This is a genomic window from Agrobacterium sp. 719_389 (assembly GCF_900188475.1).
Lineage (GTDB): Bacteria > Pseudomonadota > Alphaproteobacteria > Rhizobiales > Rhizobiaceae > Agrobacterium > Agrobacterium radiobacter.
The window spans coordinates 1-230005 of sequence record NZ_FYEM01000001.1 but is presented as its reverse complement, the minus strand read 5'-3'; the positions used below and the strand labels follow the sequence as shown (position 1 = coordinate 230005).

Annotated in this window: 218 protein-coding genes, 5 tRNA genes and 2 pseudogenes; 82 read left to right on the top strand and 143 right to left on the bottom strand. The window is 59.0% G+C overall.

From position 1 onward, the window contains the following. Positions 1-90 precede the first annotated feature (90 nt). Positions 91-894, top strand: a complete 804-nt coding sequence (locus CFB10_RS01140) for an endonuclease/exonuclease/phosphatase family protein (RefSeq protein WP_020012476.1) — start codon at positions 91-93, stop codon at positions 892-894. A 44-nt stretch (positions 895-938) separates the two neighbouring features. Here the strand turns inward: CFB10_RS01140 and CFB10_RS01135 are convergent, their stop codons facing one another. Further along, complete coding sequence (locus CFB10_RS01135; RefSeq protein WP_020012475.1) at positions 939-1442, bottom strand: hypothetical protein; 504 nt, start codon at positions 1440-1442, stop codon at positions 939-941. 133 nt (positions 1443-1575) lie between these two features. Here CFB10_RS01135 and CFB10_RS01130 point away from each other — a divergent pair, with 133 nt between their 5' ends. Further along, positions 1576-2916, top strand: a complete 1341-nt coding sequence (locus CFB10_RS01130; protein ID WP_020012474.1) for an MFS transporter — start codon at positions 1576-1578, stop codon at positions 2914-2916. A gap of 69 nt (positions 2917-2985) precedes the next feature. Here CFB10_RS01130 and CFB10_RS01125 read toward each other — a convergent pair whose 3' ends face one another. The 5 genes from CFB10_RS01125 to cysG form a co-directional block, all read right to left on the bottom strand. Continuing rightward, positions 2986-3798, bottom strand: coding sequence for a ferredoxin--NADP reductase (locus CFB10_RS01125; protein ID WP_020012473.1), 813 nt, complete (start codon positions 3796-3798; stop codon positions 2986-2988). 144 nt (positions 3799-3942) lie between these two features. Next, a complete protein-coding gene (locus CFB10_RS01120) occupies positions 3943-4449 on the bottom strand; it encodes a DUF934 domain-containing protein (RefSeq protein ID WP_026364093.1) in 507 nt (168 codons plus the stop codon). 10 nt (positions 4450-4459) lie between these two features. After that, complete coding sequence (locus CFB10_RS01115) at positions 4460-6130, bottom strand: nitrite/sulfite reductase (protein ID WP_020012471.1); 1671 nt, start codon at positions 6128-6130, stop codon at positions 4460-4462. Positions 6131-6138: 8 nt separating this feature from the next. Continuing rightward, a complete protein-coding gene (locus tag CFB10_RS01110) occupies positions 6139-6453 on the bottom strand; it encodes a DUF2849 domain-containing protein (protein WP_020012470.1) in 315 nt (104 codons plus the stop codon). Continuing rightward, entirely contained in the window at positions 6446-7909 is a 1464-nt protein-coding gene (gene cysG / locus CFB10_RS01105; protein ID WP_020012469.1) for a siroheme synthase CysG, read from the bottom strand. Before cysG ends, CFB10_RS01110 begins: the two co-directional genes overlap by 8 nt. A gap of 218 nt (positions 7910-8127) precedes the next feature. On the opposite strand from cysG, the gene CFB10_RS01095 reads away from it, so the two are divergent. Further along, positions 8128-8760 carry a deaminase gene (locus CFB10_RS01095; protein WP_371258463.1) on the top strand — a complete coding sequence of 211 codons (633 nt, stop codon included), beginning with the start codon at positions 8128-8130 and terminating at the stop codon, positions 8758-8760. A gap of 62 nt (positions 8761-8822) precedes the next feature. Beyond that, complete coding sequence (mazG, locus tag CFB10_RS01090) at positions 8823-9668, top strand: nucleoside triphosphate pyrophosphohydrolase (protein ID WP_020012467.1); 846 nt, start codon at positions 8823-8825, stop codon at positions 9666-9668. A gap of 86 nt (positions 9669-9754) precedes the next feature. Here the strand turns inward: mazG and hflX are convergent, their stop codons facing one another. The 8 genes from hflX to dusB all read right to left on the bottom strand — a co-directional run bounded on the left by hflX (position 9755) and on the right by dusB (position 20511). Then, complete coding sequence (gene hflX, locus CFB10_RS01085) at positions 9755-11194, bottom strand: GTPase HflX (RefSeq protein ID WP_020012466.1); 1440 nt, start codon at positions 11192-11194, stop codon at positions 9755-9757. A gap of 91 nt (positions 11195-11285) precedes the next feature. Continuing rightward, positions 11286-11528 (bottom strand): RNA chaperone Hfq, encoded by a 243-nt coding sequence (gene hfq, locus CFB10_RS01080; protein WP_003496145.1) that lies wholly within the window; start codon positions 11526-11528, stop codon positions 11286-11288. A gap of 184 nt (positions 11529-11712) precedes the next feature. Continuing rightward, entirely contained in the window at positions 11713-13089 is a 1377-nt protein-coding gene (gene trkA, locus CFB10_RS01075) for a Trk system potassium transporter TrkA (protein ID WP_020012465.1), read from the bottom strand. 48 nt (positions 13090-13137) lie between these two features. Further along, on the bottom strand, positions 13138-14502 hold the full coding sequence (locus CFB10_RS01070; RefSeq protein ID WP_006315356.1) for a sigma-54 dependent transcriptional regulator: 1365 nt from the start codon (positions 14500-14502) through the stop codon (positions 13138-13140). After that, positions 14492-16753: a PAS domain-containing sensor histidine kinase gene (locus CFB10_RS01065; protein WP_020012464.1), complete on the bottom strand. Its 2262-nt coding sequence runs from the start codon at positions 16751-16753 to the stop codon at positions 14492-14494. The genes CFB10_RS01070 and CFB10_RS01065 overlap by 11 nt, the downstream gene beginning before the upstream one ends. Positions 16754-16901: 148 nt before the next feature. Then, entirely contained in the window at positions 16902-18353 is a 1452-nt protein-coding gene (ntrC, locus tag CFB10_RS01060; protein WP_020012463.1) for a nitrogen regulation protein NR(I), read from the bottom strand. Further along, a complete protein-coding gene (locus CFB10_RS01055) occupies positions 18350-19498 on the bottom strand; it encodes a nitrogen regulation protein NR(II) (RefSeq protein ID WP_020012462.1) in 1149 nt (382 codons plus the stop codon). Before CFB10_RS01055 ends, ntrC begins: the two co-directional genes overlap by 4 nt. Further along, positions 19495-20511: a tRNA dihydrouridine synthase DusB gene (dusB, locus tag CFB10_RS01050; protein ID WP_026364091.1), complete on the bottom strand. Its 1017-nt coding sequence runs from the start codon at positions 20509-20511 to the stop codon at positions 19495-19497. The genes CFB10_RS01055 and dusB overlap by 4 nt, the downstream gene beginning before the upstream one ends. A 275-nt stretch (positions 20512-20786) precedes the next feature. On the opposite strand from dusB, the gene CFB10_RS01045 reads away from it, so the two are divergent. After that, positions 20787-21974, top strand: a complete 1188-nt coding sequence (locus CFB10_RS01045; RefSeq protein ID WP_020012460.1) for a bifunctional 2-C-methyl-D-erythritol 4-phosphate cytidylyltransferase/2-C-methyl-D-erythritol 2,4-cyclodiphosphate synthase — start codon at positions 20787-20789, stop codon at positions 21972-21974. Then, a complete protein-coding gene (locus CFB10_RS01040; protein WP_020012459.1) occupies positions 21971-22480 on the top strand; it encodes a CinA family protein in 510 nt (169 codons plus the stop codon). The genes CFB10_RS01045 and CFB10_RS01040 overlap by 4 nt, the downstream gene beginning before the upstream one ends. On the opposite strand, the gene CFB10_RS01035 is transcribed toward CFB10_RS01040, so the two are convergent. Next, positions 22462-22917, bottom strand: coding sequence for a type II toxin-antitoxin system RatA family toxin (locus CFB10_RS01035; protein WP_020012458.1), 456 nt, complete (start codon positions 22915-22917; stop codon positions 22462-22464). The genes CFB10_RS01040 and CFB10_RS01035 overlap by 19 nt on opposite strands. Positions 22918-22926: 9 nt before the next feature. Then, the gene (locus tag CFB10_RS01030; protein ID WP_026364090.1) at positions 22927-23496 is read right to left on the bottom strand and encodes an ATPase AAA; all 570 of its coding nucleotides are present in this window, start codon (positions 23494-23496) and stop codon (positions 22927-22929) included. 249 nt (positions 23497-23745) lie between these two features. Here CFB10_RS01030 and CFB10_RS23925 point away from each other — a divergent pair, with 249 nt between their 5' ends. The 3 genes from CFB10_RS23925 to CFB10_RS01015 all read left to right on the top strand — a co-directional run bounded on the left by CFB10_RS23925 (position 23746) and on the right by CFB10_RS01015 (position 25808). Beyond that, positions 23746-23922 (top strand): hypothetical protein, encoded by a 177-nt coding sequence (locus tag CFB10_RS23925; RefSeq protein ID WP_003496171.1) that lies wholly within the window; start codon positions 23746-23748, stop codon positions 23920-23922. A gap of 128 nt (positions 23923-24050) precedes the next feature. Continuing rightward, a complete protein-coding gene (locus tag CFB10_RS01020) occupies positions 24051-24785 on the top strand; it encodes an AraC family transcriptional regulator (protein WP_020012456.1) in 735 nt (244 codons plus the stop codon). Between the two features lie 93 nt (positions 24786-24878). Further along, the gene (locus CFB10_RS01015) at positions 24879-25808 is read left to right on the top strand and encodes a DMT family transporter (RefSeq protein ID WP_020012455.1); all 930 of its coding nucleotides are present in this window, start codon (positions 24879-24881) and stop codon (positions 25806-25808) included. A gap of 199 nt (positions 25809-26007) precedes the next feature. On the opposite strand, the gene lipA is transcribed toward CFB10_RS01015, so the two are convergent. From lipA to CFB10_RS24160, 11 genes and pseudogenes are all read right to left on the bottom strand, one after another. After that, a complete protein-coding gene (gene lipA / locus CFB10_RS01010; RefSeq protein ID WP_020012454.1) occupies positions 26008-26979 on the bottom strand; it encodes a lipoyl synthase in 972 nt (323 codons plus the stop codon). Positions 26980-27083: 104 nt separating this feature from the next. Further along, a complete protein-coding gene (locus tag CFB10_RS01005; protein ID WP_020012453.1) occupies positions 27084-27332 on the bottom strand; it encodes a GlsB/YeaQ/YmgE family stress response membrane protein in 249 nt (82 codons plus the stop codon). A 97-nt stretch (positions 27333-27429) separates the two neighbouring features. Next, entirely contained in the window at positions 27430-28875 is a 1446-nt protein-coding gene (gene lpdA / locus CFB10_RS01000) for a dihydrolipoyl dehydrogenase (RefSeq protein ID WP_003502607.1), read from the bottom strand. A gap of 58 nt (positions 28876-28933) precedes the next feature. Next, the gene (locus CFB10_RS00995; protein WP_020012452.1) at positions 28934-29578 is read right to left on the bottom strand and encodes an SGNH/GDSL hydrolase family protein; all 645 of its coding nucleotides are present in this window, start codon (positions 29576-29578) and stop codon (positions 28934-28936) included. Positions 29579-29590: 12 nt separating this feature from the next. After that, complete coding sequence (locus CFB10_RS00990; protein WP_020012451.1) at positions 29591-30940, bottom strand: pyruvate dehydrogenase complex dihydrolipoamide acetyltransferase; 1350 nt, start codon at positions 30938-30940, stop codon at positions 29591-29593. A gap of 14 nt (positions 30941-30954) precedes the next feature. Further along, positions 30955-32376 carry a pyruvate dehydrogenase complex E1 component subunit beta gene (locus CFB10_RS00985; RefSeq protein WP_026364088.1) on the bottom strand — a complete coding sequence of 474 codons (1422 nt, stop codon included), beginning with the start codon at positions 32374-32376 and terminating at the stop codon, positions 30955-30957. Between the two features lie 17 nt (positions 32377-32393). Next, positions 32394-33437: a pyruvate dehydrogenase (acetyl-transferring) E1 component subunit alpha gene (gene pdhA, locus CFB10_RS00980; protein WP_020012450.1), complete on the bottom strand. Its 1044-nt coding sequence runs from the start codon at positions 33435-33437 to the stop codon at positions 32394-32396. A 153-nt stretch (positions 33438-33590) separates the two neighbouring features. Beyond that, complete coding sequence (locus CFB10_RS00975; protein ID WP_003502598.1) at positions 33591-33908, bottom strand: septum formation initiator family protein; 318 nt, start codon at positions 33906-33908, stop codon at positions 33591-33593. A 316-nt stretch (positions 33909-34224) separates the two neighbouring features. Next, entirely contained in the window at positions 34225-35499 is a 1275-nt protein-coding gene (eno, locus tag CFB10_RS00970; protein ID WP_020012448.1) for a phosphopyruvate hydratase, read from the bottom strand. Positions 35500-35646: 147 nt separating this feature from the next. After that, positions 35647-36492, bottom strand: a complete 846-nt coding sequence (kdsA, locus tag CFB10_RS00965; RefSeq protein ID WP_026364087.1) for a 3-deoxy-8-phosphooctulonate synthase — start codon at positions 36490-36492, stop codon at positions 35647-35649. Continuing rightward, positions 36492-36646, bottom strand: a pseudogene (locus tag CFB10_RS24160) (VOC family protein); the annotation flags it as partial. The pseudogene CFB10_RS24160 and the gene kdsA, both read right to left, overlap by 1 nt. 182 nt (positions 36647-36828) lie before the next feature. On the opposite strand from CFB10_RS24160, the gene CFB10_RS00955 reads away from it, so the two are divergent. The 5 genes from CFB10_RS00955 to gspG all read left to right on the top strand — a co-directional run bounded on the left by CFB10_RS00955 (position 36829) and on the right by gspG (position 45547). Next, on the top strand, positions 36829-41172 hold the full coding sequence (locus CFB10_RS00955) for an RHS repeat-associated core domain-containing protein (protein ID WP_081629714.1): 4344 nt from the start codon (positions 36829-36831) through the stop codon (positions 41170-41172). Positions 41173-41183: 11 nt separating this feature from the next. Next, the gene (locus CFB10_RS00950) at positions 41184-41576 is read left to right on the top strand and encodes a hypothetical protein (RefSeq protein WP_020012445.1); all 393 of its coding nucleotides are present in this window, start codon (positions 41184-41186) and stop codon (positions 41574-41576) included. Positions 41577-42727: 1151 nt separating this feature from the next. Further along, entirely contained in the window at positions 42728-44602 is a 1875-nt protein-coding gene (gene gspD, locus CFB10_RS00945; protein ID WP_020012444.1) for a type II secretion system secretin GspD, read from the top strand. Between the two features lie 35 nt (positions 44603-44637). Further along, a complete protein-coding gene (locus tag CFB10_RS00940; protein ID WP_170940885.1) occupies positions 44638-45090 on the top strand; it encodes an A24 family peptidase in 453 nt (150 codons plus the stop codon). Between the two features lie 7 nt (positions 45091-45097). After that, on the top strand, positions 45098-45547 hold the full coding sequence (gene gspG, locus CFB10_RS00935; protein WP_020012442.1) for a type II secretion system major pseudopilin GspG: 450 nt from the start codon (positions 45098-45100) through the stop codon (positions 45545-45547). Between the two features lie 35 nt (positions 45548-45582). Here the strand turns inward: gspG and CFB10_RS00930 are convergent, their stop codons facing one another. The 10 genes and pseudogenes from CFB10_RS00930 to CFB10_RS00885 all read right to left on the bottom strand — a co-directional run. Then, the gene (locus CFB10_RS00930; RefSeq protein WP_020012441.1) at positions 45583-46209 is read right to left on the bottom strand and encodes a prepilin-type N-terminal cleavage/methylation domain-containing protein; all 627 of its coding nucleotides are present in this window, start codon (positions 46207-46209) and stop codon (positions 45583-45585) included. A gap of 14 nt (positions 46210-46223) precedes the next feature. Beyond that, positions 46224-46592 (bottom strand): prepilin-type N-terminal cleavage/methylation domain-containing protein, encoded by a 369-nt coding sequence (locus CFB10_RS00925; protein WP_020012440.1) that lies wholly within the window; start codon positions 46590-46592, stop codon positions 46224-46226. After that, positions 46585-47070: a prepilin-type N-terminal cleavage/methylation domain-containing protein gene (locus tag CFB10_RS00920; RefSeq protein WP_081629712.1), complete on the bottom strand. Its 486-nt coding sequence runs from the start codon at positions 47068-47070 to the stop codon at positions 46585-46587. Before CFB10_RS00920 ends, CFB10_RS00925 begins: the two co-directional genes overlap by 8 nt. Then, entirely contained in the window at positions 47067-48278 is a 1212-nt protein-coding gene (locus tag CFB10_RS00915) for a type II secretion system F family protein (RefSeq protein ID WP_020012438.1), read from the bottom strand. Before CFB10_RS00915 ends, CFB10_RS00920 begins: the two co-directional genes overlap by 4 nt. Position 48279: 1 nt before the next feature. Further along, a complete protein-coding gene (locus CFB10_RS00910; RefSeq protein ID WP_020012437.1) occupies positions 48280-49896 on the bottom strand; it encodes a GspE/PulE family protein in 1617 nt (538 codons plus the stop codon). Continuing rightward, a complete protein-coding gene (locus CFB10_RS00905; RefSeq protein ID WP_051091654.1) occupies positions 49893-50789 on the bottom strand; it encodes a hypothetical protein in 897 nt (298 codons plus the stop codon). Before CFB10_RS00905 ends, CFB10_RS00910 begins: the two co-directional genes overlap by 4 nt. Beyond that, on the bottom strand, positions 50779-51348 hold the full coding sequence (locus CFB10_RS00900) for a hypothetical protein (RefSeq protein ID WP_020012435.1): 570 nt from the start codon (positions 51346-51348) through the stop codon (positions 50779-50781). Before CFB10_RS00900 ends, CFB10_RS00905 begins: the two co-directional genes overlap by 11 nt. Further along, positions 51345-51941, bottom strand: a complete 597-nt coding sequence (gspM, locus tag CFB10_RS00895; protein WP_020012434.1) for a type II secretion system protein GspM — start codon at positions 51939-51941, stop codon at positions 51345-51347. Before gspM ends, CFB10_RS00900 begins: the two co-directional genes overlap by 4 nt. After that, entirely contained in the window at positions 51938-52954 is a 1017-nt protein-coding gene (locus tag CFB10_RS00890; protein ID WP_141097692.1) for a PilN domain-containing protein, read from the bottom strand. Before CFB10_RS00890 ends, gspM begins: the two co-directional genes overlap by 4 nt. A gap of 301 nt (positions 52955-53255) precedes the next feature. Continuing rightward, positions 53256-53408, bottom strand: a pseudogene (locus CFB10_RS00885) (RpiB/LacA/LacB family sugar-phosphate isomerase); the annotation flags it as partial. Between the two features lie 348 nt (positions 53409-53756). Here CFB10_RS00885 and lexA point away from each other — a divergent pair. Further along, positions 53757-54479: a transcriptional repressor LexA gene (lexA, locus tag CFB10_RS00880; RefSeq protein ID WP_020012431.1), complete on the top strand. Its 723-nt coding sequence runs from the start codon at positions 53757-53759 to the stop codon at positions 54477-54479. Between the two features lie 401 nt (positions 54480-54880). Then, positions 54881-55558 carry a glutathione S-transferase family protein gene (locus CFB10_RS00875; RefSeq protein WP_020012430.1) on the top strand — a complete coding sequence of 226 codons (678 nt, stop codon included), beginning with the start codon at positions 54881-54883 and terminating at the stop codon, positions 55556-55558. Between the two features lie 19 nt (positions 55559-55577). On the opposite strand, the gene CFB10_RS00870 is transcribed toward CFB10_RS00875, so the two are convergent. After that, on the bottom strand, positions 55578-58010 hold the full coding sequence (locus tag CFB10_RS00870; protein WP_020012429.1) for a ComEC/Rec2 family competence protein: 2433 nt from the start codon (positions 58008-58010) through the stop codon (positions 55578-55580). 306 nt (positions 58011-58316) lie between these two features. On the opposite strand from CFB10_RS00870, the gene gltA reads away from it, so the two are divergent. Further along, positions 58317-59606 (top strand): citrate synthase, encoded by a 1290-nt coding sequence (gltA, locus tag CFB10_RS00865; RefSeq protein WP_003502585.1) that lies wholly within the window; start codon positions 58317-58319, stop codon positions 59604-59606. 76 nt (positions 59607-59682) lie between these two features. Here gltA and CFB10_RS00860 read toward each other — a convergent pair whose 3' ends face one another. From CFB10_RS00860 to CFB10_RS00770, 19 genes are all read right to left on the bottom strand, one after another. After that, on the bottom strand, positions 59683-60417 hold the full coding sequence (locus CFB10_RS00860) for an amino acid ABC transporter ATP-binding protein (RefSeq protein ID WP_003502584.1): 735 nt from the start codon (positions 60415-60417) through the stop codon (positions 59683-59685). Next, a complete protein-coding gene (locus tag CFB10_RS00855) occupies positions 60395-61054 on the bottom strand; it encodes an amino acid ABC transporter permease (RefSeq protein WP_020012428.1) in 660 nt (219 codons plus the stop codon). The genes CFB10_RS00860 and CFB10_RS00855 overlap by 23 nt, the downstream gene beginning before the upstream one ends. Further along, entirely contained in the window at positions 61051-61722 is a 672-nt protein-coding gene (locus CFB10_RS00850; RefSeq protein WP_020012427.1) for an amino acid ABC transporter permease, read from the bottom strand. The genes CFB10_RS00855 and CFB10_RS00850 overlap by 4 nt, the downstream gene beginning before the upstream one ends. Positions 61723-61802: 80 nt before the next feature. Continuing rightward, the gene (locus CFB10_RS00845) at positions 61803-62588 is read right to left on the bottom strand and encodes a transporter substrate-binding domain-containing protein (protein ID WP_020012426.1); all 786 of its coding nucleotides are present in this window, start codon (positions 62586-62588) and stop codon (positions 61803-61805) included. A 6-nt stretch (positions 62589-62594) separates the two neighbouring features. Then, entirely contained in the window at positions 62595-63305 is a 711-nt protein-coding gene (locus CFB10_RS00840; RefSeq protein WP_020012425.1) for a GntR family transcriptional regulator, read from the bottom strand. 197 nt (positions 63306-63502) lie between these two features. Continuing rightward, on the bottom strand, positions 63503-64687 hold the full coding sequence (lpxB, locus tag CFB10_RS00835; protein ID WP_020012424.1) for a lipid-A-disaccharide synthase: 1185 nt from the start codon (positions 64685-64687) through the stop codon (positions 63503-63505). A gap of 4 nt (positions 64688-64691) precedes the next feature. Then, a complete protein-coding gene (locus CFB10_RS00830) occupies positions 64692-65564 on the bottom strand; it encodes an LpxI family protein (RefSeq protein ID WP_020012423.1) in 873 nt (290 codons plus the stop codon). 3 nt (positions 65565-65567) lie between these two features. After that, complete coding sequence (gene lpxA / locus CFB10_RS00825) at positions 65568-66383, bottom strand: acyl-ACP--UDP-N-acetylglucosamine O-acyltransferase (RefSeq protein WP_020012422.1); 816 nt, start codon at positions 66381-66383, stop codon at positions 65568-65570. After that, the gene (gene fabZ, locus CFB10_RS00820) at positions 66380-66847 is read right to left on the bottom strand and encodes a 3-hydroxyacyl-ACP dehydratase FabZ (RefSeq protein WP_003502572.1); all 468 of its coding nucleotides are present in this window, start codon (positions 66845-66847) and stop codon (positions 66380-66382) included. The genes lpxA and fabZ overlap by 4 nt, the downstream gene beginning before the upstream one ends. Then, entirely contained in the window at positions 66840-67907 is a 1068-nt protein-coding gene (lpxD, locus tag CFB10_RS00815; RefSeq protein WP_020012421.1) for a UDP-3-O-(3-hydroxymyristoyl)glucosamine N-acyltransferase, read from the bottom strand. Before lpxD ends, fabZ begins: the two co-directional genes overlap by 8 nt. Before the next feature lie 49 nt (positions 67908-67956). Next, positions 67957-70281 (bottom strand): outer membrane protein assembly factor BamA, encoded by a 2325-nt coding sequence (gene bamA / locus CFB10_RS00810; RefSeq protein WP_020012420.1) that lies wholly within the window; start codon positions 70279-70281, stop codon positions 67957-67959. 199 nt (positions 70282-70480) lie between these two features. Beyond that, positions 70481-71602: an RIP metalloprotease RseP gene (gene rseP, locus CFB10_RS00805; RefSeq protein ID WP_020012419.1), complete on the bottom strand. Its 1122-nt coding sequence runs from the start codon at positions 71600-71602 to the stop codon at positions 70481-70483. A gap of 49 nt (positions 71603-71651) precedes the next feature. After that, positions 71652-72485: a phosphatidate cytidylyltransferase gene (locus CFB10_RS00800; protein ID WP_020012418.1), complete on the bottom strand. Its 834-nt coding sequence runs from the start codon at positions 72483-72485 to the stop codon at positions 71652-71654. Then, complete coding sequence (locus tag CFB10_RS00795) at positions 72485-73228, bottom strand: isoprenyl transferase (RefSeq protein WP_020012417.1); 744 nt, start codon at positions 73226-73228, stop codon at positions 72485-72487. The genes CFB10_RS00800 and CFB10_RS00795 overlap by 1 nt, the downstream gene beginning before the upstream one ends. 65 nt (positions 73229-73293) lie before the next feature. Further along, a complete protein-coding gene (gene frr / locus CFB10_RS00790; protein ID WP_003502562.1) occupies positions 73294-73851 on the bottom strand; it encodes a ribosome recycling factor in 558 nt (185 codons plus the stop codon). A gap of 62 nt (positions 73852-73913) precedes the next feature. Further along, positions 73914-74636: a UMP kinase gene (gene pyrH / locus CFB10_RS00785; protein WP_003502561.1), complete on the bottom strand. Its 723-nt coding sequence runs from the start codon at positions 74634-74636 to the stop codon at positions 73914-73916. 97 nt (positions 74637-74733) lie between these two features. Next, a complete protein-coding gene (gene tsf, locus CFB10_RS00780) occupies positions 74734-75660 on the bottom strand; it encodes a translation elongation factor Ts (RefSeq protein ID WP_020012416.1) in 927 nt (308 codons plus the stop codon). Between the two features lie 360 nt (positions 75661-76020). Continuing rightward, positions 76021-76788, bottom strand: coding sequence for a 30S ribosomal protein S2 (rpsB, locus tag CFB10_RS00775; RefSeq protein ID WP_003502558.1), 768 nt, complete (start codon positions 76786-76788; stop codon positions 76021-76023). 192 nt (positions 76789-76980) lie between these two features. Beyond that, positions 76981-77823, bottom strand: a complete 843-nt coding sequence (locus tag CFB10_RS00770) for a cell envelope integrity EipB family protein (protein WP_020012415.1) — start codon at positions 77821-77823, stop codon at positions 76981-76983. 116 nt (positions 77824-77939) lie between these two features. Here CFB10_RS00770 and CFB10_RS00765 point away from each other — a divergent pair, with 116 nt between their 5' ends. From CFB10_RS00765 to CFB10_RS00750, 4 genes are read left to right on the top strand one after another with little or no spacing between them, the layout of a single operon-like run. Continuing rightward, on the top strand, positions 77940-78410 hold the full coding sequence (locus CFB10_RS00765) for a RidA family protein (protein ID WP_020012414.1): 471 nt from the start codon (positions 77940-77942) through the stop codon (positions 78408-78410). Further along, entirely contained in the window at positions 78407-79147 is a 741-nt protein-coding gene (locus CFB10_RS00760; protein ID WP_020012413.1) for a glycerophosphodiester phosphodiesterase, read from the top strand. The genes CFB10_RS00765 and CFB10_RS00760 overlap by 4 nt, the downstream gene beginning before the upstream one ends. Then, on the top strand, positions 79144-80337 hold the full coding sequence (locus tag CFB10_RS00755; protein WP_020012412.1) for a GNAT family N-acetyltransferase: 1194 nt from the start codon (positions 79144-79146) through the stop codon (positions 80335-80337). Before CFB10_RS00760 ends, CFB10_RS00755 begins: the two co-directional genes overlap by 4 nt. Positions 80338-80359: 22 nt before the next feature. Further along, positions 80360-80791, top strand: a complete 432-nt coding sequence (locus tag CFB10_RS00750; protein ID WP_020012411.1) for an HIT family protein — start codon at positions 80360-80362, stop codon at positions 80789-80791. A 129-nt stretch (positions 80792-80920) separates the two neighbouring features. Here the strand turns inward: CFB10_RS00750 and CFB10_RS00745 are convergent, their stop codons facing one another. Then, positions 80921-81772 (bottom strand): DUF1989 domain-containing protein, encoded by an 852-nt coding sequence (locus CFB10_RS00745; protein ID WP_026364084.1) that lies wholly within the window; start codon positions 81770-81772, stop codon positions 80921-80923. A gap of 110 nt (positions 81773-81882) precedes the next feature. Between CFB10_RS00745 and CFB10_RS00740 the strand changes: the two genes are divergently transcribed. After that, positions 81883-82767 (top strand): LysR substrate-binding domain-containing protein, encoded by an 885-nt coding sequence (locus CFB10_RS00740; protein WP_020012409.1) that lies wholly within the window; start codon positions 81883-81885, stop codon positions 82765-82767. Here CFB10_RS00740 and CFB10_RS00735 read toward each other — a convergent pair. The 7 genes from CFB10_RS00735 to CFB10_RS00705 all read right to left on the bottom strand — a co-directional run bounded on the left by CFB10_RS00735 (position 82746) and on the right by CFB10_RS00705 (position 91221). Then, entirely contained in the window at positions 82746-83696 is a 951-nt protein-coding gene (locus tag CFB10_RS00735) for a phosphatase PAP2 family protein (protein WP_026364083.1), read from the bottom strand. The two genes, CFB10_RS00740 and CFB10_RS00735, sit on opposite strands and share 22 nt — an antisense overlap. Positions 83697-83765: 69 nt before the next feature. Continuing rightward, positions 83766-84110, bottom strand: a complete 345-nt coding sequence (locus tag CFB10_RS00730) for an AzlD domain-containing protein (RefSeq protein ID WP_026364082.1) — start codon at positions 84108-84110, stop codon at positions 83766-83768. Continuing rightward, complete coding sequence (locus CFB10_RS00725; protein WP_020012406.1) at positions 84107-84865, bottom strand: AzlC family ABC transporter permease; 759 nt, start codon at positions 84863-84865, stop codon at positions 84107-84109. The genes CFB10_RS00730 and CFB10_RS00725 overlap by 4 nt, the downstream gene beginning before the upstream one ends. A 167-nt stretch (positions 84866-85032) precedes the next feature. Continuing rightward, positions 85033-87540: an ATP-dependent Clp protease ATP-binding subunit ClpA gene (gene clpA / locus CFB10_RS00720; RefSeq protein WP_020012405.1), complete on the bottom strand. Its 2508-nt coding sequence runs from the start codon at positions 87538-87540 to the stop codon at positions 85033-85035. A 10-nt stretch (positions 87541-87550) separates the two neighbouring features. Beyond that, complete coding sequence (gene clpS, locus CFB10_RS00715; protein WP_003502541.1) at positions 87551-87907, bottom strand: ATP-dependent Clp protease adapter ClpS; 357 nt, start codon at positions 87905-87907, stop codon at positions 87551-87553. Positions 87908-88191: 284 nt separating this feature from the next. Further along, the gene (cckA, locus tag CFB10_RS00710) at positions 88192-90774 is read right to left on the bottom strand and encodes a cell cycle histidine kinase CckA (RefSeq protein ID WP_020012404.1); all 2583 of its coding nucleotides are present in this window, start codon (positions 90772-90774) and stop codon (positions 88192-88194) included. 174 nt (positions 90775-90948) lie between these two features. Continuing rightward, a complete protein-coding gene (locus CFB10_RS00705; protein ID WP_020012403.1) occupies positions 90949-91221 on the bottom strand; it encodes a hypothetical protein in 273 nt (90 codons plus the stop codon). Positions 91222-91456: 235 nt separating this feature from the next. Between CFB10_RS00705 and CFB10_RS00700 the strand changes: the two genes are divergently transcribed. After that, positions 91457-92698 (top strand): flagellar biosynthetic protein FliO, encoded by a 1242-nt coding sequence (locus tag CFB10_RS00700; RefSeq protein ID WP_020012402.1) that lies wholly within the window; start codon positions 91457-91459, stop codon positions 92696-92698. Positions 92699-92805: 107 nt separating this feature from the next. On the opposite strand, the gene dksA is transcribed toward CFB10_RS00700, so the two are convergent. Next, on the bottom strand, positions 92806-93225 hold the full coding sequence (gene dksA / locus CFB10_RS00695; RefSeq protein WP_003496274.1) for an RNA polymerase-binding protein DksA: 420 nt from the start codon (positions 93223-93225) through the stop codon (positions 92806-92808). A 302-nt stretch (positions 93226-93527) separates the two neighbouring features. On the opposite strand from dksA, the gene CFB10_RS00690 reads away from it, so the two are divergent. The 4 genes from CFB10_RS00690 (at position 93528) to CFB10_RS00675 (ending at position 97377) form a co-directional block, all read left to right on the top strand. Further along, positions 93528-94004, top strand: coding sequence for a histidine phosphatase family protein (locus CFB10_RS00690; protein WP_051091658.1), 477 nt, complete (start codon positions 93528-93530; stop codon positions 94002-94004). Positions 94005-94132: 128 nt separating this feature from the next. Beyond that, entirely contained in the window at positions 94133-95611 is a 1479-nt protein-coding gene (locus CFB10_RS00685; RefSeq protein WP_020012400.1) for a YcjX family protein, read from the top strand. Continuing rightward, on the top strand, positions 95608-96687 hold the full coding sequence (locus CFB10_RS00680) for a YcjF family protein (RefSeq protein ID WP_020012399.1): 1080 nt from the start codon (positions 95608-95610) through the stop codon (positions 96685-96687). Before CFB10_RS00685 ends, CFB10_RS00680 begins: the two co-directional genes overlap by 4 nt. A 129-nt stretch (positions 96688-96816) precedes the next feature. Continuing rightward, complete coding sequence (locus tag CFB10_RS00675) at positions 96817-97377, top strand: hypothetical protein (protein ID WP_020012398.1); 561 nt, start codon at positions 96817-96819, stop codon at positions 97375-97377. Between the two features lie 14 nt (positions 97378-97391). Here CFB10_RS00675 and folK read toward each other — a convergent pair whose 3' ends face one another. The 3 genes from folK to folP all read right to left on the bottom strand — a co-directional run bounded on the left by folK (position 97392) and on the right by folP (position 99141). Beyond that, a complete protein-coding gene (gene folK, locus CFB10_RS00670; RefSeq protein WP_020012397.1) occupies positions 97392-97928 on the bottom strand; it encodes a 2-amino-4-hydroxy-6-hydroxymethyldihydropteridine diphosphokinase in 537 nt (178 codons plus the stop codon). Then, entirely contained in the window at positions 97912-98277 is a 366-nt protein-coding gene (gene folB / locus CFB10_RS00665; RefSeq protein ID WP_003502532.1) for a dihydroneopterin aldolase, read from the bottom strand. Before folB ends, folK begins: the two co-directional genes overlap by 17 nt. A gap of 78 nt (positions 98278-98355) precedes the next feature. Beyond that, positions 98356-99141, bottom strand: coding sequence for a dihydropteroate synthase (gene folP / locus CFB10_RS00660; protein WP_020012396.1), 786 nt, complete (start codon positions 99139-99141; stop codon positions 98356-98358). Between the two features lie 179 nt (positions 99142-99320). On the opposite strand from folP, the gene CFB10_RS00655 reads away from it, so the two are divergent. Further along, positions 99321-99947: a DUF922 domain-containing Zn-dependent protease gene (locus tag CFB10_RS00655; RefSeq protein WP_026364080.1), complete on the top strand. Its 627-nt coding sequence runs from the start codon at positions 99321-99323 to the stop codon at positions 99945-99947. Positions 99948-100253: 306 nt separating this feature from the next. Here the strand turns inward: CFB10_RS00655 and CFB10_RS00650 are convergent, their stop codons facing one another. Both CFB10_RS00650 and CFB10_RS00645 read right to left on the bottom strand, forming a co-directional pair. Then, positions 100254-100574 carry a 2Fe-2S iron-sulfur cluster-binding protein gene (locus CFB10_RS00650; protein ID WP_020012394.1) on the bottom strand — a complete coding sequence of 107 codons (321 nt, stop codon included), beginning with the start codon at positions 100572-100574 and terminating at the stop codon, positions 100254-100256. Positions 100575-100704: 130 nt separating this feature from the next. Next, a complete protein-coding gene (locus tag CFB10_RS00645; RefSeq protein ID WP_020012393.1) occupies positions 100705-101073 on the bottom strand; it encodes an Hpt domain-containing protein in 369 nt (122 codons plus the stop codon). 478 nt (positions 101074-101551) lie between these two features. Here CFB10_RS00645 and CFB10_RS00640 point away from each other — a divergent pair, with 478 nt between their 5' ends. Beyond that, positions 101552-107908 (top strand): apolipoprotein A1/A4/E domain-containing protein, encoded by a 6357-nt coding sequence (locus CFB10_RS00640; protein WP_020012392.1) that lies wholly within the window; start codon positions 101552-101554, stop codon positions 107906-107908. Positions 107909-108022: 114 nt separating this feature from the next. Here the strand turns inward: CFB10_RS00640 and CFB10_RS00635 are convergent, their stop codons facing one another. After that, the gene (locus CFB10_RS00635) at positions 108023-108940 is read right to left on the bottom strand and encodes a PhzF family phenazine biosynthesis protein (protein ID WP_020012391.1); all 918 of its coding nucleotides are present in this window, start codon (positions 108938-108940) and stop codon (positions 108023-108025) included. A 303-nt stretch (positions 108941-109243) separates the two neighbouring features. Between CFB10_RS00635 and CFB10_RS00630 the strand changes: the two genes are divergently transcribed. Then, positions 109244-110017, top strand: a complete 774-nt coding sequence (locus CFB10_RS00630; RefSeq protein WP_003502514.1) for an NAD kinase — start codon at positions 109244-109246, stop codon at positions 110015-110017. A gap of 21 nt (positions 110018-110038) precedes the next feature. Then, the gene (locus CFB10_RS00625; RefSeq protein ID WP_026364079.1) at positions 110039-110539 is read left to right on the top strand and encodes a hypothetical protein; all 501 of its coding nucleotides are present in this window, start codon (positions 110039-110041) and stop codon (positions 110537-110539) included. Between the two features lie 26 nt (positions 110540-110565). On the opposite strand, the gene CFB10_RS00620 is transcribed toward CFB10_RS00625, so the two are convergent. The 4 genes from CFB10_RS00620 to CFB10_RS00605 form a co-directional block, all read right to left on the bottom strand. Next, positions 110566-111036, bottom strand: coding sequence for a cysteine hydrolase family protein (locus tag CFB10_RS00620; RefSeq protein WP_020012389.1), 471 nt, complete (start codon positions 111034-111036; stop codon positions 110566-110568). Positions 111037-111109: 73 nt separating this feature from the next. Continuing rightward, a protein-coding gene (gene prfB, locus CFB10_RS00615) for a peptide chain release factor 2 (RefSeq protein ID WP_099085460.1) occupies positions 111110-112241 on the bottom strand; the annotation gives its coding sequence in 2 pieces (ribosomal slippage) (positions 111110-112171 and positions 112173-112241; 1131 coding nt in all). A gap of 98 nt (positions 112242-112339) precedes the next feature. Then, positions 112340-114787 carry a penicillin-binding protein 1A gene (locus CFB10_RS00610; RefSeq protein WP_020012387.1) on the bottom strand — a complete coding sequence of 816 codons (2448 nt, stop codon included), beginning with the start codon at positions 114785-114787 and terminating at the stop codon, positions 112340-112342. 327 nt (positions 114788-115114) lie between these two features. Further along, positions 115115-116374: an N-acetylmuramoyl-L-alanine amidase gene (locus tag CFB10_RS00605; protein WP_020012386.1), complete on the bottom strand. Its 1260-nt coding sequence runs from the start codon at positions 116372-116374 to the stop codon at positions 115115-115117. Between the two features lie 645 nt (positions 116375-117019). Between CFB10_RS00605 and CFB10_RS00595 the strand changes: the two genes are divergently transcribed. Next, entirely contained in the window at positions 117020-119917 is a 2898-nt protein-coding gene (locus tag CFB10_RS00595) for a ribonuclease E/G (protein WP_020012385.1), read from the top strand. Between the two features lie 229 nt (positions 119918-120146). Here the strand turns inward: CFB10_RS00595 and CFB10_RS00590 are convergent, their stop codons facing one another. From CFB10_RS00590 to CFB10_RS00580, 3 genes are all read right to left on the bottom strand, one after another. Then, positions 120147-120851 carry an SDR family oxidoreductase gene (locus CFB10_RS00590; protein WP_003502501.1) on the bottom strand — a complete coding sequence of 235 codons (705 nt, stop codon included), beginning with the start codon at positions 120849-120851 and terminating at the stop codon, positions 120147-120149. Between the two features lie 117 nt (positions 120852-120968). Further along, a complete protein-coding gene (locus tag CFB10_RS00585) occupies positions 120969-121334 on the bottom strand; it encodes an antibiotic biosynthesis monooxygenase (RefSeq protein ID WP_020012383.1) in 366 nt (121 codons plus the stop codon). After that, on the bottom strand, positions 121331-121657 hold the full coding sequence (locus CFB10_RS00580; RefSeq protein WP_020012382.1) for an NIPSNAP family protein: 327 nt from the start codon (positions 121655-121657) through the stop codon (positions 121331-121333). The genes CFB10_RS00585 and CFB10_RS00580 overlap by 4 nt, the downstream gene beginning before the upstream one ends. A gap of 74 nt (positions 121658-121731) precedes the next feature. Between CFB10_RS00580 and CFB10_RS00575 the strand changes: the two genes are divergently transcribed. Beyond that, on the top strand, positions 121732-122415 hold the full coding sequence (locus CFB10_RS00575; RefSeq protein ID WP_020012381.1) for a helix-turn-helix transcriptional regulator: 684 nt from the start codon (positions 121732-121734) through the stop codon (positions 122413-122415). 24 nt (positions 122416-122439) lie between these two features. Here CFB10_RS00575 and CFB10_RS00570 read toward each other — a convergent pair whose 3' ends face one another. Next, the gene (locus CFB10_RS00570) at positions 122440-123597 is read right to left on the bottom strand and encodes a pyridoxal phosphate-dependent aminotransferase (RefSeq protein WP_026364078.1); all 1158 of its coding nucleotides are present in this window, start codon (positions 123595-123597) and stop codon (positions 122440-122442) included. Between the two features lie 174 nt (positions 123598-123771). Here CFB10_RS00570 and CFB10_RS00565 point away from each other — a divergent pair, with 174 nt between their 5' ends. The 6 genes from CFB10_RS00565 to CFB10_RS00540 all read left to right on the top strand — a co-directional run bounded on the left by CFB10_RS00565 (position 123772) and on the right by CFB10_RS00540 (position 128148). Further along, on the top strand, positions 123772-124539 hold the full coding sequence (locus CFB10_RS00565; RefSeq protein ID WP_026364077.1) for a DsbA family protein: 768 nt from the start codon (positions 123772-123774) through the stop codon (positions 124537-124539). Positions 124540-124664: 125 nt separating this feature from the next. Continuing rightward, positions 124665-125102, top strand: a complete 438-nt coding sequence (gene aroQ / locus CFB10_RS00560) for a type II 3-dehydroquinate dehydratase (RefSeq protein WP_020012378.1) — start codon at positions 124665-124667, stop codon at positions 125100-125102. A gap of 25 nt (positions 125103-125127) precedes the next feature. Beyond that, on the top strand, positions 125128-125616 hold the full coding sequence (gene accB, locus CFB10_RS00555; protein WP_020012377.1) for an acetyl-CoA carboxylase biotin carboxyl carrier protein: 489 nt from the start codon (positions 125128-125130) through the stop codon (positions 125614-125616). Positions 125617-125628: 12 nt separating this feature from the next. Then, positions 125629-126975 carry an acetyl-CoA carboxylase biotin carboxylase subunit gene (gene accC, locus CFB10_RS00550; RefSeq protein WP_003502491.1) on the top strand — a complete coding sequence of 449 codons (1347 nt, stop codon included), beginning with the start codon at positions 125629-125631 and terminating at the stop codon, positions 126973-126975. A 6-nt stretch (positions 126976-126981) separates the two neighbouring features. Further along, positions 126982-127626, top strand: a complete 645-nt coding sequence (gene aat, locus CFB10_RS00545; RefSeq protein ID WP_020012376.1) for a leucyl/phenylalanyl-tRNA--protein transferase — start codon at positions 126982-126984, stop codon at positions 127624-127626. Between the two features lie 78 nt (positions 127627-127704). Beyond that, positions 127705-128148, top strand: coding sequence for a hypothetical protein (locus CFB10_RS00540; protein ID WP_026364076.1), 444 nt, complete (start codon positions 127705-127707; stop codon positions 128146-128148). Positions 128149-128165: 17 nt separating this feature from the next. Here CFB10_RS00540 and CFB10_RS00535 read toward each other — a convergent pair whose 3' ends face one another. From CFB10_RS00535 to gatB, 5 genes are all read right to left on the bottom strand, one after another. Continuing rightward, on the bottom strand, positions 128166-128603 hold the full coding sequence (locus CFB10_RS00535; protein WP_026364075.1) for a DUF2155 domain-containing protein: 438 nt from the start codon (positions 128601-128603) through the stop codon (positions 128166-128168). Between the two features lie 129 nt (positions 128604-128732). Further along, positions 128733-129131, bottom strand: coding sequence for an NADH:ubiquinone oxidoreductase subunit NDUFA12 (locus tag CFB10_RS00530; RefSeq protein ID WP_020012374.1), 399 nt, complete (start codon positions 129129-129131; stop codon positions 128733-128735). A gap of 109 nt (positions 129132-129240) precedes the next feature. After that, entirely contained in the window at positions 129241-129714 is a 474-nt protein-coding gene (locus tag CFB10_RS00525) for a GNAT family N-acetyltransferase (RefSeq protein ID WP_020012373.1), read from the bottom strand. Further along, the gene (locus CFB10_RS00520; RefSeq protein WP_020012372.1) at positions 129711-130208 is read right to left on the bottom strand and encodes a GNAT family N-acetyltransferase; all 498 of its coding nucleotides are present in this window, start codon (positions 130206-130208) and stop codon (positions 129711-129713) included. Before CFB10_RS00520 ends, CFB10_RS00525 begins: the two co-directional genes overlap by 4 nt. Before the next feature lie 206 nt (positions 130209-130414). Next, positions 130415-131920: an Asp-tRNA(Asn)/Glu-tRNA(Gln) amidotransferase subunit GatB gene (gene gatB, locus CFB10_RS00515; RefSeq protein WP_020012371.1), complete on the bottom strand. Its 1506-nt coding sequence runs from the start codon at positions 131918-131920 to the stop codon at positions 130415-130417. Positions 131921-132071: 151 nt separating this feature from the next. Between gatB and CFB10_RS00510 the strand changes: the two genes are divergently transcribed. Beyond that, positions 132072-132404 (top strand): DUF1294 domain-containing protein, encoded by a 333-nt coding sequence (locus tag CFB10_RS00510; RefSeq protein WP_020012370.1) that lies wholly within the window; start codon positions 132072-132074, stop codon positions 132402-132404. Here the strand turns inward: CFB10_RS00510 and CFB10_RS00505 are convergent. After that, the gene (locus tag CFB10_RS00505) at positions 132386-132895 is read right to left on the bottom strand and encodes a GNAT family N-acetyltransferase (RefSeq protein ID WP_020012369.1); all 510 of its coding nucleotides are present in this window, start codon (positions 132893-132895) and stop codon (positions 132386-132388) included. The genes CFB10_RS00510 and CFB10_RS00505 overlap by 19 nt on opposite strands. Positions 132896-133169: 274 nt before the next feature. Here CFB10_RS00505 and CFB10_RS00500 point away from each other — a divergent pair, with 274 nt between their 5' ends. After that, positions 133170-133427, top strand: coding sequence for a YjhX family toxin (locus tag CFB10_RS00500; protein WP_026364074.1), 258 nt, complete (start codon positions 133170-133172; stop codon positions 133425-133427). 69 nt (positions 133428-133496) lie between these two features. On the opposite strand, the gene CFB10_RS00495 is transcribed toward CFB10_RS00500, so the two are convergent. The 4 genes from CFB10_RS00495 to CFB10_RS00480 all read right to left on the bottom strand — a co-directional run bounded on the left by CFB10_RS00495 (position 133497) and on the right by CFB10_RS00480 (position 136639). Beyond that, on the bottom strand, positions 133497-133964 hold the full coding sequence (locus CFB10_RS00495; protein ID WP_026364073.1) for an N-acetyltransferase: 468 nt from the start codon (positions 133962-133964) through the stop codon (positions 133497-133499). 20 nt (positions 133965-133984) lie between these two features. Next, the gene (gatA, locus tag CFB10_RS00490) at positions 133985-135466 is read right to left on the bottom strand and encodes an Asp-tRNA(Asn)/Glu-tRNA(Gln) amidotransferase subunit GatA (protein WP_020012366.1); all 1482 of its coding nucleotides are present in this window, start codon (positions 135464-135466) and stop codon (positions 133985-133987) included. Positions 135467-135521: 55 nt separating this feature from the next. Next, positions 135522-135809 carry an Asp-tRNA(Asn)/Glu-tRNA(Gln) amidotransferase subunit GatC gene (gene gatC, locus CFB10_RS00485; protein WP_003521472.1) on the bottom strand — a complete coding sequence of 96 codons (288 nt, stop codon included), beginning with the start codon at positions 135807-135809 and terminating at the stop codon, positions 135522-135524. Between the two features lie 125 nt (positions 135810-135934). Then, positions 135935-136639, bottom strand: a complete 705-nt coding sequence (locus tag CFB10_RS00480; protein WP_020012365.1) for a metal-dependent hydrolase — start codon at positions 136637-136639, stop codon at positions 135935-135937. A gap of 173 nt (positions 136640-136812) precedes the next feature. Here CFB10_RS00480 and CFB10_RS00475 point away from each other — a divergent pair, with 173 nt between their 5' ends. Continuing rightward, positions 136813-137115, top strand: a complete 303-nt coding sequence (locus CFB10_RS00475) for an alkylphosphonate utilization protein (RefSeq protein ID WP_020012364.1) — start codon at positions 136813-136815, stop codon at positions 137113-137115. 12 nt (positions 137116-137127) lie between these two features. Further along, complete coding sequence (ruvX, locus tag CFB10_RS00470) at positions 137128-137607, top strand: Holliday junction resolvase RuvX (RefSeq protein ID WP_020012363.1); 480 nt, start codon at positions 137128-137130, stop codon at positions 137605-137607. On the opposite strand, the gene CFB10_RS00465 is transcribed toward ruvX, so the two are convergent. The 7 genes from CFB10_RS00465 to CFB10_RS00440 all read right to left on the bottom strand — a co-directional run bounded on the left by CFB10_RS00465 (position 137559) and on the right by CFB10_RS00440 (position 142215). Further along, the gene (locus CFB10_RS00465; RefSeq protein ID WP_020012362.1) at positions 137559-137876 is read right to left on the bottom strand and encodes a DUF6105 family protein; all 318 of its coding nucleotides are present in this window, start codon (positions 137874-137876) and stop codon (positions 137559-137561) included. The genes ruvX and CFB10_RS00465 overlap by 49 nt on opposite strands. Then, the gene (locus CFB10_RS24255) at positions 137873-138007 is read right to left on the bottom strand and encodes a hypothetical protein (RefSeq protein ID WP_020012361.1); all 135 of its coding nucleotides are present in this window, start codon (positions 138005-138007) and stop codon (positions 137873-137875) included. Before CFB10_RS24255 ends, CFB10_RS00465 begins: the two co-directional genes overlap by 4 nt. Before the next feature lie 276 nt (positions 138008-138283). Continuing rightward, positions 138284-138928 carry a TetR/AcrR family transcriptional regulator gene (locus CFB10_RS00460; protein WP_020012359.1) on the bottom strand — a complete coding sequence of 215 codons (645 nt, stop codon included), beginning with the start codon at positions 138926-138928 and terminating at the stop codon, positions 138284-138286. 154 nt (positions 138929-139082) lie between these two features. Then, a complete protein-coding gene (locus CFB10_RS00455; protein WP_026364072.1) occupies positions 139083-139457 on the bottom strand; it encodes a type II toxin-antitoxin system RelE/ParE family toxin in 375 nt (124 codons plus the stop codon). After that, a complete protein-coding gene (locus CFB10_RS00450) occupies positions 139454-139750 on the bottom strand; it encodes a type II toxin-antitoxin system ParD family antitoxin (protein WP_020012357.1) in 297 nt (98 codons plus the stop codon). Before CFB10_RS00450 ends, CFB10_RS00455 begins: the two co-directional genes overlap by 4 nt. A 63-nt stretch (positions 139751-139813) precedes the next feature. Beyond that, on the bottom strand, positions 139814-140425 hold the full coding sequence (locus CFB10_RS00445) for a GNAT family N-acetyltransferase (RefSeq protein ID WP_003502450.1): 612 nt from the start codon (positions 140423-140425) through the stop codon (positions 139814-139816). Positions 140426-140562: 137 nt separating this feature from the next. Next, on the bottom strand, positions 140563-142215 hold the full coding sequence (locus tag CFB10_RS00440) for an acyl-CoA dehydrogenase family protein (protein ID WP_020012355.1): 1653 nt from the start codon (positions 142213-142215) through the stop codon (positions 140563-140565). A 449-nt stretch (positions 142216-142664) separates the two neighbouring features. Here CFB10_RS00440 and CFB10_RS00435 point away from each other — a divergent pair, with 449 nt between their 5' ends. The 5 genes from CFB10_RS00435 to dprA all read left to right on the top strand — a co-directional run bounded on the left by CFB10_RS00435 (position 142665) and on the right by dprA (position 147394). Then, positions 142665-143096 carry a hypothetical protein gene (locus tag CFB10_RS00435; protein WP_020012353.1) on the top strand — a complete coding sequence of 144 codons (432 nt, stop codon included), beginning with the start codon at positions 142665-142667 and terminating at the stop codon, positions 143094-143096. A gap of 238 nt (positions 143097-143334) precedes the next feature. After that, on the top strand, positions 143335-144276 hold the full coding sequence (locus CFB10_RS00430) for an aspartate carbamoyltransferase catalytic subunit (protein WP_003502441.1): 942 nt from the start codon (positions 143335-143337) through the stop codon (positions 144274-144276). Then, positions 144273-145565: a dihydroorotase gene (locus CFB10_RS00425; protein ID WP_020012352.1), complete on the top strand. Its 1293-nt coding sequence runs from the start codon at positions 144273-144275 to the stop codon at positions 145563-145565. Before CFB10_RS00430 ends, CFB10_RS00425 begins: the two co-directional genes overlap by 4 nt. 48 nt (positions 145566-145613) lie before the next feature. Beyond that, on the top strand, positions 145614-146231 hold the full coding sequence (gene plsY, locus CFB10_RS00420) for a glycerol-3-phosphate 1-O-acyltransferase PlsY (protein WP_020012351.1): 618 nt from the start codon (positions 145614-145616) through the stop codon (positions 146229-146231). A gap of 20 nt (positions 146232-146251) precedes the next feature. Further along, a complete protein-coding gene (gene dprA / locus CFB10_RS00415) occupies positions 146252-147394 on the top strand; it encodes a DNA-processing protein DprA (RefSeq protein ID WP_020012350.1) in 1143 nt (380 codons plus the stop codon). Here the strand turns inward: dprA and CFB10_RS00410 are convergent. Beyond that, entirely contained in the window at positions 147347-147580 is a 234-nt protein-coding gene (locus CFB10_RS00410; protein ID WP_020012349.1) for a hypothetical protein, read from the bottom strand. The two genes, dprA and CFB10_RS00410, sit on opposite strands and share 48 nt — an antisense overlap. A gap of 258 nt (positions 147581-147838) precedes the next feature. Here CFB10_RS00410 and topA point away from each other — a divergent pair, with 258 nt between their 5' ends. The 6 genes from topA (at position 147839) to rpmG (ending at position 155492) form a co-directional block, all read left to right on the top strand. Beyond that, positions 147839-150523, top strand: coding sequence for a type I DNA topoisomerase (gene topA, locus CFB10_RS00405; RefSeq protein WP_020012348.1), 2685 nt, complete (start codon positions 147839-147841; stop codon positions 150521-150523). Further along, on the top strand, positions 150520-152874 hold the full coding sequence (rnr, locus tag CFB10_RS00400) for a ribonuclease R (RefSeq protein ID WP_020012347.1): 2355 nt from the start codon (positions 150520-150522) through the stop codon (positions 152872-152874). The genes topA and rnr overlap by 4 nt, the downstream gene beginning before the upstream one ends. Positions 152875-152919: 45 nt before the next feature. Beyond that, a complete protein-coding gene (locus tag CFB10_RS00395; protein WP_020012346.1) occupies positions 152920-153363 on the top strand; it encodes a DUF983 domain-containing protein in 444 nt (147 codons plus the stop codon). Between the two features lie 61 nt (positions 153364-153424). Next, entirely contained in the window at positions 153425-154051 is a 627-nt protein-coding gene (locus CFB10_RS00390; protein ID WP_020012345.1) for an NUDIX hydrolase, read from the top strand. Between the two features lie 17 nt (positions 154052-154068). Beyond that, the gene (locus CFB10_RS00385) at positions 154069-155235 is read left to right on the top strand and encodes an MFS transporter (protein WP_020012344.1); all 1167 of its coding nucleotides are present in this window, start codon (positions 154069-154071) and stop codon (positions 155233-155235) included. 89 nt (positions 155236-155324) lie between these two features. After that, positions 155325-155492 carry a 50S ribosomal protein L33 gene (gene rpmG / locus CFB10_RS00380; RefSeq protein WP_003496403.1) on the top strand — a complete coding sequence of 56 codons (168 nt, stop codon included), beginning with the start codon at positions 155325-155327 and terminating at the stop codon, positions 155490-155492. 886 nt (positions 155493-156378) lie between these two features. Here the strand turns inward: rpmG and CFB10_RS00370 are convergent. Together CFB10_RS00370 and CFB10_RS00365 are read right to left on the bottom strand one after the other, a co-directional pair. Then, positions 156379-157749: a PleD family two-component system response regulator gene (locus CFB10_RS00370; protein ID WP_003502423.1), complete on the bottom strand. Its 1371-nt coding sequence runs from the start codon at positions 157747-157749 to the stop codon at positions 156379-156381. Positions 157750-157767: 18 nt separating this feature from the next. Then, a complete protein-coding gene (locus CFB10_RS00365; protein WP_003496409.1) occupies positions 157768-158139 on the bottom strand; it encodes a response regulator in 372 nt (123 codons plus the stop codon). A 131-nt stretch (positions 158140-158270) separates the two neighbouring features. Here CFB10_RS00365 and CFB10_RS00360 point away from each other — a divergent pair, with 131 nt between their 5' ends. The 3 genes from CFB10_RS00360 to CFB10_RS00350 all read left to right on the top strand — a co-directional run bounded on the left by CFB10_RS00360 (position 158271) and on the right by CFB10_RS00350 (position 161339). After that, a complete protein-coding gene (locus CFB10_RS00360) occupies positions 158271-158579 on the top strand; it encodes a DUF3572 domain-containing protein (protein WP_020012343.1) in 309 nt (102 codons plus the stop codon). Positions 158580-158649: 70 nt separating this feature from the next. After that, positions 158650-159933, top strand: coding sequence for a DNA polymerase IV (locus CFB10_RS00355; protein WP_026364069.1), 1284 nt, complete (start codon positions 158650-158652; stop codon positions 159931-159933). A 167-nt stretch (positions 159934-160100) separates the two neighbouring features. Continuing rightward, on the top strand, positions 160101-161339 hold the full coding sequence (locus CFB10_RS00350) for a L,D-transpeptidase family protein (protein ID WP_020012341.1): 1239 nt from the start codon (positions 160101-160103) through the stop codon (positions 161337-161339). A 21-nt stretch (positions 161340-161360) separates the two neighbouring features. On the opposite strand, the gene dnaE is transcribed toward CFB10_RS00350, so the two are convergent. From dnaE to CFB10_RS23915, 26 genes are all read right to left on the bottom strand, one after another. Next, positions 161361-164861 carry a DNA polymerase III subunit alpha gene (dnaE, locus tag CFB10_RS00345; RefSeq protein WP_020012340.1) on the bottom strand — a complete coding sequence of 1167 codons (3501 nt, stop codon included), beginning with the start codon at positions 164859-164861 and terminating at the stop codon, positions 161361-161363. A 538-nt stretch (positions 164862-165399) separates the two neighbouring features. Then, a complete protein-coding gene (locus tag CFB10_RS00340) occupies positions 165400-166083 on the bottom strand; it encodes an ABC transporter ATP-binding protein (RefSeq protein WP_020012339.1) in 684 nt (227 codons plus the stop codon). 15 nt (positions 166084-166098) lie between these two features. Continuing rightward, positions 166099-167406 carry a lipoprotein-releasing ABC transporter permease subunit gene (locus CFB10_RS00335; protein WP_003502407.1) on the bottom strand — a complete coding sequence of 436 codons (1308 nt, stop codon included), beginning with the start codon at positions 167404-167406 and terminating at the stop codon, positions 166099-166101. A 124-nt stretch (positions 167407-167530) separates the two neighbouring features. Then, positions 167531-168853 (bottom strand): proline--tRNA ligase, encoded by a 1323-nt coding sequence (gene proS, locus CFB10_RS00330; RefSeq protein WP_026364068.1) that lies wholly within the window; start codon positions 168851-168853, stop codon positions 167531-167533. 766 nt (positions 168854-169619) lie between these two features. After that, a complete protein-coding gene (locus CFB10_RS00320; RefSeq protein ID WP_020012337.1) occupies positions 169620-169925 on the bottom strand; it encodes a DUF1467 family protein in 306 nt (101 codons plus the stop codon). Positions 169926-170470: 545 nt separating this feature from the next. Further along, positions 170471-172138, bottom strand: a complete 1668-nt coding sequence (locus tag CFB10_RS00315; protein WP_020012336.1) for a ribonuclease J — start codon at positions 172136-172138, stop codon at positions 170471-170473. A gap of 200 nt (positions 172139-172338) precedes the next feature. Continuing rightward, the gene (locus CFB10_RS00310) at positions 172339-173079 is read right to left on the bottom strand and encodes a biotin--[acetyl-CoA-carboxylase] ligase (RefSeq protein ID WP_020012335.1); all 741 of its coding nucleotides are present in this window, start codon (positions 173077-173079) and stop codon (positions 172339-172341) included. A 26-nt stretch (positions 173080-173105) separates the two neighbouring features. Then, positions 173106-174548, bottom strand: coding sequence for an NADH-quinone oxidoreductase subunit NuoN (gene nuoN / locus CFB10_RS00305; RefSeq protein ID WP_020012334.1), 1443 nt, complete (start codon positions 174546-174548; stop codon positions 173106-173108). A gap of 18 nt (positions 174549-174566) precedes the next feature. After that, positions 174567-176078, bottom strand: coding sequence for an NADH-quinone oxidoreductase subunit M (locus CFB10_RS00300; protein WP_020012333.1), 1512 nt, complete (start codon positions 176076-176078; stop codon positions 174567-174569). Further along, positions 176078-178075, bottom strand: coding sequence for an NADH-quinone oxidoreductase subunit L (nuoL, locus tag CFB10_RS00295; protein ID WP_020012332.1), 1998 nt, complete (start codon positions 178073-178075; stop codon positions 176078-176080). The genes CFB10_RS00300 and nuoL overlap by 1 nt, the downstream gene beginning before the upstream one ends. 7 nt (positions 178076-178082) lie before the next feature. Continuing rightward, positions 178083-178391 carry an NADH-quinone oxidoreductase subunit NuoK gene (gene nuoK, locus CFB10_RS00290; protein ID WP_003502389.1) on the bottom strand — a complete coding sequence of 103 codons (309 nt, stop codon included), beginning with the start codon at positions 178389-178391 and terminating at the stop codon, positions 178083-178085. A gap of 29 nt (positions 178392-178420) precedes the next feature. Continuing rightward, a complete protein-coding gene (locus tag CFB10_RS00285; RefSeq protein ID WP_020012331.1) occupies positions 178421-179035 on the bottom strand; it encodes an NADH-quinone oxidoreductase subunit J in 615 nt (204 codons plus the stop codon). Positions 179036-179172: 137 nt separating this feature from the next. Beyond that, entirely contained in the window at positions 179173-179664 is a 492-nt protein-coding gene (gene nuoI / locus CFB10_RS00280) for an NADH-quinone oxidoreductase subunit NuoI (RefSeq protein WP_003502385.1), read from the bottom strand. A 36-nt stretch (positions 179665-179700) separates the two neighbouring features. Continuing rightward, the gene (gene nuoH / locus CFB10_RS00275) at positions 179701-180747 is read right to left on the bottom strand and encodes an NADH-quinone oxidoreductase subunit NuoH (protein ID WP_003496451.1); all 1047 of its coding nucleotides are present in this window, start codon (positions 180745-180747) and stop codon (positions 179701-179703) included. 13 nt (positions 180748-180760) lie between these two features. Then, positions 180761-182842 carry an NADH-quinone oxidoreductase subunit NuoG gene (nuoG, locus tag CFB10_RS00270; protein ID WP_020012330.1) on the bottom strand — a complete coding sequence of 694 codons (2082 nt, stop codon included), beginning with the start codon at positions 182840-182842 and terminating at the stop codon, positions 180761-180763. 150 nt (positions 182843-182992) lie between these two features. Beyond that, positions 182993-184297 carry an NADH-quinone oxidoreductase subunit NuoF gene (gene nuoF / locus CFB10_RS00265; protein WP_020012329.1) on the bottom strand — a complete coding sequence of 435 codons (1305 nt, stop codon included), beginning with the start codon at positions 184295-184297 and terminating at the stop codon, positions 182993-182995. A gap of 10 nt (positions 184298-184307) precedes the next feature. Next, entirely contained in the window at positions 184308-185414 is a 1107-nt protein-coding gene (locus tag CFB10_RS00260; RefSeq protein WP_026364065.1) for an NADH-quinone oxidoreductase subunit E, read from the bottom strand. 16 nt (positions 185415-185430) lie between these two features. After that, a complete protein-coding gene (locus CFB10_RS00255; protein WP_020012327.1) occupies positions 185431-185691 on the bottom strand; it encodes a hypothetical protein in 261 nt (86 codons plus the stop codon). Continuing rightward, positions 185691-186881, bottom strand: coding sequence for an NADH-quinone oxidoreductase subunit D (locus CFB10_RS00250; protein ID WP_020012326.1), 1191 nt, complete (start codon positions 186879-186881; stop codon positions 185691-185693). The genes CFB10_RS00255 and CFB10_RS00250 overlap by 1 nt, the downstream gene beginning before the upstream one ends. 1 nt (position 186882) lies before the next feature. After that, positions 186883-187311: a GFA family protein gene (locus CFB10_RS00245; protein ID WP_020012325.1), complete on the bottom strand. Its 429-nt coding sequence runs from the start codon at positions 187309-187311 to the stop codon at positions 186883-186885. Further along, positions 187308-187910, bottom strand: coding sequence for an NADH-quinone oxidoreductase subunit C (locus CFB10_RS00240; protein WP_020012324.1), 603 nt, complete (start codon positions 187908-187910; stop codon positions 187308-187310). The genes CFB10_RS00245 and CFB10_RS00240 overlap by 4 nt, the downstream gene beginning before the upstream one ends. A 21-nt stretch (positions 187911-187931) precedes the next feature. Next, a complete protein-coding gene (locus tag CFB10_RS00235; RefSeq protein ID WP_020012323.1) occupies positions 187932-188516 on the bottom strand; it encodes an NADH-quinone oxidoreductase subunit B family protein in 585 nt (194 codons plus the stop codon). Beyond that, positions 188507-188872, bottom strand: a complete 366-nt coding sequence (locus CFB10_RS00230) for an NADH-quinone oxidoreductase subunit A (protein WP_003496469.1) — start codon at positions 188870-188872, stop codon at positions 188507-188509. Before CFB10_RS00230 ends, CFB10_RS00235 begins: the two co-directional genes overlap by 10 nt. 437 nt (positions 188873-189309) lie before the next feature. Next, a tRNA-Asp gene (locus CFB10_RS00225) sits at positions 189310-189386 on the bottom strand. A gap of 41 nt (positions 189387-189427) precedes the next feature. Beyond that, a tRNA-Asp gene (locus CFB10_RS00220) sits at positions 189428-189504 on the bottom strand. A gap of 99 nt (positions 189505-189603) precedes the next feature. Next, positions 189604-189933 carry a hypothetical protein gene (locus tag CFB10_RS23915; protein WP_162690411.1) on the bottom strand — a complete coding sequence of 110 codons (330 nt, stop codon included), beginning with the start codon at positions 189931-189933 and terminating at the stop codon, positions 189604-189606. A 17-nt stretch (positions 189934-189950) separates the two neighbouring features. Between CFB10_RS23915 and CFB10_RS00215 the strand changes: the two genes are divergently transcribed. Next, positions 189951-190026: transfer RNA gene (locus CFB10_RS00215), tRNA-Val, on the top strand. Between the two features lie 333 nt (positions 190027-190359). Then, on the top strand, positions 190360-190485 hold the full coding sequence (locus CFB10_RS24250) for a hypothetical protein (protein ID WP_256378460.1): 126 nt from the start codon (positions 190360-190362) through the stop codon (positions 190483-190485). 196 nt (positions 190486-190681) lie between these two features. On the opposite strand, the gene CFB10_RS00210 is transcribed toward CFB10_RS24250, so the two are convergent. The 5 genes from CFB10_RS00210 to clpP all read right to left on the bottom strand — a co-directional run bounded on the left by CFB10_RS00210 (position 190682) and on the right by clpP (position 198832). Then, the gene (locus tag CFB10_RS00210; protein ID WP_026364064.1) at positions 190682-192880 is read right to left on the bottom strand and encodes an esterase-like activity of phytase family protein; all 2199 of its coding nucleotides are present in this window, start codon (positions 192878-192880) and stop codon (positions 190682-190684) included. A gap of 350 nt (positions 192881-193230) precedes the next feature. Continuing rightward, a complete protein-coding gene (gene hupB, locus CFB10_RS00205; protein WP_003502360.1) occupies positions 193231-193506 on the bottom strand; it encodes a DNA-binding protein HupB in 276 nt (91 codons plus the stop codon). Positions 193507-193796: 290 nt separating this feature from the next. Beyond that, on the bottom strand, positions 193797-196214 hold the full coding sequence (lon, locus tag CFB10_RS00200) for an endopeptidase La (RefSeq protein ID WP_020012319.1): 2418 nt from the start codon (positions 196212-196214) through the stop codon (positions 193797-193799). A gap of 414 nt (positions 196215-196628) precedes the next feature. Next, positions 196629-197906 carry an ATP-dependent Clp protease ATP-binding subunit ClpX gene (gene clpX / locus CFB10_RS00190; RefSeq protein WP_003496489.1) on the bottom strand — a complete coding sequence of 426 codons (1278 nt, stop codon included), beginning with the start codon at positions 197904-197906 and terminating at the stop codon, positions 196629-196631. Positions 197907-198199: 293 nt separating this feature from the next. Then, positions 198200-198832 carry an ATP-dependent Clp endopeptidase proteolytic subunit ClpP gene (gene clpP / locus CFB10_RS00185; RefSeq protein WP_003521529.1) on the bottom strand — a complete coding sequence of 211 codons (633 nt, stop codon included), beginning with the start codon at positions 198830-198832 and terminating at the stop codon, positions 198200-198202. Positions 198833-199284: 452 nt separating this feature from the next. Here clpP and CFB10_RS00180 point away from each other — a divergent pair, with 452 nt between their 5' ends. Next, positions 199285-200532, top strand: coding sequence for a diguanylate cyclase (locus CFB10_RS00180; protein ID WP_020012317.1), 1248 nt, complete (start codon positions 199285-199287; stop codon positions 200530-200532). A 72-nt stretch (positions 200533-200604) separates the two neighbouring features. Next, positions 200605-201858: a cytochrome P450 gene (locus tag CFB10_RS00175; RefSeq protein WP_020012316.1), complete on the top strand. Its 1254-nt coding sequence runs from the start codon at positions 200605-200607 to the stop codon at positions 201856-201858. A 20-nt stretch (positions 201859-201878) separates the two neighbouring features. Here CFB10_RS00175 and CFB10_RS00170 read toward each other — a convergent pair whose 3' ends face one another. Further along, positions 201879-202649 carry an SDR family oxidoreductase gene (locus CFB10_RS00170; protein WP_170940884.1) on the bottom strand — a complete coding sequence of 257 codons (771 nt, stop codon included), beginning with the start codon at positions 202647-202649 and terminating at the stop codon, positions 201879-201881. An 89-nt stretch (positions 202650-202738) separates the two neighbouring features. Here CFB10_RS00170 and CFB10_RS00165 point away from each other — a divergent pair, with 89 nt between their 5' ends. Then, entirely contained in the window at positions 202739-203053 is a 315-nt protein-coding gene (locus tag CFB10_RS00165) for a transcriptional regulator (RefSeq protein ID WP_020012314.1), read from the top strand. A gap of 20 nt (positions 203054-203073) precedes the next feature. Here CFB10_RS00165 and CFB10_RS00160 read toward each other — a convergent pair whose 3' ends face one another. The 4 genes from CFB10_RS00160 to CFB10_RS00145 all read right to left on the bottom strand — a co-directional run bounded on the left by CFB10_RS00160 (position 203074) and on the right by CFB10_RS00145 (position 206248). After that, positions 203074-203415: a cupin domain-containing protein gene (locus CFB10_RS00160; RefSeq protein WP_026364063.1), complete on the bottom strand. Its 342-nt coding sequence runs from the start codon at positions 203413-203415 to the stop codon at positions 203074-203076. A 168-nt stretch (positions 203416-203583) separates the two neighbouring features. Beyond that, positions 203584-204096, bottom strand: a complete 513-nt coding sequence (locus CFB10_RS00155; protein WP_026364062.1) for a hypothetical protein — start codon at positions 204094-204096, stop codon at positions 203584-203586. 360 nt (positions 204097-204456) lie between these two features. Then, positions 204457-205740, bottom strand: coding sequence for an O-acetylhomoserine aminocarboxypropyltransferase (locus CFB10_RS00150; protein ID WP_020012310.1), 1284 nt, complete (start codon positions 205738-205740; stop codon positions 204457-204459). A 73-nt stretch (positions 205741-205813) separates the two neighbouring features. After that, positions 205814-206248 (bottom strand): CoA-binding protein, encoded by a 435-nt coding sequence (locus tag CFB10_RS00145; RefSeq protein WP_020012309.1) that lies wholly within the window; start codon positions 206246-206248, stop codon positions 205814-205816. Positions 206249-207142: 894 nt separating this feature from the next. Between CFB10_RS00145 and CFB10_RS00135 the strand changes: the two genes are divergently transcribed. The 6 genes from CFB10_RS00135 to CFB10_RS00110 all read left to right on the top strand — a co-directional run bounded on the left by CFB10_RS00135 (position 207143) and on the right by CFB10_RS00110 (position 212105). Next, complete coding sequence (locus tag CFB10_RS00135) at positions 207143-207979, top strand: EamA family transporter (protein WP_020012308.1); 837 nt, start codon at positions 207143-207145, stop codon at positions 207977-207979. Positions 207980-208231: 252 nt separating this feature from the next. Next, positions 208232-208696: a 50S ribosomal protein L13 gene (gene rplM / locus CFB10_RS00130; RefSeq protein ID WP_003502335.1), complete on the top strand. Its 465-nt coding sequence runs from the start codon at positions 208232-208234 to the stop codon at positions 208694-208696. Positions 208697-208698: 2 nt separating this feature from the next. Further along, positions 208699-209166 (top strand): 30S ribosomal protein S9, encoded by a 468-nt coding sequence (rpsI, locus tag CFB10_RS00125; RefSeq protein WP_003496509.1) that lies wholly within the window; start codon positions 208699-208701, stop codon positions 209164-209166. A 129-nt stretch (positions 209167-209295) separates the two neighbouring features. Continuing rightward, a complete protein-coding gene (gene speB, locus CFB10_RS00120) occupies positions 209296-210249 on the top strand; it encodes an agmatinase (protein ID WP_020012307.1) in 954 nt (317 codons plus the stop codon). Between the two features lie 70 nt (positions 210250-210319). Beyond that, a complete protein-coding gene (gene argC / locus CFB10_RS00115) occupies positions 210320-211252 on the top strand; it encodes an N-acetyl-gamma-glutamyl-phosphate reductase (RefSeq protein WP_003502330.1) in 933 nt (310 codons plus the stop codon). A gap of 7 nt (positions 211253-211259) precedes the next feature. Further along, the gene (locus tag CFB10_RS00110; protein ID WP_020012305.1) at positions 211260-212105 is read left to right on the top strand and encodes an aminoglycoside phosphotransferase family protein; all 846 of its coding nucleotides are present in this window, start codon (positions 211260-211262) and stop codon (positions 212103-212105) included. 106 nt (positions 212106-212211) lie between these two features. Here the strand turns inward: CFB10_RS00110 and CFB10_RS00105 are convergent, their stop codons facing one another. Continuing rightward, the gene (locus tag CFB10_RS00105; protein ID WP_026364061.1) at positions 212212-213315 is read right to left on the bottom strand and encodes a COX15/CtaA family protein; all 1104 of its coding nucleotides are present in this window, start codon (positions 213313-213315) and stop codon (positions 212212-212214) included. A gap of 142 nt (positions 213316-213457) precedes the next feature. Between CFB10_RS00105 and CFB10_RS00100 the strand changes: the two genes are divergently transcribed. Beyond that, positions 213458-213670 (top strand): DUF2842 domain-containing protein, encoded by a 213-nt coding sequence (locus CFB10_RS00100; RefSeq protein WP_020012303.1) that lies wholly within the window; start codon positions 213458-213460, stop codon positions 213668-213670. A gap of 97 nt (positions 213671-213767) precedes the next feature. After that, entirely contained in the window at positions 213768-214994 is a 1227-nt protein-coding gene (gene uppA / locus CFB10_RS00095; protein ID WP_020012302.1) for a polysaccharide biosynthesis GNAT family N-acetyltransferase UppA, read from the top strand. Between the two features lie 7 nt (positions 214995-215001). On the opposite strand, the gene uppB is transcribed toward uppA, so the two are convergent. Beyond that, entirely contained in the window at positions 215002-217269 is a 2268-nt protein-coding gene (gene uppB / locus CFB10_RS00090) for a polysaccharide biosynthesis protein UppB (RefSeq protein WP_020012301.1), read from the bottom strand. A gap of 210 nt (positions 217270-217479) precedes the next feature. On the opposite strand from uppB, the gene uppC reads away from it, so the two are divergent. The 6 genes from uppC to CFB10_RS00060 all read left to right on the top strand — a co-directional run bounded on the left by uppC (position 217480) and on the right by CFB10_RS00060 (position 223269). Then, positions 217480-218052 carry a polysaccharide export protein UppC gene (gene uppC, locus CFB10_RS00085; protein WP_020012300.1) on the top strand — a complete coding sequence of 191 codons (573 nt, stop codon included), beginning with the start codon at positions 217480-217482 and terminating at the stop codon, positions 218050-218052. 16 nt (positions 218053-218068) lie between these two features. Continuing rightward, positions 218069-219211, top strand: a complete 1143-nt coding sequence (uppD, locus tag CFB10_RS00080) for a polysaccharide biosynthesis type 4 glycosyltransferase UppD (RefSeq protein ID WP_026364060.1) — start codon at positions 218069-218071, stop codon at positions 219209-219211. Between the two features lie 221 nt (positions 219212-219432). Beyond that, on the top strand, positions 219433-220986 hold the full coding sequence (uppE, locus tag CFB10_RS00075; RefSeq protein ID WP_020012298.1) for a polysaccharide biosynthesis glycosyltransferase UppE: 1554 nt from the start codon (positions 219433-219435) through the stop codon (positions 220984-220986). Continuing rightward, positions 220983-222224 (top strand): polysaccharide biosynthesis O-antigen ligase family protein UppF, encoded by a 1242-nt coding sequence (gene uppF / locus CFB10_RS00070; RefSeq protein ID WP_026364059.1) that lies wholly within the window; start codon positions 220983-220985, stop codon positions 222222-222224. Before uppE ends, uppF begins: the two co-directional genes overlap by 4 nt. Before the next feature lie 130 nt (positions 222225-222354). Further along, positions 222355-222414 carry a hypothetical protein gene (locus CFB10_RS24280; RefSeq protein WP_153315055.1) on the top strand — a complete coding sequence of 20 codons (60 nt, stop codon included), beginning with the start codon at positions 222355-222357 and terminating at the stop codon, positions 222412-222414. Positions 222415-222624: 210 nt separating this feature from the next. Continuing rightward, positions 222625-223269: a hypothetical protein gene (locus CFB10_RS00060; protein WP_020012296.1), complete on the top strand. Its 645-nt coding sequence runs from the start codon at positions 222625-222627 to the stop codon at positions 223267-223269. A 71-nt stretch (positions 223270-223340) separates the two neighbouring features. On the opposite strand, the gene CFB10_RS00055 is transcribed toward CFB10_RS00060, so the two are convergent. After that, complete coding sequence (locus tag CFB10_RS00055) at positions 223341-223877, bottom strand: DUF1269 domain-containing protein (RefSeq protein ID WP_020012295.1); 537 nt, start codon at positions 223875-223877, stop codon at positions 223341-223343. A 230-nt stretch (positions 223878-224107) separates the two neighbouring features. Between CFB10_RS00055 and CFB10_RS00050 the strand changes: the two genes are divergently transcribed. The 3 genes from CFB10_RS00050 to CFB10_RS00040 all read left to right on the top strand — a co-directional run bounded on the left by CFB10_RS00050 (position 224108) and on the right by CFB10_RS00040 (position 225820). After that, positions 224108-224184, top strand: a tRNA-Pro gene (locus tag CFB10_RS00050). A gap of 945 nt (positions 224185-225129) precedes the next feature. Continuing rightward, entirely contained in the window at positions 225130-225390 is a 261-nt protein-coding gene (locus tag CFB10_RS00045; RefSeq protein ID WP_020012294.1) for a hypothetical protein, read from the top strand. A gap of 226 nt (positions 225391-225616) precedes the next feature. Continuing rightward, positions 225617-225820 carry a hypothetical protein gene (locus tag CFB10_RS00040; protein WP_020012293.1) on the top strand — a complete coding sequence of 68 codons (204 nt, stop codon included), beginning with the start codon at positions 225617-225619 and terminating at the stop codon, positions 225818-225820. Positions 225821-226039: 219 nt separating this feature from the next. Here CFB10_RS00040 and CFB10_RS00035 read toward each other — a convergent pair whose 3' ends face one another. Together CFB10_RS00035 and CFB10_RS00030 are read right to left on the bottom strand one after the other, a co-directional pair. Next, entirely contained in the window at positions 226040-226594 is a 555-nt protein-coding gene (locus CFB10_RS00035; protein ID WP_020012292.1) for a dual specificity protein phosphatase family protein, read from the bottom strand. Between the two features lie 138 nt (positions 226595-226732). Further along, positions 226733-227320 carry a YqaA family protein gene (locus CFB10_RS00030; RefSeq protein ID WP_003502297.1) on the bottom strand — a complete coding sequence of 196 codons (588 nt, stop codon included), beginning with the start codon at positions 227318-227320 and terminating at the stop codon, positions 226733-226735. A 511-nt stretch (positions 227321-227831) separates the two neighbouring features. Here CFB10_RS00030 and CFB10_RS00025 point away from each other — a divergent pair. After that, positions 227832-228476 carry an exopolysaccharide biosynthesis protein gene (locus CFB10_RS00025; protein ID WP_020012290.1) on the top strand — a complete coding sequence of 215 codons (645 nt, stop codon included), beginning with the start codon at positions 227832-227834 and terminating at the stop codon, positions 228474-228476. A gap of 3 nt (positions 228477-228479) precedes the next feature. Here the strand turns inward: CFB10_RS00025 and CFB10_RS00020 are convergent, their stop codons facing one another. Further along, positions 228480-228758: a hypothetical protein gene (locus CFB10_RS00020; RefSeq protein WP_026364058.1), complete on the bottom strand. Its 279-nt coding sequence runs from the start codon at positions 228756-228758 to the stop codon at positions 228480-228482. Positions 228759-228934: 176 nt separating this feature from the next. On the opposite strand from CFB10_RS00020, the gene CFB10_RS00015 reads away from it, so the two are divergent. Together CFB10_RS00015 and CFB10_RS00010 are read left to right on the top strand one after the other, a co-directional pair. Next, a tRNA-Asn gene (locus tag CFB10_RS00015) sits at positions 228935-229009 on the top strand. A gap of 105 nt (positions 229010-229114) precedes the next feature. Then, entirely contained in the window at positions 229115-229744 is a 630-nt protein-coding gene (locus tag CFB10_RS00010; protein ID WP_026364057.1) for a DUF6538 domain-containing protein, read from the top strand. A gap of 30 nt (positions 229745-229774) precedes the next feature. Here CFB10_RS00010 and CFB10_RS00005 read toward each other — a convergent pair. Then, on the bottom strand, positions 229775-230005 hold a 231-nt coding region (locus tag CFB10_RS00005; RefSeq protein WP_141097691.1), incomplete at its 5' end, for an IS3 family transposase.

The following is a 230005-nucleotide window of genomic DNA, read 5'->3' as shown; positions in this document are numbered from 1 at the left end:
CGCCAAGATTTAACGACCTCGCCACACACGATTGATCGTCTCGCGTTCCATGATAAACCGGATGTGCAATCAAGCGGGGATGGAGTGTAAATGCGTCTGATTTGCCTGAATGGTTGGGGTGGAAAGCTTCATGACGAGCTTGTTCCCTATATCGCCTCATCCGATCCAGATATTCTGTGCCTGCAAGAGGTGGTGCACACGCCGACTGCCAGGCAGGACTGGCTGAGCTACCGCGATCATGGCATCGACCTGCCGCAGAGGGCGAACTTCTTCCACGATATCGCCGGGGCCTTGCCGGATCATCTGGCGATCTTCTGCCCGGCGGCGCAGGGCGATCTCTGGCACAGCGAGACACGATATTCTTCCCAATGGGGGCTGGCGACCTTTGTGCGCAAGTCCATCGCCATCGTTGCGCAGGCGCAAGGGTTCGTACACGGCAGCTTCTCTGCGGACGGATATGGAGATCACCCGCGCTCGCGCACGGGTCACGCCATCAGGGTCTTCGACTTCACGACCGGTCAGCCGGCCGTTATTGCCCATATGCACGGGCTGCGCGATCCCAATGGCAAACACGATATCCCTGCCCGCCTGGCGCAGGCAAAACGCCTTGTGCAACTTGTCAAAAACATTGCTGAAGATGGCGACCGGATCATCGTCTGCGGTGATTTTAATGTCCTGCCTGACAGTGAAACCTTCACCGTGCTGAAGGAACTCAATCTCGTCGAGCTCGTCACGACACGCGGCTTTACCGATACCCGGACCTTGCATTATGCCAAAGACAACCGTTATGCCGACTACATGCTGGTCAATCCGGTGGTGAAGGTCGATCACTTCGATGTGGTGAGGCAGCCGGAGGTCTCGGACCACTGCCCTTTGCTGCTCGAATTCAGCTGAAGACACCTAGCAACATCATCCGTCATTTTTCACGGCCTGCTGCGTCAGCGCACCAGCCGTATATCACTCGTCACCACCGTCTTGCCGGTCCGGCCATCCTTGTCGGTGGTGCGCAGGCGCAGGCCATTGGCGCCAACCTTCTCGATGGTCATGGCGGCGATGCGGTCACCGTTGATATCGCGGTTCCAGCGAACCGTTAGGTTGATCGCATTTCCCTGCCTTGTGCCCGAAAGCGCAGACGGGCGACCGGAAGGACCGGTATAGGCGCCGCTATAGCGGCCACCCTTCGCCGAGAGATCGGCGGCGATTGCGCGCCTTACGACGAGAAGTCCCCGGCAAGTGCCGGACATGTTGAGCGACGATGCCTCCGCATTGGAATTCAGCGTGCAGTTCACGTTGATTGGCGGCGTGCCGATGCGGGTAATCACGGTTCCCTTGCCCGCCCATGTGCCTTTCAGCGACGAGAGGAATTCGCGTTCATCGGCATGCGCGGGCTGTGCGCCGAGCAATCCGGCGGAAAATAAAATTGCGAGAGCCTTGGTCTTCATGGCGAGTATCCGTTTTTTCCTCGAAGACTAACTCGCTTGCACCGCGAAACGTTCCTCCGGCCTATTCTGCAAAGGGCAAAATATCGAAGGACTTATGTTTCTGTCGTGTCAATGCAACCAAATGCGGGCACAGATGTTTCTCGCCAGCCTCGATCAATTTCCGATCAGCTCTTGCATATTTTTCGGAGCATATTTCATGACGACTATCGGCATTTCGGCACCGCGCGGCAGCCTTCCTTCCGGTGGTCTGCCCCGCAGCGGTGGCATTTCAGACCGCACGCTTTTTGCTCTTGCAGCGCTGAATTTTTTTCTCGCCGATGCCCGCGACGGCCTTGGGCCGTTTCTGGATGCATTTTTGGCGACGCAGGGCTGGTCTTCGCTTTCACTAGGCATGATCGCCACGGTCGGAGGCCTAGTCGGTCTGCTTGCCACACCGCTATGCGGCGCGCTGGTGGATGGTACCACGTGGAAGAGGACGCTGATTGCCATTCCCGTCGTCCTCGTGACCATCGGCGCGCTGATCACGCTGATCTTTCCGGATGCATGGATCGTCTGGACCGGTCAGATCATGACGGCGGTTGTCGGCGCAGTGGTCGGACCTGCGCTTTCCGGCCTCACACTCGGCCTGGTCGGTGAGCGCCTGTTCTCCCATCAGATCTCGCGCAATGAATTCTGGAACCATGGCGGCAATTTCGCCTCGCTTTTCGCGACCTATGTGGTGGTCACCTTCTTTGGCATGAACGGCATCATCGGCCTCATGCTGCTGACTGCCGCAGGCGCATTGGTCGCGACGGCGGCCATCGACCCTGATCGAATCGACCACAAGGTCGCCCGCGGCCTTGCCGAAGACAAGGGGGAACCCGGTCCATCCGGCATCAAGGTGCTGCTGCAGGAGCGCGGGCTGATCTTTCTCGCCATCATTATGCTTATCTTCCACTTCGGCAACGCGCCGATGGGCCGGTTGATCGCGCAGGATTTCGCCATCGAATTGCAGACGCCCTTCCGCACTACCGCGATCATTACCGGCGTCGCGCAATTCGCGATGATCTTCGTCGCCGCAATGGCCCCATGGCTGATACGCCGTTTCGGTCTCTCGACCGTGTTTATCGTCGCACTGGTCGCCCTGCCCATACGAGGTCTTCTTGCCTCAGCCTTTACGGATTTCTGGGTCATCTTCCCGGTGCAGTTTCTTGACGGCGTTGGCGCCGGCCTGCTCGGCATCGTCACCCCCGTTGCGGTGGAGAGGATTTTAAAGGGCACCGGCCGTTTTAATGTCGGCCTTGCCAGCGTCATGATGGTTCAGGGCATCGGCGCATCATTCAGCAATGTCGTTGCAGGCTGGCTGGTGACGAAGGGCGGTTATTCGCTGTCGCATCTCGTCGGCGGCGGCGTTGCCGCTATCGCCATCGGGCTTTTTCTTATCTATCGCAACGAGATAGCGCCGAAACAGAATGACGACGCAGTTTCTCAATAGCAGAACTGAGGTCGACAAATAAAAAGGAGGCCTGACGGCCTCCGGAAATCTCATAGTTTCTTAATGCAATCAGCCAACGAAAGCGCGCTCGATGACGAACTCGGCAGGCTTGTTGTTGGCGCCTTCAGTAAGGCCGGCCTTTTCAAGCAGTTCCTTGGTGTCCTTCAACATCGCCGAGGATCCGCAGATCATGCCGCGATCGATTTCGGGATCGAGTGCGGGAACACCAAGATCCGTAAACAGCTTGCCGTTCTCGATCAGCGTGGTGATACGGCCCTTGAAGGGGTAATCCTCGCGGGTGACGGTCGCGTAATGCTTGAGCTTGTCGCCGACGATTTCGCTCAGGAATTCATGGTTCCTGATTTCCTCGACCAGATCGAAACCGTATTTCAGTTCGGCCACATCGCGGCAGGTATGGGTGAGGATGACCTCTTCGAACTTCTCATAGGTCTCCGGGTCGCGGATCAGGCTCGCGAAAGGCGCAATGCCGGTGCCGGTCGAGAACATGTAGAGCCGTCTGCCCGGTGTCAGCGCATCCAGAACCAGCGTGCCTGTCGGCTTCTTGCGCATCAGCACGGTATCGCCGGGCTTGATCGCCTGCAGATGCGAGGTCAGCGGGCCATCGGGAACCTTTATCGAGAAAAACTCCAGTTCCTCATCCCAGGCGGGGCTGGCGATGGAATAGGCGCGGTAGATCGGCTTTTCGCCGACCATCAGCCCGATCATCGCGAATTCGCCAGAGCGGAAACGGAAGCCGGCCGGACGCGTCATGCGGAAACGGAACAGGTGATCCGTATAATGCTCCACCGACAAAACCGTCTCGGCGTAAACACCATCAGGTATCTTGATCGCGAAATCTTCCGTCTTGGCTGGCGCGTTCATTTCAGGTTCCGTCCGTTCATTCGATAAGCGACATTCTCCGTCCGGGCAATTATACCATTTTTGCTCCGGTTTGAAGGCATGAGAATGTCAATACTGCCATGCGCGGAAAATATGTATCCTAAACTCATATTTCCACGCAACGTGTCATTGGGCCGCACGGCGACGCCAGCTATAGGCCTCGCCACCACTCGCCGGCCGAGCCGTCGGCTGGTAATAGACCGGGATCTCCGGAAGGCGATTTTCGGACAGACGACGGATCGCCGTGTCGTTCGTCACCGCAAAGCTGGTAAAGCCGGTGCGCAGCATCAGCGGCACCTGGTCGATCAGCACATCGCCAACCGCCCTCACCTCGCCCGCAAAATTTAGACGGCTGCGCAGCAGCGAAGCGTGGCTGAAACCACGACCGTCATTGAATGCAGGAAAGCTGACGGCGACGAGGTCGATACGGTCGAGATAGGGTTCGAGCCTGAGGACATCGTCAGCCGGGGCGATGAGAACGCCGAGGCCGATATCGTTGCTTTCAGCGGCACGCACAAGGAAATCGGCAAGCGGCAGTAGCGGCTTTTGCTCGGCCGTTGCCTTCACTTCCTCGGTTTCAATCACCCAGGGATCGTTTTCCACGAAGCCGTCGCGGTTCCAGATTTTCGTCATGGCAATCTCCTCAGGCGGCTTCAGCGGCGGAACCGTAGAGCGCATCCTTGAATGGCTGCGGTCCGACGCGGCGATAGGCTTCGAGGAAGTTTTCCTCCTTCGAAAGGCGCAAGCCCAGATAGGTGTCGACGATGGTTTCCACCGCGTCTGTCACCTTTTCCGGCTCAAAACCACGGCCGATGATCTCGCCGATCGAGGTGTTTTCATCGCCCGATCCGCCAAGCGTGATCTGGTAGAGTTCGGCACCCTTCTTTTCCACGCCCAGAAGGCCGATATGGCCGACATGGTGATGGCCGCAGGCATTGATGCAGCCGGAAATCTTGATCTTCAGCTCACCGATTTCCAACTGACGCTCATGCGCGCCGAAACGGGTGGAGATTTCCTGCGCCAGCGGAATGGAGCGCGCATTGGCGAGCGCGCAATAGTCCAGCCCGGGACAGGCAATGATATCGGTAATCAACCCGGCATTGGCGGTTGCCAGTCCCGCACCCACCAGCGCGCGATAGACGGGCTCAAGATCAGCCAGCGCCACATGCGGCAGGATGATGTTCTGCTCGTGGCTGATGCGGATTTCATCGAAGGCATATTCCGCAGCAATGTCGGCGACGAGTTCCATCTGCTCGTCGGTCGCATCGCCGGGAATACCGCCGATCGGCTTCAGCGAGATCGTCACCATGCCGTAATCGGGATGCTTGTGCGGCGCGACGTTCTGCTCGACGAAACGGGCAAAACCCTCATCCGCCCGCTTCCAGCGCGCCAGACTTTCCCAGCCTTCAGGGCGGTCCTTTAATGCGGGCGGCGCGAAATAGGCGGTGATGGCCGCGATATCCGCATCCGGAAGCTTCAATTCGGTGTTTTTCAGTTCCGCGAATTCCACCTCGACCTGGCGGGCCAGTTCTTCCGCACCGGTTTCGTGTACGAGGATCTTGATACGCGCCTTGTATTTGTTGTCACGGCGGCCGTGCAGGTTATAAACGCGCATGATCGCGGTCGTGTAAGACAGGAGATCTTCTTCCGGCAGGAAGTCACGTATTTTCTTGGCGATCATCGGCGTGCGGCCCTGCCCGCCACCGACATAAACGGCAAAACCGATCTCACCCCTGTCGTTCTTCTTCAGGTGCAGACCGATATCGTGAACCTGAATGGCGGCGCGGTCGCGCTCGGCGCCCGTGACCGCAATCTTGAACTTGCGCGGCAGGAACGAGAATTCCGGATGCACGGAAGACCATTGACGCAGGATTTCCGCATAGGGGCGCGGATCGGCGACTTCGTCAGCGGCAGCGCCGGCGAAATGGTCGGCGGTCACATTGCGAATGCAGTTGCCGGACGTCTGCAATGCGTGCATTTCCACGCTCGCAAGTTCGGACAGGATATCCGGCGTGTCGGAAAGGCGTGGCCAGTTGTACTGGATGTTCTGGCGGGTGGTGAAGTGGCCGTAACCCCGGTCATATTTGCGGGCGATATGGGCCAGCATCCTCATCTGCTTGGAATTCAGCGTACCGTAGGGAATGGCGACGCGCAGCATATAGGCATGGAGCTGGAGATAGACGCCGTTCATCAGGCGCAGCGGCTTGAACGCGTCCTCGGCAAGCTCACCGGACAGCCGGCGCTCGACCTGATCGCGAAACTGTGCCACGCGGCCTTCAACAAATGCGTGATCGAATTCGTCGTAACGGTACATATTCTTCCTCAGACTGCGATAAATGCTGCATCGGCCGGCTTGAAGCCGTTGGCATAGTGCATGGTCGGGCCGGCGGCGCGAATGCGCTCGCGAAGCCGCGTCGGCCAAAGCTTGCCGTTCTCCTCAATGACATCGACGATATTCACGTCAACGACCTTGTTGGCGGAAAAATCGCGCTTGCCGATTTCCTCGAACGATGCGACGGCCTCCGCATGGCGCGCAACGATTGCGCCCTGCAGGTTCTCCGTCCATTCGCCATTGGCGTCGAGCCAGACGGCGATACCATCGCCCAGACGGTTGGCGGTCAAAACCTTGTCAGCCATTTGCATACTCCCGTTTAAGGTTCACTGGCCTCGCAGCAAGCGCAAGCGCCTCGGACCTGTCGAAATTGGCGCCCGCCACCGCATCGCCGATGATGACCATGACCGGACCGGTCAGTTCATCGCGATGTTCGAGGTCGGGCAGATCGTTCAATGTACCATGCAGCAGGCGGCGATCCGCGCGGCTGGCATTTTCGATGACGGCCACCGTCGTTTCCACGCCGAGCCCCGCCTCTATCAGCCGTGTCGCCACCGAAGCGGCAACGCTGCGGCCCATATAGACGGCGATGGTTGCACCCGAGACGGCGAGACGTGCCCAATCGGGCAAGACATCGCCGGTCAGATCGTGACCGGTGGTGAAAATCAGCGACGAGGCGACACCGCGCAGCGTCAGCGGCAATTCGAAATCCGCAGCGGCGGCAAAGGCCGAAGTGATGCCGGGCACGATCTCGTAACCGATGCCAGCGTCACGCAACGCCGCCATCTCCTCGCCCGCCCGGCCATAAACCAGCGGATCACCGGATTTGAGGCGAACGACGCGCTTGCCATCCTTGCCGAGACGCACCAGCAGGCGGTTGATCTCATCCTGCGACTTCGTATGGCAGCCCTTGCGCTTGCCGACAGACAGTCTTTCGGCATCGCGGCGACCCATATCGACGATCGCCTGCGGTACCAGCGCATCATAAACGATGACGTCGGCCTCCATCAACACGCGCTGCGCGCGCAGCGTCAACAGGTCTTCCGCACCGGGGCCAGCGCCGACAAGCCAGACGCGGCCTTCACTGCGTTCGGGCGATTGCAACAGACGGTTGGCGGCATCGCGGGCGGAAAGCGTATCGCCGAGAGCGACGGCATCTGCGACAGCACCGGAAAAGAACCGCCGCCAGAAATTGCGTCTCAATGCGCCCTTGGGCACGTTTTTTTCCGCCGCATCACGATACTGCACCGCAAGGCGGGCAAGCTTGCCAAGCGACGGTGACAGCATCTGGTCGATACGCACGCGGATCATCTGGGCGAGAACCGGCCCTGCCCCTTCGGTGCCAATGGCGATGGCGACGGGCGCGCGGGCGACAAGCGCCGGGGTGAAGAAATCGCAAAATTCCGGCTGGTCCACCGCATTGGCGGGGATTTTCTTAGCGCGCGCAGCCGTAACTATCTCGCGGTCCAGCGCCTCGTCCCCGGTGGCGGCAAAAACCAGCGTCGCGCCTTCGATCAACTGGCTGGAGAAACCCAAAGCCCGATGATCAATGCCGTTCTCGCGGAGATAGCGCACAAAATCCGCTTCCGGCTTGTTGGCATAGGCAATGATATGCGCATTGGTATTGGCGAGAAGCCTCACCTTCGCGAACGCTTCATCACCATTACCGAACACAGCGACCTGCCGTCCCTCAACCCGGAAGAAGGCGGGGAAGGTAGAAAGGCGGTCGCCAGCAGCGGAAAAATCATGTTCGTTGTGCATTGGACATATATCTCGCATTGCGGTGCAAGATTGAAGAAACAGAAATTCAAGCCTTTCCGACACCTGGATTTTTATTTCTCGAAGACCCCGGTTTTGGAGGAAAACAAACCGGCAGCGCTTTTTCGCGCCTGCGCGAGGCCTGAGAATCCCCTCAGAATCCCTTGACAAAGCGGGTGCCCGCGCCGAACAAGGAGCAACGATTATCCGTCGATTTCTCCATGCAAAGACCGCTTTTCCCTGAGGCGGCACGAAGGATCAGACCCTTGACCAGCCACACCCTCGCCGCCCGCCTTCTCGATGTCATCGAACAGGATATTCTGCCCTTGACGGCGCGCGGCGTCAGCCTTGGAAACAAGGTGTTCGGTGCGGCGATCCTGCGAAAATCCGATCTGTCGCTGGTGATAGCGGAGACCAATAACGAACTGGAAAACCCGCTTTGGCATGGCGAAGTGCACACGCTGAAGCGGTTTTACGAGCTGGGCGAGAAGCCGAACACCAAGGACCTGATTTTTCTTTCTACCCATGAACCCTGCACCATGTGCATGTCCGCCATCACCTGGGCCGGTTTCGACAATTTCTATTCCTTTTTCAGCCATGAGGATTCACGCGACGCTTTCGCGATCCCGCACGATCTGAAAATCCTGAAGGAAGTTTTCGGGCTGGAGCCGGGCGGCTATCGCCGCACTAACGCCTTCTGGAACTCTTTCTTCATCGCCGATCTGGTGGAGGGCGAAGACGACCCGCTGAAAACCACGCTGAAGGCGCAGACGGCCCGTATCAAGGCCGCTTATGACGATCTGTCCACCAGCTATCAGTCGTCCAAGAGCGGCAACGATATTCCGTTGAATTAGAGCGTTTCCGGGCGATTTTCCGTCAGGATAATGCGAAAACCAAGAATGAAGGTTTGTGACATATGGAAGCCTCGAAGGATATTTCCCGCCTGATCGAGATCATGGAAGCGTTGCGCCAGCCCGAAACCGGTTGCCCGTGGGATGTCGTCCAGACCTTCGAGACGATCAAGCCCTATACCATCGAAGAGGCTTACGAAGTCGCCGACGCCATCGAGCGCAAGGACATGGATGATCTTTGTGAGGAGCTGGGCGACCTTCTGTTGCAGGTGGTTTTCCATGCCCGCATTGCCGAGGAACGAGGTGAATTCGCCTTTGGCGACGTGGTCGAGGCCGTCACCTCGAAGATGATCCGCCGCCACCCGCATGTCTTTGCCGTTTCCGAGGCCGATACGCCTGACAGCGTCAAGCTCCAATGGGACCGGATCAAGGCCGAAGAAAAACGCGAACGGGCTGAGCGCCGCGCCCGCCGGGGTATCACCGAGGATTTCAAGGCCGGCTTTCTGGGCGGCGTGCAGCGCAGCCAGCCGGCGCTCACCGAGGCCCTGAAGCTGCAGGAACAGGCCGCGCGCGCCGGTTTCGACTGGTCAGATCCCGCTCCCATTCTCGACAAGATCGAGGAGGAAATCGCCGAACTGCGTGAGGCGCTGGCGGAGGGGAAACCGGAGAAAGTCTCGGACGAACTCGGCGATCTGATCTTTGCCCTCGTCAATATCGGCCGGCATGTCAAAGCCGATCCGGAAGATGCGCTGCGCGGCACCAATACGAAATTCCGCAGGCGTTTCAATCACATCGAGACATCGCTCACCGAAAATGGCGAGACACTGGAAGAAGCGAGCCTTGAGCGGATGGAAGACCTGTGGCAGGCGGCAAAACGTATCGAGCGCTCGCTCGATACGTTTTCGTCCTGATCAAGCGGATCTGTTCGAAAAACAGGAGCGTCGGCGCTCCCGAGACTGGCGACGTGAGGGAAGCTCCGCCATCGTTCTCGAAGACCTCAGCGCTCCCAGTCCTCGCGTTCGCGGACGGTCGCTTTACCAAGCTTGCGCTCCAACTCGGCGGCCTGCGTTTCCGACAGGCGCACATCGAGCGCCACCGATCCGTCCTCATGGTCTTCACGGGCATCCACGATGGAATTGCTGTAGACCCAGGAAATCAGCGGCAGCTGCTCAACGGAAAGCACGACGGTCGTTTCCGTCAGCACACCGGAGAGGCGCTTTGAAATCTCGTCCATCAGGGCATCGACGCCCTCACCCGTGATTGCCGAAACGGCGCGAATATCCGAACGGCCTTCGGCGCGCTGCATGATGGCGTCATGCGCTTCCGGCTCGAGGCGGTCGACCTTGTTCCAGACCTCGATGATGCGCTTTTCGGCTTCCTTCTCGTCAATGCCGAGATCGCCGAGAATACGCAGCACATCCGCAGACTGGGCGGCATTATCCGGATCGGACATGTCGCGCACATGCAGAACGAGATCGGCTTCCAGCACCTCTTCCAGCGTGGCGCGGAAGGCGGCGACGAGATGCGTCGGCAGGTCGGAAATAAAACCCACCGTATCGGACAGGATGACTGTGCGACCATGCGGCAGCTTCATCCGGCGCAATGTCGGGTCGAGCGTGGCGAACAGCATGTCCTCCGCCAGAACGCCCGCACCGGTGATGCGGTTGAACAGCGTGGATTTACCGGCATTGGTGTAACCAACGAGAGCCACGATCGGATGCGGAACCTTGCGGCGCTTGGCGCGATGAAGCTGGCGGGTGCGCACCACCTGCTCCAGTTCCTTTTCGAGCTTGACGATGCGATCCTGCAGCAATCGTCTGTCGGCCTCAATCTGCGTTTCACCCGGACCACCCATGAAGCCCGCACCACCGCGCTGGCGTTCAAGGTGGGTCCAGCTTCTGACGAGGCGACCCTTCTGGTAGTTCAGATGCGCAAGATCGACCTGCAACGTGCCTTCCTTGGTGGAGGCGCGTCGGCCGAAGATTTCAAGGATGAGACCGGTCCGGTCGATGACCTTGGCATTCCACTGCTTTTCGAGATTGCGCTGCTGCACCGGGGTCAGAGGATGATCGACGATCACCAGGCCGGAATCGGTCTCATCGAGCAGATGGCCGATTTCCTCGATCTTGCCGGTGCCGAACAATGTCGCCGGGCGCGGCTGGTTGACCGAAACGATCAGACCCTGCGTCACATCCAGATCGATGGCGAGCGCCAGCCCCTTCGCTTCCTCAAGCTTGGCTTCAACAGAGCGGCCGGGAGCGACGGGGCCTGCCGCCGCCTCGCGATTTTCGCGCTGCTGCTTGAGGACGGGCACGAGGACAACCGCGCGCATGTCGTCGCGGCGCTTCTCCTGCTCCGGAATGATCGATTCGTTCGAAGTGTCGCGCGTCGAAATGGGCTCAGCCTTATCCAGAAAGAAGATTGCGGCCGACCGCATCCGCGCGGGCGGCCATGGGAATTAACCTGACGGAACGGGAAATGTTCCCGATCCGGGTCAGTCTATATCGAATATCCGTCGAGGGAGCCGATCAGGCCGCGCCTTCTTCGCTTTCGAACATCTGCATCGGCTGACCGGGCATGATGGTGGAGATCGCATGCTTGTAGACCAGCTGCGAATGACCGTCACGGCGCAAAAGCACGCAGAAATTGTCGAAGGAGGTGACAACGCCCGTCAGCTTGACGCCGTTGATCAGGAAAATCGTGAGCGAAATCTTCTGCTTACGAACGGTATTGAGGAAGAGATCCTGAAGGTTTTGAGAACGTTCCGCCATAGCGCCGCTTCTTTCTTTTTTGCCGGCAGGGATACCGGAAAATAATCAATCAATAATAAGCCGGCCAAGTCTTGTCCCCCGCTTGGCTGACCTCAAACTCTGGTATCAAATCATGTTCCGTTCCGCAACGGTCAAAACAGTCTGACGACTACGAGTATTGACCCGCATTTTCGATTCGGGACAGTCAAAAATATTGTATCGAAACACGGAAAAGTTGTTCCACGTCGCGCACCGCATCGGCGGATGCAAAGAGTACGACACGGTCTTTCGCCTTGATTTTCGTGCTGCCGTCAGGACGGATCACCACGCCGTCGCGATAGATAGCTCCGATGCGCACGCCTTCGGGCATGTCGATGTCGCGGAACGATTGCCCGACCAGCGGCGATGTCTCCAGCGCCTCCGCCTCGATTACCTCCGCCGAACCGCGCTGCACGGCATAGACCGAACGGATGCGACCCTTGCGCACATGCTGAAGCACGCGGGAGATCGTCACTGCCCTGGGGTTGATATAGGCATCGAGACCCAGAGAACGGGCGACATCGTGGAATGACGTGCTGTTCAAGAGCGCCAGATTCGATTTGCAGCCGAGCTGCTTGGCAATCACGGCGGCCAGAATATTGGTCTGGTCATTGTTGGTGAGCGTGACGATCAGGTCCGCATCCTGAATATCGGCCTGCATCAGGATTTTCTGATCGAGCGCCGAACCGTGCATGACAATGGTGTGGCTCAGCTGCTCGGATGCGGAAACCGCCCTGTCGCGGTCGGCCTCGATGATCTTCACCCGCGTTTTCGGCTGCAGCTCCTCGATCTTGCGCGCGACGAAATGGCCGATGTTGCCGGCGCCTGCAATCACGATGCGCTGCGCTTCCTGCTCCTCGTGACCGAAGAGGCTGAGGGTGCGGCGGGCGTGCTGGCGCTGGCAGATGACATAGGCAAGGTCGCCCACCCGCAACTGTTCCGAAGAATGCGCCACCTTGAGGATACCATTTCGGTAAACGCCCACCACCGTGGCGATGAGGTCGGGAAAGAGGCTGGAGAGTTGCTGCAGCGGCGTATTGATGACAGGGCAATCTTCCATGCACTCGATGGCCAGCATGTAGATCGTATCTTCCGCGAACCGCACGACGTCGGTGGCGCCCGGGAAAGCGATACGCCGCAGCACCATCTTGCCGACTTCGACTTCCGGAGAAATCGTCACGTCAATGGACATGTTCTCGCGGCTGAAGAGATCGGCATATTCCGGCTTCAGATAGCTCTGGTCGCGGATGCGGGCGATCTTGGTCGGCACGCTGAAGAGCGCATGCGCCACCTCACAGGCGACGATATTGATCTCGTCATGCAACGTCACCGCGATGATCATGTCGGCCTGATCGGCGCCGGCCTTGGCCAGCATGTCCGGGTGAGCGCCATGGCCGACATAACCGCGCACATCCAGCGTCTCGGTTATGGCGGTAATAAGCGGTGCGGCGGTATCGATGACAGATACCTCATTGTCTTCCCGCGACAATTGTTCGGCGATGCCGTAACCCACCTGCCCTGCGCCGCAAATGATGACTTTCATGCTGTCTCTCTGACGGAATAATCGTTTACGGCGAAGCGCCTTCGTCCCTTATACGCCGAGAGATTTCAGTTTGCGATGCAGCGCCGACCTTTCCATGCCGACAAATTCCGCCGTGCGCGAAATATTGCCGCCGAAGCGGTTGATCTGGGCCATCAGGTAGTCCCGCTCGAACATTTCACGCGCTTCGCGCAGCGGCAGGGTCATGATGTGCTGGTCGCCCTGCGCCGAAATCTTCGGCAGCATATCGCCAATATCCGACGGCAGCATGTCGGCCGAGATCGGCGCTTCGCCGCCCTCGGGACGCGCCAGGATCATCAGCCGCTCGATATTGTTGCGAAGCTGGCGGATATTGCCCGGCCAGTCGTGGGTCTGGAGAACGGCCATGGCGTCATCCCCGATCTTGCGCGGGCGGATGCCCGCCTGCTCGGAAATCTGCCGCATGAACATGTCGACGAGGAAAGGGATATCCTCGCGGCGCTCGGAAAGCGCCGGCACCTTCACCGGCACAACGGCGAGACGATGATAGAGGTCCTCGCGGAACTGGCCTTCGGCGATCAGGCTTTCAAGGTGATGGGCGGTTGAGGAAATGATGCGCACATCCACCTTCACCCGCTTGCCGCCGCCGACACGCTCGAACTGCTGATCGACCAGCACGCGCAGGATCTTGTTCTGCGTTTCGCGCGGCATTTCGCCGACTTCATCGAGATAGAGAACACCGCGATGGGCCTCTTCGAGCGCGCCCACCTTACGCGGCTGTCCTGGCAGGCCTTCCGTACCGAAAAGCGCGATTTCCATGCGGTCCGGCGTGATCGTCGCCGCATTCAGCGCCACGAAAGGTCCCGTGGCGCGTGAGGATTTCTTATGCACCATGCGCGCCACCAGCTCCTTGCCGGAACCGGAGGGGCCAAGGATCATGATACGGCTGTTGGTGGGGGCGACCCGGTCGATGGTCTGGCGAAGCTGCGACACGGCAAGTGATGCGCCGACGAGTTCAACCGCGTCACCGGTGCGCTTCTTGAGTTCCTGAACCTCGCGCTTCAGCTTGGAGTTTTCCAGCGCCCGCTCGGCGATCAGGATCAGCCGGTCGGCCTTGAACGGCTTTTCGATGAAGTCGAAAGCGCCACGCTTGATGGCGTTGACGGCGGTTTCGATATTGCCGTGACCGGAAATCATGACGACAGGAATTTCAGGGTGGCGGCTCTTGATTTCATCCAGCAGCGCCAGACCGTCGAGCTTCGAGCCCTGCATCCAGATGTCGAGAAAGATCAGGCGCGGCACGCGTTCCGAAATGGCGGCCAGCGCGCTGTCACTGTCGAACGCCATGCGGGTCTCGTGCCCCTCGTCGGAAAGAATGCCCGCTACGATTTCGCGAATGTCCGCCTCGTCATCCACGACCAGAATATCAGACGCCATATGCTGCTTCCTTGTTATTTTCGCTGCCGACCGCCTCGATATAGGGCAGCAGCACTCGGATCATGGCGCCATGGCCATGGTCGAATTCGGCCGGGGCATCATGGAGCTCCAGATACCCGCCATGTTCTTCGATGATCTTCTTCACGATGGCGAGGCCGAGGCCCGTGCCCTTGTCCCGCATCGTCATATAGGGTTCGAGAATGCGGTGACGGTTCTCGACGGGAAGGCCGCGGCCATTGTCGATGATATCGGCCACGAAACGCGAATTGGCCTCGTCGAAGGATGCGCGCACCAGGATTTTACCCGGACGCTTTTCGCCTTCCACCGCCTCAATCGCTTCCGTCGCATTCTTGATGAGATTGCCGAAGGCCTGCCCCAGCATGCGGGCATCGAACATGCCCTCCAGCGGGATGTCGCCCAGCTCTGTTGAGAACTTCGTGTCGGCGGCGCTGATTTCGCGCAGGAACGCCGCGTCCTTCAGTATCGATCGCAGGTCCGATTTTTCCTTCGTCGGCTTCGGCATACGCGCAAAAGCCGAGAATTCATCCACCATCCGGCCGATATCCCCAACCTGCCGGACGATGGTATCCGTACACTGGTCGAAGATGGCGCGGTCGCTCTCGTCTATCTGCTTGCCGAAACGGCGCTTGATGCGCTCGGCGGAAAGCTGGATCGGCGTCAGCGGGTTCTTGATTTCATGGGCAATGCGGCGCGCCACATCCGACCATGCCGTCGAGCGCTGGGCAATGACGAGATCGGTAATGTCATCGAGCGTGATGACGTAGCTGTCGCGGCTGTCGCGGGCGTCCTCGCGGGTCACCTGCACGTTCAGAGTCCGCTCCTTGCCGCGCCGCATGATGTTGATCTGCTTGCGGAAGTTACCGCGCGACCAGGTATTCGCCTCGGTCACGACCTGTTCGATTTCAGGCGCGATCTCCGAAAGCTGCGCGCCGATAAGCTGCTCGGAGGTCTGCGCCAGGAATTCTTCACCCGAGGGATTGACGATGGTGATCCTGCGGTTCTCATCGACGCCGATGACAGCGGCGGTGACGCCTGACAGCACGGCCTCGATGAAGCGGCGGCGATCGTCAATATCGTCTTTCGCTTCGATGATCTGGTCCTGCTGGCTGCGCAGTTCCGAGACCATCTTGTTGAAGGTGCGCGAGAGACGCCCGACGTCGCCGTCGACGGCGCGCACGGGCACCAGCACATGCATGTTGCCGGTGGCGACACTGTCGGCGGCGCTGATGAGAAGGCGGATCGGCCGCACGATACGGTCGGCCACCGCGATCGCCGTCCATATCGCCGCAAGAAGCACGATCAGCGCGAAACCGAGATAGAGGATCGCAAACGCGATCTGCAGCGGCGCGCGGCCTGCCTCCATCGCCTTGTATTCGGCGCGGTTCTCTTCCATCAACCGCATCGCGCCCATCACCTTGGGATCGACGGCGCGTACGGTGTAAAGGAAGGTGCCGCTGATGCCCTCAAGCTTGATAATGGCGCCAACGAGGTTGGTGATGCCAGGCGGGATCAACGTCGGCTGGCCGGCGGCGGCCTTTTCCAGCGCATCATGCGGAATGGCGGGAAGCGGTTTTTCCGTCTTGATATCGGCCTGCGCGACGGCGTCGCCGTCTTCCTGCACCAGAAACGCGCCAAGCAGGCCGCGTCCCTTGGCCTGACGGGTCATGAGGTCAACGAAGCCGGTACGGTCGAGATAAAAAAGCGCGCGGTTGCGGTCGAGGTCGGTGGCCATCGACAGGGTCTGGCCCTGAAGATAACCGGCATTTTCCATCATATAGGCCTGGGCGATGTTGCTCGATGAATCGACGATCGACTGCGTGCGCAGCGAAAACCAGCGGTCGAGACCGACATTCAGCGTCAGGCTGGCGAAAATGGCGACAAGCACGGCGGGCGTGATCGCCACGATGGAGAACAGCACGACGATACGTACGTGCAGACGCGCCGCCGCCCTTCCCTTTTTGCGCGCTTTCAGCAGGCGGTTGATTTCTCGGCCGATCAGGAAAATCAGACCGATCACAAAAATCGAATTGATCACGACCGAAGCGATGACGACATTCGATGTCGGCGCAATGGGCGTCACGCCGAGAAGCACGAAAAGGGTGAGAATGGCGCAGACGAGGGCGACGCCAGCGAGCACCAGCCCCGGCAGAGCGAAAGACATCCTGCGATCGGCAACCACCATGCCCGCTGCTTCGTCAGCAACGGCGTTTTCGGCGGCGGGTTTCCGCATCAACTACTCCCAATCGCTGGCCAGCCAGCACCACATTCCTGAAGTCAGGCAAGACTCGCCGCAGTTCGGCGAATCTCTCCCTCCTAGTGTTTTCCAAGCAACACAATGTGGCGAAAATGCAACGACAGATGCGACCTTGTCAACATTCTCAGCTGGGGCGGGAGCTGCGATACACGGAAACTCCAAGCTCGCGGATTTTCTTGCGCAATGTATTGCGGTTGAGGCCGAGAAGATCGGCAGCCTTGATCTGGTTGCCGCGCGTCGCCGTCAAGGCGGCGAGAATCAACGGATATTCCAGTTCACGCAGCACGCGGTCATAAAGACCCGGCGGCGGCAGGCCATCGCCGAAGCTTGCGAAATAATCCCGCATGTTTTCCTCGACCGCCTGCGAAATGGTGAGCGAGCCGGTACGGACCGCCATCTTGTCGAGCGGGCTGTCCGGGACATCCGACTGCAACTCCTGCTCGATGATCTCGCGGGTGATGACTTCCTGCGGATAAAGCGCCATCAGCCGGCGGATCAGGTTTTCCAGCTCGCGCACGTTGCCGGGCCAGGCATAGGCCTTCATGACCTCCAGCGCCTCGGTCTCAAAACGCTTGCCTTCCAACCCTTCCTTTTCACCCTGCTGGATGAAATGGCGCACGAGATCGGGAATATCCTCAGCCCGGTCACGCAGCGGCGGGAGCCTGAGCGGCACGACGTTCAGGCGATAATAGAGGTCTTCGCGGAAGAGACCCTGATTGATCGACTGCTTCAAATCCTTGTTGGTGGCGGCGACGATGCGGACATCGGTGCGGATCGGCGTACGTCCGCCGACGGTCGTATATTCACCCTGCTGCAAGACGCGCAGCAGGCGCGTCTGGGCGTCCATCGGCATGTCGCCGATTTCATCGAGGAACAGCGTGCCGCCCTCGGCCTGTTCGAAACGGCCGGTCGAGCGGTTCTGCGCGCCGGTGAAAGCGCCCTTCTCATGGCCGAACAGTTCGGATTCGATCAGATCGCGCGGGATTGCCGCCATGTTGATGGCGACGAAGGGCCCGTTGCGGCGCTTGCCGTAATCATGCAGCGCGCGCGCCACCAGTTCCTTACCCGTACCGGATTCGCCTGTTATCATCAGCGTCAGATCGGTCTGCATCAGGCGGGCGAGAACGCGGTAGATTTCCTGCATCGCCGCCGAGCGGCCAACCAGCGGCATGCCATCCTGCATGTCGTCATCAAGCTTGGCCGGCTTGCGCTTCGGCTCCGACAGGGCGCGGCCGATGATCGCGATCAGTTCCGTCAGGTCGAAGGGCTTCGGCAGATAGTCGTAAGCGCCTTTTTCCGAGGCCTTGATGGCGGTCATGAAGGTGTTCTGCGCGCTCATGACGAGAACCGGCAGATCCGGACGGGCCTTCTTGATGCGCGGCAGAAGGTCGAAGGCGTTTTCATCCGGCATCACGACATCGGTCACGACAAGATCGCCCTCGCCCGCCGAAACCCAGCGCCAGAGCGTTGCGGCATTGGAGGTGATGCGCACGTCGTAACCGGCGCGGCTCAGCGCCTGGTTCAGAACGGTGCGGATTGCGGCATCATCATCGGCGACGAGGATCGTAGCTGTCATGGGTCATTTCCTGTCGTGTTCGGCAAGGTGATGTCGTCGAGCGCCACTTCCGGCGAGACGGGCATCAATACGCGGAAAGTCGTGCGGTGGTTCTGGCTGTCGCATTCGACAATGCCGCCATGGGCGCCGATCAGCTTGGCGACAAGCGCCAAGCCCAGGCCCGAACCATTCGTCTTTGTGGTGATGAAGGGATCGAAGAGATGCGGCAGCAGATCGGCCGGAACGCCCGGACCATTGTCATGCACGCAGAATTCGAGCGGCAGCGAGATGCGCTCGCGGCTGCCGGCGACCGAAAGCCGCATGCCGGGACGGTAGGCGGTGGTCAGCAATATCTCGCCATCCGGCTGGTTGCCCACGGCTTCCGCCGCATTCTTCACCAGATTGAGGAAGACCTGCACCAGCTGGTCACGATTGGCATAGACCGGCGGCAGCGACGGGTCATAGTTCTCGGAAATCTTGATGTTGCGGGCAAAACCGGCCTTGGCGATGGCCTTCACATGATCGAGCACCGAATGGATGTTGACCGGCACGCGATCCACCGGCCGCTCGTCGGAAAACACCTCCATGCGGTCGACCAGCGAAACGATACGGTCGGTCTCATCGCAGATCAGCCGCGTCAGCGCCCGGTCCTCATCGGCAACCGATGTCTCCAGAAGCTGGGCCGCGCCGCGAATGCCTGACAGCGGGTTCTTGATTTCATGCGCGAGCATCGAGGCAAGGCCGGTGACGGAACGGGCAGCGGCGCGATGGGTCAATTGCCGGTCGATCTTGTCGGCCATCGACCGTTCCTGGAAGACGACGACAACCGAACCTGGCTCGCTGACAACAGGCGCGACATAGAGATCGACCAGCTTGTCCTGTCCAAGCCGTGGCGAACTCAGATCGACCCGATATTCGTTCACCGGCGCGCGGCGTTCCCGCACCTGATCGATCAGCGCAAGCAGCGGACTGCCGAAGGGAATGAATGTGGAGACGCGATAGCGGGCGAGATGGGAGGCGCTCGCCCCGAAAAAGGCTTCGGCTTCCCAATTGGCAAACGCGATGAAACCTTCGGCATCCACCAGAATGACGGGATTCTGAACCGCGTTCAGAACCGCCATGGCAAGCGGGTTTGCATCTGCCGGGCTGTGTTTGTCGGCGCTCATGCGGCCTTCCTTGCGGCGTCTTCGCCCGCATTTGCGCAAAGTGCGGAGCGCAGCAGATCGGCCACCTCCACCGTATCACGCGATGTCATGATTTGAGCCTTGTCTGGCGTGGCGATCTCTGGCGCGAAACGGTCGAGATACCAGCCCAGATGTTTGCGGGCATGCCGGAGACCGGCTTCCCTTCCGTAAAATTCCAGCATCATTTCGTAATGCTCGATGGCAATGGCGGGAATATCGCCGCGGTGCGGTGCTGCATGTCCGGCGAGCACTGCCGGCAGCCAGGGTTGTCCCTGTGCGCCGCGCCCGACCATGACGGCATCCGCACCCGAACGGCGCAAGATTTCGCGCGCATCTTCGGCCGTCTCCACATCTCCATTGGCGATGAGTGGGACGGAAATTACATCGCGAACGGCGCGGATGGCGCTCCAGTCCGCCCGTCCCTCGTAAAACTGCATGCGGGTGCGGCCGTGAATGGTAATGAGCTGAACACCTGCCGCCTGGGCGCGGCGGGCGATATCAGGCGCATTGATGGTGTTTTCGTCCCAGCCCAGCCGCATCTTCAGCGTCACAGGTACATCGACCGCATTGACCGTCGCCTCGATCAGCGAGAGCGCGTGATCGGGGTCACGCATCAGCGCCGAGCCGGAATAACCGCCCGTCACCTTCTTGGCCGGACATCCCATATTGATATCGATAATGCCGGCGCCGTTATCGGCCGCGATCTTCGCCGCCTCGGCCATGAAATGCGCCTCGCGCCCGGCAAGCTGCACCATATGCGGAACCATGCCGGCATTTTTCAGCCGCGCCCAGGATTCTCCCCTGTTAGCGACAAGTTCGCGGCTCGCCACCATTTCCGTCACGACGAGACCCGCACCATAACGCCAGGCAAGCTGCCGAAACGGCAGATCCGTGACGCCCGACATGGGCGCCAGCACGGCACGATTACGGATCGTAACTGAGCCGATGCTGAACGGTTCTGACAACTCCGGAAGATGCAATTGATGATCTTTCATGCAGAAGGGTTATTTGCATTATTTTTAGACAGTGTTTGCGCGGTTGCCAAGCACTTTTAGAGGGTTGCACCTTTTATTTGCTGGGCGACTGCCTGCCTGTTTTGCTGTCGGCAGCAATTTGTGCAGGTTGAAAGGCCAATGACGACCGATCCTGCGACATGCAGGGGCGAATGCGCGTCTTATCGGGCTGGCCATCCGGGTTTTGAAACGCTAGAGCAGGACTGTCAACCGCTAAGGGTTGCGCGCAAAGCATATGACCAATGCAGGAAAGTACTATGAAACTCGGCATCGTCATCGTCGCCGCGGGACGCGGTGAAAGGGCAGGCTCGCCACAGGAAGGGCCGAAGCAATATCGCCCGATCGGCGGCAGGGCCGTGATCGAGCATACATTGGCGACGTTCCTCGGCTGGAATGGCGCCTCCCCCATCGTGGTCGTCAGCCATGCCGACGATAAAGCACTGCTGTCACCAATCCTGCAGCGACTGGATGCGGGTGAGCGGATTGTCACCGTGACAGGCGGCGCGACGCGCCAGCAATCGGTGCTGGCCGGGCTGGAGGCGCTCGCCTCGGAAGAGCTGACGCATGTTATGATCCATGACGCTGTGCGGCCTTTCGTCGCCGTGGACATGCTGGAACGCATCATCGCCCTGCATCAGGCTGGCGCCACCGGCGTTCTGCCTGCCCTGCCCGTCACCGATACACTGAAGCGCGGCTCTGACGACCTCGTCGTAGAGACAGTTTCCCGGCAGGGTCTTTATGCGGCGCAGACACCGCAGAGCTTCAATTACGGTGATATTCTTCGCGCGCATCGCGCTGCTGCTGCTTCCGGCAAAACGGATTTCACCGATGACGCATCCATCGCCGAATGGGCCGGGCTGACGGTGACGCTGACCGAAGGTTCGGTCGACAACGTAAAACTCACTCTCAAGCGGGATATCGCCATGGCCGATGAAAAGCTTTCTCACGGATTGCCCGACGTGCGCACCGGCAATGGTTACGACGTGCATCAGCTTGAGGCCGGGGATGGCGTCACCCTCTGCGGCATCTTCATCGATCATGACCAGAGACTGAAAGGTCATTCGGATGCCGATGTGGCGCTGCATGCGCTGACCGATGCGCTGCTCGCCACCTGCGGCGCCGGCGATATCGGCGACCATTTCCCGCCCTCGGATCCGCAATGGAAGGGTGCGGCCTCCCGTATCTTCCTCGAACACGCGGCCAAGGTGGTGCGAGACAATGGCGGCACGATCATGAATGCCGACGTTTCGCTGATCGCCGAAGCGCCACGCATCGGTCCGCACCGCCAGGCCATGCGGGAAGCGCTTTCGGACATGCTCGGCATCGCGCTGGAGCGCTGCTCGGTGAAGGCGACGACCAACGAGACGATTGGCTTCGTCGGCCGCCGGGAGGGCATTGCGGCGATCGCCACCGCCACCGTTGTCTACCGGGGCAGACCGCTATGAGCCTTTTTCCCGCTGACATAGAAGAACTGGCGCGGCGGATCATCGCCGATTTCACCGCCCGCGGTTTCATGGTCTCGACAGCCGAGAGCTGCACGGGCGGCCTGATCGCCGGCGCGCTGACGGAGATTGCCGGCTCCTCCACCGTCGTCGATCGTGGTTTCGTCACCTATACCAATGAAGCCAAGATGGACATGCTAGGGGTTGGCGTCGCGACACTGGCGAATTTCGGCGCGGTATCCCGGCAGACGGCGCTGCAGATGGCGCATGGCGCGCTATTCCGTTCACGGGCGGATTTTGCCGTGGCCGTAACCGGCATTGCAGGCCCGGGCGGCGGCTCTTCGGAAAAACCGGTGGGACTGGTGCATCTAGCGGCCAAGGCGCGCAACGGCCAGAGCCTGCATAAGGAGATGCATTACGGCGATATCGGTCGCACCGAAATCCGTCTTGCGACGGTTAAGACAGCGCTCGAGATGCTGACCGCACTTAGTCAGGCCGGGTCGGCATAAATCTTGTCGGCGCGGGTCTCGAAAGCTTCCGCGAACATGCGGAACGCCCGGTCGAACATCGACCCCATGACCGCGCCGAGCAGTCGGTTCTTGAATTCATAGTCGATGAAGAAATGAATGGCTGAGCCGTCCTCGTCCGAGGCCTCGAAACGCCAGCGATTTTCGAGATATTTGAACGGTCCGTCGATATATTTCACATCAATGGCGCGCTCCGCAGGATTCAGCAGCACCTGGGTGGTGAAGGTCTCACGAATGGCCTTGTAACCAACCGTCATATCCGCCACCAGCAGCATCTTGCCGTCGCGTTCCTTGCGCGAGCGGACCGTGAGCGCCTCGCAAAGGGGAAGAAACTGCGGATATTTCTCCACATCGGCGACGAGGTCGTACATGCGGTCGGGCGAGTGTTTGACAAGGCGATGCGTTTCGAACTGTGGCATGAGCGGCAGTTAATCCTCGATAACGAGAAGATCAAGAAGGCGGCGAAACTGTTTTCGGCTTTTCAGCTGGAATACCGGCACATCAGGACCATAAAGCGCGAAATTCTGCTCAAAAATCGGCGCGTGGCGGCGTTCGAAATTCCAGATATAGCGCAGGAAATCGATGTCTATCCTTTCGGGACATCCCTCCGCCATTTCGGGCCGCGCCTTGCCGTAACCCTTGATCGCCCGGCTGACGGCGCCCCACAGGCAGAGCCAGCGCGGCATGCGCACCCAGAGAACGATGTGAGACCTCGGCAGACGCATATCGAAAGACGACGGGTTGCTGCCGTCCATCAGCCAGCGTTCTTCGGTGATGATGGCGGCTATCCTCTGCCGCTGCTCATGGCGGGCGCGCGCCTGCCAGCCGGGCAGCCAGAAAATCTCACGATCCATGGAGATATAACGAAGACCGAAATTGCGTGCCAGCTTCTGCGAAAGGGTCGACTTGCCGCCGCCGGAACAGCCAACGACCAAGATGCGCTGCGCGCCGGCGATAATCGCGGCGGCATCTTCTACCCTGTGAAGATAGTTCGGCATTTGATAGACCTCATCTAACCGCTGGATATATTTCTGCCACCCGGTCATAACGCTTGAGCGATATCGTTACCGCGCATGGCAGTTACGGAAAATTGACTATTGTAACCCCGTCGCAGGGATTGCTATTTATTTGCGACTAATATTACACCCATTGGATGCAACGGCGCTGGAAGCTCCCGATTTCACCCAGCGTATTCATCCTTGGGTTCAGACCCGACACATAACCGCTTTGAGCCACTGAGTGAGCCGATGGACGATTTTTCCAACATCATCAACCTTCTCGAATCCGCAAAACAACTCGCATCGATGAACGGCATGCCGGTGCTTGCCTATCTTATCGATGTCGCGAAATGCGAGGCGAGAGAAAACAAGCCGGTTCTGCGCAAGCGCAAACGCGGCGAATCGACCGCCAAGGAAGACTGTTAATTGCCGGCGCGCAGAGCCGACGGATAAAGCCGACTGGCCCAATCTTCAAGACGATGTCATAATCAAACAATGAAACCGGCCGCTTTTTCGAGGCGGCCATTTCTTTGCACAATGGAAACGACAGCGTCATGACAGCCGCATCCGCCGATATCAGAACCTACAGGGAAGAAAGACCGAAGGAACGGCATGGCTTCGTTCAGATCGTTCTTCCGGTCTCCGGGCGTCTGCTGATCGATGTAGCCGGACGGCAGGATGAATTGTCGACCGGGCGCGGCGTCTTCATCCATCGCGACACACCGCATACCCAGGAAGCGACAGCGAGCAATCACTCACTGGTGGTCGATATCGATGAAAGCGCCCTTCCCGCGCAAACCCTCGAAAAATTCGCCTGTTCGCCGTTTCTCGACATAGCGCAGGATACCCGGCAATTGATCGCCTATATGCGCGGCATCATCGGAGCGGATGGGCGGCGCGACGATATTGCCGGTCTGTGGGCGCCGCTGCTGATCGACAGCCTGGCCGATGAACGAACCGATATCCGCCAACGCCTGCACAGGCTCGCCGCGGTCGTCAGGGCGGAACCGTTCTTCCCCTGGACCATCGGGATGCTTGCCTCCTGCGTGACGATCAGCGACAGCCGTTTGCATGCTCTGTTTCTCGAGGAATTCGGCCGCCCGCCTCACCGCTGGCTGGCCGGGCTGCGCATGGACAAGGTCTGCGTGCTGCTCGACGATTCCACCCTGCCAATTGCCGAGATTGCCCTGCGGGCCGGCTTTTCCGACCAGACGGCACTGACGCGCGCCATGCGCAATGCGGTGGGTGAAACGCCCGCTGCCTATCGCCGAAACCGCGGCATTCATTAGAACCGTCGACACGGTCATCAGGAGTTTTTGTCAAGACAGCCGGAAAGGGCTGTGGCACATCGCAGGCAAATGCGAATGCGGATGTGACAGGACATGAACAGGACAGGTCTCGGTGTTTTTTATGGCATGCTGGCGGGAGCGATGTGGGGAGGCATCTTTCTCGCCCCCAAACTCGTGCCGGACTTTTCCGCCCTGCAACTGTCGACGGCGCGTTACCTCACCTACGGGCTGATTTCCCTCATCATCATCGGACCGCGCATCAGGCGGGTTTCCGCCCGTTTTGGCATACAGGAATGGTTTGCGCTCGGCTGGCTGAGCATGATCGGCAATATCGCCTATTATGTCTTCATATCGACAGCCGTTAAACTCAGCGGTGTCGCTTTCACCTCCATCATCATCGGTTTCCTGCCCGTCGCCGTCACCATCATCGGCAGTCGCGACCACGGCGCGGTATCGCTCCGGCGGCTATGGCCGTCGCTTGTTTTCGGCGCAATCGGCATTGTCGGCATTTCCTGGCAATCGCTGGTGCAAGGCGATGGTGGGCTCGATGTTTCACGCGTCATCGGCCTTGCCTGCGCGCTCGGGGCACTGGCCTCCTGGACGGCCTTTGCCGTCGGCAACGCCCGCTGGCTTTCCCGCCTCCACGATGTCAGCGCCGATGACTGGAACATGATGACGGGTGTGGTGACCGGCGCACTGGCGCTGGCGCTGGCAATTCCGGCTTTTGGCTTTGGTGGCGCAAGCCACGCTTCCGGGGATTGGCTGCATTTCGCCGCCGTTGCCGCAGGCCTCGGCGTCACCGCCTCCATTATCGGCAATGCGCTATGGAACCGCATGAGCCGACTTCTGCCGCTCACCATGGTCGGACAGATGATCCTGTTCGAAACGCTGTTTGCGCTGCTTTACGGTTTTCTCTGGGAGGGACGTGGCCCGACGCTGGTTGAGGTCGTCGCGATCTGCTCAGTAGTGCTGAGCGTGGTGCTGTGCATGCGGGCGCATCGCCCGAAGAAGGTTGTGGCGTAATTAGCTTAAGGGCCGAAGACAGGCGATTGAGCCATTTCGTAAGGATCGCCTCGAGCTCAACGTCATCCTCGGGCCCGTCCCGAGGATCCAATCACGTATCGTAAAGTACAGAGGTTGCAGATGCTCGGGACAAGCCCGAGCATGAGAGCGTGCAAAACGTGCGATGACACGTCGTTTTGCCCAGCCTTTCCGCCCCTGATTACTCAGCAGCAGCCAGCAGCTTCTTCTCGCGGGCAGCACGCAGGCGCTCGAAATCGTCGCCGGCATGGTGCGAGGAGCGGGTCAGCGGGCTCGACGACACCATCAGGAAGCCCTTGGTATAGGCCACCGTCTCGTAGGACTTGAATTCCTCCGGCGTCACGAAGGCCTCGACCTTGTGGTGCTTGCGGGTCGGCTGCAGATATTGGCCGATGGTCAGGAAGTCCACGTCGGCGCTGCGCAGATCGTCCATCAGCTGCAGCACTTCATTGCGCTCTTCACCGAGGCCGACCATGATGCCTGATTTGGTGAACATGGTCGGATCCAGTTCCTTGACGCGCTGCAACAGGCGCACGGAATGGAAATAACGCGCGCCGGGGCGAACCGTCAGGTAATTGCCCGGAACCGTTTCCATATTGTGGTTGAAGACATCGGGCTTGGCGGCGACGACCCGTTCCAGCGCGCCCGGCTTCTTCAGGAAGTCGGGGGTCAGAATTTCAATGGTCGTGTTGGGCGATGCCGCACGGATCGCCCAGATGACCTTCTCGAAATGTTCAGCACCGCCATCGGCGAGGTCGTCACGGTCTACCGACGTGATGACGACGTGGGAAAGGCCCATCTGCTTGACGGCCTTGGCGACGTTTTCCGGCTCATCCATATCGAGCGGATTGGGCTTGCCGGTCGCGACGTTGCAGAAGGCGCAGGCACGGGTGCAGATCTCACCCATGATCATGAAGGTCGCGTGTTTCTTGTCCCAGCATTCGCCGATATTCGGACAGCCGGCTTCCTCGCATACCGTTACCAGCTTGTGGCTGCGCACCAGTTCGCGCGTCTCGTGATAGCCCTTGGATGTCGGCGCCTTGACGCGAATCCATTCCGGCTTGCGCATCACCTCGGTATCGGGCCGATGGGCCTTTTCCGGGTGGCGGATACGCTTTTCTTCGGACGAAGTCCTGTCGAGAATAGTGACCATAAGAAACCTGCTTCTATCGCTTGCCGCGATCATCACACTTATTGATGCGATGCTTTAGAACAATTCCAGAAAAAGCGTAAGCCCCTTCCGGGCACGAAGCCTTGTCAGCGACGTACCAGCTTTGCCAAAAACAGCAACAGGCTGGCACCGATGAAGGACGTTACGAAATAACCGAGCCTGCTGTCCTGGACGAAAACATCGAAGGTTCGAAGCACCGCAACCGCAACCACCGAACCGACGATGCCAAGGACGATGTTCATGAAGATGCCGAAACGCATGTCCATGAGTTTTCCTGCAAGCCAGCCGGCCAGACCGCCGATGATGATTGCTGCAATCCAGCCTACACTTTCCATTCCCACGCTCCCTGAAAGAACCGGCCCCTTGAGCGGCCTGCATCGAGACATATGGGACACCCGGCAAGGTTAGACAATGCCGGGTATCACGGAGCACTTATGCGTTCAGCACACGCCCATAGGCGTCGAGCACGCTCTCCTTCATCGACTCCGAAATGGTCGGATGCGGGAAGATCGTGTGCATCAGGTCTTCTTCAGTGGTCTCAAGGTTCATCGCAACAACGAAGCCCTGAATGAGTTCGGTGACTTCCGCACCAACCATGTGCGCGCCGAGCAACTCACCCGTCTTCTTGTCGAAAATGGTCTTGACCATGCCCTGATCTTCGCCGAGCGCCACGGCCTTGCCGTTTGCTGCAAAGGAGAAGCGGCCGACGCGGATGTCGCGGCCCTGTTCCTTCGCCTTGGCTTCGGTGAGACCAACCGAGGCGACCTGCGGATTGCAATAGGTGCAGCCGGGAATCTTGAGCTTGTCCATCGGGTGGACATTCGGCAGACCGGCGATCTTTTCGACGCAGATGACGGCCTCATGTTCGGCCTTGTGGGCAAGCAGCGGCGGGCCGGCAACGTCGCCGATGGCATAGATACCAGGTACGTTGGTCTTGCCGTAACCGTCGATGACGATGAAACCGCGATCCGTCTTCACGCCCGCTGCCTCGAGGCCGATACCTTCGATATTGGCGACGACGCCGACGGCCGAAATCATCCGGTCAGCGGTGATCTTCTCGGACGAACCGTCCTTCTTCTCAAGCGTCGCAGTGATGGAGTTCGCACCCTTCTCGACCTTGGAAACCTTGGTCTCCAGATGGATCTTCATGCCCTGCTTTTCGAGCTGCTTCTTGGCGAAGGTGGAAATTTCCGCATCCTCGACCGGCATCACCTGGCTCATGATCTCGACGACGGTAACGTCTACGCCCATGGTGCGGTAGAAGCTGGCGAACTCGATGCCGATCGCGCCCGAGCCCATGACGAGCAGCGACTTCGGCAGTTCTTCCGGCTTCATCGCCTCGAAATAGGTCCAGATCAGCTTGCCATCCGGCTCAATGCCGGGCAGCGCGCGCGGGCGTGCGCCGGTTGCGACGATGATGTGCTTGGCAGTGTAAGTGCCCTCGCCCAGCGTGTTCTTCGGCACGGGACCCTGCGGCTGAACCACCGGCTTGGTGGACTTGCCGACAACGATTTCGCCCGGCTTGGTGATCTTGGCTTCACCCCAGATGATATCGACCTTGTTCTTCTTGAACAGGAAACCGACGCCATTGTTCATGCGCGCGGCGATGCCGCGCGAACGCGCAACGATCGCCTTGACATCAGGCTTGATCGAGCCTTCGAGCGTCAGGCCGTAATCCTTGGCGTGGGTGGCGGTATGCATGACATCGGCGGTGCGCAGCAGCGCCTTGGTGGGAATGCAGCCCCAGTTGGAGCAGATGCCGGCAAGGTGTTCGCGCTCGACCACGGCAACCTTCATGCCGAGCTGGGCTGCACGGATCGCGGCAATATAACCGCCCGGTCCCGAACCGATGATGATGACGTCATAAGATTGAGCCATAGGTGTCCTGCCTTGTCTTATCGGGTCACGGCATGCCGTTCCGAAACGAGAATTGTTGTCAAAGTCCGAGCATCATGCGGACGACGGGCTCCAGCCCGCGGCCGATGGCCCGCGTGTTTTCAGCATCAAGATGAACGCCGTCCACCGGCGTCGTGCGGGCAACGGAGCCGGCATCGAAAAAACCGCAATCGAGGTCGTCGGCAAGGTCCCGGTAAACCGAAGCCAGCATGGCCGACTCATCGATCGCATCGCGATAGATCGCCCCCATCACGGGGTTTGCCGTTTCGCAAAGCTGCGGCGGCGCGACGATCAGAACATCCGGCGCTTCCCAGTCAGCCACTTGCCAGACGTGATTGCGCGTGAGTTTCACCAATCGCTCGATACCCTTCATGGCGACAATCGCCGATCCGTGAATCGACGGTTTCATGTCGTTGGTGCCGAGCATGATGATGACGAGATCAAGCGGCGCATGGCTGTGCAGCAGCGTCGGCAGAAGCCTTGCGCCATTGCGGTCACAATCGGCCGTCAGATCGTCATAGGCGGTAGTACGGCCACCAAGACCTTCGTGGATCACGTGCACGTCGGGACCGAGCGCCTTTTGCAAGACGCTCGGCCAAAGATCGTCATGGCTGTGCCGGCCACCCGTTTCCGCATCAGATCCCCATGTCAGGGAATCGCCAAAGCAGAGGACCGACTTCACCATCTCACTCTCCGATCAAACCAGCATGCCCATCGGGTTTTCGATGTAGCGCTTGAAGGCGCCGATCAGTTCGGCTCCCAGCGCACCATCGACGCAGCGGTGGTCGGTGGAAAGCGTGACCGTCATGACGTTGGCGATCTTGATCTCGCCATTCTTCACGACAGCGCGCTCTTCGCCCGCGCCGACCGCCAGAATGGTGGCGTGCGGCGGGTTGATGACGGCGGAGAAGCTCTTGACGCCCATCATGCCCATGTTGGACACGGCCGTCGTGCCGCCCTGATACTCCTCGGGCTTCAGCTTGCGCTCCTTGGCGCGCTTGCCGTAGTCCTTCATCTCGTTGGAGATGGTGGAGAGCGACTTCTCTTCCGCCTTGCGGATGATCGGCGTGATCAGGCCACCCGGAATGGAAACGGCGACGCCGACATCCGAATGCTTGTGCTTGACCATGTTGCTTTCCGTCCAGGAGACGTTGGCGTCAGGCACGTCGCGCAGCGCAAGAGCCAGCGCCTTGATGACCATGTCGTTGACCGAAAGCTTGTAGGCCGGCTTGCCGTCCTTTTCGGGAGCGGCGGCGTTGAGCTGGGCGCGCAACGCGAGAAGCGTATCCAGTTCACAATCCACGGAAACGTAGAAATGCGGAACCGTCTGCTTGGATTCGACCAAACGCTTGGCGATGACCTTGCGCATGCCGTCATGCGGCACCAGCTCGTAGGAACCTGGTTCGAACAGCTTGAGAACAGCTTCTTCGGATGGGCCCTTGGCAAGTGCGGCAACCGGTGCGCCTGCGGATGCTGCGGCGGCAGGAGCTGCCTTAGCACCACCGGAAGCGGCGGCCTTTTCCACGTCTGTCTTGACGATACGGCCATGCGGGCCTGAACCGGACACGGCCGTGAGGTCGAGACCGGCTTCCTTGGCGAGACGACGGGCAAGCGGCGAAGCGAAGATCCGCTCGCCGGACTTTGCGACCGGAGCCGGCGTGGAAGCTGCAGCTGCCTGATCGGCTACAGGCTTTTCAGCTTTGACTGGCGCAGCTTCGCTCTTCTCTTCCTTCGGTGCCTCGGCTTTGGCCTGAGACGGAGCAGGAGTGGCATTGCCGCCCTTTGCCGCCTCGGCCACATCTTCGCCTTCTGCAGCGAGGATGGCGATCAGGGCGTTGACCTTGACCGCGTCGGTGCCAGCGGCAACGACGAGCTTGGCAACGATGCCCTCATCGACAGCTTCCACTTCCATGGTCGCCTTGTCGGTCTCGATCTCGGCGATCACGTCACCGGGTGCGACCTTGTCGCCTTCCTTGACCAGCCACTTGGCCAGATTGCCCTCTTCCATGGTGGGAGAAAGGGCAGGCATGGTGATGTTTATCGGCATCGAAACGCCTCCCCTTACTTGTAGCAGACGGTTTTGACAGCCTGAACGACTTCATCGACGTTCGGCAGAGCCAGCTTTTCGAGGTTTGCCGCGTAAGGCATCGGAACATCCTTGCCGGCGATCGTAAGAATCGGCGCATCGAGATAATCGAAAGCGGCGCGCATGACCTGGTTGGCGACGAAGTCACCGACCGATGACTGCGGGAAACCTTCCTCGACCGTGACCAGACGACCGGTCTTCTTGACCGATTCGATGACGGTGGGCAGATCCATCGGACGGATGGTGCGCAGATCGATCAGTTCGACGTCGATGCCGAGCTTTTCGAGTTCCGCAACCGCCTTGATCGCGTAGGTCATGCCGATGCCGAAGGATACGATGGTCGCGTCCTTGCCCTTGCGGTGAATGCGCGCCTTGCCGATCGGCAGCACGAAATCGTCGAGCTTCGGTACTTCGAAGCTCTGGCCGTAGAGAATTTCATTCTCAAGGAAGATGACCGGGTTCGGGTCACGGATGGCTGCCTTCAGGAGACCCTTGGCGTCCGCTGCCGTGTAGGGCATAACGACCTTGAGGCCCGGAATATGGCTGTACCATGCGGCGTAACATTGCGAATGCTGAGCGCCAACGCGGGCAGCAGCACCCGAGGGGCCACGGAACACCATCGGCGCACCCATCTGGCCACCCGACATGTAAAGCGTCTTTGCCGCCGAGTTGACGATCTGGTCGATCGCCTGCATGGCGAAGTTGAAGGTCATGAATTCGACGATAGGCCGCAGGCCCGTCATCGCCGCACCGACGCCGATACCGGCAAAACCGTGCTCGGTGATCGGGGTATCGATGACGCGGCGTTCGCCGAATTCCTGCAGCAGGCCCTGGGTGATCTTGTAGGCGCCCTGATATTCGGCGACTTCTTCACCCATGACGAAAACTTTTTCGTCGGCGCGCATTTCTTCGGCCATGGCGTCGCGCAGCGCTTCACGCACCGTCGTCATCACCATTTCCGTGCCTGCCGGAATGTCCGGATCGGCAGCGACTTCGATCTTGGGTGCTGCCGGAACCTTTGCGGCTTCCTTGGCAGCGCTCGGCTCCTCGGTTGCTTCGCGGGTCTTGCCGCCAGCCGCATCCGAATCGGAATTTGCAGCTTCAGCCTTCGGCTCTTCCTTCTTTGCAGAAGAAGAGATGTCGTCAGCGCTTTCGCCGTCCTGAAGAAGCACGGCAATAGCCGTGTTGACCTTGACGCCTTCGGTGCCGGCGTCGATCAGCAGCTTGCCGATGACGCCTTCATCCACGGCTTCCACTTCCATGGTCGCCTTGTCGGTCTCGATCTCGGCAATCACGTCGCCGGAGGTGACCTTGTCGCCTTCCTTTTTAAGCCATTTGGAAAGCGTGCCTTCCTCCATGGTCGGGGAAAGGGCGGGCATAAGAATTTCTACTGGCATGGGTTTCCCTTTCCCGATCAGAGCAGAATGTCGGTGTAGAGCTCGGATACATCCGGCTCGGGGTCGTTCTGGGCGAAGTCAGCGCTGTCGGCAACGATGTCACGGACATCCTTGTCGATGGCCTTCAGTTCGTCCTCGCTTGCCCAGCCATGGTCGATGAGCCGTGCCTTGACCTGTTCGATCGGGTCGTGTTCGGAGCGCATCTTCTGCACTTCGTCTTTCGAACGGTATTTTGCCGGGTCGGACATGGAGTGACCACGGTAACGGTAGGTCAGCATTTCCAGAATGATCGGACCCTTGCCGGAGCGGCAATGTTCCAGCGCCTGATCGGCGGCCGCCTTGACGGCGCGCACATCCATGCCATCCACCTGGATGCCGGGAATGCCGAAGGACTGGCCGCGCAGCGAATAGTTCGACTGGGCGGTGGCGCGGGCGGTCGAGGTGCCCATGGCGTAACGGTTGTTCTCAACGATGTAGATGATCGGCAGCTTCCAGAGAGCGGCCATGTTGAAGCTCTCGTAAACCTGACCCTGGTTGGCGGCGCCGTCACCGAAATAGGTCACGGAGACATTGTCGTTGCCGCGATAGCGGTTGGCGAAGGCGAGACCGGTCCCAAGCGAAACCTGCGCACCGACGATGCCGTGACCGCCGTAGAAATGTTTCTCCTTGGAGAACATGTGCATGGAGCCGCCCTTGCCTTTCGACAGGCCGCCCCTGCGGCCGGTCAACTCGGCCATGACGCCACGCGCGCTCATGCCCAGAGCGAGCATGTGGCCGTGGTCACGGTAAGCGGTGATGACCTGATCGCCTTCCTTCTGCGACATCTGCATGCCGACAACAACGGCTTCCTGACCGATGTAGAGGTGACAGAAACCACCGATGAAGCCCATGCCATAAAGCTGGCCGGCCTTTTCTTCGAAACGGCGGATGAGAAGCATTTCACGATAAGCGTGAAGCTCTTCTTCCTTCGAGAAGTCCGGGCTGTTCTTGCCGGTAAATTCGGTTGCAGCCTTTGCCGTTGTCTTGCGGCCGGATACGGTCGCTGGTTTTCGCGGCGCCATTCATCCCTCCCTGAGTTGCCGTTTGAATGGATAGAGTGGCGCGTACCATATGCAAGAAAATGCCATGCAGCAATGCTTTAAACGCATGGCACATATTCACGCTAAAGCGCTGTGAATAAATCACAAATGATTAATTAACTTGATTTCGGTTAATTAGAAATAAGTGTTCATGATGACGATTTCGTCCGTGCGGGACATATTGAGCTGATAGCGCGAAATCTCGTCGATCATGTCCCGCTCAAGCGAGCCGTCACTCATTAATTCCACCTGCCGCTCCAGCGCCACGCGCGCCTGCGTGAGCTTTGCGAGCTCCGCAGTACGGGTAATACGCTGCCGCTCCAGCCGCTCCGTCGCCTGGAGGCCGAAGTCGCCATGAATGGAATGATACCCGAAATAGGAAAGAAAAGCGATCGTGATGGCCGGAACGATCAAGCGGCCGAATCGTCTCTTTTTATGATGTCTGGTCCACATACCGGAGAGAAGCCTTAAAACGCATAACGTGATTCTGAGACTAAGCCGGATTGTTTAACTATCCGTTGACCTTAAATTCCTGTCGGCAGATAGGCATAAAAAAGCCCGCCGGAGGGCGGGCTTGAACTGGTGACGAAGTCCTTCAATCTCTCCTTCGTCATGCTCGGGCCTGTCCCGAGCATCTGCAACGTCCCAAGTTACTGGGACATTGGCAGATCCTCGGCACAAGGCCGAGGATGACGTCGAATGTGTTGCCAGACCTGTTGTCAACCTCGGTCAGCCGGTCAGCGAGGCTCTGCCGCCCCGCGAACACACGTTACCCGCGCAGGATCGAACGGCCGGCGTAAGCGGCCTGCGGGCCCAGCATTTCCTCGATGCGGATCAGCTGGTTGTACTTTGCGAGCCGGTCGGAACGGGCAAGCGAACCGGTCTTGATCTGACCGCAATTGGTGGCGACCGCGAGATCGGCGATGGTGGAATCTTCCGTTTCGCCCGAGCGGTGCGACATGACGGCAGTGTAACCGGCCTTGTGCGCCGTTTCGACCGCATCCAGCGTCTCGGAAAGCGAACCGATCTGGTTGACCTTGACGAGGATGGAGTTGGCGACACCCATCTTGATGCCATCGCGAAGACGTGCAGAGTTGGTGACGAAAAGATCGTCGCCCACCAGCTGGCACTTGTTGCCGACGAGATCGGTCAGCGTCTTCCAGCCTTCCCAGTCGTCTTCGGCCATGCCGTCTTCGATGGAGATGATCGGATACTTGCCGACCAGATCGGCGAGATATTCAGCCATCGCGCCCGGCTCCAGCGTGCGGCCTTCGCCTTCAAGAACGTATTTTCCGTCCTTGAAGAATTCGGTCGATGCACAGTCGAGACCAACGAACATGTCGTCGCCCGGACGGTAACCGGCCTTTTCGATCGACTTCATGATGAAATCGAGTGCAGCCGGTGCGCTTTCGAGACCCGGAGCAAAACCACCCTCGTCGCCGACATTGGTGTTATGGCCCTGTGCGGACAGTTCTTTTTTCAGCGTATGGAACACTTCCGAACCCATGCGCACGGCTTCGCGGATGTTTTCTGCGCCGACCGGCAGGATCATGAATTCCTGAAAGTCGATCGGGTTGTCGGCATGCGCGCCGCCATTGATGATGTTCATCATCGGAACCGGCAGCAGATGTGCGTTCGGGCCGCCGACATAACGGTAAAGCGGCAGGCCGGAAGCCTCAGCGGCAGCCTTGGCGACTGCAAGCGATACGCCGAGGATGGCGTTGGCGCCAATGCGCGACTTGTTCGGCGTGCCGTCGAGCACGATCATCGTCTGGTCGATCTGGATCTGGTTTTCAGCGTCAAAACCGCCGATGGCGTCGAAGATTTCCGTATTAACGGCTTCGACCGCCTTTTCCACGCCCTTGCCGAGATAACGCTTGCCGCCATCGCGCAGCTCAACCGCCTCATGCGCGCCTGTCGAGGCGCCGGAGGGAACGGCAGCGCGGCCCATGGAGCCGTCTTCGAGATAAACGTCGACTTCAACGGTCGGATTGCCGCGGCTGTCGAGGATTTCGCGCGCGATGATATCGGTAATGGCAGTCATGGTCTCTCCCTTGGGAATGGAACAGATATTTTCCGTCGCCTGTCTTAGACGATGGCGAAGAAATTACAATGACGGCGGACGGCGGAAACGGCCCGCCCGCCATTAAAATCGATTGGCACAAACGGCGCCCGCCATAGCGGCCAGCCCTCAGCCTTTCGTGATGGCGTCGAAAGCCAGAAGCTTTTCGAGCAGTTTCGGCATGTCCTTCAGATGCACCATGTTGGGGCCGTCGGACGGCGCATTATCAGGGTCCTCATGGGTCTCGATGAAGAGGCCGGCCACGCCGACAGCCACCGCCGCGCGTGCCAAAGTCTCGACGAATTCACGCTGACCGCCCGTGGAGCCGCCCTGCCCGCCCGGCTGCTGCACCGAATGGGTGGCGTCGAACACGACAGGTGCGCCGAGCGCTGCCATGATCGGCAACGAGCGCATGTCGGAAACCAGCGTGTTGTATCCGAAGGACGCGCCGCGCTCGCACAGAAGTACATTCGGGTTGCCGCTCTCATTAAGCTTTGCAAGCACGTTCTTCATGTCCCAGGGCGCCAGGAACTGGCCCTTCTTGACGTTGATGACACGGCCCGTCTTGGCGGCGGCGACGAGAAGATCGGTCTGGCGGCTGAGAAAGGCCGGGATCTGCAGCACGTCCACGACTTCGGAAACGATGGCGCATTGCTCTTCGGTGTGAATGTCGGTCAGAACAGGAAAGCCGAATTCCTTCTTGAGATCGGCGAAAACCTGCATCGCGCTCTCAAGGCCGATGCCGCGTTTGCCGGAAAGCGAGGTGCGGTTCGCCTTGTCGAAAGAGGACTTGTAGACAAGCCCTATTCCCAGGTTGTCGCAAAGCTCCTTCAGGACACCGGCGATCATGAAGGCATGTTCCCGGCTTTCCATCTGGCAGGGGCCGGCAATCAGCGAAAACCGCTCGCTATTGGAAAAGGAAACCGAATTGGCGCCGTCGCCGGCGGTGACTTTGAGATTGTTCGTAACGCTCATCATTTTTCCTCGAAGGCGAATGCAACGCCCTGACCGGCGTGGCGGACACCACCAGACGGCCGTCCGCTTCTGCGCTGGAGACGCCATTAGCAGCAAGCACCGCTTCTGTCACGGCAAGATCGTCAACGGAGAAGACGATGCCTGCGCCATGCAATCGAGCGGCAGCAAGAAATGATAGAAAATCCATACCTATGAGACATCAAACCACCTCGGAAGCAATAGTTAGTAAAATCGATTACTCTAATTCAACAAGCAATAAATCAAAATAAAAATATTGACATTACTTGATAAATACTAAAAATTATCTTAAATTAAACGCAGTAATTGAGACATAAAATGTATATTGTTACAATAAATTATAATTTAACTCATAATTATTCAAGAATAATAGTATTTGCATTATTACTATTCTCAAGCATTTTCCTGCCGAGATATGAAGCCAGCGCCGCTGTCCCGGGATTCTGGGAGACGCTAGGAAAGCAGTTCTCAACCCCAGATGCAGCTTGTGAATATCAGTGGAACTATTGGGGTATGAACAACGGCTACAGCCGTTTCATCGGCGCTTTCGATCGTCCCGGCCATCCATTTTTCAAGGATTGCAGTTGGACAAGTTTCCAGTATTTGTGCCCTAAAGAAAACCGTCTTGGAGGCGGGCTTTCTGCTATTGCAAAGTGCTGGACAGTCTTACCCTCGATCGTCTCATTTGCCTGCCCTGCTGGCTACAATTCCGCTTTTCCTTATGCTTGCGTTAAAAACCCCGACTACCCACCCCAGCGTCCAGAATGCTCTTCTGCAAACGGAGGCAGACCCAACCCGTCAATAGGTAATCCGATTATTCTGGCATCGGGAACTAAATACCATGAAACGGAAGATTTCTCGACGTCAGATGGAAAACTGAGTGTATCTCGGACATACCGCTCTCAACCCCTCGGTCGCAATGCGAGCGCTCAATATATGCCAATGGGATTGCCGAGTGGGTGGCAATTCAACTTTGCAATGGAAATTCAACTTGGGACTTTTTCAGGGTCTCCCGCGTCTGGCACTGGTAACCTGACGCTTATCGCGCCAGATGGTTCTGCCTATGATTTTTCGCTAAGCAAATCCGGGGATTGGATATCCAATCCATCGTCGGGCATGACCGCTTCGGATTATTCGATCAAACATATCGGCTCCTTACCCTCCAATCTCGGAACAATAAAAAGCACTGCCACGAAATGGATCGTCACCGGTCCTGACGATCGGAAATGGTCTCTGCAAACAATGGCCCGCGTGAACTCGCCATCTATCTTCGATGTTGCACGCCCATTGTCAGTAGCCGACAGATCTGGCTACACGTGGAATTATCAATATGACAATGCAGACTATCGACTTTTGTCGATCACCGACACTTATAGCCGAGTCATCACCTTTACGTGGAGTTATTTCCATATAACGTCGCTTCCCGATATCTCTGGGTCCAGACCGTTCCCTGAGGCAATATCGAGAATTACATTTCCGGACGGTACGGCTGCTGTCTACGAATTCGACCTGCTCCCCGCCAAATCGACGCCATCAACCGCGAAAATCCAGCGCTTGATGGCCATCCGTTGGGTCGATGCTGCGAACACCACCGTGGATAGCGAAAGTTATCACTATGACGACACGAGATTCCGGCATGCGTTGACCGGAATATCAGACAATCGCGGAACTCGCACCGGAACATATAGCTATGACGCCGAGGGACGTGCCATTTCTACCGCTGGCGCAACGGGCAGCGATACCTATACGGTAGAATACGGGAAGAGTGACACACAAGACCTAAGACGAGTAACGAATCCGCTGGGGAAAAGCTCGACGTACCGCTTTTCGCACGTCGATACCAATAATTTCGAGCTTCAATTGACGGAAGTCGACGGCGAGGCCAGCTCCAACTGTGTTGCTTCCAATGTTTCGTTTACCTACGACAATAATGGCTACCTGGCCACGCAAACCGACGAAGAGGGACGAGTAACCGCCTATACTCGTGACAACAAGGGACGCACTACGAAAATCGTTGAAGCAAAGGGAACGGCCAGTGAACGATCGACAGCGATTGTTTGGCACACGACATACAACGCACCGCAACTCATATTAACGTCTGGGTTAACGACCGCGTTGGACTACGACGCCGCCGGACGCCTGAGTACCAGAACAGAAACAGATAATACAAAGCATACTGTACCTTATTCGACAAATGGCCAATCGCGGACTTGGAGCTACACTTACTCTTCGAATGGCCATTTAACGTCTGTCGATGGCCCAGCTCCCGGTCCAGCAGACAGGGTCTCCTATACTTATGATAGACATGGGAATATTGAAACATTCACCAACGAAAACGGCCACTTGTTCACCGTTCTTGCAACGAATGGCAGGGGTTTGCCGACCCTGTCACGGGACCCCAACAATATAGAAGAAGCATTGGCTTACGATGCCCGCGGCCGGTTGATATCAAGAATCGTTGACCCTTCAGGATTAGCTGCGGAAACCTCTATCGAATATGATGCCACCGGTAATATAGCCAAATTTATTGAGCCTAATGGGAGTGTTTTAAGCTTTGAGTATGACGACAACAACCGCGTAACGAAGCTTTCAAACAACATGGGCGATAGCATCACCTATACACACGACCTGATGGGCAACACGATCCTTGAGGAAACGAAGGACGCAGACAATAATAATTTCTTCAAAGAACAAAAATCCTTTGATGAACTGGGCAGGTTGTTGCAAATCGTTCGGGCCGGATCGGCAACCTGGGCATTCGGCTATGACAAAATTGGCAACAATATTTCCGTTACCGATCCCAGTAGTAACTCAAGCACATCGGCATATGATAGCTTGAACAGGCTTGTCAGCTTTTTGGATGAACGTAAAAGCGAAACCATCTGGGCCTATGGTGCCAGCGGAAAACCCGTCTCCTCGACTGATCCTCGCGAAGTAACCACCAGCTACATTCGTAATGGCTGGAATGAGGTTATTCAGGAAAACAGCAATGATATCGGAACCATTGTCTATCAGCGGAACCAACGAGGAGACATTGTCAGCCGAACGGACGCTCGCGGAATCGTAACCCAATTTTCATATGATGATGAAGCCCGACTTGTGGAGGTTACTTATCCTGCCAACCCAACATTGAATGTCACCTATACCTACGATTCCGGTAAAAACGGAATTGGTCGCCTCACTGGCGTGACAGACGCAACGGGAAAGCTCACAAAAACTTACGATTCACTGGGACGGGTCGTAGAAGAAACTCGAGCAATCGGGAGCCAGCATTACACTATATCGTATCGATGGGATTCTTCGGGACATCTGACACAGGTTACCTATCCATCGGGACGCGAAGTCGTGTACGGCCGTGACGCCAATCGCAATGTGAATACTGTTCATACGAAGTCTATCGAGGCAACTGAGAATATAGAGCTGGCGCGGTGGGTGTCCTATTCACCGTTCGGGCCTCGACAAGGTCTGCTCCATGGAAATGGGATAACGGATTGGCGTTCGTACGACGATGATAAACGGATAGTCTCGCTCGATGTTTTTGACGAAAACACGGCGCCCCGGAATGAGTTGGTTAGTCGTTGGTATGGTTATGTCGACAAGCGAAATCTGACCCACATTAGCGAAAATGTGGATCCATCTCGAAACGAAAATTATTGGTACACGTCCAATGGCTTCCTTCAAAACGCCGATGGTCCGTGGGGTAGTCTGACCTATGATATCGACGGCGCCGGTAACAGGATCCAGCGGATTCTCGATGTTGCAGGATCAACGACGACAGAGAACTATGAGATCCCCCATGACTCAAATCGGCTGAGCAAAGTTCTCTCGAATGGCATCGAAACACGCAGGTTTGGCTGGGATGCAGCGGGGAATATCGTTTCAGATATAAATGTGACAGCGAATCTAACCAAAGAATTCGGCTACAATGACGCTGGTCAACTTTCTTCAGTCGCCGTCAATGATCGTGTGACGGGGCAATACGCCTACGACTATCTGTCACGGCTTGGCGTGCGCGTACTTCCTGCAACATCGACCAAACTTCATTATATTTACGACCTCAGCGGCAACATCATCGCGGAATATAACGATAATGGCGCGCTTGGAAGAGAGTACATCTGGCTTGACGAGAGACCTTTAGCAGTGGTTGCAGACGCCGGTTCGGCGACGCCGGAAATCTACCAGGTCCACACCGATCATCTCGAACGCCCTATCATGATGACCGATAGTGCAAAAAATGTCGTCTGGCGCGCGACCTACCTGCCCTATGGGGAAGCATATACCATTCTGGGATCGGCCACGCTCGACCAACGCTTTCCGGGGCAATGGTTCCAACTGGAATCCGGTTTACACTACAATTGGCATCGCCACTACGATCCGACGACAGGCCGCTATCTCCAGGCCGATCCTCTTGGGATGCCTGATGGACCCAATCGGTGGGCCTATGTGACTAATTCGCCGTTGATGTACGTGGACCCAGAGGGACGCCAAAGAAAACCGAAACGAGGACCGATCGTATATTGCCCTGGAGTGAATGGTTATGAATGTGGCGCACCGGTTCGCCCTCCTGGTATAAGCCCCGAGTATCCGAATGTCTGCTATCAGTGCCTTTGTAGAATTGGGGAATGGCCATTTTCGGGATCACCGCCCACAGCTTTTGATTGATTGGATTAAAGATGAGAGAGATTATTGGTAATGAATTCCGGCTCATGCGAGAGGGTAAAAAACCACTCTCAATGTTTTATTATATTGAGTCCGAGGGAGATAAAGACTTAATACCTGTCGACGATTTCAAGCCATTTGTTGAGGACGGGTCGATCCTCATGGAAGAATTTATACTCCCAAATCACCAGCACCCTCGCTTTAGCGTGACTTACATTCTCTACAGCCTACGCGAGGAAGCCTGGCGTATTCCCGCCTTAAAGACGGCCCTGATAGCCCAACAAGATAACATACAACGCCCAGACGAGGGTATTGATCGAATTATTGGATTGCTACTTGGATATTCCAAAGAGGAAATTGATCAATGGGTAAAAAAGGGGATCGAATTCACTAGGATGAGGACCTGATCAAATTATTGCCGATATTGGCTTGATTACTCGCATTTTAGGGCTTGACGGCAGGGAGTTCATCATGCGCGATCTTTTCCGGCTTTATGATGAGGCTTTGCAACAATCGCGTCTCACCTTCCCAATAACCAGACTGGTGCTCGGAGTGCCGATGATCGGCGCTCCGACATTTTCAACTTACTGAAGGTCGGCTGCCGCTAGCGCAGCGTCCCGACCGAATACGGTCCTGCAAAGAGAGTCTACAACCCATGCCACCGCTCGACTACCCGCTGCATCTCCCAGCAAATATTCGAGTGTCAAATTACTTTGGGCAAATTTTCAATCAGGTTCTGATCGTACTTAAGCTCTTCTTTTCGTGAAAGAAAGTACTTAAGATGCCCCTCAAGGGGAAATCTCTTTCCTGGGTATAAGTCGATATAAATTGACCGCAAATCGATCCATCGTTCAAACAACAGAATTGTGCCAGCCTCTCTTGACGCCTGCTCTAGCTGGCATCCTGGCTCATGACGGCAATGCAAGGGTGGCAGGTAGACGGTGCGGTAAAAATCCGCTCAGTCGCAGCCCCGGGTAACGTTACGTTTCATGAAATGGTCTCAGCCAAAAATTTACGGATCAAAACATAAATACTTTTGAAAGTAAGAAACCCAATTTATTTCCGATGTCAACACAGCAATAAAACATACTATCGACACAAATACCAAATAAAAACATGAAACAAAAATAAAATTAGTAGGAAATAATTCCGTTATTATTTTATAAATAAATGATAACGAAAAATATAATATTGAAAATAACAAATAAAACTGTGGACAAATATTATTATTACAATAAATAAGATGAATTATTATTGTTATTTATTCAGCCCTGTGAAGTCTTGAGAGCATCGACACAAGGTTACAGGTCTAATGAGGGTTATCGACTTAATAGCGGTCGCACTATCTGCTCTTCTTGTCAGTTGCGAATCGTCCGAACCGGTTCGGGACATGTTTGATGAACGACTAAAACGTATCCAGACGCACGGATATCCGACGGCTCCCCTCTCAACGACGCCCCAGGTTTCGCAGTTGGGTGGCGGCGCAGCCGCATCCTTCGCTGGCGCGGCTCAAAATGGGTCCGACAGCTTCGTGTCTTCAAAAGGACCTCCCGTCAGCGTGGAAACCCGGTCTTCGGGCGAGAAGGGCTTTAGCCTCAATCTTGTCGACGCCTCTGTCGCGGCGGCGGCCAAAAGCGTGCTTGGCGATATCCTCCAGACGACCTATGTGGTCGATCCCCGCGTGAAAGGCACCGTGACGCTTCAGACGAGCCAGCCTGTGTCCCGTGACGCTCTCATAGATATTATGGAATCTGCGCTGGCCGTAAATGGCGCGGCGATCGTCCGAAAAGGCGGAACATACCAGATCGTGCCTGCCAGCGAGGCCATGCTTTCCACACCGGCCGTCACGGTGCCGCTTTCCACACCGGCAGGCCCGGGCGTTCGCGTTCAGGTCATTGAGTTGCGATATATCGGCGCCGAGGAAATGAAGAGTATTCTTGAACCGATCAGCCGACAGGGGGCCATCCTGCGGACGGATAAGACCCGCAACCTTCTGATGCTGGCCGGGACGAGTTCCGACCTCACGGCCATGAGAGACGCCATAGCCACCTTCGACGTGGACTGGATGCGCGGCATGTCTGTTGCACTGCATCCGCTCAAGGCATCGCAACCCGAAGCCGTCGCCAAGGAGCTTACCACAATCTTCGGAGCCGAGGGCGGACCCGGTTCGAACCTTATTCGCTTCATTCCCAACGAACGCCTGAATGCCGTTCTGGTTCTGACCTCCCGCGCCAGTTATCTTGCGCGTGCATCCGGCTGGATAGAAAAGCTCGACAAGCTGGCGAGCGCCAATGAAGAGCAGCTTTTCGTCTATAATATCCAGAATCGACCGGCCAAGGAACTGGCGCAGGTGCTTCAGGCGGTCTTGTCCAAACAGGAGAGCCGCGCATCGGGCGCCAATTCGGTCGCGCCCGACCTTGTTGCCGAAACCCTGACGACCGAAAAGAATGCTCCGGTGCAACCCGCCCTTTCGGCCGCAAGCGCCTATTCCGAAGCAAGCGCGGTCAAAACGTCCATCGTCGCCGACGCAGAGAACAACGCGCTTTTGATCTCAACCACGCATCGTGAATATGAGCGGGTAAAGCTGCTCCTCAGACAACTCGATGTTACGCCGACGCAAATCCTCATCGAAGCAGTGATCGCCGAGGTCACGCTGAACGACCAGCTGAAGTTCGGCCTGCGCTGGTTTTTCGAAAGCGGCAACTTCCGCGTCGGATTGTCCGATATCGCAAGCGGCGCGGCGACGCCGACCTTTCCGGGTTTCGCCTGGAGCTTCGCGACAAGCGATGTCGGCGTAACGCTCAACGCCCTTTCGAGCATAACCGACGTCAACATCGTATCCGCACCGACCCTGACGGCCCTCAACAATCAGAAAGCCACCCTTCAGGTCGGGGATCAGGTTCCGATCGTCACACAGCAATCAACCTCCACCGTTACCGGAGATTCCGCCGTTGTCAGTTCCATCGAACTCAAGGACACCGGCGTCATTCTCAAAGTGCTGCCTCGCGTGAACACGTCCGGACGCGTCATGCTCGACATCGAACAGGAAGTGTCCAACGTCGTACGGACCACGACATCAGGCATAGATTCGCCAACCATCCAGCAGCGCAAGCTGTCGACCCGCGTGATCGTGGGTGACAATGAAAGCCTGGCGCTCGGCGGCCTCATCCAGCAGCACAATTCCCTCACACGGTCGCAGGTGCCGCTGCTCGGCAAAATCCCCCTTTTGGGCAACGCCTTCAAGAACAAGGAAGACCGGATCGCAAAAACCGAATTGATCATTTTCATCAAGCCCCGGATCGTTCGCGATATCTGGCAGGCCAGGGAAGTCACGGCGGAATTTCGTCAACAGCTCGGCTTCGGCTCAGGGCTTCGCAAAGTTCGAGGGGGCGCAAACGAGCTCCATCAGGACGTAAAACGTCTGGCGTTTTGATGGAGCCGACAAATGTCCAATGGCTGCTCGGCCTTATGATGATCGTCCTCACCATCCGCATTGCTTGGGTGGACATTCATGAGATGCGAATTCCCAATGCGTTGAACTATATTCATTCCGGCCTCGGTATTCTCAACCAGTTCCTGTTCGGCTTCAGCCATCTTGCCGCCGCTCTCGGTGGCGCTTTGGCAACGCTGTTGCTCCTCTACCTCATTCGCTTCCTGCATAAACGGCTGCGCGGACGCATCGGGCTGGGGCTAGGCGATGTCAAGCTCGCCGGGGCGAGCGCGCTGTGGCTCGGCCCGGCTGGCATCCCACTGTACCTGTTTATAGCGAGCGTGGCGGCCCTTATCTTCGCAACCACCGCGGCATTGTTCTGCCGTTTCGACCTTCGCAATACTCGCATTCCATTCGCCCCCTTTCTCGGGCTTTCCCTTATCCTCGTCTGGATGACGGACACCATCCTCCTCACCACAATCGGAGACTGAACAGCTCATGACCACATTGGGGGCTGCGGCCAACCAAACACGCGATGACGCCGAGCACGAAGCCGGCTTCACGATGGTGGAATTGCTTGTCGTCCTGGCGATTATCGGGCTGGTTGCCGCCATCGCCGCACCGCAGGTTCTAGGCTATCTGGGGTCGGCGCGGGTGGACACCGCCAAGGTTCAGATGAGAAACCTGCAATCCGCCCTCGAACTCCTCTACATCGATATCGGTCGTTACCCTTCTGCCGATGAGGGGCTGGACGCTCTTGTCACGCCCCCGGAAAGCTATACCGCCTGGAACGGCCCCTATATCAAGCAATCATCCGCATTGGTTGACCCTTGGGGAGCACCCTACCAATACAAGGCGCCAGCCGGCTCGGCATCGCCGACGGTCGGGTCGTTCGGGCGGGATGGAAAGGCCGGCGGTGAAGGCCTCGACGCGGATATCGCGCTTTAATCGCGGACGGTAAGTCGCTTCCTCTCCCTCGGGGATCAGCGTCCAGCACGAATCTGCACCAGACGCGTCGTGCTGCGATCCCGGAGGTCGCGTCTTGTCGTCACCTCAAAGCGAACAGCTAATGGCAATTCCGCAGGCTCAGACCATTCATCCCGCCAGTCGGATGGGGTGATGTCGTCGACATCCTCACGACCCTTGTACCAGAACCTGATGGAGGTTTGCTCCGACAGCGTCAGGGTTTCCGGCAGGCGCCCGGCATCGCTCACACGCCGCGGATGGAGCTCCAGAACCAGCTGGCCATTCGCCTCTTCATGCGTAAGAACGGCATCTCTCAGACCGAAAGCCGACACGCCGACACGCATGACGCCGACAAAGGTGATCCTGCCGGCGGTTCCTCTAAGCAGAAATCGTTTCTGAGGATTGTCCTGGGACAAAGGAAGATATCGTGCGGCGCCAATCATCCTCTCCACCGCACCCGCTAAAGCCTCAAGTTCGACTGCCGCATCGTTGTCTTTCTGCGCGACCTGGATCGACCGCAATTGCGATGTCAGCGCGACGGCGACGAGCGACAGGGCGGCGACGAGGGAAAGGGTTACGAGCACCTCGACAAGGGTAAAACCCGCATCGCCGCGCTCTGTCGGCCTATGGTGGGGCCGGAGCATCCTTCGGCAACGCTTCATCGATCAACGACCCCGCGCTCTATCAGGACGTCTGCCGCCTGCGAGCCATCGTTACGAAAAAGCCGCAAGCGCTCCAGCATCGGCCCGCCATTCCATCCAGTCTCTTCAATGCCCGTCACGGTCCATCGAAAGCCGTCGACAATGCCTTCCCTCGCACTATCCGCTTTACGGTCGAAAAATCTCTGAAAAACAATCGCGGATGTCACCCGCTTCGCCGCAACCCGTTCACGCGCAGATCCGATGCTTTTTGAACCCAGCTGAATTGTCTGGAGCACAATTACGGCGCCCAGAGACAGGATTGCAAAAGCGCAGAGGACTTCGACCAAGGTAAATCCGTCCTCGGATACGCGCCCGGCCCTAGCCATGATTGCCTCCGGAATTTTTCACGAAGGGAATGCCGGTCAGCCAGGGAATGGACAGGTGAGCCGATGCCTGTGCGCTCTTGAAGGATACCTCCCCTCCAGATGATGAACCATCAGGCAGGAATATAATCGTGGCTCGCCTTTCTGCGCGCACCAGCTCGCGACCGGTCACCACGGTCATTTCCATATGGGCCGGCACGGAAAGCAACCTGTCGCCCCGCTCGTTCGAGATCGTTCTGGCAACCATATCGACGACCAGCGGCCGTTGCCGGCGGCTGTTGATCGCATCCAGCCGGACGAACTGGATCAGGTGGGCGACATCGCTCGCCAGGGCGGCCGGAGATTTTGGACGTTGCGTTGCCTGAAATCCAAAAAACGCGATCATCGCGGTCATCGACAAGATCGCGACGACGACGATCATCTCCACCAGTGAAAAGCCTTCCTCTTCAGGTAGCATAGGCCCTTCGGCGCGATACATCATATTGTGCTCATCTGGTTTATGCTCAGCAACGCGCTCATCACCGAGACCACAAGGGCGCCTATGAGCAAGCCCATGAAGATGGTGATGCAGGGCGTCATGAGACCAAGCATCGTCTTCTGCGTCCGCATCGCCTCCTCCTCTAGAAGCGAGGCCGACCGCTCAAGAATGCGCGGCAAGCTGTTTACCTCGTCGCCAATAGCCACCAGCGAGGAAACCGAACGCGGAAAAATCCGCGCCTCCAGCAGCGCTTCCGAAAGACGCTCGCCTCCAACCACCCGCTCCCGCATCGCCTCAAGCACAATTCTGTAGGATGGGATAGGACACACCTTCGCCGACAGTACGAGAGCCTTCTGCATTGCGACGCCATTTCCGAGCAGGAGCGCGAGGCTGCGCATATATCGCGCCAGCCCCTGTTTTCTAACGAGATCGCCGATCATAGGCGTCACCAGCACGAGCCGCGTCGCGAGAGACCGAAGCCTTTGCCGACCGCTCTTGCGGAAGGAAAAAAGCAACAGAAAAGCCACGACGAGCGCGGCCGGCACAGCCCAGGTCCGCATTGCCGTGCCGATTGCATCGAGCACACGGATCAGCGGTGGAGGATGCGTGTTTGCGCCTTCAAAGACCGGCAAAACGGCCGGCACGAGGAAGATCGTGACGATCGCCAAGGCGGCGAATGTCAGCAGGAGAAGGAACGCCGGATAGGTGAGCGCTTCCAGCATCTGACTTCGCCGGTTGCGACGCATCTCGAGGTCGGCTGCGATGACGGCGCAGACGACATGGAGTTTACCCGTGTGTTCAGCGCTCAAAATCAGCGCAGATATTCCCGGACTATCCTCTTCCATCCGCGCAAAGGCTTCCGACGGGCTCATGCCGTTTGAGAGGCGTGCGAGCGATTCCGCCGCGAGCGCTTGATTGCCCCCGTTGCCCGCCTCCTCTGCGATTGCTTTCAGAGCACGGTCCAAACCCAGCCCCGCCTCCATGAGCAGCGCGAGATCATAGAAGAAGCGCTGCAGGTCGACGCGCCGCTCAAGAAATGACGGCAATCGAACAGACCGGCGCTCCGCCCGTTCCGCCGACAGACCAAGTTGCAGGACACGAACCCCATCGGCCTTGAGCCGTTGCGTCGCCTCCGAGGCGCTTGGCGCCTCGATCAGACCACGCCGCTTCGATCCATCCCTCGTATAACCCACATAATTGAACCCCGGCATGCTAGGCTCCCTGAAGGTCGATGACGCGCGAAACCTCGCCCGATGTCGTCACTCCAGCAGTGACAAGCGCATGGGCATGCTCGCGCATGCTTCGCATACCCACCTGCTGTGCCGCCATTTCGAGGGCATTTTCGTCGTCTTTTCTGGAAATCGAATCGCGCAACGCATCCGTGATTTCCATGATCTCATAGACGGCTTGCCGTCCGGCCAAACCGGAGCCGCCACAAATGGCACACATCGTCTCGCTGTCGTTACTCCGGCATTCCTCGCACACCCTGCGAACCAGCCTCTGGCCGATGATCCCCCGCAAAGTTGCGGCAAGAAGGTAGCTTTCGATCCCCATGTCGCGAAGCCGGCTGATAGCCCCGGCGGCGCTGTTGGTATGCAGCGTCGATAGAACAAGATGACCGGTCAGCGCCGCCTGCACGGCGATCCTGGCCGTCTCCTCATCGCGGATTTCCCCAATCAGGATGCCGTCAGGGTCCTGCCGGAGAACTGAACGCAGGGCTGAAGCGAAGGTCAGACCAATCCCCGGATCGACCTGCAACTGGGTAATTCCCTTCATCCGATACTCGACGGGATCTTCAACCGTGAAGAACTTCCACCTCGGATCGTTGATGTCGTTTAGAATGGAGTAGAGTGTCGTCGTCTTGCCGGAACCCGTTGGCCCGGTGACGAGAAATATCCCGTTCGGTTTGCGCGTAATGGCCGCGATCGCCGCAGTGGCCTGCTCATCAAATCCAAGGGCACCCAATTCGAGGCGCACATTCGAGCGATCGAGAATTCGCATGACAACGGTTTCGCCGTGGACGCTAGGCGTCACGGAGACTCGAAAATCAATCTCCTGCCCGCGAACGGATGCCCGCAGCCGCCCGTCCTGGGGTAAGCGTCGCTCCGCAATATTGAGCCGCGACAATATCTTGATCCGGCTCGTTATACCGGCCGCCATCGGTCTCGGCACGGTCTCCAGGGTCTGAAGAATGCCGTCTGCCCGCAAACGAATTCTCACAATATCCTCAAAAGGCTCGATATGAATATCCGTCGCTTTGCCATCGACGGCCCGCTGAATGATTCTGGATACGAAGCGAATGACCGGCGCCTCTTTCGCAATGTCGAGCAACCGGTCGACGTCCTCCTCGCCTGCAACGTCATGGGACCCGGAAAAATCACTGTCGTCTCCCACGGCTTTACGGACCCGAAAAAACTCCTCAATCGTCGATCTCGGCGCGACAATGAGCGGAAGACGCCCCCCCATCAGAAATTCGATCGCTTCTATGGCCGGGCGGCTAAAAGGGTCCGCAACGATGAGGGAGAGCGCCCCTTTCTCTCCTGTTATGGGCAGAAGTGCATTCCTCGCTGCAAAATCCGTACCCATCCGTTCCAGCATCTCACTGTCTGACTCGAAAACCGATTGCGCGCAGCCGATCATGCAGAAATCTGCAATCGCCTGCGCGAGTTCGGCTTCCGGCATCAGCCCGAGTTCACGCATGACAACATCGATCGCTTGACCTGTGGCGCGCCAGGCGGAGGACAACCGTTGAAGCGCCTCGGGTGTCAACCTTGAGCTGGTGCCGAGATGCGCGAGAAACTCATCCGAAGTCGGAAATATGTTGGTCACAGGATCATCTCACCAACCGTCTGCGCCAATGTCGGCCCCAGGAGTTCCAGGCAGGGAGCCGGTCGACCGGGCAGACCGGTCTCTTCAGCGAACTCCTCAAACCCGGGTATGGCGGCATCGAGCACCGGAGCACCATTGCCCACACGAAATATGCCGGCATAACCAAAATCCAGCCGCTCTCCGCGCCGGAGGCCGACGACAACTGTCAGCGCCCGCCATGGACCGGCATTGTTGACCAGGAATGGCATGGACCGACCCTGACCCGCCGAGGCAAGCTGTCGCAATTCGTCGGACGCCTGATCTGGCTGAAGGGTGCCGGTTTGCGTATGAACCGTAAATGTTCCTGCCAGACGCAGGACGGAAACGGCACGCAATGCGAGGAAATCATGCAGCTCGGCGACATCTTCGAATGCCGCATGTTTAAGACCAGCGGGGTCTAGCGCGAGATCCAGATTCGCACCTGTGGTCATGTCTCCGATCCTGCGATAGCGGAGAACGCCGAGAGAAAGCGACCGCGCTTCGTCACCCGAATAACCCAGGGATTGGAAACCCAGGTTCAACAGATCGGCGCCGGCGGCATTAAGGTCGATCAGCCCGGCATGGTCCTGGATCCGCACTTCAAGTCGATTTTCTCCCCATCGGCAGCTCGCATTTTCGTCCGTTGGAAGTGCTCCGCCACGACCACCGCCTGACATTTGCTTGGCGGCGACGTAGGGCGCCAGAGCCTGCGCTAATTTCTGATCCTCAAACGCGCGCAGTTCATTGCCGGTCGTCAGCGCGCGCAGTCGCGCCGACAGAGAAAACGGCAGCAGAATGGCTGACACGACCAGCAACAAGCCCAGGACAGCGACAAGGGCGAAACCGTCCCGTCCACTCGCATCCTCATTGGCCATTCGGTACGCCCTTGTCTTTCCCCGCTTCAGGTGTCTCCTCCACGGGCGCAAAAAGCGCATATGTCGCCTTCTGTTCGCCATTGGCGAGAATGAGCGTATCCCTGCCCACCTCCTCCACGACCCAGCCCTGAAGCTGATCGCCGGCACTGAGCCATATTGCCGGCTGTACCGGATCAAGTGCGACAAGCGCGCTGGCCTGGGAACCGAACAATCTCGTTCCCTGAAAGCTGAATTGCGGTCGAAGCGCTTGCTCTGTGGGCTGCGTCGCAACAACTTCCTCTACCGGTTTTGAGGTCGTCCGTGGGATTTCGGCCACGAATTCTCTCCGGGTTTGGCTGAAGAGCGGACGCGCAAGCGTGTGTGAAATCTTGATGTCACCGCCGAATTGACTTTGGGTCGAGGTCGCCTGCCCTTTCGTGGTCGCTTCCGTAAACGGCCCTGGCTCCAGCGCCGATATGTCGACTACTTCCTGATAAAAGAACCAGTTGACCATGAGAAGAACTGCGAGCGTTACCGACGGAGCAGTCCAGTGCAGATGCTTCAGCAACGGTCTGATCATGGCGCGCCCGCCTTTCGCCCGGTCGAAGCCGTAGGGTCAAGTACGCCTAAAAAGCTCAACTGCACGCTCAATTCAACCGGACCGGGGGATCGTCCCTGATTGACGACACGAACCACCATCTCGCGAACGATCAGATAAGGTTTACCGGTCTCGAGTTGCAGCAAGGCGCCATGGATCGCTTTCAACGATCCCTGCATGTTGGCGCGAATGCCAACGTAACGCACGCCGTCCAGTTCGACAGATGGAATACCGCCCGAGGAAAGCACAGTCACCATCGCGGTGCCAGCGAGCGAATTCAGTCTGTTTTGCAGGTTCGCCTGCATAACGGCTTCGTTTTCACCGACAAGAAACTCGGAAGCGGTTGCAGAGGTAGTCGGCTGCTTTAGCATCGCTCTGCCGACGGCAATTGTCGCCTCGAAGCGAGCAAGCGCGATGCGGTTTTCTTCAATTGCGGCAGCGTTCCCATTCAACAGGCTGAAAGCGAGCCAGATCAACGCCGAGACGCCAACGGCAATTACAAAAACGATGGAACCGGCAATCGCACGTTGCAAAGCCACTGAAAGGTTCATGACCCGGATCAAGAGATCGGTCATTGGCGTCCAACCTTTATATGAATAGTGAAACGCTCACCATCCTGGCCGGGCACCCGCATGACCGGCGCCGTAAAACGCGGATCGTGAAAAACTGCGGAGGCCCCGAGCATACCGATCAGGTCAGCCGCCGCCCTGGAAAAGCCGGTAATCGAGACCACATCTTCGCGGAGGGTTAAATCTGATAGCCATGTCGAATCCGGCAGTATGCGCGTCAGTTCCTCCCAAAGCGCCGAGGCGGGCACGGTCTTGATTTTCGCCGCCCGCGCGGCCTGAAGCAGCCGCTCCTCCCTCTGCAGTGCGTCGACATCCTTCCTGACCGCCAGTGCCTCACGACGGCGCTCATCGACAAGGATCGCAAGTCTCGCCCCCGCCTCGACCGTGCGTGCATAGGCGTGGCCGAATGTGGCGATCGCGACCAGAAGCACCAAAAGGGAAAAGCCGGCTGACAAACGTTTTTTCACCGACCAACGGGGTGACTGATCCGCAATCGATCGCGCGCTTTCGCGAGCAACCTCCTCCGCCTGACCTTCGTTTTCCATCAGGATCCGGTCAATCCGGCGCCCCGACGAATGGATGGCACCCAGGACCGGTTCCAGAACCTCTTTTTTGACAATGAAATAATCCGTGCCGTGCCCATCGCTAGCTAAACCAAAGAAAACATGCACCTGGCCGATCAGAAAAGGCATGTGCTCACTGATTTCCAGCGACCACAACTCGCTCGCACGTGTGAAAGGCAACCTCTTCGAGGCAAGATTTCTTCGCAGATAACTATCCCTACCGATTGTCAGTGTGACGGCAGTCTTCCGTTCGATCTCAGCCAGCAGGGCCGGTATGCGTGACGCATCAATTGGAACAAGCGCGCCTGTTCCCATATCGCAGGCAAGCCCGACACCAGAGACATGCAGATTGACGGCTTCCGTTGATCGAGCCTGAAAAAACCCGGCTAAAACCGGAATCTTCGAGAGCGTCTCTCCAAGCCAAATTAAAATATCTCGCCAAAGGTAGCCGCTCACACCACTCCTCTACTTACCCCCAACGGGAACCTTTAAATCAGAGAATCTTTAGATATTTTTTCTACCTTGGCAAAATCTCAAAGTTACTTCAAACAATATCTGAAAAAATCATAAAAACATAAATGCATTATATAATAAATAAATTATACAATCTTCCTATTTTACTATTATTATAAAATAATTAACCATATAATACAGTGAAATCCGAAAGTAAGAAAATCACCCCTGTGTTAGACCTGCTGCGATCAGCACTTTACCACCCCCATAAGTCGTGGCAAAGTGCTGGAGGCCGCAAGCTCACTCACCGGCACGCATCGAGACGGTTGATCGCCTCGACATTTTTCGCCGAAGATCCTTTCGGGTCGAAATCCTATGCCAGCCAGGTGTCTACGATGGTTTTTGCCAGTTCCGGGCCGATCACGCGGGCGCCCACGGTGATGATCTGGGCGTTGTTGAATTCCCAATCACGACATCGCAGAACATTGAATCGTGAGAAGGTTCCCAATATATTCTGCCTAATCAATCACTTGGCATCTCAGTCGGAATGACAAATTCCAAAGATTCCCAAAAAGCTGATTGAGTAACCCTTTTTCCGGTAAAAGAGCTAATAAAAACAACAAAACTTTGGGGTCTTAATTCCAGCTCATCTACCAGAGTTTTTGCCGCGCCATTCCCGTTTTGTTTTCGCGCCTCCAACAGCTTCACGAAATTTTAGGGGATTGCGGAACACATATGGAACATATAGTGTTCGTTCTGTATTTGTTTCGCGACTTCAACGACGATTCTAAAGGGTGTTTTCCTCATGCTCACGCGCAAACAGCAGGAATTGCTTCTCTTCATTCATGAAAGAATGAAAGAGTCCGGCGTGCCGCCCTCCTTCGATGAAATGAAGGATGCACTCGATCTTGCCTCCAAATCCGGTATCCACCGGCTGATCACCGCCCTCGAAGAACGCGGGTTTATTCGCCGGCTACCGAACAGGGCGCGAGCGCTGGAAGTCATCAAGCTGCCCGAGGCCTATACGCCGGGTGCAAGGCCGCAACGCGGCTTTTCTCCAAGCGTCATCGAAGGCAGCCTTGGCAAGCCCAAGGCGCCGGAAGCGGCACCTGCCCCCAAGGCGCCCGCCAACGATCTCGGTGGGGCCGTCACCGTGCCGGTCATGGGCCGAATCGCCGCCGGCGTGCCGATTTCCGCCATCCAGAACAACACCCACGATGTGGCCGTGCCTGTTGATATGCTCGGCTCGGGCGAACATTACGCTCTTGAGGTCAAGGGCGACTCGATGATCGAGGCCGGCATTTTTGATGGCGATACGGTTATCATTCGCAACGGCAATACGGCAAATCCGGGCGATATCGTCGTAGCGCTGGTGGATGATGAAGAAGCGACCCTGAAGCGTTTCCGTCGCAAGGGCGCATCCATTGCTCTGGAAGCGGCTAACCCCGCCTATGAGACCCGCATTTTCGGGCCGGACCGGGTGAAAATTCAGGGCAAGCTGGTTGGGCTGATCCGCCGTTACCATTGATCCAAGATATGGGACCGCGGTCCCTTTCGCTGCGGGCGCTATCGAGAGGATGGCGCTCCCCTTATCGAGCTTTGCAGCTTGTTTCTTGCAACGATGTGGTTCTGCAGAAGTGACAAGCGACATCATCTGGCAGGTCCGCGCATCTTTTGTCGCGAAGGCCTGCAGGCAGCGGTAAGAAACAGCTGATTGAAAATGAGCATCCTTAATTTCGTTGAGAAAGGATGCAGGTCGTCAGTCTCGTCGCGGTGTGTTTCGCCGTCATCGCCGAGTGGTGACGTGCAGGTGCTTCTTTTCTTCCCGCCCCCATTCATCAATAGGGCTTATGGGAGCCATGGAATATTTGCAATATTCCTGGGCCCATCCGCCGGTATAGAAATGCGCATCATATCGGGGAACACGCCATGTACGATCTTTATATCGCCAACAAGAACTATTCCTCATGGTCATTGCGGCCGTGGGTATTGATGCGCACGCTCGGCATTGCTTTCGATGAAAAACTCGTTCCCTTCGGCGAAGGCGTTTCCTTCTCCACCTTTTCTCCAACCGGCAAGGTGCCCTGCCTTGTTGATGAAGGCGTGACGGTTTGGGAATCATTGTCGATCGCCGAATATCTGGCGGAGCGACACCAGGGCGTCTGGGCAAGCGACAAGCAGGCAAGAGCATGGTCGCGTTCGGCTGCGAGCGAAATGCATGCGGGCTTTTTCTCGCTGCGCAATCTCTATCCGATGTCGGTCGGCATTCGCGTGAAACCGAAGGGTGGCAATACCGGGCTTGCGGCCGACATAAAGCGCATCGATGCGCTGTGGAGCGAAGGCCTTACAAAATTCGGCGGCCCCTTTCTTGCCGGCCAGAAATTTACGGCGGTCGATGCCTTTTTCTGTCCGGTGGCTTTCCGTTTCCAGACCTACGGTGCGGAACTTTCGCCCGCAGCGAAAGCCTATTGTGACCGGCTGCTCGCCTTGCCCGCCATGCGCGAATGGTACGAGGCGGGCCTCAAGGAAACCTGGCGCGACGCGGCGCATGAAGAAGAAATCGGCGGGATCGGCGAATTGACGGCGGATCTGCGCATCAAGGCGTGACGGCCCAGGCTGGCGGCCCTCATTGTGGTGCCGCCAGCAACCGCGTGACGGCATCAGGGACCTCATGGTCAAAACGGCCGCTTTTCCAGTCGTAATAGCGATGTTCGCTCCAGGGCCTGTCCATGCCGGCTATCGCGGCGCGCAACCTGCCGACTACCGCTACCTGATCGCTGCCGGCAAAGTCTATTTCCAGTGAACCGATCCGGCGCAGGATATCGCGGTTAAGCAGAAGTGCGCCCGAGCGGCATTGGGAGAAGGATGTTCTGCGGGAAACGACGACAATATCGGCGATATCACAAGCCTTTCCGGCAAATCGACCATCTTCCAGAACGATGATCCATTCGCCGCTTCCCGCGCGTGCGGCACACCATATGCCCTTGCTGCAGGTGAAAATACCGGGCTCCGCGTCTCTCAGGGCCACCGTCATCTGCCGTGCAACCGCCCTCATCTTTTCCGGATCAAGCTTTGCCTTGGTCAAAGCCACGGTGGTTGCCGCAGCCTCGCTCTTGAGAAAGACCGGCGGAACTGGCTGTTCCGGCAGCAGCAGTGCCCTTTGCCACTGGTCATAAACGAAACCCTGCGGCCGTGTTTTCGTCGTGTAGGTTTTGCCATCCTCCAGCAGCGCCACCAGCATGCCATCCTCATGAACAAGCAGATGAGGCGGATTGCGATAGGCCGTGGCCGCCGACAGGCCAAAGGCGAGGACCAGAAACGGCAAACCAAGAAGCGCCAGCCGGCTGCGTAACAATGCCAGCAGCAGAAAACCAACGGAGGCAAGCCCCAGGAACCAGCCATGTGGCCGCCCCGTCGCAGCGCTTCCTCCCCAGGAGGCCACCTCCCGAGAAACTTCGATCACGAGAGCCATACCGTAACCCATGACCTTGAGGAACGGAGCATCAAGCCCGAAAGGCATCAGCAGCATGGCGACAAGGCCGAAAGGCATGACGATCAGCGACATGAGCGGCATGGCGGCCAGATTGGCAAAAAGTCCATAGGTGGTGACACGCTGAAAATGCTCGGCGGAATAGATCGCAGTCGAAAGACCGCCGATCAAGGACGTCGTGATGACGCCGCCGATGATGGCGCCCGCCGTTTGCGCCACCGTCATCCATGCCGGTTTGCGCCCGATGAACAGACGCTCGCGATCGCTGCGCCAGCGGCTCCAGGCGGCATAGGAGGCGACGAGCGCGATGGTTGCGGCAAAGGACATCTGGAAGCTCGGCCCCATGATTTCCGAAGGCGACAAGGCAAGAATGACCAGAGCGGAAAGCGCAATATTCCTGAGACTGAGCGAGGGTTGATCGAAAAGAACGGCAATCAGCATCACCGACATCATCAGCCAGGCCCGTTCGGCGGAGACGGCGAAACCGGAAATCAGATAATAGGCAAGCGTCATCAGGAGTGCGGCGAAAGCCGAGATCTTCTTGACGGGCCAGCGCTGCGCAAATGCCGGAAAAAGGCTGAAGGCAAGCCTCAGCCCCACAAAAAATATGCCTGACGCCAACGCCATGTTGAGCCCGGATATGGCGACGATGTGGGCAAGGCCGGAAAGTCGCAGCGCTTCCATCGTCTTGGCGGATATGGCCTGTCTCTCATCGGTGACGATCGAGGCGGCAAAAGCGCCGGCATCCCCGCCGATGGTGCTGCGGATACGTTCGGCAATGGCGGCGCGCAGGCCGTAAAGCCGCATATCGGCCCATTCCAGCCAGTTCGTTCCGGTCTTTATGTCACCTTCAAGTGATATGACCGTCTGTGGCGGTTTATAAAAGAAGCCCGTCGCGCCTATGCCCCTGAAGTAGGAGGCAAAGGCGAAATCATTGAGCCCCGGCAAAGCCGGGCCGGACGGCGGCGAAAGCCGCGCCTTGCCACGAATGGTCGCGCCCAGTGCGACGGGCTCACCTGCCCCGCGCGCGAGAAGCGAGACCTTCTCCGGCGAGCGTGACAATGTCGGCGCCTCCGTGGCGGACAGCTGCACCACATATCGCCAATCCCCGCGCGCATCGACCTCCCGGCGCGTCACCGCACCTGTAATGGTGGTGGTGACGGGCGTATCCAGCACCACGGTTCCCACCCGCCGCGTTTCGATCTCGGCGAAAAGCATGCCCAGCAAGAACAGCGCGAAAAAGCCGCAGGCCGTCGCCGCCAGACCCGAACGATATTTCGTGAAGGATGCCAGACCCGCTGCAATGAGACATGCGATCGCCAGAACAGGGAGTGAAGGCGAGGTGTCGAGGGAAAACCAGAAGATCGCACCACAGCCGATGAAAACCGGCGCGAAAAGAAAATCGTGGCCGAATGCGCGCTCCTCGGCAACGCAGGCGGCGATTTTTTGAGAGGCGAGAGCACGCAGTTTTGGCCTGCTGACAAGGGCGGGTGGGTCATATGTCGCGACATCCCCGGCTCTGTGTAGTGGAAACAGAATCTCCGCCGTGCCGGGCAAGCCGCCCTGCATCGTTTCCGCATATCCGAAATGCTGTTTTTCCCCTTGACCAGGCAATCCGCGCCGCGCCCCTGCCGCACCGGAAACAGGTTTGCAGGCGGATGCGAGGGATTGCAATGCTTTCCTTTAACCCTGCGTTGACCGAGATCGAATTGCCATGATGATAAAGCGAAAAGCAACGCAATTGCGTATGCCGCAATGCACAATTTGACCTTTGGATAGCTTGGCATCGGCGCAAGGATCATATAGCTAATCGGTAGACGCTTAACCGCGGGGCGTGTCTCAACGCCCCCACCCGCATGTTTTCGGAGGATCAGTATGACGGAAAAAAGCGCTACAGTGACACTTGGCGAAAAACAGGTCGAACTCCCGGTCAGGGAAGGCACGATTGGACCAAGCGTCGTCGATATCGCCACGCTGTACAAGCACACGGGCTCCTTCACCTACGACCCGGGTTTCACCTCGACGGCCTCCTGCGAATCCAAGATCACCTATATCGATGGTGACGAAGGCGTTCTCCTGCACCGTGGTTTCCCGATCGAGCAGCTTGCCGAACAGGGTGACTTCCTGGAAACCTGCTACCTGCTGCTCTACGGCGAACTGCCGACGGCTGCGCAGAAGAAGGATTTCGACACCCGCGTCACGCGCCACACCATGGTGCATGAGCAGATGAGCCGCTTCTTCACCGGCTACCGTCGCGATGCACACCCGATGGCCGTCATGTGCGGCACGGTCGGCGCTCTCTCGGCCTTCTACCACGACTCGACCGACATTACCGATCCGCACCAGCGCATGGTCGCTTCGCTGCGCATGATTGCGAAGATGCCGACGATCGCCGCCATGGCCTATAAGTACCATATCGGCCAGCCCTTCGTTTACCCGAAGAACGATCTCGATTACGCCTCCAATTTCCTGCACATGTGCTTTGCCGTGCCCTGCGAGGATTACAAGGTCGATCCGGTTCTGGCCCGCGCCATGGACCGCATCTTCATCCTGCATGCCGATCACGAGCAGAACGCCTCCACCTCCACGGTGCGTCTTGCCGGTTCTTCGGGCGCCAACCCGTTCGCCTGTATTGCGGCTGGCATTGCCTGCCTCTGGGGCCCGGCTCATGGCGGCGCCAACGAAGCGGCGCTCAACATGCTCAACGAGATCGGCACGGTTGACCGTATTCCGGAATATATCGCCCGCGCCAAGGACAAGAACGATCCGTTCCGCCTGATGGGCTTTGGCCACCGCGTTTACAAGAATTACGACCCGCGCGCCAAGATCATGCAGAAGACGATGTACGAAGTGCTGGAAGCCACCGGCAACTCCGACGATCCGATCATGCAGGTCGCGCTCGAACTGGAAAAGATCGCCCTTTCCGATCCTTATTTCGTCGAGAAGAAGCTTTACCCGAATGTCGACTTCTATTCGGGCATCACGCTGAAGGCGCTCGGCTTCCCCACGACCATGTTCACCGTTCTCTTCGCTCTCGCCCGCACCGTCGGCTGGATCGCACAGTGGAACGAAATGATCGAAGATCCGCAGCAGCGCATCGGTCGTCCGCGCCAGCTCTACACGGGCGCCGGCAAGCGCGACTACGTTCCGGTTTCCAAGCGCTAAGCCGCGAAACCATTTGAGATCAAAGGCCGGCAGGTTTTCACCCGCCGGCCTTTTTTGTTGGGCGTCTGAGTGGTTCTTAGTGGCGCGCCGCAACGCCCAGGAACTGCTTGAGTTCGGGGGTTACGGGATTGGCGAACACCTCTTCCGGCGGGCCAATTTCATGCACCCTGCCCTCATGCATGAAGACGACGCGAGAGCAGACGTCGCGCGCGAACTTCATTTCATGCGTCACCATCAAGAGCGTCATACCTTCGGCGGCGAGTTCCCGCACCACGGCAAGCACTTCCGCAACCAGTTCGGGATCGAGCGCCGAGGTGATCTCATCGCAGAGCAAAGCGATCGGCTGCATGGCGAGGGCGCGGGCAATGGCGACGCGCTGTTGCTGACCACCTGACAACTCATCGGGATAGGCATCGAATTTATGCGCCAGACCAACCCGTTCCAGCATCTTGCGGGCAACGGCTTCCGCCTCCGGTTTCGACGTCTTCTTGACCACCATCTGTGACAGCATGACATTGCCGCCGACGGTCTGGTGCGGGAAGAGATTGAACTGCTGGAAGATCATGCCGACCTTCAATCGAAGTGCCTTGAGATGGAGATCGTCTTCGAGAAGCTGTGCGCCGGCGACCGATATGGAACCGGCCGAAATCGTCTCGAGCCCGTTGATGCAACGAAGCAGGGTCGATTTTCCCGATCCGCTCTTGCCGATGATGGCGATGACCTCGCCCGGCTCGACATCGAGATTGATGCCCTTCAGAACCTCGTTGCTGCCATAGCTTTTGCGGACTTCAGTGATTTCGATGAGCGACATTGAGCTTCCTTTCGAGGATCTGGCTGCTCTTCGACAGAGGCCAGCACAGCGCGAAATAGATGAGGGCCACGAGGCCATAAACGGTGAAGGGCTGGAAGGTGGCGTTGGTGACGACCGTGCCGGCCTTGGACAGTTCCACGAAACCGATGATCGAGGTCACCGCCGTTCCCTTGATGACCTGCACGAAAAAACCGACGGTCGGCGGAATGGCGACCCGCATGGCCTGCGGCAGGATGACGTAACGCATCTGCTGCAGGCGGCCCATGGCAAGGCTTGCCGACGCCTCCCATTGCCCCTTGGCGACAGATTCGACGCAGCCACGCCAGATTTCGGTCAGGAAGGCTGCTGCCCACAGGATCAGCGTCAGACCCGCCGCGAGCCAGGCCGGCACATCGATACCGAAGAGACCAAGGCCGAAAAAGGCTATGAAGAGCTGCATCAGCAGCGGCGTTCCCTGAAAAAGCTCGACATAATAGCGTGCGAAAGCCCGTATCGATTTTTTCCGGGAAATGCGCATGAAGAGCAGAAGCAGCGCCACCAAGCCGCCGCCCGCAAAGGAGACGAGCGAGAGCAGCACGGTCCAGCGCGTGGCGAGCAGCAGGTTTCTGAGAATATCCCAGGTGGAGAACTCGATCATCGGACACTCCTGCGCGGAAAAATGAGGTTGCCGCCCATCAGCAGCACCTGCCGGAGAAGAATGGCTAGCACGAGATAGATGACGGTGGAGACCATGTAGGCTTCGAAGGCGCGGAAGGTGCGCGACTGGATGAAATTGGCCGCGAAGGTCAGGTCCTCGGCGGCGATCTGCGACACGACCGACGAACCGAGCATGACGATTACCACCTGCGAGGAGAGCGCCGGCCATATTCGTTGCAGGGAGGGAACCAGCACCACGTGGCGGAAGGTTTCGAAACGGGTCATGGCAAGGCTTGCGCCGGCCTCGAACTGCCCCTTCGGCGTCGCCTGAATGCCGGCACGAATGATCTCGCAGCTATAGGCCCCGAGATTGACCACCATGGCGATATTGGCAGCGCTCAGTTCCGACAGTTGCAGGCCAAGCGACGGCAGGCCGAAAAAGATAAAAAACAATTGTATGAGAAACGGCGTATTGCGAATGAGTTCCACATAGGTCGCGACCGGCGGCCGCAGCCATTTCGGGCCAAGCGCGCGCACCCAGGCACAGAATATGCCGAGCGCGATGCCGAGAACGCCGCCGACGGCGATCAATTCAAGCGTGACGGCGATACCCTTGGCGATCTGCGGATAATATTCGAGGAGCCATCCAAAATCGAACGTGTATTTCACCCGATGTTTCCTTCGGAAGAGGACAAACCATACGCCGGACCGGGATCAGAAGGGGCCGGCGCATGTGTTTTCCGGGTTGGTCACAGATCCTTCGGAAGATCGGTTTTCAGCCACTTCTGTGCGATGGTGTTCAGCGAACCGTCGGTCTTTGCGGTGGCGATGATGGCGTTGACCTTTTCCAGGAGCGCCGGCTGTTCCTTGTTCAGGCCGATATAGCAGGGCGAGTTCTTGATCAGGAACTTAAGCTCGGGACGCTTCGGCGGGTTCTTCGCGAGAATGGCGGCGGCCACGACATTACCCGTGGCGACGGCTTCCACCTGGCCGGCAAGGAAGGCCGAAATCGTGCCGTTATTATCCTCGTAGCGCTTGATCGTGGTATCGGCGGGAGCGACCTTGGTCAGTTCCAGATCCTCGACGGCGCCACGGGTAACGCCGATGGTCTTGCCGGCCAAATCTTCGGCCTTGGTGACAGCAAGCGAGTCCGGGGCGAACACGCCGTTGAAGAAAGGCGCATAGGCGGTGGAGAAGTCGATGACCTTTTCACGGTCCGGGTTCTTGCCGAGGCTCGAAATGACGAGATCGACCTTGTTGGTCTGAAGATAGGGAACGCGGTTTGCGCTGGTGACCGGCACGAGTTCGACCTTCACGCCGAGCTTCTCGCCGATCAGGTTCGCGACGTCGATATCGTAGCCCTGCGGGGCCATATCGGTGCCGACGCTGCCGAAGGGCGGGAAATCCTGCGGGACCGCAACGCGGATCGTGCCTCGGGACGTGATATCACCGAGCGCATCGGCAAAGGCTGCGGGCGAAAAACCAAGTGTTGCGGAAATCGCGGCAATGGCAAGCAATGAACGTCTGGAAATCATTGGGAATTACTCCTTGGGGCTTGAGGAAAGCGGTTGCAGTGAAAGCGAATTGCGAAGCTCGTAGAGCGGGTCCGGTCTGCGGGTGAGATCGAGACCGGTTTCGACTTCGTCGAGGTGGCGGATGGCGAGTTCAGCGGCGGCGTGAAAATCTGCCGCCTTGATCGCCTCGAAAATGCGGCAATGCCCGTCATGCGATTGCTGCGCATGGAAATCGGACTGGTAGAGCATGGAGATGAGGATTGTTCTGGCCGTCAGGTCGCGCAGCGTTTCGACGATGATGTCGTTTCCGGCGATCTCCGCGATGCGGATGTGGAAATCGCCCATCAGACAGGTCAGGCGCTGGCGGTCGCCTTTGGCAATCGCCGCCTTTTCTTCATCGAGATGATCGGCGAGGATCGTTATGCCTTCCGCGCTGATGGCGGAAAGGTTGCGTAAAAGTCCATATTCGATGATGCGCCGCGCCTCATAGACCTTGATGGACTCTTCGGCGGAAGGCTCCACCACGAACCAGCCGCGGCGCGGGCTGACGGTAACGATGCCGCGCGTTTCAAGCCGCATCATCGCCTCGCGGATGCGCGTGCGCGACACGCCGAAAAGGCTGGCGAGCTGGTTCTCGCTAAGGCGAGTGCCCGGGCGGATGCGAGCGGAAAGGATGCCTGATATGATGGCGTCTTCCACAGCGCTCTGGGCGCTTTCTGATGTATGGCTATCTTGCATACAAGATTGAAAGCAAGAGGTGTGCCAGACGTAAATTCGCCGGCCGCGAACCCTCTGAAGGCCAGAGAATTGCCGTCCTAACGATCAAATGCGTTAAAACCGCCCCCTCGCCTGCCCGCACTGGCGGCAAGGCGGCGGCGAGCTTAACCTATCGGAAAAACCGCTATTTCCACCGCCTGATGACAGGACGGCTGCGACTATACCGAGGGACTGTTCTTGTTGTTGAGGACATCGAGAAGAATGCGTGCGCCGGTTTCTCCCGGCGGTACATCCGTGTGCAAACGCTGCTGCACCAGCGCATAACCTTCGAGCATCGCCCGCCGCTCGGTGGTGTCGGAAGACAGACGTTCCGCCCAGCGCAGCATCGAGCCTGACCTGACCACCTCGTTGAAATATTCCGGAACGATGGCGTAGTCGGCGATCAGGTTCGGCAAGGCGCCAGTCCAGGTTTTCACCCGCTTGCTCAACATGGTGAAAATCCAGTCGGTCTTGTAGACCGAGATGGTCGGTACGCCCGCGAGTGCAAGTTCCAGAATGACCGTGCCGGAAGCGGCGATGGCCGCATCGGCTTCAGCAAACGCGTTCCATTTGAAGGCGGAATCGATGCCGATTTCGGGCCTGATATCCTCCGGCCATGATGCCGCCAGTTCGCGGATGCGTTTTTCCTGACGTGGCACGGTGGGCAGGAGAAACCGCGTCGGACCGTTGCGCTCTACAAAAGCTCTCGCTGCCGCCTGAAAAGGCTCCATCAGCCGCGTCGTTTCAGTGGAACGCGAGCCCGGCAGGAGGAGGATGGTTTTCGGCTGTCCATCTGCAGGTAGAGAGCGTTCCGCCCGCTTCTGCCGCACAGAGAGCACATCGGCATCGACGCTGAGCCGATGGCCGACAAAGGTCGTCGGGGGGCCGCCGAGACGGCGCATCGCTTCCGGCTCGAAGGGCAGCAGGGCCAGAACATGATCGACATAGGACAGCATCGCGGTGGCGCGATATTCCTTCCACGCCCAGACGCTGGGGCAGACATAATTGACAACAGGCAGATGCGGCAATTGCCGGCGGACTTTCTTCGCAACGCGATGGGTGAAATCCGGGCTGTCAATGATCAGCAGAATATCGGGCTTTGCAGCAGCGATTGCCTGAGCGGTCTGGTTGATCCGAGCAATGAGCTTCGGCAGCTTTTTCAGAACCTGCGTGAAGCCCATGATGGAGAGCTCGGAATAGTCGAACAGGGAAATCAGACCCTGTGCCTCCAGCGCCTCGCCGCCGACACCCACCAGCTCGACGGGGCCTGCATATCGGGCCTTGAGCGACCGGATCAGATCCGCACCCAGAAGATCACCGGATACCTCTCCGGCTATGACCGCCACTTTTAATGCCGCCGTCATCCGATCAACTCTCCCCCATCATGTCTCCGCTGAGTGACGTATCGATACCGCAGACGAATATGCCCGCCTCGTCGGCCGCTTTCAACATCGCCTCGCGATCAAGCACCAGCGCCCGTCCGGCTTCGACGGCGATGCCGGCCAATCCGGCCTTGCGTGCATTCTCCACCGTTTCCACACCGATTGTCGGCAGGTCGGCGCGCACATCCTGCTGCGGTTTGCACAGCTTTACGAGTACACCCTTGCGGCGCGGGGATATACGTCCTTCGGCGCGCAATGCCGCGACGCGCGCCAGCATGGCGTCCGTGCCCTCAACACCTTCCAGCGCGACGATACGGCCACCGACGGCGACTGCACCCTGCCCCACATCGAGCTTGCCGAGCGCAAGCGCGGCTTCCGCAGCCTTGCGTATATCACGAAGATCATCCTCGGCAGGTTTTTGCGTACCGAAAGGACCTATAGAGGCAAGCAGGCCGGGGGCGATCTCATGAGCACCGATGACTTTTGCGCCAAGCGTGCCGATGATCTTGATGACCATCTGCAGAACGGCGTCGTCGCCGCTCGACAGCAGTGTCCTGACAATGGAAGGCAGTTTGAGCAGGATGCCGACTGTTGGGCGGATTTCCCGCCATTCCGGCCGTCGCGCCACACCGCCGGAAAGCACGACACGGTCTACCTGGTTTTCGCGCAGCAGACGGCCAAGCTCGGCAACATCACCGACACTGATGACGGCATTGTCGAAACCGCTCCAGTCGAAACGGGAATCATCACGCAGGCGAACGATGAAAGGGTTCTCGCCCATCTCACGGGCGGCTGACGCCACATAAAGCGGCAGCTGGCCGCTGCCGGCCACAATGGCGAGACGCCCGCCGCCTGTCACGGCTCACTTGCCCCGGTTGGGCGAAGAGATCGCACGGTCGCTATCCGCACCGATGAAATCGATGACCTCAAGCGCCTGCGGGCAATCCAGATAGTCGTTACGGTCTATGGCCGCCGCATTGCCGCGAATCGTGCCTTCGGCCTCGAAAATCGCCTTGTAGACGCGTCTGACCTTGTGGATATCGGCGCGCTCGATGCCGGCACGGGTCATGCCGACGACGTTCAGGCCCCCGAGGATGCCGGGATTGCCATTCAGCATGCCATAGGGAATGACATCGTAATTGACCGCCGACAGCCCGCCGATGAAAGCCTGTCGGCCGATGCGGGTGAACTGGTGCACGGCGCAGCCGCCGCCCAGAATAGCGCGGTCCTCAATGGTGACATGGCCCGCCAGCATCACATTGTTGGACAGGACGATGTGGCTGCCGAGGCGGCAATCATGCGCCACATGCGAATTGGCGAGGAAGAGATTATCGTCACCAATAACGGTCTTGCCGCCGCCATCGGAACTGCCGGCATTCATCGTTACGCCTTCACGCATGATGCAGCGTTCGCCGATTTCGAGCGTCGTTTCCGAACCGTCGTGGCGAATTGCCTGCGGCGTCCCGCCGATGACCGCCATGGGATGGACAACCGAGCCACGGCCGATCACGGTCCGGCCGGAAACAACAGCGTGATTGTGCAGCCAGACACCGTCATGCAGCGTGACTTTCGCGCCGACATAACTCAGCGCGCCGATGACGACGTTTTCACCGATCACCGCGCCGTCTTCGATGACGGCCGTCGGGTGAATTCTGGCCGAGGCGGCAATCGTGCTCATTGCTGGTCCTCGGGGATCATCATGGCGCCGACATCTGCCTCCGCCACCAGCGCGCCGTCCACCTTCGCCTCGCAATGGAATTTGAAGACATTGCCGCGCTGACGCTGCTTCACCACATGGATTTCCAGACGATCACCGGGAACGACGGGCCTGCGGAAGCGCGCATTGTCGATGGTCATGAAATAGACGAGGTAACCGCCCTCACCCTGGCTACGGGCGCAGATCGCGCCTGCCGTCTGGGCCATGGCTTCGACGATCAGAACACCAGGCATGATCGGGCGATCCGGGAAATGGCCGGTGAAATGCGGTTCGTTGACGGTGACGTTCTTGATGCCGATCGCCGAGTTGTTACCATCGATCTCGATGATCTTGTCGATCAGCAAGAACGGGTAACGATGCGGCAGAAGCTTCATGACTTCCAGAATGTCAGCCGCGCCGAGCGTCGTCTTCGTTTCTTCAGTCATTGTTTTTCTCTCCTGTTTTTTTATCACGCCCTTCAGCGCGCGCCAGAATTTCGGCCATGTCGCGCAGGAAATATTTCATTGGACGCGCAGGCGTTCCGCCATAACGGGCGCCTGCCGGTACGTCCGCCACAACACCGCTCATCGCCGCAATCTGCACGCCGTCGCCAATGTTGATATGGCCATTGATGCCGGCCGCACCACCAATCATCACACCGTCGCCGATGCGCGTGCTGCCCGCAATGCCAACCTTGCTGACGATGCCGCAATGGCGGCCGATGCGGACGTTGTGGCCGATCTGGACCTGATTGTCGATCTTGGTGCCTTCGCCGATGACCGTGTCATCCATGGTGCCGCGATCGATCGTGGTGTTGGCGCCAATCTCGACATTGTCCTGAATGATGACACGACCGATCTGCACGATCTTCAGCATGCCGCGTGGACCGGGGGCATAACCGAAACCGTCCTGACCGATGCGCGCGCCGTTGTGGATAATCACATTATTACCGATGAGCGAGGCAAGAACGCTTGCGCCGCCTGCAATGGTGCAATCGCGCCCTATCTGCACATCCTGCCCGATGATGACGCCGGGGCCAATCCGCGTACCAGCGCCGATATGCGCGCCGGCTCCAATCACGGCAAGCGCCTCGACGATAACGCCCGCCTCCAGCTTCGCGGATGGATCGACATGCGCAGCATGGGAAATTTCGGCGTCCATCCGCGCTATCGGACCGGGTCGCATGGCGGAAGGATGCAGAAGGGCGCCAACCTGCGCAAAAAGCGTGTGTGGGTTCTTCGATATCAGCGCGGGTGTGTGAGACGGAAGCATGTCTACAAGCGCCGCATCACAAATAACGGCGCCAGCGTCGCAGGTCTGCAGCTCATCGCGGCTCTTGCGCGAAAGAATATAGCAGAGCTGATCGGGCTTTGCCCTATAGACCGGCGAAACGGACCTGATAATCCGTTCTCCCGCCGCCTCGTCAGACAGTTCCGCCCCAAAACGGTCTGCGATATCTTTCAATCGCAGTCCCTCGTGGGGCGGAAAAAAGGCATTGTATTCCATCAGCCGGAAACTCCAGAACGTTCAAAGTTGCAGTTCTGGACTGCCGATATCAGAAAGTGTTGGACATGCCAAACCGGAAACGCTGTTCCTCGTCGTAGTCTTCCTTGGCGATCGGTACCGCGTAGTCGACGCGGATCGGACCGAAGGGCGACGCCCACATCACGCCGACACCAGCGGATGCGCGGATGGAGTTGTCGTCCTTCACACCTGCACTGTTGGCAACCTTGTTGCCATAGAGCGTGCCGGCATCCACGAAGCCAGCAAGACGCAGGCCGAAATCTTCCGGAACGCCAGGCATCGGAGCCGTGACTTCAGCAGACGCGGCGAAATAGGTCGTGCCGCCGATGGAGTCGGAGCCGATACGCGGACCGATACCGTCGTTCTTGAAGCCGCGAACCTGACGGCCGCCGAACTTGAACTGATCGAAGACCAGCAGATTGTCGCCCGTCGGCACTACGTGACCGGCCTGACCCGTGAGCGAGCCGATGACATCGTATTCGTCAGACAGCGTATAGAAGAAACGAGCCTTGGCGTAGATCTTGTAATATTCGGAATCGCCGCCGAGGCCTGCAAATTCGTTCGTCAGAGCAGCCTGCCAGCCTTCACGCGGCATGTTGCGGTCGTCGAGCGTATTGTAGTTCAGCGTGTTCGAAATGATGGACTGCGTCCAGTCACCGCCACGGATCAGGTCCTTATAAGGCGCGGCAAGGTTACTGCCGGTTTCCCAGTCGCCTTCGCCATCATAGTTGAGCTGCTTGTAGGTGTACTTGAACGTTGTCGAGAGGTCCTCGGTGATCGGCGCGGTTACACGCAGCGCGAAACCCTGCTCGTCGTAGTCGTAATAATCTTCGCTGCGGCTCTGGCTCTTGAACAGGTCGAAACCTGCGGCAAGACGATAGCCGAGGAAGTAAGGCTCGGTGAAGGACAGCGTGTAGCTACGTGCATCGTCTTCACCCGCACCGGCGGCAAGACGAATGTACTGGCCACGACCGAGGAAGTTCTTTTCTTCGATGGAGGCTTCGAGCAGAACGCCGTCGTTCTGCGAATAGCCTGCGCCGATACCAAACGAACCCGTCGACTGGTCTTCTACGTCGACAACAATCACGACGCGGTCAGGCGCGCTGCCGCCGGCGGTCGAGATATTGACCTTCGAGAAATAGCCAAGCGCTTCGAGACGGCGCTTGGCAGCCGTGATGACCGTCTGGTTGAACGCGTCGCCTTCGGAGATATCGAACTCGCGACGAATGACGTAGTCACGCGTACGGGTGTTGCCACGGATTTCGATACGCTCGACATAGGCGCGCTCGCCCTGGTCGACGATATAGGTCACACCGATGGTGTTGCCAGCCATGTCGCGGTCGCCGCGCGGCGTTACGCGGGCAAAGGGATAACCTTCGCCAGCCACGCGCTTGGAAATCGCTTCCATGCTCTGCTGAACTTCCTTGGCGCTGTAGCTGCCACCCTGACGGGTTTCCACCAGGCCCTGCAGCTCCGAACCGTCGACGCCCGGAACGGTCGATTCGACCGCGACGTTGCCGAAGTTGTAACGCTGACCTTCATCGACCGTGATGGAGATGGTGTATTCGTTCTTGGACTCGTCCAGCACAGCTTCGGAGGACACGACACGGAAGTCGGCGTAACCGCGGTTGTAGTAGAACTGGCGCAGCGCCTCTTCGTCGGCGCGCAGCTTGTCCTCGTTGTAGACGTCCTTGCGTGTCAGGAACGACAGCATGTTGGACTTCTTGGTATTGATGACGGCGGCCAGACGACCATCGCTATAGGCATTGTTGCCGACGAAATCGATACGGCCGATCTTCGTGCGCTCGCCTTCATTGATGACGAAAGCAATGTTCACACGGCCCTGACCGACGGAAACGGTCTGCGTGGTGACTTCAACATCGCTACGGCCGATGGCGGCATAGGCTTCCTTGATGCGGGCGATATCCGCCGTCACGATGGCCTGATTGAACGGGCCGAGGGACTGGGTCTGCACGATGCCGGCGAGCTTGTCGTCCTTGATCTTGCGGTTGCCGTTGAAGACCACCTGGTTGACCAGCTGGTTCTCATTGACAGTGACGACCAGCGTGCTGCCGGAAACGCGCATGGAGACATTCGAGAAGTAACCGGTGGCGTAAAGACGCTTCACCGATTCATCGATATCCGAATTGGAAAAGTTCTTACCCGGCGCAATGGTGATGTTGGAACGCACGGAGTCCGCGCCGGACCTTTCAGCCCCGCGAACATCGATCCTGCTGATGACGGCTGCATTTGCAACGTCAGCAGAGGCAAGCACGCCAAGGCCCGCAACCGAAGCAACACCGGCAGACAGAGCAACCGCCGACACAGCGTTCAAAAATCTTGAACCAGCCTTCATTTCAATTCTTACCTTTTTACGTTGTCCCTCAGCGGGCGGAACCCGACTCCGGCCATGTGCGTCGTTTTACCTGCTTTTCCCCTACAAGCAAGCGCGAACGTTAAATTCTGTTTACTTCGTGCTCCAGAGTGGCTCATTCGCCACTTCGGCATAAAAACAGGGTAAACAAACAACTAACAAAACCGTTAAAACACAATCCTCAGCCGATCAAGCTGCTGATATCATTCCATGTTGCAAAAACCATAAGACCCAAAATCATCATCATGCCGATACGGAACGCGACTTCCTGCGCGCCCGCGCCGAGCGGCCTGCCGCGAATGGCCTCGATCGCGTAAAACACCAGATGACCGCCGTCCAGAACCGGCACAGGCATCAGGTTCAGCAGACCGATCGAGACGGAAAGGACTGCGGCAAGCTGGATAACAGCGGAAATGCCAAGAGTCGCCATCTGGCCGGACGCCTGCGCCACCCGCACCGGACCACCCAGCTGATCGGCATTCATGCGGCCGGTCACGAGATTGCCGATATAGTTGAAGGTTCCGGTAATAACGTGGCCGGTTTCGCGCACGCCTTCGGCCAGGGCCTCGGTCGGCGAATATTCAATATGGCGGAAATTGCCGCTGGTCTGGTCGGTAACGATGCCGATAATGCCCATTTCCAGCTTGTTGCCGAACTGGTCGGTGGTTTCCGTGCGGGTCGGAACCATCGGCAGCGTCATCTCCTCGCCCGCCCTTTCGACGGTTACGGTGATCGGCGTGCCCGGGCGGATGCCGACGTAACGGCGGACATCCTCGAAAGTCATCACTTTTTCGCCATCGATTGCGACCAGCCGGTCGCCGGGCCGCACGCCAGCTGCGGCGGCAGCGCTGTTTTCGCGCACTTCCGCCACGACCGGATCGGCGATCATCCGGCCATAAATGCCGAAAAGCACCGCGAAGATGAGAATGGCGAGAATGAAATTTGCAATCGGGCCCGCAGCAACCGTGGCCGCTCTTTTCCACAGCTTTGCGCCGGAAAGCGTCTGCGCCCTCTCTTCCAGCGACATATGCGACAGGCCGGAACTATCCGGCTTGCTGGCGGCATCCTCATCGCCGAAGAACTTGACGTAACCGCCGAGGGGAATCGCGGAAATCTTCCACCGCGTACCGTGCTTGTCGGTGAAACCGATCAGCTCCGGGCCGAAGCCGATGGAAAATGCCGTGGAACGGATGCCGCACCAGCGCCCGACCAGATAGTGGCCCATTTCATGGACAAAAACGAGCAGGGACAGCACCAGGATGAAGGGCACGATATAGCCGGTCAAAAAGCCGGTCGCCGCCATTACTGTGTTCATGACAATCTGCCCTTTATGTCGTGACCTTTCGCGCCGTTCAGAAACCCGGCAACAGACCGCCGCCCGATCCGGGCACGTCGCCGGTTGCCGCCGCATGCACGAAAGCAATGAGGAATACCGTAAAGCAGGCGAAAACAAGACCGTCAACACGGTCCATGAAGCCGCCATGGCCCGGAATGAGATGGCTGGAATCCTTGACCTGGAAACGTCGTTTCACGAAGGATTCAAAGAGGTCACCGATCTGGCTGAATACCGACAGGATGAACGCGAGCCCCAGCACCAGCAGGCTCAATCTGCCGTGATAGGCCATGGACACTGCGCCGCCTCCGATCACCGCCGCCGCTGCCCCGCCGATCGCACCCGACCAGGTCTTGCCGGGCGAAATCGAAGGCGCAAGCTTCGGCCCGCCAATGGCGCGTCCAACGAAATAGGCGAGAATATCCGTCGACCAGACGACGGCGAAAATGAAAAGGATGGACACGAAGCCCGTCAGCTCATCACCGCGAATGGCCGCCAGCGAGATGCCGCTCAGGCCCGCATAAAAAATGCCGCCCACCAGCCACCAGTTCCTGCCGCGCAAAACCGGAAACAGGGCTGCGGTCAGCGTGAAGCCGGATAAAAGCGGCAGATCGAGCGAGGATTCGCCGAAAATCGTATTGCCGGCGATGACGGCGACCGCGAACCAGCCCCAGGCATTGCCGGTCGGGTTGGTTTCCGACAGCCGGGTAATCGTCGACCATTCATAATAGATGAGGATCGCCAGAAGACCCGCGACGATGCGAAACAGAATGCCGCCATACCAGGTCGCGGCCAGAATGACCGCCGCCATGACGATTGCGGAGACGATCCGCAGTCTGAGTTCACGGCTCATCAGGCGCCTGCCACGGCAACCTGCTCGGTGAGTGCACCAAAGCGGCGGTCACGCGTTGCATATTGCTCGATTGCGGAGAAGAATCGCTGGCGGTCGAAGTCGGGCCAATATTCGGGAACGAACAGGAATTCGGAATAAGCGGCCTGCCAGAGCAGAAAGTTTGACAGGCGCTCTTCGCCACTGGTGCGGATGATAAGATCCGGATCCGGCATGCCCGACGTGTCGAGCCGGGCCGAAATCATCTCCGGCGTGATCGAATCGGCATCAAGCCGGCCTTCGGCGACATCGCGGGCGATTGCCGCCGTGGCGCGCACAATCTCGTCACGGCTTCCATAGTTGAAGGCGATCACCAGCGTCAGCTTGGTATTGCCTGCCGTCATCTGCTCCGCCTCTTCGAGGAGAGAGCGTATGTCGGTCTTCAGCCCCTGCCTGTCACCGATGATCCGCACACGGACATTTTCGCGATGCAGTTCGGCAAGGTCACGCCGGATGAAAGCCTTCAACAGCCCCATCAGGTCACTCACCTCGGATTCGGGTCTGCGCCAGTTTTCCGACGAGAAAGCAAACAGCGTGAGATAGCGTATTCCGCAATCACCAGCCGCGCGCACGGTCTCGCGCACGGCCTCCACCCCGCGGCGATGCCCCATCACGCGCGGAAGACCGCGCTGCTTTGCCCAGCGTCCATTGCCATCCATGATGATGGCGACGTGCTCGGGTATGGAGGAACGTGTCGTCGTCGGCATATCGATCCAGTAACAGGGCAGCGCGGAATTAAAACGAATAAAATACAGGTCTACCGCAAGCGATATCAGACCTGCATGATTTCCTTTTCCTTCTCGGCAAGCAAGCGGTCAATTTCCGAAATCGTGTCGTCGGTCATTTTCTGCACCTTTTCCGACTGTCCACGGCTTTCGTCCTGACCGATGTCGCCATCCTTTTCGGCTTTTTTCAGACCATCCATGCCGTCGCGGCGCACATGGCGAATCGCGACCTTGGACTTTTCGGCATAATCATGAGCGACCTTGACGAGCGATTTGCGGCGCTCTTCGTTCAGTTCAGGCAACGGAATTCTGAGGTTCTGACCATCGACGATCGGGTTAAGGCCGAGATTGGATTCCCGGATCGCACGATCGACGGCATTGACCATCGACTTGTCCCAGATGTTGACGCCAAGCATGCGCGGCTCCGGAACCGTGATGTTTGCAACCTGGTTGAGCGGCACACGCGAACCGTAAGCTTCAATGGTGACCGGATCGAGAATGTTGGCCGAAGCCCGGCCGGTGCGCAGCGATGCGATGTCGCTCTTGAATGCGTTGATGGCGCCATCCATGCGGCGCTTGATATCGTTGAGGTCAATACCACTCATCTTGATACTCCGTCTCTGTCGGCTGTGGCCGGAATTCGCCCAGGGGGCGGCGTCTTTTTTGATTACTTGTCGTGCACGATGGTCTTGCGGCCACCGCCGGTCAATATCTGCGCGAAACCGCCCTTCTCGTGGATCGAGAAGACGATGATCGGAATATGGTTTTCGCGGGCAAGCGCGACAGCGGCGATATCCATGACCGCCAGGCCCTTGCCGAGCACTTCGCTATGGGTCAGCTCGTCGAAACGGGTGGCTGTCGGATCCTTCTTCGGATCGGCGGAATAGATGCCGTCAACCTGGGTACCCTTGAAGATAGCCTCGGCGCCCATTTCCGCGGCGCGAAGCGCTGCAGCAGAATCGGTGGTGAAGAACGGGTTGCCCGTACCGCCGGCGAAAATCACCACACGCCCCTGCGCGAGATGGTGAAGGGCGGCGCGCTGGGAGAAGCTCTCACAGATTTCAGGCATCGCGATTGCCGAGAGAACGACGGTGTCGATGCTGAGCTTGCGAAGCGAAGTTGCGAGCGCCAGTGCGTTGATGACGGTTGCCAGCATGCCCATATGGTCGCCGGTAACACGATCGCCCCCCTTGGAGGCCACGGCCACGCCGCGGAAAATATTGCCGCCGCCGACGACAACGCCGACTTCAACACCCATCGCCCTCGCCTCGGCGATATCGGAGGCGATACGGTCGGCCACCGCCACATCGATACCGAAACCCTGATCGCCCATAAGGGCTTCACCGGAAGCCTTGAGAAGAACACGTTTGTAGATCGGCTTGGAAGACATCATGACTCCTCGGAAATGTAACCGAAACGCGGATACACGAAGGGCACCGCGTTGTCACGCGATGCCCTCCCGTTTTCCCAAGATTGGGTAAATATAATCAGCCCTTGGCGACTGCGGCGACTTCTGCTGCGAAATCGCTTTCTTCCTTCTCGACGCCTTCGCCGAGCAGCAGGCGAACCATGCCCGTCACTTCGATCGCCGCGCCGGCTTCCTTTTCGGCTTCCTTGACGGCAGCGCCGACAGTGATGTCGGGGTTGATGACGAAAGCCTGCGACAGAAGGGCGACTTCTTCGAAGAACTTGCGCATGCGGCCATCAACCATCTTTTCGATGATGGCTTCCGGCTTGCCGGATTCGCGGGCCTGTTCGATGAAGACGTTGCGCTCGCGCTCGGCCACGGCAGCGTCGACTTCTTCAGCGCGGATGGCGAGCGGGTTGGTTGCAGCGATGTGCATGGCGACCTGGCGGCCGATCGAGTTCAGAACGGCCTTGTCGCCGTCCGACTTCAGGGCAACGAGAACGCCGAGCTTGCCGATGCCGTCGCCGGCAGCATTGTGAATGTAGGTCGCAACAACGCCGTGCGGAACTTCGAGTGCAGCGGAGCGGCGCAGCGTCATGTTTTCGCCGATCGTCGCGATCGCGTCCTTGATGCTGTCGGAAACGGACTTGCCGGTTGCCGGATATGTGGCAGCGGAAACAGCGTCAACGGTGCCGTCGGTGGTGAGGGCAACCTGGGCGATACCGCGGATGAGGTCCTGGAACGCATCGTTGCGGGCAACGAAGTCGGTTTCGGAGTTCAGCTCGACAACGACAGCCTTGTGACCCATGGTGGCAACGCCGACCAGACCTTCGGCAGCCGTGCGACCGGACTTCTTGTCGGCCTTTGCGATACCCTTGGCGCGCAGCCAGTCGATCGCCGCTTCCATGTCGCCATTGGTCTCAGCAAGAGCCTTCTTGCAGTCCATCATGCCTGCGCCAGACTTCTCGCGCAGTTCCTTCACCATTGCGGCTGTGATTTCGGTCATTGTTTGCCTCTTATCGGTTCGATCGGTCAGCCGGCGGAATTTGCCGTGCCGAAGTTCTGGGTGATGACTGTACCCGGCCGCACACCCTTTGAAACCGGAGAGGATTTCAGGAAAGGGGCATGCGCATTCCCAAGTGCTGCGGCGTCTCCATACATCGGAATGATGGGTGCCGCCGAAGTGTGACAGCGTTATGAAGACTGCCTTGCGTTTCAACCACGTCAGACGCCAGCGGTTTCCTAAAAACGTAGCGGAGCGCTTGAAACGAACAAGGCCGTCAACCCATTGAAGGTCTTTGACGGCCTTGTCATATCCTGGTCGAGGAGACGGCGATCACGAAATCGCCGCCAGACAGGGCCTAGATCAGGCGCCAGCCTCGTCTTCGAGAGCGGGCTCGATCGGAGCTTCTTCAGAAGCGCCGATGTCGCGGCCGGAAGCGCCCTGCTGACGGGCAATACCGTCGATGGCAGCACGGGCAATCAGGTCGCAGTAGAGCGAGATGGCGCGCGAAGCATCGTCGTTACCCGGGATCGGGTAGTCGATGTGATCCGGGTCGCAGTTGCTGTCGATGATCGCAACGACCGGAATGCCAAGACGCTTGGCTTCTTCGATCGCGATCTTTTCCTTGTTGGTGTCGATGATGAACATCAGGTCCGGAACGCCGCCCATATCGCGGATACCGCCGAGAGCCTTTTCAAGCTTTTCGCGCTCGCGCTCAAGGTTCAGGCGTTCCTTCTTGGAGTAGCCGGAGCCTTCCGAGTTCAGGATTTCGTCAACCTTGCGCAGACGCTGGATCGAGTTCGAAATGGTCTTCCAGTTGGTCATCATGCCGCCGAGCCAGCGGGAGTTGACGTAGTACTGGGCCGAACGCTTTGCGCTGTCGGCGATGATTTCGGACGCCTGACGCTTGGTGCCGACGAACAGAACGCGGCCGCCACGGGCAACGGTGTCGGACACGACCTGAAGGGCGCGCGACAGCATCGGAACGGTCTGAGCCAGGTCGATGATGTGGATGTTGTTACGGTCGCCGAAGATGTACGGCTTCATCTTCGGGTTCCAGCGATGCGTCTGGTGGCCGAAGTGAACACCAGCTTCCAGAAGCTGACGCATAGAAAAATCGGGCAATGCCATGCCTTGTTACTCCTTTTCCGGTTTAACCCCCGCGAAGCGAACAGCGCCGATTTTCATCGACACCACCGGGCGGAACGGACCGGATTTCTCCCGGAACATCCCAAGCTTCGCGTGTGGAATGGTGAGCCGCATACAGTCGCCCGCATGAAAATGCAAGCATTTATGCGAAAAAACCGGCGAAATAGCCGCGTTTCAGCGAACCGGCTTGTTTTCGCAGGTTTCGGGCTTGAGAATATCGAGCTTCGCAAGCTTTCCCGTCAGAACGAAATCGCCGTAATCCATCGTCAGATCGCGGGTGATTCCGTTTTCGTAAAGCTTGAACGACATGCGATAGATCGGCAGGGCGTCGGTGCCGGTCTTGTCGTTGTAATAGGCGATCGTCACCGGCCAGAAGGCCGCCTTGGCGAATTCGCCCGCCTTGCCGGCGTCGGCATCGCCATCCTTCGGCATTTGCGATTTGCCGACCAGCGTGGATGTGATCAGGCTTTCATCGCCATCATCAGAACCGTCGAATATCCGGGATTCGAAAATGCGCTTTCCCTGTTTCGCATGTTCGATGACCTGAAACATGTGCTGTGTCGGGAATTCGCTGGCGACGAGACTGACCTGACGGGCATCCGGGCGGGTGAGATCGACCTTCACGCCCTCGGTGCTGTCGGTCGCAGCCCCCTGCACTTCCTTGTCCAGCTTGTCATCAGTGTAGGATTTGGTCTCGAAGGTGAATTTCTTCGCGGCAAGGTCTTCGAAAGTCGTGGTCTGCTGGTCGGTCATACGCACGGCGTCGCCGGTGTTGATCTGCGTCACGAAACGGAAATCCGTCTTGTACCCCTGACAGGATGAGCCGGTGAATTCATAGACCATGCGGCCGGTCATGCCCTCGATGCCGGAACGATCCGACGCATCCTTGAGTTCGAGATCGTAGACGGCGCGGTGGGCGACGAGATCCGGAACCGTGACGGGCAAGGCATTGGCAGCGCTTGACAGGCCGGTCATAAGCCCTGTTGCGGCAACGAAACCAAGCGTCCTGACAAACATGCAATATCTCCTGTTGGACTCGCCGCTCATATTGTACAAGCAACCGCCCGGCTTTTGGATCAACATCTTCTGAATGCCGGATTCTTGAAGGATTTACAACAAAACCGGAGACGAAAATGTCGGACGTCATCGAAGGCCGCCTCAAGGAACTTGGCTTCACGCTTCCCGTCGCCGCGGCACCAGCCGCAAACTACGTTCCGTTCGCCATCAGCGGCAATCTGCTTTATGTATCGGGTCAACTGCCGATGGAATCAGGCAAGATTGCGGTGACGGGCCTCGTTGGCCGCGATGTCGACGTGCCAGGCGCCCAGCGCGCGGCCGAATTATGCGCCGTCAACATTCTCGCACAGGTCAAGGCCGCTTTGAATGGTGACCTCTCGAAAATCCGCCGTGTCATCAAGCTGAATGGCTTTGTTGCCTCGGTTCCGGAGTTCGTGGAACAGCATCTCGTCATCAACGGCGCGTCCAATCTTCTCGCCAATGTTCTCGGGGATGCCGGCAAACATGCCCGCGCCGCCGTCGGCATGGCCTGCCTGCCCTTCAATGCATCAGTCGAAATCGACGCCATCGTGGAAATCGACGTATGACGCTCAAGCTTTCCTGGCTGACGGCTGAGCCCGTCGCCCATCGCGGTTATCATGATCTCAACAAGGCGGTATGGGAAAACACGCTTTCGGCATTTTCCCGCGCCATCGAGGCCGGTTTCGCCATTGAATGCGACGTTCAGCTGGCAGCCGACAGCGTGCCGGTGATTTTTCACGACGACGACATGGCCCGCCTGACGGGCATCAAGGGCGACGTGCGCGAACGCACATCGGCCGAGCTGTCGCTGCTTGCCGTCGGGCAGACCAAGGACCGCGTGCCTACCCTCAAGCAGCTTCTCGCGCTCTGCGCCGGCAAGGTACCGCTGGTGATCGAGCTCAAGGGCCGTGCCGGCGAAGGCGTCGATGACGGTTTTGCCGAGGCGGTTCTGGAGGACCTCGAAGGCTACAAGGGCCATGTGGCGCTGATGAGCTTCGACCATCACCTGCTGAAGGACCTGAAGGCTGCGGGTTCACCCTGGCCGCTGGGCCTCACCGCCGAAGGCGACAAGCCGGAAGACTTCTTCAAACATGATGAAGCGATGCAGCTGGGGCTCGATTTCATTTCCTATCATTGGGGTCATCTGCCCAACAGCTTTATCGAGGCGCAAAGAAAACTCGGGCTTCCGGTGATTACCTGGACGGTCAGGGATGAAAATGCGCGCGAGACTACCTATAAATATGCGGACCAGATGACATTCGAAGGTTTCGACCCGAGAGAGAACCCATCCGCGACGGCATGACAGAAGACTATTCCATCAGCATTGCGCAATCCTTTGGGGATATCGATCCGGAAAGCTGGAAACGGCTTTCCGGAACATCGCGCAATGCCTTAGGAAAACACTACAACCCTTTTATTTCCCATGAATTTTTATCGTCTATGGAAGAGTCAAGGTCAGCGACAGCCAAGACCGGCTGGCTTGGGCACCATCTTCTTCTCGAAAACGCCTCCGGTGTGCTCGTCGGCGCAGTGCCGGCCTATCTGAAGAACCACAGCAAGGGCGAATACGTCTTCGACCACGGCTGGGCGGATGCTTTCGAGCGGGCCGGCGGGCATTATTACCCGAAACTGCAATGTTCCGTGCCCTTCACTCCGGCAACCGGGCCGCGCCTGCTCGTTTCAGAAAACGAAGACGAGACACGCTTCAAGGCGTTACTGGCCTCCGGTCTCGCGCAGGTGACTGAAAAGATCGGCGTCTCCTCGGCACATGTCACATTTTTGGAAGAGAGCGATCTTTCAGCCCTTCTGCCGCGCGATTTCCTGCACAGGACTGACCAGCAGTTCCACTTCGTCAATGATGGCTATCGCGACCACGATGATTTCCTCGACGCCCTTTCCTCGCGCAAGCGCAAGGGGCTGAAGAAAGAACGCCGCGCGGCGGTGGAAAACGGCATCGAGATCGACTGGCTGACCGGAAGCGACCTCACCGAGGATATCTGGGACCAGTTCTTCGCCTTTTACATGGATACCGGCAGCCGCAAGTGGGGCCGGCCTTATCTGACACGAAAATTCTACTCGCTGATCGGCGAGCGCATGGCCGATGATGTGCTGCTGGTGATGGCGAAACGGGATGGGCGCTATATTGCCGGTGCGATCAACTTCATAGGCTCGGATGCGCTTTATGGTCGTCATTGGGGCTGTATCGAGGATCATCCCTTCCTGCATTTCGAGGTCTGTTACCATCAGGCAATCGACTTCGCGCTGGCGAAGGGGTTGAAACGGGTGGAAGCGGGCGCCCAGGGCGAGCACAAGCTGGCGCGTGGTTACGTGCCGGTGACCACCCATTCGGCGCATTTCATCGCCCATCCGGGCCTGCGCCGCGCCATTGCCGATTATCTTCAGCGCGAACGCGAAGAGGTCGAACATATCGGCGATTATCTTGATGAACACACGCCCTTCCGCAAGGGCGAGAGACAGGAACCGGACGTATAGTCCGCTACGAGGAGAGATCACGATGACGGCCAGCGCCTATGACGACAACAATATCTTCGCAAAAATCCTGCGTGGCGAAATTCCGAGCCACAAGCTTTATGAAGACGAGCATACGCTTGCTTTCATGGATGTGATGCCGCAGGCCCCCGGCCATCTGCTCGTCGTTCCCAAGACCGGCTCGCGCAATCTGCTCGATGCCGACCCGGAGGTGCTGGCGAGGACCATTACCGTGGTGCAGAAACTCGCCGTCGCGGCCAAGGAAGCCTTCGATGCCGACGGCGTCTTCGTCGCCCAGTTCAACGAGCCGGCGGCCGGACAGACCGTCTTCCACCTGCATTTCCACGTCATTCCGCGCAAGGAAGGCGAGCCGCTGAAGCCGCATTCCGGCGTGATGGCCGATGGCGAGGTATTGAAGGCCCATACGGAAAAGATAAAGGCGGCGCTTGCGTCGTAATGCAGGCTTCACGCGCGACGTCATCCTCGGGCTTGTCCCGAGGATCCAACCACGTATCGCGACATAGAAAAGTCGCGGATGCTCGGGACAGGCCCGAGCATGAAGGAAGAGAGGACTTCGGACGCGTTATCACACAGGGTTGCGATAGGCATTCCTTTCTGGCCATGGCCAGCCTTCAAGCACCGCCATATCCGGCCGGAATATCTCCACCTTCAACGGATAACAGGCCGCCGTATCGCTGGAATGCGTGGCGCTGCAATCACCGCCCGGGCAGGCGGACAGCGCGCCGATAAGATCGATCTCCGCAAAAAGCTCGAGATAATCTCCCGGCCTCACCGGGCTCGCTTTCATGAAATATTGATGCGTGTCGCGGGTAAAGCCCGTACACATGAAGACGTTCAGCACGTCGTGCACATGCGGCTCAGCCTCCCGGAATGACAGGCCACTGGCGGAGGCAAGCGCATTCGTCAGGTTGGAGTGGCAGCAATGGTGATAGTCGCCACCGCTCAGGAGCTTGTTGGTATAGGGATCGCAGCGGGTGCCGATCACGTCATGCACCCCGCCGCCATCCTCGTCGAAGCCATACCATGACAGTGTGTCGTGCGTGATGGTCGCCATGGGGCGCAGCGATGGCAGGTTGCTCCACAGCCGGTTGCCGACCGTAACATGGGTGGCATGCAGGGCGCGGGTCTTGCCGCTGAAAAAACGCTCGGTCAGATCGTGGGCGTTCCAGAGGTTCAGGTCTCCCACCTGCGGACCTTCAATACTCACGATGCGAAAGAAATGTCCCTTCGGCACACGAAAGGTGCGGCCGTCACGCGGCGGCACGATGACCTCATCGATCTTTTCCATGCCATTACTTGCCTGCGCGAGGCGAGCAAGGTCCGGCGTCTCAAGCGTGCCATTCGGATAAACGACAACGGGACGGACGGCGCGGCGTGCGGCGGCGTCAGCGGGTTCGGCGACGGGCATGGGGGTCATGAAATCCTCTGGGCGATGAAAATACCGATGCGAAATTGCGTCAGGAATACCCGTCTGACAAGACGGGTTTTTCTTGCGCTCAGGCCAAGTCTGACTTAGCCTTGACGACTATGAAACTGCCTCCCCTTGCCACCCTCCGCGCATTCGAAGCCGCGGCCAGAAGAACGAGTTTTTCTCTGGCCGGGCAGGAACTCGGCATGACGGCGGCGGCCGTGAGCCAACATGTGCGCAATCTGGAGGCCTGGCTTGGCGTGGCGCTGTTCGAGCGGCATGCGAGGGGCGTGAGGCTCACCCCGGCCGGAAAGGACTTCGGCACTACGGTTTCAACCGCCTTAAAGCAGATCGCCTCCGGCGCAGAGCGGATCAGCCGTGGTCGCGAACGTCCCGTTGTTCACCTTGCCAGCCTGCCTTCGGTGGTGACCTACTTCCTCACGCCCCGCCTTCCCCGCTTCCGGGCGCTGCATCCTGATATACAGGTGTCGATCAGCTATTCCGGGGCGCAACATGCCGGCCCGGCCGATCTCACCATCGGGCATGGAATCTCTTTTGCGGACAATGCAGTGCCGCTTTTCAGCGCCGAGACGCGCCCCACCTGTGCTCCCGGTTACATCGCCAAATCTGGGCCCTTCAGTGATGAAGCCAGCCTGTTGCGGGCCGAACTGCTGCATGACGATACCGAGACCGCGTGGCAGAGCTGGTTTGCCGCGGCCGACTTGTCGTTATCCTATGGCGCTGGACCGATTTTCGCAGATTTTAATCTCCTCGTCACGGCGCTGAAGGCTGGACAGGGTATCGGCCTCTGCCCGACGGTGCTCCTTCGCGAAGAAATCGCCAGGGGCCAGTTGACCGTACTTTTCGACCGCGCTTCCGATGCGGACAAATATTACTGGCTTATCCGGCCTGAAGAGATGACCGCACCGGCGAAAATTCTGGCCGATTGGCTGATGGCCGAAGCCCATGCGAGCCAAAGTCACTACTCCGCAGCAACGATCTGAGCCGGAACCGGTGTCAAAACACCAAGGCGTTCCCTCGCCGACAGCCGATCGAGCAACCTGCCGGAAGCCGCGCAAACGATGGCAAAAGCGATGAGACCACCGAAAACATCCGAAAGATGATGCCCGCCCTGAACCAGAACGGCCGGCAACATCAAGAGGTTCAGCGGCAAGATTATCGCCATCGCCCAACGGTTACGAGGCACGAACCAGACTGACATTGCCGCCATGAAGATATGAAATGATGGAAACCCGATCAGGCCGAGCACGTTTTGGGGAGTGAGATAGCTGACACCCTCCAAGCCCAATCGCATCAGTTCCCGCCCATAAGCGGGATCGACCGCCAGCGTGACCGTATCGGTGACCCATTGCGGCAGTTCCAGATAGGCTTTGGCGCCGTATGTGGGGAAGAAAATCCAGAAGACGATGCAGGCGAGAGCACCAAGCACTCCCGTCACCAGAAAATGATGCAACATCCGATCTTTGCCGGTAAACCCCAGCATGATGACAATGAACAGCAATTGCGGCAGCGACGTCCCGTAGACAAGAAATAACGTTTCGCCGATCCACGGATTGGCAGCAGCCCAGATGACCATATCCCGCCAGTTGTAACCGAGCGCGGCATCCACGCGGAATAACAGGGGATCGATTGCAGGAAACTGAACCGGCAGGAACATGTAATTGAAGACGGAGCCCACCACCGTGAAGAGGATGAACTGCCCGGCGGAAACCAGAGCCGTGGCTATGCGAAGATCACGCTCGCTTATCCGGTAGAGTTGGCCAAGAAGGAAAACGCCGCCGCCCACCCCCAGGCAGAGAGCATATCCGAGATAGTCGACATCAATGCCTCTCACCGCAATCAATGCCGCATCGATGGCGAATAACACCAGAATAACACATAATACAAATCGTTCTGCCGCAAATAGTCGCACGGAATTACCCCCGGGTTCCAGCACGGACCACGCTAGGTCGACGGTCTTAATATTCGGATAAGGTGAGTATTAGAAACCGAGTGCGAACAATCCACCCGCCAGAAGCAGGATCGGAACCGCCACGCCGACGATGACCCGCTGGCCCGCCAGCAGAAATGCGATGAAACCGAGCGTGGCGGCCCCAATGCGCAGCCACAGGGGTGACGCCTCAAGTGTACCGGTTGGAAAGACGATCAGCTTCGCGGTGACAGCCATGACGAGTGCGGTGGCAACTGCCCTCACCCAGTGCAGCGCTTCGGAATCCTCCTTCAGGCGGTTGCCGGCGAGAACGCCGAGCCAGCGCCACAGATCGGTCGCCAGCCAGCCGGCAATCGCGATGAAGAGATAGGGCGCCCACCAATGTTCGGCCATCATGGTTCGCTCTCCGGTGAGACGGGTTTTATCCGCCGGCGGAAGACGAGGCGGTCGATGAGATAGGCCGCCGTGCCGCCGCCAATCCCGGCATAGAGAATATCGAACTCCGGTGCGATCACCGCGAAGGCCGGTCCGGCGATGACGCCGATGACGAAGGCGACCTTGACGACGGAATGACGGGCAGAAGCCCAGATCGATGCCACGAAATAGACCGGCGTGAGAAAAAACAGCACGCCAGCGACGAGAGGCGGAAAGGCGGCGACGACGCCGTAACACAGGCCGACGATGATGGCGTTGACCACGGTGAGCGTAATACCAAAACCGGCGAACCAGGCGGCGCGGGCTTCACGCGGCACCCTGGAGAGATTTTGCGTGGCGAAGACCCAGGCGGTGATCGCAACGAAATGTGAGAGGAAAAGCAAAATCCATGTCGGCGTCTTCGCGCCGCGCATCTCCGGAACGATGGAAGCGACCATCGGCATCATGCGGACCGAGGACAGCGTCACCGCCAGAAAACAGGCGGCGAGGTTGGCGCCGCCGACCATCGACCCAATCAGGATCATCTTGGCCGGCAAGGCCCAGATGACAAGCGTCATGAACACGGCTTCGCCGCGCGCAACTCCGGATTCGAGTGCGAAAGCGCTGAAACCGACGAAAGATGTCATGAGAATGAGCGAAGGCAGCGAGAATATGCCCCGCATTCCCCGGAAGAACCAGCCGCGCAATGGGATGGTATCGCTGTCGGCAGTGTGCATTGCTGACCCACTCGAGCATGTCGCCCGAAAATGCCGTGGCTTCGGGGTAACGTCATGCATGAAACAAAAATGAAACGCGTCGCAGGTATCAGGTAAAACGCGACGCATTTCATACATGAAAATGCCGGGCTTTCGCCCGGCACCGGTTTATCGATCAAAGACCGTGATCACTTCTTCTTCGGCACTTTCGGCACCGTATTGGTCTTGCGCCGCGGCTTGCTGACCTCATCAGACTTATCGGCCTCGGCAACAAGGACATCCGCCTCTTCCCTGGCTTTCGCCGCCTTGGAAGCAGTTTTTGCCTTTGCCTTGCCGGGCGATTTGGCCGCCTTCAGTTCGGCCTCCGGCTGCGGCTTCACGGGCGCGGTCTCCGGCAACACCTCAAGCACGAGGCCGTCGGAACCGTCATCCTTCTTGCCGACGGTGACGCTGACGACGCCGCCCTTCTTGAGCTTGCCAAAGAGGATTTCATTGGCGAGCGGCTTCTTGATGTTTTCCTGGATCACGCGCGACAGCGGACGAGCGCCCATCTTTTCGTCGTAACCCTTTTCCGCCAGCCAGGAGATCGCATCTTCATGCAGATCGAAGGTGACGTTGCGCTCGGAGAGCTGGGTTTCCAGCTGCATGACGAACTTCTGCACGACCTTATGGATGACGGCGGTCGGCAGCGGCGAGAACGGAATGATCGCATCCAGACGGTTGCGGAACTCAGGCGTGAACAGGCGGTTGATCGCCTCTTCATCTTCACCCGTGCGGCGCGAAGAGCCGAAACCGATCGCCGATTTCGCCATTTCGGACGCACCCGCATTCGTCGTCATGATGAGGATGACGTTGCGGAAGTCGATCTTCTTCCCGTTATGGTCGGTCAGAGAGCCGTGGTCCATCACCTGCAACAGGATATTGTAGATATCCGGATGGGCCTTCTCGATTTCGTCCAGCAGCACCACGGAATGCGGATGCTGGTCGACGCCATCGGTCAGAAGACCGCCCTGATCGAAGCCGACATAACCGGGAGGTGCGCCGAGCAGACGCGACACGGTATGGCGTTCCATATATTCCGACATGTCGAAGCGCAGCATCTCGACACCGAGCGAGGCGGCAAGCTGCTTGGCCACCTCAGTCTTGCCCACGCCCGTCGGGCCGGAGAAGACATAGGAGCCGATCGGCTTGTTCGGTTCGCGCAGGCCGGCACGCGCCAGCTTGATGGCCGTGGCCAGCGCCTCGATGGCGATGTCCTGACCATAAACAACCGAGCGCAGTTCCTTTTCGAGGTTGGCGAGAACCATCTCGTCATCCTTGGAAACCGTCTTCGGGGGAATGCGGGCCATCGTCGCGATGGTTGCCTCGATTTCCCGCTCGGTGATCAGCTTGCGGCGCTTGGACGCCGGCAGCAGCATCTGCGCCGCACCGGTCTCATCGATCACGTCGATCGCCTTGTCCGGCAGCTTGCGGTCGGAAATGTAGCGGGCCGACAGCTCGACTGCAGCCTTGATCGCCTCGTTGGAATATCTGAGGTGATGATAATCTTCGAAATAGGGCTTCAGACCCTTCATGATCGCGATGGCGTCATCGATGGAAGGCTCGTTGACGTCGATCTTCTGGAAACGACGCACGAGCGCACGGTCCTTTTCGAAGAACTGGCGATATTCCTTGTAGGTCGTCGAGCCGATGCAGCGGATCGCACCCGAAGACAGGGCTGGCTTCAGGAGGTTCGATGCATCCATTGCGCCGCCCGACGTGGCACCCGCACCGATGACGGTGTGGATTTCGTCGATGAACAGAACCGCGCCCGGATACTCTTCGAGTTCCTTGACGACCTGCTTCAGACGCTCCTCGAAATCACCGCGATAACGGGTTCCGGCGAGCAACGTGCCCATGTCGAGCGAGAAGATCGTGTCATTGGCGAGCGCTTCCGGCACCTTGCCTTCAACGATACGCTTGGCCAGACCTTCGGCGATCGCCGTCTTGCCCACGCCGGGATCGCCCACATAAAGCGGGTTGTTCTTGGAGCGGCGGCAGAGGATCTGGATGGTGCGGTTGACCTCGTCGTGACGGCCGATCAACGGGTCGATCTTGCCGTTTTTCGCCTTTTCATTGAGGTTGACGCAATAGGCCTTCAGCGCATCCTGCTGTTTCTTGGCGGAAGATCCCTCTTCCTCCGGATTGCTGCGGCTCGCCTTGTTTTCACCTTCGGGCTCATCAGCACCGCGCGGCGCGCGCGTCTGCGACGTGCCCGGACGCTTGCCGATGCCGTGGGAGATGTAATTGACCGCATCGTAACGGGTCATCTCCTGCTCCTGCAGGAAATAGGCGGCGTGGCTTTCGCGCTCGGCGAAAATGGCGACAAGCACGTTCGCGCCGGTCACTTCCTCGCGGCCGGACGACTGCACATGAATAACAGCCCGCTGGATGACCCGCTGGAAGCCGGATGTGGGCTTGGAATCCTCGTCGTAACCGGTGACGAGGTTGGTCAGTTCGTTGTCGACGTAATCGCTGACGGTCTTGCGCAGCGCATCGAGATCGACGTTGCAGGCGCCCATCACGGCGGCGGCATCCGCGTCGTCAATCAGCGCCAGAAGGAGATGTTCAAGCGTCGCATATTCGTGGTGACGCTCATTTGCAAAGGTCAGTGCCTGGTGCAGCGCCTTCTCGAGACTCGGGGAAAAAGTTGGCACGTTGCGATCCTCATTTCTTTTCCATGACGCATTGCAGCGGATGCTGGTGCTGTCGGGCGAAATCCATGACCTGGCTTACTTTCGTCTCTGCGACCTCATATGTAAACACCCCGCATTCGCCCACGCCGTGCTGGTGCACGTGCAGCATGATGCGGGTTGCCGCTTCGCGATCCTTCTGGAAAAAACGCTCCAGAATATGGATGACGAATTCCATGGGAGTGTAGTCGTCATTCAGTAAAAGAACACGGTACAAATTCGGTCTTTTGGTCTTAGGCTTGACGCGGGTGATAACAGACGTTCCGCGGTTGGTGCCGCCGCCGTCTTCCCCTTCGCCCTCGCCCTGCATGTAGATCGGCTTAGCGATCATCTTTCATCATTCTCCAAACTGTTCTCAAACCGACAGTTCTTTGCCAGGAGGGAGAACTTCGCCTCTTCATATCTAGGTCGTTAAGACGCGATTTTAAGCCCCTTGCGAAACGGTGCAATCACTATTGCGTTTGCGAAGAGGCAAACCTCGGGAAAAGTGCGGATATGGAGGGTAGCCAAAGCACGGGAAGACATGGGCCGGCATTGGCGGCACGTTTTCAGGCCGGATGCAAACAGGTGCGACAGGTCGCGGCGCTGCCGAATCCGGTTCGCGCCCCCCCGGCCTTACTCCTTGTCGTCGAGCATTTCGCGAACGGCGATGGCGAGCTGCTTCAGCGAGAACGGTTTCGGCAGGAAGCCGAACTTGGCGTCTGCCGGCAGGTTTTTCGCGAAGGCATCCTCGGCATAACCCGAAACGAAGATGAATTTCAGGTCGGGATAGGACTTGCGCAACTCTCGCAGCAGCGACGGACCATCCATTTCCGGCATCACGACGTCGGAAACGACGATATCGACCTTCCCTTCCAGTTCCTCCATCACCTCCAGCGCCTCGGTGCCGGAGCCGGCCTCATGCACGGTGTAGCCGCGGGTTTCCAGCATGCGCTTGCCGCCTCGCCGCACCGCCTCCTCGTCTTCCACCAGAAGCACGACGGCGGAGTTGCCGGTCAGGTCCAGCGGCTCTTCCTTCACGGGTTCGGGCGCAGCCACGGGGGCGAGAGCCGCCTGACCGGGCTGTTGGCCGGCAACGGCTTCCACCACATGGCGAGGCAGGTAGATACGGAAAGCCGTTCCCTTGCCCACTTCCGATTCGGGATAGATGTAACCGCCCGATTGCTTGACGATGCCATAGACCATAGAGAGACCAAGACCCGTGCCCTTGCCCACTTCCTTGGTGGTGAAGAAAGGCTCGAAAATCTTGTCCATGATCTCGGGCGGAATACCCGTGCCGTTATCGGCCACTTCCACCATGACCATGTCTTCGGCCGGGAATTCCGGACGGCCAAACGCCGCGATCTCTTTCGCGTCGACGTTCCGCGTTCTGATGGTGATCTTGCCGCCATCGGGCATGGCGTCACGCGCATTAACGCAGAGATTGATGAGCACCTGCTCGAATTGCGACAGGTCGGTCTTCACCGGCCACAGATCACGGCCGTAATCGACCTCCAGCTTGACATTGGTGCCTGATATCAACCGGTCGACCAGCATGCGCAGATCGCCGATCACATCGGTCAGGTTGAGGATCGCCGGACGCATGGTCTGCTTGCGCGAGAATGCCAGAAGCTGGCGCACCAAAACGGCGGCGCGGTTGGCGTTGCGCTTGATCTCCATGAGGTCGGCAAAACTCGGATCGGCCGGCCGCGCCTGCAGCAGCAGATGGTCGGACGACAGGAGAATGGCGGTCAGCACGTTGTTGAAGTCGTGAGCGATACCGCCCGCCAGAGTGCCTACAGCATTCATCTTCTGCGTCTGCGCCATCTGGGTTTCGAGCGCCTTCTGCTCGGTCACCTCTATGGCATAAACGATCGCCACTTCTTCCGGCGCCTCGTCATCCTGATCGATGACAGCGTTGACATAGAAACGGAAATGCCTGCCCTCGTCGCTCGGATGGCGGGAATCGAACGGGGCGATGTCGCCCTGACGGTCCTTGGCTTCGGCCAGCGCCTGCTCCAGACGCGGCTTCTCGTTGTCGTGGATGATGGTTTCGAGTGCTATGCCGCGATCGATATCGTCACGTCCAACGACGCCGGAGAACAGCTTGAGGAAGGGCGCGTTGATGCGCAGAATGCGGCCTTCGCCATCAAGCGAGGCAATCGCCATCGGCGTGTTGTTGAAGAAACGCGTGAAGCGCATGGCGGAGGAAGATTCGGTATCCTCCTGCCCCTTCGGGCGCATCAGAACGATGGTCCGGCTCTCGCCTGGCGCGCCGTCCTTGGCGGTGACCTGATGCACGAGGCGGGCCGGCATGCTCTGGCCGTTGACCCGGCGCATGTCGAGATCAAGGATTTCGGTGCGCTTTGCCGAGCCCTGCGGATGGACGGATTCAATCAGCGCCATGCCTTCGCCGGCGACGATGTCGGAAACGGTCATCGAACCGGGTGAAAACTGCGCGAGATCGATGCCGAGCCATTCGGACAGGGTGGCGTTCAGATAAACGATTTCGCCCTTGCGCCCGGCGGAAAAGAAACCGGCCGGCGCATGATCGAGGTAATCGATGGCATTCTGCAATTCGCGGAAAAAGCGCTCCTGATCCTCGCGTTCCGGCGTGATATCGGCGATCTGGAAGACATGCAGCCCCTCGCCGCCGGCATCCTTCAGCACCCGCCCTTTCAGCCGATACCAGTGCGGCCCCGCATTGGAATCCTCGCCCAGCGGTTTCAGCAGCCGGAATTCTTCGTAACCGTCTCGGCCTTCGCGCAGCACGTTGATGAGCCGGTAAAGCGCTTCGGTGGATTCCCGGCTGCGCGACAGAAGCGTCTCGAGGCTCTGGATATCGCTCGCCTTCGTGGTGCCGCTCATCCGGCAATAGGTGGCGTTGGCGTAAACCATATGCCCCTTGGCGTCGGTAATCAGGGTGCCTTCGGGGTGAGCCGACAGGAAGCGCCGGGCAAGCCCGTCGGATTGCGACTGCGGCATGACCTCGATGAAACCGATGATCGACGACACCAGAAAAAAGATGCCCATCATCGCCAGCACGCCGAGAATGCCGAGCACGATTTCGTTTTCGAGAGAATCCTTGAAATAGACGAAGGCGGCGGCAGCCGCGATCAGAACCAGCGCCAGGAGAAGAATGCGCAGCACCGTGCCGGAACGGGCACGCCTGTCCACCAGCGGAAGGTCGTTGTCGCTTGTCTCGCACACCCGTGTCATCTTGGCCTCGCAGTCGTGCAGGTCGTCATTCGGTCAGCCTTATTTCCTTGACGGAATCGGGCAGCAGAATTTCTTGTAGCAACTCGCTTGACCGGCAAAAAGCTCCGCCAGGGCACAAAGGCTTAAAAACGCACAGCGAAAACGGCCTGAAAGGTGTATAAAAGCACTGAGAGACTACTGTCTGGTACAGGTCAGCTCCCTCACCTGACATTGGATGCGTGGCGCGGAACAGACGATCTTGCCGTCAGCGACGGTACAAACCGAGCATCCGTCAGTGAAGTCGAGGCAGGAGGGATTATCGCGCACGAACTCCGCCATGGTCGCTGAGGGATCCGGTGCCTTGTCTTCGGCCCTCACGATCGAATGCGGCGACGCGAAAAGCGATAGCAGCAAAACAACCATGAAACGCCGGGCAAGGGAGCCGTCAATGCGCAATGCTTGGAACATTCAGAACCGCTCCTTTGGCAAAAGAATTGCAACTTTCACTGCCTCTCAGCATTGAAGGACGAGATGAGGCGCTTTGGTGGCGTCTTTACGTTTGAGGCGGCAATCCTGTGGGGCGAAATGAATAAACCTTGTGTCACGCCTAAAAAAATCGTCTTTTCCTGCTTGATGTTCACATTATAAGAACCACGGCAATATTAATTGCCCAAGAAATTAAAAAGCCAGAAAATCTGAAGGGATGATCTCCATGATGGAAGATTTTATCGGCACCTATGGAAACCGTCTCATCGTCGCCGTTGTTGGTGTGGGCGTGGCCCTGCTCATTCTGGCGATTGCGCTGTGGCTTCTGCGCAGACGCAGCGGTTCGGCCCCTTTCATTCGGGGCGGCCGCAACCGGCAGCCGCGTCTGCAGGTCCTCGACGCAACGGCCGTGGATGCGCGCCGCCGTCTGGTGCTGGTGCGCCGCGACAATGTCGAGCATCTGGTCATGATCGGCGGCCCGACGGATATCGTCATCGAAAGCGGCATAGGCGCTATCCCAATCGTCAGGGACGTGCAGGAGCCGGAACTGAAGGCGCTGCCGCGCCAGGAAAGCGAGCAGAAGAGAGCCGAGCCGGCGATCCAGCAGGAACGTCGCCCCGCCCTGCCGCAACAGCAGCCCGTTGCCGCTGCAGCCCCCGTTTCCATGCGTGAAGAACCCGCAAGACAACCACAACGGCCGGAGCCGCCGGCACCCGCCCCGCGTGCCGCACCCGTTGCAGCAGCAGCCGCTCAGGTTCCGCCACGACCATCAACCCCGCCGCAACCCGTCTCCACGCCCTTAACGGCGCGCGAACCCGTTCCGTCAGCAAGACAGGCCGCGCCCGAGCGGGAGACAGTTCGGCCCACGCCGCCGCCAATAGCGGTTGCGGCCCCGGCTGCTGCCGTCTTGCCCATAGCGGCGGCATCGCTGGACATGGCCGCAGCCCGGACGGAACCCAGGCGCGCCGAACCGGTCGTGCCGGTTCCAGCACCCGTTGCACCGCCGATCCTGGAACAGACGCCCGTACAGGCAAAGGCGGAAGAACGGACCGCGGAATTCGCCCCGCCGGTTTTTGCCGCACGCGAGCCGGTGATCGACCAATCCGTCGCCGCCGATTTTCTCGACGCTGCCCGGGAGCGCGTTCTTCCCGACCTGAAGCCGGGACAGGCGACGCCCCCCGCACCGTTTCCGCCCAGGCCTGAAAATCCGGCTGTGGCTTCGAACGACGCCGAGCCAAAATTTTCCGACGAGCTCGCCAGCGATTTCGAGAGCTTCCTTGAGGCGGAGATCGCCAAGAGCAAGGAGGCGGATAACGAGCCGTCCGTTGCCCCTGTCGCGGAAAAGCAGGCCAAGACCCAGCCCGCCTCCCCGCCTGTCACCGGCGCTTCACCGGATGGAGACATGCAGAAGGAAATGGCGCGTATCTTCGGAGAACTTTCCGTGACCCGTGACCGCTGACGGGCGCGGGTCTTGCGACCAGAAGTTCGGAACAGAAAAGGGCACGGAAGCGAATTCCGTGCCCTTTTTATTTGTCTGCGATTTGAAGGCCTGCTTGCCGCAGCGCCTTATTCGTCGCGGTAGACTTTTTCGCGACGCTCGTGACGCTCCTGCGCCTCGATGGAGAGCGTTGCAATAGGGCGGGCGTCCAGACGCTTGAGGCCGATAGGCTCGCCCGTTTCCTCACAGTAACCGTAAGTGCCGTCTTCGATCCGCTGAAGGGCTGCATCGATCTTTGAAATCAGCTTGCGCTGACGATCGCGGGCGCGAAGTTCGATCGCCCGGTCCGTTTCGGAAGAGGCCCGATCAGCGAGATCGGGGTGGTTGGCGCTTTCTTCAGCGAGATGTCCGAGGGTCTCGCGCGCTTCTCTAAGGATGTCATTTTTCCAGGCGACCAACTTCGCGCGGAAGTATGCCCGCTGGCTGGCATTCATGAACTCATCGTCTTCCGAGAGCACATATTTGCTAAGATCGATCTTCTCACTCAACGCGATTCTCCTCGAAGAACATCTCAATGCGGCGGTGTATACTCCAATGATAGTGGCCGATTCAAGTCTGCAGATCAGTTTTCAGGCATTTTTAAAACTGACACAAAAATCATCTAAATGACTAATTTTTATTCTTTATTCGTATTGAAGCGAACTCTTCTTCAATCACTTCAACGCGACTTACCAACAGGAAAGAGGACTTGCGGTCCTGCAACCCTATCCTGTAGCATTCAACTCGTGCCCTGACATTCGAACGCCGGTCCCCGCCCTTGACAGCATCTTCCCCGAGCCGAGTTTATCTTCTGCGCCACGCCAAGGCCGCCTGGGCGGCGCCTGGGGAACGGGATTTTGATCGGGGATTGAACGAAGCCGGTTTTGCCGAGGCGGAGGTCATCGCCGACCTTGCCGCCGACCGGCATTACCGCCCCGATCTGCTTCTGTCATCCACAGCCGCGCGCTGCCGGCAGACAACGCAGGCCTGGCAACGGGCCTTCAACGAAGGCATAGACATCTTCTACGTCGATGAGATGTATAATGCGCGCAGCGAGACCTATCTGTCGCTTATCGCCGCTCAGACGGAGGTGCAGTCGGTGATGCTGGTGGGTCACAACCCCACCATGGAGGCGACGCTGGAGGCGATGATCGGCGAGGACCTGCTGCATGCCGCCCTCCCCTCTGGCTTTCCGACATCGGGCCTTGCAGTTCTCGACCATGATGACAGCGCCGCAAACGGTAAGAATCGCTGGCGGCTGGTCGATTTCCTCGCACCGGGCAAATAATCGCTGCGGCCTTTCATAAGAATTTTGCAGAGCGGCCTTCTGAAAATCCGCCGAAGCGCTTCTTTTTTGGGCAGCCGCAGCTCCCTATATTGCAGCGGTGACCGTTAAACACAGCCAGGAAACTGCCATTGTCGCCTTCTCTTACGTCCCTGACAGACAGCGCGCTGATCGCTTTCGATAATCTGGCCGACCGTGCGAGCAACCTCACCCATCCGACATTGCGGCTTGGCGTCACCGGCCTTTCGCGGGCGGGAAAGACGGTTTTCATCTCTTCCCTCGTCCATAATCTTCTGAATGGCGGGCGATTGCCGCTGTTCGAGGCGATGCGGTCCGGGCGCGTCTCGAATGTGCGTCTCGAACCGCAGCCGGACGACGCCATTCCCCGTTTTCAATATGAGGATCATATTCAGGCGCTGGTGCGCGACAGGCTGTGGCCGGATTCGACGCGGGCGATCTCGGAACTCAGGATCACGCTGGATTACCAGAGCGCCAGCGGCTGGGGCCGGTGGTTCTCCGCCGGCAAGCTTTCCATCGATATTGTCGATTACCCCGGTGAATGGCTGCTCGACCTGCCGCTTCTGTCGCAGGATTACAAACAGTTCAGCGATGCGACCGTCGCCCTTGCCGGAAGCGGCGTCCGTGCCGAACTGGCGCAGGAATGGCTGGCGATCGCCTCTTCGCTCGATATCAATGCGCCTGCCGACGAAATGACGGCGCGCCGTCTGGCCGAAAGTTTCGCAGCCTATCTGAAAGCCTGCAAATCCGACGAAAGATCGCTTTCCACTTTGCCGCCCGGCCGTTTCCTGATGCCCGGCGATCTGGAAGGGTCGCCCGCGCTGACCTTCGCGCCGCTTCCGGGCCTGACCGACGAGAAAGCGCCGAAGGGCTCGCTGCGCGCCATGATGGAACGGCGCTACGACGCTTATAAGTCGATCGTGGTCAAACCCTTCTTCCGCGAGCATTTCGCCCGCCTCGACCGGCAGATCGTCCTGATCGACACGCTGCAAGCCGTCAATCGCGGCCCGGAAGCCGTGCAGGATCTGGAGCGGGCGCTCGGCGACGTGCTTGCCTGTTTCCGCCCCGGCACCAACAGCCTGCTGTCGTCGTTGATCGGCAGGCGAATCGACAAGGTGCTGATTGCAGCCACCAAGGCCGACCATCTGCATCATGAAAGCCATGACCGGCTGGAGCGGCTGACCCGCCGTCTGGTGGACCGCGCCATCACCACCATCGGCATGAACGGCGCCGGCATCGAGGTCATGGCGCTGGCTTCCGTGCGCGCCACCCGTGAGGCAAGCGTGCGCCAGGACGGCCACGACCTGCCGGTCATCGTCGGCACGCCGATGGCGGGTGAAACCATCAATGGCGAGACCTTTGACGGCAATCGCAAGACGGCGATCTTTCCCGGCGACCTGCCCGAGGATCCGGAACCGCTGTTTCGCAGCCTCGATAGGGATGGCGACAAGGCATCGCTGCCCGATGTCAATGTCGTGCGCTTCCGCCCGCCCAACATAGATGAGCCGGGTAGCGGCGGCATCCGGCTTTCCGTTCCCCATATCAGGCTCGATCGCGCCATGCAGTTCCTGTTCGGAGACAAGCTCGCATGAAGGCTCCCACACAAAACGATCCGCAGACACGCCGCCCCGCGGCTTTCACGCTTGAGACCGAGGAAACGACGCGGCCGTCCGCCACACAGAAGCGCGCGCCGCGCAGCTTCGACGCCGAGGTTTCGCTGACGGCGGACGAAGACGATCCGTTTCTGGCGCCCGAGGGCATAGATGCCAATGCGCTGCCGGTGGCGACGCCGAAGAAAAGCCGTTTCTCCTTCGGCAAGCTCGCGCTCGGTGCATTGGGCGTCCTGTTCTCGCTTGCCTTCGGGCTGTGGGCGGATCAGCTTATCCGCAATCTCTTCTCCCGCTCCGACTGGCTGGGTTATACCGCGACAATCGCCCTCATCGTGGCGCTTTTTGCAGTTCTCGCCCTCGTCGGCCGCGAAGTCTTCGGCATCATGCGGCTCAATGCCGTGCAGTCTCTCAAGGCGGATGCTGAAACAGCGAGCCTCGACAAGAGCTCGAAACCAGCCCGCGCCATCGTCACGCGCCTCAATGCCGTCCTCTCCCACCGGGCCGAAACGGCCAAGGGGCGTGCGGCGCTGAAGGAAACGGAAAGTGATGTCATCGATGGCCCGCATCTGATCGAGCTTGCCGAACGCGAGCTGCTCGTTCCGCTCGACCGGCAAGCCCGGGCACTGATTCTCAACTCTTCCAAGCGCGTCTCCGTCGTCACCGCCGTCAGCCCACGCGCTGTGGTCGATCTCGCTTATGTGCTGTTTGAAGTCACGCGGCTGGTGCGCGCCATGGCGGAGCTTTATGGCGGCCGCCCCGGCACGCTCGGCATGCTCAAGCTTCTACGGGATGTCGTCGCGCACCTTGCCGTCACGGGATCGATCGCCGTCGGTGACGGGCTTGCTCAGCAGGTTCTCGGCCATGGCCTTGCCTCGAAACTCTCCGCCCGTCTCGGCGAAGGCGTCATCAACGGGCTGATGACGGCGCGAATCGGCATTGCGGCGATGGATCTGTGCCGTCCGCTGCCGTTCAGGGCCGTGAAGCGTCCGGGGATCGGCGATTTCATGTCCGACCTCACCCCCGATTTAAGCGGCGGGAAAACCGGTGAGAAAGCCTGATCTACCGGGCATTGACGGTTCAAAAGGTTACGGACGACACCGCAAATGAGAGCGAAATAAACCAAGCATTAACCATTCCGCCGGTAGATTGCAGCCTATCGAACAGGCTTCTTCGCCGGGGAAAGTATCATGTATTCGCGCTTCTTTTCGCTTGTGGGCGGGCTTGCCGCCATATTGTCCGTCAGCGGCGGTTTCGGCATGTCTGACGTCCATGCCGCATCGCGCGATCGCGACGACGTTTTCTTCCGCTCCGTGGCCGGTGTCTGGAAAGGTCCGGGCGAAATCGTTGCCGGCAAATACAAGGGCACCAAATTCACCTGCGACCTGACGGGTGAACCGCTCGACGACAAGCAGACCGGTATCAAGCTCGGCGGCACCTGCCGCGTCGGCGTCTTCAGCCAGCCCATGTCGGCCGTCATCAGCCAGAAGGGCAACTCTTACGAGGGCAAGTTCCTCGACGGCGCCGAAGGCAAGGGACTGGACATCACCTCCGGACAGGTGAGCGGTGACAAGGTTGTCGTCGGCATCAACCGCGCCAAGCTCAACGGCGCCATGGTCGCCCGCGTATCCAAAGACAATTCGATGAACATCACCATTTCCGTCAAGGTTGCCGACCAGATGATCCCGGTCATCGGCGTGACGCTGGCGCGCGATATCGATCAGATCGCCGTCGGCTCGATCAAGCCGTAAAAGCCATACTCTTATCAGCCATCACCAAGCGGGAGTGTCCACCACTCCCGCTTTTCGTTTGCGCTGACAATGCCTGTTTTGTCCGCCTGCTGCAGCCAATCCCTGACGGCCTTGCCCCTGACTTCGAGATCGGGCGCGATATCGGCGAGCGGCATCAGCACGAAAGCGCGTTCCGTCATGCGCGGATGCGGCACTTCAATGCTCTCCGTTACGAGAGACTCATTCCCATAGGTAAGCACATCAATATCGATGGTACGCGGGCCCCAGCGCTCCGTCCGCACCCGCTTCATGCCCTTTTCGATATCAAGGCATAATTGCAGGAGCGCGGGCGCTGAAAGCGAGGTTTCGACCAAAGCGCAGCAATTGAAGAAATCCGCCTGATCCGTCTTGCCCCAGGGCGGCGTGCGATAAAGCCCGGAAACGGCCAGCACGCGGCAATCCTCGTGTACATCGAGTTCACGGAGCGCCCTTGCCATGGCGACGGCGGGATCGCCGATATTGCCGCCAAGGCCCAATGCGGCGACGGTCCTCTTCTCAGGCACGGTGTTCAACGCTCACCTGTGCATAATCAAGAATGCCGGGAACGGGTGCGGAGGGTTTGCGCACCGTGATCCTGAGCCAGACGATCTGCGGATAACGGGCACGCAGCGCCTTGGCGATATCGTTCGCCAGCGCCTCGATGAGGTAACGGCGCTGCCCGACGACGATTTTTTCGATGACGGCAAAGGCCACGCCGTAATCGACGGTATTTTCAATATCGTCGGTTTCCAACGCATCACCCGCCTCGACTTCCATCTCGGCATCGACGAAAAAGCGCTGGCCCAGCACCTCTTCCTGCTCAAGAAGACCATGACGGGCGAAGAAAGAACAGTTTTTCAGGATGATGGTATAGCGGCTCATCGCATCGCCTCCATGGCAGGACTGTTTCTCCAGAAAGCCGCGCCTTCTTCGGGGCGCGGCATTCCGGCACTCATTGATCTACGCATCGGCCTTTGCCGACGTTTTGGCAAGAACCGCATCGGCGATTGCCAGGGCATCACGGGTCGCGGCGACATTATGCACGCGAAAAATCGAAGCACCCGCCAACCTCAGGATCGCGGTGGTCGCAGCCGTTCCGATATCGCGTTCTGCGGCCACATCCCGGCCCGTCAGCGACCCGATGAAACGCTTGCGCGACGTGCCGGCGAGAACCGGCAGGCCGAAAGCGGCGAGCTCGGCGAAACGGGCCATCAGTTCGACATTTTCCCGCTCGTCCTTGGCAAAACCAAAGCCGGGATCGAGCACGACGGCGTCGCGGGCAATACCCGCATCCTCGGCGATCTCGAGCGAGCGATTGAGGAATTCGAACTGGTCGGCGACCACATCGGCAAGCTTCTGGCGGTCGCGGCCGGTATGCATGATGCAGACGCCGGCGCGGGTGGCGGCAACCACGCCGGCCATTTCCATGTCCTTCTGCAGGCCGAAGACGTCATTGACGATATGTGCGCCCGCTCCAATCGCCAGCCGCGCCGTCGAGGCGCGGTAGGTATCGACGGAAATCAGCACATCGGTTTCGCGGCGCAATTTCTCGATGATGGGCAGCACCCGGTCCTGTTCCTCGGCTTCCGTCACCGCGGCTGCACCCGGCCGCGTGGATTCGCCGCCGATATCGATGATGTCAGCGCCCTCTTCCACGCAGGTCAGCGCATGGGAAAAAGCCGAATCGACGGCGAGATAACGGCCGCCATCGGAAAAGGAATCAGGCGTTGCATTGACGATGGCCATAATACGGCCACGCCCATCAAGTTTCAGGGAGCGACCATGGGCCGCTTGCCACGCGTTGCTGCCGGCTGTTATCACGTAACACGCGCCTTTCGGGAATAACGGAGTGTTATGCCAATTCTTATAAGTTCCGCTCCGCCTATGCAGCAAACCTTTTTGAAGTTCAACCGGAAGGCCGGGTCATGACTAAATCATCACGTGCTCTCTGCGTCGCTTTGGCGGGCGCAATGGCACTTTCCCTACCCGGATCGGCATTTTCCGACACCATCGTCCGCAAGACCTATTCCTATTTTTCGATTAGCGGCAAAACGGCGGCCGACCTCGACCAGCAGCTTTCCAAGCACGGACCGCTGACCCGCAATACCGGCGCGCGTCATCCGGGTGCTACCGAAATCAAATTCGGCGGCGAGCTCACCTATGTGGAGAAAAACGGCCTTTGCAGCGTCGGAACCGCCAAAGTGGTGCTGAACACCCGCATCCTCCTGCCGCAATGGAAAAACCGCCGCCGCACCACGGCGGAACTGGCCTTCATCTGGGATACGCTGCTTGCCGATATCAAGCGCCACGAGGAGCGCCATGCGGAAATCGCCCGCACCCATGCCCGTTCGCTTGAAAGACAGCTGACCTCGCTTCGGCCGCAGAAAAGCTGCGAAACATTGCAGGAAATGGTCGGCAAGATCACCCAGACAGTGATGGACGAGCATGATCGGGACCAGATGCGCTTCGACGTCGTGGAATCGAAAAACTTCGACGCCCGCATGACCCGGCTTTTGAAAAACCGGCTCGAGCAGGGCCAGAACCGCCGCTGACGACCATTGGCCGTACCTTCCAGAATCTCGGGGAAAATCACGGACATGACGTAACGTCATGTCCTATATCACCCGTGAATTCTCGCCGTGGTGCGGCCGGCAAGACTCATTGTAGCTTGTTCATACGGTTTGAAATGGTTGCGGCCCAAGGCGGGTCCGGCGGTTGCAACCGTCTCCGGTTCTCCCGGTGCGCACTTGAGGGCTCGCAGGTGTTTCCTCCCTCGCCTGCATGCTGCGTACCCGCCTCGCCCCGCTCCCCGCTACCAGGTGAGCGGGGCTTTTTCTGTTTGAGGCAAAACCGAAGATTCAGCCCTGGCGCTCGGGAACATGAACAACGAGACCATCAAGCTCGTCATTCATCTTGATCTGACAGGAGAGCCGCGAGGTGGGGCGAACGTCGAAGGCGAAGTCCAGCATGTCCTCTTCCATCGGCTCCGGTCCGCCGACGCGCTCGACCCAGGCGTCGTCGACATAGACATGACAGGTCGCACAGGCACAGGCGCCGCCGCATTCCGCATCAATGCCAGGAACGGAGTTGCGTACCGCGTTCTCCATGACGGTGGAGCCGTTGCTCACGTCGAGTTCATGGGGCGTGCCGTCAAAGGCAACGATGGTCAGTTTTGTCATGCCGGAAATCCAAAATGTGATCTAAGAACTGTTCTAAACACATAGAAAGGCCGCTCCGCCTTGGCAACCCGCTTCGAGGGCGCATAGACGCAACCGGCCTTGTAAAATGGCAAATTTGATGAATTACGCCTCAGCGGCAGAGCTTGAGGATGAAATTTTCAGCCTCGACAATGGTTGCGGCAAGTTTTGCGATCGCCGCGCTGTCATTGCCCTTGTCTTCCACTGCTGCCGCGGCTGCGGAAACGGCGGATGCGCCGACGGCCTGCGCCGACCCCTTCAGACGGTGGGCCGTCGCCATGACGGTCTTGTCGTCCGCGCCCGCCATTTCATGCAGGGCGGCGCGGGCGTTGCGGCTGAAGAGTTGCAGCACCTCGATCTCCAGATCCTTGTCGCCCATCGTCTGCCGGGCGAGATGATCGAAATCGATCGGTTTTTTACCGGTGGCAGGCGCGCCGCCGCAATTATCGGGAGCTTCGAAAACAATACTGACCGCTGCCATGGCTGAAATCCTGTCTCACCGTTTCCTGTTTCGTGTCACATCTGTGTCGTATTCACGCATCCGGGCGGCTGCTATCGGCTTAAATTACGGCGTGACGCAGGCGAAAATCTTCTGCTATGGTTAATTTATGTTAAACTTATGCGAAACAAGGCGTTCAGCGTGAAACTCAGGTTTAAAAACTGTTAAAAAGCCGACACTTCGCCACCGCCGCAAATCCGCATTAATTGTTTCGAACACCTAAATGTGTCACTACGGTACTGCCGTTCCCGCAGGGCTTAAGCTCAAGCTTTGTTATTGCGGCACAGTGATGTAATTTCGCCCGAAAGCTGGACCACCAGCAATTCGGGATTTGGTAAATGGCGGAATTGTTCTCTTTTAAAGGGATGATGTTCCGCTGGCATGATGGCGGCAGTCTGCTTGCGGATCGCAAGTGGTCAACGGCATGAAGCCGGGCGTATGTGTAACGAGGCGTAACCGCATGGCGAATAACAAGATCAGCGACTCTGTCGACGAGACTGCATTTCAGGCATTGGAAGATGCCCTGCAGCTTGGCGCTTTCGAAGAAAAGCCGGAGACGCGGAAAACTGCAGCGCCGAAGCAGCCGGAGGCCAGATTGAAGGAAGCAAGCAGACAGACCCCTGCTCCCGAGGCCGCGCGCGCGCCTGCCGAACAGACACCCAGATCGCCCAATCTCGAAGCGGCCAATGACGGCTCCAAGCGCAGTCCGGCCATGATCCTGAAATCGCTGGAAGGCGGCTCCATCGGCGGCGCGCTGCGCAACGCCACGATCATGTCGGTCATCTGGGCGCTCGGCGGCCTTGGTGTCGCACATCTTCTCTATGGCAACGCGCTCTGGAACATCGCCTCGCTGGCTGATCTCACCGCTATCCCCGGCCTGATGGCAATCGTCGTCGGCATCCTTGTTCCCATCATGCTGTTCTTCGCCTTCGCGATCATGATGGCGCGTGCCCGCGATCTGCGGAACGCCGCCCGCTCCATGGCCGAAGTCGCCCTTCGTCTTGCCGAGCCCGAAACGGTAGCGTCCGACCGTATCATGTCCGTCGGTCAGGCGGTTCGCCGTGAAGTCTCGGCCATGAATGACGGTATCGAGCGCACCATTGCCCGCGCGACGGAACTCGAGACACTCGTTCATTCCGAAGTCAACGCGCTCGAGCGCAGCTATGCCGACAATGAACTGCGCGTGCGCAGCCTCGTGCAGGAACTGACCGCCGAGCGTGACGCCATTGTCAATCACGCCGAGCGCATCCGCTCCTCCATCGTCGGCGCACAGGAACAGATCAAGGAAGAACTTTCCATCGTCGGCGAAGAGCTTTCGATGCGGATCGCCACGACCGGCGAGGCTTTCGCCTCGATGATCGATACGCGTTCTGCCGCGCTGCTCGAAAAATCGCGCGCCTCGACCGAAGCGATGGGTAGCCTGATCGCCGCCAAGACCGAAAACCTGCTCCAGGCGCTGAACTCCTCCGGCTCGACGATCTCCAACGAATTCGACATGCGCCTGCATAACCTCACCTCGACGCTGGACGAGCGCGGTGAAGTACTGCTGGAGCGTTTCGCGATCCATGCTTCGACGCTGGATAGCGGCGTGGAGAGCCTCAACAGCGCGCTTGAGGAACGCACCCGCCAGCTCAACGAGACGCTGTCCAACCGTACACTCGAACTCAACCGCAATATCGAACGCGGCCAGCAGGTCATCGGCGGTTCGCTCGATACGGTTCTCGACAAGCTGTCCACGACGCTTGAAGAAAAAGGCCTCTCCTTCCGCCAGAGCCTGCAGAGCACGGCCGACGATGCGATCATGGATCTCGATCTTCGCTCCGGCCTCTACGAGGAGCGCATGCAGGCGACGGTTGGCCAGGTCAACTCGGCCTTCGACGTGCATGTGGCGCAATTCGCCAGCGCCTTCGACCAGCGCGCCGGCACCCTCGACAGCAAGCTGATGGAAAGCCTCGCCCGCATCAACGAAACCGTTGCCGGCGGCTCCGAAGCGCTCGACACCATGCTGAGCGCCGGTCTGGAGCGTATCGGCACCACCATGACCGATCAGTCGCTGGCGCTCGCAACTGCGCTGGGCACGGGTCAGGAAATGCTTGAAAGCGCGCTTGAAAGCCGGACACAGGCCTTCAGCGACGCGATCGGGCAGCGCACCGCCGAAATCACCGACGCCTTCGCCAATTCGCATGAGAAGATCGACGCCGTGCTGTCGGAACGCAGCAACGCCCTGTTCGGCGCGCTCTCAGCCAGCCAGAATCGTTTCGACGAGGCACTCGCCAGCCGTTCGATGGCGATTACCGGCTCCGTCTCCGGAACGGCCGAACGCCTTGCCGCCATGCTCGACGAACGCGCCGCCGCGATCAACAGTGTCGTTGCCGATGTCGAGCGCCGCCTTTCGGAAACGCTCGAAACCCGTGCTGCCGCCATCACCGGCGCTGTTTCCGGCATCGAGGATCGTATTTCCGATACGCTCGAAAGCCGCACGGCTGCCCTGCACGACGTCGTCGCCGGTGCGGAGAGCCGTATCGCCGATACGCTTGACGGCCGCACGGCCGCTCTTTCCAGCGCCATTTCCGGCGTCGAGGAACGCATCGCCGACACGATGGACAGCCGCACGCTGTCGCTCGACATGACCTTCGCCAATGTCGAGGAAAGACTGTCCGAGACGCTCGACAGCCGCACCTCCGCCCTTACCGGCATTGTTGCCAGTGCTGAGGAAAAAATTGCCGGCGCGCTCGACAGCCGCACGGCCACCTTCGGCGACGTGGTCGCCGGTGCTGAAACCCGTATAGCGGAAACGCTGGATGGCCGCACCGCCGCTCTCAACGCCGTGGTCTCCGGCGCTGAAGAACGCATCGCCGATGCGCTCGACAGCCGTACCATGGCGCTCGACATGGCATTCTCCGGCGCGGAGGAAAAAATCACCGAAGCGCTCGACACGCGCACCGCAGCCCTTGGCGAACTGGTGGCCGGCGCCGAGACCCGTATTGCCAGCGCGCTTGACAGCCGCACGGATTCGCTGAAGACCGTCGTTTCCGGCGCCGAAGAGCGGATTACGGATGTTCTCGACAGCCGCACCATGGCGCTCGACATGAGCTTCTCCGGCGTTGAGGAAAAGATCGCCGATATCCTCGATGGTCGCACCACAGCCCTGCAGAACGCCGTTTCCGGTGTCGAAGACCGCATTGCAGACGCATTGGACAGCCGTACCGCTGCCCTTTCCGGCATCGTGGCAGGCGCGGAAGAACGCATCGCGGATGCGCTGGACAGCCGCACTCTTGCGCTCGATATGACGATTTCTGGTGTCGAGGAGCGTATCGCCGAGGCGATGGATGCCAGAGCATCGTCGCTTTCGCTTGCGGCGGCCGGTGTCGGCCAGCGTCTCGAATCCACCGCATTCACGCTTGAGAACGCGCTTGCCAGCGGTCACGAGCGGCTCGAAACCATGCTCGGCTCCCAGGCCGAGCGCATTGCCGGCTCGCTGGAGCGCAATAGCGGCCTGATCGAGCAGAGTGTCTCAGGCGCGGCCAACCGCATCGAAAGCGTCGTTGAAGACGGCAGCACCCGTTTTGCCCAGACGGTGGAAGAAGGTGTGTCCCGCCTCGAAACCAACCTCTCGCAATCGCATGAGGATATTCGCACGGCGCTCGACCAGCGCCAGGCGGACCTTGCTGCGACGCTCAGCTCCGCCACGACGCAGATGGGCGACATGCTTTCCGAGCAGGCTATGATGATCGGCACCACGGTCGCCTCCAGCGCCAGCATGCTTGAACTGTCGCTCGAGACCCAGCAGGACACGCTGCAGAAGGCAATCGACGGCAGTGCTGCGACGCTGGAAGAGCGTCTTCGCAACAGCGCCGGTGATATCGCCGTCAAGATCGGCGAGGCAGCCCGCGAAATCGGCGGGGCCACCGACGCCCTCTCCGCCCGCATCGAAACATCGATCGGCAATGTCACAACCCGTCTCGACGAGACAGGCGCCCGCATCGAGACATCTCTCGACACCCTGCAGACCCGCGTCGGTGGCGATCTCGCCAACGTCAACAGCTCGATCGAGGATGCCGGCCGCCGCTTCGCCGACGCGCTGGAAGACAAGACGGCCGTGTTCGCCCGCACCAGCGACGAGGCCGCCGAGCGCATCACCGGCATTCTGGACGAGCAGACCACGCGTGTCGCAGATACGTTGGAAAGCCGCACCAGCCGCCTGGCAGAAACCTTCGATAACGGCACGGCCCGCATCGATGAGCGCCTCGGCACCATGGACCGTGCGCTGACGATCGGCCTCGAAAACGTCAACCGCACCATTGAAGGCAAGGCGAGCGATCTCGCTGTCAGCCTGCGCGGTGCGGTCACGTCGGCCACCCAGAGCATCGGCGATGAAGCGGCCCGCTCCTCCGCCCTGCTCTCGAAATCCGGTTCGGAATTTGCAGAACAGGTGCAGGCGCAGAACGAATCCTTCACCAAGGCCATCGAAGAGCGCTCTGGCGAGATCGTCAACCGCATCTCCGATGCGCAGACCCGTCTCTCCGGCCAGGCCGCCGCCGTGGCCCAGACCTTCTCCGAGGCAGGCAACATCATCGTCAACAAGGTTGCCGAGGCTGAAGCCGTCGTCCGCTCTCAGGTTGGTGTCATTTCCGAAACGCTGACGGGTGTCGAATCGGCCCTCGACGCGCGCGGCGAATCCATCCGCTCGGCGCTGGACAACCGCACCCGCGAACTCAACTCGATGCTGGCCAGCCGCTCTGCGGAGCTGTCTCGCCTGATCGAAGAGAAAGCCAAGCCTGTCGTCGACGAATATGCCACCATCGGCCGCGAAGCCGCCGAGAAGATCGTTTCCGCCGCCCAGCAGAGCGCCGAGCTTCTCTCGCAGAGCAACAGCGGCATGGTCGGCATGGTGGAACAGGCGATCAGCGACTATGCCGCTGCCGGAACGGATGCGGCGGGCAAGCTCGTCGCAGCCACCCGTCAGAGCACGGATATGCTGTCCGAGACCCATACTGCGATGGCGGACGCCGTCGAACAGGGCATCGACAAATATGCCCGCGCCGGCAGCGATGCCGCCAACAAGCTGGTCGCCGCCACCCGCCAGAGCACGGACATGCTGTCGCAGACCCATAATAGCATGGCCGAGATCGTCGAACAGTCGGCAACCAACTTCAATTCCGCCGTTGAGCGCGCCGCACAGGGCTTCGGCGCGGCAGATGAGGCATTGAACGTATCGGCGACCCGCTTCTCCGAATCCGCCTCGCAGGCCGCCGACATGGTGTCCAGCTCCAGCCGTCTGCTCGAAGGAAAGATCGACCGCCTGTCGAATATTTCCGGCCAGACGCTGGCGCAGGTTGCCGGTATCGTCGGACGCTTCGAGGAGCATTCGAAGGTGCTGAGCCAGGCATCCGAACTGCTCAATGCCGCACAGTCGAGCCTCGTCGGCACGCTGGAAGAACGTCAGGATGCGCTGCGCAGCCTGTCCGTCGGCCTCGTCAAGCGCTCCGAGGAAATCGAAAGCGCCATGCGCAACGTCGTCGGCGTCGTGGAAACCACGCTCAACGAAGCCGAAGAGCGTTCGCAGAATGTCGCCGGCAATCTGCGTGACAATCTGCAGGCGTCCTTCACCGATATTGGCCGTTCGCTCGACGAAACCGAGCAGCGCGCCCGCTCGGCGGCACAGACCATGCGGGGCGCCCTGCTCTCCGCCGGTCAGGATGCCAGCCGCTCGATCGAAAGCACGCTCTCCGACGCGCAGAAATACTCCGACGAGCTGGTAAACCGCCTGCGCGGCGGTGTTGAATCCTCGCTTTCGGAAGTCGACAATCTTCTGGGCAGTGCCTCGGAAAAATCGAATGCCGCCGCCGCCAACCTCAAGGAAACGCTGCGTCAGGCCGTCGAGGAAGCCGTCAGCCGCTTTGCCGGCGCAACGGACGAAATCCGCCGCTCCAGCCACGACATCCGCCGCGAGCTGGATGCGACACGCGCCGAACTGAAGCGCGGTGCCTTCGACCTGCCGGAAGAAGCCAAGGAAAGCGCTGCCGCCATGCGCCGCGCCGTTTCCGAGCAGATCAAGGCCCTGCAGGATATTTCCCACCTTGTCGGTCGTTCGACCCACCAGATGGAAGTGTCCGAGCCGGTCGCCCGTGCGATTGCCGCGACCCAGCCTGCAGCAGAACGCCGCGTCGAGGCCCGTCCGCAGCCGGCAGCAGCGGCTCCGGTGCAACAGCAGCGCCCGGCACAGCCGCAGCAGCCTGCCCCCGCACCGGCCCTGCGTGGCACCCTGCCGCTTGAAAACCGCCAGGTCGAAAACCGTCAGGCTCCTGCGCCGACCCAGCCGGTCGCAACCAACCCGGCCGGACGCCGGGAAGAAGGTGGCGGCTGGATAAGCGACCTGCTGCGCGGTGCATCACAGGAGACGCCAGCGGCGTCAACACCACGCGCCAGCGCCGAGCAGCAGACCCGTGCGGCCGACACCCGCAATCCGCGTCACATGGTGGAATCACTGAACTCGCTTTCAGTCGATATCGCCCGCGCCATCGATCACGATGCCTCCGTGGAACTGTGGCGCCGTTACCAGCGCGGCGAGCGCGACGTCTTCACCCGTCGCCTCTACACGCTGAAGGGTCAGACGACGTTTGACGAGATCAAGCGCAAATACGAGCGGGAAGCCGAATTCCGCACCGCCGTGGACCGCTACATCACCGATTTCGAAAAGCTGCTCGCCGATGTGGCCCGCACGGATCGCGACCGGACAGTCACCCAGTCCTACCTCACCTCCGATACCGGCAAGGTCTATACGATGCTTGCCCATGCGGCGGGTCGGTTCAACTGATCTGATTGGCGCTGAAATGACAAAACCCCGGTCTCACGACCGGGGTTTTTCTTTTGGCGTTGCCTGCGGCTTTGTCGCTCTTCGGCGACGTGCGCTGACCGGGTTACACTGAAGTCAAATCTCGAACGTTCCCGACGCCACACGCACCGCGTGACCGCCGATGCGCGCCCGGGCTATTTCGTTGTCCTTGATGTCCATGCGCAGATGGATGTGGGACGGTCTTTCCATCTCCACGCCCTGCTCTATCAGGAGCGGATGATGGCCGTCCGTCAGCCCGTCAAAATGCTGGATCGCGCCGGACAGGGCGGCGGCGGCGGAACCGGTTGCGGGGTCTTCCGAAATGCCCATATCCGGGGAGAACATGCGGGCGTGGAACTTTGCCGCGTGATTGACGCCGCCGCGACAGTAGATATAGGCCGCCGCCAGGCGTCCCTCGACCAGCGGCGCGGTGCGCAGCCAAAGATTGGCGTCGAAATCCATGTCCCTGATAGCGGCGATATTGTGCAGCGGTACGAGCAGGAACGGCACGCCGGCCGTCCAGATGGACGGCACATGATTCTCAAAGCCGAGATGTCCTTCGCTGACGCCGAGCGCATCGGCAAGCGCGGTGTGGTCGAGCGGCAGGTCGACTCGGGATGATTTGCGCGGCAGGTCGAATTCCGCGAAGCTGACGGCTCCCGCGCGCATCTTCACCGCGCAGCGCACCGGCCCCACCTTCTCCTCCAGCACGCAGACCATATCGATGTCGTCATCGCCTTCGCCGCGATTTCGCTCGGCGATGGCGACCGCGGCGCCCACCGTCGGATGGCCTGCGAAAGGCAATTCGCCTGACGGTGTGAAGATGCGTAGCGAAGCCGCATGCGCCGGGTTGGTGGAGCGGTTGACGAAAACCGTCTCGGAGAGGTTCATTTCCCGCGCAATCGCCTGCATCGTGCCTTGGGGAAGATCATCGGCGTCATACATGACCGCCAGCGGATTTCCCGCCATCTTCGTCTCGGTAAAGACGTCATAGATATCGTAATTCAGCGTCACATCCGTCTCCTGCCACTCGTCATTACGGCTGCCTTGGCAAACTGCATCAGGCCGTCCCGCATCGCAACCCTTGTCGGTGGGCGCAAATCAAGAAGCTGTGGACCGGAGCGGTGCGGCCCGCCGCCAGGGAACGCCTGCGCCTGCGAAAGGCCTTGTCGCCAGCCGCCGTCTTCATGTACCAAGGGTGCGTCTGGCGGCATGTTATCCACCTCATTGTCGAGGTTTAAAGATTTCAAGCCGCTTCAACAGGTTACAGTGCCTTGCTCGGACCGGCCCGGTCTGCGCCGTTGTCGAGGGAAGCGAATGTCGCATTCTACCTATTCACTGTCCTTCGTCGCCTCCGCAACAGAGGAGGCGCAGACGGCGCTGAAAGAGCTGAAAGGCATTTACGGCGATACGCCGTTTGCAGAGGCGGAGGTGATCGTTGCACTCGGCGGCGATGGCTTCATGCTGCAGATTCTCAACGAGACGATGAATTCCGGCAAGCGTGTCTATGGCATGAACCGCGGGTCTGTCGGATTCCTGATGAATGACTACCGGGTGGAGGGCCTGCTCGAGCGCATAGCGGTGGCGAGCGGCAATGATTTTCACCCCCTGCGCATGACGACGACGGATTCCGACGGCGACGAGTTTACCGCCCTCGCCATGAACGAGGTCAGCCTGTTTCGCCAGTCCCATCAGGCCGCCAAGCTTCGTGTCGAGGTGGATGGCAAGGTGCGGCTGGAAGAGCTGATCTGCGACGGCATGATGGTGGCGACCCCGGCTGGTTCGACAGCCTACAATTTCTCCGCCCATGGACCGATCCTGCCGCTGGAATCACCGCTTCTGGCGCTGACCCCCGTCAGTGCTTTCCGGCCGCGACGCTGGCGCGGCGCGCTTTTGCCGAATAAGGTGACGGTCGATATTCATGTTCTCGAACGCGACAAGCGCCCGGTGAACGCGGTGGCCGACCACACCGAGGTGAAATCCGTTCGTCATGTTCGGATTGCACAATCGCAGGACCGGACGGCAAGGATTCTCTCGGATCCGGATCGTTCATGGTCGGACCGGGTTCTCGCCGAACAGTTCAACAATTGACGCCCACAATCGATAATGGCCATGCAACTGACAAGACCTATCCTCGCCGCCTTCCTTTTCGCCGCCGCTGTCCTTCCCGCGCGGGCGCAGACGGAAGCGATCGACGCCTTGCCGGTTTCGGCAATCTTCGTCGTCAGCAGCGGCATGTGGGAAGATCGGAATCTTGAGCCGGTGAAGGGCCCTGACGGACAGCTGCGGCCGCCGCCTGCCTCGCCCACACGCGGTTATTACAAGGTCATCGCCATCCGCCAGGGCGACGGCACGGCGAAGATCTACCTGCAGCGCATCGTCTTTACCGCCGATGGGCCGAATCTCCTCGAAAATATCGAGCTGGAAGAATTCAGCCAGATGAAATCCTATGTCACGGATATTCGTCCTGAAAGCTCGAATGGCGCGCCCGCCTCGCCCGGCCTGTTCGTGACCGTTTATCTGAAGACGGACCCGATGAGCAAGGAAGCGGAAAGCTGGACGATCCTGATCGACGAGCTGGGCGAGATGAAGATCGAGAAGGCCTCGAACTGATCGGCCCCATGCGCGACCGGGCAAGATTATGCTTCCAGTGCCTCCGGTCCGGCAAGAACCGCTCCGAAATGATGCTTCCATAATCTCGCACCGAGTTCGCCACTGCGGTCGAGACTGGAGCCCACCGTCAGCCACGGCAACAGAGTGGGATGCAGCCCCGCATCAAAAAGAGCAAAACCAGCGGCCAGCACGCAGGTATCAGCCTGAATGCCGCAGACCAGCACCCTGTCGGGTTTCAGCGACAGAAGATAGTCGATGACCTCCCGGGGCGGCGCATAACCGTGTTTGATGAATATGCGATCCGCCGCAACGAGCGACTCGTCATCCCTGCCCGGTTTCCAGCCGAGTTGTCGCTCGAAGGGTGTCACACTTTCATCATGACGCTCGACGGTGGCGATGCTGGGCATTGTCAGGGCGAGTGCGGATATCTCCGCCACCAGCGCAGCCGGCGGATTGAAGCTCGGCTGGACGTCGACGATATAGAGCGCCTGTTTCATGCTAGTCCTCCAACGAAAAACCCCTCGCAATGGGTTTGCGAGGGGCAATTTTCCAGTCGACGCGCCGGACGCCTTAATCGATATCCGAGACTTCCACATCCGCGCCGCCGCTGATGCGGTGAGCGAGTGCGGCTTCCATGAATTCGTTCAGGTCGCCGTCCAGCACGTTGCCGGGTGCTGTACTTTCCACGCCGGTGCGCAGATCCTTGACCAGCTGGTAAGGCTGCAGAACGTAGGAACGGATCTGGTGGCCCCAGCCGATATCAGTCTTGGAGGCCGCCTGGGCGTTTGCCGCCTCTTCCCGCTTCTGGAGTTCCACCTCGTAGAGGCGGGCGCGCAGCATGTCCCACGCCTTGGCGCGGTTCTTGTGCTGGGAGCGCTCCTGCTGGCAGGCAACGGCAATACCGGTCGGAATATGCGTGATACGCACGGCCGAGTCTGTCGTGTTGACGTGCTGGCCGCCCGCGCCGGACGAACGATAGGTATCGATACGGCAATCGCTCTCATTGATGTCGATCTGGATCGAATCGTCGACGACGGGGTAAACCCAGACGGAAGAGAACGATGTGTGGCGACGCGCATTGCTGTCATAGGGCGAAATACGAACGAGGCGGTGCACGCCCGATTCCGTTTTCATCCAGCCGAATGCATTGTGGCCCTTGACGAGGATCGTCGCGGACTTGATGCCGGCTTCTTCGCCGTCGTGAACTTCGAGAACCTCGACCTTGAAACCTTCGCGGTCGGCCCAGCGGGTATACATGCGCAGAAGCATGTTCGCCCAGTCCTGGCTTTCGGTGCCGCCGGCGCCGGAATGCACTTCGACATAGGTGTCGTTGCCATCGGCCTCGCCTGAAAGCATGGCTTCCACCTGGCGGCGGTTCGCCTCGCTCTTCAGCGCCTTCAGCGCGTCTTCGGCGTCCTTGACGATCTCGTCATCGCCTTCCATCTCGCCGAGTTCGATCAGCTCGATATTGTCGCGGAGCTGCTGCTCCAGCGCCTTGACGCCGTTGATGCTGTCATCCAGCTGCTGGCGTTCGCGCATCAGCTTCTGGGCCTCAGTGGCATCGTTCCAGAGGGTCGGGTCCTCTGCCTTGTTATTCAACCAGTCCAGCCGTCTTATCGCCTGGTCCCAGTCAAAGATGCCTCCTCAGCAGGCTTATGGCCTGCTTGATTTCGTCGACTACGTTCACGATTTCATTGCGCATTTCGCTGGTTCTTCACCTTCATTGAAACTCGTTGCTCAAATAAATGCGGGGGGCGCGGATGTAAAGACCCGCGCCCCCGCCAAACGTCAGGACTAATGTCAATAAAGACCGCCGCCACCGCCGGTGATGGCCTGCTGCGCCTGCGGCGAGGTCTTCAGAATGTCTTCCTGCGACATGTATCCGTCATCGCCGATGACAGAGAAGGTGGAAGCGGGACCCGTGCCCGGCTTGAAGGCTTCCATGATGGTGTCCGGCTCGCCCTCAACCGCCGCCATGCCGGTCTTGCGGTTGACGGCGACGAAGTTCATGCCAGCAGGCACGATGAACTTGCTCGGTTCCATGTGCTTGGCCGCATCGGCGATAAATTCACCGAAGATCGGTGCCGACAGCGAACCGCCGGTACCGCCGCGACCGAGAGGTGCGGGCGAATCGAAACCGATATAGAGGCCGGCAACCATGTCCGGCGTGTAACCGACGAACCAGGCGTCCTTTTCATCATTGGTGGTGCCCGTCTTGCCGGCAACCGGCAGATCGACCTTGATCTTGCCCGCCGCCGTGCCGCGCTGCACAACGCCTTCCAGCATCGAAGTCGTCTGGTATGCCGTCATCGGGTCGAGAACCTGTTCGCGATTGTCGACGATGACAGGCTCGTCCTGGTTCTGCCAGCTGGTCGCGTTGCAGCCCTCGCAGGCGCGCTCCTCGTGGCGGAAGATCGTCTTGCCGTAACGGTCCTGAATACGGTCGATCAGCGTCGGCTGGATCTGCTTGCCGCCATTGGCGATGACCGAATAGGCAGAAACCATGCGCATGACGGTCGTTTCACCCGAACCGAGCGACATGGACAGAAGCGGCGGCATCTTGTCGTAAATGCCGAAGCGCTCGGCATATTCCGCGACCAGATTCATGCCCATGTCCTGCGCCAGACGCACGGTCATGAGGTTACGGGATTTTTCAATACCGAGACGCAGGGTCGAAGGACCGGCGGAACCCCCGCCGTAATTCTGCGGCTTCCAGACCTGATTGCCCGAGACCACCTCGATCGGCGCGTCGAGAATGACCGATGCGGGCGTATAGCCGTTGTCGAGCGCCGCCGCATAGATGAACGGCTTGAAGGAGGAGCCCGGCTGGCGCATGGCCTGCGTCGAGCGGTTGAATTCCGACTGCGCGTAGGAGAAGCCGCCGACCATGGCCAGAACACGACCGGTATGCGGGTCCATCACCACCATGCCGCCCTGCACTTTTGGCGGCTGGCGCAGGCGATATTCGTTGCCGGAGCCGGAAAGCGGCTGCACATAAACAACGTCGCCCGCGGTCACGACACCGACCGGCGACTTGGCGGTCGCTCTTTTGCCGCTTGCATCACGGAAAGCCCAGCGCATGTTTTCAGCAGAGATATGGCCGCGCGTGCGCTTGTCGCCATCTTCCGCATCGGGATCGGCCTGAACGCCGATATCGACGCCATCGGCGGCAACCGCGAGCACGACCGCGACCTTCCATTCCGGAACGTCCCGGAGACCCTTGACCTTGGCCAGTGCCGCCGTCCAGTCGCCGGCCGTCTCGATCTTTTCCACCGGTCCGCGGAAGCCGCGGCGCTCGTCATATTGCACAAGCCCGTCCTGAAGCGCCTTGCGCGCCTCCATCTGGATTTGCGGGTCGAAAGAGGTACGGACCGAGAGCCCGCCTTCAAGAAGGGCTTCCTCGCCATATTTTTCGACGATCTGGCGGCGGACTTCCTCAGCGAAATAATCGGACGCGAAAATATGCGCACCACCGCGGCGCAGGTTGACGCCGAGCGGCTGCTTTTTGGCGTCGGTAGCGTCGGCAACGGTGATGTAGCCGTTTTCGGCCATGCGGTCGATCACCCAGTCGCGGCGCTCCAGAGCAGCCTTTTCGCGGCGGATGGGATGATAGTTGTTCGGTCCCTTCGGCAGCGATGCGAGATAAGCGGTCTCAGCGATCGTCAGTTCCGTTACCGACTTGTTGAAATAGGTGAGTGCCGCACCGGCGATGCCGTAGGAATTCAGACCGAAAAAGATCTCGTTGAGATAAAGCTCGAGAATCTTGTCCTTGGAATAGGTCTGCTCGATGCGGAAGGAGAGAATGGCTTCCTTGAGCTTGCGGTCGATGGTCTGGTCGTTGGTCAGAAGGAAGTTCTTCGCCACCTGCTGGGTGATGGTGGATGCGCCGACCGGACGACGGCCGGAGCCGACATTCTGGAGATTGACGAGAATGGCGCGGCCGAGACCGAAGATGTCGACACCCGGGTGGTTGTAGAAATTCTTGTCTTCGGCGGACAGGAAAGCGGCCTTCACGCGGTCAGGAATGGCCTGGATCGGCAGGAACAAGCGCTTTTCATGCGCGTATTCCGCCATCAGCGCACCGTTGCCGGCGTGCACGCGGGTCGTTACCGGCGGCTCATAGGTGCTCAGAACTGCGTAATCCGGCAGGTCCTTCGTCACGCCGTGCAAATAAATCGCACCGACGACGGCGGCGCACAGGAAGAGCACGCTGGCCAAGCCGAAAAAATATCCAATCAGTCTGATCATACCAAGCTACCGATAATTCGAATCGTAACCATCAACGCCCGACGATTTACGGGCGCATCCTTGCATATCGCGTGCCGTTTTGCACACCATACCTTCGATGACAAGCCGGATACGGCAGCATTCGCTGATATGTTACCGGGCGGCAGGCCCGCAATCGCGTTGCGGACGCTTGCGGATCGCCACCGAATCCGCGCTTCGAGTAACGCGGCGAATGTGAGTAAAATAGGGCTTCGCCTCCGCAATCGTCCGCAAGGCCCAAGAATTGAACAGCTTTTCGGCGGTCAATGGCAGGGCGGCAACAGCACCGTCGCTCCGCTGGCTACCTTCTCAGCCGCCGTTCGCCATGGCCTTGACGCGGTATCGCCCGACGGCCGTTGCCAGCGTATCGGCCACCTTCTTGCGCCATTCCCCGTCGAGAAGCAGCTTTTCGTCTTCCGCATTGGAGAGGAAACCGAGTTCCAGCAGCACCGACGGCACGTCATGAGCGCGCAGCACCATGAAACCGGCATAACGATGCGGATTGTTGATGAGGCCCACCTGCCCCTCGAAGGAGGAGACGATGTTTTCGGCGAGCGTCACCGAAAAGGCCTGAGTTTCGCGGCGGGTGAAATCGAGAAGAATATCGGCGACCTCGGGCGGCTCGCTGGAGGCCGCGACACCCGCAATCTGGTCGGACTTGTTTTCGCGCTCCGCCAGTTCCTGCGCCTGCCGGTCCGACGCCCGGTCTGACAATGTATAAACGGTCGCGCCGCGGATACCCTTTTGCTTCAATGTATCCGCATGCAGCGATATAAAGAGGTTGGCATTGTTCTGGCGGGCAATCGTCACCCGTTCGGACAGGGCAAGGAATGTATCGGAATCGCGCGTCAGAAACGCCTTGATGCCGGGTTCGCGGTTCAACCGTTCCGCGAGTTCCTTCGCAAAGGTCAAAGTGATGACCTTTTCCTCGGTGCCCGTCGTGCCGCCGGTGGCGCCGGCATCGATGCCGCCATGACCGGCATCGACCGCGATGACAAATTCCGCAGGACGCGATGTCTTGTCGTCAGGCGTGATCGCGGCAGTCGTCACTGGGGCGGGCGCCTGCCATTGCTGATCCTTCACCAGCTCCGCGAACTTGCCCTTGGTGGTGATCTCGGCATCGAGCACGAAACGGAAAAATTGCCCGTCGTCAGCCTTCTTCGTTTCGGCAACAGTCACCTGTACCGGCTTTTTCGCCGTCAGCACGATGCGGGCGCTGTTCTGGCCCATGGTGCCGAAGCGGATATCCGAGAAAAGACCTGTTGGCTTGAGGTCGGATGTGGGGAAAGCGAAATTCACCGCGGGAAAGTCCACGACGATGCGCGCGGGCGAATCGAGATAGTGAACGTCGAATTCCGGCTCTTCCGCAAAATCGAGAACGATGCGCGTGCGCGCCTCATCACCGATGATACGCGCCTGATGGGCGACAAGCGGCTCCACGGCATGGGCTGCCGGCACGACGGAAACAGAGGCGGCGACGGAAAATGCCAGAGCCGCCAAAGCCCGCGCGATTCGCGCGCCAAGCCGCCCTGCCCCGCCTGATATCGCTGCGTTGCGCGTGAAATTCATGGTCCTCAAGAAATTCCGTATGTCAGTCATTTTCGATAAACGGCGCGGAAAAACGCCGGCAACAGTGCCGTTTCAACCACGCCGTACGATAGTTTGCGCGTTTGCGCCCCACAATCGCAGGCCTTGGTGAACCAATTGTTAACCCGGAAATTCCACCAATAATATGGCATATTTAGCCAGCCTATTGCTATTATGACAGAGAAAACATACAACACGGATGAGGGTTAAAAGTGTTGACGGGATAGATGCCCGCCGGCTGCCAATCGAAAAAGACGCTGGCGCTGCAAATCGGGCAATCATCTGCCGTCGTTACATTTATCCTGAAACTGGATCAATTCCGGCCGTGGCCGGAGACCTACCCGGTGGCGTTGCCACCGCTGCTCTGAGGAGAGCAAATTCATCGGACCCCAAGGGGTCTATATATTATTGTCGTTCCGCCTGGCCAATGATGTCGCAGCAGTTTTCACATGAACCGGATACCAGGAGCAGGCCAAATGCCTCGCCGTCGGTCCGGATGCTGCCAGTTTACAGAGGCTTGGCTGGAGACTTCATTTCCGGCACATCCTTGCACTCATATGAAAGGCTCGTCCGTGTGGCGGGCCTGTTCTCGTATAAAACAAGGCTGCGCCGAGGAGCACAGCTTACATGGCAGACAAAATGCTTATCGACGCCTCCCACGAAGAGGAGACACGCGTAGTCGTTGTCCGTGGGAACCGGATCGAAGAATTCGATTTCGAATCGGAGCACAAAAAACAGATCCGCGGCAATATCTATCTTGCCAAGGTCACTCGCGTTGAGCCCTCCCTTCAGGCGGCCTTCGTCGATTACGGCGGCAATCGCCACGGCTTTCTCGCTTTTGCGGAAATCCATCCGGACTATTACCAGATCCCGCTTGCCGACCGTCAGGCTCTCCTGAAGGCGGAAGCCGAGGATCATCGCCGCAGCGACGACTTCGAATCCGCGGACGCGCCCGAACCCGCAGCGCCGATGATCGACCTTTCGCAGGTGGATCAGCCGGATGTCGGCATTGTTTCCTCCGATGAAACCACTGAAACGGTTATCACGGAAGAAACTGCGTCCGTCGCTGAAGAGGTTTCCGAGGAAACCACCGTCGAGGCCGTAGCCGTAGAAGCGCCCGCCGAGGAAGAAAAGCCGAAGAAGCGCACCCGCCGCCCCCGCGCAAAGAAGAAGACCGCCGAAGAAGAAGCCGCAGCAGCCGAGGCCGCCGAAGCTTCTTCCGAAGACGACGGCAGCACCGGTGGCGAAATGGCCGCCATGGTCGACACCGACACGATTTCCGAGGAAGTCGAAGGTCTTCGTCGTGGCAATGACGATGATGACGACGATGATGACGATCATCACGAAAAGGAAGTGATCGAATCCGTCGGCGCCGAAGACGCCATGGAAGAGGTTCCGGATCGCGTCGCCCGCAAGCCGCGCAAGCAGTATCGCATTCAGGAAGTTATCAAGCGCCGTCAGATTCTTCTGGTGCAGGTGGCCAAGGAAGAACGTGGCAACAAGGGTGCTGCACTCACCACCTACCTGTCGCTTGCCGGCCGCTATTCCGTGCTGATGCCGAACACGGCACGCGGCGGTGGTATTTCCCGCAAGATCACCCAGCCGACCGACCGCAAGCGCCTGAAGGAAATCGCGCGCGATCTGGAGGTTCCGCAGGGCATGGGCGTCATTCTGCGTACCGCAGGCGCCAACCGCACCCGCGTCGAAATCAAGCGCGACTTCGAATATCTGATGCGCCTGTGGGAAAACGTCCGCACGCTGACGCTGAACTCCACGGCCCCCTGCCTCGTTTATGAGGAAGGCTCCCTCATCAAGCGTTCGATCCGCGACCTTTACAACAAGGATATCGGCGAGATCATCGTTTCGGGCGAAGAAGGCTATCGTGAAGCCAAAGACTTCATGAAGATGCTGATGCCGAGCCACGCCAAGGTGGTTCAGCCTTACCGCGACATTCACCCGATTTTCTCGCGCTCCGGTATCGAAGCCCAGCTCGACCGGATGCTGCAGCCGCAGGTCACGCTGAAATCGGGCGGTTACCTCATCATCAACCAGACGGAAGCGCTGGTTTCCATCGACGTCAACTCCGGCCGTTCGACGCGCGAACATTCCATCGAGGAAACCGCGCTGACGACGAACCTCGAGGCTGCGGAAGAAGTGGCGCGCCAGCTGCGCCTGCGTGACCTTGCCGGTCTTGTCGTCATCGACTTCATCGACATGGAAGAAAAGCGCAACAACCGCTCTGTCGAAAAGAAGCTCAAGGATTGCCTGAAGAACGACCGCGCCCGTATCCAGGTCGGCCGCATCTCGCATTTCGGCCTTCTGGAAATGTCGCGCCAGCGCATCCGCGCTTCGGTGCTGGAATCGACCACGCAGGTCTGCCAGCATTGCGGCGGCACGGGTCATGTCCGCTCGGAATCCTCCATCGCCCTGCATGTTCTGCGCGGCGTCGAGGAATATCTGCTGCGTAACACCACGCATAACATCACGGTGCGCTGCACGCCGGAAACGGCGCTTTACCTGCTCAACCACAAGCGCGGCACCATCGTTGATTATGAAGGCCGCTTCGGCGTGTCCATCATCATCGCTGCCGACGCCGGCGTCGGTGCGCAGCATTTCGCCATCGACCGTGGTGAAGCCGTCGAAAACCCCGTGAAGATCGAAAGCCTCATCCAGATGCTGCCGAACTTCGTGGAAGAGGAAGACGATTTCGTCGCCGAGGTCGAAGAGGACGAAGACGAGGAAGAAATCGTCAAGGCCCAGACCTCCGAGCCACGCCAGCAGCAGCCACAGGGCGACAATAGTGAAGAAGGCAAGCGCAAGCGCAAGCGTCGTCGTCGCCGTCGCGGCAAGGGTGGCCAGGGCGACCAGAACGGCGCGCTCGACGCCCAGTCCGGCGATTCGGAAGGCGATGATGCCGAAGGTGACGACGATGGCGTCGAAACCGATGAGGGCGATGCTGAAAACGAAAACGGTGCGGCGGAAGCACTGACTTCCGAAGAGGATGGCAAGCGTAAGCGCCGCCGTCGCGGCAAGCGCGGTGGACGCCGCAACCGTGCGGAAGACGAAGCTCTTGATGCTGCCGGCTCGGAAGCTGAAGGTGAGAGCGAAAGCGAAGAGGTTTCCGTAGAAGCATCCGTAACCGAAGAACCGACCGCCGCCGCCGCGGTGGAAGGTGTGGTTGCCGAGGTTGCGGAAGAGGAAGTGCCGAAGAAGCCACGCCGCACCCGCAAGGCGAAGGTCAAGACTGAAACCGAGGAAGCGCCGAAAGCTGAAGCCGTTGAAACGGTGGAGCCGGTAATCGTCGAGGAAACAGTCGCCGAGGTCGCGGTTGAAGAAGCAGGTGAGGCTTCGGCCGATCTGGCTCCGGAAGCGGAAGCACCGGCCACAGAGGAAAAAGTCCGAGCCAACCGGGGCAGCAATGTCTCCAGTTCGGAGCCGGTCGTGACCTCGTCTTCGCCGAACCCCGATGGCGACGAGCCGAAGCCGCGCAAGGGCGGCTGGTGGCAGCGCAAAGGCTTCTTCTGAGAGAAGAAAGACTGAATGAAAAACGCCCGCAACATCGTTGCGGGCGTTTTGTTTTGTTGATGCAAAGAACCGGCGTTTTCTTGAGCCGCTGGCATTTCCTCATTCCTGTGCTTGTCACAGGAATCCAGTCAACGCGCGTCCACGTGGCGGGAGAGTCCTTTCAGTCCAAGCACTTGGGTCGGGGATCCCTGTCACAGGCACAGGGATGAGGGTTGGGAAGGCTCATGCGTCAAACAGACCGCGTCAGGCCACCATCAACCCGGATATTCTGGCCGGTAATATACCCCGCCCCTTCCGAAGCGAGGAATGCCACGGTGGCGGCGATTTCCTCGCTCTTGCCGTAACGTTGCATCGGCACGGCCTCTCGGCGTTCTTCCGTGGCCGGCAGGCTGTCAATCCAGCCGGGTAGCACATTGTTCATGCGCACATTGTCGGCCGCGTAGGTATCGGCAAATATCTTGGTGTAGGAGGCAAGGCCGGCGCGGAACACGGCGGATGTCGGAAACATACTGCTCGGTTCAAAAGCCCAGGCCGTCGAGATATTGACGATCGCACCCGCCTTCTGCTTCACCATGACGGGGGCGATGATACGCGTCGGGCGGATGACGTTCATCAGATAGACATCGAGGCCCGTGTGCCATTGCTCGTCGGTAATATCGAGAATGGAGGCGCGCGGGCCATGCCCGGCGCTGTTCACCAGCACGTCGATGCGGCCGAATGTTTCAAGTGTCCTATCCGCCAGCCGCTGGAGATCGTCATTGGACTGGTTGGAACCGGTGACCCCGATGCCGCCCAGTTCCTTTGCCAGCGCCTCTCCCTTGCCGGAGGATGACAGGATCGCCAGTTTGTAACCGTCCGCGGCCAGGCGTTTTGCCACAGCCGCACCCATGCCGCTGCCGCCCGCCGTTACAATCGCCACTTTTTCTGCCGACATCGTTTTCTCCATTTCCAGGCCTGCATCCATAAACTGCCCCATCTATAACGGGTTTCAAAGACGAGTTCGAACCAGAAAGACTTGGAGCGGCGTGCAGAAAAACTGATGCTGGAAATGTCAGCCTGACAAACTTCCTTCTGCCGGATGCGCTACACGGCTGTCGGCTGGCGCCTCCTCCCTGTCCTGCAAGCCGTAGTCGCGCATCACATGCGCGATGCGCAGGCGATAATCGGAAAAAACACCGGACCGGCCCAGCGACTGCGCAATGCGATGCGACGGGGTATTGCGCCACGCTTTCACCGCCTCCTCATCTCGGAAAAACGACAAGGACAGCATCTTTTGCGGATTGCTGATGCTCTGGAACCGTTCGACGGAGAGGAACCCATCGATGGTTTCGAGTTCTGCCCGCAGGCCGGCGGCAATATCGAGATAATGCTGTTTTTCGCCGTCGGCCGGCCAGACCTCGAAGATGACGGCGATCATTGCCCGCCTCCGGCATGTGGGGCGGAAGCGAGACGGAGAAACAGCCGGTCCTCGCGGCGGATGAACTGCTCGCGCCGGGCGAATTCATAATTTTCCCGCCCGGCCGGATCGGCGGCAAGACGCGCCCTGTAGGCTTCGTAAGCGGCGAGGTTTTCGATGTTGTAAACACCATAGGCGACCGTGCTCGATCCCTCCTTCGGCGCGTAATAACCGATGAGATCGGCGCCGCAGCGTGGTATCGCCTCACCCCAGTTGCGGGCATATCGTTCAAAGGCATCGACCTTGAAGGGGTCGATTTCGTAGCGGATGAAGCAGGTCAGCATCGTCACTCTCCTTGTGTTCTGCCGCATCTTTTTACGCCATTGCTTCGCATCAATGCTTCGGTTATCATCGAAGTATGAAAGACGGACCTCTCATCGCCAACGTCGCCGCCCTGATCGGCGACCCTGCCCGCGCCAATATCCTGACGGCGCTGATGGATGGGCGCGCGCTCACCGCAAGCGAGCTTGCGGAAGCCGCTGGCGTGACCCTGCAGACCGCGAGCGGGCACTTATCCAAACTCTCAGAAGCACAATTGTTGAAGGCGGAAAAACAGGGGCGGCATCGTTACTTCCGTCTGTCAGACGAGGATGTTGCACAGGTTCTGGAAGCACTTATGGGCCTTGCCCAGCGCACAGGGGCAATCCGCGTCCGCACCGGACCGAAGGACAAGGCTCTGCGTGAAGCGCGCATCTGTTACGACCATCTGGCCGGAGAAAGCGGCGTGACGCTGCTTGCCGCCATTACCGCGAAGGGGTTCGTGACGTTAGGTGATGATCCTGCCTTAACGGATAGCGGACGCGACTTCTTCTCGAGCTTCGGCATTGATCTTTCGCCGCTCGAAAAGGCGCGACGCCCGGTCTGTCTGCATTGCCTCGACTGGAGTGAACGCCGCCATCATCTCGGCGGCGGGCTTGGCGCGTCACTTCTCGACGCCATGCAGCAGCGCGATTGGCTGCGGCGCGGAAACGGCAGGGTGCTGACCTTCACGACAAAGGGCGAAAAGGCTTTCAACAGCACCTTCAGCTGCACGCCCGCCTGAGCACCACGAGCAGATGATCCGGGTTTATTTCAGCCAGCCGGCAATACGTCCAACGGCCTCGGCAATGTCAGATACGGAACCCGCATAGGAAATGCGCAGGGCGCGATGACCTTCCTCGGGATCAAAATCCATGCCTGGCGTCGTCGCCACATCGATTTCGGCCAGCATGCGCCTGGCGAAATCCATACTGTCGTTGGAAAAGCGGCTTGTATCGACATAGGCGTAAAATGCGCCGTCCATGGGCGATGCCAGCGGCAGGCCGATTTCCGGCAGGCGCGCCATCAGGAAATCGCGGTTGGTGCGATAACTTTCCCTGTAGACATCCAGTTCCTCCGCCGCAGAAAAGGCCGCGGTCGCCGCAAGCTGCGAAAGTTCCGGCGCGGAAATATAAAGGCTCTGGGCCAGACACTCGACCGGACGGACGAGATTTTCCGGCAGCACCATCCAGCCAATGCGCCAGCCGGTCATGCAATAATATTTGGAGAAGGAATTGATGATCACGGCATTGTCGGTGATTTCGAGCGCACTCGTCTCTTCGCCGACGAAGGTCAGGCCGTGATAGATTTCGTCGGAAATAAAAGCCATATCACGGCTTTCGCAATAGCCCGCCAGCCGCTTCAGCGCCTCGCGGCCGGTGACGGTGCCGGTCGGATTGGCCGGGCTTGCCAGCAACACGCCCTTCAGCTTGCAGCCGGCTCTTGTTTCCGCGCGCTCCAGGCTTGCCGGCGTCAGCGTATAACCGGTTTCGGCCGTGACCGGCACTTCCACGACATTGAGGCCGAGAGCCTTCAGAATATTGCGATAGGCCGGATAACCGGGCCTGGCGATGGCGACATGGTCTCCGGCATCGAAAAGGCTGAGGAAGGCGAGATTGAAGGCAGCAGACGAACCGGTGGTCACCGCGATGCGGCCCGGATCGATGGCGACCTGGTGACGCAGCCGGTAATGGCCAGCGATCGCCTCACGCAGCTCGCGCAGGCCGAGCGCATCGGTATAACCGATCCGCCCGTGTTTCAGCGCGGCTTCAGCAGCTTCGAGCGAGGCTTTCGGCGCGGGATGGGAGGGCTGGCCGACCGCCATGGAAATGACGGGGCGTCCCGCCTGCCTGCGCCTGTTCGCTTCCGCCAGAATATCCATGGCGTGAAAGGGCTCGACTGCGCTCCGCTTCGACATCGTGATCAAGGGCATGCTCTTTCCTGAACCGTATTTCGCAAGACTTGCCGCAGAATCACAATCTTCACAATCATGCGATCATAATGCGGACAAGTATTTTTGCCGTATGGCATTTGGCTTAAAGTAAGGTAATTGCCTTCATAAGATTTCAAGAGGCTTCGGCCGCACAGAATGAGGACCGATATGGCGCATTTTCTCCGTTCCACCCTTCTCGCCAGCGTGACGGCCCTTTCGACGGTATTCGCCTCCCTGCCCGCCCATGCTCTCGACGAGCAGCAGAAGAAGGAAATGGGCGAGTTCATCAAGCAATATCTGATCGAGAACCCGGAAATCATGCTCGAGGTTCAGGATGCGCTTGAACGCAAGCAATATGCGGCCCGCAACGCCAAGGCGGCGGAAGCCGTCGCTGACAACAAGAAGGCCATCTTCGAATCGAAATTCGATCTGGCGCTCGGCAATCCGGATGGCGACGTCACGCTGGTCGAGTTCTTCGATTACAATTGCGGTTATTGCAAACGCGCCATGGCTGACATGGATAAAATCCTGAAGGGCGACAAGAAGATACGCGTCGTCCTCAAGGAGTTTCCGATCCTCGGACCGGAATCGGTTGCCGCACACCGCGTTTCCAACGCCGTCAAACTGCTTGCGCCGGCAAAGTACCCCGAATTCCAGCGCACCCTGCTCGGTGGCCGAGGACGGGCGAATGAGGACAGCGCCATGGAAGTCGCGACCTCGCTCGGCCTCAAGGAAGCCGACATCCGCAAATCGATGGCGGAAAACCCCAATGACGAGCAGGTGCAGGAGACCTACAAGCTGGCAACCAGCCTCGGCATCACCGGAACGCCGTCCTATATCGTCGGCGACGAGGCCGTTTTCGGTGCGGTCGGCGCCGACCCGCTGAAGGAAAAAATCGCCAATATGCGCAGCTGTGGAAAAGCCACCTGCTCCTGATTGCTAAAAAAGCCACTGCATTCCCTGTGAGATGCCCGCCGAGCGGGCGGTTTACGGCTTGCGGGGGCTTTTCCTTGACGTCTGCGCAGTCTATAGGTGTCGCTGATTTTCTTATGGAAACGTGAATGAGCAACATCATCATCGTCATCAACGGCCCCAATCTCAACATGCTGGGAAAAAGGGAACCGGGTATCTATGGTGGCAAGACGCTGAAGGACATCGAGAATGATTGTCTCCAAGCCGGTGCCGATCTCGGTTTCGCAGTGGAATTCCGCCAGTCCAACCACGAAGGCGTGCTGGTGGACTGGTTGCATGAGGCGGGCGAGCGGGCGGCGGGCGTCGTCATCAATCCCGGCGCCTACAGCCACACCTCGATCGCGTTGCATGACGCCATTCGCGCGATTTCCACGCCCGTCGTGGAAGTGCACATTTCCAACATCCACGCCAGGGAAGAGTTCCGTCACAAATCGATGGTATCACCCGCGGCGAAGGGCATGGTCTGCGGTTTCGGACCATATGGATATATCATGGCGCTTCACGCGCTGAAAAACATCACGGCATAAAAAGAAACAAAGAATAGGGTTTGTCATGTCTGAAAAGAAACAGGGTATCGACAAGGAACTGATCCGCGAGCTCGCGAATATCCTCAACGATACCGACCTTTCGGAAATCGAAGTGGAGCAGGAAGACCTGCGCATCCGCGTTTCCCGCGCCGCTCCCGCTCCCGCCACGGTCTATGCTGCAGCGCCTGCCGCTTATGCGCCGGCACCTGCCCCGGCCGCCGCGCCGGCAATCGCCGCACCTGCTGCTCCGGCTGCGGCCGCAGCACCGGCCCGTAACCCGGCCAACACCGTGTCCTCGCCGATGGTCGGCACGGTCTATCTTTCGCCTGCCCCCGGCGCACGTCCCTTCATCGAAGTGGGCGCGACCGTCAAGGAAGGCCAGACCATTCTCATCGTCGAAGCCATGAAGACCATGAACCAGATCCCGGCTCCCAAGTCCGGCAAGGTCGTGGAAATCGTCGTCAACGACGCTCAGCCCGTGGAGTATGGCGAAGCCCTCGTGGTCATCGAATAAAGGCGGTTCAGCATGGTTTCGAAGATCCTCATAGCCAACCGCGGCGAGATCGCGCTACGCGTCCTGCGCGCCGCGAAAGAGCTCGGCATTCCAACGGTAGCCGTCCATTCCACGGCCGACGCGGACGCCATGCATGTGCGCCTTGCCGACGAAAGTGTCTGCATCGGCCCGCCGCCATCGCGTGACAGCTACCTCAACATCCACCAGATCGTTGCGGCCTGCGAAATAACAGGTGCGGACGCCGTTCACCCCGGTTACGGCTTCCTGTCGGAAAACGCCAAGTTCGCCGATATTCTCGACGCGCACGGCATCACCTTCATCGGACCGACCGCCGAACATATCCGCATCATGGGTGACAAGATCACCGCCAAGCAGACGGCACAGGAACTCGGCATTCCCGTCGTTCCCGGCTCGGATGGCGAAGTGAAGCCTGAAAACGCGCTCGAGATTGCCCGGACGATCGGCTTCCCGGTCCTCATCAAGGCAACGGCGGGTGGCGGCGGTCGCGGCATGAAGGTGGCGAAGACCGAGGCCGATCTGGAAGAGGCGGTTGCGACCGCCCGTTCCGAAGCGGCAGCAGCCTTCGGCAACGACGCCGTCTACATGGAAAAATATCTCGGCAAGCCGCGCCATATCGAAGTGCAGGTTTTCGGCGATGGCGAAGGCAATGCCGTTCACCTTGGCGAACGCGATTGCTCGTTGCAGCGCCGTCACCAGAAGGTGCTGGAAGAAGCCAATTCGCCGGCTTTGACCGTCGAACAGCGTATGAAGATCGGCGAAATCTGCGCCGACGCCATGCGCAAGCTGAAATATCGCGGTGCAGGCACCATCGAGTTCCTTTATGAAAACGGCGAGTTCTATTTCATCGAAATGAACACCCGTCTTCAGGTGGAGCATCCGGTCACGGAAGCGATCACCGGTATGGATCTCGTGCAGGAACAGATCAGGGTCGCTTCGGGCCAGGGTCTGTCGGTCACGCAGGCTGATATCGAATTCCATGGCCATGCCATCGAATGCCGTATCAACGCCGAAGACCCGCGCACCTTCGTTCCCTCGCCGGGCACGCTGACCTATTTCCATACGCCGGGCGGTCTTGGCGTGCGCGTCGATTCGGGCGCCTATCAGGGCTACAAGATCCCGCCCTATTACGACAGCATGATCGGCAAGCTGATCGTTCACGGCCGCGACCGTGACGAGTGCATCCGCCGTCTGCGTCGGGCGCTGGACGAGTTCGTCGTCGACGGCATCAAGACCACGCTGCCGCTTTTCCAGGACCTCCTCGAAAACGAGGATATCCTGAAGGGCGATTACGACATTCACTGGCTGGAGAAATACCTGGCCGGTGACGCGTCTCACTAAGACGCCATGGTTGGGCGTCGCAGCAGAAACAACGGCATAACGGTCGATATTCTGCTGCGCGCCTATTCCGCCGGCCTGTTTCCCATGGCCGATTCGGCTGACGATCCCGAGCTCTTCTGGGTCGAGCCGGAGATTAGGGGTATCATCCCCCTCACCTCCTTCCATATTTCCAAAAGCCTCGCCAAGGCGATGCGCAGGAAGCCGTTCGAGATACGCTTCAACACTGCCTTCGAAGCTGTCATGGCCGGATGCGCGGCGGAAGCGCCAGATAGACCAAGCACCTGGATCAACGCCACCATCCGCCGGCTCTATACCGAGTTGCACCAGATCGGCCATGCGCACAGTGTGGAGGCATGGGAGGGCGAAGAGCTTGTCGGCGGGCTTTACGGCGTCTCGCTTGGCGCCGCCTTCTTCGGCGAGAGCATGTTTTCCCGCCGCACCAATGCATCGAAAATATGCCTCGTACATCTGGTGGAGCGGTTGCGGCAGCAGGGATTTACGCTGCTCGACACGCAATTTACGACCGAGCATTTAAAGACATTCGGGGCAATCGATATTCCAAAGTCGGAATATGCGACGATACTGGAAGCGGCTGTCGACAGGCCGGATGTGCCCTTCGAAAATTTGCCTGCGCAAGAAAATCCACACTGAAAACAACCTGAGATCTTGCTTGCAACCCCCAAAAACATGACTTATCCGATCATGATATTTGGTTCACCGGGGATTGTCATGCGCTGGATTGCGGCCTTGTTATCGATGTTGACGCTGGCTGTGAATGTCACCGCTGCCGAACAGCGCCCGAACCCGCAGGCGGCCTGGCGAAGCGAAATTTCGCGAGCCTTGACGGGCGTAACCGGCCGACCAGAACTCAAGGTCGTGCGGACGAACAAGAAGCAGGTAATCCTTGTTACTTTCCGCGTTGACCCGACGGGAAAGATACAGGCTGTTCAGGTCAAAAACATAAGGGATAGTACCTACCAGACAAGAACGGCCGTGAAGCGGGCATTTTCTGAAATCAAATTCCCCTCACCTCCCGCCAGCGATCTACCCAGCAGGTTCACCGTTCCGATCGTGATCGAGCCCGAACTGACGCGGGAGGAAATGATCGAACAACTGGAAAGCAAAAGCAAAGCCCTGGCAGATTTGGCCGAGAAGCTCAGACGCCAGAAATAGGCGCGATCGCAGGTTAATTATTTGCTTGCCGTAGAGGGAGCAGGAACTTCCGAGTCCTGCTTGCAGCCTGTCAGCCACACGTCGTAAATCGGGTGTTCCACGGCATTGAGGCCGGGGCTGTCGGCGAACATCCAGCCTGTGAAAATCCGCTTGATCTTGCGGTCGAGCGTGATCTCATCGACCTCGATAAAAGCATCGATCTTCTGGGTTTCCGTCTGGTCGCGGGAATAACAGACCTTCGGCGTCACCTGAAGCGCGCCGAACTGCACAGTCTCGTCGATATAGACATCGAAGGAAGTGATGCGGCCGGTGATCTTGTCGATGCCGGAAAACACGGCGACGCGGTTTTCCAGACGGGCGGCGGAGACGGGCGATACGAGGAGAACAGCAGAGACCGCCGCAAACAGCGACACTGTCAGCGCACGCAAAGAACGATCCCGCGTGATTTTCCTCATATAGTGGTCTCCAAAATTTGCCTGTGTCGCGATGCCGACCGGATCAACGCCTAAGGGCGGAATGTGGCAAAAACCGGTGAGGCCAGATGCAAGCGCGGTGTTTTGCACAACACCGCGCATCACAAAAGCTTAGTTGCCAGGGGTCCAGGCGTCGTAGTCGCCGGTCACACGCGGCCGCTCGCCTGCTACCGCCAGCGATCCCTGCGGGCGATAGGCTTTTGACGAACCGGTCAGATTCGGCTGATGCGGCTTCTGCCACTCGCGCGCAACGTAGTTTTCCTGGCTTGGCGGCACGTCGGTGCGGTAATGCATCCAGCCATGCCAGCCGGGCGGAATGGCGGAAGCTTCGGCATAACCATTATAGATCACCCACCGGCGCGGCATTCCCCAGGAGGTGGTGCCGCCTTCGTAATAGGTGTTGCCCAACTCGTCCTGCCCGACCTTCTTGCCGAAACGCCAGGTGTGAAACCGCGTTCCGATCGTCTGGCCATTCCACCAGGTGAAGATTTGCGTCAGGAGAGTCTTCATTATGCGTTCCTCGGGCTTGAATGCGCCGCAGCGATTTTCCGTGCACGGCACAAGACATGCTTATGCCGCCCCTCACGGCAATTGTCCAGCATTTCGAGATATATCCGTGCTATTTCAGCTTCATCCTGAAGCCCAAATGCCGCTTCTCGAAACCCAGCCGCTCGTAGAAGCGGTGCGCGTCCAGCCGGGCCATGTTGGACGTCAGTTGCGCGGCGTTGAGGCCCTGACGGCGGGCTTCTTCCAGACAATGATTGATCATCACCGCGCCGATACCGCGACCGCGCATGTCGGCGCGCGTCTGCACCGCCTCGATCACCATGGACTTTGCCCCTCGCCCGACGAGCTTGGTCAGGATCGCCGTCTGGAAGGTGCCGACGACCTCGCCATCCAGTTCCGCCACATAGAGCGTTTCGCTCGGCGATGCTTCAATGGCGCGGAAGGCTGCAAGATAATCCGGCTGCGCCGATTCTTCCGCCGTATCGCCATGGCCGCCAATCTCGTCGGCGGCAAAAATGGCGGCAAGGGCGGGAAGGTCATCTTCGCGCGCCGTGCGGATAATGAGATTCTGCAATGTCGCATTCATCGGGTCAGGCTCTTTTCCATAACGATGCCGGGCAGCCCCTCGATGCCCGCCATGCGCTCGATTCGGTCCACCTCGACAAACCCGACGCCTTCATAAAAGGCGATTGCGACAGTATTTTTAGGCTCGACTTCAAGCCGCATGATTTCCGCATCCGGAAAACAGGTTTCCAGTTCCGCGAACAGATCACGGCCGACGCCCTGGCGCTGAAGGTCGGGCGCGACGTAAAGCTGGTGCAGCAGGGCCGTCTTCGCCATCTTGGTGGACATGGAGCCATAGGCCATGCCGCCAATCCGCCTGCCGTCATCAGCCACCAGAAATTCGCCGCCCTTTTTCTCGATACGGTCTTTCATGGCTTGCGGCGAATGCCATGCGAGGATCAGCTGGTTCACCTTGTCGACGCCATAGATCGCATCATAGGTCGCGTGCCATGTGGTGGCGAGCAAGGTGCGGACCGGCTCGATGTCCCGCAGACTTGCCGTGCGGATGAAAAACATGTTTGGGCTCCGTCTTGAAACAGAAATGCCGGGCGTTGATCCCGGCAGAAGTGATGTCAGCCCCTTGTACCCGACGTCATCCTCGGGCCTGTCCCGAGGATCTGAGCACGTTGGACCTTGTGGGTCGTTAGATCCTCGGGACAAGCCCGAGGATGACGGATGAGAGCTTTCTACCTCGATACCTATGAGCACGAGGCAGCGTCCGCTTACTCTTCCTCGATACCGAGCTTGGCCTTCACCAGCGCCTGCACCGCCTGCGGGTTGGCCTTGCCGCCCGTCGCTTTCATGACCTGGCCGACGAACCAGCCGGCGAGCGTCGGCTTTGCCTTCACCTTCTCGACCTGATCCGGGTTGGCGGCGATGATCTCGTCCACGGCCTTTTCGATGGCGCCGGTATCCGTCACCTGCTTCATGCCGCGCGCCTCGACGATTTCGGCCGGGTTGCCGCCCTCGTTCCAGACGATCTCGAACAGGTCCTTGGCGATCTTGCCCGAAATGGTCTCAGACTTGATGAGATCGATGATGCCACCGAGCTGTTCCGGCGAAACCGGCGTCGTCTCGATATCCTTGCCTGATTTGTTCAGCGCACCGAGAAGATCGTTGATGACCCAGTTGGCGGCGGCCTTCGCATCGCGGCCGGCGGCGACGGCCTCGTAATAATCGGCGATCGCCTTTTCCGAAACGAGGATCGAGGCATCATAAACCGACAGGCCGAGATCGGCCACGAAACGTGCCTTCTTGTCGTCGGGCAGTTCCGGCAGATCGACCTTCAGCGCCTCGACGAAAGCATCGTCGAATTCGAGCGGCAGAAGGTCCGGATCGGGGAAATAACGATAGTCATGCGCGTCTTCCTTGGAGCGCATGGAACGCGTCTCGCCCTTGCCGGGATCGAACAGGCGGGTTTCCTGATCGATGACGCCGCCATCTTCCAGAATGGCGACCTGGCGACGCGCCTCATATTCGATGGCCTGACCAACGAAACGGATGGAGTTGACGTTCTTGATTTCACAGCGCGTGCCGAAACCTTCGCCCGGACGGCGCACGGAAACGTTGACGTCGGCGCGCATCGAGCCTTCATCCATGTTGCCGTCGCAGGTGCCGAGATAACGCACGATCGAGCGCAGCTTCGTCAGATAGGCTTTCGCTTCGTCCGATGAGCGCATGTCCGGCTTGGAAACGATTTCCATCAGCGCCACGCCCGAACGGTTCAGGTCCACGAAGGACATGGTCGGGTGCTGGTCATGCATCGACTTGCCGGCGTCCTGTTCCAGATGCAGGCGCTCGATACCGATCTCGATATCCTCGAAATTGCCCTGACGGTCGGGACCGAGCGAAATGGTGATGGTGCCCTCACCGACGATCGGGTCCTTGAACTGCGAAATCTGGTAGCCCTGCGGCAGGTCCGGATAGAAGTAGTTCTTACGGTCGAAGATCGAACGGTTGTTGATCTTCGCCTTCAGGCCGAGACCGGTACGCACCGCCTGCTTGACGCATTCCTCGTTGATGACGGGCAACATGCCGGGCATGGCGGCATCCACCAGCGATACGTTGGAGTTCGGCGCATTGCCGAAGGTGGTCGAAGCGCCGGAAAACAGCTTGGAATTGGAAAGAACCTGCGCATGCACCTCCATGCCGATCACGATTTCCCAATCGCCGGTGGCGCCGGGAATGAAGCGTTTCGGGTCGGGGGTGCGCACGTCTACAAGGGTCATCTGAAGCTCACGATATACGGGTTCTTTGGCCTTGGTGGGTAGAACAAATGGAGCGCGGGCGCAAGACATCTTGCACCCTGTCACGCCAGGCCCGGGATTTTAGCCAATACCGGATACGCGTTTTTTACGCTTCCCGGTTTCAATTCACGCCATGGTGACGATCGCTCTCTGCTTCATGGCTTATATCGCCTTCAATCTTTTCGTCTTTCTTGTCTATTGGTGGGACAAGGAAGCGGCGAAGAAGGGCGGATGGCGTGTCAGGGAAAGCACGCTATTATCGCTTGCGCTCATTGGCGGCAGCTTGGGCGCGATCTCGGCGCAACGCCTGCTGCGGCATAAAACACGCAAGGAGCCATTCCGCAGCATCCTGATATTGATCATCATATTGCAGGTGGGCCTTGTCGGATCGCTTGCCATAATACCCGACTGGCCGATGCGGCTTGCAGGCGTCCTGAAAATCCTGCTTCAGAACGCCGGTCCGTAAAGACCGCTCTCGACCTCGGCCAATTGCTTCTGCAGGCCTACCGACTGCACTTCGCGATCGAGCTTTGGCGCATAGGAGACGGAGAGCCAGCGGACGCTGTAGCCATGGTGGCGAAAAAAGGCGACGGCCGGTTCGTTCTGGGCGTGGGTTTCAAGCCGGATGGTCTCGAACCCCCTGTCCTCTATCAGCCTTTCCACATCACCCAGCAGACGACTGCCGACCCGCCGGCGCTGAAAATCCGGATCGATCCAGAAATCGGAAATCGTCTCGTCGAAATGCTCCCGCGCCGCCCAGCCCGCAACCGAGCCACCGAATTCCGCCACCCTGATCGCCAGCCATGACGAGCGGGTAAAATTGGAAAAAGCACTGGCCGCATTGTCGTAAAGGGTCGGGGTGATGCCGAGAGCCGCGGTTGCCTGTCGCCATGCCCTGAGGCCGATGGCCGCCAGAACCTCCGCTTCCTGCTCATGCGCATTGCGAATGACGATCAAGCCGCGCCCTCCATGGCCGTCGAAATTAAACCATTGCCAGCGCGATTCGACCAGCATGGTTTTCTCGCGCCTGGCGGGGGTTGACCGCGCCGGGTTCGCCCGCTACCCAAAAGGAGCAAGAACGGAGTTTTTATGTTCGCTCAATCGGAGTCCCGGTAAAGGCCCTGCCCGCAAGTTTATTGCGCGCCGGGCCATGCTGAAACCGAGCCGGTTGCCTTAACGGCACCCGGATTTGTTTTCACGCGTCTATATGACGCCGACCGGACTTCCAAAAATGGACATTTCCCGCGCCGAACAGCGCATTCTTCACCTGCTCGCCCAGGGCGGCAGAATTGAACTCGTTCGAGATGACGCCCACAAAATCGAAAAACTCGCGCTTTATACGCGTGACGGCTGGATTTTCAGCGGCCTCAATCTCCTCACCTTCCGCAAGCTGAAACGGAAGAGAGCGATCGCCTCCTCGGGCGGCAAACCTTACCGCATTACCACGCGCGGGCTGGAACTCGTGAGGGGTGAGTTGGACAACAGATAAATCGACCGGGCGGCGGCAATGCTGTCGCCCGGCATTTCGCCGAGAATCAGCCGCGGCCGTAAAAGCGGGTTATGGCGAGAGCCTGCGCTCGAGCTTCACCTTTTCAAGCTGGACTTTCATGATGTCGGACCATTCCATGCCGCGCCAGACGATCTCAAATCCGCAACGCTCGTAAAGACCGAGGGCTGCGCGGTTTCTGGCGTGGGTGTCGATGGTGGCAAGCGGCAGGCCTTGCGCGCGCATCCTGTCGAGAAAATGAAGGATCAGGGCTTTGCCGATCCCCTTACCCTGCCAGGTCGGGTCCACCCAGAGATCGGAAATGTGATGCGGCGCTGCATCGCATGCGCCCCAGCCGGCAACCACGCCTCCCATTTCAGCGACGACAACATCACCAGTTGGAGACTTGGCGAAGCTCTCGAATTCGCCCCTCACCCGCTCGATGACATCAGGGTCGAGATAGCTCTCGTCGAAGGCCTCGCCGGAACGCCAGGCGGCAAAACCGACAAAGCCGACCACATGGCGATCGGCTTCGTGCATCTGTCTAAGTTTGAGGCCGCTTACCACCACTTGGCGGGGGTGAACTTGCCGGCTGCCTGCTCGATGGCGTGCGCCGTCTTGAACAGCGTTTCTTCTTCGAAAGGCTTGCCGATGAGCTGCAGCCCGAGCGGCAGGCCCTTGCCGTCAAGGCCGGCCGGAACCGAAAGGCCGGGAAGACCGGCCATATTGACCGTGATGGTGAAAACGTCCTGCAGATACATCTTCACCGGATCGGAGGCGAGCTCCTCGTCACCGACTGCGAAGGCGGAAGACGGGGTGATCGGCGCCAGAATGGCGTCGACGCCTTCATGGAAGACGTTTTCGAAGTCACGCTTGATCAGCGTGCGAACCTTCTGCGCCTTCAGGTAATAGGCGTCGTAATAACCGGCCGACAGCACATAGGTGCCGACCATGATGCGGCGCTGTACTTCCTTGCCGAAACCGGCGGCGCGGCTCTTTTCGTACATGTCGGCAATGTCCTTGCCGTCGACGCGCAGGCCGTAGCGAACGCCGTCATAACGGGCGAGGTTCGACGAAGCTTCCGCCGGCGCGACGATGTAATAGGCGGGAAGCGCGTATTTGGTGTGCGGCAGCGAGATGTCGACAACCTCGGCGCCGGCATCGCGTAGCCACTCGACACCCTTGGCCCAGAGCTTTTCGATCTCGTCCGGCATGCCATCGACGCGGTATTCCCTGGGGATACCGATCTTCAGGCCCTTCAGCGACTGACCGATGGCCTTTTCGTAGTCCGGCACCGGCAGGTCGACCGAGGTCGTGTCCTTGGCGTCGACGCTCGCCATGGTCTTGAGCAGGATCGCTGCGTCGCGCACGTCACGGGCGATCGGGCCGGCCTGATCCAGCGAAGAAGCATAAGCGACGATGCCGAAGCGTGAGCAGCGGCCATAGGTGGGCTTGATGCCGACGGTGCCGGTGAAAGCTGCCGGCTGGCGAATGGAGCCGCCGGTGTCGGTTGCGGTGGCGCCTGCACACAGATGCGCGGCAACGGCTGCGGCCGAGCCACCGGACGAGCCGCCCGGAACGAGCTTCTGCTCGGAACCGTTGGCGCGCCACGGGTTGATGGCCGGGCCGTACCAGGAGCTTTCATTGGACGAGCCCATGGCGAATTCGTCCATGTTGAGCTTGCCGAGCATGACGGCGCCCTGATCCCAGAGGTTCTGGGTGACGGTGGATTCGTATTTCGGTTTGAAGCCGTCGAGAACATGCGAACACGCCTGCGTGTGCACGTCACGGGTGGCGAAAAGGTCCTTCACACCAAGCGGAACGCCTTCCAGCTCGCCAGCCGAACCGGACGCGATACGGCCATCGGAGGCTTTCGCCATGTCCCGCGCCTTTTCAGGCGTCGTGACGACATAGGCGTTTAGCGCGCCGTTCGCCGCATCAATGGCGGAGAGATAGGCGTCGGTCAGCTCGAGGGCGGAAAACTCTTTGGTCTTCAGCTTTTCGCGGGCTTCGGCAATGGTCAGGCTCGTCAGGTCGGTCATGGTCGGCAACGGCTTTCGAAATCTTGGAAAAATCGGGCGGCAAACGGCGGTCGGATTATTCGACCACTTTCGGAACCATGAAGAAGTCCCGGTCGGTCGCAGGCGCATTGGCGACGATGTCTTCCGCCTTGTTGCCGTCGGTCACCACATCGGCACGCTTTTTCATGTCCACAGGGGTGACTGATGTCATCGGCTCGACGCCGTCGACATTCACTTCCGAAAGCTGCTCCACGAAACCGAGTATGCCGTTCAGCTGGCCAAGCATATTCTGTGCTTCTTCTTCGCTGACTGCGATACGGGCAAGGCGCGCAACGCGCTTCACGGTGGCGAGATCGACGGACATGGTTCTACTCCGGTCAGAATTTTCCTACCCGCTATAATCACCATGTCCGCCATTCGCAACGGTAGAAAGCATGTCGCGTAAAAGTGTGAGGTGCTTTTGCGGTCACGACATGCCTGAGCAAAACGTCAGAAGGACAGCGTATCGCCCGCCTTAGGCGTGTGGACACGGGCTTCCGACCCCTCCATGCCGGTCACGAACTTCTCCGGCGTCTGGTCGATGATCGGGAAGGAGCCGTAGTGGCAGGGAATGACATTCTCGAACTTGAAGAAGCGCTGGCAGGCGAGCGCCGCGACGGCTCCCCCCATGGTGAAGCGGTCACCGATCGGCACGAGGCCGATATCCGGCTGGTGCAGTTCATTGATGAGCTTCATGTCGGAAAAGATGTCGGTATCGCCCATGTGATAAACCGCCGGGCCGTCTTCGAAATGCAGCATCAGGCCATTGGCATTGCCGAGCGAATGGGAGACGCCATCCTCGGTGATCTGGGCGGAGGAATGCAGCGCATTGGTGAAGGTGACGGAAAAACCGTCAAAATGCACCGTGCCGCCGGTATTTCCCATATCGACCTTCGCGACACCCTTGGCGGAAAGCCACGCGGCGAGATCGGCATTGGCCAGCACGGTCGCGCCCGTCTCGCGCGCAAGCTGAACGGTGTCGCCGACATGGTCGCCATGGCCGTGGGTCAGGAGAATATGGGTGATGCCTTCGGCCGCCGACTTCCCATCCTGTCCGGCAAAACCGGGATTGCCGGTGAAGAACGGATCGATGAGGATCTTCGCACTCCCGTTTTCAAGACGGAAGGCGGAATGGCCGAGCCAGGTGATTTTCATGGGAAGTTCTCCTTTGTATTGCCGGTATATTATGACATAGAGCATTTCCAGTAAAAGCGCGTAGCGGTTTTGCGTCCGGAAAATGCGTGAAATCAAAGATCTAGAGCGCGTCCGACCGGACGTGCTCGATACGACTTGAGAAACCGCACTACCTGTATTTAAGAGAGGCGACAATGGCCGCTGACAATGACGATTATGTGTACGACGAGGCCACCGGCGAATGGCGGCCGGCTTCCGAACTGGCCGCAGAAGCGGCCCGCGCGAAGGAAGTGCGCGATGCCGCCGGCAATGTGCTTGAAGATGGCGATTCCGTCACCTTGATCAAGGATTTGAAGGTCAAGGGCACCAGCACGGTCATCAAGCAGGGCACCGTCATCAAGTCGATCCGCCTGACAGACAATCCGGAAGAGATCGATTGCAGGCATGATGCGGTGAAGGGTCTGGTGCTGCGCACCGAATTTGTCCGCAAACGGTAAGGACAGCGCGACATGGCAATACTCACCATCGAGGAACTGGCGCAGACACTTCAGCCCGCGCAGGCGATTGCCGGCCTCGACCTCGGCACAAAGACCATCGGGCTTGCCATGTCGGACCTGTCGCGGCGTTTCGCAACGCCGCGCCCCGTCATCAAACGGGTGAAATTTACGCTGGATGCGGAAGTGCTGCTGGCCTTCGCCGAAAAGGAAAAAGTTTCCGCCTTCATCATCGGCCTGCCCATGAACATGGATGGTTCGGCCGGTCCCCGCGTGCAGGCAACACGCGCCTTCGTGCGCACCATGGGCGAAAAAACCGCCCTGCCCTTCATCTTCTGGGATGAGCGGCTTTCAACCGTCGCAGCCGAGCGCGCGTTGCTGGAAATGGACGTCTCACGCGCCAAGCGGGCCGAACGCATCGATTCGGCCGCCGCGAGCTTCATTCTTCAGGGCGCGCTGGACAGGCTTTCCGCACTCACCCGCGCTGCCGACTGACGGCCCTGCCACCAGGCGGCAATCTGCTTTCTCTTGCGGAAGGCGAGAATCGCAAAGACGATCAGGCTGTCGACGGCGATGGCGCGCGCCACCAGCGGCGGCAGACTTTCCGGCGGCAGGCCGAGAATGTTGCCGTAAATCGCAAATACCAGATCATGGGTCTGGCGGGTCAGCATGTAGAAGCCGAAGCTCATGTCGTAATAGGAAAGCCAGTACCAGCTGCCCAGCAATGCGACGGGACCGGCCCAGAGTATCAGAAACCACTTCATGCCACCTGCCCCCGCGCCAACATCGCATCGGGAACGCCGGCAAGCACCGCCCAGCGCGCCACGGCCATCAGGCAGAGGTTCAGCGCCGGCACGTCGATATCCAACGGCAGCATCACAAAAAACGTCATCATGACGCCTAAAGCTGTCCAGCGGCTCACTTGCGGCTCCCTTATGCGCAGTCATTGCGCATGGTTAACATTTCGTTAATCCACACTGGACCGGCAGCCCTGGCGAGGCAAATGAAAGCTGTCATTATGGTTAATGACGGGCGGCCGGCGTGTGGAAAAGCATGCGATCCCGTGAACGAGCTGATGCGCCGGGCGGTTGCCGACCGGGTGAAAATATGGCTGATTTTTCTTTAACGCGCTGGTCCTGAACGTAGCCGCCCTACACCCGCTGAAGCCGGTTTAGCCGTAAACGCCACGCACCAGTCTTTTGACGGCAGTGGTGATCTTGTCCCAGTCCCGGTCCGATTTGAGCGGTACGCCGGCAAACTGGCCGCTGGTGGCAGCGGAGATGACGAGGTGCTGGATGGCGGCGAACAACACGGCATTGACCGCCGCTGTATCCACCCCCTTCGGCGCCGCCAGCGAACCGCGCATGCGCTCCAGCCACTTGCCCAGCGACTTGGCGCGGGCTTCGGCCAGTTGTCGCACCTGCGGGGAGCCATCCGACACTTCCCAGGCGATGATCTTGCAGACGAGAGGATCGCTGCGCAGCGCATCCATGAAATAGAGCGCCAGCTTTTCCATGAGATCGCCATAGGTCAAAAGAAACATACCGCCGGTATCTTCCGGAATGCGATCCTTCACCCAGGAGCCGAGATCTTCGCCGATTGCCTCGATCAAGCCATCGAGGCCGCCGAAATAACGGTAGATCAGCTGCTTGTCGCAGCCGGCGCGGCGGGCGACGGCGTTGATGCCGAAACCCTGAAATCCCTCTTCCGCAAGAAGCGACCGTGCCGCATTAAAAATCGCCTTCTCGGTCTGAGCGCGATCCTTGATGCGCTTTTCCGGTCTGTCGGCTGAAATCGCCTCTGCGGTCGCCAGCATGATTCCCTACCCGTTTTCTGAAAGGCCTCACTCAACGGGTTAACAAAGCATGAAGGGAAGAACAACATGGCGGAGCGGATGGACGGAAGGTTCCTGTGGATGAAAAGTGCGCCATCCCGTTTCCTGCACGCGCCGGAAAGGCATCCACGCATTTTCAGGCGTTGACATCGCCATAGTCAGCTGGGAGATGCCGTTCCATCTCCATGGAATCATGAAGAACGCGGCCGATACCAACAAAACCGGGCTCCAACACGCGATAAAGCAGCAGATGCCTCGGATATTTAACTATGCCGGTTTCACTTCTCGCCCTCTCCCGGCTGTAACGGAGATGATAGCTGCGCACATCGTCTGCCACATCCGGGCGGAGATTTGTTCCGGAACGAAAAGGATCCCGCGCAACATCACGTAGCGCAGTGACAAGCAATTTTTCGTAGCGTTTTCTTGCTGCAGCGCCAAACGTCGCGTGGGTCCATCCAAGAATTTCGATAATGTCCGATTGCGCGGCTTCGGACAGACGATACATCGTCATCTCTTGTCAGAATTGGCAAGGCGCGCTTCAGCGTCGCGCCCGAGAGTGGAAATGAAGTCGTCGAGGGCATCGTCCGCCACATCCGTAAAACGGCCTTGATCAAGGTCGGCGAAGCCCTGTTGCGCCGCCGCCCTTAAGGCTTCCAACCTGGTCACCTCAAGACGCTCGCGCCTTTCGATCAGTCGCAAGCCTTCGCGTAGCACTTCGCTAGCGTTTTGATAGCGGCCGGATTTGACGAGCTCTTCTATGATCTCTTCGTGATGCTGTGTCAGGACGACGTTACGCGTTGGCATCGGAGCCTCCACCGGACTTCATGAGGGCCTAGCAATACCACCAATTGGCATAATCTGCCAATATTACTCCAGCGCCATACCAAACCACACGCTACCCGGCGTTTCGTGGCTTTCGAGGCGTTTGAAGCCGCGGGTTTCCCAGAAGCGCATGCCCGCATGGTTGCGTTCGCTGGCGCCGAGGTGGATGCCGTAGACGTTGTTCTGTCTTGCCATATCGAGCCAGCGCGACAGAAGCCGGGTGCCGCCGCCCTTGCCCTGCGTACGCGGCAAGAGGTTCATGTGGATATGGGCCGGAAACGGATCGGTGAGCCAGGTGGGCGTGCGGCGCGGATGGTGGATGAACTGGGCCCGGCGCTGATCGGCGTCCCATGTCTGCTGGTCGCCGCCGGGATCGGGGTAAAGGGTGCGCAGATGCGGCCACCATTCCCGCTCCAGCCGCTCTTCGTGCACCGCCGTATCGAGCGCGCCGACGATATAACCGCACACACCCTCCTCATCCTCCGCCACAAAAACGGCATCGGGCCAGAGATGCAGATAGGGCACCGAATAGATATGCCCGACCATGCGGCCATCATTGTAGAGCGGGGTGGCGTCCTGCCCAGCGTCACCGGTGGCGAGACTTATGGCGTAGAGCGCGTCTTCATCCTCAGCGCGGGCGGAACGGAAGGTCAGCATTGGCAGCCGCCTTCCCTTGCCGCGCATCGACGCGCGAAGACATCATGACAGAAAAGAACACGCCTTACGCCATTGCTATTTTTCAAATCCGAGACCCCTCCCGCCGGGACTGTAAAACCTCGATCCGTATGCATCGATCAAGATGCAGGCGGATAAAGAAGATCGATTATATAATTCGGATCGAAGCGGGAATCGAGCATGCCGTAAGTATGCCGCCAGCCGCCAGCCAAACGGGTTTCGAGGAAGGCATCGGCGATCTTGCCGGCGCCAAGGCGGCAAAGCTCGGCGGCAGCGGCCGCGAGTGCAAACTGCTCCACAAGCAGGCGGGCCGCACCCTCGTCACGTTCGGCAAGGGCGATCGCGGCGCGCAGCACGTCGGTGGTCTTCTTGCCGGCCGCTCCGAGATCGCGCTCCAGTGTCTGGAAGACGAGATCGAACAGGTCCTTGCCGCGCTGGAGAACCCGCAGCACATCCAGCGCCATGACGTTGCCGGAACCTTCCCAGATGGCGTTGACGGGCGCTTCGCGGTAGTGGCGGGCAATCGGCCGCTCTTCCACGTAACCATTGCCGCCAAGGCACTCCATGGCCTCGTAGATGAGGGCCGGCGCAATCTTGCAGCACCAGTATTTCACGATGGGCGTCATCACCCGCGCATAGGCGGCTTCGGCCGGATTGTTACGGGCGGCATCAAAAGCCGTCGCCAGCCGGAAGGAGAGCGCTGTGGCCGCCGCCACATCCAGCGCCATGTCGGCGAGAACGCGCGTCATGATCGGCTGCGTGACCAGCATCTTGCCAAAAACCGAACGGCCGCGGGCGTAATGCACCGCTTCGGCAAGCGACGCGCGCATCATGCCCGATGATGCCAGCGCGCAGTCCAGCCGCGTTAGCGTCACCATGTCGAGGATCGTGCGGATGCCGCTGCCGGGATCACCCAGCAGATAACCGAAGGCATCGGTGAATTCGACTTCGGCTGACGCATTGGAGCGGTTGCCGAGCTTGTCCTTCAGGCGCTGGAAGTGCAGGCCGTTCTTCGAACCGTCCTCCAGATAACGCGGCACGAGGAAGCAGCCCATGCCGTCGCCCATCTGGGCGAGCATGACGAAACCATCGCTCATCGGCGCGGAGAGGAACCATTTGTGGCCGGACAGGCGATAGATGCCCTCACCCACCCGCTCGGCCGTGGTGCGGTTGGCGCGCACATCCGTGCCGCCCTGCTTTTCCGTCATGCCCATGCCGATGGTGACGGCGGTTTTCTGCAGGCCCGGTTTCTGCGAGGAATCATACTTGCGCGAGAGGATCTTCGGCGCCCATTCCTTCTGCACGCGAGGCGAGGCCATGATGGCGGCAACGGAAGCGCTGGTCATGGTGAGCGGGCAGAGATGGCCGGCCTCGAGCTGCGAGGTCAGATAGAATTTCGTGGCGCGCGCCTTGTGTTCATTGCCGCGCGTATCGGGAGAGTTCTCCCAGACGCTGGAATGCAGGCCCGATGACATGGAACGGCGCATCAGCGCGTGCCAGGCAGGATGGAACTCCACCTGATCCAGACGTTCGCCGCGCGGGCCGTGGGTGTGCAGCTGCGGCACGCCCTGGTTGGCCATACGCGCCAGTTCCTGCGCCTCATGTGACGTGACGTAACGGCCGAGCTGGTCGTATTCGTCCCGCAGATTGCGCGACAGGCCGGACGTGAGATCGACGATCAGCGGATCGGAACGATAGGCGTTGATACCGGACCAGAGGCTGGGCTGGTTCAGTTCGGCGAGCGTTTCTTCTGTCCGGGAATTCTGGGTCATCCGCTGCTTCTAGCTGTTTTGTACTGGCGTTGCATAGTGGGGTGATATTGCATAATTCCACCCGCAGGAAGCGATTGAGACGATTAAACCGCCGCTTTCAGCATTTTTCGGGAGTGCCCCTGATCTAGGTATCCGGTCTAGAGAATGCCAAACACGTTTCCGGCAAGACCGAGCGACAGCACCAGAAGGAAACCCTGCGAGAAGTGATCGCCGCCCGAAACTGCCCAATGCCGAAGTGCCGCGCCTTGATGTAAAGCAAGCGGCGAACCATTCCCAAGCAGGATCAAATGTCGGGTTCCGCTAGGTCAATTCGCTCCGCCCGCGGCAGGCATCCGATCCCGTTTGAAGCACCATCGTCAGGGATTCTGCATGGGCCGCCGCCTGATGTGGAACCTGCGGCAGGCCTTTTCGGTTGCCGACTTGCTGAACGGCTGCACAGGGAGGAAACCATGGAGGCCAGCGTAAGGAAGCTTTTCGAGCGGTATGAGCGATTTTTCAACAAGTCTCTCAAAGGCGACATGGATATGGAGGAGGTCGCCTCCCTCTATGCCTCCGACTTCATCGCCGCATCCCCTGCCGGGGTGATGACCGGAAAGAACGACGACCACTTAAAGCAGGTCATGAAGAAGAGTTATGACCGCTATCGAGCGATCGGAACGAAGGAGATGCGGATACGCAATATCCGTATCTCGCCGATCGATGAACATCATTGCGTCGCCCATGTTGCGTGGACAGCGAACTTTGGCCGCAAGCAACAACCGGATATCGCAATCAACTTCGATGTTCACTATTTCGTCCAGAGGCTGGAAGGTGCGCCGAGAGTTTTCGGCTGGGCGTCAGGCGACGAGCAGGCGCTTTTGAAGGAGCATGGCGTCATCTGATGCATGCTCGGACCATCGTCAGGCCACTTGTCCGCGAGGGTTGGGGAAACATCGCCATGTTTTCATTTCAGGGGTTGCGGGCGCTTGCCCCGCGACCACGCAATCTCTATAGAGCGCAGGACCGAATTCCGCGGCACTCCTGAGGCGTGTTCACAGCGAATGGGAGCGCACGGATCAGCATTCGGGCGTTCCGGGCATTTTCACGGGAAAATGCGGCGCCCGTCAGGAGGCAAACCGCATGGTCTTCTTCCCCCATCGCCATCTCCTCGGCATCAAGGGGCTTTCCCATCAGGATATCACCCTGCTTCTCGACAAGGCCGATGAGGCGGTGAAAATCAGCCGCCAGCGCGAGAAAAAGACCTCGACGCTCCGGGGCCTGACGCAGATCAACCTGTTCTTCGAAGCCTCGACGCGCACGCAATCCTCCTTCGAGCTTGCCGGAAAACGTCTCGGCGCAGACGTGATGAACATGTCAGTCGGCAATTCCTCGGTGAAGAAGGGCGAGACGCTGATCGACACGGCGATGACGCTGAACGCCATGCGCCCGGATGTGCTGGTCGTGCGCCACTCCTCCGCCGGCGCCGCCGCTCTTCTCGCACAGAAGGTCGCCTGCTCCGTGGTCAATGCCGGCGACGGCCAGCATGAGCACCCGACACAGGCCCTGCTCGATGCGCTGACCATCCGTCGCGCCAAGGGCGAGCTTTCGGGTATCACGGTGGCGATCTGCGGTGACGTGCTGCATTCGCGCGTGGCTCGCTCCAACATCATCCTGCTCAACCAGATGGGCGCGCGCGTGCGCGTCGTCGCCCCTGCCACGCTTCTTCCCTCCGGCATTCGCGACATGAGCGTGGAAGTCTTCCACGACATGAAGGAAGGGCTGAAGAATGCCGACGTGGTGATGATGCTGCGGCTGCAGCGTGAACGCATGTCCGGTTCCTTCGTGCCCTCGGTGCGCGAGTATTTCCATTACTACGGTCTCGATGCCGAGAAGCTGAAAGCGGCGAAAGAGGATGCGCTGGTCATGCATCCCGGCCCGATGAACCGCGGCGTGGAAATCGCCTCAGAAGTGGCCGACGGTCCGCAGAGCGTCATCGAAAGCCAGGTGGAAATGGGGGTTGCCGTGCGCATGGCCGTCATGGAAACCCTGCTTGTCTCGCAAAATCAGGGTGAGCGCGTATGAGTGCCGTTACCGTTCTCAAGAACCTCCGCATCGTCGATCCGTCCCGTAATCTCGACGAGACCGGCAGTGTGATCATCGGCGCCGACGGCACCATTCTCGCAGCCGGCAAGGATGCGCATAATCAGGGCGCACCTGAGGGCGCGGCGATACGCGACTGCAAGGGACTGCTGGCGGTTCCCGGTCTGGTGGACGCCCGTGTCTTCGTTGGTGAACCCGGCGCGGAACACCGCGAAACCATCGAATCCGCCTCGCGCGCGGCAGCGGCCGGCGGCGTCACCAGCATCATCGTCATGCCCGATACCGATCCCGTCATCGATGACATCGCGCTGGTCGAATATGTGAAGAAGACGGCGCGCGACAAGGCGCTTGTCAATGTCCACCCTGCGGCAGCCCTGACCAAGGGTCTGAACGGCGAGGAAATGACCGAATTCGGCATGTTGAAAGAAGCCGGTGCGGTTGCCTTCACCAACGGCCGCAAGGCGCTTTCCGACACGCTGGTGCTGCGCCGCGCCATGACCTATGCGCGCGAACTGGGCGCTGTCATCGCGCTCGAGACACGCGACAAATATATCGGCGGCGGAGACATGAACGAGGGGCTTTTCGCAAGCTGGCTCGGTCTGTCAGGTATTCCGAAGGAAGCCGAGATCATTCCGCTGGAGCGCGACCTGCGCATTGCCGGACTGACGCAGGCGATCTACCACGCCGCCAAGATTTCCGTTCCGGAATCGGCAGAAGCGATCCGCGTTGCGCGGCAGCGGGGCGTGAAGGCCACCTGCGGCATCTCGATCAATCACCTCACCCTCAATGAGAACGATATCGGCGAATACCGCACCTTCTTCAAGCTCTCGCCACCGCTGCGCGCCGAAGACGACCGCAAGGCGATGGTAGACGCGCTGAAGGACGGTACGATCGATATCATCGTCTCCTCGCACGACCCGCAGGATGTCGATACCAAACGCCTGCCGTTTTCGGATGCGGCGAGCGGCGCGATCGGGCTTGAAACCCTGCTGGCGGCGGCGCTGCGCCTTCATCATAGCGGCGAGGTTCCGCTGATGCGGCTGATCGATGCGCTCTCCACCCGCCCGGCCAGGATTTTCGGACTGGATGCCGGGACGCTTAAAGTCGGCGCGAAGGCTGATATCACCCTGATCGACCTGGACGAACCATGGCTTGTGTCCAAGGAACAGCTGGTCTCGAAATCCAAGAACACGCCGTTCGAGGATGCCCGTTTCAGCGGCCGCGCGGTCGCCACTTATGTGGCTGGCAAAGCCGTTCATTCCTTGGCATAAGATCACCAACAGAGATCACGCGGCCGGCGCGACAGAGGGGACGTTTGAATGAGTGCTTTGACTGACTGGCAGACGGCGCCTGCCCTTCTCGCGCTTTCGGCGCTGATCGGCTATCTGTTCGGCTCCATTCCCTTCGGCCTCCTTCTCACCCGCATGGCGGGGCTGGGCGACGTGCGTAAGATCGGCTCCGGCAATATCGGCGCCACCAACGTGCTGCGCACCGGCAACAAGAAGCTTGCGGCGGCGACCCTTCTGCTCGACGCGCTGAAGGGCACCGCTGCCGTGCTGGTCGCCAATGCGCTCTGGGGTTATGAAGCGTCGCTGGTCGCCGGTTTCTTCGCCTTTCTCGGCCACCTGTTTCCGGTTTGGCTCGGCTTCAAGGGCGGCAAGGGTGTGGCCACCTATATCGGCGTGCTTCTGGGTGCAGCACCGCTGATGATGCTGGCCTTTGCCCTGATCTGGCTCGCGACCGCCTTCATCACCCGTTATTCCTCGCTGTCGGCGCTGCTTGCCATGCTGGTCATTCCCGTGGCCCTCTGGGTGCTCGGACCTGAAAAGACGGCGCTGCTGGTGACGCTGCTCAGCGTGATTTCGTGGTGGAAGCACCGCGAAAATATCAAGCGCCTGATGGCGGGCACGGAAAGCCGGATAGGGCAAAAGGGCTGAGACCCATTTGAGGATATGCCATGCCGCATGAGGAAACCACACGGCATGGCATAGAGCTTTCCACGCGGCAGCGGGTTGCCTGGCTCCGGCTGATCCGTAGCGACAATATCGGCCCCGTTACCTTTCGCGAACTCATCAATCATTTCGGCAGCGCCGAAAAGGCGCTCGACGCCCTGCCCGAGCTTTCACGGCGTGGCGGCTCCTCCCGCAGTCCACGCATCACGACACTGGCGGAAGCGGAAGGTGAGATCGAAACCGCTGATAAATTCGGCGCACGTTTCGTCGGCATCGGCGAACCGGACTACCCGCCTGCCCTGCGACATCTGGATGGCGCACCGCCGCTGATCGCCATGAAGGGATCTGCGGACGCGGCGACAAGGCCCTGCGTCGGCATCGTCGGCTCGCGCAACGCCTCCATCAACGGCGCTAAATTCGCCGCCATGCTGGCGCGCGATTGCGGACGTGCCGGTTATACGATCGCCTCCGGTCTGGCGCGCGGCATCGATGCGGCGGCGCACCGGGCAAGCCTTGCAACCGGCACGGTTGCCATGCTGGCAGGCGGTCTCGACCGTCCTTACCCGCAGGAAAATTTCGGGCTGTTGCAGGAGATATACGATCAGGGCGGCGCGACGATCAGCGAAATGCCCTTCGGCTGGGAACCGCGCGCGCGTGACTTTCCGCGCCGCAACCGCCTGATATCAGGCGTCTCGCTCGGCGTCGTCATCGTGGAGGCGGCGGAGCGCTCGGGTTCACTGATCACGGCGCGTCTCGCCGGCGAAGCGGGACGGCTGGTTTTTGCCGTGCCCGGCTCCCCGCTCGATGCACGCTGCGAGGGCACCAACCGGCTGATCAAGGACGGCGCGATGCTGACCACCGGCGCCGACGATATTCTCGAGGCGCTGCGACCGCTGATGGAGCCGCAATTGCCCTATGACCGCAAGATCGAGGAACCGAGATCCGACACGGAGATGTCACCACCGGGGGACGACGAGCGCAGCATCATCGCCGCCGCTCTCGGTCCCTCGCCTGTGGAAACGGACGATATCATCCGTCACACAGGTTTCTCCGCCGCCACCGTTCATCTGGTGCTGCTGGAGCTTGATATTGCAGGACGTCTAAACCGGCATGCCGGGGGGCGCGTGTCGCTCTTCATCGCGGATTGACAGCTTGCGTCGTCCGCTCTGGATATCACCGACTTCGACATAGGCCATCTCGATCAGATAACACAGCATGTCGGCGCCCTCGCGGCTGGCGACCTGGCGCAGCTCCGCCAGCATCTGGCGAATGTAAGCCAAGTTCTCTCTGGTCCCTTCATTGTCGGCATTATTGTTTGTTGCGTTCGGGACCATATATTTATCCTAGGAATTACGCCTGAAACGAAGAGCATTAAGTAGATTCAAATGATGTTGCCCACCATAACCAATTTACCAAAGATTGCAATACAACAATAGATTATCCATAGGTTGCAATCACCTTGGAGTGATAAAATCGGCCTTGCCTCTTGACCCGCGCGCATTACCTGTCCATGTCGAAATATAAAGAAGGCCAATTGCGGCATTGCGCCGCGATCGGGCCATGTTAACGGACCAGTTCCAGAGAAAAACAATATGAATGTCGTCGTCGTAGAATCTCCCGCCAAAGCCAAGACGATCAACAAATATCTTGGTCCCGGCTACAAGGTTCTTGCATCTTTTGGCCACGTCCGGGACCTTCCTGCCAAGGACGGATCGGTGTTGCCCGACCAGGATTTTGAAATGTCCTGGGAAGTCGACAGCGCCTCTGCCAAGCGCATGAAGGATATTGCCGATGCGGTAAAATCCTCCGACGGCCTCTTTCTCGCAACCGACCCGGATCGCGAAGGCGAAGCCATTTCCTGGCACGTACTTGATCTTTTGAAGAAGAAGCGTGTCCTCGGCGACAAGCCGGTGAAGCGCGTGGTCTTCAACGCCATCACCAAGAAGGCGGTGCTGGACGCCATGGCGAACCCGCGCGACATCGACGTGCCGCTGGTTGACGCCTATCTCGCCCGCCGTGCGCTCGACTATCTCGTCGGTTTCAACCTGTCGCCCGTGCTGTGGCGCAAGCTGCCCGGCGCACGTTCCGCCGGCCGCGTGCAGTCTGTTGCGCTGCGTCTCGTCTGTGACCGTGAATCCGAGATCGAGCGTTTCGTTTCCGAAGAATACTGGAACATCAGCGCCCTTCTGAAGACACCGCGCGGTGATGAGTTCGAGGCCAAGCTGGTTTCCGCCGACGGCAAGCGGTTGCAGAACCGCGCGATCAAGACCGGCGAGGATGCGAACCGGCTGAAGGCGTTGCTGGAAGGCGCGACCTATGTGGTCGACAGCGTCGAGGCGAAGCCCGTCAAGCGTAATCCCGGCCCGCCCTTCACCACATCGACGCTGCAGCAGGCGGCCTCCTCACGCATGGGCTTTTCCGCCTCGCGCACCATGCAGGTGGCGCAGAAGCTTTACGAAGGCATCGATATCGGCGGCGAGACCGTCGGTCTGATCACCTATATGCGTACCGACGGCGTGCAGATGGCGCCGGAAGCGATCGACGCCGCACGCCTTGCCATCGGCGAGCAGTTCGGCGATCGTTACGTACCGGAAAAGGCGCGTTTCTATTCCACCAAGGCCAAGAACGCCCAGGAAGCGCACGAGGCGATCCGCCCGACCGATTTCAACCGCACGCCGGATCAGGTGAATCGTTACCTCGATCCCGATCAGCTGCGCCTTTACGACCTGATCTGGAAGCGCGGTATTGCGAGCCAGATGGCGTCGGCCGAAATCGAACGCACCACGGTGGAAATCCTTGCCGACAAGAACGGCGAAAAGGCCGGTCTTCGTGCCGTCGGCTCGGTGATCCGCTTCGACGGTTTCATCGCCGCCTATACCGACCAGAAGGAAGATGGCGAGCAGAGCGACGACGGTGATGACGAAGGCCGTCTGCCGCCGATCAACGAGCGCGAAAACCTTGCCAAGCAGAAGATCAATGCGAGCCAGCACTTCACCGAGCCGCCGCCGCGTTATTCGGAAGCCTCGCTGATCAAGAAGATGGAAGAACTCGGCATCGGCCGTCCTTCCACCTATGCGGCGACGCTGAAAACGCTGAGCGACCGCGAATATATCGTCGTCGACAAACGCAAGCTGGTGCCGCATTCGCGCGGCCGGCTGGTGACGGCTTTCCTCGAAAGCTTCTTCACCAAGTATGTCGAATATGATTTCACCGCCGCCCTTGAAGAAAAGCTCGACCGCATCTCCGCCGGCGAGCTCGACTGGAAGCAGGTTCTGCGTGATTTCTGGAAGGATTTCTTCGCCCAGATCGAAGATACCAAGGAACTTCGCGTCACCAACGTGCTGGATGCGCTGAACGAGGTTCTGGCGCCGCTGGTCTTCCCCAAGCGCGAGGACGGGTCCGATCCGCGCATCTGTCAGGTTTGCGGCACCGGCAATCTTTCGCTGAAGCTCGGCAAATATGGCGCTTTCGTCGGTTGCTCCAATTATCCGGAATGCAACTACACACGCCAGCTGACCTCGGACGGTTCGGAAGCGGAAGCTGCCGCATCGAATGAGCCGAAGGCATTGGGCGCCGATCCGATGACCGGGGAAGAGCTCACGCTTCGCTCTGGCCGTTTCGGGCCCTATATCCAGCGTGGCGACGGCAAGGAAGCCAAGCGCTCCTCGCTGCCCAAGGGCTGGAAACCCGAGGATATCGACCACGAAAAGGCGCTGGCGCTCATCAACCTGCCGCGCGATATCGGCAAGCACCCGGAAACCGGCAAGATGATCTCGGCCGGTCTCGGCCGCTATGGACCGTTCCTGCTGCATGACGGTTCCTATGCGAACCTCGAAAGCATCGAGGACGTGTTCTCGATCGGTCTGAACCGGGCTGTGACGGTGATTGCCGAAAAGCTGAGCAAGGGACCGGGACGCGGCCGCAGCGGCACGCCGGCTGCTTTGAAGGAACTGGGCGACCACCCCGATGGCGGCGCGATCACCGTTCGTGACGGGCGTTACGGCGCTTATGTGAACTGGGGCAAGGTCAACGCGACCATTCCAAAGGGACAGGACCCGGCGTCCGTGACCCTGGACGAGGCGCTGGTGCTGATTGCCGAGCGTATTGCCAAGACCGGCACCGGCGGCAAGCCCGTAAAGGCCAAGAAAACCGCCGCCAAAAAAGCCGATGGCGACGCCGCAGCAAAGCCGAAGGCGACCAAGGCCAAGGCGGCAACAAAGAGCAAGACGGCCGCCAAGCCGAAGGCAGCGGCCAAACCCAAGAAGGCAGCAGAGTGAGCAAGGCGCCGCGTCAGAGACAGGGTTCCGCCAGCGACGGTTTCGGACGCACCGGGCGCGGCAAGCGTGTGAATGAAGGTGAAGGCATCATCCATGGCGAGGTGCCTTCCCGCGAAGTGCTGCTGAAATTCATCGCCGATCATCCGCAGCAGGCCTCCAAACGCGAAATCGCCAAGGCTTTCGGCCTGAAGGGTGAAAACCGCGTGGTCCTGAAAGCGCTGCTGAAGGAGCTTGAAACCGACGGCATGGTCCAGAAGAGCCGCAAGTCCCTGACGCGCCCGGACGGCCTGCCTCCGGTGACGGTTCTCGACATCACCACCCGTGACAAGGACGGCGAACTGATCGGCCGGCCGGCGGAATGGCCGGAGGATCAGGGCGCGGCGCCGGCCGTACTCATCCGCCAGTCATCGCAGGACCGCGGCAAGAAGGCCCCGGCAGCGGGTCTCGGCGACCGCATTCTGGCGAAGATCTTCCCCTCCAAGGAAAGCGCCGGCCCGGCCTATACTGCCCGCGTCGTCAAACTGATCGACCGCCGCCAGAACGCGCTGCTCGGCGTGTTCAAGGAGACGGCGGGCGGCGGCGGACGGCTTATGCCGATCGACCGGCGCGGCGAGGAGATGGTTATCGATCCTGACGGCGTCGGCGATGCAAAGGACGGCGATCTGATCGAGGTGGAAACCTCGCGCAACAGCGGCCGGTATGGCCTGACACGCGCCAAGGTCCTGTCGGTCATCGGCTCCGTTGCGTCGGAAAAGGCGATCTCGATGATCGCGATCCATTCGCACGGCATTCCTCACATCTTCCCGCAAAATGTTCTCGCAGAAGCGGATGCCGCCAAGGCTGCCAGCATGTCGCACCGCGAGGACTGGCGCGACCTGCCGCTCATCACCATCGATCCGGCCGACGCCAAGGACCATGACGACGCGGTCTATGCCGAGCCCGACACCTCACCCGACAATCCTGACGGCATTATTGTCACCGTCGCCATCGCCGACGTCTCCTGGTATGTGCGGCCCGGTTCGCCGCTGGACCGCGAGGCGCTGAAACGTGGCAATTCCGTCTATTTCCCCGACCGTGTCGTGCCGATGCTGCCGGAGCGCATCTCCAACGATCTCTGCTCGCTGAAAGAAGGCGTCGACCGCCCTGCCCTTGCCGTGCGGATGACCTTTTCGAAGGAAGGCCGCAAGGCGGGCCACACCTTCCACCGTATCATGATGAAGAGCGCGGCGAAGCTTTCCTACCAGCAGGCACAGGCAGCCATCGACGGCAGGCCGGACGACAAGACCGGTACGCTGCTGGAACCTATCCTGAAGCCGCTGTGGCATGCCTATGAGGTGATGAAGCGCGGCCGTGACCGCCGCCAGCCGCTGGAACTCGACATGCCGGAGCGCAAGATCCTGCTTCGGCCTGATGGTACGGTGGACAAGGTCGTCATTCCCGAACGCCTCGATGCGCACAAGCTGATCGAAGAAATGATGATCCAGGCGAATGTCGCCGCCGCCGAGACGCTGGAAAAGAAAAAGCAGCCGCTGGTCTATCGCATCCATGATGCGCCCACGCTTTCCAAGCAGGAGGTTTTGCGCGAATTCCTTGGCACCATCGGCATTACCATGGCCAAGGGTGCGGCCATGCGCGCCAATTCCTTCAACGGCATTCTGGCCCGCGCACTCGACACGCCTCACCAGATCATGGTCAACGAGATGGTGCTGCGCAGCCAGAGCCAGGCGATCTACAGCCCCGAGAATATCGGCCATTTCGGCCTCAACCTGATGAAATACGCGCATTTCACCTCACCGATCCGCCGTTATGCCGACCTGATCGTGCATCGCGCGCTGGTGGGTTCTCTGGGACTGGGTGAAGGCGGCATCACACCGCAGGAAGAAGCGACGCTCGACGATATCGCCGCCGAAATCTCCACCTTCGAGCGGCGCGCCATGGCCGCCGAGCGCGACACCGTCAACCGCCTCATCGCGCATCATCTGTCTGAACGGGTGGGCGAAGAATTCGAGGGCCGCGTCGGCGGTGTCACCAAGGCGGGACTCTTTGTCGCGCTGCCGCAGTTTGGCGCTGATGGTTTTGTTCCTATATCTACACTCGGAACCGATTATTTCCTCTATGATGAGGCCCATCAGGCCCTGACAGGGGAAAAGACCGGCCTCGGCTACCAGCTTGGCGATACGGTTCAGGTGCGGCTTGCGGAAGCGGTGCCTCTGGCAGGCGCGCTGCGCTTCGATATGCTTAGCCCGGGGCGCAAGATGCCGGTCGGCTCGCGGTCGTTCCACAAGGCAGGCCGGCGGACATCGCGTCTTGCCGCCAAGCCTGGAACACGGCCGCCGAGAAGACGACGATAACAAGACCGCTGCAGGCGGTTGAACGAACGGGAGAAGGACTTAAGGATGAGTGCACATCAGGGCTCGGAAACGGTCACCTTCGGAGACGATAGCGCGGAACGGCCGCTTGGCCGCTCGATCATGCGGGGAATGGCCAACCGCTGCCCCGCCTGCGGCAGCGGTCGCCTGTTCCGGGCCTGGCTGAAGCCGGTGGACGCCTGCGCGGCCTGCGGCGAAGAAATGCATCATCACCGTTCGGACGACTTGCCGCCCTATATTTCCATCGTCATCATCGGTCACATCGCCGTTGGCGGCTTCATGATGACGGATATGGTCCTCAATATTCCCATGTGGGCGCATTTCGCCATCTGGGTGCCGATCACCATTCTGGCTGCGCTTTTGACGCTGCAGCCGATCAAGGGCGGCGTTATCGGCCTGCAATGGGCGCTGCGGATGCACGGCTTTGATCGAAAACAGCAAAAAGTGCAGATAGACGGCTCGTCTCACTGACGTGAGCAGGACCTTGCACGTGCCTGCGCTTTCCCGGAATGCCGAAACCGCGACCGCTCCCATGCGGCCGCGCGACGCTGCCTCCATCATCCTATTCGACCGTTCCGGCTCAGGACCCAGGGTCCTGATGGGCCAGCGCAGCAGCGCCCACGTCTTCATGCCGGGCGCCTATGTCTTTCCGGGCGGCAAACGCGATCCGCGCGACCATGCGTTGCCCTTTTCCGGTGATCTGCACCCTGCCGTCCTCAACAGCCTCACCGCTTCGGCGGCGCGCCGCCTGAGCGCCGCCGGCGCACGGGCTCTGGCGCTGGCCGCCGCGCGCGAGCTTTTCGAGGAAACCGGCGTCGACCTCGGAATGGGTGCCGAAGGTCCTGATCTTTCCCATTTCCGATATGTTGCCCGCGCCATCACCCCACCCGGTAATGTGCGGCGCTATGACACGCGATTCTTCTGCTGTTATGCCGATGAGTTGGGGCTCGATGTCAGGCTCACCCGTGATTCCGAAGAGCTCTCCAATGTGCAATGGCTTGACATGACAGACCTTTCCGGTCTGAACATGCCCAAAATCACACGCACGGTTCTCGAAGATGTCACAAAACTCATGATAGGTGATCCCTCACTGCCCTTTGAAAGCCCCGCGCGGCTCTATATCACGCGCCACGGCCGGTTCATTCGAGACTTTGTATAAAGGCCGTCATGTCACAAATGAAATGCGAAGAAGCGGACGCCATTCACTGGCCCTCACTGATCGCCGCCATTTCCGCCATCAGTGCGGTGGGTGTCGCCATCGGTCTCGGCCTGCCGCTCCTGTCGATCATCCTTGAGAAGCGCGGCATCTCCTCGACCATGATCGGGGTGAATTCGGCGATGGCGGGTGTCGCGGCGATGATGGCCGCCTCGGTGACCAGCAAGATCGCCCATGATTTCGGTGTGGCGCGAACCATGCTGTTCGCGGTCCTGATTTCGGCGCTGAGCGCACTCGGCTTTTATTTCGCCGAAGCCTTCTGGATGTGGTTTCCGCTGCGAATCGTCTTCCATGGCGCGACCACCACGCTTTTCATTCTCTCCGAATACTGGATCAACATGACCGCGCCGCCGAAAAAACGCGGCATGGTTCTCGGCATTTACGCCACCGGCCTTGCGGTCGGTTTCGCGGTTGGTCCATTGCTGTTTTCCGCCGTCGGCAGCGAAGGCATCCTGCCCTTCCTCGTCGGGGCGGCGATCATCCTTCTGGCCGCCATCCCCATCTTCATGGCGCGCGGCGAGAGCCCGGAGCTGGACGAGCGGCCCAATCATCACTTCGTCCGCTACGTCTGGCTGGTGCCGATGGCGTCGGCGGCGGCTTTCGTGTTCGGTTCGGTGCAGGCGGGCGGCCTGTCGCTCTTTCCCATCTACGCGACCCGTGAGGGCTTCAACGAATCGCAGGCGGCGCTGCTGCTGACCGTCATGGGAATCGGCAACATGGTCTTCCAGATACCGATCGGCCTGCTTTCCGACCGGATGAAGGATCGGCGCACCATGCTCGCCCTCATGGCCTTTGCGGGCGTTTGCGGCACGCTGGCGCTTCCGGTTCTGGTGGAAAGCTGGCTTCTGGTGGCGGCGCTGCTGCTGTTCTGGGGCGGCCTCGTCTCCGGCATGTATACCGTTGGCCTCACCCATCTCGGCTCGCGCCTCAAGGGCGCAGATCTCGTGGCCGCCAATGCCGCCTTCATCTTCTGTTACGCCATGGGTACCATTGCAGGACCACAGGCCGTCGGCATTTCCATGGATGTTGCGGGCACTGATGGTTTCGCCTGGGCGCTTGCCGTATTTTTCGGGCTTTACGTGGTGCTTTATGGGTTCCGTTTTGTTTTCCGGGCAAAACAGGCTTGACTTTTCGGGCGCGATACGTAGTTTCGCGCCAGATTTAGCCGAGGTGAGAAGCGCCTGCGGCTTCTCTTTTGTTTAAAGGCAGGACGACCATGGCGAAAGCTACAACAATCAAGATCAAGCTGCTGTCGACAGCCGACACCGGTACCTTCTACGTCACCACCAAGAACAGCCGTACGTTCACGGACAAGATGACGAAGACGAAGTATGACCCGGTTGTACGCAAGCACGTTGAATTCAAGGAAACCAAGATCAAGTAATTTCGTGATCGGGTCTCCGGCAAAAAGCGCGCCCAATGGGCGCGTTTTTTGTTTGTGCCGAGGGAAAAGCGGCCACAGGCCCTTTGCGCCCAGAGGCTTCCCAACGGGAAAATAAGGGGCCTGCCGCTGCGGAAATTGGGCGGTCATTGGCAACGCGTGGACGCAGGTTATCAACGAGTCCGGCCACATGGTCTGACGCACCTCTCACCACAGCAATCATTCATGTGTTCCGAAGATATGCTGGGGCTAAAGCCATCCGGCCGCGCGCCGTGACGACATCGTCGCGCCGCGCAAGGAAGACGACTGCACAAGCCGATACGCTGCAACGCGTGTACCAAGAACAGGAAATTTTCAGAAATAAGGCGGTCGGCCAACGATGCGATTACGGCACGAGGAACCGATTCGGACATCGTCAGCCGACCGACCCCACGATTCAGGAGATGCGGCGGACCTGAGCATCATGGGGCATTCAAACTACGCAATACCAGCCCCTGACGAGCAAAATCGCGACGGCTACGCCGCAATCATTCATCATCGCAAGACGGATAAACCGCCGGAAGAACTGTTATTCTCGATTGTGAGTGTGCGCAGAAGTAAAATAAAAATCAAGAAATTCTTAAGCCAGAGACATATCACCTGGTAAACATGGTTAAGTATACAAAGCTGGCACACTATAGTTGCCGGAGAGATTGAATTCAACGTGTTTTTCAACTTGAACTCTATTTATATCGTTAAGCTGCATCCTTTCATTGCAAAACGATAAAATACATCCAAGGTCAATAGCTTGCAGTCTGGCGGTGTCCATTCCCGATTTCCGGCTGGATATTTCGCCGGGACATGACGGAGAGATTGCGCAATATTTTTTAGTTAATCTGCCGCCGCCGGGTCAGGCTGCGGCCGCCACGACGCGGTTGCGGCCGGCGTGTTTCGCCTCGTAAAGCGCCTTGTCCGCATGTTTCAGTATCTCATCCGGCGCACCGAAGGCGCCGCTGCTGGTGGCTATGCCGAGAGAGGCGGTAATGCTCAATTCCCGGTCGATGGAACGGACATAAAAAGGCTTGTCCTCCACGATCGCCCTCAGGCGCTCTGCGACGCTTGCCGCAAGCTCCATCGGTGTATCGGGCATGACGACGACGAACTCCTCCCCGCCGTAGCGGCAGGCAAGATCCGCACCGCGCACCGTGCTGCGGATGCGTGCTGCAAATTCCCGCAGCACCTCGTCGCCGACATCGTGGCCATAGGTATCGTTGACCAGCTTGAAACGGTCTATATCGGTCATGCAGATGGAGATCGGACGGCCGCGAACGGCAGCACGGTCGAAGAGTATCTTCAGATGATTGTCGAGGTAACGGCGATTGTTAAGGCCGGTCAGCCCGTCGACAATCGCAAGTTCCATCGTGTGCTGGAGATTGAGCCGCAGATGCTCGTTATAACGCTTGCGCCTGATCTGCGTCAGCGAGCGGGCGACGAGTTCGTTCGGATCGATCGGACGGAGAATATAATCGTTCACGCCGAGATCGAGCGCGCGCGCCACCATCTCATCCGCCCCCTGTTCCGCCACCAGAAGCAACGGCAGGAAACGGGTGCGCTCCAGCGAGCGAAGCTGCGAGCATAGCCGCAGTGGATCATAGTCCTCGAAATTGGAATTGACGATGACGAGCTCGAAGGGGTTGCTCGCCGCCTTGAGCAGCGCCGCCTGCGGCTCCGTGACAGCATCGACCTCTGCGATCGGCTTCAGCGCCCGGACGATACGTTCCTGTGAGCTGGCGCGGCCATCCGCCACCAATACGCGGCCGGGCGTCTGCATCAGGCCGTCGCTGCGCAGCATCTCCTCGATGCCGATCTGCCGTGCGGTTTCGGCGCGCAGCCGCAGCTCATCGCTGACGGCCTTGAGACGGACCAGGCTTTTGACGCGGGCGATCAGCTGCAGGTCGTTGACCGGCTTGGTCAGAAAATCGTCGGCGCCGGCTTTGAGGCCGCGCACGCGATCCGACGGCTGATCAAGTGCGGTGACCATCACGACCGGAATATGCGCCGTATTCGGATTGGCCTTCAGCCTTTCGCAGACCTCAAACCCATCCATGCCCGGCATCATGATATCGAGCAGGATGATATCGACCTGCTCCTCGTCGCAGATCGCCAGCGCCTTGAAACCATCCTCGGCGGTGACGACATCGAAATATTCCGCCACAAGACGCGCTTCGAGAAGCTTCACATTGGCCGGAATATCGTCAACAACCAGAACTCTCGCCGTCATAACCGTTCCCCAGTCGCCTCACGCATCGCCCAGATAAGTCTTGATGATTTCGATGAACTTCGGAACGGAAATCGGCTTCGACACGTAGGCCTCGCATCCGCCCTGGCGAATGCGTTCCTCGTCGCCCTTCATGGCGAAAGCCGTGACCGCGATGACCGGGATGACATGCAGCTCGTCATCTTCCTTCAGCCATTTCGTCACCTCCAACCCCGAAACTTCCGGTAGCTGGATATCCATGAGGATGAGGTCCGGGCGGTGCTTGCGGGCGAGATCGAGCGCTTCCATGCCATTGCGCGTCTGGATCGTCGTGTAACCAGACGCCTCGATCAGGTCGCGAAAGAGCTTCATGTTCAGCTCGTTATCTTCGACTATCATGACCTGCTTGGGCATGGTGAGCAGTCCCCGTTTCGCTTTGAAACCTTCATCCAGACATATAGGGTGTCAGAGAACCGATTCCATCGTCCATTTGTTGCGCAAGGCTAGAGGGATTTGGTTTCAAAATAGGTAACTTCGGGGAAGAAATGCTGCGCGATACGAAAAACAAAGGCAATGCCGGTCAGGATCCGCAAGAAACGGCGGCCGCCATACTTGGCTGGCTGGCAAACGAACCGGACATGCTGGCGCGTTTTCTGGCGCTGAGCGGATTGCAGGCCAACATGCTGCGCCAGGCCGTCAACGATCCCGGCTTTCTGGCAGGGCTCACCGATTTTCTGATGAGCCACGAACCCGATCTCATGGCATTTTGCGCCGCGACCGACACGTCACCCGAAACAGTGGCGGCCGCCTGGCATCACTTTTCCGGCCCGGGGCTCGATTCGGGCGTGTATTGACGGACGAGGCCCTTGAGCCGTCGTCGCGGCCGGAGTATGGTCGGCAACGTTCTGGTTTTGTTTTCGGCTCATGTCCACGTCGCACCCCTATGATCCCGGTTTTTGCCGTGACTGTCTGGCCGGCCAGCCAGAAGGGTTGAGGCGTTGCCGCGCCTGTGGCAGCCCGCGCCTTGTTTATCACGCCGAACTCTACGATCTGAGCATTGCCCATATCGACTGCGACGCCTTTTATGCCTCTGTTGAAAAACGGGATAATCCGGAACTGGCCGACAAGCCCGTAATCGTTGGCGGCGGCAAGCGCGGGGTGGTTTCCACCGCCTGTTATATCGCCCGCATTCAGGGCGTGCGTTCCGCAATGCCCATGTTCAAGGCGCTGGAAGCCTGTCCTGACGCGGTGGTCATCAAGCCGGACATGGAGAAATACAGCCGTGTCGGGCGCGAAATCCGGGCGATGATGCAGGAACTGACGCCGCTCGTGCAGCCAATTTCCATAGACGAGGCTTTTCTCGATCTTTCCGGCACGGAGAGGCTGCATCACGATCCGCCGGCCCGGGTTCTGGCGAAATTCGTGAAACGGGTGGAAAAAGAAGTGGGCGTGACCGTCTCGGCCGGGCTGTCCTACTGCAAATTTCTGGCCAAGGTCGCGTCCGAACTTAAAAAACCGCGCGGCTTTTCGGTGATCGGCGAAGCGGAAGCGCTTTCCTTTCTGGCAGCACGGCCCGTCACGACGATATGGGGCGTTGGAAAGGCGTTTGCGGCGACGTTGGAGGCGGACGGCATCCGCATGATCGCGCAGTTGCAGGAGATGGAGGAAGGCGACCTGATGCGCCGCTATGGCGTGATGGGACAACGGCTGTTCCGGCTTTCGCGCGGCATCGATGAACGGCACGTGCACAATAACGACCCCGTGAAAAGCGTGTCTTCCGAGACCACCTTCTTCAACGATATTTCCCGGCACGAGGACCTCGTACCGATCCTGCGGTCGCTTTCCGAAAAAGTTGCCTGGCGCCTGAAGAAGAGCGGCATTTCCGGCCAGACGGTTGTGCTGAGAATGAAGACGTCCGATTTTAAACTCCGCACCCGCAACCGCAAGCTTGACGACCCTACCCAGCTTGCCGACCGCATATTCCGCACCGGCCTTTCGCTGCTTGCGAAAGAAACCGACGGCACCAAGTTTCGCCTGATCGGCATAGGCGTCAGTGATCTGCGCGATGCGGGCCTCGCCGACCCTCCCGATCTCGTCGACAGACAGGCGGGGCGGCGGGCGGCGGCGGAAGCGGCGATGGACAAGCTGCGCGACAAGTTCGGCAAGGGCAGCGTCGAGACCGGCTATACTTTCGGAACGCGCAAATAAAGCCCGCTGGGTGGTGCGAAGGGGCGCGTAATCCCTCCCGCCTCGTCGCGACCGATATATTTTAGATTTTACACAAATTAGTGATGTTCGGGGTGAGCAGTCCTTAAACTTCATTAAACTTCGCGTGGTTGAGTGAGGCAAGTTTTGTGCATGTGGTGTATTGCGTCATGTCCCTTCGCCTCCGTCTTATGGCTGGCATGCTGTCAGCCAGCATTCTTGCCTTTCCGGCGCTTGCCGCTGACAGCCGCGCGCTGCAGATTCTGGTATCAAAAAGCGATCAGTCGCTCGCGCTTTATGAAAATGGCGAGATCGTCGCCACCTCGAAAGTCTCCACCGGCAAGGCCGGGCATGAGACGCCGAGCGGCATATTCTCCATTCTGGAAAAGCGAAAATACCACGAGTCGAATATCTATTCGGCTGCACCCATGCCCTTCATGCAGCGGTTGACATGGTCTGGTATCGCGCTGCACGAAGGCAAGGTGCCGAACTATCCCGCCTCGCATGGCTGCGTGCGTCTGCCTTCCAAATTCGCCAAGTCACTTTTCGGCGACACGCGCACTGGCGTTCATGTCATCATCACCGACCGCCCGGTCTCGTTGCGTTTCGTACAGCACCCGGCGCTGTTTGTTCCACGCGACGATGCCGATGACGGCAAGCTGCTTCTTTCGGATGTGGAGTTGCGCCCGGCGACATTCGATGCAGCCTTGGGCGCGGTTGAGGTTGCCGTCAATGAAAAGACCCAGTCCCTCAAGCCGGCGGCGAAGGCCAGAGAACCCTCACCCCTGCGCATTCTCATCACCCGCCGTGGCGAGCGCGAAAAGGTGATGGATATTCAAACCGTGCTGACCCGTCTCGGCTTCGATGCTGGTTCTGCCGATGGTTACACCGGAGAGATGACGATCAGCGCCATCAATGGTTTCAAGCGCTGGAAGGGGCTGAAGACCACCGGACCGCTTCTGACCGACGCCTTCGTGGCGGCGCTTTATGCCTCCGCCGGTGAAGACCATCCGCCGACCGGCCAGATCATGGTGCGGCAGGATTTCAAACCACTGTTCGAAGCAGCCATCGACATCAAGGACCCGGAAGTGGCGCTCGGAACCCACTTCTTCGAGGCTGTTACCGTGGACCGCGCGGCTGGAACGGCCGAATGGAACGGCGTGACGCTCGAAAACCACCTGCCGGCGGCAGCCCGCAAGCGGCTCGGAATCACCGTTGCCGAAGCCCCTGGCGGCTTCGATCAATTGAGCGCCGTGCTCAGCCGCCTCGAAATACCCGCGGAAATCCGCAGCCGTATCGAACAGGAGCTTTCAAGCGGCAGCTCGATTACCGTTTCCGACATTAGTCACCAGATGGAGACAGGCGCCGGAACGGACTTCATCACCGTGACGAAGGAAGGGCCGGTATGAGCGACGTGTGAGGCGTGAGCCTCACACCAGTTCCACGTCAACGACACCGGGTGCGGACCGCAGCGCAGCGGCGATTTCCGGCGAGATACGGTATTTCTCCGTCAGTTCCACCTCGATCTCGCGGCTGCCTTCATCCTTGATGACGATGAAATAGACCGAGCCGTCACCCTTGGTGTTGAGATGGCGGGCGACCGTTTTCAGCGGACCAGAATCGCGGACATAAACGCGCAGAGCCTTCTGCATCTGCACGGATTTCTCTTCAAGCGACTGCGCCGTCTGGATACGCAGGCCAATGCCTTCCGGGCGCTCTTCCGCCTGCACGGTGATAACAAGCGATTTGCCGACTTCCAGCAGATCCCGGAATTGGCCGAGCCCTTCGGAAAACAGCACCGCTTCATATTGCCCTGATGCATCCGAGAAGGTGACGATTCCCATCTTGTTGCCGGTGCGGGTCTTGCGTTCCTGTTTGCCGGTAACGGTTCCGGCCAGACGCCCGGCGGTCGCACCCTGTTTCACCGCCGCTGAAAAATCGGCGAAATTCTGCACCCGCAACTTTTCCAGCACGGGGCGATAGGTATCGAGAGGATGGGCGGTGAGGTAAAAACCGAGAACCTGATATTCACGCAGCAGTTTTTCCGAAGCGAGCCAGGGCTGGAAAGCGGGCAGGACAAGCTTTTCCGGGCCGTTGCCGCCGCCGGAACCGAACATGTCCGACTGGCCGATGGTGCGATTGTTCTGCGCCATCTGCGCATAACCGATAATGCGGTCCAGCCCGCCGATCAGCTCGGCGCGGTCGCGGCCGAAACAATCGAAAGCGCCGGCATTGATCAGGCTTTCCAGCACACGCCGGTTGATCTGCTTGGGGTCGATGCGTAGGCAGAAATCCTCAAGGCTCGTGAACGGCTTGCCGTCGCGAACCTGGACGATGTGTTCCACCGCTCCCTCGCCTACGCCCTTGATGGCGGCCAGCGAATAATAGATGCGGTTTTCACCTGTCTCGAACTGGCGGAAGGACGTCTGCACCGAAGGTGCGACGACCTCGATGCCAAGGCGGCCTGCATCCTGCCGGAAATCGTTGAGCTTTTCCGTGTTCGCCATATCGAGCGTCATGGAGGCCGCGAGGAACTCTACCGGATAATGCGCCTTCATATAGGCGGTCTGGTAGGACACGATGGCGTAGGCGGCGGCATGGCTCTTGTTGAAGCCGTAATTGGCGAATTTCGCCAGAAGGTCGAAGATGGTGTTGGCTTGCGGCTTCGAGACGCCATTCTTGATGGCGCCATCGACGAAGCGCTCACGCTGCTGGTCCATCTCCTCCTTGATCTTCTTGCCCATGGCGCGGCGCAGAAGATCGGCTTCGCCGAGCGAATAACCTGACAGGACCTGGGCGATCTGCATCACCTGTTCCTGATAGACGATAACGCCCTGCGTTTCCTTGAGCAGATGGTCGATGGTCGGGTGGATTGATTCCAGCTCCTCCTCGCCATGTTTGCGGGCGTTATAAACCGGGATGTTTTCCATCGGGCCGGGACGATAAAGCGCCACCAGCGCGATAATGTCCTCGATGCAGTCCGGCCGCATGCCGATCAGCGCCTTGCGCATGCCGGCACTTTCCACCTGGAACACGCCGATGGTTTCGCCGCGCGACAGCATCTCGTAAGTTTTGGCGTCATCCAGCGGGATGGCGGCAAGATCAACCTTGATGCCGCGCTTGGCAACAAAATCGACGGCTACCTTCAGCACCGTCAGCGTCTTCAGGCCGAGGAAGTCGAATTTGACGAGGCCGGCGCTTTCCACCCATTTCATGTTGAACTGGGTGACCGGCATATCGGATCGCGGATCGCGATACATCGGCACCAGCTTGGAGAGCGGCCGATCGCCAATGACGATACCGGCGGCGTGGGTGGAGGCGTGACGGTAAAGCCCCTCAATCTTCTGGGCGATATCCAGGAGGCGGGCGACGACCGGCTCCTTGTCCGCCTCTTCCTGCAGGCGCGGCTCTTCCTCGATCGCTTTTGACAGCGGTGTCGGATTGGCCGGGTTGTTGGGCACCAGCTTGCAGATCTTGTCCACCTGCCCATAGGGCATTTCCAGCACGCGGCCGACATCGCGCAAGGCCGCGCGCGCCTGCAGCGAACCGAAGGTGATGATCTGCGCCACCTGCTCGCGACCATATTTGGCCTGCACGTAACGGATCACCTCTTCACGGCGGTCCTGGCAGAAGTCGATATCGAAGTCGGGCATCGATACGCGTTCGGGATTGAGAAAGCGTTCGAACAGCAGCGAGAAGCGCAGGGGGTCGACGTCGGTAATGGTAAGCGCGTAAGCGACAAGCGAACCCGCACCCGAACCACGGCCAGGGCCTACCGGAATATCATGCTGCTTGGCCCATTTGATGAAGTCGGCAACGATCAGGAAGTAACCGGGAAACTTCATGCGCGAGATGACGCCGAGTTCGAAATCCAGCCTGTCGCGATACTCCTGCTCCGTATAACCGGCCGCCATGCCGAGCGCTGCCAGCCGCTGATCCAGCCCCTCCACCGCCTGGCGGCGAAGCTCCTCGGCTTCAGCGCGTTCCGCCGCTTCGGGGTCGTCGCTGGCGCCGGTGAAGCGCGGCAGGATCGGGCCACGCTTCTTCAGCACGAAGGAGCAGCGGAGCGCGATCTCGACAGTGTTTTCGAGCGCCTCGGGAATGTCGGCAAAAAGCGCCACCATCTCCTCACGACTCTTGAGGTAATGGTCGGGCGTCAACCGGAACCGGCTGTCATCGGAGACGATGGCGTTGTGCGCCACCGCCATCAGCGCATCATGCGCCTCGTAATCAGCCTTGGAGGGGAAGAACGCTTCATTGGTGGCAACCAGCGGAATATCATGCTCGTAAGCAAGGCCGATCATGCGCCGCTCATGGGAACGGTCGTAGCCGGACTGGCGCTGCAATTCGATGTAGAGACTGTCCCCGAAGAGTGACTTCAATGTCAGCAGCCGCTCTTTCGCCTGCGCTGCATGGCCTTCCTTCAAGGCCATATCCACCGGTCCGCCGGAAGCGCCCGTCAGCGCGATCAAGCCGGCATTGGAGGCTTCCTCCAGCCATGCGCGGGTAATATGCACCGAATGACTGCTACCCTCGCCTTCCAGATAGGCGCGGCTGACGATATCCACCAGCCGCTCATAACCTTCGGCATTGGCGGCCAGCAGAACGATGGCGGGAAGTTTCTGAAGATGGCTGTTGTGGTTGCGGCGATCTTCCGCCGCATCCTGCATGTCGATCGACAGCTGGCAACCGATGATCGGCTGCAGACCCTCATCGCGCGCCTTTTCGGAAAACTCCAGCGCGACGAAGAGGTTGTTGGTGTCGGTAATGGCAATGGCCGGCTGGCCGTCGGCAACGGCCTTGGACATGATTTTCTTGAGGGGCAAGGCCCCCTCAAGCAGGGAATAAGCGGAATGAACCCGAAGATGGACGAAACCGGGCGTCTTCAACGTTTCGCCAGAGATCTCTCCACGCATAACCGTATCGCCCATATCATCATCCTGTCATTCTGAATCGAGGGGGCGATTTTCCGATTTCCGGCGCTTAATGTCCACCGCTTTGCGGCATCCATACAGGCTTCTGCGCCGGTGTCTTCTTCACAGGGCGGTGAGGATCACCGAAAAGCTGGCAACAAAGACAGCGATGGAAGCGAAAGCAGCAACGTCACGGATGAAATCAGTCATTGGTCTCTCCTTACTCGTTATGTTCCAACTTTGTTCTCATTTTGTTCGATTGTCAACAGGGTTCTGCTGATATTCCTCTTGCTAATGTACGAGAATCGCCTTCGGTTCCGATCAAGGGAACGGCAACTCACTGACTCCAAAGCGAAAAACCCGAAGGTAAAAACGCCTCCGGGTTCGGGAAAAAAATAGATTCAGGGAACAGGTGTTCTTCAACAGGCGTCGGGAGGGATTGAATCCGCACTCGCGACGGCTTGTTTTTTCTCCTTCACGGCAACGACCGGCTTACTCGGTTCGATCGCAGCGGAGGCATGTGATGCGCGAGGACCAACCCCGCGCAATCCCATGGTCAGAAATCGACGATCTTGCCGTCGGCGAGCGTTACACGCCGATCCATGCGTGCGGCGAGTTCATGATTGTGGGTGGCAATCAGCGCCGCGAGGCCGGATTGGCGCACCAGCGCCTCCAGCGCGTCGAATACGTAATGCGCGGTTTCCGGATCGAGATTGCCGGTCGGCTCGTCGGCGAGCAGCAGGAGCGGCGCGTTGGCGACGGCGCGGGCAATGGCGACACGCTGCTGTTCACCGCCCGAGAGTTCGGCTGGACGGTGTTCGCCGCGATGCCCCACGCGCATATAGTCGAGCAGCGCGCTGGCGCGCTTGCGGGCTTCCGCCTGGGTGAGACCGGCAATGAGCTGCGGCATCATCACATTTTCCACCGCCGAGAATTCCGGCAGGAGGTGATGGAACTGATAGACGAAACCGATATCGCTGCGGCGGATCGCGGTGCGCGTTTCATCCGGCAGGCCGTTGCAGGGCGCGCCGTTAATATAGACCTCGCCTGCATCGGGATGTTCCAGCAGCCCCGCCAGATGCAGCAGCGTCGATTTGCCGGTGCCCGAAGGGGCGACCAGCGCCACCATCTCACCGCTCTTCAATTCAAAATCGGCCTTGCGCAGAATGGAAAGCGACGTCTCGCCCTGACCATAGGTTCTCTCGACGCCGGTGAGCCGCAGCACTGTTTTTTTTGCCATATTGCGAAGCGGTCCTTATTCGTAACGCAGGGCCTGCACCGGATCGAGCTTGGAAGCCCGCCATGCCGGGAAGATCGTTGCCAGGAAAGAGAGCGTGAGCGCCATGATGACAACGGAAATCGTCTCGCTGATATCCATTTCTGCCGGAAGCTGGCTCAAGAAATAAAGCTGCGGGTCAAACAGCACCGTGCCCGAAATCCAGGAGAAGAACTGCCGGATGGATTCCACGTTGAGGCAGACGATGACGCCAAGCGCCACGCCGGCGAAGGTGCCGACCATGCCGATGGCCGCACCGGTCATGAAGAAGATGCGCATCACCGCGCCCGAGCTTGCACCCATGGTGCGCAGAATGGCGATGTCGCTGCCCTTGTCCTTCACCAGCATGATGAGGCCGGAAATGATGTTCAGCGCCGCCACCAATACGATGAGGGTGAGGATCATGAACATGACGTTTCGTTCCACCTGCAGGGCGGAGAAGAAGGTCTGGTTCCGCTGCCTCCAGTCGGTGATGTAGATCTGCCTTTCGGCCGCCTGCTCCACCAGCGGACGGATGCCATCGACATCATCCGGGCGGCTTACATAAAGCTCGATCGATTGCACGATGCCGTCGGCATTGAAATAAAGCTGGGCTTCGGACAGGGGCATATAGATCATCGACGCGTCGTATTCCGACATGCCGATCTCGAAGACGCCGGAAATCTTGTAAGATTTGACGCGCGGATTGACGCCCATCGGCGTTACGTCACCTTCCGGTGATATGAGGGTGATATCATCACCCGCCGTAACACCCAGCTGGGCGGCGAGCCTGGAGCCGACGAGAACGCCATCACCCGCCATGAAGCCGACGAGGTCGCCGGTCTTGATGTTGGTGGCGACTTCCTTGACCTTGTCGATATCCTCCTGTCGCACACCACGCACCAGAGCGCCGGAACCCGCACCGCCACGACCGGAGGCCAATGTCTGGCCCTCCACCAGCGGCAGAGCCATGGTGACGCCCGGAACGGCGGCGAATTTCTTAGCCAGCTCATCATAATTGTTGAAGGGCTGGTCGATCGGCTGCACGATCATATGGCCGTTGATGCCGAGAATGCGGGAAATCAACTCCGTGCGGAACCCGTTCATCACAGCCATTACGATGATAAGCGTCGCCACGCCCAGCATGATGCCGACAAAGGAAAAACCGGCGATGACGGAAATGAATGCTTCCTTGCGCCGCGACCGCAGATAGCGCCAGGCCACCATGCGTTCGAAAGCGGAAAACGGCCGGGCGGTCTTTGCCCCGGCGGAAACAGCCGCACCCTTGTCAGCCTCGGCTTGTGCCATGTCGTCTCCCTGATCTCAAACTGCAAGGCCGGTCTTTTCCGAAAACCGGCCCTTATTTTTGCTGCATCTGCGCTACGAAACCGGAGCGGACTTCTGGTGAAGCCGCTCCGTCTTCCATTCGCGCTTAAGCGAGCACCTTGTTCATCGCCGCCTCGATCGTCACGGTCTCCCGCTCGCCGGTCTTGCGATCCTTCACTTCGACTTCGCCATTCGCGATCGAACGCGGGCCGACGATGACCTGCAGCGGCACGCCAATCAGGTCGGCTGTAGCGAATTTCTGGCCCGCCCGGTCGTCCGTATCGTCGTAGAGAACATCCTTGCCGGCGTTGGAGAGCTGATAATACAGCTTTTCACAGGCCGCATCGCAGGCCGCATCTCCAGCCTTCATGTTGATGATCACCACATCGAAAGGAGCGACCGAGGCCGGCCAGATGATTCCGTTCTCGTCATGCGATGCTTCAATGATGGCGGGAACAAGGCGTGTCGGTCCGATGCCATAAGAACCCATGTGGACGGGGTGTTCCTTGCCATCCTTGCCCTGCACTTTCGCGCCCATCGGCTCGGAATATTTGGTGCCGAAATAGAAGATGTGGCCGACCTCGATGCCGCGCGCGGAAAGGCGCTCGCCTTCGGGAATGGCGTCATAGGCGGCTTCGTCGTGCATTTCAGAGGTCGCGGCGTAATCGGCCGTCCACTCGTCGAACACGCCCTGCAGCGCCGCGACATCGTCAAAATCGGTGCTTTCGGCGGGAATGGCGCGGTCGAGGAAGCTCTTGTGGCAGAAGACTTCGGATTCGCCGGTATCGGCCAGAATGATGAACTCATGGCTGTGATTGCCGCCGATCGGGCCGGTATCGGCGCGCATGGGAATAGCGCGCAGGCCAAGACGCTCGAAGGTCCGCAGGTAAGCCACGAACATCTTGTTATAGGAATGGATCGCGTCTTCCTTGGTGAGGTCGAAGGAATAGGCGTCCTTCATCAGGAACTCGCGCGAGCGCATGGTGCCGAAACGCGGGCGCACCTCGTCGCGGAACTTCAGCTGGATATGATAGAGGTTCAGCGGCAGGTTCTTGTAGGACTTCACATAGGAACGGAAGATGTCGGTGATCATCTCCTCGTTGGTGGGGCCATAGAGCATCTGGCGGTCCTGACGGTCCTTGATGCGCAGCATTTCCTTGCCATAGTCGTCATAACGGCCGCTTTCCTGCCAGAGCTCGGCGGTCTGCAGCGTCGGCATCAGAAGCTCAATGGCGCCGGAACGGTCCTGCTCCTCGCGGATGATCTTGTTGACCTTGTCCAGCACGCGCTTGCCGAGCGGCAGCCAGGAATAGATGCCAGCCGACTGCTGCCGGATCATGCCGGCGCGCAGCATGAGGCGGTGAGAGACAATCTCGGCTTCCTTGGGGTTTTCCTTCAGGATGGGCAGGAAATAACGGCTAAGACGCATGACGGCTTCCATTGATGTGGACGACAGCGCCAAAGGCGCGGGAATCGCCCCGAATAGAGGGATATTGGCGCCGGATATAGCGGTTTCTGGCTCAGATGAAAACCCGCCATGCAAAGAGCGTTAAAGGCGATTTTGTGGTATTTTCGCGATAGCTAATTCGCGTCAAAACGCTTTGACCGGAATATTATTCTTGATCCGGTGCGACAAATTGCACCACAGAGAATTTTTTGCCGACTGTAACAAATATGCAAAAAATGAGATGACAAGCATGGGGGTTTGAGCTAGCTTTAGCTTACAAAAGAGGCAGGAAGTTTAAATTCTTGTCATTTTCGCGGTCAGTCTTGGGAGGATCAGATCTTAGGCGCGCTCGTTCGCAGCCCCGGTAACGGTTACAGATCACGCGAAACCTGAAAACAAGGCTGAAAGGCCTTGTTTTTTTTTGATCTCTACACACAACAATGCCCCGGATCGTTATTCCGGTAAAATTATGGCGGTGAATCGGCCGCCAGACACGCTCATGGTGTGTGCACGAAACAGATGACATCCATATGACAATATTCGGTGCGCCGGCTTAGACCGCGTGTGCTTGGGGATGCGGTGGCTAGGCTGCCATGCGAGGATTTTTGCTGCGCCTCCTCCCCTCGTTCCTGTGCTTGTCACAGGAATCCAGCCAGCCCAAGTCCTTGGACTGAAAGGACTTTTCTTGTCGCGCGAGAGCCGCGTCTGCTGCATTTCCGTGACAAGCACAGGAATGAGAAGAGAGAACTCAGTCGAAAACCGGAATAATTCGCGGCAAGTCGTCAAGGCTGACACCGAACCACCAGGTTCCGCCATACCAGAGCCCACAGATCACGGCCGAAATCAGGGTCGTCCACAAAACGATCCGCCCGCCCCTGAACCGCGATGGCGCACTGGCCACCGTGCCCAGCGCCACATCCCCCTCTTCCGCCTGGGTGCGCAGGCCGATAGGCAGAACGACGAAAAGCACCGTCCACCAGACGATGAAATAAACGGCGAAGAGCGAAAGAAGCGGCATGTGATCCTCCTGCACAATGCGTTTCTTGTAACGCATTCATCCGCGAACCGGAATCAATTCTCCGCAAGAAGCGCAAAAAGCCTTGGAAGGGCGAACAGACGCGCTGGCCGTCCTGAACGACGTCTCCTCCGTCATGCCGGCCTTGAGCCGGCATCCAGCCACGGCGCGTCCGCGCCGTAAAGAGACTCTTTTGCGCTCAAGGACTTGATCGCGCTGGACCCCGGACCTCGTCCACTGCTGTCCGGTTTAAATTTTGGGACAAGGTGCATCGCATTGTTTCTAATCGGTTTCAGACGTTTCGCGGCGTTCTGGACACCAAATTGAAGTGACGTTCTCTGAAAGGATGACTGGTCGAGCCAATCACGCCGACGTCATCCTCGGGCCTGTCCCGAGGATCTGCAACCGATTGATTTTATTCGACGTGATTAGATCCTCGGCACAGGGCCGAGGATGACGCCGAGAGAATGTTGCCCCTCCATCCCTGACTTCGAGCAGGGCTGCGGGCCGTCCAGAATTTAAACCGGACAGCAGTGGACCTCGTCCGGGGTGGCAGCGTGCAAAAGATACCCCCGCCTCCCGGCTTAGACTTTCGTGACGAAAACCGTCACGATCGGCTTCTTGCCCCAACTCTGATTGGCGGCGGCGCGCACGGCGCGACGCACCGCCTCACGCAGCAGATCCAGATCCTTGCGGCGGGCGCGCGGAATGCTTTCGACGGCGCCGAGCACGGCGTCATAAAGCGTATCTTCCATCGCCTCATCCTCGTCATCGAATTCCGGCAGGCCGAAAGGCACCACATCGGGATCGCCGAGGAAATCGTAACGGCTGTCCAGCACGACGTTGACCGCGACATGGCCGGCGAAAGAAAGCTTGCGGCGATTGCTGATGCCCATCTCGTCCATGTCACCGACGAGATTGCCGTCCTTGAAGACACGGCCATGCGGAACGTCGTCAATAACCTCGGCCGGACCGGGAGCGAGGCGCAGAACATTGCCGTTGCGCACCTTCGGTACCTGCGAAATGCCGGCCTGTTCGGCCAGTTCCTTCTGCGCCACCAGATGCGCCGCCTCGCCATGAACAGGCACGACGATCTGCGGCTTCGTCCACTCATACATCTTCAGAAGTTCGTTTCGGCGCGGATGGCCGGAAACATGCACCAGCGCCTCATTGTCGGTGACGATATGCACGCCCTGCTCGATCAGGCCATTCTTGATGTCGATGATGGCCTTTTCATTGCCGGGAATGGCGCGCGACGAGAACACGACAGTATCGCCGGATGCGAGCGCCACATTGCGCATCTCGTCACGCGAAAGCTTGGCGAGCGCCGCGCGCGGCTCGCCCTGCGAACCGGTCAGGATCAGCACCACACGGTCGCGCGGAATATAGCCATATTCGTCCTCGGCGAGGAACGGCTTGATGCCTTCCATGATGCCAAGATCCTGCGAGACATTGACGACCCGCTTCAGCGACGAGCCGAGCAGCAGCACCTCGCGGCCCGCGGCCTCAGCAGCCTGCGCAATCGAGCGGATGCGCCCGACATTGGAGGAGAAGGTGGTGACCGCCACCCGGCCCTCGGCATTTTCGATGATCTGGCGCAGGCCTTCGGAAACCTCGTGTTCGGAGGGCGACACACCATCGCGCACCGAATTGGTGCTGTCGCACATCAGCGCCAGCACACCCTCTTCGCCGATGGCGCGGAAGCGAGCCTCATCCGTCAACGGCCCGAGCGACGGGGCCTCGTCGATCTTCCAGTCACCCGTGTGGATGACATTGCCAAGCGGCGTGCGGATGACCAGCGACATCGGCTCCGGAATCGAGTGGTTGACGCCAACCGCTTCGATTTCGAACGGACCGACATTGATACGGTCGCCAGCCTTGAAGATCGTCACCGGAATTTCGGCGCGCGTGCCCTCATAGGCGCGCTTGGCTTCCAGCATGCCGGCGGTGAAGGGCGAGGCATAAACAGGGACGTTGAGGCCGGGCCACAGATCATTCAGCGCGCCATAATGGTCTTCATGGGCGTGGGTGATGATGATGCCCTTGAGGTTCTTCTTCTGCTCGGCGATATAGCTGATGTCAGGCAGAACGAGATCGACGCCCGGCAGATCGAGACCGGCGAATGTCACGCCGCAATCCACCATGATCCATTGGCGCTTGCTTTCCGGCCCATAGCCGTAAAGAGCCAGATTCATGCCGATTTCACCCACGCCGCCGAGCGGCACAAAGACCAGTTCGTCCTGTTTAGCCATTATTTTTCTTATCCATTCACGAAAGCACACGGAGGACGGCATTTTGCCGCCCCCGCCAGCTGTATCCAGCATCGGACCTGTTAAACCATCTGATCGACCGGGCCGATGCGGAACCGGTTTTTCACCCTGCATTTCGTGAGCCGCAGGAAAGCTCCAACCTCTGGAACCGGTTCGGCGCGGTTTGGGCCGCGCCGTTCACCTCATCCGAAAAATACGTCGCCGGCGGCGATGGAGCGCCTGGCCCCCTCGTCTTCATCCAGCAGCAGATAACCATTATCATCAATTCCGACGAAACGCCCGCCAATCGAACGATCCGGGAAATTGACGGTGATATGTTCGCCAATACCGCAGGCGGCCGCCCGCCAGCCGGTCATGATGCCGGAAACGCCCCTGCCCTCGTCCCAGTCCCGCAGCACATCAGCCGTCTCGCGGAAGAGATGGGCGAACAGCTCGTCGGGAGAGCAGGACGCGCCATGTTCGGAGAGCATGGTGACGGGATAAAGCGGATTGTCCGGCTTGTGGGCGATATTGATGCCGATGCCGATGACGATGGCGCGCCGACCGTCGGGCAGCAGCTCCGCTTCCATCAGGATGCCGCAGGTCTTGCGGCGACCGATCAGCACGTCATTCGGCCATTTGATCTCGAGCGGTTCACCACCCGTCGGCAGCACCGCACGAATGGCGCGATAGACCGCAAGCGCAAAAGCGAGCGGCAGGGAGCCGATGCGCTCCATCGGCGCGGGATCGATCAGGAGAAGCGAGGCGTAGAGATTGCCGGGTTCGGAAACCCATGGCCGGCCGCGGCGGCCCCGGCCGCCTGTCTGGCGGATGGCGGTAATCCACAGATTGCCGCCATCGCCTGCCCTTGCCCGGGCAAAACATTCCAGATTGGTCGATGGCGTTTCCGCCATCGCCTCGTGCCGGAAATCATCGATGGACATCCGACCCGTATGCTTGTGTGTGCTGCTCAAAAGAAGGTCTTCGCCGCAACAGTCACCGCGTTGCCGAGCGCACCGCCAAAGACGATGAAGGCGACAACGAACAGGGCCGAAAGCGCATAAACGACTTTCAGTTCGCCAGCCGGGCGCTCGAACTTGTCCTTGGCCTCATCGAACCACATGACCTTGACGACGCGGATATAGTAGTAGGCGCCGACCACCGAGCCGATCACGCCGATGACGGCGAGCGGATAGAGCTTCGCTTCGATGGCGGCGAGGAAGACGTAATACTTGCCGAAGAAGCCGGCGAGCGGCGGAATGCCGGCAAGCGAAAACATCAGGATCGTCAGCACAACCGCCATGAAGGGGTTGGAAGACGAAAGACCAGCAAGATCCTCGACAGTCTCGACATTGCCGATTTCCTTGCGGCGCATCGAGAGAATGCAGGCGAAGGTGCCGAGCGTCATGACCATGTAGATGGTCATGTAGAGGATGACGCCCGAGATACCGGCTTGCGTGCCGGCGGCAAGACCTACCAGCGCATAACCCATGTGGCCGATGGAGGAATAGGCCATCAGGCGCTTGATGTTCTTCTGGCCGATCGCGGCAAAGGAGCCAAGCAGCATGGAGGCGATGGAGATGAAGACGACGATCTGCTGCCAGTCGGCAAAGACAGGCTGGAACGCCTCGATGACGATGCGAACGAGGATCGCCATGGCGCCGATCTTGGGCGCAGCGGAGAGGAATGCCGTGACCGGGGTCGGCGCACCTTCATAAACGTCCGGCGTCCACATGTGGAACGGCACGGCTGAAATTTTGAAGGCCAGACCGGCGAGAACGAAGACCAGGCCGAAGACGAGGCCAAGCGAACGGGTTTCAGACGCCAGAACCTGCGCGATTTCGGTAAAGCCGGTATTGCCAGTGAAACCGTAGACCAGCGACATGCCGTAAAGCAGCATGCCGGAGGACAGCGCGCCGAGTACGAAGTACTTCAGACCCGCTTCCGTGGAGCGCAGACTTTCGCGGTTGATGGCGCAGACGACGTAGAGCGCCAGCGACTGCAGTTCCAGCGCCATATAGAGCGAAATCAGGTTGTTGGCCGAGATCATCAGCAGGATGCCGAGTGTCGCAAGAACCAGCAGCACCGGATATTCGAAACGGCCGATGGGCTCGAAGCGGCCCTGGCCGACGGCCAGGATCATGGCGGTGATGGAGCCGATCAGCGCCAGCACCTTCATGAAGTTACCGAAGGCATCGGCGATGTAGACACCGCCGAAAGCCACGCCCGATGCGGGGGCAAAGATGATCCAGAGACCGACGACGAGCAGGAGGGCAACGGCAAGGCCGGTGACCGTCGTTGTCGACTTGTCGCCCGAGAAGACACCAATCATGAGCAGCGCCAGCGCGCCGACCGCAAGGATCAGCTCGGGCGTCGCAATGTGCAGACTGGCAAAAAGGATTTCAGCGGTCATGTCCAACGGGTCCTGTCGTCAATTCATAGTGAGCGCAACATTTTGCGCCGCCTGCAGTGCAGCCGTATAGTTGTTTACCAGAAGATCGACCGATGCGGCGGTGGCATCGAAAACCGGAGCCGGATAAACACCGAAGAAGATCGTCAGCGCAACCAGCGGGTAAAGGATGACCTTTTCGCGGGTCGACAGATCGAGCATCGATTTCAGGCTTTCCTTCTCGAGCGCACCGAAGATGACGCGGCGGTATAGCCACAGCGCGTAGGCGGCGGAGAGGATGACGCCAGTTGCCGCAAACAGCGCGACCAGCGTGTTGGCGCGGAAGACGCCGATCAGGGTCAGGAACTCACCGACAAAGCCTGACGTGCCGGGCAGACCGACATTGGCCATGGTGAAGATCATGAAGGCGACGGCATATTTCGGCATGTTGTTCACGAGACCGCCATAGGCCGAAATCTCGCGGGTGTGCAGCCGGTCGTAAACCACGCCGACGCAGAGGAAGAGTGCGCCAGAGACAATGCCGTGCGACAGCATCTGGAAGATCGCGCCCTGCACGCCCTGAACGTTGGCGGCAAAGATGCCCATGGTCACGTAACCCATATGGGCGACGGAGGAATAGGCGATCAGCTTCTTGATGTCGTCCTGCATCATCGCCACGAGCGAGGTGTAGATGATGGCGAGAACCGACAGCGTGAAGACGAAGGGGGCGAAATAATCAGACGCCAGCGGGAACATGGAGAGCGAGAAACGGATGAAACCATAACCGCCGAGCTTCAGCATGACGCCGGCAAGGATGACCGAACCTGCGGTCGGCGCCTGAACGTGGGCATCCGGCAGCCAGGTGTGCACCGGCCACATCGGCATTTTCACCGAGAAGGCGGCGAAACAGGCAAGCCAAAGCCAGGTCTGCATACCGGCCGGGAAGCCGTATTTCAAGAGTTCGGTCATATCAGTCGTACCGGACTGCCAGTACATCGCCATGATGGCGAGCATGGTCAGAACAGAGCCGAGCAGCGTGTAGAGGAAGAACTTGTAGGAGGCGTAAACGCGATCCTTGCCGCCCCAGACGCCGATGATGATGAACATCGGGATCAGCGTCGCTTCGAAGAAGACGTAGAAGAGAACCGTATCCAGCGCCACGAAGACGCCGATCATGACGACTTCCAGAAGCAGGAAGGCAATCATGTATTCCTTGATGCGCTTTTCGATCGAATCCCAGCTTGCCAGCACGCAGAAGGGCATGAGGAAGGTGGTGAGGATGACGAACAGCATGGAGATGCCGTCGACGCCGAGATGATAGGCAGCGATGTTGCCGAACCACTGATGCTTCTCGACCATCTGGAAGCCCGGGTTCGAATTGTCGAATCCGATCCAGATGAACAGCGACACGATGAAGGTGAAGACGGTCGTCAGCAGCGAGACATTGAGAATGTTGCGGCGACCATAGGGGCCGTTCTCATTCGTCAGAAGCAGCAGCACCACGCCGACGAGCGGCAGAAAGGTGACCGTTGAAAGAATGGGCCAATCGGTCATCAGAGGGCACTCCCGAGCATCATCCAGGTGACAAGCGCCGCGATGCCGATCAGCATCGCAAAGGCATAGTGATAAAGGTAACCGGATTGCAGGCGGACCATGCGGTTGGTCACGTCAACCACACGCGCTGCAATGCCGTTCGGTCCATAGTGGTCGATGACGGCGACGTCGCCCTTCTTCCACAGGAAGCGGCCAAGCGCCTTTGCGGAACGAACGAAGAGGAAGTCGTAGAGTTCGTCGAAGTACCACTTGTTGAGAAGGAACTGGTAGAGGCCGCGATGGGTCTCGGCCAGACGCTTCGGCGTCTCCGGCGACTTGATGTACATGTACCATGCGGTCACGAAACCAAGCGCCATGGCGAAGAACGGGCTCCACTTCACCCACAGCGGAACGTGGTGGAACTCTTCGAGGATTTCATTTTCCGGAGCCACGAACAGGGCGCCCTTCCAGAATTCGGCATATTCATGGCCGAAGAAATAACCTTCGAAGGCCACACCGGCGAAGATCGCGCCAACGGTGAGGATGAAGAGCGGGATCAGCATGACCATCGGCGATTCATGCACATGGTGCATGACGTCGGCCGAAGCGCGCGGCTTGCCGAAGAAGGTCATGAAGGCTAGACGCCAAGAATAGAAGCTGGTGAACAGGGCTGCGATGACCAGCAGCGTGAAGGCGACGCCAGAGAGAACCGAATGGGACGCGTAAGCGGATTCGATGATGACGTCCTTCGAGAAGAAGCCGGCAAAACCGATCATCGTGCCCGGAATACCGACGCCGGTCAGCGCCAGCGTGCCGACGGTCATCGTCCAGAAGGTGATGGGGATATGCTTGCGCAGGCCGCCCATGTAACGCATGTCCTGCTCGCCATCGACGGCATGGATGACCGAGCCGGCGCACAAGAACAGCAGGGCCTTGAAGAAGGCGTGCGTGAAAAGGTGGAACACGGCAGCACCATAAGCGCCGACGCCGAGCGCCACGAACATGTAACCGAGCTGCGAGCAGGTCGAATAGGCGATCACGCGCTTGATGTCGTTCTGTACGAGACCAACGGTCGCCGCGAAGAAGGCGGTGATCGCACCGATCAGCGTCACGACGGTCAGCGCATCATGCGACAGTTCGAACAGCGGCGACATGCGGGCGACGAGGAAGACGCCGGCGGTAACCATGGTTGCGGCGTGAATGAGGGCGGACACCGGGGTCGGGCCTTCCATCGCGTCCGGCAGCCAGGTGTGCAGCAGGAACTGCGCCGATTTACCCATGGCGCCCATGAAGAGCAGCAGGCAAACGCCCGTCATCGCATTGGCCTTGTCCAGCTGCATGCCGAACAGGTTGATGACGGTTTCGGTGGAAGCGGCGCCTTCGGCCGGCAGATAGGTGCTGGCAGCGGCGAAGATCGTTTCGAAATTGATCGAGCCGAACAGCACGAACACGCCGCCGATACCGAGAATGAAGCCGAAGTCACCGACGCGGTTGACGATGAAGGCCTTCATGGCGGCAGCCGATGCGGACGGCTTCTTGAACCAGAAACCGATCAGCAGATAGGACGCCAGACCCACGCCTTCCCAGCCGAAGAACATCTGCAGCAGGTTGTCGGAGGTCACCAGCATCAGCATGGCGAAGGTGAAGAGCGACAGATAGGCGAAGAAGCGCGGACGATGCGGATCGTGGTGCATGTATCCGATCGAATAGAGGTGCACCAGCGTCGAGACCGTGTTGACCACGACGAACATGACGGCCGTCAGCGTATCGATGCGGAACGCCCATTCGACGTCGATGCCGCCTGACTGGATCCAGCGCAGCACGGTGACCTTGATCACCTCGCCCGGCTCGCCATGGGCAAGCGCGACGGTGAAGAACACGATCCACGACAGGATGGCGACCACGATCATCAGACCGGTGGTGACATATTCCGAAGCCTTGGCGCCGATCGACCGGCCAAACAGGCCGGCGATCAGAAAGCCGATCAGTGGAAGAAAGACGATAGCCTTGTAGATCATAGCCTTATCAGCCCTTCATCATATTGACGTCTTCGACGGCGATCGATCCGCGGTTGCGGTAGAAGACAACGAGTATTGCAAGACCGATGGCCGCTTCGGCGGCTGCGACGGTCAGAATGAAAAGTGCGAAGACCTGGCCGACGATGTCGTTCAGGAAAGCCGAGAACGCCACCATGTTGATGTTGACCGCCAACAGGATGAGCTCGATCGACATGAGGATGACGATGACGTTCTTCCGGTTGAGGAAGATGCCGAACACGCCGATCGTGAAGAGAATGGCGCTGACCGTCAGATAGTGGGAAAGACCGATTACCATATTGTGTTTCCTTGAACCCGTTCGCGCCTTCAGATGCCCTGACCCGGCTTGACCTTGACCGTGGTGACGGCGGTCTTCGGGTCGCGGCCGACCTGCGTGGAGATATCCTGCCGCTTGATGTCGGTGCGATGACGCAGCGTCAGCACGATGGCGCCGATCATGGCCACCAGCAGCACGAGACCGGCGAGCTGGAAGAAATAGACGTAATTGGTGTAGAGCACGTCACCCAGCGCGGCCGTATTGGTGCGCTCGGTCACCGGCGGGATCGGCATGGTGATCGATTTCGCCGCCTGCGGGTTGAGCACGCTGCCGCCGACAACGACGATCAGCTCCGCCGCGAGGATGACGCCGATCAGCGCGCCGATCGGGGCGTATTGCAGCACGCCGGAGCGCAGCTCCGCAAAATCCACATCCAGCATCATGACAACGAAGAGGAAGAGCACCGCAACAGCGCCGACATAGACCACCAGCAGGATCATGCCGAGGAACTCGGCCCCCGTCAGCAGGAACAGCGCGGCTGCGTTGAAGAAGGTCAAAATCAGAAACAGCACCGAATGAACAGGGTTCTTCGATGCGATGACCATGAACGCAGACGCCACGGCGACGAAAGCGAATATATAAAAGAATACAGCGTGCAGACCCATCTTGGTGCCTTCTTGTCCTCATCGGGAGAAGATGGCTGAAAGCCCCCTCACCCGTTTCGTCCCCGCCGGCGAAAACCGCGCAGGCATTTTACTTTTCATCGCTTTCCGGAGGATTCCCCCGGAAAGACGGTTGCGCCTTAACGGTAAGGCGCATCCAGTGCGAGGTTGCGTGCGATTTCACGCTCCCAGCGATCGCCATTGTCGAGAAGCTTCTGCTTGTCGAAATAAAGCTCCTCGCGGGTTTCCGTCGCGAATTCGAAGTTCGGGCCTTCGACGATGGCGTCGACCGGGCAGGCTTCCTGGCAGAAGCCGCAATAGATGCACTTCACCATGTCGATGTCGTAACGCACCGTGCGGCGGGTGCCGTCATTGCGGCGCGGGCCGGCTTCGATGGTGATCGCCTGAGCAGGACAGATCGCCTCACACAGCTTGCAGGCGATGCAGCGTTCTTCGCCGTTGGGATAACGGCGCAGCGCATGTTCGCCACGGAAGCGTGGAGAGACCGGTCCCTTTTCAAAGGGATAGTTCACCGTCGCCTTCTGTTTGAAGAAGTGGCGCATCGTCAGGAAGATGGCCCCGACGAACTCCTTGAGGAACAGTGAATTGACGGCTTGGGAAAGGCTTGCCATCTCAAACTCCAGATTTCTGAGCGAGGCGTGCGGACATCAACCGGCCCACCCCGTCAGCTTCAATACGAATGCAACAATAACGACCATGGCGAGCGACAGCGGCAGGAACACCTTCCAGCCGAGGCGCATGAGCTGGTCATAACGATAACGCGGAACGAAAGCCTTGGTCAGCGCGATCATGAAGAAGACCATGCAGCCCTTGAGTGCGAACCAGACGATGCCCGGAACCCAGTTGAGGAACCACACATCCACGATCGGCAGCCAGCCGCCCATGAACAGGATCGTCGTCAGGCAGCAGATCAGGACGATCGCAGCATATTCGCCGAGCATGAACATCATGTAGGGCGTGGAGCCATATTCGACCATGTGACCGGCAACCAGTTCCGATTCCGCTTCCGGAAGGTCGAAGGGCGGACGGTTGGTTTCGGCAAGGCCCGAAATGAAGAACACGATGAACATCGGGAACAGCGACAGCCAGTGCCAGTCGAGGAACGAGGCCGGCAGACCGAGCATGGTGCCGAGGCCGGTTTTCTGGGCAAGCACGATATCCGTCAGGTTCAGCGAACCAACGCAGAGCAGCACGGTGACGATGACGAGACCGATCGACACTTCGTAGGACACCATCTGCGCGGCGGAACGAAGCGCGCCGAGGAACGGATACTTCGAGTTGGAAGCCCAGCCGCCCATGATGATGCCGTACACTTCAAGCGAGGAAATCGCGAAGATGTAGAGGATGCCGACATTGATATTGGCGACGACCCAGCCCTCATTGAAGGGAATGACGGCATAGGTTGCGAGCGCCAGCGTCACCGCAACCAGCGGCGCCAGAAGGAAGACGGCCTTATTGGCGCCAGCCGGAATGACAGGCTCCTTCAAGATGAACTTCAAAAGGTCGGCGAAGGACTGGAAGAGACCGAAGGGACCAACGACGTTCGGACCACGGCGCAGCTGCACGGCTGCCCAGACCTTACGGTCAGCGAGCAGCAGGAAGGCGATGGCCACCAGAAGGCAAACGAGAAGCAGCAGGGACTGGCCGACCATGATCAGCGCGGGCCAGACGTAGCTCCAGAAAAACTGTTCCATAAATCCCCTACCCTTACTCTGCCGCAGCCTGGAAATTGTTGCGGGCCAATGCGGAGCACTCGGCCATGACGGCGGATGCGCGCGCAATCGGGTTCGTCAAATAAAAGTCTTTTACGGTCGAGGCAAACGCCGACTTGTTGAGGCTGCCCGCATGAGCGGCGAGAGCCTCGATATCCGTGGCCTTGCCGGCAACGATCTCGTCGGTTTCCGCCAGATGCGGATGCGCGACATAAAGCTGGCCGCGCAGAGCCGAGAGCGAGTCGAACGGCAGCTTCTTGCCGAGCACGTCGGAAAGCGCACGCAGGATCGCCCAGTCTTCACGCGCCTCGCCCGGTGCGAAACCGGCGCGGTTGCCCACCTGAACGCGGCCTTCGGTGTTGACCCAGATGCCGGATTTTTCGGTATAGGCCGCACCCGGCAGGATGACGTCGGCGTGCATCGCGCCGTGATCGCCGTGGCTGCCGATATAGACGGTGAACTTGGCGCCCTTGTTGGAGAGATCGAGTTCATCGGCGCCGAGCAGGAAGAGAACATCCATGGACGCGACCATTTCAGCGGCGGCAACACCGCCCTCGCCCGGCACGAAACCGATATCGAGACCGCCGACGCGGGCAGCGGCGGTGTGCAGAACCGAGAAGCCGTTCCACTCTTCGGTGACAGCACCTACCGAGGTAGCGAGCTTGGCGGCGGCAGCCAGTACGGCTGCACCATCGGCGCGCGCCAGAGCACCCTGGCCGATGATGATCAGCGGGTTCTTGGCGGACTTCAGCTTGTCGACGAAGCTGTGCGAACCGTTGGCCAAGTCGGACAGCGTTTCAGCGCCGGAACCGAGATATTCGTAATTGTAGCGCAGCTCACCGGCTTCGCCGATCACGCCGATCGGGAAACCGCCGCGACGCCAGCGCTTGCGGATGCGGGCGTTGAGCACGGCCGCTTCGTAGCGCGGGTTGGAACCAACGATCAGCAGGGCGTCGGCCTGTTCGATACCTTCGATGGTGGAGTTGAACAGGTAGCTGGCACGGCCGAGCGACGGATCGAGCGCAGCGCCATCCTGACGGCAATCGACATTGGCCGAGCCGAGCGACGCCAGAAGCGACTTCAGCGCGAACATTTCTTCAACGGAGACCAGATCGCCGGCAATTGCGCCGATCTTGCTGCCGGATGTTGCGGCAACCGCCTGCTTGATCGCACCGAAGGCTTCACCCCAGCTTGCAGGCTGCAGGCGGCCATCCTTGCGGACGTAAGGGCGGTCAAGGCGCTGCGTCTTCAGGCCGTCCCAGATGAAACGGCTCTTGTCGGAAATCCACTCTTCATTGATTGCTTCGTTGACGCGCGGCATGACGCGCATGACTTCGCGGCCACGGGTATCGACGCGGATGGCCGAACCGAGCGCGTCCATCACGTCGATGGTTTCGGTCTTGTTCAGTTCCCACGGACGGGCGGTGAAGGCGAAAGGCTTGGAGGTGAGCGCGCCGACCGGGCAAAGGTCAACGACGTTGCCCTGCAGCTCGGAGGTCATCGCCTGCTCGAGATAGGTGGTGATCTCGGCATCCTCGCCGCGGCCGATCAGGCCAAGTTCGGCAATGCCGGCCACCTCAGTGGTGAAACGGACGCAGCGCGTGCAGTGGATGCAGCGGTTCATGACCGTCTTGACGAGCGGGCCGATGTACTTGTCTTCAACCGCACGCTTGTTTTCCGCGTAACGCGAACCGGCGATACCGAAGGCCATGGCCTGGTCCTGCAGGTCGCATTCGCCGCCCTGGTCGCAGATCGGGCAATCCAGCGGGTGGTTGATGAGCAGGAATTCCATCACGCCTTCGCGGGCCTTCTTGACCATCGGCGTGTTGGTGAAAACCTCAGGCAATTCGCCATTCGGGCCGCCGCGAACGTCGCGAACGCCCATGGCGCAGGAGGCGGCGGGCTTGGGCGGTCCGCCTTTCACCTCGATGAGACACATGCGGCAGTTACCCGCGACCGACAAGCGCTCATGAAAACAAAAGCGCGGAACTTCAGCGCCAGCCTCCTCGCACGCCTGCAACAGCGTGAAATGATCCGGAACCTCGATCTCTTTACCGTCAACCTTGAGCTTTGCCATGGTCCTACTTACGTCCTGTTGCCTGTTCGTCCCATGTCTCACACGGTCCGCAACAAATCCTTAATCACGCCCGGCACTCGTGTCGTCTGCCAGACGCTTCATGGTGTCGCGAGGCCGGAAATTCCCGGCTCCGCTCGAAGCCTTCTATGCTTATTCAGCGGCTTCCAGAACAGCGCCATCATCCATGGCCCTGTAGGTATATTGGTCGATACGCTTTTCGATTTCCGGACGGAAATTGCGGATCAGCGCCTGTACCGGCCATGCGGCGGCGTCGCCCAGCGCACAGATGGTGTGGCCTTCGATCTGCTTGGTCACTTCGAACAGCATGTCGATTTCGCGCTTCTGCGCGTTGCCCTTCACCATGCGTTCCAGCACGCGCCACATCCAGCCGGTGCCTTCGCGGCACGGCGTGCACTGGCCGCAGCTTTCATGCTTGAAGAAAGCCGCGATGCGGGCGATCGCCTTGATGACGTCGGTGGACTTGTCCATGACGATCATGCCGCCGGTGCCGAAGGAAGACTTCACTTCGCGCATGCCGTCGAAGTCCATGATGGCGTCCTTCATGTCCTCACCGCGAACGATGGGGCAGGATGCGCCGCCGGGGATGACGCCAAGCAGATTGTCCCAGCCGCCGCGAATGCCACCGCAATGGTGCTCAATCAGTTCGCGGAAGGACAGGCCCAGCGCATCTTCGAAGGTGCAGGGACGCTCGACATGGCCTGACACCATGAACAGCTTGGTGCCGACATTGTTCGGACGGCCGATCGACGAGAACCATGCAGCGCCACGGCGCAGGATGGTCGGTGCAACGGCGATCGATTCAACGTTGTTGACGGTCGTCGGGCAGCCGTAAAGACCCATATTGGCCGGGAACGGCGGCTTCAGGCGCGGCTGGCCCTTCTTGCCTTCGAGGCTTTCGAGCAGAGCCGTCTCTTCGCCGCAGATATAGGCACCCGCGCCGTGATGGACGTAGATGTCGAAATCCCAGCCGTTCTTGTTGTTCTTGCCGAGCAGGCCGGCATCGTAGCATTCGTCGATGGCCGCCTGCAGCGCTTCACGCTCGCGCATATATTCGCCGCGCACGTAGATATAGGCAGTATGCGCGCCCATGGCGAAACCGGCGATCACGCAGCCTTCGATCAGCGTATGCGGATCGTTGCGCAGGATTTCGCGGTCCTTGCAGGTGCCGGGTTCGGATTCGTCGGCGTTGACGACGAGATAATGCGGACGGCCGTCATTTTCCTTCGGCATGAAGGACCATTTGAGACCCGTCGGGAAGCCAGCGCCACCGCGACCGCGAAGGCCGGAAGCCTTCATCTCGTTGATGATCCAGTCACGACCCTTTTCGATGATCTGCTTGGTGCCGTCCCAATGGCCGCGCGCTCTCACGCCCTTCAGGGACTTGTCCTTGAGGCCGTAGAGATTGGTAAAGATGCGATCCTGATCTTTTAACATGCTTCACCTCTTACCGCGGCTTCTTGCCGAAGACCCTGATATACTCGGCTTCGCCACCCTTGGCGAGCGCCTCGGCCTGCTTGATCCACTCGTCGCGTTCGATGCGGCCCTTGAAATTCAGATAACCGTCGACCCAGTCGCATTCGACCTTTTTCCAGCCGGCGACCTGCGCAAAGGTGAAGATGCCGAGCTCGTGCAGCGTGCCTTCGATTTTCGGACCAACGCCGGAAATGAGCTTCAGATCATCAGGCGTCGCCGGGCGTTCGATGCCGGCCGGACGATCCTTGGAATCGAGCGACGGCTTTGCCGCCGCAGCCGTTCCGGAAGCTTCCTTTTCGACGGTCTTTACATTGGCTTCCGCAGCCTTCGGCTCATTGGCCGGCGTCTTCAGCTTCGGATCGGTTTCCGGCGCGTCCGTCTTCGGCTTGGCGGCATTGGACGGCGGAACCGGTGCGGCATCCGCAGGCACTTCGGCCGGCTTGTCGAGATTGGAACGGTCAGGCTTGATCTCTTCCGTCAGCGTCGTCAATCCGCCGACTGGAACCGACTCGTGACGGTCGATCTGCGGGCCGGTCTTGACCGTGTCGCCCTTGCCAGCCTCGAACGTGTCGATGATTTCTTCCAGGCGCTCTGGCGTCAGGTCCTCATAGGCATCCTTGAAAATGATGACCATCGGCGCGTTGACGCAGGCGCCCTGACATTCCACTTCTTCCCAGGACAGCGTGCCGCTCTCATTGGTGTGCAGCGGATCGTGGTGGATCTTCTTGCGGCAGACATCCATCAGCGCTTCGGAACCGCGCAGCATGCAGGGCGTGGTGCCGCAGACCTGAACGTGGGCGCGCGTGCCGACCGGCTTCAGCTGGAACTGGGTATAGAAGGTCGCCACTTCCATGACGCGGATATAGGCCATATCCAGCATGTCGGCGATCTTTTCGATGGCGGCGCGGGTAACCCAGCCGTCCTGCTCCTGCGCACGCATGAGCAGCGGGATAACCGCCGATTGCTGGCGTCCCTCAGGATATTTCAGAATCGTCTTTTCCGCCCATGCGGTATTTTCCGCATTGAAGGCAAACGCCACGGGCTGGAACTGATCTTCGGCTAGTCGACGAACGGACATACTTCCTCACGCCTTTTCAGTTTAACGTCTCACAACGCGATCTCGCCACCGTGACGAATTCGCAGGCGTAAGCCGCCTTGTCTTTTTGCATGAACACAATGAACTTGCTGCCGTTCGGAACCGAGGCTTTGATCTCGTATCCCGACGACAGAAGCTGCTTGATGGTTGAACCGCCGCCGCTTGACAGCGACACGCCACCCTCATCCGTCGCCGTCTGGGCGAGAACGGGGGCAGACATCGCAGCAAGAAGAGCCAATATGGCCAGCGGCAGACGCATCAGCGGTCGACCTCCCCGAACACGATGTCGAGGGAGCCGAGCACGGCTGTAACGTCGGCAAGCTGATGGCCCTTGCACAGGAAATCCATCGCCTGCAGATGCGCATAACCCGGAGCGCGGATCTTGCAGCGGTAAGGCTTGTTGGAGCCATCGGCGACCACATAGACGCCGAACTCGCCCTTTGGCGCTTCGACGGCGGCGTAAACTTCGCCGGCGGGAACGTGGTAACCTTCGGTGTAAAGCTTGAAGTGGTGGATCAAAGCTTCCATCGACCGCTTCATCTCGCCGCGCTTGGGCGGGACTACCTTGCCGTCAAGCGAGGAGACAGGGCCGATGCGATGCTTGCCGGAGAGAAGATCAACGCACTGCTTCATGATCTTTACCGATTCGCGCATTTCCTGCATGCGGATCAGGTAGCGATCATAGCAATCACCGTTCTTGCCGACGGGGATGTCGAATTCCAGATCGGAATAGCACTCGTAAGGCTGCGAACGACGCAAATCCCAGGCAGCGCCCGAGCCACGCACCATCACGCCCGTGAAACCCCAGGCAAAGGCGTCTTCAAGCGAGACGACGCCAATATCGACGTTACGCTGCTTGTAGATACGGTTGTCGGTCAACAGGCCTTCGATATTGTCGAGAACGGTGAGGAACGGATCGCACCATTTGCCGATGTCGTCGACCAGTTCCGGCGGCAGGTCCTGATGCACGCCGCCCGGACGAACGTAAGCCGAGTGCATGCGGGCGCCACAGGCGCGCTCATAGAACACCATCAGCTTTTCGCGCTCTTCGAAACCCCAGACCGGCGGCGTCATCGCGCCAACGTCCATGGCCTGCGTCGTGACGTTCATGATGTGCGACAGGATGCGGCCGATTTCCGAATAAAGCACGCGGATCAGCTGGCCGCGCATCGGGATTTCGAGGCCGAGCAGCTTTTCGACGGCGAGCGCGAAAGCGTGTTCCTGGTTCATCGGCGCGACGTAATCGAGACGGTCGAAATAGGGAACTGCCTGCAGATAGGTCTTGGTCTCGATCAGCTTTTCGGTGCCGCGGTGCAGAAGACCGATATGCGGATCGACACGCTCGACGATTTCGCCGTCCAGTTCCAGAACCAGACGCAGCACGCCGTGCGCGGACGGATGTTCCGGACCGAAGTTGATCGTGAAGTTGCGGACGTTATGCTCAGTCATTCTAGTGCTCCGCCGAGGTGATCATGGCGATGAATTCGGGGCCGGTCATGTTCTGCGTAGTTTCAGCGAAGGAATAGCTCGAGGGCTTTTCATCCGTGAAAATCTGCGACGCGAACTTGAAGCTGGAAGGGTTTTCGAAAGCCTGCAACGAAACTGCAAAATGCTTGCCATCCTTGGAACGCCACATCAGCGTGCTGCCGCAATTCCTGCAGAAGCAGCGCTCACCCCATTCCGACGAAGAATAGACGCCGAGGCTCTCTTCGTTTTCGACGGAGATATCAGCGCATTCGACAGCCAGAAACGCACCGCCGGACCAGCGGCGGCACATGGAGCAATGGCAGACGCCGAATTCGCGGGCGCCGATCGCGGCCTTGAGGCCGACGGCACCGCAAAGACATTGGGCACGCTCTGTCGCAGGGGCTTCGCTCATTGCTTGGCCTTTTCGTCACCCGGGAGAACATATTCAGTCCCCTCCCAAGGAGAGAGGAAATCGAAATTGCGGAATTCCTGCTTCAGTTCGACCGGTTCATAAAGAACCCGTTTCAGCACGTCATCGTAACGCACTTCCACAAAGCCGGTAACCGGAAAATCCTTGCGTAGCGGGTGGCCTTCGAAACCGTAGTCCGTGAGGATACGACGAAGGTCCTTATGGCCTTCGAACGGAATGCCATACATGTCCCAGGCTTCGCGCTCGAACCATTCCGCACCCATAAAAACTGACGTCGAAGACGGCACGCCTTCGTCTTCCGCCACCTGCAGCTTAACGCGAACGCGCAGGTTCTGGCGCGGCGACAGCAGGTGATAGACGACATCGAAACGCTTTTCGCGCTGCGGCCAGTCGACGCCGCAGATGTCTATGATATTGACGAAACCGCACTGCACATCGTCACGCAGGAAGGTCAAAAGCGCGATCACGCTTTCAGGCGTCGTGTTCAGCGTCAGTTCGCCATAGGCGATATCAGCCGACACCACGAGGGAACCGCGCGCTTCCTTAACGTAAGCAGCAAGATCGTTGAGAGCTTCGCTCATTCCTAAATCCGTCCTTTGCCCTTAGCGCTCGATCGTACCGGTACGCCGGATCTTCTTCTGCAGCAGAAGTACGCCGTAAAGCAGCGCCTCCGCCGTGGGGGGACAGCCCGGAACGTAGATATCCACCGGCACGACGCGGTCGCAGCCGCGCACGACAGCGTAGGAATAATGATAATAACCGCCGCCATTGGCGCAGGAGCCCATGGAGATGACGTAACGCGGCTCAGGCATCTGGTCATAGACCTTGCGAAGAGCCGGCGCCATCTTGTTGGTCAGCGTGCCGGCAACGATCATCACGTCCGACTGGCGCGGTGAAGCGCGAGGGGCGACACCGAAGCGCTCCATGTCATAACGCGGACCGGACGCTTGCATCAGGCCTTCGACGGCGCAGCAGGCGAGACCAAACTGCATCCACATCAGGGAGCCGGTGCGCGCCCAGGTGATCAGCTCGTCGGTCGAGGTAACGAGAAAGCCCTTGTCGGCCAGCTCGTCGTTGATTTCCGTGAAGTAGGCATCGTTGCTGCCAACCGGCTTGCCGGTCGAGGGATCGATGATCCCTTTTGGCTGCGGCGCAACGAGCGTGCTGTCGTTCTGGCTCATGCCCATTCCAGCGCTCCCTTCTTCCACTCATAGATAAAGCCGATGGTGAGGACGAGAAGGAACACCATCATCGACCAGAAACCGAACCAGCCCATCTCACCGAAAGACACCGCCCAGGGGAACAGGAAGGCGACTTCCAGATCGAAGATGATGAAGAGGATCGACACCAGATAAAAGCGGATATCGAACTTCATGCGGGCATCGTCGAAGGCGTTGAAACCGCACTCGAAAGCGGAGAGCTTTTCCGGGTCCGGCGCCTTGTAGGCGACCGCAAAGGGCGCAATGAGAAGCGCCAGGCCGATGACGAGAGCGATACCGATGAAGATTGCGATCGGAATGTAGGAACTGAGGAGTTCAGTCATGGTCTCTTCCCTGTCCGGCCGGGTGCCGGACCTGCCTTTGTGACCTTAAGTCTCAAAGAGCGGACAAATATGTTGCAACGCCAAAGTGGTTAGCGCAGCCGCGCCCTCTCTGCAAGAGTTTAGGCACCTTTTCAAGACACCTGCCGCATTGATTGGCAACAATATTGCCGGAATTGACGCAAATTTGGGCCACAATTCCGACCTAAGCCCCTCAAATACAATAATAATCGATTGAACGACGCAACCGCAAAAAAGTCACACGAATTTTACGTCGGAACGGCGGTGAAGTGACGATATCCTGATATCGAAACTTGACTAAAAAAAGCAGGAAAAATCGCGTTTAAAACGGCTGGAATCACGCGCCGGAATCATCAAAAATCGAGGCGCGCAAACAGCGCGTCGATCTGGTTTTAAGGAGACATTTCAGGAGAAAGAAATGGCGCGAGTGACGGGGCTCGAACCCGCGACCTCCGGCGTGACAGGCCGGCACTCTAACCGACTGAGCTACACCCGCGCTCCACAGACATTCATCTGCGTTTTTTCCGAGGAACAGGATGGCGCGAGTGACGGGGCTCGAACCCGCGACCTCCGGCGTGACAGGCCGGCACTCTAACCAACTGAGCTACACCCGCTTATCCTGACGGACAGGACCTTGTCCCGCCGTACGAACCAGCCTCGGCTGTTCGTTGAGCGGCTAACTACGGCGTTCGTGCGGGGGTGTCAAGCAGGTTTCACGACAAAAGAATAAGCTTTTTCATTTTGATCGGGAAAAACCTGAAGGCCATTGATAAGCGTTCCGGCAAACGCCTTGTTTTGCGGGCTTTTCCCAACGAAAACAAAAAACTTGTCCACAGCCAGCGACTTCCCCAGGGGCATTTCCCCCAGGCCATCAAGGCGTCATTGGTTTCTGATTTCACCAAAAAGCCCACAGTTCCCGGCTTTTTGCCCCTCCCCTTCGGCGGAGGGAAAAGCCGCTCCGAAAAAAAACAAAAAAACTTCACAAAAGCCCTTGCGGTTTTTTTCCGATCCGAATACATCACGGCCACCGACGCGGCGGACATGATCCGCAGGACGCGAAGGGCGATTAGCTCAGTTGGTAGAGCGCCTCGTTTACACCGAGGATGTCGGGAGTTCGAGTCTCTCATCGCCCACCATTTTCCAAGCCTCTCAAATCCATATGTTATGAGCTGAATGTTTTTCAGCTGATGCGATCTTTTGTCCTGCATTTTCCGCAGCTGGAATCAGCCGGCCCTGCCCCGCATCTCGTCGCTGGGCGTATCAATCCGAGCCCGGAACCACGGGAATCGTTTTTCCGGCCCTCATCTATTCCATATCGATACGCCTGTTCCGGATTCCGACAGCTTCACCGAATCCCTGTGTCACTGCGTAACATACCGAAAAATAAGCAGATTCAGACTTTTTAAAGAGATTTCGGGCATTGTTTGCGCACCGTTTCATGATGAACGGTTGAACTAATGGATGAAACCATGTCGATCGACGCGTTTGTAACACTCGCGCTTATTGCGCTGCCTGTTTATATTTTTTTCCGCTGGGTACAGCAGGACTCAGAAAAACAAGATACTCCCGAAAGCAAAAATTCCATGGGGCGTTGATCCGTTACGGTCAACCCGCAGTATTTTCCTGGACGGTCTCCAGACGAAATCCTCCACGATCCGATACCCAAGCGGCAATGCTGATTTCAACAGCTTGCATCGCCAGAATCGGGCATCCCGGCCTTGGGGTTCCCTCGCCGCACAAAAAAGCCGGGCATAGCCCGGCTTTTCTCATTTGCAGCGCCTTTCGGCTCGATCAGTTGATCGCCTTCATGTTGATGGTGAAGAACAGCGTTTCGCCGGAAGAATCGTCCACGCCGTCATTGTCGGTCACGGCATAGGCCGTTCCAGCCTTGTCAAAGGTGAAGCCTTCCAGCTTGTCGACGACGTAGCCGTTGGTCTGGGCCTTCAGGTCGGGCAGGAAATCATGGGCTTCCTGCTTGGCCACCAGCGGCAACTCGCCGCCGATCTTGCCCGGCTTCAGGTCGGCGATCGCAACGCGGTAGAGCTTCTTGATCTTGGCCTTGTCGCCGATCTGGTTGTCGCGCTCGACGATATAGACATTATCGCCCTGCGCGGTGATTTCGGAAAGGCCGACCCAGCCTGCCTCGGTCTTGTCGAGCGGGTAACGCACGGCGCCCCACTCCTTGGACTTCGGATTATAGGAGACGAGCTTGACGAAGCCCTTCTCGTCCGCGCCCCATTCGCGCTGCACGGCCATCCACAGCGTGGCGTCGTCGCCCTTGCCGATCATGGTCACGCCTTCGAAACCGAAGCGGGTGTCGCCGGAGAGAAGTTCCTTCGGCAGAGCGATCTCGGCCTTGATTTCACCCTTGGCGTTGACGTTATAGAGCGCGTGCGGAACAAGCTTGGCGCTGTCGCCTTCAGAGGCCAGCCAGAAGCCGCCCTTGCCATCAAGCGTAATGCCTTCGATGTCGAGCTTCTGAGCAGCGATGCCGTCACGCTTGACGCGCAGCACGCTGGTAATGGTGGCAGGCTTCTTCGTAGCGTCGATGGTGAAGATCGACGGCTGGTTGCCATAGACCGAGTCGGAGACGGCATAGAGAATGCCGGGCTTCTCGGCATCGCCGACCAGGCCGGAAAGAGCGCCCCAGCCGATCGGCGCGCCGTCGACGGTGGCGGAAACGAGCTGCGGATAGGCAGCCGTACCTTCAGCACGCTCATAAAGCATGACATGCGAGCGGACACCGCCGTCCTCGACCAGATCGACCTCATTGGCCGTGGCAAGAAGATTACGCGACGGAATGGCGACGGCGCCTTCCGGCGAAACGCCCGAAGGCAGGAGCTGCGTCAGCTGCGGCTCCGCACCGGTATCCTTGTAGACGGCGACCACCGAGGCGCGCTCGGCAAGAACTAAGAAATACTTCTGGCCATCGAAGGTCGCCGCTTCCAGACCCTCGGGCTCGATGCCCTTGGCCTTGGAGCGCTTTTCCGGATAGTGACCGATGGCGGCAACCGCATGTTCCAGCGAGGAGCCGGCTTCATAGAGGAGCTTGCCGGTCTTGTCGAAAATGGTGAAGCCGCGCGAACCGCCCTGCCAGTCGCCTTCATTGGCGATAACGATACGGTCATTGTCCAGCCACTTCACAGCGTCCGGCTCGCGCTTGCGGCCTTCCTGCTTGTCGGTGAACTTCAGCTGGCCGTCGGTCTTCGTGTCGATGCCTTCCAGATCAACCTTGCCGGCGGAGAAGTGCGTCTTCACCGTGCCGGTCTTGCCATCGATGATGACGATATGGTTGTTTTCCTGCAGCGTCAGAGCGATCTCGCCATTGGCGTTAATCGAGACGAATTCTGGCTCCGGATCCTCAGGGGAAATTTCGGCGAGACCGGTAACGTCAATCTTCTTCAGCGTCGCGCAGTCGGCCACGCCGTCCTTCAGGCCGACCGTTACCAGATAGCCGGCGGGCATCTGCGGCAGTGCGCCTTCGTTCACCTCTTCATCACGCTCGTTTTCGATCGCGATGGCGGCAAAGGTTTTATCAGGGGAAACGGCGACGGAATCGGGCTGGCCGCCGAGATCACAGCTTGCCTCGATCTTCTTCGTGGCGATATCGACCGTCACCAGCTTGCCGGACGGATTGGCGCGGTTTTCCGAGGTATTGACGCCGGCCAGAACCTTGAGGCCAGCAACGGCAACGGAGGTCGGCTCGCCTTCCAGCAGCAATGCGCCGCCGGCCTTGGGGGCCTTCGCGTCGGTGATGTCGATGAAACCGATGCCGCCGAGCGGGCTGTCCGAATAGATCAGCGTCTTGCCGTCTTCACTGGCGGTAACGATTTCAGCCGAGGTGACGGACTTGGCGTCCTTGTCCGCGGGAAGGTTTTTAGCCACCGGGAAAGACGCGATGCGGTTGAAAACCGGCTCGGCAGCGGCCGGGAAGGCCGCGGACGTGAGCAGAGCAGCGGTCAAAGCCATTTGAGAAAATCGGAACGCCATTTTAATCCCCCTTGGGTCCAGAAATACCCCATGGCTTCTGCGTCAAAGACATGACAGTGGCATGACATTTCCTGTCGGGAATCAAAAAGCCCGGCCATGGAGACCGGGCTTTCTTGTTTCTGCGCACATTCCGCGTATCGGAGCACCGTGTGACCGGATGGAGGCTGCACAGGCGCGCTCCCTACTTTTGTTCACATCCTGCCGGATTAAGAACCGGGCTGTCCGAAAAGCATTTCGAAAAACCGCCCGGTTTTGGGCCGGCATGAAGGCGTCAGCGCGTCAAAACATGTTTCCTCGTGAACCTGAAAAGCCGCCCGCCCGCCGCCGGGCGTTGCGGCTTTCCGGAAACCTTACGAGTTGACGGCGTCCTTCAGGCCCTTGCCTGCGGAAAACTTCGGTACGTTGCGAGCCGGGATATCGACTTCAGCACCCGTAGAAGGGTTACGGCCCTTGGAGGCTTCACGGCGGCTAACGGAGAAGCTGCCGAAGCCAGCGAGGCGAATGTCGCCACCGTTCTTCAGTTCGCTCTGTACGGTTTCGAATACGGCATCAACAGCGGAAGCAGCATCTGCCTTCGTGAGACCAGCCTTTTCGGCAACAGCAGAGACGAGCTCGTTCTTGTTCATGTTTCCACCCCTTTCAATGGTTTGAAACGACTCGGAATTAAGCCGGCGCAGAATACGTTTGCATCCGCGCGCAGCAACCCAAAAGCGCTGGAATCGCCTGAAAAACAAGGGGTCTGCGATTTTTTTCACAAAAAAGGCCGACATTTCTGCCGGCCTTCCACATATTCGTGCCAAATTCGCATCACTTGCGCGCAGCTGAGCGGAGGATACGCCTTCCGACACCTAACATATTGAATCTATGCAGCACCCGTCGCGAAAGGCGATTCCCGCCCCTCGCGACGAAGCATGTATCAATGTGCGATGGTCTGGCTGCCGTCATCAACACCTTCGACCGTTGCGATCACAGGCGTTTCGATGCTGCCGTCCCACTCGATGGGTTCCGGCTGGCGGATCAGGGCGTGCCTGATGACCTCGCCCATGCGCGAAACCGGGATGATTTCCATCTCGTTCTTCACATTGTCCGGAATCTCCGCCAGATCCTTGGCGTTCTCTTCCGGGATCAGTACCTTCTTGATGCCGCCGCGAAGGGCTGCGAGCAGCTTTTCCTTCAGGCCGCCGATCGGCAGCACGCGACCACGAAGCGTGATCTCGCCCGTCATCGCCACATCCTTGGAGACCGGAATGCCGGTCATGATGGAGACGATGGCGGTTGCCATGGCAACACCGGCGGACGGTCCGTCCTTCGGGGTTGCCCCTTCCGGAACGTGGACGTGGATGTCGCTCTTGTCGAAGCGCGGCGGCTCGATGCCGAAGTCCACGGCGCGCGAGCGGACATAGGATGCCGCCGCCGAAATGGATTCCTTCATCACTTCCTTGAGGTTGCCGGTCACCGTCATGCGGCCCTTGCCCGGCATCATCACGCCTTCGATGGTGAGCAGCTCACCGCCAACTTCCGTCCAGGCAAGACCGGTGACGACACCGACCTGATCCTCGCGCTCGGCCTCGCCATGGCGGAACCGCGGAACGCCCAGATAATCCGGAACGTTGGCTGCGGTGACTTCCACGGACTTGACCTTGCCCTTGATGATCTCGGTCACGGCCTTTCGTGCCAGCTTCATCAGCTCGCGCTCGAAGCTGCGCACGCCCGCCTCGCGGGTGTACTGCTGGATCACGATCATCAGAGCGTCATCGCTGACCGAGAACTCTTCCGGACGCAGGGCATGTTCCTTGATCGCCTTCGGCAACAGGTGACGCTTGGCGATTTCGCGCTTTTCGTCTTCGGTGTAGCCGGCGATGCGGATCACTTCCATACGGTCCATCAGGGGACCCGGAATGTTCAGCGTGTTGGCCGTGGTAACGAACATCACGTCGGACAGGTCGTATTCCACTTCAAGGTAGTGATCCATGAAGGTGGAGTTCTGTTCCGGATCGAGAACCTCCAGCAGTGCGGAAGACGGATCGCCACGGAAATCCATGCCCATCTTGTCGATCTCGTCGAGCAGGAAGAGCGGATTGGACTTCTTGGCCTTCTTCATTGACTGCACGATCTTGCCAGGCATGGAGCCGATATAGGTACGGCGGTGACCGCGGATTTCCGCCTCGTCACGCACGCCGCCCAGCGCCATGCGCACATATTCGCGGCCGGTCGCCTTGGCGATCGACTTGGCGAGCGAGGTCTTGCCGACGCCGGGAGGGCCGACGAGGCACAGGATGGGGCCGCGAATCTTCGAGGCGCGCGCCTGCACGGCGAGATATTCGACGATGCGTTCCTTGACCTTGTCGAGACCGAAATGATCCTGATCAAGGATTTTCTCGGCCGCGTTGAGGTCGGCCTTGATCTTCGACTTCTTGCCCCAGGGCAGGCCGAGCAGCCAGTCCAGATAGTTGCGCACGACGGTCGCTTCCGCAGACATCGGGCTCATCTGGCGAAGCTTCTTCATTTCCGCTTCGGCCTTTTCCTTGGCCTCCTTGGAAAGCTTGGTCTTGGCGATGCGCTCTTCCAGTTCGGCCATCTCGTCACGGCCGTCCTCGCCGTCGCCGAGTTCCTTCTGGATCGCCTTCATCTGCTCGTTCAGGTAATATTCGCGCTGGGTCTTCTCCATCTGGCGCTTGACGCGCGAGCGGATACGCTTCTCGACCTGCAGCACGGAAATCTCGCCCTCCATGAAGCCGAGCGCCTTTTCAAGCCGCTGCTTCACGCTGACGGTTTCCAGCATTTCCTGCTTTTCGGTGATCTTGATCGACAGGTGCGAAGCGACCGTATCAGCGAGCTTCGAATAATCGTCGATCTGGCCAGCAGCGCCGACAACCTCGGGCGAAATCTTCTTGTTGAGCTTCACATAGCTCTCGAACTCCGAAACGACCGAACGCGAGAGCGCCTCGATCTCCACCGGATCTTCGGCAGGCTCCTGCAACGGCGTCGCGGTGGCTTCATAGAAGTCTTCACGGCCGGTGTAGCTGTCGATCTGGGCGCGGCCCTTGCCTTCCACCAGCACCTTCACGGTGCCGTCGGGAAGCTTCAGAAGCTGCAGGACATTGGCGACCGTGCCGACCTTGTGGATGGCTTCGGGAGCCGGATCGTCATCGCTGGCGTTGATCTGGGTAACAAGCATGATCTGCTTGTCCGAACCCATGACTTCCTCGAGCGCACGAATGGATTTTTCCCGCCCGACGAACAGGGGAACGATCATATGCGGGAAAACGACAATGTCGCGCAGGGGAAGTACCGGATAGGTACCACCAGATGCCGCAGACGTGATGTTCGTCATATCATTTCCTTTCATGGTCCCTTTCGGGACACTTTGCCGGACAGCTTGGGGCATCCGGCACATTCATTTCTCGAGACTGAAAGTGGAGTTTCGAAACACCGATTTCAAGTCGCCGGAACAGACGATCCCGCTGAGCGGCAGAACCGTGAAATTCAACAAAACCCAGCGCCGGCTAGTACTCCCGACATTTCCGGTTATCCCTCAGGATCAGGAACCGGGTCGCCGACGGGAATTCACATTTCCGTCATATCGCGCTGCAAATCAGTTGTAAGACTTTATCAGCAAAGCGCAATCCGCTCCAAACGCAAAATCGGGCTTCGCCAAGTTAGGCGCAAGTTTCACACCCGACCACAACAGAAAAGGCCCGCACGGGATGCGGGCCTCTTGATTTCATCAAAGTACCGGACCGGCCGATCAGGCCGAAACGTTGGTCTTTTCTTCCTGACGATCCGCATAGATGTAGAGCGGACGGGCGACGCCGCTGACGACGTCGTTGGAAATAACCACTTCGCGCACACCTTCCAGCGTCGGCAGTTCGAACATGGTATCCAGCAGGATCTTTTCCATGATCGAGCGCAGGCCGCGGGCGCCGGTCTTGCGGGTGATCGCCTTGCGGGCGATTTCGCGCAGAGCGTCCTCGTGGAAGGTCAGTTCCACGTCTTCCATCTCGAACAGACGCTGATACTGCTTGACCAGCGCGTTCTTCGGCTCGGACAGGATCTGGATCAGCGCATCCTCGTCGAGGTCCTCCAGCGTCGCCAGAACCGGCAGACGGCCGATGAATTCCGGAATGAGGCCGAACTTCACCAGGTCTTCAGGCTCCAGCTCGCGCAGAACCTCACCAACGCGGCGATCGTCTTCCGCCTTGACGGTCGCACCGAAGCCGATCGAGGTCTTTTCACCACGGGCCGAGATGATCTTGTCGAGGCCGGCAAAAGCGCCGCCGCAGATGAACAGGATGTTGGTCGTATCCACCTGCAGGAATTCCTGCTGCGGATGCTTGCGGCCGCCCTGCGGCGGAACGGAAGCGACCGTGCCTTCCATGATCTTCAGAAGCGCCTGCTGAACGCCCTCGCCCGACACGTCACGCGTGATGGACGGGTTGTCCGACTTGCGGGAAATCTTGTCGACTTCGTCGATATAGACGATGCCGCGCTGTGCGCGTTCGACATTGTAATCCGCAGACTGCAACAGCTTCAGGATGATGTTTTCCACGTCCTCGCCGACATAACCGGCTTCGGTCAGCGTCGTTGCGTCCGCCATGGTGAAGGGAACGTCGATGATGCGGGCGAGCGTCTGGGCAAGATAGGTCTTGCCGCAACCCGTCGGACCGACGAGCATGATGTTCGACTTCGCAAGCTCGACATCGCCGTTCTTGGAGGCGTGCGCGAGGCGCTTGTAGTGGTTGTGAACGGCCACCGACAGGATTTTCTTCGCCTGCTTCTGGCCGATGACATACTCGTCGAGGATCTTGATGATGTCCTGCGGGGTGGGAACACCCTCGCGCGACTTCACCATCGACGTCTTGTTCTCCTCGCGGATGATGTCCATGCACAATTCGACGCATTCATCGCAGATGAATACCGTCGGTCCGGCAATGAGTTTCCGGACTTCGTGCTGGCTCTTGCCGCAGAATGAACAATAGAGTGTATTCTTAGAGTCGCCGCCGTTGCTGCCGCTGACTTTGCTCATATCTCTTTCCTTCCAGCACGCCGCAGGTCCGCCAAACGGATCGCGGTCAACTTACCGCCCGCCGATACGGCAGCCCTTGGGGTGCATCGCCGTATCCGCCTCGTTTCCCGGGGTACTAACCGGTATCAGATACATGAGCTGACAACCGGCTGCAACGAATTCCCCATCAAACCAAAGGCCACGTCATAAAAATTCAACATAGCCTTTATATATACTAATATCGCTTTCTGTTGCGGTTGAAAGCCCCGAAATTACTTTTGCGGGTTCAAACAAACGTCAAAAAGCGGCGCGCCTCAATTCGCGGCGGCGCCTTCGATTTCCTGGCGCGAGGTCAGGATCTTGTCGATCACGCCCCAGTCCTTCGCCTCGTCTGCATCCATGAAATGGTCGCGATCAAGGGTTTTTTCAACCTCTTCGAGCGTGCGGCCGGTATGCTTCACGTAGACTTCATTCAGGCGACGCTTCATCTTGATGATGTCACGGGCATGGCGCTCGATATCCGATGCCTGCCCCTGGAAACCGCCCGACGGCTGGTGAACCATGATGCGGGCGTTCGGGGTGGCGAAGCGCATTCCCTTTTCCCCGGCAGCCAGAAGCAGCGAGCCCATGGATGCGGCCTGACCGACGCAGAGCGTGGAAACCGCAGGGCGGATGAACTGCATCGTATCGTAGATCGCCATGCCGGCGGTCACGACGCCACCCGGCGAATTGATGTAGAGCGCGATTTCCTTCTTCGGGTTTTCAGCCTCGAGGAAAAGAAGCTGCGCGCAGACGAGCGACGCCATCTGGTCTTCCACCGGACCGGTGAGGAAAATGATGCGTTCCTTGAGAAGACGGGAAAATATGTCGTAGGAGCGTTCGCCGCGATTGGTCTGCTCTACGACCATCGGCACCAGAGCCATGGCGGTATCAACTGGATTTTTCATGTCCGTCCTTTGTCAAACTCTGCCCTTCGCGGAAAACCGCTCCGGAATCACTTCTAACCTTCATACTCCCTACATAGAGTGTCCCTGCCCCGTACTTCAAGACACGAAGCCGCATATCCTTAACGGCTCAACAGCGTTTGCAGGCCGTCGGGGGCCGGCTTGGCAAGGGTTTCGAACCGGGCGGGGCCGGCCGAGCCTCTTTCCCTCACCGCCACCATTTTTTTACTATGGCGCGCGACGGGGGCAAAAATCGCCCGCCATACACAGATATAACTTCTCACCGGCAAGAACTCGTTAGTATTTGCTGCTGATACTGGCCAGCGAATTTCCGGTTCCCGTTGGGGAATGGGCCCATCCGGGCGAAATGGCAGCTCAACAATTCCAGCGGGCATAACGCACCTTGTGCGAGATGGCCCGCTTTTACCGCATGATGGCGCAGATAGGATTTTGCAATGCTGGATGCAAAGACGAGCACGCTACTGTGGGCGGCGGAAACGTTCACCCTTGCCGTGCTTTTGGGAACGCTGTGGCTGCACCGTCCTTCCCGCCGGCATAACCTCTATTTCGCCGCAGGTTTCCTCACCACGGGCATCGGCACTGTCATGGTGGCGTTTCGCGGCGATATTTCCAGTTTTCTGTCCATTCAGGTCGGCAACACGCTGGCGCTTTCCGCCTTTGGTTTCTGGCTGGCTGGCCTGCTCTGCTTCGAGCAGCGCAAACTCGGCGGCTGGGTTGCTATTCCGGCCCTGCTGTGGATCGCCGGAATGTTCGTGCCGCCCGTGCGCGAAGACATGGTCGCCCGCATCCTGCTTTATCATGCCAGCGCGGCCACGGGCTATTTCATGCTCGCGGGCGTGCTTCTGGCCAGCAGGGCGCGCGCATCTCGCAGCCGAAAGGTTCTGGCCACGATCCTGATCCTGCAGGCTTTTGCCGGAGCGATCGTCGCATCCATCGTCATCCCGGCCAATGCCGCAATCCCCAATGCCATTCCCATGACATCGGCGCTCTCCATCTCCGGCATGCTCGGCTTCACGGCGATCATCATGATCAGCGCCAAGATCATCATGGAAGACACGGAGATTCGTCTCCACCGCCTCGCCATGACCGATCATCTGACCGGCGTTCTCAACCGGCGCGGTCTGCTGGAGGAGTTCGAGCGCATCAAGAAAAGGTCGCCGGCCTCCAGCCGTTATGTGGCGCTGGTGCTGTTCGACATCGACCATTTCAAGAAGATCAACGACAGATACGGCCATCAGTCCGGCGATGCGGTCCTCGTGCATTTCTGCAATATCGCCCAGCGTGTGATCGGCGATCGCGGCCTTTTCGTCAGAATGGGAGGCGAGGAATTCGCGCTGGTCGCCGAAGTCGAAAGCCCTTCCAGCACAGCGACGCTTGCGGAAGCCATCCGCAGCAATCTGCGCCTGTCGAAGATCAGTTCGCGTGGTGAAAGCATCGAGGTGACCACCAGCGTCGGCATCGCCGAAGCCATGATCAGGGATGCCGACCTCAACACCATGATGACCGAAGCCGACCGTGCGCTCTATGCCGCCAAGAAGGCCGGGCGCAACCGGACCGTCATCCACGTCAATTCGGCCAATGTCGTCGTGCCCGCCTCGGACCGCGACGAAAACCCGATGGACAACAATGCCGACCGCCAGGTTGCGGCGCTGAACCGGATATCCGCCATCGCCAGTCGATGACGATGTAACCATCCAGTGACAGACGGAGGGGAGTTCCCCTCCCTTCCCAAAGCGCCACGCGCGGAATAAACCATGGGCATGACAGCGACATTTCCCTTTCTCAAAATCGATCCCGCCACCCGCCGCGTTTCACTCGACGCCCGCGACCCGGCCTTCTACAACGATCCGAACCCGGTTTATGCCGCCCTGCATGGGCAATGTCCCACCTTTTACTGGGAGGAGCAGCGGCAATGGTTCTTCACCGGTTACGACCATGTCAGCGCACTTCTGCGCGACCGCCGCTTCGGACGGCAGATCCTGCATGTGGCTAGCCGCGAGGAAATCGGCCTGCCGCAACCGCTGGAACATGTGAAGCATTTCGACGCCGCCGAGCAGCATTCGCTTCTGGAGCTGGAGCCGCCGGAACACACGCGGCTGCGCACGCTCATCAACCGCGCCTTCGTTTCCCGGCATGTCGACAAGATGAAGCCGGAAATCGAGGAACTCGCCAACCGCCTGATCGATGCCTTCGAGAGCAAGGGCGAAACCGAGCTGCTCTCCTCTTATGCCGATATCATCCCGGTGACGATGATCGCCCGCATGATCGGCATTCCCGAAGAGATGGGGCCGCAGCTTCTGAAATGGTCGCATGCCTATGTCGGCATGTACATGTTCAAGCGCACGCCCGAGGACGAGCTTCTGGCCGACAGGGCCGCGCATGAATTTTCAGACTATGTGCGCAGCGTGATCGCCGAGCGGCGGGCGGAGCCGAAGGATGACCTGCTGAGCCACATGATCCATACGGAGCACAAGGGCCAGTACCTGACGGATGACGAGCTAATCTCCACCACCATCGTGCTGCTGAATGCCGGACACGAGGCGACCGTGCACCAGATCGGCAATTCCGTGCGCATCATTCTGGAAAGCGGTATCTCTCCGGAGACCCTGTTCCACGACGAGGCCGCCACGGAACGCACGGTGGAAGAAACCCTGCGCATCTGCGCCCCGGTCCATATTTTCCAGCGCTGGGTTCTGGAACCGGTCGAAATCGAAGGCGTCACATTCAAGCGCGGCGACAAGGTCAGCCTTATCCTGGCAGCCGCCAATCTCGACCCGGCAAAATTTTCCAATCCGCTGACCTTCCAGCCGGACCGGAACGAGGGCGCCAACGTCTCTTTCGGCGCCGGCATCCATTTCTGCATCGGCGCGCCGCTTGCACGGCTGGAGCTTAATCTCGCCCTGCCCCTGCTTTTCAAACGTCTGCCGGGCCTGAAGATTGCCGAGCCGCCCAAGGTCAAGGATGTCTATCATTTCCATGGCCTGGAGCGGCTCGATCTCAGCTGGTGAGGCAGAGGGAGGATGCGGCCTTAAATCTGGGCCAGACCGCCATCAACCGAGAGCTCGACGCCGGTGATATAGCTGGCCTTGGAAGACGCCAGAAACAGCACCGCCTCGGCGATTTCGTCGGGGTCGGCCATACGGCCGATCGGTGCTGCATCCTTCAGATAGGCCTTGAAACCGGCGATCTTCTCATCGTCCATTTTCAGGCCATTCTCCATGATTGGCGTGCGGGTGACGCCGGGGCTCACCGTATTGACGCGGATTTCCCGCGCTTTCAGATCATTGGCAAAACTGCGGGCGAATGAGCGAACTGCCGCTTTCGAAGCATTGTAGGCGCTCAGCTTTTCCATACCCTTGTTGCCGACGATCGACCCGGTCAATACGATCGAACCGCCGTCCTTCAGCACCGGCAACAACGTCTGCACCGTGTAAAACACGCCCTTCACGTTGATGTCGAAAATCCGGTCGTAAAGCGCTTCATGGGTTGCGCCAAGATCGTTGTTCTCGGCGATGCCGGCATTTGCGACCAGCACATCCACCTTTCGCCCGTCGGCTTCTATGCGGGCCTTGAGCTGTTCCAGATCCGAAAGCTTGGCAACATCGGAAACGAAGCCGATTACCCGCTCCCCGAGCTTGGCGACGGCGCCATCGAGATTGGCTGAATTGCGGCCAGTCACATAGACCGCAGAGGCTCCGCCTTCCAGAAACAACCTGGCGACTGAAAAGCCGATGCCTGTCGATCCGCCCGTGACGACGACCACCTGCCCGCTGAATAGTCCAGACATTGCAAACTCCATGAATATCGTAATTTCCGAATTACCATAATTCGGTATTTCGGTTTTATTGAAATATTGAAGCTTGTCAATCCATATGCTACAGGCGGTCCATGGTTCAGTTTTTTCATCCCGCTCGCGAGGACATATCGCTTACCGCCGTGCTGTCCGCCCTTGGCGAGCCCGCGCGCATGGGCATCATCCGCAAATTATGGGTGTCGGAAGCCGGGCAGAATTGCGGTGCGGCAGCCCCCTGTCAGGATATGCCGCGCTCCACCCTTTCCAGCCATATGCGTGTCCTGCGTGAGGCAGGATTGATCCGCACCCACAAACAGGGCGTCGAAAATATCAGCGTTGTGCGCATTGAGGACATGGAAGCCCGTTTTCCCGGACTGCTTCCATCAATTCTCAAATTCGATGAGCAATAAGCACCAGACCGTATCCGGCCTCAGAGCCGGATGACGTAGTCCTTGCGTGTCGTTTCCACCACTTCCCACGTGCCGGTAAAGCCCGGGCGCAGGATAACACGGTCACCCTGTCTGAGATCGCGAGGCGCACCGCCGTCTTCGGTCAGGATGGAATGACCTTCGAGAATGTTGAAATATTCCCATTCGTCATAAACCACCCGCCATTTGCCGGGGGTGGATTGCCAGATACCGGCATAGATGCCGCCGGCAGCTTCCTCGAGATTCCATGTGGTGAATCTCGGATCGCCGGAGATCAGCCTTTCCGGCGCGGGCGCGCCGTGCTCCACCTCGGTGGTATCATCAAAGGACAGAAAATTCGCCATGACATCCGGATCCATCAAATGTGGTTGGTAAAATAGCTTTGCTCATTTGTGAGCGCTTCGTCAAACGTCTTCAACTTCATTCACAACTTAAAATTGATTTTATGGGTGGAGAGCACTTGCTCGTTGCCCCCTTTCCCGTCGCGGCCTCGCAGCGGGAGAAGATGCCGTTCACTCCATCCTTGTCCAGCCAAAAACCAGCCAGGTGTATTTCGACTTCTTGTCGGGTTCGGCGGTGTAGGTCATCTGTATATCGCCGTCCTTCGCATAAATATCGAGCCTGGGCGCCGTATCCAGCTTCAGCCAAAGCGAACTCTTGTTGAAAGACCATGTTCCGCACCAGACGCATGAACCTGAGGGATCACCGGCCTGATGGAAATTGTAACGACCGTCCGCTGTGATCTCCAGATAGTCGAACGTGGAGTAAAATGTCGTCACCGTCTCCTGGAACAGTGTCGCATCCGCTTCCTGCTGGGAGGTCGGCGCGGTCTTCATATCGCGCGGCGGGCGACTGGTCGCACCGCTGAGTTTCCACTTTCCGACGAAATCCTTCTGAGTCGGGAAATATTCCGCTTCCGCCTTTGCCGGCGAAACCGAAGCGACGACAGGTATATCAGCCATACCCGCGACCCCGATCGCAAGGAGAAGGGTGACGATGCGGAGCATTCCGGTTCGGTTTTTCATATGGCCTATCTTTCGCGATGGGAGTGCAAGGGCCTGTTCTAGGCAGATTCGACGCTCCCGGTAAGATGGTGGCCGATGAATGGAAGCGGCGCGCCGTTCGTCCGCCTGGCGCGCCAACCGCTTCCAGCACTGGCACCGGGCTTTTCCGTAAAGCGAAATGACACGCTCAGTTTGCCGCTGATTTCGCCAGCGCAATCAACAGGAAAATCACCGCGAACAACTTGATGGGCGGTCGCCCAAGGACCTCACCGGCGCTCGGCGCGCCGAAAACCCCTTGTTTCATGGTTTTCCAGCGGCCGCACAATCACACTAGATATCATCGGGCGTCACGCGAGTACCAAACCCGCATGACGAACCACGTCACAGCTTGGCAAGCGACTGTTCGAGATCGGCGATGATGTCCTTGACGTCCTCGATGCCGATCGACAAACGCACCACATCCGGCCCTGCGCCAGCGGCCGTCTGCTGTTCAGGCGTCAGCTGCGCATGGGTGGTGGAGGCCGGGTGGATGACGAGGGAGCGCGTATCGCCGATATTGGCGAGATGGGAGAAGAGCTGCAGCCCTTCCACCAGCGCCTTGCCGGCCGCATAACCGCCCTTGACGCCGAAAGTGAAGACGGAGCCTGCGCCCTTTGGCGAATATCGCTGCTGGAGGGCATGGTTTTCGCTGTCCTCCAGCCCGGCATAATGCACCCAGCTAACTTTGGGATGCGCCTTCAGCCATTTGGCGACGGCGAGCGCATTGTCGGAATGGCGCTGAACGCGCAGCGGCAGCGTCTCGATGCCCGTCAGGATGAGGAAGGCGTTGAAGGGCGAAATGGCCGGGCCGAGGTCGCGCAATCCCAGAACACGGCAAGCGATGGCGAAGGCGAAATTGCCGAAGGTCTGATGCAGCACGACGCCGGAATATTCCGGTCGGGGCTGCGACAGCGCCGGATATCTGTCCGTCGCCGACCAGTCGAAGGTTCCGCCGTCAACGATGATGCCGCCCATGGAATTGCCGTGACCGCCAAGGAATTTCGTCAATGAATGCAGCACGATGTCAGCGCCGTGTTCCAGCGGCCGCAGCAGATAGGGGCTCGCCATGGTGTTGTCGACGATCAGCGGCAGGCCATGCCGGTGGGCGACATCGGCAATCGCGGCGATATCCACGAAAGTACCGCCGGGATTGGCAAGGCTTTCGATGAAGACGGCGCGGGTACGGTCGTCGATCTGCGCCTCGAAGCTGGTGGGATCGGTGGCGTCAGCCCAGCGCACCTGCCAGTCGAAACCCTTGAAGGCGTGACCGAACTGGTTGATCGAACCACCATAAAGCTGGCGGGCGGCGACGAAATTGTCGCCGGGCTGCAGGAGCGTATGGAAGACCAGCAATTGCGCGGCATGGCCGGACGCGACGGCAAGCGCCGCCGTGCCGCCTTCCAGCGCCGCCACGCGCTCTTCCAGAACAGCCTGGGTGGGGTTCATGATGCGGGTGTAGATATTGCCGAACTCTTTTAATCCGAACAGGGCGGCAGCGTGATCGGCGTCGCGAAAAGCAAAGGCCGTCGTCTGATAAATGGGTGTCGCACGCGCGCCGGTGGTCGGATCAGGTTGTGCGCCCGCGTGGACGGCCAGCGTTGAAAACCCAGGATTGCTGCTCGGCATGATGTTTCCTCCAGTGGAATTTTGAAGGGATCATAATGCCTTGCCGCCAAATGATAAGTCCGATCCGTACCAACTATCGCACAATATTGAGACGCGGATACTCAATTGCAGGGCAGCGGTCCATCACAACCTCCATGCCATAGGCTTCAGCCTTGGCGGCGGCATTGTCATCGCGAACGGAAAGCTGGCCCCAGATCACCGATGGTCGCTCGGGCAGCAATATCGCCTCTTCGACGATTGCCGATAAATATTCCCGTGCGCGAAAAACATCGATCATGTCCACCGGCTCGGGAATATCGGCGAGCCTGGCGTAGACCTTCTGTCCCAATATCTCCTTACCCGCCTGGCCGGGATTGACCGGAAATACACGATAACCCTTGGACAGCAGGAAGCGCATGACGCCGTGGCTCGGCCTGTCCGGATTGGGCGAAGCGCCGAGCAGGGCGATGGTTTTGACGCCAGTCAGAATTTTTCTGAGGTAGTCGGGCTCGTAACGATCATGCTGCATGTCAACTTATCCCTTTTGGAAGGTCACATGGTTAGAAGAATACCAATGCAGGTGCGCCATTTAAAAGCTCCGCGAGCACAGCCTCTCCTGCATAATTCCACCGACGCATTCCTGACACTGCGGATTGCGCCTGCCTTCCCCATCTAGGAAGCTTCACTGCCATCTTGAACCCCTGCCCGGCCGAAAATCACCACCGCGACAGACCCATCGTCGCTCAGCGGCACGTTTTCGTCCACGCAAAATGATTTCACCAAAATACCAGAATCCCGGTTGTATTGACTAATCTTGTCCAGTTTTCAAAATGGCGCAAACCGGCACAAAAGCGGCTCAAACAACATTAGCGTGCAAGTTATGCGCCCTTCGTCTCCTGTTTGTTTTCATTCCGTTCGCAGATGAATTAGAGCTATCTAATTTTCAGAAAGTTATTCTGTAAATCAATCTATATACAAGTCTGCAACGTTACAGCAAGACGTTATAGGCATATATGAAATTTCTTTTCACGCACCTGCCATCCAATTGATACACCTTCCAACCGAAGTGCCCAGCGGAGTTTTTTGACAAAAAAGCTGGTATCCAGACACGAACACGCTCCGAAGCGAAACCACAAGCTGTGCGCCCAGCGCTCATGCCACCCTCTGACGGATGAAATCCTGAGCAGAATGCCACATCGCGCCAGCGCAAAATCATTCCGCAACCCCACGACATGCACAAAGTAGAAATTTTACGCGTGTTGCAATATTAGCCGCCGTCACACATCGCTTGCGGGACGTTCCACGGGCGCAAAACGCTCAATCGAACAATTCGGAAGGTCGCGTCGCCCTCACCGAAAATCGATTCCGGTTTTCAGGCCGATGCTGTAGGTTGCCCAAAGTAGCCCGCGAGCGAGTCTCTATTGTGACATTTGACATTCTTCTTCTGGTGCTCCTGGGCGCGATGCTGCATGCCGGATGGAATGCGCTGGTCAAATCCGGTTCCGACAAATCACTCGATGCCTCGCTGATCGCGGCGGGGGCTGCGGCCTGTTCGTTGCCGTTTCTGCCCTTCCTGCCCTTCCCCGCGCCGGTCGCCATTCCCTTCCTGATCGCTTCGGCCGTTCTACAATTCGCCTATTTTCGCCTTGTCGCCGCCGCCTATACGATCGGCGATATCGGCCTTGTCTATCCCGTCATGCGCGGTGTAGCTCCCTTGATCGTCGCGGCGACAAGCAGCCTGTTCCTGAGCGAGGTTCTAAGCCCGCTGGCCCTTGCCGGAATCGCGATCATCTCCGGCGGCATCCTGACACTCGTATTCGAGGCAAGGCGTGGCGGCGGCAAGGCTATTCTGGTCGCGTTGCTCAACGCCTTCGTGATCGCGTCCTACACCTTCGTCGACGGCGTCGGCGCAAGACTTTCCGGCAACGCCATCTCCTATACGCTCTGGATGTCGCTTCTGCCGCCGGTGCTGCTTTTCGGTTTTGCCTTTTTCCAGCGCGGCGTCCGCCCAGTCGTTCAGCATGTCCGGCGCAACTGGTGGCGCGGCCTGATCGGCGGCGGCGGTTCCATTCTCTCCTATGGGCTTGCGCTTTACGCCATGACGAAGGCGCCCGTCGCCGTCGTCGCGGCGCTGCGGGAAACCTCCATTCTCTTCGCGCTGGTAATCTCCGTGGTGATCCTCAAAGAGCGCGCCAGCATCTGGCGTTATCTCGCCGGAGGCATCATTGCAGCGGGCGTTCTGGTGATGCGGCTGGGATAAAACGGGGTCGCTTGATGAGGTAAAATAATACCCCATTATCAAGTCATTGTTTTTACTATATTATTTTTACGAACTCCAAAATTCGTCATATTGACGCTTTCGCTCGCGCACCGTATAAGCGCGCCAGATCGGATTCCAGCCGGAATAGGGTCATTTGCGGTTGCCCTTGATGGCAACCAAACCAAGCAACAAGAAACGCCCGTATGCTCTTTCATGAAGAGGATGACGGGTCCACGTTAGAAAGTGAAATCTATGTCTACTTTCGTTCAGAAGCCCGCTGAGGTGGAGAAGAAGTGGGTCATCATCGACGCCGAAGGCCTCGTTGTTGGTCGCCTCGCCACCATCGTTGCAACCCGCCTGCGCGGCAAGCACAAGGCTACCTACACCCCCCACGTTGATGATGGCGACAACGTCATCGTTATCAACGCGGAAAAGGTTGCCTTCACCGGCAACAAGTACTCCGACAAGAAGTACTACTGGCACACCGGTCACCCGGGTGGCATCAAGGAGCGTACGGCTCGCCAGATCATCGAAGGCCGCTTCCCGGAGCGCGTCGTTGAAAAGGCCATCGAGCGCATGATCCCGCGCGGCCCGCTCGGCCGTCGCCAGATGAAGAACCTGCGCGTTTACGCCGGCTCGAACCATCCGCACGAAGCACAGCAGCCCACCGTTCTCGACGTGGCCGCGCTTAACAAGAAGAACGTAAGGAGCGCCTGATAATGGCCGATCTTTCCTCTCTGAAAGACCTCGCCCCGGCATCGGAAGCTTCGGCTCCCGTGCACGTCCGCAAGGTTGATACCCTCGGCCGCTCCTACGCGACCGGCAAGCGCAAGAACGCCGTAGCCCGCGTATGGGTGAAGGCCGGTTCTGGCAAGATCATCATCAACGGCCGCGATTTCACCACGTATTTCGCACGTCCGGTTCTGCAGATGATCCTCCAGCAGCCGCTGGTCGCAGCTGCCCGCTCCGGTCAGTTCGACATCATTGCAACGGTTGCAGGCGGCGGTCTTTCCGGCCAGGCCGGCGCCGTACGTCACGGCGTTTCCAAGGCGCTCACCTACTTCGAACCGGGCCTGCGCTCCGTTCTGAAGAAGGGTGGCTTCCTGACCCGCGACAGCCGCGTTGTCGAGCGTAAGAAGTACGGTAAGGCCAAGGCCCGCCGTTCGTTCCAGTTCTCCAAGCGCTAATCGCTTCTCGGAACGGTTCGTTCAGAACTTCGAAAGGCGGGGCTTCGGCTCCGCCTTTTTTCATGTCTCGTCCCTTGTTTTTTCGGCGCGAAGACAGCACCTTCAGCGCAAAACGCGATGGGGTGACATATGCCGGCCAAAACAATCGACCATGCCTTTTCCGCCACTACGCTGACATCTGCCGCCACCGACCCGACCCACGCGGGTGCGCTATCCTTCATGCGGCGCAAATATACAAAGAACCTCAAGGGCGTATCGACTGCCATCTGGGGCATTCCCTTCGATGCAGCCACCTCCAACCGGCCGGGCGCGCGCTTCGGGCCGCAGGCGATCCGCCGGGCTTCGGCGATTTTCGACAACGACCCGCAATATCCCTTCGCGCGCGATCTCTTCGCCCATATGCCGACCATCGATTACGGCGACTGCCTGCTCGACTACGGCAACCACTGGAAAACGCCTGATACGATCGAAAAGGAAGCGCGCCGGATCATCTCCAAGACGGATTATCTGCTGACGCTCGGCGGCGATCATTTCATTACCTGGCCGCTTCTGAAGGCGCATGTCGCCAAACACGGGCCGTTGGCGCTGGTGCAGTTCGATGCGCATCAGGACACCTGGTTTGATGACGGCAAGCGCATCGACCACGGGTCCTTCGTGGCGCGCGCCGTGCGCGACGGGCTGATCGACCCCGACCGTTCAATCCAGATCGGCATCCGCACCCATGCGCCTGACGATTTCGGCATTCGCATTCTCCATGGTTACGAGGTGGAGGAAATGCGGGCAAGCGATATCGCCTCGCTGATCGTCAAGCACACGGCAGGCATGCCCGCCTATCTGACCTTCGATATCGATTGCCTCGATCCAGCCTTCGCACCGGGAACCGGCACGCCAGTCGCCGGCGGACCGACGAGTGCGAAAATTCTCTCGGTCCTGCGCGGGCTTGGCCAGCTGGATATTCGCGGTTCCGACGTCGTAGAAGTCGCGCCCGCTTACGACCATGCTGATATTACCGCCATTGCCGGAGCCACCGTTGCAATGTATATGCTTGGCCTGCGTGCCGAACGGCTGGCGAAGGCCGGCTGACAAGGAAAACGGCGCTTACCGAACTGATTCCGAATACTCTCGCAACCCTTTGAAAAGTCAGGACAAGGATATGACAGCGAAGATCTTCATCGATGGCGAACACGGCACCACGGGTCTGCAGATCCGCACGCGCCTTGCCGGTCGCCGCGATATAGAGCTGCTGTCCATACCCGAAGCCGAGCGCCGCAATGCGGCGATGCGCGAGGATATGCTCAACAACGCCGACATTTCGATCCTCTGCCTGCCCGACGACGCCTCGAAAGAAGCCGTGTCCATGGTGGCCGGCAACAACAATGTCCGCATCATCGATACCTCGACCGCCTATCGCGTCCATCAGGACTGGGCTTATGGCTTTGCCGAAATGGATAAGGAGCAGGGCGAAAAAGTTCGTTCCGCCCGCCTCGTCGCCAATCCGGGCTGCTACCCGACCGGCGCGATCGCCCTTCTGCGCCCGCTGCGCGCCGCAGGCCTCCTGCCCGACGGTTATCCGGTCAGCGTCAATGCGGTTTCCGGCTACACCGGCGGCGGCAAGCAGATGATCGCACAGATGGAAGACCAGAGCCGCGATGACTCAATCAGCGCCAATAACTTCCTTTATGGCCTGACGCTCAAGCACAAGCATGTGCCGGAGATGACCATTCACGGCCAGCTCGACCGTGCACCGCTGTTTTCGCCCTCCGTCGGTCGTTTCCCGCAGGGCATGATCGTGCAGGTACCGTTGTTTGCTGCTGACCTGAAGGAAGGCGCGACCATCGAAACGATCCATGCGGCGCTGAGCGCCCACTATGCGGGACAGGACATCGTCAGCGTGGTGCCGCTTGCCGAAAGCAAGGGCCTCGCGCGCATTGACGCCGAGGAACTGGCGGGCAAGGACACGATGAAGCTCTTCGTTTTCGGCACGCCGGGCGGCGAGCATATCAATCTCGTCGCGCTGCTCGACAATCTCGGCAAGGGCGCCTCCGGCGCTGCCGTCCAGAACATGGAACTGATGCTTTCCGCATGAGATTTGCATGAGCAATACCACGCCATCTTTTCCGGCCTCGTGGAATATCGAGGCCGCAAAACGCATCGCCGATACACCAGCCGGCATCGTTTACGAATTGACGCGCAAGGACGGTTCCCTTGCCATTGCCAAGGTTCTGAAGAAGAAAGTGCTGAAAGACAGCCTTCGCGGTGCGGATTTCATCGCATGGCGCGCAGGTGTCGGCTGCGTGGAACTGCTCGACCGCTCGGACGACATTCTGCTGATGGAACATGCCGGAACAGAGACCCTGCGCGACGTGCTGTTCCGCGACGGCAATGACGACGCCACGACGGAAATCGCCGCCGATGTCCTGCTTCGATATCATCAGCCATCGCAACAGACGCCGCCCTCAAGCCTGCTGACGCTGCCGCTCTATTTCGAAAGCCTGTTCCGCAAGGCCGAACAGGACCGCACTGACGGCGTGGAAAGCCCCTATATCGAGGCGGCCACCCTTGCGCAGGAACTGATCGGCAAGCAGCGGGATATCAAGCCGCTGCACGGCGATCTGCACCATGAGAACATCATGCGCAGTGAACGCGGCTGGATCATCATCGACCCCGCAGGTCTGATCGGCGACGCGGCATTCGACGTCGCCAACATGTTCTCCAATCCGCTCGACCGTTTCGACCTCACCCGCAGCGAGGCGCGCATCGCCTCCATGGCGGCGATTTTCGCGAAGACGCTGCAACGGGATGAACGGCTGTTGCTGCAATATGCCTTTGCCTATGGCTGTCTTTCGGCCACGTGGCACGAGGAGGACGATAATGCGGAAGAGCGCGACAACGAACTCGCCGTCGCGGCAACCATCAAGGCCGTCCTGAAACAGTTCTGAACAGGCTCAGAGTTTGCCAGGGAAAAGTGGAACCCGGTTTTCCCGAAAAGATAAACAAAACAAAAGAATCCAGAGTCTGTCAGGTTGAGAATGAACCTGACAGACTCTAGTCCCTGATTTCGACCGAAACCGGCGCCGGATATTCGCCGATGAACCCGCGCCAGTGGGCGACGGAAAAACCAAGTACGATCAGCGCCATGCCCTGATGGGCAAGCGCGACATGAATATCCACATGCATCAAGAGCGTGGTGATGCCGAGCGCCGCCTGAATGGAAACCAGCACGAAGAACAACACAGCGCGGCGGGCGTGTGGCGTATTCGGCAGCGCGCGCGCCATCGACACCATATGCCACAGCGTGGCGGCAAACAGCGTATAGGCGCCGAGGCGGTGGATGAACTGCACCGTCTTGGGGTTTTCGAAGAGGTTGATCCACCAGGGCTGCTGCAGGAAGAGATCGCCCGGCACCAGCGAGCCGTCCATCAGCGGCCAGGTATTATAGGAAAGGCCGGCATTCAGCCCCGCCACCAATGCGCCGAGATAGATCTGGAACAGACAGAGCACCGTCAGCAGTGCGGCAAAGCCCCTGCCCGTCTTTTCGTCGGCGGCGTCGGGCGAGTGGTGCGACAGGCCGCGCAATATCCACATGCAGCCCGCAAAGATGAGGCAGGCAATGGTCAGATGCGTGGCAAGCCGATATTGCGAGACATCCGTGCGGTTAACGAGGCCTGACGATACCATCCACCAGCCGATGAAACCCTGAAAGCCGCCAAGCGCCAGAAGGCCGACCAGCGGCAGCCGCAGGCGCTTTTCGACACGGCCGGTCAGCCAGAAGAAAGCGAGCGGCAGGGCGAAGATGAGGCCGATGGCGCGCGCAAGCAGGCGATGCGCCCATTCCCACCAGAAAATCGTCTTGAACTCGTCAAGCGACATGCCCTTGTTGATTTCCTGATATTGGGGAATGCGTTTGTAGAGCTGGAACTCTTCTTCCCATTCGGCAACGGAGAGCGGCGGGATGGCGCCGTGGATCGGCTTCCATTCGGTAATCGACAGGCCGGATTCAGTGAGTCGGGTCGCGCCGCCGACGAGGACCAGACAGACAAGCGTGAAAAGCACGACGCGCAGCCAGATACGCAGCAGGCGGCGGTCCTTTTCCTGTTTCTGCAGGGCAGCCTCCACCACTATTTCCGCAGAACCATTTGCCATCGTCATGCCGCTCGAACGCATCTTTCAGGTCTCCCTCATACAGTCATGTTGATTAGCCCCAACCGGCACCACAAAACAAGGCCTCAGGGTTTGCGGCATGCGGTCGCGGCGGTATAGTCGCGCCAGCTGTTCAATCACGGAAGATTTCATGCACCCTCGCCTCAGATCGCTCATCGGCACCATCGTCATCATCTGCCTCGTCGTCGTTTACGCCGTGGTGGCGACGGCCATTGCATCGGCGACCCTGGCGCAATCACCCTGGTGGGTGCATCTCGCTTATTTCGTATTTACCGGGGTTTTGTGGATTTTGCCGGCGATGCTGATCATCAAATGGATGGCCGGGCCTAAAAAGCAGGGCTGAGCGCCGGCCCTTATATAACACCCACAGGTCGCAATATTATAAACCGATTGTTTGCCGCTCAACGATATAGTCCGACCGAAACAACCGGAGAGAGTGAATGGCGGCTGAGGGGCCGGTCTTTATCAGCGACAAGCAAACGCCGACCGCCGTGCAAAACGAGCGGCGGAGTGCTGATCGTTTATTGATCGATCTCATCGATGACGCCGCGATCATCCGTTCCGACTGGGAGCAGCTGGAAAACGACCCGCTCAATTCGCTGCATCAGGGTTTTGGCTGGTGCTCCATCTGGGCGCAAACGCAGGACAGCGCGCTCCTGACACTTCGCGGCCGGCAGGGCGGCAAAACGATCTTCCTGCTGCCGCTCGAAATCGTGCTGGAAGGCGGCATTCGCAAGGCGCGTTTTCCAGGCGGCCGTTTCAACAATATCAATACGGGCCTTTTCTGCCCCTCTTTTGCCGAACAGGCCGGACAGGAAATCGCGGCAGCGATTGCCCGCGAGGCGCGGAAGCTGCTGCATGGCCGGGCCGATATTCTGGCTTTGCAGAACATACCGCTAACGTGGCGCGGCAGGACCAATCCTCTCTCGCATCTTGCTTCCGTCGAAAACCAGAATCCGGCCTTCCAGCTTCCCCTGCTCGAGAGCTTCGAGGCGACGCTTCGGCAGGTCAATGCCAAGAGGCGACGGAAGAAATTCCGCATCCAGAGCCGAAGGGCCGAGGAAATGGGCGGTTACAGCCATGTGATCGCGCGTTCGCCACAGGAAAGATGCGAATTGTTGCAGGCGTTTTTCCGCCAGAAGGCCGCCCGTTTCGCCTCGCAGGGCATTCCGGATGTCTTTCGCAATCAATCGGTGAAGGATTTCTTCTACGATCTCGCCAACTTTCCCGAGACGGGGACAGGCAGCCTGCTGGAACTGCATGCCATTCGCCTGCATGGGGAAAACGAGGGCGTCATTGCCGCGATAGCCGGCCTTTCGCGCAAGCAGGATCACATCATCTGCCAGTTCGGCTCAATCGATGAGTCCGTTTCGGAACTCAGCCCCGGCGAATTGCTGTTCTGGCTGATGATCGAAAGGGCGTGTCGCGAGAAGGCTTCGATCTTCGATTTCGGCGTCGGCGACCAGCTCTACAAGCGCAGCTGGTGCCCGCTTTTTACCGTGCAGCACGATATATTCCTGCCGGTGACATTGAAGGGTCGAGCAGCGGCCTCGATCTATGTCGCCATTGCCCGGACGAAAAGCCTGATCAAATCCAATCCAGCGCTTTATGCGCTGATTCAGCGTTTTCGCGCCGGACGGCCGAAGACGGACACCGCCGCCGACTGAGCGCAGATCACGCCGCGCTCAGATGGTCCGGCTTGCGCATGCCGGTCATCGGCAATGCCTGTTCATAGCCCTCGGCAACCAGTTCACCGAGTGTCTTTTCCAGAAGTTCGCTATCCTTGCCGGGCACAGAGACGATGATTTCCGCCGGCAGGTTGCGCAGCATTTTCCCCAGGCTCGAAATCTGCACCGCGCCGCATTCGACGAGAACCGTATCATAGGCGTCGGAGAGCGCGCCGAGGATCATCGTCAGGCGATCTATGGCGCGCATGGCCTCACGCGGCTGCGCATTACCGCGCGGCACGATATGGGCGTCGGACAGGCGGTCGCTGTGAATGGTTTCACCAAAGGCGGCCGCACCCGCCAGAAGGTCCATGACACCGGGAAGCCCGGCTTCCGGCGCCATCAGCCGCGTCGGACAGGCAGACGCCGTCATATCGACGAGAACGACCGAACGACCCATCTCGGACAAAGCGCGCGCCAGCATCACAGTCGTCGTCGAACCGCTATCACCGGCTGGAGACACAATGGCGGCAACCGGCTTGGCAAGACGGGTGGCAAGGAAACCTGCGACAGCATCAATCGAAAAATCGTCAGAAGTGTCAACATCCTCTTCCACTGCCTCTTCCTTCGCAGCGGCGACATCTTCCACCGGCGAGGCCGGGATGGCAGCGGCGGCTACGGCCGGCATGCGCTTTTGTTCCTCTTCGGCGGCGGGCTGGTATGCCGCAACCGGCAGGGCCCGCGCAGCAGACGGTATAGTCTCCTGATGCACGGCAACAGGCTGTTCCGGCACCTCCGTTGCCTTGTCCGGATCGGCTGGAGCACGCGAAGGGGAAGGTGGATCGGAGAGCGGCGGAACCTGGTTCCGGCCCATCGGTTTCAAAGCCCGGCCGGTGAAAAGCTCCACCAGCATGACCACGATGCAGGACAGCAGAAAGGCCGCCAGCGTGACGACGATGGTAATCGCGCCGGTCTTCGGGAAATAGGGTTCGCGCGGCTCCACCGCCGTCGAGATGACACGCGCATCGGCCGGCGTGGAATCCACCGAGCCGGCGCGCGACGTCGCTTCCCGGTAACGGGCAAGATAGGTTTCCAGAAGCTGCCTCTGCGCCGAAGCTTCCCGCTCCAGATCGTTTAGGCCCACCTGCTGTTCACCCGCACGCACGCTTTCCGATTTCAGCATGTTCAGTTGCTGGACCAGCTGCCGTTCCCGCAGACGCGAAACATTGGCCTCGTTTTCGAGACTTGCCAGTACCTTGCGGGTTTCTTCCTGAATCTGCCGCTGTATGCCGTCGAGCTGGTTGCGCAGCGCCCGAATGCGCGGATGGCCTTCCAGCATCGAAGACGAGAGATCGGAAATCTGGCTGCGGATCGTGGTTTCGTTTTCCTTCAGCCTCTGGATCGTCGGGGAACTGACGACATCGGGGAAAGTATCAAGCGGACGGCCGTTGGCAAGCGCGCTGCGCACGCCTTCCGCCCGCGCCTCCGCATTGGCGCGCTCCCCACGGATGCGGCCAAGTTCGGTTGAGATATCGCTGAGCTGGCGGGTGGCGAGGGTTTCGCCCTGCCCCGCCGAAAGAAGATCGGACGAGGCCCGATAATCCGCGACCTTCCTGTCGGCGTCGCGCACCTTTTCACGCAGATTGGCGATTTCCGGCTCCAGCCAGCGCGCCGCTTCCGTGCTTGTATCCAGTTTCGCGCCGCTCTGCAGGGCGATATAGGCCTTCATCATCTCATTGGGGATGGCGGCGGCAAGCTTGGGGTCCTGCGAGGAGAACTCGACCGTGATGACGCGTGAGCTTTCAACCTGATAGACCTGAAGCTTCTCCCGGAAGGCCTTCAGCACCCGCTCTTCGGGCAGCACCTGAAGCGGGTCTTTCTTGACGCCGACGGCGACCAGCAGCTGCGAAACAAGCGAAGGATGAGCCTCCGGATCGAATTCATCCAGCTCGTAGAGCTTCATGTCTTTGGCGACCTGCTTGATGAGGTCGACCGATTGCAGGATCTGCACCTGGCTGGAAACGGTCAATTCATCGAGCACGGGCTCGGCGGGCGCATTGGACTGCTGCGAAGCGCCGAAGGAGGCCGTGCGGGATTCGATGAGCACGCGCGCCTCGCCCTTGTAGGCGGGCGACATCATGCTTGATATCACGAAGGCGGAGCCTCCGGCCAGAAGCGTTATCGCCGCGATCCGTCCCTTGCGCTGCCATATGGCTGCGACAAGCTGCGCAAGATCGATATCCACATCCCTGTCGTCAATGCGATCGCCGTTCATGCAGGCTCCGTAACCGAGACAAACCTCGGGCGCTCAAATATAGATGGCCAATTTTCGCGAAGTTTAAGTCTTGCCGGTAACACAACAGTTAATCCCGGAGAATCCGACGAAATAAAGCTGATATTACCATCGCTCGCCGGGGTTGTTTACCGCACATTAACCCTAACAGAACGATAAGAATGATCAAAGATCGACTCGGAGCCAGATCAGATGCCGCTCGCCGGATCACGACATGTCACCGCACTGACGCTTGCCGTTCTGACGGCCCTTTCCGGCTGCGCGGCATATCAACCCGCGCCGAGGTCCTTCAATGAGACCGCCCTGCAACCCTATCATGTCGATAGCGGCGACAGGCTGCGCATCAACGTCTTCGAGCAGGCCGGGCTGACCAATACCTATACGGTCGATCAGGCCGGCTATGTCGCCTTCCCGCTGGTCGGCCAGGTTCCTGCCCGCGGCAAGACGCTGCCGCAGCTCGAAGCGGCCATCGCCGCCAAGCTGCGCCAGGGTTATCTGCGCGATCCCGACGTGACCATCGAAATCGACCGTTATCGCCCCGTCTTCATCATGGGCGAAGTCGGTCGTCCCGGCCAATATTCCTATGTGCCTGGTATGACGGTGCAAAACGCCATCGCCATTGCCGGCGGCTTCACCCCGCGCGCAAATCAGGCCGATGTCGACATCACCCGCAAGATCAATGCCGAGGTGATGACCGGCCGGATCGGGATTACCGCGCCCATTCTGGCGGGTGATACCGTCTATGTACGCGAACGCTTCTTCTGAAAACGGAGCGGCGAACGTGTCGGATGACGGCCCTCCCCTGCGCATCATTCACTGCTTCCGCTCCCCGGTGGGCGGCGTTTTCCGCCATGTACGTGACCTTATCGAGGAACATGTCAAACAGGGCCACAAGGTTGGCATCGTCTGCGACAGTTCCACCGGCGGTGCGCATGAGGAACGGCTTTTCGCACAGATCACCCCGATGCTGGAACTTGGCCTCACCCGCCTGCCCATCCGGCGGTCCATCAGCCCCGGCGACCTCATGGCGCTGTGGAAATCCTACAAGCACATCAAAAGTTTGCGGCCGGACATTCTGCACGGGCACAGCGCCAAGGGCGGCGCTCTTGCCCGGCTGATCGGCTCACTCCTGCGGGCGAACAGGTATCGCGTAGCCCGCCTCTATTCCCCGCATGGCGGCAGCCTGCATTATGCCAGAAACAGCCTGAAGGGGCAGCTCTTCCTGCGGCTGGAGCGGTTCCAGGAACATTTCACCGATGCGCTCTGTTTCGTCTGCAATTTCGAGCAGGCGACGTATGAAGCCAAGGTCGGCAAGCCCCGCACCCGCACCGCGATGATCTATAATGGCGTTCAGGACAGCGAGTTCGAAACCGTATCCGCCCGCGAGGATGCGGCCCGTTTCCTCTATATCGGCATGCTGCGTGATCTCAAGGGACCGGATGTCTTCATCAGGGCGTTCGCGAAAATGGAACGCAGCCTCGGCCAGCCCATGTCCGGCGTGATCGTCGGCGACGGACCGGACAGGGAAAAATATGCGGCGATGATCGACAAGGCCGGGCTTTCCCGGCGGATCTCCATGCATGCGGCCATGCCCGCCAGACAGGCCTTCGAACTGGCGACGACGGTGGTGGTGCCTTCGCGCGCCGAAGCCATGCCCTATATCGTGCTAGAAGCGCTTGCGGCGGGAAAGACGGTCATTGCCTCGCATGTCGGCGGTATTCCCGAAATCCTCGGAGAAGACAGCGAGGCGCTCGTCCCGGCCGGTGATGCCGATGCGCTGGCGCGGATCATGGTCAAGGATGCCGAGGACGCCGACTGGGCGCAGCGGGTCATGCCGCACCCCGACAGCTTCAAGGCGAAATTTTCAACCCCTGTTATGGCCGATGAGATGATGAAGCTCTATCGCGACCTGCTGACGAGCTAAAGTTATTTTAAAAACACGATTTTTAATTGTATATTCCAGCCGTCCTGTAGAAACTGATCATAAACGTTTCTTAGCATGTTTCGGCTAGTTTTCTGCTCGTAGAGCGCCGCCATCCATCCGGATGCACAAAGGGCGCACTACCACTTTGAGGTTGCGTATCGTTCCGGTTGAAAATCTGTGCGGTTTTCAGGTCGATGCGCTGGAGGGTGCGGACCAAAGCAATGACCAAGACTGACAAGGACAGACTGCAATTCGATCTGGCGTCATTGCGCAAGAAAATCTCCGAGCATCAAACCGGAGAATCCTCCGCATCCGAACCCGTCGTTCTCAATCCGCTTGCTCGGCAGATCGCCAACCAGCTTCGCGCCGGCAATCATTCGCCCAATATGGTGATCGGGCAATTGCGGCTTCTCGAATTCACGATGCTCGTGGTCATCGCCGCCATCGTCAACGGCATCGCAGCCGATCGCGGTCTCGAAACGTTTCTGGCGGTTTTCGGCAGTGGCGTGCTGGGGGCGGCGCTCTGCGTCTTTCTTCTGCAGGCGGGTGATTGTTATCAGCTTCCGACATTGCGCACGCCGCTGAAGATGTTCGCCCGCATCCAGGGCGCCGTCTGTCTCTCCTTCGTGGGAATCGCCTGTTTCCTTCTCCTCTTCTTTCCCGATGCGCTGCACTCCTGGCAGGCTTTCGGCATCTGGTATGCAACGGGTGCGATCGCGATCTTCGCCGGTCGACTGATCCTCGGCTTTGCCATTCGCCACTGGGGCCGCAACGGCGTCATGGAGCGCCGTGCGGTCATCGTCGGCGGCGGCGATACCGCCAAGGACCTTATCCGCTCGCTGGAGCAGCAATCCGATAACGATATCCGCATCTGCGGTATCTTCGACGACCGGAAAAGCGCCCGCTCTCCCGAAGTTGTCGCCGGTTATCCAAAGCTTGGCACCTTTGCGGAACTGGTGGAGTTTGCCCGCCTGACGAAGCTGGACATGCTGATCATCGCCCTGCCGCTCAGTGCCGAGGCCCGCATTCTCCAGCTTCTGCACAAGCTCTGGATCCTGCCGGTCGATATCCGCATCGCAGCGCATGCCAATAAATTGCGTTTCCGCCCCCGCGCCTATTCCCACGTGGGCAAGGTGCCGATGCTGGATGTGTTCGACAAGCCTATCCGCGACTGGGACTCGGTGGCGAAACGGGTGTTCGACATCACTTTCAGCCTCATCGGCATCGCCCTTTTGTGGCCGGTGATGCTGGGGGCGGGAATTGCCGTGAAAGCTACCTCGAAAGGCCCTGTTCTCTTCAAGCAGAAGCGCCACGGCTTCAACAACGAAACGATCAACGTCTGGAAGTTCCGTTCCATGTATACGGAACTCAGCGACCCCACCGCGAAAAAGGCGGTCACGAAGAACGACCCCCGTGTCACACCGGTCGGCCGCTTCCTGCGCAAATCCTCGATGGACGAGCTGCCGCAACTCTTCAACGTTCTCTATGGCGATCTTTCGCTCGTCGGGCCGCGTCCGCACGCCGTTCATGCCCAGACGGGCGATCTGAAATATACCGAGGTGGTGGAGCATTATTTCGCGCGCCACAAGGTGAAGCCCGGCGTTACCGGCTGGGCGCAGATCAACGGTTGGCGCGGCGAGATCGACCACGGCGACAAGATCAAGTTCCGCACCGAATATGATCTCTATTACATCGAGAACTGGTCGCTGTTCCTCGATCTGAAGATCCTGTTCCTCACGCCGATACGGCTGCTCAAATCGGAAAACGCCTATTGACCCACACCGGTTACCAGCACGCGGCGAATTTTGACGCACCGTTGGCCACCATGCGGCTCATCGGATCGTTCTTCATCGCCTTCGGCGTGTTCCTTTCCGGCTTCGTCATCTCCGAACCGGCGCCTTATGAATTGATGATGGTGGGACAGGTGGCCCTGTGGTTCCTGCTTGGCCTTCGCCTTTCGCGCACCGTCGTTTTGCTTCTGTGCCTGCTGCTTGCCTTTAATGTCGGCGGTTATCTTTCGCTCACCACCATGGCCGATCTGGATGAGGGGCCGCTCTATCTCGCCGTCTCGACCTTCCTGGCGCTAACCTCGGTTTTTTATGCGGCGATCGTGGAGGACAAATACCAGCGGCTGCTTTTGATTTTCCGGGCCTGGCTTACGGCAGCACTGATCACAGCGCTGCTCGGCATCATCGGATATTTCCACGCCATCCCGGGTTTTGAGGTCTTCACCCTCTACGATCGTGCAAAAGGCGCCTTTCAGGACCCGAACGTCTTCGGTCCCTTTCTGGTGACACCCTCGCTTTACCTGATCTACGGCCTTCTCACCGGCAAGGCGATGCATGCGCCCTGGCGGATCGTCGGGCTGCTCATCCTGTCGCTTGGCGTGTTCCTGTCGTTCTCGCGCGCGGCCTGGGGCCTGTTTCTGTTCGCCACCATTCTCCTCGTCTTCGTCATGTTGCTGAAGGAACGGACGGCTGCGTTTCGTCTGAAAATCCTCGTGCTGTTTCTCGTCGCCGCCGGGCTGATGGTTGCGGCGGTCATCATCGCGCTGCAGTTCAAGCAGGTGGCGGATCTGTTCTCCAGCCGCGCTTCGGCGGTGCAATCTTATGATGGCGGCCATCTCGGGCGTTTTGCACGCCACTATCTCGGCTTCCTGCTCGCCATGGAACACCCGCTCGGCATCGGCCCCATGGTGTTCGACAATATCTTCCCCGCCGCCGAACATAATATCTGGCTGAAGAGCCTGACCACGCATGGCTGGTTCGGTTTCGTCATCTATCTGGTCCTGATCTGCTGGACCATTGCCGCAGGTTTCAGGCATCTGCTGCGGCCACGCCCGTGGCAGCCGTTCCTGATCATTTCCTGGGTGACCTTCGTCGGACACGTAATGATCGGCGCCGTCATTGATACCGACCACTGGCGGCATTTCTTCCTGCTGCTGGGCATATTGTGGGGATGCATGGCGCTTGAAAAGCGCGAAAGCCTGCGCCGCCGCGCGCGGGCCGCCTAAAATGCTTACCCTTACGGAACCTTACGCCATTTCATGCGTTTAGCCCCCGATTCTGATTGTCAAACGGGGAGACATCTTATGACGCAGACCAATAATCTCTATCTCATCATCGGCGCACTCCTGGTGGTCCTTGTTGGCCTTGGGGCTTATGTCTGGCACGAGGAAAGCAAGCCGAAGGGGATCGAGATGAATATCGGCCCGAACGGCGTTTCCGTTCAGGAGAATTGATCCGCAAGCGTCGCGCAAAGTCCGGCCATTAAGACCGGGTGCATCCTAGGCCGAACACGGCCGGGATGTACCCGGTCTTCTTATGAGAGAGGACGAAAGGCGGGATCGATGCCCGCTGCGCCGGTTCGATACGAATGATCCGTATCGCCCGATCAAGGAAACAGCTAGCGCAATGGTCTCCTCCATCGACCTGTCCACCCGCCTCACCGCCACCAGGCTCGCCCTCAAGGCCATCAAGGAGCAGGAAGACAATTCCCCCGCCACATCCTCCTCGACGCGGGCGGCTCTCCTCGATTCCTACGGGCTCGACACCTCATCTTCTTCCACCAATACGCGCCTCACCCAGCTTCTGGCGCAATATTCCCAGACCTCGAGCGAAGACACGCAGACCGACGATACCGATACGCAGCTTTCTTCCGGCGATATTAGCAAGGCCGATTTCATGAAGGAGCTGAAGGAGATGCTGGAAGAACTAACCAGGGACCCGGACAAGGCTTCGCAGGCCAAGGCCATGCTGGAGGCTTTGACAACAGGCACGCTGACGGTCTCCGATCCCGCCGAGGGCGCCCAAATCAAGGCGTGGGACGTGGCCTCCGATACAAAAACCACCTCCAAGCCGACGACGGAGATCACCACGACGGGATGGAGCGACTTTCTGAAAGACCATCTCAAACGCGACGGCTCGGCTTATGCCAGAAGCGAGACCGGCGCCTATGTCGACACTGTTTCCGGCGACAACGCGTTTTTCGGCAGCGTCGGCAGCCGTTATTATTATCTCACCTGGCCACAGGCGAAAAACGGCACCCTGACCGTATAAAGCCAGATTTCCCGAGGACTGAACGGATCGCTGCGACATGGAACATGCCGCAGCGTCGCTTTTTCGTCTGCTCAGACGGCAGGCGCGGTGGCCGGTTCGGCTCCGCCAGAGAGCGCCTTTTGCAGTTGCGCTTCCTGCGCCGGCGACAGCGAGGTCTTGATGACCCGCCCGCGCAGGCCTTCGAATTCTGCCAGCACCTTTTCCGGCTGCACCTTGCGGATCAGCACGAACAGCGCCGAAGAACCATTGGGAATGGTCTCGCCGAGTGATTTGATGAAATCATCGTCGATACCGAAATCCGTCAGCGAACCCGCAAGGGCGCCCGTGCCGGCGCCAATCGCGCCGCCGATGGCAAATCCCGCCAGCGGATTGAGGAACAGCAGGCCGACAAGGCCGCCCCAGAGACCGCCGGACAGGAAACCGGAGCTTGCGCCGATTGCCGTCAGATTGACGCTCTGCTTCAGATGCACCTTGCCGTCTTCATCGCGAACGACGACCACGGCATCTTCCAGATCAACCAGATATTCCTTTTTCAGGCCTGCAAGCTTCAGAAGCACCCTGTCGGCCACTTCCGTTCCGTCAAAACCAACAACGACGAGTTCGGACATAGTTCGTCTCCCTGAGTTTCAATTCCGCTGCGGTTGAACGCCGAAGAACGCAGCTTGTTCCGGTTATGATGGAAAGAGGATGTGTCACGCGTTTGACGGCCGCTCACGCCGGGGAAGCACCACCCTGCCCCGGCCCCTTCCCGCCGTCCACACCCTTTGTTCCTTTTTTTATGAAAAGACCATTTTCCGCTTGCACCCTAACAGGCTTATATATAAACGGCTTTCAGGTTCGGAGCGTAGCGCAGCCCGGTAGCGCACTTGACTGGGGGTCAAGGGGTCGTGGGTTCGAATCCCGCCGCTCCGACCATCTTTTCCAAGACTTGAGGCATCCCCCACCCTCAAGCAGTTTACACAAAAAGAGCCGTTTTACAGTTGGTGTTCACCGACGGTTCTTTTCGTACGCGATTTTCGCTTCAAGCTCTCCCCTCAAAATGATTCTTCAGGCACTCGCTTGATTCCTCCCCAAACGAGAACATAATTAGACGCTTGGCACGGCGGTATGTGCTTTTCGGAAAATTAGGACGATTTGAACTCTTGAACCGGAGAATGCGCAAGTGCGCGCAAAACCAAGAGAACCGTAAGCCTATGGTCATTGCCACGCACCTGAATGCGGGCTGCCATCGAGGACAAAACGTTGTCCCTCATGACAATCCCTAAACTTCTACAGACGATTGAAACTCGCCTTTAGATCGTGCGCTGTTAATAGCGGCTCAATCAAGAAAGGGACGCGATGACAACCGTAGAATACACAGCTAATTGACTCAGCAATTTCTCGATTTACACAATTTTCACATTCTCGGCAGCACTGCTCACTGTCTTCTGGACTGGAGAAACGAAGGGTAAAGAAGCTCGGAAACCAGCTATTGTTGTGATGGCTGTTTCTGCGGCTCTTTCCTTCGCTTTGTTCGCCGCAGGCTGGGCGATGATTAAATACCAGTGACCTACAGCAATAAAATCCTGCCCATCACCTCCCATAAAATCACGTCACTTGACTGCGACTTACTACCAAGAGGCTGACGATGAGACCGGAATACCTAATCGAAAACGTGCCCGTCAGATTATCTGGCGTGCTTTCTGCGTTGCTTTTGGAACACGGCGGTAGACACAGTCGGCACCCACAGACTAGGAACGCTGGAGAGGCCGCGTTTAATGCACGTTGTTCCTTCCAGACGAAGGACGACCTTTTATTGTTTGCTTTGAAATGGCCGCCTCTTAGGCCGCTATCCGAGCCTTGAGGAAGAAGTGAGTTGAGATGGCAAAAAAACCGAAAATAGAACACTCAGAATTCTCGGGCGAGTTTGAAGACGAGGGTATCACCGTCCTTGTTGATATCTACCGGCCGGCTGGCACTCAGCAGGATTGGACGCTCGAGGTTATCAGCGAGCATGACGATGTCACCACCTGGGACGAACCTTTCGCTACCGACAAAGACGCCTGGGAAGAATTCCTGGCCACTTGTGAGAAGGATGGGATTCGCAGCTTCCTGGATGGCGAGGATCCGTCGGTTCATTAACGTTTGATTCCACCGCACTAAACCGAAGGAGTTGTGGGCCGGAATCCCATGCTCCGACCGTTCTCTCCTTGATCCGCCATTTTTGATTGAGAGCGTCCTCCGGTTAAATTTCCGAGAATACAGGCTTAAGTGTAAAGTCGCTCGCCATCGAAGGACGGCGCGCATTGCCTTGTTGACTCTCCGCTAAAATTAGAACATTTAGTGAACAAACGAGAGGTCATCCACTATGCCCGACGCTGAAAAAATCACCCCTACACGGCCCGACGACATAGCGGGATATGTCATCCAGTGTCATGACGGCGATGCGAAGGCGGCTGTCGAAGCGCTTCTCGGCGAAATCGAACATTTGCAGGAACAGCTTTCCCTTGCGGTCGCCATCATGGGAAATGGATATACGCGCGGGTGGAAACCCGACGCGAGGCGGGATTAGAATCGTCTCCGCCATCGTCTTTGGGCGCAATGACACACACCGGCAAGCCCGATGATCGATTGAGCCCTGGACAAAAATCCCCCGCCATCTCGGCTGCCGGGGTGGAGGGATAAGTTTAAGGCTGCGTGGTAGCCCGCTGGGTGGGCGATAGCCGGCTGGGTATCCCGACAAAGGGCGGTGCCGGCGTCTGTTGCCTACACCGGCTGCCCAAGGCCATGTTCAATATTCGTTGGAGGCGATCGCGAAATCGTCGGCGATCGGCATCTTTTCCGCGTTTTCCCACGTCCGGTCCATGGCGTAGGTTTGCGACAGATAGGGAATGCCGATATGGCCGAAGCGGAAGGAAAGCTGGCTTTCCGCCTGTTCCTCATCAAGCCGTGCGACGCGACTGAGATAGAGAGCGGTGGCAAGACCTGTCCTGTCCGCACCGGCCTTGCAATGAATGAGAATGGGTTTCGGCGCATCGCGCATGATCGCGACCAGCTCGTTGACCCTGTTCATGTCAAGCTCCTGGCTGGCCGACATGCCGAAATCGATGTGATTCAATCCGAGCTCGCGGGAGGTCTCGACCTCATCCCGGTACCAGGCCTTGGCCTCATTCGCACCGCGCAGATTGATGACCGTCCTGATACCATGGTCCTTGGTATAGCGGACGAGCTGCTCATTGCTCGGCTGGTTGGAGCGATAAAGCTGCCCCGCGACCACCTCGTGAAAATTGCCGAGGAGCTGAATGGCGTAGAGATAACCGCCTGTGGCAAGCACAGCAATACCCATGCCCCCAAAGGAGCACTTCCAGAATCTTCGCATAATAAAACGGTTCCCTCATTCGACGAGAGAACCGATACAGGTGGATTCTGACAGTAAGCTGAAAGTTCTGCGACAGTATTGTAAGAGTAGAAAATTTGCGCTTGATCAACGCACGAAAACGTAGACCGCATAGACCGCAATGAGTGCGGCCGCCGCCGCCGCGGTGATGGCGCCAAGACGTTTCTCGATGAAATGGCGTACCGGTTCACCGTATTTCTGCAGCAACCCGGCCAGGATGAAAAAGCGCGCACCGCGCGTGACGACAGCCGAAAGAATGAAGAGGCCGAGGCTGATATTGGCAGCACCGGAGAGAATTGTGACGACCTTGATCGGCGGCAGATGCGCGAGCCCCGATGTCACCAGCAGGAGAACGATTGTCTCGTAATCCACCGAGTTCTTCAGATGCTCGAAGCTGTCGAGCTTGCCGTAAAATTCGAGAATGGGCCGGGCAAGGCTCTCAAAGGCATAATGACCGAGGAACCAGCCGGCGATGCCGCCGAGAACCGAGGCGACGGTTGCAACGAGTGCATAAAACATCGCCTTTTTCGGCTTGGCCAGCACCATGGGCAGGAAAAGCACATCCGCAGGCACGACGAAGACGGAGCTTTCCACGAAAGCCACGATCGCCAGCCACCATACAGCGGTTTTGCGCGCAGCGAGCGCCATCGTCCAGGCATAGATGTTTTTCAGCATTTCATGTCCCCGGGAAGAGTGTTGCAGAGTGAAGACGGGCAGGAGCCAAGGCAGGTCAGCGGTGGTTCATGTGGTTTGCCGATGGCCCAGACAGACCGGACCCCGAATGAGAATTAGAGACAACGCAAGAGAATGGCAAATGTTGGAAAATTTATTTTTGCATCGCAAAAAATCATAATAACGAGCGTTTCCGGCCCATACCGAGAGCCGGTTGCTGCGATGCGAAATTTCACCCTGCGGTAGATGAGCTCGCCTTTTTGCTGTAGAATGAAGGCGGACGGAAGAGGAGGAAGTTATCATGGAATATGTAAGCTTCGTTACATCGATCAATCCGGTCATACTTGTCATTCTGCTGGTGGTTCTTCTTGCAGGGGCTTACAGCAACTGGGTTTCGCACTGAGCGAACGGACCCACTCGATCAAATGTGAAAGGCTCCGTTTCTATCGGTGATAGGCATTGGGCCGGATGAATGTTATCAAGCCCGGAGTTAAAACAACTCCCGGGAAGCCGTATGACGAACGAATTCGCATTCACTGATACGTCTGAAAAGCTCAGCACGACGCTTGAGAAGCTGATAGGAAAGCTGCAGGGCCAGACGATCACGTTGCGCGAGTTGATGGAAGCAATCGGCGAACAGGGCCTGTTGCTCATCTGCGCGATCGCCTCTCTACCCTTTCTCATTCCGGTTTCCATTCCCGGCGTCAGCACGGTCTTTGGCGCAGCGATCATCCTTGTCAGTCTGGCAATCACCCTCAATCGCCTGCCATGGTTGCCGGCAAAAATTCTTGACCGGCAGATGGAAACGGCAAAGCTTGTTCCCGCCCTTCAAAAAGGCGTCGCCATTGTCTCCAAGCTCGATGGTTTCATCCGCCCGCGCATTCCCGCGCTGACGACGGGCATCATCGCCAACCGGATAAACGGGCTTGCGCTGATGACGGCGGGCGTATTGCTGATGATGCCGCTCGGCTTCATTCCCTTCTCCAACACCCTTCCGGGTGTCGCGATCCTGCTTTTTTCGGCCGGGATGATTCAGCGGGATGGCGTCACCGTGCTCGGCGGCTATCTTTTCCTGGGCCTGACAACGATTTATTTCGCAGCGCTCGCCTATGCGGCCTTCTGGGCCGGCCAGGGCATCAGCAGCTCCATTGGCGCTTAAGACCTATCGCCGGCCGCCATTGCGGCTGTCGCGGCGGTTCTGCCGCGACGCCCACCAGACCGCCAGCCGTCGCCGCTGGCGGCGAACCACGGGCAGATCGTGGGAAAGCACGATAAGACCAAGCGGAATCATCCAGAAGCCAAGGACGGGCAGGAAACCCAGCGTTCCGCCCACGATCAGAGCCGAGCCCGTCGCGATCCTGCCGACGCGCGAACGCGGCATGGCAAGGCTCCATTTTCCGACATGGAGACGATGCGTTCTGTGGTCGATACCGAATTTCATTCCATCCTGCCCTTTTTCATCTGGCCTGTGGATAATTTTTTCACCGCCGATAAGCCCGGAAAATCGGGGCTCTGGACGGATAAAACAAGAGGAATGCGTTTTTTTTGAAAAAACCGCTTGGCAAATCGGAAAAGCATTTGTATTACCCCGCTCACACCGCGCCAAGCGGTGCACGTTCCCTGGTAGCTCAGCGGTAGAGCATTCGACTGTTAATCGACAGGTCGCCGGTTCGAATCCGGCCCGGGGAGCCATTTTTCTTCTGACAGCGCCTAGAAGCCTTGCCTTGCAAGGAAAGCAGCTTCGTTAGAGGTACCTCATGCGGTACACCGATTGGTACCCTGAGAATGAGATTAGAAGTGCAATACGTTCAGAAACGTGGAAAATCTGGCTGGCGTTATCGCCGCAAAGTTCCTGCTCATCTCCGTGAAATTCTAAACAAGACTGAGATTGTCATACCGCTTGGCTCGTCTGAAACAGAGGCGATCAAAAATTATTACCGTGCTCACGCAGAAGCAGAACGCCAACTAGCCGCCGCCCTAAAGAGACCCACTGGGAAGCAAGCTGAAAGTGCCGTGTTACGCGCCGAGGAACCGACTCCTTTCGAACTAGCGCAGTCTGCCTCAATAAAGATTCGTTCATTCAAGCTTGATCGGAATTGGGCAGGTGAAGGAGACCCGGACGGAAATGGCTCGGAAGAGTTGGCGCGCTCTGTCATAGCCGAATCCATCATGAGCAAATACACGGTGGATGACGAGGGATACCCGATTGGAGTGTCTGCCCAAGACGCAGCATTGGCACGGAGCCTGTTAGTCGGCGCGCGTTTGCCTAGACCTAACCCCACCCTCAAAGATGCGGAACGGCTTTATCTTTCGGAAAAGATTTCAGGTCGCCCCAACGAGAAGAAAAAAGAGCTTGAGACTAAGCGCGCCCTCGCCTTTATCACTGACACATTAGAGCGCGACCCTGAGCTTATTGCATTGTCCTGAATAGCCCCGAGTTTCGTAGACACCCTCGGGTTAGATTTTCTGCTGCTTCTCGAACTCGACGGGCGACAGCATCCCGTTCCTGACGTGTTTGCGTTTCGGGTTGTAGAACATTTCGATGTAGTCGAACACGTCCTGGCGTGCTTCATCGCGTGAACGGTAGACTTTGCGCCGTATCCGCTCTCGCTTCAGAAGATTGAAGAAGCTCTCGGCCACCGCATTGTCATGGCAGTTGCCGCGTCGGCTCATCGAGTGAACCAGATT

Bases quoted from the DNA above. Each gene is read 5' to 3' on its own strand.
- CFB10_RS01140 (WP_020012476.1), top strand. From the start codon at position 91: ATGCGTCTGATTTGCCTGAATGGTTGGGGTGGAAAGCTTCATGACGAG.
- CFB10_RS01135 (WP_020012475.1), bottom strand. From the start codon at position 1,442: ATGAAGACCAAGGCTCTCGCAATTTTATTTTCCGCCGGATTGCTCGGC.
- CFB10_RS01130 (WP_020012474.1), top strand. From the start codon at position 1,576: ATGTTTCTCGCCAGCCTCGATCAATTTCCGATCAGCTCTTGCATATTT.
- CFB10_RS01125 (WP_020012473.1), bottom strand. From the start codon at position 3,798: ATGAACGCGCCAGCCAAGACGGAAGATTTCGCGATCAAGATACCTGAT.
- CFB10_RS01120 (WP_026364093.1), bottom strand. From the start codon at position 4,449: ATGACGAAAATCTGGAACCGCGACGGCTTCGTGGAAAACGATCCCTGG.
- CFB10_RS01115 (WP_020012471.1), bottom strand. From the start codon at position 6,130: ATGTACCGTTACGACGAATTCGATCACGCATTTGTTGAAGGCCGCGTG.
- CFB10_RS01110 (WP_020012470.1), bottom strand. From the start codon at position 6,453: ATGGCTGACAAGGTTTTGACCGCCAACCGTCTGGGCGATGGTATCGCC.
- cysG (WP_020012469.1), bottom strand. From the start codon at position 7,909: ATGCACAACGAACATGATTTTTCCGCTGCTGGCGACCGCCTTTCTACC.
- CFB10_RS01095 (WP_371258463.1), top strand. From the start codon at position 8,128: ATGCAAAGACCGCTTTTCCCTGAGGCGGCACGAAGGATCAGACCCTTG.
- mazG (WP_020012467.1), top strand. From the start codon at position 8,823: ATGGAAGCCTCGAAGGATATTTCCCGCCTGATCGAGATCATGGAAGCG.
- hflX (WP_020012466.1), bottom strand. From the start codon at position 11,194: ATGCGGTCGGCCGCAATCTTCTTTCTGGATAAGGCTGAGCCCATTTCG.
- hfq (WP_003496145.1), bottom strand. From the start codon at position 11,528: ATGGCGGAACGTTCTCAAAACCTTCAGGATCTCTTCCTCAATACCGTT.
- trkA (WP_020012465.1), bottom strand. From the start codon at position 13,089: ATGAAAGTCATCATTTGCGGCGCAGGGCAGGTGGGTTACGGCATCGCC.
- CFB10_RS01070 (WP_006315356.1), bottom strand. From the start codon at position 14,502: ATGGCGTCTGATATTCTGGTCGTGGATGACGAGGCGGACATTCGCGAA.
- CFB10_RS01065 (WP_020012464.1), bottom strand. From the start codon at position 16,753: ATGCGGAAACCCGCCGCCGAAAACGCCGTTGCTGACGAAGCAGCGGGC.
- ntrC (WP_020012463.1), bottom strand. From the start codon at position 18,353: ATGACAGCTACGATCCTCGTCGCCGATGATGATGCCGCAATCCGCACC.
- CFB10_RS01055 (WP_020012462.1), bottom strand. From the start codon at position 19,498: ATGAGCGCCGACAAACACAGCCCGGCAGATGCAAACCCGCTTGCCATG.
- dusB (WP_026364091.1), bottom strand. From the start codon at position 20,511: ATGAAAGATCATCAATTGCATCTTCCGGAGTTGTCAGAACCGTTCAGC.
- CFB10_RS01045 (WP_020012460.1), top strand. From the start codon at position 20,787: ATGAAACTCGGCATCGTCATCGTCGCCGCGGGACGCGGTGAAAGGGCA.
- CFB10_RS01040 (WP_020012459.1), top strand. From the start codon at position 21,971: ATGAGCCTTTTTCCCGCTGACATAGAAGAACTGGCGCGGCGGATCATC.
- CFB10_RS01035 (WP_020012458.1), bottom strand. From the start codon at position 22,917: ATGCCACAGTTCGAAACGCATCGCCTTGTCAAACACTCGCCCGACCGC.
- CFB10_RS01030 (WP_026364090.1), bottom strand. From the start codon at position 23,496: ATGCCGAACTATCTTCACAGGGTAGAAGATGCCGCCGCGATTATCGCC.
- CFB10_RS23925 (WP_003496171.1), top strand. From the start codon at position 23,746: ATGGACGATTTTTCCAACATCATCAACCTTCTCGAATCCGCAAAACAA.
- CFB10_RS01020 (WP_020012456.1), top strand. From the start codon at position 24,051: ATGACAGCCGCATCCGCCGATATCAGAACCTACAGGGAAGAAAGACCG.
- CFB10_RS01015 (WP_020012455.1), top strand. From the start codon at position 24,879: ATGAACAGGACAGGTCTCGGTGTTTTTTATGGCATGCTGGCGGGAGCG.
- lipA (WP_020012454.1), bottom strand. From the start codon at position 26,979: ATGGTCACTATTCTCGACAGGACTTCGTCCGAAGAAAAGCGTATCCGC.
- CFB10_RS01005 (WP_020012453.1), bottom strand. From the start codon at position 27,332: ATGGAAAGTGTAGGCTGGATTGCAGCAATCATCATCGGCGGTCTGGCC.
- lpdA (WP_003502607.1), bottom strand. From the start codon at position 28,875: ATGGCTCAATCTTATGACGTCATCATCATCGGTTCGGGACCGGGCGGT.
- CFB10_RS00995 (WP_020012452.1), bottom strand. From the start codon at position 29,578: ATGGTGAAGTCGGTCCTCTGCTTTGGCGATTCCCTGACATGGGGATCT.
- CFB10_RS00990 (WP_020012451.1), bottom strand. From the start codon at position 30,940: ATGCCGATAAACATCACCATGCCTGCCCTTTCTCCCACCATGGAAGAG.
- CFB10_RS00985 (WP_026364088.1), bottom strand. From the start codon at position 32,376: ATGCCAGTAGAAATTCTTATGCCCGCCCTTTCCCCGACCATGGAGGAA.
- pdhA (WP_020012450.1), bottom strand. From the start codon at position 33,437: ATGGCGCCGCGAAAACCAGCGACCGTATCCGGCCGCAAGACAACGGCA.
- CFB10_RS00975 (WP_003502598.1), bottom strand. From the start codon at position 33,908: ATGTGGACCAGACATCATAAAAAGAGACGATTCGGCCGCTTGATCGTT.
- eno (WP_020012448.1), bottom strand. From the start codon at position 35,499: ATGACTGCCATTACCGATATCATCGCGCGCGAAATCCTCGACAGCCGC.
- kdsA (WP_026364087.1), bottom strand. From the start codon at position 36,492: ATGAGCGTTACGAACAATCTCAAAGTCACCGCCGGCGACGGCGCCAAT.
- CFB10_RS00955 (WP_081629714.1), top strand. From the start codon at position 36,829: ATGTATATTGTTACAATAAATTATAATTTAACTCATAATTATTCAAGA.
- CFB10_RS00950 (WP_020012445.1), top strand. From the start codon at position 41,184: ATGAGAGAGATTATTGGTAATGAATTCCGGCTCATGCGAGAGGGTAAA.
- CFB10_RS00940 (WP_170940885.1), top strand. From the start codon at position 44,638: ATGATGATCGTCCTCACCATCCGCATTGCTTGGGTGGACATTCATGAG.
- gspG (WP_020012442.1), top strand. From the start codon at position 45,098: ATGACCACATTGGGGGCTGCGGCCAACCAAACACGCGATGACGCCGAG.
- CFB10_RS00930 (WP_020012441.1), bottom strand. From the start codon at position 46,209: ATGCTCCGGCCCCACCATAGGCCGACAGAGCGCGGCGATGCGGGTTTT.
- CFB10_RS00925 (WP_020012440.1), bottom strand. From the start codon at position 46,592: ATGGCTAGGGCCGGGCGCGTATCCGAGGACGGATTTACCTTGGTCGAA.
- CFB10_RS00920 (WP_081629712.1), bottom strand. From the start codon at position 47,070: ATGATGTATCGCGCCGAAGGGCCTATGCTACCTGAAGAGGAAGGCTTT.
- CFB10_RS00915 (WP_020012438.1), bottom strand. From the start codon at position 48,278: ATGCCGGGGTTCAATTATGTGGGTTATACGAGGGATGGATCGAAGCGG.
- CFB10_RS00905 (WP_051091654.1), bottom strand. From the start codon at position 50,789: ATGGCCAATGAGGATGCGAGTGGACGGGACGGTTTCGCCCTTGTCGCT.
- CFB10_RS00900 (WP_020012435.1), bottom strand. From the start codon at position 51,348: ATGATCAGACCGTTGCTGAAGCATCTGCACTGGACTGCTCCGTCGGTA.
- gspM (WP_020012434.1), bottom strand. From the start codon at position 51,941: ATGACCGATCTCTTGATCCGGGTCATGAACCTTTCAGTGGCTTTGCAA.
- lexA (WP_020012431.1), top strand. From the start codon at position 53,757: ATGCTCACGCGCAAACAGCAGGAATTGCTTCTCTTCATTCATGAAAGA.
- CFB10_RS00875 (WP_020012430.1), top strand. From the start codon at position 54,881: ATGTACGATCTTTATATCGCCAACAAGAACTATTCCTCATGGTCATTG.
- CFB10_RS00870 (WP_020012429.1), bottom strand. From the start codon at position 58,010: ATGCAGGGCGGCTTGCCCGGCACGGCGGAGATTCTGTTTCCACTACAC.
- gltA (WP_003502585.1), top strand. From the start codon at position 58,317: ATGACGGAAAAAAGCGCTACAGTGACACTTGGCGAAAAACAGGTCGAA.
- CFB10_RS00860 (WP_003502584.1), bottom strand. From the start codon at position 60,417: ATGTCGCTCATCGAAATCACTGAAGTCCGCAAAAGCTATGGCAGCAAC.
- CFB10_RS00855 (WP_020012428.1), bottom strand. From the start codon at position 61,054: ATGATCGAGTTCTCCACCTGGGATATTCTCAGAAACCTGCTGCTCGCC.
- CFB10_RS00845 (WP_020012426.1), bottom strand. From the start codon at position 62,588: ATGATTTCCAGACGTTCATTGCTTGCCATTGCCGCGATTTCCGCAACA.
- CFB10_RS00840 (WP_020012425.1), bottom strand. From the start codon at position 63,305: ATGCAAGATAGCCATACATCAGAAAGCGCCCAGAGCGCTGTGGAAGAC.
- lpxB (WP_020012424.1), bottom strand. From the start codon at position 64,687: ATGACGGCGGCATTAAAAGTGGCGGTCATAGCCGGAGAGGTATCCGGT.
- lpxA (WP_020012422.1), bottom strand. From the start codon at position 66,383: ATGAGCACGATTGCCGCCTCGGCCAGAATTCACCCGACGGCCGTCATC.
- fabZ (WP_003502572.1), bottom strand. From the start codon at position 66,847: ATGACTGAAGAAACGAAGACGACGCTCGGCGCGGCTGACATTCTGGAA.
- lpxD (WP_020012421.1), bottom strand. From the start codon at position 67,907: ATGGAATACAATGCCTTTTTTCCGCCCCACGAGGGACTGCGATTGAAA.
- bamA (WP_020012420.1), bottom strand. From the start codon at position 70,281: ATGAAGGCTGGTTCAAGATTTTTGAACGCTGTGTCGGCGGTTGCTCTG.
- rseP (WP_020012419.1), bottom strand. From the start codon at position 71,602: ATGGCGGCGACCGGCTTTTTGACCGGCTATATCGTGCCCTTCATCCTG.
- CFB10_RS00800 (WP_020012418.1), bottom strand. From the start codon at position 72,485: ATGAGCCGTGAACTCAGACTGCGGATCGTCTCCGCAATCGTCATGGCG.
- CFB10_RS00795 (WP_020012417.1), bottom strand. From the start codon at position 73,228: ATGCCGACGACGACACGTTCCTCCATACCCGAGCACGTCGCCATCATC.
- frr (WP_003502562.1), bottom strand. From the start codon at position 73,851: ATGAGTGGTATTGACCTCAACGATATCAAGCGCCGCATGGATGGCGCC.
- pyrH (WP_003502561.1), bottom strand. From the start codon at position 74,636: ATGTCTTCCAAGCCGATCTACAAACGTGTTCTTCTCAAGGCTTCCGGT.
- tsf (WP_020012416.1), bottom strand. From the start codon at position 75,660: ATGACCGAAATCACAGCCGCAATGGTGAAGGAACTGCGCGAGAAGTCT.
- rpsB (WP_003502558.1), bottom strand. From the start codon at position 76,788: ATGGCATTGCCCGATTTTTCTATGCGTCAGCTTCTGGAAGCTGGTGTT.
- CFB10_RS00770 (WP_020012415.1), bottom strand. From the start codon at position 77,823: ATGTTTGTCAGGACGCTTGGTTTCGTTGCCGCAACAGGGCTTATGACC.
- CFB10_RS00765 (WP_020012414.1), top strand. From the start codon at position 77,940: ATGTCGGACGTCATCGAAGGCCGCCTCAAGGAACTTGGCTTCACGCTT.
- CFB10_RS00760 (WP_020012413.1), top strand. From the start codon at position 78,407: ATGACGCTCAAGCTTTCCTGGCTGACGGCTGAGCCCGTCGCCCATCGC.
- CFB10_RS00755 (WP_020012412.1), top strand. From the start codon at position 79,144: ATGACAGAAGACTATTCCATCAGCATTGCGCAATCCTTTGGGGATATC.
- CFB10_RS00750 (WP_020012411.1), top strand. From the start codon at position 80,360: ATGACGGCCAGCGCCTATGACGACAACAATATCTTCGCAAAAATCCTG.
- CFB10_RS00745 (WP_026364084.1), bottom strand. From the start codon at position 81,772: ATGACCCCCATGCCCGTCGCCGAACCCGCTGACGCCGCCGCACGCCGC.
- CFB10_RS00740 (WP_020012409.1), top strand. From the start codon at position 81,883: ATGAAACTGCCTCCCCTTGCCACCCTCCGCGCATTCGAAGCCGCGGCC.
- CFB10_RS00730 (WP_026364082.1), bottom strand. From the start codon at position 84,110: ATGATGGCCGAACATTGGTGGGCGCCCTATCTCTTCATCGCGATTGCC.
- CFB10_RS00725 (WP_020012406.1), bottom strand. From the start codon at position 84,865: ATGCACACTGCCGACAGCGATACCATCCCATTGCGCGGCTGGTTCTTC.
- clpS (WP_003502541.1), bottom strand. From the start codon at position 87,907: ATGATCGCTAAGCCGATCTACATGCAGGGCGAGGGCGAAGGGGAAGAC.
- cckA (WP_020012404.1), bottom strand. From the start codon at position 90,774: ATGACACGGGTGTGCGAGACAAGCGACAACGACCTTCCGCTGGTGGAC.
- CFB10_RS00705 (WP_020012403.1), bottom strand. From the start codon at position 91,221: ATGTTCCAAGCATTGCGCATTGACGGCTCCCTTGCCCGGCGTTTCATG.
- CFB10_RS00700 (WP_020012402.1), top strand. From the start codon at position 91,457: ATGATCTCCATGATGGAAGATTTTATCGGCACCTATGGAAACCGTCTC.
- CFB10_RS00680 (WP_020012399.1), top strand. From the start codon at position 95,608: ATGAAGGCTCCCACACAAAACGATCCGCAGACACGCCGCCCCGCGGCT.
- CFB10_RS00675 (WP_020012398.1), top strand. From the start codon at position 96,817: ATGTATTCGCGCTTCTTTTCGCTTGTGGGCGGGCTTGCCGCCATATTG.
- folB (WP_003502532.1), bottom strand. From the start codon at position 98,277: ATGAGCCGCTATACCATCATCCTGAAAAACTGTTCTTTCTTCGCCCGT.
- folP (WP_020012396.1), bottom strand. From the start codon at position 99,141: ATGGCCATCGTCAATGCAACGCCTGATTCCTTTTCCGATGGCGGCCGT.
- CFB10_RS00655 (WP_026364080.1), top strand. From the start codon at position 99,321: ATGACTAAATCATCACGTGCTCTCTGCGTCGCTTTGGCGGGCGCAATG.
- CFB10_RS00650 (WP_020012394.1), bottom strand. From the start codon at position 100,574: ATGACAAAACTGACCATCGTTGCCTTTGACGGCACGCCCCATGAACTC.
- CFB10_RS00645 (WP_020012393.1), bottom strand. From the start codon at position 101,073: ATGGCAGCGGTCAGTATTGTTTTCGAAGCTCCCGATAATTGCGGCGGC.
- CFB10_RS00640 (WP_020012392.1), top strand. From the start codon at position 101,552: ATGGCGAATAACAAGATCAGCGACTCTGTCGACGAGACTGCATTTCAG.
- CFB10_RS00630 (WP_003502514.1), top strand. From the start codon at position 109,244: ATGTCGCATTCTACCTATTCACTGTCCTTCGTCGCCTCCGCAACAGAG.
- CFB10_RS00625 (WP_026364079.1), top strand. From the start codon at position 110,039: ATGCAACTGACAAGACCTATCCTCGCCGCCTTCCTTTTCGCCGCCGCT.
- CFB10_RS00620 (WP_020012389.1), bottom strand. From the start codon at position 111,036: ATGAAACAGGCGCTCTATATCGTCGACGTCCAGCCGAGCTTCAATCCG.
- CFB10_RS00610 (WP_020012387.1), bottom strand. From the start codon at position 114,787: ATGATCAGACTGATTGGATATTTTTTCGGCTTGGCCAGCGTGCTCTTC.
- CFB10_RS00605 (WP_020012386.1), bottom strand. From the start codon at position 116,374: ATGAATTTCACGCGCAACGCAGCGATATCAGGCGGGGCAGGGCGGCTT.
- CFB10_RS00595 (WP_020012385.1), top strand. From the start codon at position 117,020: ATGGCAGACAAAATGCTTATCGACGCCTCCCACGAAGAGGAGACACGC.
- CFB10_RS00590 (WP_003502501.1), bottom strand. From the start codon at position 120,851: ATGTCGGCAGAAAAAGTGGCGATTGTAACGGCGGGCGGCAGCGGCATG.
- CFB10_RS00585 (WP_020012383.1), bottom strand. From the start codon at position 121,334: ATGATCGCCGTCATCTTCGAGGTCTGGCCGGCCGACGGCGAAAAACAG.
- CFB10_RS00580 (WP_020012382.1), bottom strand. From the start codon at position 121,657: ATGCTGACCTGCTTCATCCGCTACGAAATCGACCCCTTCAAGGTCGAT.
- CFB10_RS00575 (WP_020012381.1), top strand. From the start codon at position 121,732: ATGAAAGACGGACCTCTCATCGCCAACGTCGCCGCCCTGATCGGCGAC.
- CFB10_RS00565 (WP_026364077.1), top strand. From the start codon at position 123,772: ATGGCGCATTTTCTCCGTTCCACCCTTCTCGCCAGCGTGACGGCCCTT.
- aroQ (WP_020012378.1), top strand. From the start codon at position 124,665: ATGAGCAACATCATCATCGTCATCAACGGCCCCAATCTCAACATGCTG.
- accB (WP_020012377.1), top strand. From the start codon at position 125,128: ATGTCTGAAAAGAAACAGGGTATCGACAAGGAACTGATCCGCGAGCTC.
- accC (WP_003502491.1), top strand. From the start codon at position 125,629: ATGGTTTCGAAGATCCTCATAGCCAACCGCGGCGAGATCGCGCTACGC.
- aat (WP_020012376.1), top strand. From the start codon at position 126,982: ATGGTTGGGCGTCGCAGCAGAAACAACGGCATAACGGTCGATATTCTG.
- CFB10_RS00540 (WP_026364076.1), top strand. From the start codon at position 127,705: ATGCGCTGGATTGCGGCCTTGTTATCGATGTTGACGCTGGCTGTGAAT.
- CFB10_RS00535 (WP_026364075.1), bottom strand. From the start codon at position 128,603: ATGAGGAAAATCACGCGGGATCGTTCTTTGCGTGCGCTGACAGTGTCG.
- CFB10_RS00530 (WP_020012374.1), bottom strand. From the start codon at position 129,131: ATGAAGACTCTCCTGACGCAAATCTTCACCTGGTGGAATGGCCAGACG.
- CFB10_RS00525 (WP_020012373.1), bottom strand. From the start codon at position 129,714: ATGAATGCGACATTGCAGAATCTCATTATCCGCACGGCGCGCGAAGAT.
- CFB10_RS00520 (WP_020012372.1), bottom strand. From the start codon at position 130,208: ATGTTTTTCATCCGCACGGCAAGTCTGCGGGACATCGAGCCGGTCCGC.
- gatB (WP_020012371.1), bottom strand. From the start codon at position 131,920: ATGACCCTTGTAGACGTGCGCACCCCCGACCCGAAACGCTTCATTCCC.
- CFB10_RS00510 (WP_020012370.1), top strand. From the start codon at position 132,072: ATGGTGACGATCGCTCTCTGCTTCATGGCTTATATCGCCTTCAATCTT.
- CFB10_RS00500 (WP_026364074.1), top strand. From the start codon at position 133,170: ATGGACATTTCCCGCGCCGAACAGCGCATTCTTCACCTGCTCGCCCAG.
- CFB10_RS00495 (WP_026364073.1), bottom strand. From the start codon at position 133,964: ATGCACGAAGCCGATCGCCATGTGGTCGGCTTTGTCGGTTTTGCCGCC.
- gatA (WP_020012366.1), bottom strand. From the start codon at position 135,466: ATGACCGACCTGACGAGCCTGACCATTGCCGAAGCCCGCGAAAAGCTG.
- gatC (WP_003521472.1), bottom strand. From the start codon at position 135,809: ATGTCCGTCGATCTCGCCACCGTGAAGCGCGTTGCGCGCCTTGCCCGT.
- CFB10_RS00480 (WP_020012365.1), bottom strand. From the start codon at position 136,639: ATGAAAATCACCTGGCTCGGCCATTCCGCCTTCCGTCTTGAAAACGGG.
- CFB10_RS00475 (WP_020012364.1), top strand. From the start codon at position 136,813: ATGGCCGCTGACAATGACGATTATGTGTACGACGAGGCCACCGGCGAA.
- ruvX (WP_020012363.1), top strand. From the start codon at position 137,128: ATGGCAATACTCACCATCGAGGAACTGGCGCAGACACTTCAGCCCGCG.
- CFB10_RS00465 (WP_020012362.1), bottom strand. From the start codon at position 137,876: ATGAAGTGGTTTCTGATACTCTGGGCCGGTCCCGTCGCATTGCTGGGC.
- CFB10_RS24255 (WP_020012361.1), bottom strand. From the start codon at position 138,007: ATGATGACGTTTTTTGTGATGCTGCCGTTGGATATCGACGTGCCGGCG.
- CFB10_RS00460 (WP_020012359.1), bottom strand. From the start codon at position 138,928: ATGCTGGCGACCGCAGAGGCGATTTCAGCCGACAGACCGGAAAAGCGC.
- CFB10_RS00455 (WP_026364072.1), bottom strand. From the start codon at position 139,457: ATGACGATGTATCGTCTGTCCGAAGCCGCGCAATCGGACATTATCGAA.
- CFB10_RS00450 (WP_020012357.1), bottom strand. From the start codon at position 139,750: ATGCCAACGCGTAACGTCGTCCTGACACAGCATCACGAAGAGATCATA.
- CFB10_RS00445 (WP_003502450.1), bottom strand. From the start codon at position 140,425: ATGCTGACCTTCCGTTCCGCCCGCGCTGAGGATGAAGACGCGCTCTAC.
- CFB10_RS00440 (WP_020012355.1), bottom strand. From the start codon at position 142,215: ATGACCCAGAATTCCCGGACAGAAGAAACGCTCGCCGAACTGAACCAG.
- CFB10_RS00435 (WP_020012353.1), top strand. From the start codon at position 142,665: ATGGAGGCCAGCGTAAGGAAGCTTTTCGAGCGGTATGAGCGATTTTTC.
- CFB10_RS00430 (WP_003502441.1), top strand. From the start codon at position 143,335: ATGGTCTTCTTCCCCCATCGCCATCTCCTCGGCATCAAGGGGCTTTCC.
- CFB10_RS00425 (WP_020012352.1), top strand. From the start codon at position 144,273: ATGAGTGCCGTTACCGTTCTCAAGAACCTCCGCATCGTCGATCCGTCC.
- plsY (WP_020012351.1), top strand. From the start codon at position 145,614: ATGAGTGCTTTGACTGACTGGCAGACGGCGCCTGCCCTTCTCGCGCTT.
- dprA (WP_020012350.1), top strand. From the start codon at position 146,252: ATGCCGCATGAGGAAACCACACGGCATGGCATAGAGCTTTCCACGCGG.
- CFB10_RS00410 (WP_020012349.1), bottom strand. From the start codon at position 147,580: ATGGTCCCGAACGCAACAAACAATAATGCCGACAATGAAGGGACCAGA.
- topA (WP_020012348.1), top strand. From the start codon at position 147,839: ATGAATGTCGTCGTCGTAGAATCTCCCGCCAAAGCCAAGACGATCAAC.
- CFB10_RS00395 (WP_020012346.1), top strand. From the start codon at position 152,920: ATGAGTGCACATCAGGGCTCGGAAACGGTCACCTTCGGAGACGATAGC.
- CFB10_RS00390 (WP_020012345.1), top strand. From the start codon at position 153,425: ATGCGGCCGCGCGACGCTGCCTCCATCATCCTATTCGACCGTTCCGGC.
- CFB10_RS00385 (WP_020012344.1), top strand. From the start codon at position 154,069: ATGAAATGCGAAGAAGCGGACGCCATTCACTGGCCCTCACTGATCGCC.
- rpmG (WP_003496403.1), top strand. From the start codon at position 155,325: ATGGCGAAAGCTACAACAATCAAGATCAAGCTGCTGTCGACAGCCGAC.
- CFB10_RS00370 (WP_003502423.1), bottom strand. From the start codon at position 157,749: ATGACGGCGAGAGTTCTGGTTGTTGACGATATTCCGGCCAATGTGAAG.
- CFB10_RS00365 (WP_003496409.1), bottom strand. From the start codon at position 158,139: ATGCCCAAGCAGGTCATGATAGTCGAAGATAACGAGCTGAACATGAAG.
- CFB10_RS00360 (WP_020012343.1), top strand. From the start codon at position 158,271: ATGCTGCGCGATACGAAAAACAAAGGCAATGCCGGTCAGGATCCGCAA.
- CFB10_RS00355 (WP_026364069.1), top strand. From the start codon at position 158,650: ATGTCCACGTCGCACCCCTATGATCCCGGTTTTTGCCGTGACTGTCTG.
- CFB10_RS00350 (WP_020012341.1), top strand. From the start codon at position 160,101: ATGTCCCTTCGCCTCCGTCTTATGGCTGGCATGCTGTCAGCCAGCATT.
- dnaE (WP_020012340.1), bottom strand. From the start codon at position 164,861: ATGGGCGATACGGTTATGCGTGGAGAGATCTCTGGCGAAACGTTGAAG.
- CFB10_RS00340 (WP_020012339.1), bottom strand. From the start codon at position 166,083: ATGGCAAAAAAAACAGTGCTGCGGCTCACCGGCGTCGAGAGAACCTAT.
- CFB10_RS00335 (WP_003502407.1), bottom strand. From the start codon at position 167,406: ATGGCACAAGCCGAGGCTGACAAGGGTGCGGCTGTTTCCGCCGGGGCA.
- proS (WP_026364068.1), bottom strand. From the start codon at position 168,853: ATGCGTCTTAGCCGTTATTTCCTGCCCATCCTGAAGGAAAACCCCAAG.
- CFB10_RS00320 (WP_020012337.1), bottom strand. From the start codon at position 169,925: ATGCGTTACAAGAAACGCATTGTGCAGGAGGATCACATGCCGCTTCTT.
- CFB10_RS00315 (WP_020012336.1), bottom strand. From the start codon at position 172,138: ATGGCTAAACAGGACGAACTGGTCTTTGTGCCGCTCGGCGGCGTGGGT.
- CFB10_RS00310 (WP_020012335.1), bottom strand. From the start codon at position 173,079: ATGTCCATCGATGATTTCCGGCACGAGGCGATGGCGGAAACGCCATCG.
- nuoN (WP_020012334.1), bottom strand. From the start codon at position 174,548: ATGACCGCTGAAATCCTTTTTGCCAGTCTGCACATTGCGACGCCCGAG.
- CFB10_RS00300 (WP_020012333.1), bottom strand. From the start codon at position 176,078: ATGACCGATTGGCCCATTCTTTCAACGGTCACCTTTCTGCCGCTCGTC.
- nuoL (WP_020012332.1), bottom strand. From the start codon at position 178,075: ATGATCTACAAGGCTATCGTCTTTCTTCCACTGATCGGCTTTCTGATC.
- nuoK (WP_003502389.1), bottom strand. From the start codon at position 178,391: ATGGTAATCGGTCTTTCCCACTATCTGACGGTCAGCGCCATTCTCTTC.
- CFB10_RS00285 (WP_020012331.1), bottom strand. From the start codon at position 179,035: ATGGGTCTGCACGCTGTATTCTTTTATATATTCGCTTTCGTCGCCGTG.
- nuoI (WP_003502385.1), bottom strand. From the start codon at position 179,664: ATGGCAAGCCTTTCCCAAGCCGTCAATTCACTGTTCCTCAAGGAGTTC.
- nuoH (WP_003496451.1), bottom strand. From the start codon at position 180,747: ATGGAACAGTTTTTCTGGAGCTACGTCTGGCCCGCGCTGATCATGGTC.
- nuoG (WP_020012330.1), bottom strand. From the start codon at position 182,842: ATGGCAAAGCTCAAGGTTGACGGTAAAGAGATCGAGGTTCCGGATCAT.
- nuoF (WP_020012329.1), bottom strand. From the start codon at position 184,297: ATGTTAAAAGATCAGGATCGCATCTTTACCAATCTCTACGGCCTCAAG.
- CFB10_RS00260 (WP_026364065.1), bottom strand. From the start codon at position 185,414: ATGTCCGTTCGTCGACTAGCCGAAGATCAGTTCCAGCCCGTGGCGTTT.
- CFB10_RS00255 (WP_020012327.1), bottom strand. From the start codon at position 185,691: ATGCGTCTGCCGCTGGCCATATTGGCTCTTCTTGCTGCGATGTCTGCC.
- CFB10_RS00250 (WP_020012326.1), bottom strand. From the start codon at position 186,881: ATGACTGAGCATAACGTCCGCAACTTCACGATCAACTTCGGTCCGGAA.
- CFB10_RS00245 (WP_020012325.1), bottom strand. From the start codon at position 187,311: ATGAGCGAAGCCCCTGCGACAGAGCGTGCCCAATGTCTTTGCGGTGCC.
- CFB10_RS00240 (WP_020012324.1), bottom strand. From the start codon at position 187,910: ATGAGCGAAGCTCTCAACGATCTTGCTGCTTACGTTAAGGAAGCGCGC.
- CFB10_RS00235 (WP_020012323.1), bottom strand. From the start codon at position 188,516: ATGGGCATGAGCCAGAACGACAGCACGCTCGTTGCGCCGCAGCCAAAA.
- CFB10_RS00230 (WP_003496469.1), bottom strand. From the start codon at position 188,872: ATGACTGAACTCCTCAGTTCCTACATTCCGATCGCAATCTTCATCGGT.
- CFB10_RS23915 (WP_162690411.1), bottom strand. From the start codon at position 189,933: ATGTCCGCCGCGTCGGTGGCCGTGATGTATTCGGATCGGAAAAAAACC.
- CFB10_RS24250 (WP_256378460.1), top strand. From the start codon at position 190,360: ATGTCGATCGACGCGTTTGTAACACTCGCGCTTATTGCGCTGCCTGTT.
- CFB10_RS00210 (WP_026364064.1), bottom strand. From the start codon at position 192,880: ATGGCGTTCCGATTTTCTCAAATGGCTTTGACCGCTGCTCTGCTCACG.
- hupB (WP_003502360.1), bottom strand. From the start codon at position 193,506: ATGAACAAGAACGAGCTCGTCTCTGCTGTTGCCGAAAAGGCTGGTCTC.
- lon (WP_020012319.1), bottom strand. From the start codon at position 196,214: ATGACGAACATCACGTCTGCGGCATCTGGTGGTACCTATCCGGTACTT.
- clpX (WP_003496489.1), bottom strand. From the start codon at position 197,906: ATGAGCAAAGTCAGCGGCAGCAACGGCGGCGACTCTAAGAATACACTC.
- clpP (WP_003521529.1), bottom strand. From the start codon at position 198,832: ATGAAAAATCCAGTTGATACCGCCATGGCTCTGGTGCCGATGGTCGTA.
- CFB10_RS00180 (WP_020012317.1), top strand. From the start codon at position 199,285: ATGCTGGATGCAAAGACGAGCACGCTACTGTGGGCGGCGGAAACGTTC.
- CFB10_RS00175 (WP_020012316.1), top strand. From the start codon at position 200,605: ATGGGCATGACAGCGACATTTCCCTTTCTCAAAATCGATCCCGCCACC.
- CFB10_RS00170 (WP_170940884.1), bottom strand. From the start codon at position 202,649: ATGGAGTTTGCAATGTCTGGACTATTCAGCGGGCAGGTGGTCGTCGTC.
- CFB10_RS00165 (WP_020012314.1), top strand. From the start codon at position 202,739: ATGGTTCAGTTTTTTCATCCCGCTCGCGAGGACATATCGCTTACCGCC.
- CFB10_RS00160 (WP_026364063.1), bottom strand. From the start codon at position 203,415: ATGGCGAATTTTCTGTCCTTTGATGATACCACCGAGGTGGAGCACGGC.
- CFB10_RS00155 (WP_026364062.1), bottom strand. From the start codon at position 204,096: ATGAAAAACCGAACCGGAATGCTCCGCATCGTCACCCTTCTCCTTGCG.
- CFB10_RS00150 (WP_020012310.1), bottom strand. From the start codon at position 205,740: ATGCCGAGCAGCAATCCTGGGTTTTCAACGCTGGCCGTCCACGCGGGC.
- CFB10_RS00145 (WP_020012309.1), bottom strand. From the start codon at position 206,248: ATGCAGCATGATCGTTACGAGCCCGACTACCTCAGAAAAATTCTGACT.
- rplM (WP_003502335.1), top strand. From the start codon at position 208,232: ATGTCTACTTTCGTTCAGAAGCCCGCTGAGGTGGAGAAGAAGTGGGTC.
- rpsI (WP_003496509.1), top strand. From the start codon at position 208,699: ATGGCCGATCTTTCCTCTCTGAAAGACCTCGCCCCGGCATCGGAAGCT.
- speB (WP_020012307.1), top strand. From the start codon at position 209,296: ATGCCGGCCAAAACAATCGACCATGCCTTTTCCGCCACTACGCTGACA.
- argC (WP_003502330.1), top strand. From the start codon at position 210,320: ATGACAGCGAAGATCTTCATCGATGGCGAACACGGCACCACGGGTCTG.
- CFB10_RS00110 (WP_020012305.1), top strand. From the start codon at position 211,260: ATGAGCAATACCACGCCATCTTTTCCGGCCTCGTGGAATATCGAGGCC.
- CFB10_RS00105 (WP_026364061.1), bottom strand. From the start codon at position 213,315: ATGACGATGGCAAATGGTTCTGCGGAAATAGTGGTGGAGGCTGCCCTG.
- CFB10_RS00100 (WP_020012303.1), top strand. From the start codon at position 213,458: ATGCACCCTCGCCTCAGATCGCTCATCGGCACCATCGTCATCATCTGC.
- uppA (WP_020012302.1), top strand. From the start codon at position 213,768: ATGGCGGCTGAGGGGCCGGTCTTTATCAGCGACAAGCAAACGCCGACC.
- uppB (WP_020012301.1), bottom strand. From the start codon at position 217,269: ATGAACGGCGATCGCATTGACGACAGGGATGTGGATATCGATCTTGCG.
- uppC (WP_020012300.1), top strand. From the start codon at position 217,480: ATGCCGCTCGCCGGATCACGACATGTCACCGCACTGACGCTTGCCGTT.
- uppE (WP_020012298.1), top strand. From the start codon at position 219,433: ATGACCAAGACTGACAAGGACAGACTGCAATTCGATCTGGCGTCATTG.
- CFB10_RS00060 (WP_020012296.1), top strand. From the start codon at position 222,625: ATGGTCTCCTCCATCGACCTGTCCACCCGCCTCACCGCCACCAGGCTC.
- CFB10_RS00055 (WP_020012295.1), bottom strand. From the start codon at position 223,877: ATGTCCGAACTCGTCGTTGTTGGTTTTGACGGAACGGAAGTGGCCGAC.
- CFB10_RS00045 (WP_020012294.1), top strand. From the start codon at position 225,130: ATGGCAAAAAAACCGAAAATAGAACACTCAGAATTCTCGGGCGAGTTT.
- CFB10_RS00040 (WP_020012293.1), top strand. From the start codon at position 225,617: ATGCCCGACGCTGAAAAAATCACCCCTACACGGCCCGACGACATAGCG.
- CFB10_RS00035 (WP_020012292.1), bottom strand. From the start codon at position 226,594: ATGGGTATTGCTGTGCTTGCCACAGGCGGTTATCTCTACGCCATTCAG.
- CFB10_RS00030 (WP_003502297.1), bottom strand. From the start codon at position 227,320: ATGCTGAAAAACATCTATGCCTGGACGATGGCGCTCGCTGCGCGCAAA.
- CFB10_RS00025 (WP_020012290.1), top strand. From the start codon at position 227,832: ATGACGAACGAATTCGCATTCACTGATACGTCTGAAAAGCTCAGCACG.
- CFB10_RS00020 (WP_026364058.1), bottom strand. From the start codon at position 228,758: ATGAAATTCGGTATCGACCACAGAACGCATCGTCTCCATGTCGGAAAA.